Genomic DNA, 230,686 nt, shown 5'->3' on the forward strand with positions numbered 1-230,686 from the left:
TGATCGAAACCCTCGACAGCGACGATGAGTTGATTGAAAGCCTGCGGCGAATCCAGCATCACCTGTTCGATCTGGGCGGTGAATTTGCCATTCCAGGCAGCACCGTGATTGGTGAGGATCATATCAACTGGCTGGAACAGACCCTGGACACCTACAACGAGGGCCTGCCACCGCTGAAAAACTTCGTGCTGCCCGGTGGCTCGCCGGCCGCTGCCCAGTGTCACCTTGCCCGAGCCGTGTGCCGCCGTGCCGAGCGCATCGTGGTTGCCCTGGGGCACGAGGATTCCATCAACACCGCATCCCGGCACTACCTGAACCGGCTCTCGGACTTGCTGTTCGTTGTCGCCCGGGTTTTGGCACGACGGGAAAACGGGGAAGAGATTTTGTGGGAACAAAAAAATCCGGCCTTTAAGGCCGGATTTTTTCTTGCAGCAGTTAACTTATACCTTGAACGCTTCCACCAGGCGCTGCAGCGAAGCGGTCAGCTCCGACATCTCCCGGGATGAGCCCAGGGTTTCCTCGGCGTTCGCCGCCGTTGTCTGACCCAGCTCACCGATCTGTTCAACGCTGGCGTTTACATCTTTGGCGACCGCTGACTGCTCTTCCGCCGCTTGCGCGATCTGATGACTCATGTCCACGATGGTCGAAATGCCACGGGCAATGCGATCAAGCGCCTCGGTGACCTCGCCGGACTTGGTCACGGTTTTCTCGGTCACATCCCGGCTGTTGGTCATCGCCGACACTGCGTCCTTCACGCCGCTCTGCAGGCGCGAGATCATACCCTCGATTTCTTCCGTGGATTTATGAGTACGTTGAGACAGTGACCGGACCTCGTCGGCAACCACCGCGAAACCTCGACCCTGTTCACCCGCCCGGGCTGCCTCAATGGCCGCGTTCAACGCCAGCAGATTGGTCTGCTCGGCAATAGCCTTGATCTCTACCAATACCTGGCTGATGTTATCGCTATCGTGGCTAACCCGGTTGATGACATCAACCGCTCCGGAAATCTCTGTCGCCAATCGATTGATGGTTTCGACGGTGTCGGCCACTACTTTACGTCCGGTCTCGGTATCGCTTTCCGCGGTACCGGCGCTGTCTGCTACGCGATGGGCGCTTTCAGTCACTTCGTTAACCGCGCTCACCATCTGGTTCATGGCTTCATTGATCTGGCCACTCTCCTCCATCTGACGCGCCACCGCGCTGCTGTTGGCTGCGGCGGTATCGTTCACCCGACTCGCCTGCTGGTCGACGTCGCCGGTGGTGCGGCTGACCGAGCGGATCAGCTCCGCAATGCGGTCGGTCATGCTGTTAAATTCGTCAGTCAGCTCGCCCAGTTCATCCCGATTACGCAACTGGATGTGGGTGGTCATATCGCCCGCCGCCACATTCCGGGCCGCCTCGGTAAAGCGGTTGATGGCGTTGCGCACCGACATGAAGAAACCCACGTACAGGTAGACCACCACCAGCAGGATCGCGATCAGAGCTACCACGATCAGCCGACGCTGATTGACCTCTTGCTCCAGACGCGAGGACAGATTGGCCTCTACCACATTAAAGATGGCCAGTGACAGCTCGTCGTAGCTATCAAGCTGTGCACGAATCCGGCTGTCGTATTGCTGCCAGGGCATTTCAAGGCGCATGGGTGAAATCACATTCAGCTCAAGCAGGTCGCGCACTACAATCAGGCTCTCATTTACCTGATCGATGCTGTTGCCGGCTTCTTCGGATAACTGGCCAGAAGCCTCGGAGGCCACCGACAACGCCGGTTCAAGCAGGGAGGCACGGTTGGTCAGGCGATCATAGATACTGTTCAGCACCTCGCTCAGGGCGTAACCGACCTGGCCTTCCACCAAGGCGAAGCTGCCGTAGGACCGAGCCTGGCCGATGACACTGCGAGCTTCTGGCAGCGCCTCGCGGACCAGTCCCAGCAGTAACTGGTTCTGTCGGGAGGAGTCCTGCCCCAGGCCGGAGATTTCAACGGTGGCCGGTAGCAACGCCACCACTTTCTGGACGAATTCCTGATAGTACTTGAACTGGGCATCGATGTTGCCCTGGTAATTATCATCGGCGCGCAGGGCTTCCCAATCCTGCTGGAGAGCCGTCACCTGCTCTGCCCAGGAACCGGATGCATCAAACGACCGCTCTTCCGCCAGCAACGATTCAAAAATCGCGTCGACGGTGTCAGCCGCCTCTTCAGAGGCAGCGATCAGTTCGTCTTTGTTCTTGAGGATGCCGGGGGCACGGTAATCCCGATACGCCATGGTAGAAGAGAGTAATTGCTCGGCGTTACGCAACTGCTCAAGGCCCTCGACGCCGCGGGTCATGGTCTGCACGGATTGATTCAGCTGAGACATGACCAGCCAGGACAGCCCACCGATGGGTAACAGGAAAAGAATGCTGATCAGGCTGAATTTATACACCATCGGCAGCCGGTTCATCAGTGCTATGGCGGGATAAATTAGATGCTTCATGGTCACTCTTCTTGTTGGCCGTTCAACAAATGAACGTTGATTCTTGCTTATTATTATCGCCTAAGGCTTTAAAAACTTGAGCGTTATTTGTTGTATTAAATTGTTATGTCTTTGACCTCACTGCCATTAGACGATGCCAAAAATGACCAGCAGCGCCAGCGCACAGATCCAGACCAGCATGCTGCGGTTCAGCAAATCACGGATGGCACTCAGGCTTCGGCCGCCGAAATCGGCCCATTCCTCCGGGTGCATCTGGGAGAACCGATTCGGATCCAGCGCATACCCGGTTAACGACCCATTGGCGGAAATCATGAGGGTGTCTGCAACATTTTTGTGCAATCGCCCCGCCCCATCCGGTGATTCTCTGAGCCAGCCGGCCAGATCCCCCGCAATCCCGAAGGTCACCGACAACAACCGCACCGGAATCCAGGCCAGAATCTCCGCATAGCGTTGAAACCGCGGCCGCGCTGCTGCCCGTGGCCACTGTTCAGCCAAGGCCACCATGCCCCTGGCCAAGACCGCCAACCCTATGCCACCCACCACATACCAGAAGGCAACCAGGAAAAAGCGCTGAAAGACGGTGACCATGAACACCCGCGCCACCGAAAGATGCAAGGCATCCGGTGACAAGGCTGCACCCCGCTCTTCGGCTGGCAGGCGATCTTCAACATTGCGCCAGGCAGCCTGCATATCACCCCTGCGCCAGGACATCGAGTAAGCACGAAGCACGGTGTTCCAGCCCGGAGCGCCCATCAACAGCACCAGAATCAGGATTTCCAATGGGTAGCCCGCAATTTGCCAGCCAATCGCGTCCAGCGCGAAAATACCCAGCCCTGCCACCAGCGCGCAGGCAACCAGCATCAGGCCGGCACCAATGCCGGACTCGTGCCCGGCTTTTACTATGTCGGCGCGGTGAAACCAGTGCCGCCAGAGTGTTTCACCAGACAGCCGGTTGGCGGTATCGAGCTGGCGTCGAATCAGGTAGGCAAGCAGAAAAACGATCAAAACCATGAAGCGTCACTCCCCGGCGACTGCAGCGTTAGCCAGCACGGCACGAAAATGGGACCAGTCGAAGGCCGGACCTGGATCGGTCTTGCGGCCCGGGGCAATGTCGCAATGCCCGGTCAGGCGCTCCGACGTGATTGCAGGCCAGGCCGTCATGATCAAGTGAGCCGTGGCGGCCAACTGACGATACTGGTCTTCGGTGTAGGGCACGTCGTCGGCGCCCTCAAGTTCGATGCCAATGGAGAAATCATTGCACTCTTCCTCGCCCTGAAAGTTGGAGCGGCCTGCGTGCCAGGCGCGATCAAGCAGGCTGACAAACTGCACCATCGAGCCATCCCGGCGAATCAGGGCATGAGCCGACACCTGCATACCGGCGATGGTTTCAAAGTAGGGATGGGCCGTGTGGTCCAGACGGTTGCAGAAGAAGTCCTCTATCTCTGGCCCGCCAAACCGACCCGGTGGCAAGCTGATATTATGCACCACCAGTAGCGAAACCGAGGCATCATCGGGGCGTGGGCCAAAATTGGGAGAGGGACACCAGCGGGCCTCAGGAAGCTTCCCGGTCTCGCGGACTGTGGTGATGGTTAGGTCGGAAAAGACCTGTCTGGCTGGTTCGGCGTCTGAGTGCGGCAAGGTAAATCCAAAGGTATCAGGGCATTACAGAATGCCCTGATTGAAGCACAAAGACGCCGGCTTGGCTACGACTGCCAGGACGACTTCAATCCTTCCGGCTGCTGCGCAGGTTATCGATGATGGATTCCAGGGCCCGGTCGAAAATCAGGCCGTCATCCAGCAGGGTAATTTCGCTGGCAGCCATGGCTGTTGCCAGGTTCTCGCGGTGATACTCCGCCACTTTAGCGCCGCTACGATTGACGAAAATGTACTTGCCAGTGGCCTTGATGAACGCCGCCAGCTTGCAGCGCACCTTGGTGCCGTCTCGGGACAGTTCAATCCACGAGCCAACTCTCAGGCCATCCGCACGCTTGAGCCATTCCTCGGCCACCTCCGGTTCAGACTCGGCCGCGTCTGGTGTCACCGGTGCTTGTCTGCCTCAGTCACCGCGCCAGGTGTTGCCTGCGACAGGGACTCAGCTACGGCGACGGCATCTGCCCTCGCCTCTTCCGCCCCAGTCTCGGCCAAGGGTTCAGACTCTACAAAAGCTTCGGTTTCTACCGGCGTTTCTAATGCCGCTTCGGACCTGGCAGGCGCCGTGACCAATTGCTGGAACACATCCACGTGCACTAGCTCCAGGTCACGGATCGCCGAATCAGTGGCAAACGGATCCCAGGAAATTTCCTGCAGTGCCTGGCGCAGATCATCAACGATGGTCGGAATTGCCCGCAGCAAATCACCGCGGGTGTCTCGGTGACCGGATGGGGGTCTACGCTCCACACCAGGCGCTCGGTCAGTGCCCGGGCCTCCGCCCAGCGCTCACCTTCGACACCTTCACGCAGCACTACCCACTGCAGGTATTTGTTCCAGGCATCTCGAAGTAAGTCGCTAACCGGTGCTGGCACCTCTCGATCGGCAAGCAGAGCATCCACCACACCGTTGGCGGCGTCAGCGGCCTGCTCCTGCTTGGCACGTCCCTCTTCGGCATCGCGCAGCCGCTGCTCCACCAGCTCACGTCTACGACGGTCGAGATCCATAAAATGGCTGAAGTCGTCCAGAAGCTCCTCGAACAAGCCGACGTTGTCGGTGAACTCGTTTAGGATTCGCTCGACCACCGATTCAATCTTGTCTCGCAGCGGATCACGCTGCCCGGAGCGTTTCTCGGCCCAGCCAATGGCTGACATCGCAAGCTCATTCAGCAGCTTGCGAACCGGGTGACCACCACGATTAAAGAAGTTCCGGTCACTCAGGGCAACCTTCAAGACTGGAATCTGCAACCGCCCGATCAGGGATTTCATTACCGGATGGAGTTGGCGATCTTCCAGAATAAAATCGAACAGCATGGTCACCAGATTGATGACGTCGTTGTCGATCTGCCCAACTTCGTAGGAATTGCCATTATTGGTTGTGAGCGCCGGTGCCAGTTGATCATTCAACGCAACGACCTGACCTTCGCCCCACTGGCCACACGTGGCCTGAACCTGGCTCAACCGGGCCATGAGGGCTTCGGTATCCAGATGCCCTTCACTTGGCCCAGGTGTGCGATTTGCCCAGGCCCCACCGCCCTGGTGCAACAGTGCACTCAATTCCGAGAAGGTTGCACGCGGTGCAAACTGTTCGCTGTATCCGCCCATATCGACACGAGGCCCGTTCCCACGGCTCGGGGGTGCCACACCATTTTGCTGTCCGACACTCGAAACCCCGCCATTTGGGGCCACACCCGCCTGAGCACCAACATTGGGAGCTGCCCCCTGACTTGGACGAGACTGCCCGACCGGTGCCCGCTTCATGTCCGGCAGAACGCCTTCCGCTACAAGAGTGCGATTGGCTTCCTGATAAAAATCACCCAGGGTATCGGCCAACAGGCGATCAAACATCTTCAGCACGACAAGCTTTGCACGGATATCAATGTCCAGATCGGCACAAGCTTCGGCCACACCGCCGCATATCACCTCCGGGCTCAATGGCATCTGGTTGTCCGCCAGATCCACTTTGGGAACCAGGTGGCTGACCCGCACTAACAGCAGGCGAATCTGGTCGGCATAGCGATTGCGTAACTTATTGACCAGGTTGTCGACGGCAACCTGTTGTTCGAGCTGAGAATGATCCACCAGACTGAGGGAATCCTGATCCACCTCACCGAGCGAACCTGAGGACTGGCGCGGTTTAAACTTGCCAATATCATTGAAGGCCTGGCTGACATACTGCAAAACGGAGACGACCATTGCCTTGCGCTGCAACCGGAGTTCACGCATGGCGTCAAAGTAGCCGGTCTGGTCAACATTGGTGGCGGCGCGATCGGCCAGTTCAAACAGGGCGTCGTCTGCCCGATCGAAGAAATTTGCCAGGACTTTCTGCAGCGACTGACCCGATGCGTCACGTAATCGAACCAGCGCCGGCGGCAACGAAAATCGCTGCAGCGGCTTCTGGCCAACCATACTGACAATCTTATTATCGTGCGCCATTGAACTGCTCCGGGCCTGATCGCGCGAGTGCGTAACGTGTTCTGTCACTTCATAATACGAGCTGCCCACGTCAGCTTGTGTCAGATTATGTCACCTTTTGTTTAGATCAGACGCTGTTCACAGTTTAGCAGTTTGCCACCGGCGGATTGGCGAATGCCGTTCAGGCCTATAGAATCCCCACCCATATTGAAGTTTCACCCCGATGCCAACGGACCCAATGCCATGATCTCTGCCGAACTGCTACGCCAATCCCGAGTTGAAACTGTCGCCCAGAGCCTGCGTGAGGATATTGGTGACGGCGACATCACCGCTCAGCTGATTGCCGCAGACACCCAGGCTCAGGCCGGGTTATCACTCGTGAACGTGCTACCGTGGCGGGCAAAGACTGGGTGGATGAAGTATTCCGCCAGGTAGATCCGAGCGTGGTTCTGGAATGGCAGGTTCACGATGGCGACAAGGTGGTTCCGGATCAGGTGCTGTTTCAGATGCGCGGACCAGCGCGGAGCTTGCTGACCGCAGAACGCGCAGCTCTGAACTGGCTACAGACCCTCTCTGGCGTGGCCACTGTTTGCGCCAGTTATGCTGACAAGGTCGCGCACACCAATGTGCGCCTGCTGGATACCCGTAAGACCCTGCCAGGCCTGCGCCTGGCCCTGAAATACGCGGTAACCTGCGGCGGCTGCTTCAACCACCGGATTGGCCTGTGGGACGCCTTCCTGATCAAGGAAAACCACATCTCGGCCTGTGGCTCCATCGCCAAGGCGGTAGAGGAAGCGCGGCGCATTGCGCCGGGTCGACCGGTGGAGGTTGAAACAGAAAACATGGACGAGCTGGAACAGGCGCTGGCGGCGGGTGCCGATGTGATTATGCTGGATGAGTTTTCACTGGCGGACATGCGCTCGGCGGTCACCCTCACCGCCGGTCAGGCACGACTGGAAGCTTCCGGGGGCATCAATGCGCAGACCCTGGTACCGGTGGCGGAAACCGGAGTGGACTACATTTCGATCGGCGCCCTGACCAAAGACATCAAGGCCACCGATCTTTCTATGCGCCTGGACTGATCAGCCTCCGGACAGAAGCTGATCAATTTCCTCAAGGGCCTGGATCAGGCTCTTGCCGGATTCAGGCCGAGGACGAAAATACTCTTCAGCCATGGGCGCCATGCCGGACACCTCCGGCAGCGGGTGCTCCTGCTCGATGATCACCTTCATCCGTTCCACAAACACGAACTGCAGCCACTGGGTAAATTCCAGGGTATCGATACAGAACGGCTGGGTACTCTGAAACGCCTCGGGGGATGGCCTTTCAGCCTCCCACATCCCCAGCTGTCGCAGTTCCATCTCGATCTGTAGCAGGCTGTCGGCAACCTGCCCTATGTGGTCTCGCGGTTCGGTCATGGCGGGTCTTCTCTAATCGGCCAGGGGCGCCAGTTCCACCTTCTCGCCATGCAGTACACTGAACAGGTCTTCATACTGGCGAGTCAGGGGGTGCTTGGGCGCCATGTGAATGAGTGGCTGACGGCTCTGGTGCGACTCTTTCATCTTGACCGAGCTCGACAGGCGCACCGGCAGAACCGGCAGGCCTTCTTCCGTCAACTCACGAACCAGCTGCTTGGGCAGGCTGGCGCGGGGCTGGAACTGGTTGGCAACAATGCCTTCCACCACCAGGTCTTCATTGTGGTCTTCCTGCAGATCACGGATTTCGTTCAGGATGTTATACAACGCCTGACGCGAGAAATCGTCGCAATCGAACGGAATCAGACAGCGTTGGGCGGCAATCAGCGCTGACCGGGTATAAAAGTTAAGGGCCGGGGCGGTATCAATGTAGATTGCGTCAAAGCTTTCGCCCAGCTTCTTCAGTGCTTCGCGCAGCTTGTAAATCTTGTGCTTGGCCTCAAGCTTTCGCTCCAGGAAGTCCAGTTCCGGGCTGGACGGCATCACGAACAAGTTGTCATAGGGCGTGGCATGTACGAATTCGTCCGGGCGACGATTAAAGACCGTGAACGCTACCGTCTGTTCGAGCATGTCTGCCACGGTATCCCGGAGTTCACTGGCGGGCTTGCCCAACAGGTAGTGGGTTGAGTTGCCCTGGGGATCCAGATCCACCACCAACGTCCGTTTGCCACGGGCTGCACTGATTGCAGCCAAATTACAGGTGATGCTGGATTTACCAACGCCGCCTTTTTGATTGAATACAACCCGTCTCATCTAGTCTCTCCCTTGCACGCTTTGTAGTTGTGGGCGAACTTCCGTTTACCAACCCATCACGGTCTTCACGAACGGAATGGTCAGCCTGCGCTGAGCCTGAAGCGAATTTTCATCCAGAGTATCCAGAATTGCCAGCAAATCTCCAAGCCGACGCGGCGCGCGGCGCATGATGAAGGTGGCAACGTCGTCCCCGATCACCAGGCCGCGCTGCTCGGCACGGGCCATAAGGATACGCAGACGGTCACCATCACGGTAGATACCAAGCTGGATCAACAATCCGTGGGAAAGTCTGGACACCAGGTCGGGAAGTTTGAATGGTGTTGCTGTCGGCACCTCCGACAAACTCACGATAAGCAGCCCACCGCGATCCTGAACCCGATTATAGAGATGGAAGACCGCCTCTTCCCAGGCCGGCTGGCCAGCGATGCGGTCAAGGTCGTCGAGGCAAATAACGTCGGCGCCGTCGAGGCCGGCCAGAGCCTCGGGGCCGAAAGGCTCCAGTTCGGCAATGCTGATGCACACCGCCAGAGTGCCACGATGCTCGGCATCGTGGCAGGCAGCCTGCAGCAGATGACTTTTGCCGGTATCGGAATCGCCGCAGATGACCACCACCGGAATCCCCCGGGGCTGACTGCAGACCGCCTTCAGACGTGAGGCGGCATCGGCGTTTCGGTCACCGTGAAAGTTGCCAAATCGGGCATCGTCCCGGAGTTTGATACCCAGGGGTAGCTGTGACGCACTCACGACCGCCTGGCCCTCCAGGCCCGCAGGCCCCATACCATCAGGTAGTGCCCGCCGCTGAAGATGGCCGAAATGGCCACCATCAATATGCCCACGTCCATGACCCAGGGCTGCATCGGCAGACCCGCCAACAGGACGATGATGGCCAGCACCACCAGAATCTGGATGAAGGTGTTCAGTTTGCCCGGGAGACTGGGCTCCATATCAAAGCGTCCGATACCGTAGTGATAAGCCAGGGCGCCGCCAACGATAAGTAGATCGCGGCCAAGCACCAGAATGAATAACCAGACCGGCAACACCTCGGTCAGCGTGAGCATCAGGTAGGCGGTCAGCAACAGGGCCTTGTCCGCCAGTGGGTCGGCCACCGCACCAAACCGTGAGCGCCAATTGAAGTGGCGCGCCAGGAAGCCATCGAAGGCGTCGGTGGCAGCCGCGACAACGAAGATTAGCAGCGCAAGCCGATAATTTGCGGTCAGCAGACCGCTTGCAAAGGGAGCAATCAGCAGGATGCGCAAAAACGTCAGGGCATTGGGAATCCAACGCCAGCGTTCCAAACTCACAAGGCTCCCTCCGGTAGTGCCTTACTTTTCAGCACTCTCTCCAGCACTCTCGCCAGCAGTCTCGCCAGCGCCATCGCTGATCCGGGGCGTTGACTGCCACCGATAATACAGCACCTGATACAGGGATTCGAACGCCTGTTCAGCCTCATCCTCATCCACCGGCATAGGCTGGTAGGTGAACATCGACTGGCCACCCTTCTCACTATCACCCTCAGATTGACCACTAGCCTCGGCGCCCTGCTCTGTAGATTCGGCCTCAGTTTGACCCGAAGCTGACTGGGCAGGCTCTTGCGCTGGCGCCGCGGTCTTGGGCTCCGGGGACGCTGTGGCCGGCTCGCGAGGCTCGGCTTCCAGCGGCACGAAACGGGGATCCAATGCGATGTATTCCTTGAGCTGGTCGAGCTCGCCGGAGAATGCGACGCGAAGCGTCAGCTGATCGCCTTTAACCCGGGAGGCACCGGCACTGAGCACGGGAGTCAGACCTTCGAGCACCTTGGTAACCTTGCCATAGTCCGCCAGGGAGGAAGCGCCCTTCAGCACGATATCCACCTGAGGCGACTCGGCCACCTTGCCTGCGGCCACGGCATAGCGATCAGCGTAACGTTCGGCCCAGCGGTTGATGACGGTTTGCGCCAGGGCCTCTGGGCTGTCAGCGGTAACCGATTCTTCACCACCGTCCATGGCCATGCCATCAAAAACCCAGCCCGCGCGCCATTGACCTCCGCTGCGATTCACCCGCACCAGCGCCATGATATCCTGATCCAGATCTCCTGAGGCCTTGCGGATGCGGTTGACAAACTGGCCCCACAAATCCGACAGGAGTTCCCGGTCGCCACTGAATTTTGCAGGTGGCAGTGCCACCGGAAGTCCACGCTCCTGCGCGGCCTGGTCAAACGCCTGCTGCCAGATAACGGACACCTGGCGGCTGGCTCCGGTGCCAGAAGCTTTATCGGTAATCAGTGTGCGCGTGCCACGGTCTTCAACCGCAACCCAGGCCAACGTGAGGGGGCGATTGGCGCCCCACACCGGCGCGTTGATGGACGCCAGGGCACGATTAACTCCGACAGCACCGAATGCCATACGAAGCCGGTTTTCGCCGGTTTCACCGCGCAGGTACTGGTACGACAGCAGCAGCGACTCGGCGTCGGCAAGCAACGCTTCAATACCTTCTTGCTCCAGCACCTCCCGGGTGCCGGACACTCTTACGAACACTCGCGCCAGGCCGTCAGCGTAGCCCGCCGCCAGTTCGTTGGGTGAGGAACCAACCACCGGCACCTCCACGTTATAGAGTCCTGATACAGTCACCGCCGCGACGGGGGCGCATAAAGACGCAACCATAAGCCCCAGCAATGCAAGCCACGCTACCGGTCCGGACTGGCGTGCCGTTTTTCGTCCTGATACTGACATGAAACACCCTGCAGTTCGCATGAATGGCGCATAGGATACACCATGGCCAGAAGTGTGAGTAGCGGGCCCGAGTTTCATAAAAGCAATAATGCCAAAGCCTTGGCCGCGCCGCACTTTGCCGCAGACACCATAGGGGGAATAACAGGTTGGAGCGCCTCACCTCACCTGTTAAAATCCGCCGCCTTACCCATTGGCCAACGGTGAAAGCACACCATGAGCGAACAGAAGCCCTCCCTGACCTACCGCGATGCCGGCGTTGACATTGACGCAGGCAACGAACTCGTAAACCGCATCAAGCAGACTGCCGCGCGCACCAAGCGCCCGGAAGTGCTAGGCGGCCTGGGCGGGTTTGGCGCCATGGTCTCCATCCCTGCTGGATACAAGGAGCCAGTCCTGGTATCCGGAACTGATGGCGTGGGCACAAAGCTGCGCTTGGCCATGCAGCTGCAAAAGCACGACAGCATCGGCATCGATCTGGTGGCCATGTGTGTGAACGACCTGATCGTGGGTGGTGCCGAGCCTCTGTTTTTCCTGGATTACTACGCTACCGGCAAGCTCAACGTCGACGTTGCTACCCAGGTTGTGGAAGGCATTGGCGAGGGCTGTGAACAGTCTGGCTGCGCCCTGGTAGGTGGTGAAACCGCGGAAATGCCGGGCATGTACGAAGGCGACGACTACGATCTGGCTGGCTTCTGCGTTGGTATCGCCGAGCGCGCTGACATCATCGACGGCAGCCAGGTCCAGAGCGGCGACGTACTGCTGGCGCTGGGCTCCTCGGGCCCCCACTCCAACGGCTATTCGCTGATTCGCAAGATCATCGACGTCAGCAACGCTGATCTGGACCAGCCCATGGGCGATACTACCCTGGCCAATGCGTTAATGGCTCCGACCCGAATTTACGTAAAAAACCTGCTGCAGCTGATCCGCCAGGTGGATGTACGCGCCATGTCCCACATCACCGGCGGCGGCCTGCCAGAAAATATTCCCCGGGTGCTGCCGAACGGCTGTGTGGCGGCGATCGACACCGCCAGCTGGACCCTGCCCCCGGTTTTCCAGTGGCTCAAGGAAGCCGGCGGTGTTGCTGACGAAGAAATGTACCGCACCTTTAACTGCGGCGTTGGCATGATTGTCTGCGTGCCGGCCGAGCAAAAAGACCTGGCACTGGACACCCTGAAAGCACAGGGCGAAAACGCCTGGCAGGTCGGCGTAGTTGAAAGCGCTGATAACCTCGACGACGAACCGACTGTGCGCTATGCACCGGGACTTGTGTCGGCATGAATGCAGATCAGCCTCCCGTGCCAACCATTCTCGTGCTGGCTTCCGGCAGCGGCACCAATCTGCAGGCGCTGATTGAGGCCAGCCGGGAGCGGGATTTCCCGGGCCAGATCGCTGCGGTTGGCTGCAACAGGCCAAACGCCTTCGCACTGGAACGCGCGTCCCAGGCTCACATCGAAACCTTCGTAGTGGACCACACGAAATACGACTCCCGGGACGAGTTCGATGGTGCCCTTATGCAGGAAATCCGGCGCCACAACCCCGATCTGGTGGTGCTGGCCGGCTTTATGCGGATCCTGACCACGGACTTTGTTCGTGCCTTCCGCGGCCAGCTCCTCAACATCCATCCGTCTCTGCTGCCGAAATACACCGGCCTGAACACCCACCAGAGAGCCCTGGATGCCGGCGACACTCTGCACGGCGTGTCGGTGCACTTTGTCACTGAGGAGCTCGATGGCGGCCCGGTCATTGCCCAGGCAGAGGTTGCCGTGGCACCGGGTGACACGACCGAGAGTCTGGCGGAAAAAGTCCAGGAAAAGGAACACATCCTGTACCCGATCGTTGTACGCTGGTTTTGCGAAGGCCGCATTCAGCTGGGCAGCGATTACGTTACCTTCGACGGTGAATTACTGAAAAAACCAATGCGGTTGCCTGATAACTGAGTCGCACCCTGAACGTATTGTCATCTTGCACTATCGGGTAACCCGCTAAACTGTCGCCATAAAAGACAGCTTTTCCAGGGTTACGATATGCATTTGAATCGAACGACCACAAAATCCTTCACCGGCCGAACCGCCATACTGCTGACCCTTGCGCTGTTCTCGGCTCCCACCCTGGCCAGCGAGCCTTCTAAAGAAACCCAGCCGTCTAAGGACGCCCGGCAACCTGGCGTCGAACTTGCTCCCTATGAGGTCACCTACACCGCGGCCATGGACAAGGGCATCACCCTGAACGGCACCGCCAAGCGGACACTGACCAAAAAAGACGGGAACGTCTGGCTGTACCGGACCGATGTGGATTCGTTCATCGCCAATATTGATGAGTCCCTGATCCTGAAATGGGAAAACAACCAGGTTATCCCGCTGCGATACCGTTACCGGCTCTCGGGCTTCCTGATCAAGGATCGCGAACAGAGCATTGATTTCGATTGGGATGCCGGAGTCGCCACCGGCAAGGATGAGGGCGAGCCGTTCAAACTGGAGCTTCGTGAAGGCGCGCTGGACCCGCTGGGGTTCCAGTTGCAGCTGAGCCAGGATATCAAATCCGGCAAGCGCGATATCACCTATCAGGTGATTGATGGCGACGATTACGATGAGGACCGATTCGCCGTACTCGATCAGGAGCCCATGAAAACCAATCGGGGCTCCATCATCACGCTGAAAGCCGAGAAAGTACGGGATGAAGGTTCCAAGCGCGAAACCCTGATGTGGTTCGCGCCGGACGAAGACTTCCTGCTGGTGCGACTGCTCCAGACCGAACCCGATGGCAGCCGCTACGAGCTCAGGCTGAACCGGTCAGACCTCGGCGGTTAAACCCGCTTCCCGGCTTCTGCCCAGACTGCTTTGACCTCGTCGGCAATAATCCGGAGCCCTTCTGCCACCCGAGCGTCGTCCTGAGAGTAGGTAACCCGGAGGCACTCGTTCCGATGCCGCCAGTCATCCTCGGGCAGGCCCGGGAAGAAATAGTGCCCGGACACCACCAGGACACCGCGCGTCTTCAACCGCTCGTACAGCTCGAGGCTGGTGATGGGCAGGTCCGGAAACCACAACCACAGGAACATGGCGCCCTCGGGCTTATGGATGTACCAGCGGCAACTGTCCTCGCCCATGGCCTCACGGAACGCCGCCACCGCCTTTTCCATCTTAGCCTTGTAGAACGGACATACCACATCCCGGCTCAGTGACAGCAAGTCTCCGGAGCGAACCAGCGGTTCCGCCAGCATGGCGCCAAAACTGCCAGTAGCCAGGTTCATGATCGCATTCACTCCTGACAGCGCTTTGATGACCGGCTTCGCGGCAATCACGATGCCGGTTCGCGCCGCGGGCATCCCCAGCTTGGACAGGCTTAGGCAGAGAATGATCTGCTCATTCCAGGTTGGCTCGGCGTCCACAAACAGCAGGCTTGGGAATGGCGTACCGTAGGCGCCGTCAACGATCAGTGGAACGTCGTGCTCGCGAGCGAGGACTTCCAGCCGCGCCAGCTCCTCGTCGGTGATCACATTGCCGGTGGGGTTGGTGGGCCGGGACACGCAAATGGCGCCGGTCTCACCGGTCACTTCCACGGCGTCAAAATCGACCCGGTATTTGAACTCGTGGGCATCGGTGAAGGAGATGTCCGGCTGAACAGCACGAAACAGGCCCGGCTCGATGCCGGCATCGGCGTAGCCGATGTACTCCGGCGCCAGGGGCAAGAGAATGTGCTTGTGCTGACCGTTCCCGTAGTCACCGCCGAACATGTTGAACAACATGAAAAAGGCCGCCTGACTGCCGTTGGTCAGGGCTATGTTTTCAGGCTCAAGGTCCCAGCCATACTCCCGGCTGAGCAGCTCTGCCAGCGCGGCAATAAACTGCTTTTCGCCCTGGGGCGGATCGTAGACTCCAACCAAACGACGGACGTCAGATTCGCTCTGGCTGATATTGGCCAGAATTTCCTGCACGCGCTCCTGAATTTCCGGTATGTGCCCGGGGTTACCGCCCCCCATCATGATCATGTCGTCACCGGACGCCATAGCGTTTCCGAGATCGTCCATCAATGAGGTTATGCCGGCATCGGCGGTAAACTTGCGACCAAATGCAGAGAGCTTCATGGCGTAAAATCCGTTATGCACACCCGGTAAATTTATCGTTCTGTGGCAGCGACAGTCTAGCCGCTCTTTTGGCGAGCGGCTTGATGTGCCGTTATTCGGTCAGGGAAATTCCCAGATTGCTGACGCCCTCGTTGGCGGCGTCGATGCGGAGGCCTTCGGTAAACTGCTGCGTGGGTGTGCGCTGACGCTTAAGAGCCAGCACCAGATCACGCTGAAAGGCTTTGTCTTCTTTCATCAACGGGTGCACTTCCAGCAGGCGCACCAGCCCGTCTTCATCGAGCTCATCGCCCTCGGACATCTCGATGAAGCTCATCACCGTGCCGGTGGCCATCTGGGAGGCCTCGGTGGCGCGATGCTTGGCCGGATTCAGGCGATTCAGCAGGGCCTGCTCCAGCAGCTGGCAGAAATCGAAGGCCGGGTAAACGCCATAGGCGTCGTAGGCTTCAACATCCGGAGACAGGGCTTCAAGCTTGGCCAGGAGCTGGGGAATGGCGGATTCCGCGACATCCTCTTGCAGCATGCCCCAGCCCTGATCCAGCATCTGCCGCATCTTGGCGCCGGTTTTCAGGCCAACGGCATCGGCAAACAGGGCGTAGTTGGGGAATGAGCGCTCGGCGAGCGACAGCAGGAAGGCGCATTCGCGCCATCCCTGCAGCTGGGAAACGGCTTTCAGAAACTGGTTGGCGTTCATGTCCTGGGCAGGGTCACGCCGGTCTGGCCCAGGTATTTGCCGCCCCGGTCTTTGTAGCTGGTTTCGCAGACTTCGTCGGATTCGAAGAACAGCATCTGCGCCACACCTTCGTTGGCGTAGATTTTCGCCGGCAGGTTGGTGGTGTTGGAGAATTCCAGGGTCACCTGGCCTTCCCACTCCGGCTCAAGCGGTGTGACATTCACGATGATGCCGCAGCGAGCGTAGGTGGATTTGCCAAGGCAGATGGTGAGCACGCTGCGCGGGATGCGGAAGTACTCGACGGTACGCGCCAGGGCAAAGGAGTTCGGCGGAATGATGCAGACGTCACCGGTGTAGTTCACGAAGCTGTTTTCGTCGAAGTTCTTGGGGTCGACGGTGGCGGAGTGAACGTTGGTGAAGATTTTGAATTCGTTGCTGCAGCGTACGTCGTAACCGTAACTGGAGGTGCCGTAGGAGATAACACGGCCCTTTTCGGATTCACGGACCTGACCGCTTTCGAACGGTTCGATCATGCCCTGCTGCTCGGACATTCTGCGAATCCACTTATCGGATTTGATGCTCATGGGTGACGTCTCGTTATCACTGGAAAAATTGGGGCGTAGTTTACCCGTTAGCGGGTGTTGTGTCGAAGCCTCTGGGATCGGCGCTGGGGGCTGCGGGCACAGGATGAACCGCCCAAAAACCGCGACGAGCACATCCATGTGTGCTTCTCTCCGGCCGTCCTTGGCCTACGAGATTTTTGGGCGGTTCATCCTGCGTCCGCGATCAGACCTGGAAACGTTGGCCCGCGGACGTCTCGAATCAGTGTTCGGTAACGGACACGCTTGAGATCGAACCGGTCAGGTTGCGCTCGCGAGTGGAGAGCTCGGCACCAACCCGGCGGGCAATGTCCCGGTAGCGGCGTGCTACTTCAGAATCCGGCTCGGCCACCACCGAAGGCTCGCCGCCGTCGGTCTGTTCGCGGATAGTCATGTGCAGTGGCAGTTGGCCTAACAGAGTGGTGTCGTACTCGTCGGCGATGCGCTCGCCGCCGCCGTGGCCGAACAAAGGCTCTTCATGGCCGCAGTTGCTGCAGATGTGCACGCTCATGTTCTCGACCACACCCAATACCGGAATTTCGACTTTACGGAACATTTCGATGCCCTTCTTGCCGTCGAGCAGCGCGATGTCCTGGGGCGTGGTGACGATTACCGCGCCGGTGACCGGGACTTTCTGGGCCAGGGTGAGCTGGATGTCGCCGGTGCCTGGCGGCATGTCGACAATCAGGTAGTCGAGTTCGTTCCACAGGGTCTGCTGCAGCAGTTGCATGACCGCGCCGCTGACCATCGGGCCACGCCAGACCATGGGGGTTTTGTCGGTGACCACGAAGGCCATGGAGTTGGCCTGGAGGCCGTGGGCTTCCATGGGCACGAAGTATTTGTTTTCGCGGGTGTCCGGGCGCTTGCCTTCGGGCACGCCCAGCATCATGCCAATGCTCGGGCCGTAGATGTCGGCATCCAGGATGCCGACGCGGGCGCCTTCGGCCTGCAGGGCCAGGGCCAGGTTGACGGCGGTGGTGGATTTGCCAACGCCGCCCTTGCCGGAGGCAACGGCAATAATGTTTTTCACACCCGGCACCGATGGCAGTTCTTTCTGAACTTTGTAGGAGTGGATCTTCTGGCCTACGTGAACCTCGGCGCTCTCGACGCCATCCACGTTTTCCAGAGCTACCGACACCAGCTGTTTCAACGCTCCAGCAATGCCTTTGGACGGGTACGGCAACTCGACCATCAGGGTGACCTTGCCGGCCTCATCGGTGTTCAGGGCCTTTACGGCATCCAGTTCGTACAGGTCCTTCTGAAGATACGGATCGCGGTATTCGCGAATCGCCGTTTGTAGGGCCTGCTCTGAAATCTGTGTCATCGGGTTCTCCGGAATAAGCTCATGCTTCATTTTAAGCACGGAATCAGGGGATTCGGGTGAAAAATATCTGCTCGGAAGGTATCATCTGTGCCCGTTTCTGACCACACAACCCCTACTCTGAAGAAAGGTTCGGACACACCATGACGCAAGCGAGTCCAAAGCAACAGCGCGATATTCTGGTCACCAGCGCCCTGCCCTACGCCAATGGCCCCATTCATCTGGGCCACCTGCTGGAATACATTCAGACCGACATCTGGGTGCGCTACCAGAATATGCGGGGCCAGAATTGCTACTACGTTTGCGCCGATGATGCCCACGGCACTGCTATTATGCTCCGCGCCGAGCGCGAAGGCATCACCTCTGAGGAGCTGATTGACCGCATCCGCGATGAGCACCAGCAGGATTTTGCCGGGTTCCATATCCGCTTCGACAATTACTACACCACCCACTCGGAGGAGAACCGTCAGTTCTCCGAGTACATCTACCGTCAGTTGCAGGAAAACGGGCACATTGCCACCCGCAAGATTACCCAGTCCTTCGACCCGGAAAAGAACATGTTCCTGGCCGACCGCTTCATCAAGGCACATGCCCGAAGTGCAAGACCGAGGACCAGTACGGCGATAACTGTGAGGCTTGTGGTGCCACCTACACCCCGGCGGAGCTGATCAACCCGCGCTCAGCCGTGTCCGGTGCCACACCGATTGAGAAAGAGTCCGAGCACTACTTCTTCAAACTGCCCGACTTCGCCGATTTCCTGGCTAACTGGACCCGCAGTGGCACGCTTCAGCCCCAGGTTGCCAACAAACTGGCCGAATGGCTGGACGCCGGTCTGCAGGAGTGGGACATCAGCGTGATGCGCCCTACTTCGGTTTTGAGATTCCAGACGCACCGGGCAAGTACTTCTATGTCTGGCTGGACGCGCCTATTGGCTACCTGGCCAGTTTTAAGAACCTGTGTAACCGCGAGAACATCGATTTCGAGCACTTCTGGAAGGCCGATTCCACCGCCGAGGTGTATCACTTCATCGGCAAGGACATCATCAACTTCCACGCGCTGTTCTGGCCCTCCATGCTGCACGACGCTGGCTTCCGGACGCCAACCGCGGTCTGGGCCCATGGCTTCGTAACCGTGAACGGCAAGAAGATGTCCAAGTCCCGCGGCACCTTCATCATGGCCCGCACCTACCTGGATCATCTGAATCCTGAGTACCTGCGCTACTACTTCGCTGCCAAGCTCACCGGTGGCGTAGATGACATGGACTTGAACCTTGAAGATTTCGCGGCCCGGGTGAACTCGGACCTGGTCGGCAAGGTGGTCAACATTGCCAGCCGCAGCGCCGGCTTCATCACCAAGCGCTTCGACGGCCAGCTGGGCCAGGTCACCGAACACGACAAGATCCGCGAGTTCGTGGAGGCCGGCAAGGAAATCGAGGAATTCTTCGAGGCCCGTGAATTTGGCCGTGCCATGCGTCGGATCATGGAACTGGCGGATATCGCCAACCAGTACGTCAACGACGAGCAGCCCTGGGTGATTGCCAAGCAGGAAGGCCAGGACGAGAACCTGCAGGCCATCTGCACCAACGCCATCAACATGTTCCACCTGCTGATGACCTACCTGGCGCCGGTGCTGCCGGAAACCGCCAAGGCGTCCGAAGCCTTCCTGAATGCCAAACTCGACTGGAATGGCCGGGAGCAGCGCCTGGAGAATCACGGCATCAACAAGTTCAAGCCGCTGATGAACCGGGTGGACATGGCACAGATTGAGAAAATGCTCGACGCGTCCAAGGAAGAGCTGCCGGCTGCAACCGGGAAACCGGCGCCAGAGCCCAAAGCAGATCTTGAGCCCGTGGCGGACGAGATTGAATTTGGCGATTTCGCGAAAGTGGACCTTCGGGTCGCTAAGATTGTCAAAGCAGAACACGTTGAAGGTGCCGACAAGCTGCTGCGCCTGACCCTGGACATTGGCGAAGGTGAGCGCAATGTGTTTGCGGGCATCAAGTCGGCCTACAAACCCGAGGATCTGGAAGGACGGCTAACCGCGATGGTCGCCAACCTGAAGCCACGGAAGATGAAGTTTGGCCTGTCCGAAGGCATGGTACTGGCCGCAGGGCCAGGTGGTGAGGACATCTTCATCCTCTCGCCTGATTCCGGTGCCACGCCCGGCATGCGGATTATGTAAGTGCTGAGCACGCACTGATAACGGCGGAGACGCTCTGATGACAGAGTATTTGCTGATTCTGGTCAGCACCATTTTGGTCAACAACTTCGTGCTGGTGCAGTTTCTCGGTCTGTGCCCCTTCATGGGGGTTTCGGGCAAGCTGGAAACCGCCATGGGCATGTCGCTGGCGACCACCTTTGTGCTGACCTTGTCATCGGTGTGCAGTTACCTCGCCTACACCTACCTGCTGGCACCGCTGGACCTGGCGTTCCTGAAAACCATCACCTTCATTCTGGTGATCGCGGTGGTGGTGCAGTTCACTGAAATGGTGGTGCGCAAGACCAGCCCGCTACTGTACCGGGTGCTGGGTATTTTCCTGCCGTTGATCACCACGAATTGCGCGGTACTCGGTGTGGCACTGCTGAACCTCAACAAAAACAACAATTTTGTTGAGTCCGTCCTGTATGGCTTCGGCGCTGCCGCCGGCTTCTCCCTGGTACTGGTGCTGTTCGCGGCCATGCGTGAGCGCATTGCGGTGTCTGATGTACCGGTGGCGTTCCGGGGTGCTGCCATTGGTATGGTAACCGCAGGCTTGATGTCACTGGCGTTCCTGGGCTTTACCGGCCTGGTCAGCGTGTAACGGAGACGGGTTGTATGTGGACGGGCATTATCATTGCGGTTCTGGTTCTGCTGGCTCTGGCCATGGTCTTTGGCGGCCTGCTTGGCTTTGCCTCGGAGCGATTCCGGGTTGAGGGTAATCCCCTGGTGGAGCAGATTGATTCGCTACTGCCACAAACCCAATGCGGCCAGTGCGGCTTTCCCGGCTGCCGTCCGTACGCCGAATCCATTGCCGATGGCGATGCCATCAACAAGTGTCCTCCCGGCGGCGAATCTACATCAAGGCCCTGGCCGACCTGCTCGATGTCGAGCCCCAGCCCCTGGATGCCGAACACGGTGTCGAACAGGCCAAGCGTGTGGCGGTGATTCGGGAAGACGAATGCATCGGCTGCACCAAATGCATTCAGGCCTGCCCCGTTGATGCCATCCTCGGTGCCGCCAAGCATATGCACACGGTTATCGAGAGCGAGTGCACCGGCTGCGACCTCTGCGTCGACCCTTGCCCAGTCGACTGTATTGATATGATCACCATTGAACCCGATATCCGCACCTGGACCTGGACACCGCCCGCCAGTGGCGTGATTGCCACCGATCGCCAGGGAGCCAGTGCCTGATGACGCAACTGTGGGATTTTAGCGGCGGCATCCATCCGGCCGAGAACAAGCACCAGTCCACTGCCCGGCCAATCCGGCAGCCGCGCTGCCGGAGCATCTGATACTGCCCCTGCAGCAGCACATTGGTGAGCCTGCTACCACATTGGTCAAGGTTGGCGACCGGGTGCTGAAAGGCGAGAAGATTGCCGACGTCACCAATGGCCTGGGGGTGCCGGTACATGCACCCACCTCCGGATTCATCGAGAGCATTGCCCAACTGCCGGTGCCACACCCCTCCGGCATGACCGATTGGTGCATTACCCTGCGCCCCGACGGCGAAAACCAGTGGGTTGAGCTGCAACCGGTTGCCGACTACCGCAGCCTGGAACGTAATCAGGTTCTGGATATGATTCGAGACGCTGGCATCGCAGGGCTTGGCGGCGCCGGCTTCCCCACCGACATCAAACTGCGCCCGCCCCGGGATCGCAAGGTGGCAACGCTCATTTTAAACGGTGCCGAGTGCGAGCCTATATCACCGCTGATGACATGACCATGCGCGAACGGGCTGAGGAAGTCCTGGCTGGATTCAAGGTGATGGCGTGGCTGCTGCGGCCTGAACGCTGCGTGATTGGCATTGAAGACAACAAGCCTGAGGCCATTGCCGCCCTCAGGGCCGCCACAGAAGGCACCCAGATAGAACTGGCGGTCATTCCGACCAAGTACCCTTCCGGTGGCGAAAAACAGCTGATACAGATCCTCACTGGCATGGAAGTGCCCAGCGGCGGCATTCCCGCGGATATCGGGGTGATGTGCCAGAACATCGGCACAGCGGTGGCGATTTCCCAGCTGATATTTGAAGGCAAGCCGCTGATCTCACGCACCACCACCATCACCGGTGAAGCTGTGCGCGAGCCCGGTAATTTCGAGGCTCTTATCGGCACGCCGGTCCAGCACCTGTTGGAGCAAGCCGGTCTGCAGCCGGATCAGGTTAACCGGCTGGTGATGGGCGGCCCGATGATGGGTTACACCCTGACCACCACCGCCGTACCCATTGTAAAAACCAGCAATTGTGTCATCGCCGCCACCGCCAGCGAGCTGCCGGCACCACCACCGGAGCAGGCGTGCATTCGCTGCGGTATGTGTGCCGAGGCCTGCCCCATGGAACTGCTGCCGCAGCAACTGTTCTGGTACTCCAAGGCCACCGAGTTTGAAAAGGCTGAACACCTCAATCTGTTCGACTGCATCGAGTGCGGTGCCTGCTCCTACGTCTGCCCCAGCTCGATTCCGCTGGTCCAGTACTACCGCTACGCCAAAGGTGAAATCCGGGTGCAGCGGGCGGAACAGCTGAAGGCCGACCGTGCCCGAGAGCGTTTCGAAGCGCGCCAGGAACGCCTGGAACGGGAGCAGCAGGAGAAAGAACATCGGCGCAAAGAACGCGCCAAGCTGCAGCCGAAGCCCAGGCGAAGAAGAAGGCGGAAGCCGAGAAAGCCGCTGCCGAGGGCGAGGCCGTAGACGAGCGATCCGCCAAGGCGGCGTTGGTGCAGCAGGCCCTCGCTCGCAAAAAGCCAAGGCCGCGGCTGCCGCGACCGCCAAGGAACCTGCCGCTGCCCCCCCTACTACGCCAAAGGAGCCGGCGGTGGAGAAACCCGATCTTGAGGCACTGGAAAAGCAGCTGACCCAGGCTCAGGCAAAACTTGAAACCATGCAGGGCATGCTGGAAGACGCCAAAGCCCAGCAGGCCGACAACGTGGACAAACTCGAACGGGCCGTTGCCAAGAATCATGACCGGGTAGACCGCGCGCAAAAAGCGCTGACCGAAGCCCGCGAGCAGCTGGCCCGGAACACCGAAACCCAAACACCCGACTAACCGATCTCAGGCTCACTATTCATGGCATTTGCGCAACAGTCCTCACCCCATGCCCGCCGCGCCCGGTCGACCTCACAGGTCATGCTCTGGGTAATTCTGGCGGCATTGCCTGGCCTGCTCGCACAGACGCTATTCTTTGGCTGGGGCAACCTGATCAATGTGGTGTGGTGCATTACCGTCGCTCTGGCCAGTGAAGCGGCCATCCTGAAGCTCCGGAACAAGCCCATAGCGTTCTTCCTGAAAGACAACACCGCTGCGGTGACCGGCCTGTTGCTGGGGCTCTCGCTGCCCCAGTTTGCGCCCTGGTGGGTGTCTGGCATTGCCGTTATATCGGCCATCGTGATTGCCAAACAGCTTTATGGCGGCCTGGGCTCCAATCCGTTTAATCCGGCGATGGTGGGCTATGCGCTGGTACTGATTTCATTTCCGGTCGCCATGACCACCAACTGGGCCGATCCCGCTCTGCTCTGGCAAGGCGCCCCAAGCTTCACCGACACCCTGCAAGCCATTGCATCGGCCCAACAGACCGTTGTTGATGGCTGGACCATGGCAACCCCGCTGGATGAATACAAACACAAGATCGGTAGCCTCACCGCCGCTGAGGTGACCAGCCACCCCAGTTTCGGTGACGGCGTTGCCCGGGGCTGGGAATGGGTAAATGCGGCCTTCCTGGTCGGCGGCCTAATGCTGATTGGCCTGCGGATCATTACCTGGCACATCCCCGTCAGCTTTCTTGCCGGGCTCGGGATTATGAGCCTGGCGTTCGGCAGCAACGCCGACCAGTACGCCCCGCTGTCGCTGCATCTACTGGCCGGTGGCACCATGCTGGGTGCCTTCTTCATCGCCACCGATCCGGTTTCGGCCGCCACCAGCCACCAGGGTAAGCTGATCTACGGTGCTGGTATTGGTGTTCTGATCTACCTCATCCGCACCTGGGGCAGCTATCCGGATGCCGTGGCCTTCAGCGTGCTGCTGATGAATTTTGCCGTGCCGTTCATCGATCACTACACGCCGCCACGCACCTATGGCCATCACAAGGCCAGGCGCGGTGTGCCCGGCAGGACTCAGGGGTAACTCATGGCTTCACTGGCAAGTTCCGTACGCCGCAGTGCCATAGGTCTTGGGCTGTTTGCGGTGATTACCGGTGGCACCATCGCGGTGACTCAGGCGCTTACTTCCGAGCGGATTCAGGAGCAAGCGGCAAAAGCCGAAGCCAAGGCGCTGTTCGAGATCATTCCCGAGAGTGCCCACAACAACGAACTGTTAAAAGATACCATCGCTCTTCCGTCCAGCGACATCCTCGCCACCGACGGCGAGATGACGGCCTGGGTAGCGCGCGAAAACGGCGAACCGGTGGGACTGATCCTGCCCATTGTGGCGCCGGACGGCTATTCCGGGAATATCCGGTTACTGGTGGGCATCGACCTGCAGGGAACTGTACTGGGTGTCCGCGTTACCAGCCACAAGGAAACCCCGGGCCTGGGCGACCGGATTGAGTTGAAAAAATCAGACTGGATTACCAGCTTTGATGGCCGCGCCCTGGGCGAGCCGCCGCTTCGGGACTGGACCGTCAAGAAGAACGGCGGCATGTTTGACCAGTTCACCGGCGCCACCATCACGCCACGAGCCGTGGTTAATGCGGTGAAAGAGGCCCTGGTTTATTTCCGCCTGAATCAGGAGGTGATCCGGTCGCAGGCCAACCAGTCACCCTCCCCCAGAGACAAAGCCCTGACACCGGAAGCCATCGCCGGACAAGCCACCACAGCGGAGCATTCCTGACATGGCCAGCAAAACCTCCCGCGAGATCATCCGTGACGGTCTCTGGACCAATAACCCAGCTCTGGTTCAGGTGCTGGGCCTGTGCCCCCTGCTGGCAGTCACTAGCACAGTCGTCAACGCCATTGGCCTGGGCCTGGCAACGCTGATGGTGCTGATGGGCTCGAACCTTGCTGTGTCACTGATCCGAAACTTCGTCGGCGAGTCAGTACGGCTGCCAGCCTTCGTGATGATCATCGCCTCCTTCGTGACCTGCGCGGAACTGCTGATGCAGGCCTTCACCTACGAGCTGTACCAGATTCTCGGTATCTTCATTCCGCTGATCGTCACCAATTGCGCGATTCTGGGCCGGGCCGATGCCTTTGCCTCGAAAACCAGTCCGGGACCGGCGCTGCTGGATGGCGTGATGATGGGACTGGGTTTCCTGGTTGTGCTGGTGCTGCTTGGCGGCATGCGCGAGCTGATTGGCCAGGGCACTCTGTTCGTAGACATGAACCTGCTGCTGGGTCCGGCAGCCGCGGACTGGGTTATTCGCCCATTTGAGAGCTATCCGGATGTCCTGTTCATGGTGCTGCCACCCGGTGCCTTTGTTGGTCTTGGCCTGCTGATCGCACTCAAGAACGGCATAGACAACCATCTGGAAGCCCGCCGTAAGCTCGCCGAACCCACTCCGTCCGCCAGCGGCAGCAAGCGGGTTCGGGTAACCGGCAACGTCTCCTGATTTGCAGGTAAGGTGAAACTCAGCTCCTATGAATAAACAGAAACGAACCGAAATCTTTACCCGTTTGCGGGATGCAAATCCCAATCCCACCACGGAGCTAAACTACAGCAACCCTTTCGAGTTGCTGATTGCCGTGATCCTGTCGGCCCAGGCTACCGACGTTGGGGTGAACAAGGCCACCGACAGACTGTACCCGGTTGCCAATACCCCTGAGGCCATCTTGGCTTTGGGCGTGGATGGGCTGAAGGAATACATCAAGACCATCGGCCTGTTTAACAGCAAGGCCGAAAACGTCATCAAGACCTGCCGCATTCTGATCGAGAAGCACGGCAGCCAGGTACCTGAGCGTCGTGAAGACCTCGAGGCCTTGCCCGGTGTCGGCCGCAAGACCGCGAACGTGGTGCTCAATACCGCATTCGGGCACATGGCCATGGCCGTGGACACCCACATCTTCCGGGTTTCGAACCGGACTGGCATCGCCCCCGGCAAAAATGTGCTGGAGGTGGAGCAACGCCTGATGCGGCTGGTACCAAAGGAATTCCTGCTGGACGCCCACCACTGGCTGATCCTGCATGGGCGCTATACCTGCACTGCCCGAAAGCCCAAGTGCGGGGCCTGCAGCATTGAGGATCTGTGCGAGTTCAAGGACAAGCGCGAGTACCTGTAGCGGACCAGATCAGGGCCAATTCTCCCCGCACCAGAACGAAAAAAGCCGGCACTCAGTGCCGGCTTTTTACTACTTGCCGCAATGATTACCGCTGGCCCAACATTTTCTCTTTCAGGTCCTGCTGAGCAGGCTTGTCAGACAGCCAGATGCCAAACAGGGCTTTCTTGAACGCCAGATCACCCAGAGTATCCTTGTGCTTTCCGTTCTTAAGCACCTTCACACCCTGACCAGGCAAGTACACCAGATCAAAGACGTCACCTTCCTTGATCTCTTCCTGGAACACGCCCATGAACTGATCGACGTCGTTCTGAATCGCCGCCATGTCGCCTTCGGTGGAGGCTTTGAAGCCTTCGAGGGTGGCTTCTGTCATCCGCTCACTGGTGATCATGCCGGAAATGATGTGCAGGGTGATGGCCTGGGGCTCGTCGGCATTGATGATGGCCTGACCATCATTAATGGTTTCAGGCACGTACAGACCGCCCACATAAAGATCCATAAACCACTTCGAACGCGTACCCGCGCCGTTGAGCTTCAGCTCAGTATCCATCGCCGAGTAGGTGTCCGGTACATCCACACCTTCCACGGTCAGTGCTGAGGCCGGCGCCGACAGTGCAGCGGCCATGACCAGAGACACAAAACCGGTTGAGAGAGCCTTCTTCATAGTCCTTTCCTTTTGATCGTTATTATTGATTCGTTTCATTCGTCCACCGGGTTTCGACACCCTTATCCCCGCCCGGTCCGCGCATTCTAGCAACGACAGAGGCGGTCTTGCGGAACCTGGTTCTCATTTGCGGCGATACTGAAACGTAAAAACCGGCAGGGTTACCCGAGCCGGTTTAGAGCAGAACGATCAGAGAGAGGTTACTTGAACAGCAGGTTTCCGGACAGGCCTTCCTTTTCCAGAATTTCACGCAGGCGACGTAGCGCCTCTACCTGGATCTGCCGGACCCGCTCCCGGGTCAGTCCGATTTCCTGCCCAACTTCTTCCAGCGTGCTCACCGGGTAGCCCCGCAGGCCAAACCGACGCGACAGGACTTCCTGCTGCTTATCACTGAGCAGATCGATCCACTTCTCGAGGCAGGAACACATGTTGTTGTCCTGCAGCAGATCGGCCGGGTCCGAGGCACCTTCGTCGGCAACCGTGTCGAGCAGAGATTTTTCCCCGCCGGTACCAATCGGTGTATCCATGGACGCCACGCGCTCATTGAGTCCGAGCATGCGTTTGACGTCGGCGACCGGCTTATCCACCAAGCGCGCGATTTCCTCGGCCGACGGCTCATGATCCAGCTTCTGGGTCAGCTCTCGCGCGGCGCGCAGGTACAGGTTCAGCTCTTTGACCACGTGAATCGGCAGGCGAATGGTGCGGGTCTGGTTCATGATGGCCCGCTCAATGGTCTGTCGGATCCACCAGGTGGCGTAGGTAGAGAAGCGGAACCCGCGCTCCGGATCGAACTTCTCCACGGCCCGGATCAGCCCGAGGTTGCCCTCTTCAATCAGATCCAGCAGGGTCAGGCCACGGTTAACGTAGCGCCGTGCAATCTTGACCACCAGGCGCAGATTGCTTTCAATCATGCGCTTGCGGCCGGATTCCTCGCCCTTGCGTGCCAGCCGGGCGAAATACACTTCTTCTTCCGGTGTCAGTAGGGGGGAAAAGCCAATTTCATTGAGATAAAGCTGAGTGGCGTCCAGCTGTTTCTGGCTGGTGAAATAACGCCCCTGGGTAGGAATTTCTCCGCTATCGGCTCGGTCACTACCGGCCGTCGTTTTCTCCACCTTCTCTTCTGCAAGCAATTGATCTTCGGACTCATCCTCGTCCACCACACGATCAACAATCATATCTTCCTGGTCTGCTGACATTTTTCTTGCCCCGCCTCTCAATCATCCTGGATGTTCGTTCGGTCTTTCTTGTTATTGCGAACGTTCTTGGTACTGCTTCTTTTCTTCTTCAGGACATCTGCTGGTTGGCCGGTCACAACGGTGACCGTTTTTATTGTTTTCTAGTGGTCTGTCTGTCAGTGCCGGTGGATCAGGAGCGACAGCATCCGGGCCGTCTGCTCATTAACGTCTTGGCAGATAGTGGGAAGGATCAACCGGATTGCCATTCTTGCGGATTTCAAAATGCAACATGGGTCGTTCGGTGCCACTGCTACCAAGCTCTGCGATCACTTGACCGGCTTTAACGTCCTCCCCTTCCTGCACCAGAATCTTGCGATTGTGTGCGTAAGCGCTCAGATAGTTCTCATTATGATTCACGATAATCAGGTTACCGTAACCAAGCAACCCGTTGCCGGCGTAGACAACATTTCCATGCGCTGCTGCCCTTACAGCATCTCCGGCTTTTCCGGCAATATCAATACCTTTGTTGACTTTTCCGGATGCTGAATATCCAGCAATTACAGTGCCAACGTGAGGCCAACGCCAGTCTACCCGGGCCACAGTCTGGCTCTGTGACTTCAATGGAGCCCCTTTCTTGGGTGTCCGGGTTACCCTCGGCTTTGTTGCTGGACGAGTTGATGTTGAGGCTCGGGGTTTGCGCGATGAGGCCTTTGGTTTACTGGCCGCAACCTCAGTCTGACTGCTGGATGTTACCGTTCCGCGTACGTCGAGCCGCAGCACCTGCCCTGCTTTCAGGTTCCAGGGCGGTGCCAATCCGTTGGCATCACCAAGTTCGCGATAGTCACGGCCATAGCGCCAGGCAATGCCATAAAGCGTCTCACCCGGTTGCACCACATGACGACCCCAGTACACCGGAGGATTATAGATGTCGTCACGGTAGAGTGCGGAGGTATTACAGCCGGAGAGGAGCGCCACAAACAGGAGGATGGCCGCCGACACTGATCGCTTGCTGAGACGTTTTGGCGCACAACGGGAGGCCTGGGCACCGGAAGGGAACCGCGGGGAAGCCGGCCAGGCGGCATTGATTAACCCACGAAAAAATCTCACAAGAATAAAAACGACCCAGTTATAAATAATCCGTATAACGCATACGGCGTGCCAAACAACTTTCTAAAGTTTTATGAGTAACTTGCTAATATATTGCACAATTCAATCTGGAATCCAAGTTACTGACTGACCACATCTGTTACCGGGAGGAACAGTCAAAATGTGCATTAGGTAACACTTTGGAAATTTTTCCACAGTGAACCGCACACTAACCGTTACGTTGATGGCGCCCACCGCCCCACTCGACGGCCAGCACCAACAAAAAGCCCGCCAGGGCCACCAGCAACGCGAAAGCCACCTGCGGATCCTGTCCGGTTATATCCGCGAAGGTGAACGGACTGACACTCGCTTCGTTCAGCGGCACCTGTTCACCGGCACTGTTGGACCGCCAGCTAAGGGTCTGTTTCCAGGGCCACACTTTGTTCAACGCCCCAATCATGAAGCCTGTAAGCACGGCCAGCACCACATCGTGAAAATGATGAAACGCCCAGGTAATCACCCGTGCAATGGACAGCAGGCCCAAAACACACCCGACCAGAAACAACGCCAGCAGTGTGATATCGGCGGACTGAATGGCATCCAGCACCGGTGCGTACATACCAATAATGACCAGGATGAAACTGCCGGAAATGCCCGGCAAAATCATTGCGCAGATGGCCAGAGCACCGGCCAGAAAGAAAGTCAGGGACGACGGCGCCGGCTGCACCGCGGATAAGGTGGTTATCCACCACGCCAGCACGATGCCAGCAACCAGGGGCACGCACAGGAAAGCCTTGTATTGCCGGACCTGACGACCCACGTGCCAGACCGAGGCAACAATCAGCCCGAAAAAGAAACTCCAGATCAAAATGGGGTACGTGACCAGAACGTAACTGATCAGGGATGCCAGCGTGAGGATACTGGTCATCACCCCGGCCAGCAGACACACCAGGAAGGTGCCATCACAGGCGTGCCAGAATGCCTGTAGCCGGGCCCGAAACAAATCGCGCACGACCGCACCGGGCACCGCGTTGATGGCCTCAAGCAGGCGAAAATAAATACCCGTAATAAAGGCAATGGTGCCGCCGGATACACCGGGCACTATGTCCGCAGCACCCATGGCCATACCCCGGACAAATACCGCGGCCGGATGGTGTCGGCGCTCTCCTTCGGAACTGGCTTGATCGGTGTTGGTCACCGGACCACCCCGCCGAGCAGCGGTACAAAATGCACAGGCTCCAGTTCCTTGTGGTCAAACCGGTCGCCCCGACGGGTCACTTCCACCAGAATCTGGTTTTCCTCGCCCACGGGGGCGATCAACACGCCGCCGTCCCGCAACTGCATTAACAGCTCCCGGGGTATCTCGACCGGGGCCGCAGTGACAATGATGCCATCGAACGGACCACGATCTGGCCACCCCATGCCGCCGTCCGCGTGCTTCAGGAGCACGTTACGGGCATGAAGCTGGCGCAACCGGTCGCGGGCCCGATCCTGCAAAGGCTTGATTCGCTCAACACTGTAGATTTCATCAAACAGCCGAGCGAGCACAGCGGTCTGGTAGCCGGAACCGGTGCCCAGCTCAAGTACCCGCTCAGGCTCGTGCGCCAGCATCAGCTCAGTCATACGGGCCACAATGTAGGGTTGAGAGAGGGTCTGACCATAGCCGATGGGCAGGGAGGTATCCTCATAGGCGCGGTGAGAAAGCGCCTCATCCAGGAAAATATGGCGGGGAACTTCGCCGAGGACATCCAGCACTCGATCCGACTCAATCCCGGCCTCGCGAAGGCGCTGCACGAGGCGCATTCGGGTGCGGCGGGACGTCATACCGATGCCCTGAAGCTGTGCGGTCATACTTCGGCCTCCCCGGAATCCCCCAGACCTTCGACCCACTCTCGCAGCGAAGCCATGGCATCATGACGGGTCATGTCGATGTGAACGGGAGTGATGGAGACATAGCCTTCGCGAACGGCCTGAAAATCGGTTCCGGGACCGGCATCGCCACCTGCGCCGGCGGCACCAATCCAGTAGCGCTCCTTGCCCCGTGGGCAGGTCATGGGAACTGCACCTTCGGCCCGCTCACGGTGCCCCAGTCGGGTCACCCGGAAACCGTTCAACTCGTTCCAGGGCAGGTCAGGTACGTTAACATTCAGAATCGAGCGAGGCCCAAGGGCCAAAGGTCGGGCGCTCTCGAGCAAGTGACGAACTACCCGCGCTGCCGTTTCATAGTGGAAGTGCCCGTTGTTGACCAGGGAGACGGCAATTGCCGGGAGACCCAGATGGCGCCCCTCCGTGGCCGCAGCAACGGTGCCGGAATAGATAATGTCGTCACCGAGGTTGGCGTGAGTATTGATTCCCGAGACAACCCGATCGAATGGCTGATCAAACAATCCGTTGACTGCCAGATGCACGCAGTCGGTGGGGGTACCATCCACGGAACGAAAACCATTGGGATGCTGTTCAACCGTTAACGGCCGGTTCAGGGTCAGGGAATTACTGGCCCCACTATGGTCCCTATCCGGAGCCACGACTTCCAGATCACCGAGGCCTTTCAAACCCTCGAAAAGGGCAACCAATCCTGGTGAGTGAACGCCGTCATCGTTGGACAACAGAATACGCACTGTGTTCTCCGCTAGCCTTGTTGTTTGTTATGGCGGCCGAGGCTCATATCCTCAAGCTCGAATACATCATTCAGCAGGGTGGTGGCGTACTGGCCGGGTGCCAGTGAGAACTCAAGCCGGAGACTGCCGTCATCCTGCCAGTGCCACACCAGCTCACCGGGCAAAACTGCCAGGGCACGCCGCTCAGGTTTCATGCGGGTGGTTGAGAATACCCGGACAAGATCCGGCGCCTGCTCGACCACCTGGCGCTCCAACTCGCCCTGCACCCCTTCGGCAACAGTTCCGCCATCACCCCACAGCGGTCCTGTTGGTACCGAGTCAGCCTCAGAAAAACCAGGCTCACCGTCCATTGCCGTGAGCCAGCTCCCCTCAGATACCCGGTGGGCAAGCACCTCATTGAACAGCCACGAACGTGCCGCCGAAAAGTACAATACGTTTTTCGAGGCCTCTCTGCCAGCGCGGTTTTTGCCTTTGCGACCGCGTCCACCAGAACGGGACCGGCTGTCCATGGCGGACGGATCCATGGCCGCGGCCTGGTCCAGATTACCACCACCATGACCAAAGCGCTGGGGACCAAAATAATTTGGTGCCCCCTGCTCCTTCAGCCGGGCGAGGGCCTCATCAATATCGGCGTGTGTTCCCACCACGTCCCGCAGTACGATGACAAAGTGGTTGCCCTGATGATCACCGCGACGCAGCTTTCGGCTGGAGCGAAATGCCGACAGCACCTGCCAGCGCTCGGCCACGCTTGCAATAAACTCGGAATCTTCTGATGCCTTGCCCGGGCGATAGAGGCTGAACCACTGGCTGGTGACAGCGTGACGGTCCTTCAGGCCACAAAAGCCAACATCAAACGACCGACAGCCGGCAAGCGAGGCCAGTTCCCGCGCAACGAACTCAGTGTTGTCGCCGGTTTTGCGAAGCCGCAGATACAGATGCTCACCGTCCCCGGCGATGTCTTCGGGCGACGCCTCTGCGGGCACTCCCTGCAGATCCTCATCCACCTGGAAGTCTTCAGGGCAGGATTTCAACTGACCCCGGGCGATTCGGCCACCGGCCGAAGTCGGCCAGTCCAGACGCCAGCGACTCGTGGATTCGTGGTTGTTATTCACGAGGACACCGGCTCCAGCAGACACACGGCCTGGCAAGCAATACCCTCACCGCGGCCAGTGAAGCCCAGGTTTTCGGTGGTGGTGGCCTTCACACTGACACGACTCGCCGGAATACCGAGATCCTCGGCGATGTTCAGACGCATGGCCTCGATGTGCGGTGCCATCTTTGGCGCTTGGGCAATGATAGTGCTGTCGATATTGATCACACCATAACCCTCTTCCCGCACCCTCTGCATGACCCGGCGCAACAGATCGCGACTGTCCGCGCCGGCCCATTCGTCGCTGGTGTCCGGAAACAGGTGCCCAATATCCCCCAGAGCGACCGCACCCAGCATGGCATCAGCCAGCGCGTGCAGCAGCACATCGCCATCCGAGTGCGCTTTCAGGCCCTGGCTGTGGGGAATGGACACCCCGCCAAGAATCACCGAGTCGCCTGGACCAAAGGCGTGGACGTCAAAGCCCTGACCAATACGCATAACCTACTCCGGGAAACGGGAAAATTCAGAAACGGCTGAGAATAAAGCCGGCAAGATCCAGATCCGCAGGAACCGTGACCTTGATGTTGTCAGGCCGGCCTTCAACCAGTACCGGCATGTTACCGGAAAACTCCATGGCAGAGGACTCATCCGTGATCGGTAATCCAGCTCCAGGGCTTTTTCAAGCGCAGCCACCAGCGCGGAATAGCGAAACATCTGCGGCGTAAGAGCCCGCCAAAGCGGACGCCGGTCCACGGTCTCCTGCACTTCCGGATTCTCACCCGCGCCCGCCTTCTTCAGCGTGTCCGCAACCGGCGCCGCCAACAGTCCGCCAACCGGGTGGTCGGACAGGGTGTCTATCAGCCTGCTCAAATCATCTTCATGAACGCAGGGGCGCGCCGCATCGTGCACCAGGACCAGTCATCGTCTCCAGCCTGGCCAGCCAATGCACGCAACGCCGCCAACACCGAATCCGCGCGCTCGGTGCCGCCGGTGCAGGTCTGAATGCGTTCATCCTGACTGGACTCGGTAGTCGGCCACCAGTGGTCGGACGGATTCAAGGGCACCATGCAACCGGAAAACTGGGCGACATTCAGCACCCGCGAGAGGGTGATATCGAGAATAAAACGGGAATCAATACGAAGGTACTGCTTGGGGCATTCAGCCTGCATTCGCTGGCCAATCCCAGCAGCAGGAACAATAAGCCAGAGGTTGGATTCAGTCATGGATCGCCCGAAGAAGGTCGGAAGATCGGCGAGGCTGCCTTTTCCGGGAATGTCTGTGGCCATGGATGGCCACAGTCAAGCGCACATGGATGTGCTCGTAGCGATTCCCGGGAAAGGCAGCCTCGTCGATCTACACTCCGAAGAAGGAGCTCAGTTCTCTACGACTAGAAAGAAGGTTTCATCTTCGCGAATCAAACCAAGGTTCATCCTGGCTCTTTCCTCCACCGCGCTCTGCTCATTACGCAGGTTACGAACCTCCGCGTAGAGACGCTCGTTACGGGTCGCCAGCTCGGAGTTCTCCTCACGCTGCTCAGCAATAGACTTCTCGAGCGCCCAGACCTGCGCAAAGCTGCCCTCCCCGACCCACAGGCGTACCTGTAGCAGGAGTATCAGCACAATCATTGTGGTCCAGAGCAACTTCATTGCCGAGCCCGTTCCGGATTAACCGATTAAAAAGTAAACGACGTTTGCCGAGTATAGACCTTGGAGTAGATTAACAACAACTTCTTCTAACCGCTTGTGTAAAAAGGCCATCTCGACTGGATTTTCATCCAGATCGGGATGGCCTTAATCACTTTTTGGCCACAATCATAAAGATTGTGGCTCAAAATGGAAGGATGGGCTTCAGCCCTGGCCCTTGATTTCGCTCAGACCACGGTACGGTGCCTTACCTTCAAGCTCTTCTTCGATACGCAGCAACTGGTTGTACTTGGCAACGCGATCAGAACGGCACAGTGAGCCGGTCTTGATCTGGCCGGCACAGGTCGCAACCGCGAGATCGGCAATGGTGGTGTCCTCGGTTTCGCCGGAGCGATGCGAGATAACGGCGGTGTAGCCGGCATCCTGCGCCATCTTGATGGCATCCAGGGTTTCACTCAAGCTGCCGATCTGATTGAACTTGATCAGGATGGAGTTACCCACGCTCTTCTCAATGCCTTCCTTGAGGATGCGGGTGTTGGTCACGAACAGATCGTCGCCCACCAGCTGCACCTTGCTGCCCAGCTTATCAGTCAGCACTTTCCAGCCGTCCCAGTCGCTCTCGTCCATGCCGTCTTCGATGGACACAATCGGGAAGCGCTCGCACAGGCCAGCCAGGTAATCGGCAAAGCTTCAGAATCGAAGGTCTTGCCCTCACCGGACAGCTGGTACTGACCATCCTTGTAGAACTCGGAAGACGCACAGTCCAGAGCCAGGGTCACGTCGGTGCCCAGCGCGTAGCCGGCCTTTTCGACCGCTTCCTTGATGACTGCCAGAGCGGCTTCGTTGGACGGCAGGTTCGGAGCAAAACCACCTTCATCACCCACAGCCGTGTTCAGGCCCTGGGCCTTGAGCACCTTCTTGAGGCTGTGGAAGATTTCAGCACCGATGCGCAGCGCTTCGGCGAAGCTCTTGGCAGCCACTGGCTGCACCATGAATTCCTGGATATCAACGTTGTTGTCGGCGTGCTCGCCACCGTTGAGGATGTTCATCATGGGAACCGGCATGCTGAACTTGCCAGAGGTGCCGTTCAGGTCGGCAATGTGGGCGTACAGAGGCTTGCCCAGAGACTCGGCTGCAGCCTTGGCAGCTGCCAGGGATACGGCCAGAATGGCATTGGCGCCAAGATTGGCCTTATTTTCGGTGCCATCAAGTTCCAGCATCAGCTTGTCGAGGCCACGCTGGTCCGCAGCATCTTTACCCAAAAGGGCATCACGAATCTTGCTGTTTACCGCATCAACCGCCTTGCGAACACCCTTGCCCAGGTAACGGGAGTGGTCCTGGTCACGCAGTTCCAGCGCTTCGCGGGAGCCGGTAGAGGCGCCAGAAGGCGCACAGGCGCGGCCCAGGGTACCATCTTCGAGGATTACGTCGGCTTCAACGGTCGGGTTGCCGCGGGAGTCGAGCACTTCGCGCGCCTTGATGTTGGCAATCTTGGTCATGGTGATGCATCTCCAAAGTTTTCAGGTAATCAAAGGGGACAAAACGAAGAACACCGCCAATCAGGCGGTGTCGATAGGTTTAAAGCTTTTAACGAGGTCGTCCACGGCCTTGACCCGCGCCAGGAACGGTTCCAGCTGGCTCAGACGCAGGGCACAGGGGCCGTCGCATTTGGCCTGATCCGGATCCGGATGAGCTCCAGGAACAATCCGGCCAGCCCCTGGGACATGCCGGCAAGCGCCAGATCCGTCACCTGGGCGCGGCGGCCACCGGCGGAATCGGCACGACCACCCGGCATCTGCAGGGCGTGGGTCACGTCAAAGAGCACCGGTACATCCATCTGCTTCATGATGCCGAAGCCCAGCATGTCGACCACCAGGTTGTTGTAGCCGAAGCTGCTGCCCCGCTCGCACAGGATCAGCTTATCGTTGCCGGCTTCCTCAAACTTGGTGATGATGTGCTTCATTTCCTGGGGCGCCAGGAACTGCGCTTTCTTGATATTGATAACCGCGCCGGTTTTCGCCATGGCGACCACCAGATCGGTCTGCCGGCTCAGGAAGGCCGGCAACTGGATGACGTCGCACACCTCTGCTGCCGGTGCAGCCTGGGCAGGCTCGTGGACGTCAGAAATGATCGGCACACCGAACTTGCTCTTGATATCGGCCAGGATCTGCAGGCCCTCATCCAGGCCGGGACCACGGAACGAATTCACCGACGAGCGGTTGGCCTTGTCGAACGATGCCTTGAAGACATAGGGAATTCCCAGCTTGCCACACGCTTCGACGTAGGCCTCGGCCACTTCAAAGGCCAGTTCCCGGGATTCCAACACGTTCATGCCGCCAAACAGCACGAACGGACGATCGTTGGCTACTTCGATATCCGATACATTCACAGTGTGCCGTGCCATGATCAGTCTCCCTGCTTACGTGCCAGTGCCGCTGACACAAAGCCCTTAAACAACGGATGACCGTCGCGCGGCGTCGAGGTGAACTCGGGGTGGAACTGACACGCCACAAACCAGGGATGGTCAGCCACTTCCACAACTTCCACCAGCTTGTCATCGGACGACTTGCCGGAAATCCGCAGGCCAGCTTCCTTGAGCTTGGGCAGGAAATGGTTGTTCACTTCGTAACGATGACGATGACGCTCGCGAATGGTCTTGCGGCCATAGCAGTTGGCGATGGTGCTGCCTTCGGTGAGCACGCAATCCTGGGCCCCCAGACGCATGGTGCCCCCCAGGTCGGAATCGTCAGTACGTTCTTCCTTCTCGCCGCTGGCGTCCAGCCATTCGGTGATCAGACCAACAACCGGCTCAGGCGTATGGGCACGGAATTCGGTGCTATGGGCATCTTTCAGGCCGGCGACGTTGCGCGCGTATTCAATAACGGCCACCTGCATACCCAGGCAAATGCCCAGATACGGCACCCGGTTTTCACGGGCGTATTGGACAGTACGAATCTTGCCTTCAACACCGCGCTCGCCAAAGCCACCGGGAACCAGAATGGCGTCGGCACTCTCGAGTGCGCCGGTGCCGTCCCGCTCGATGTCTTCGGAATCGATGTAGTTGATATTGACCTTGGTGCGAGTCTTGATGCCGGCGTGAAGCAGGGATTCGATCAACGACTTGTAAGCGTCAAGCAGCTCCATGTACTTGCCGACCATGGCGATGGTCACCTCGCCTTCAGGATTCAGCAAGGATTCGACAACGTTGTCCCACTCGCTCAGGTTGGCGGCACGGGCATCCAGGTTAAAGCGCTCGATGACCAGCTGGTCCAGACCGTGCTCGTGCAGCATACGCGGAATGGCGTAAATGGACTTGGCGTCCTGCAGCGGAATGACCGCTCGCTCTTCCACGTTGGTAAACAGGGCGATCTTACGACGGGAGCTGGCATCCACCTCGTGCTCGGAACGGCACAGGAGAATGTCCGGCTGCAAGCCAATGGAACGCATTTCCTTGACGGAGTGCTGGGTCGGCTTGGTTTTGATCTCACCGGCGGTGGCGATGTAGGGCACCAGGGTCAGGTGCATGAACAACGCACGCTGTGCACCGACTTCCACCTTCAGCTGACGGCAGGCTTCAAGGAACGGCAGGGATTCGATGTCACCCACGGTTCCGCCTACTTCGATCAGGGCCACGTCTGCACCGGCAGCGCCTTCAACCACACGACGCTTGATCTCGTCGGTGATGTGCGGGATGACCTGCACGGTACCACCGAGATAATCGCCACGGCGTTCTTTACGAATGACTTCTTCGTAAACGCGGCCGGTGGTGAAGTTGTTGCGACGGGTCATGGGCGTGCGGATAAACCGCTCGTAGTGTCCCAGGTCCAGGTCCGTTTCCGCGCCGTCGTCGGTGACAAATACCTCACCGTGCTGGAACGGGCTCATGGTGCCGGGGTCCACGTTGATGTACGGGTCCAGCTTGAGAATAGTGACCTTCAGGCCGCGTGCCTCGAGGATCGCAGCCAGAGAGGCTGATGCGATACCTTTCCCCAAGGAGGACACGACACCGCCGGTGACGAAAATATAACGCGTCATGCAGATTCCATGATTGTCTGGTTCGGTGAAGGAGGGAGATTGTCATCTCAAGATGGGACGCCAGACTACCAGAAACCCCCCACTGACTCAATCACCTTCCCGCTTCACGATGAGCCGCCAGCCGGCGGCAGGAGCGCTTCCCGAGTATTGGTCGGAACACCACAGATCGCCTACGGCAATGAGCTCGGCATCATCCCCGGAACCCGCAAAAACCAACGGAAGACGGGCTCGCTCCCAGGGTGGAATAGCCTGTTCCTGCAGCCAGTTTTTCAGGGATTTCGAGTGCCCGTCCGGGTGCAATCGGATGCGCTCGCCACCCTGCCTCGTAGATACCCGTATTGGCGGCAACACCGATTCCGGGTTAACGGCGGACTCCAGGGCAAGCGCCCAGCCTCCAAATTCGATCGATCGCCCAGGCAAAAACTCCTGAGGCGAAACCGGATTTTCCTCTTGCTCCGGCACCAGGTAAATCCGGCCCTGATACCGGCGCAAGCTAAAGCCCTCGCCGCGCATCTCGGGTTCACGGTCTGGTCCGGCTTCCAGCAACTCGTGCAGCACCTGCTGCCAGTCCGAAATCGCCGGCGGCTCAAAGCCCTGCCGGCCAATCCACCAGCGCACCAGGTTGGTCTGTTCAGCCGGCGTCAGCGCCTGCAACGCTGGCACCGACAACCGACCCTCGGCATCAGCCACCTCGGCGCACTGGAGTTCCGCCAGCCGGGCGTTCAGAAACGTACTGCCCGCACAGGCGCCAGAACTGTGCCGAAGTCTCTGACTCAGATTCGGCCAGCGGGCTTTCAGGCCCGGAAGGATGTTGTGACGCAGGTAGTTGCGATCGTAGCCTGATCGGTATTACTGGGATCTTCCACCCAGTCCAGTGACGCCTGATTCGCCCAGTGTTCAAGCTCCGCCCGCTCCAAGTCCAGCCAGGGCCGGATCAGCTGCCCGGCGCCCAGCGCCCGACTACGGGGCATACCGGCCAGTCCGGCAACGCCGCTGCCACGTAACAGCCGAAACAAAACCGTTTCTGCCTGGTCGTCAGCGTGATGGGCCATCAGCAACAGGTCGCCCGCCCCCAGAGCCTGCTCAAACACCGAATAACGTGCCTTGCGCGCTGCTTCTTCAATACCGCCAACATCACCAGTCTCGCCACTTGTCTTGTCGGTCTGCACCGACACCCGACGGGAGACAAAATGCACGCCCAGCCGATCGCACAGCGCACGGCACAGAGCTTCGCTGTCATTGGCGTTGAATTGCAACTGGTGATTAACGTGGATAGCGCCAACCGGAACCCGGGCGGCGTGGCAATGGGCAACCACATGGAGTAGCAAGACGGAATCCAGGCCACCACTGACGGCGACCCACAGGCGAGCGTGTTCGGGAAGTGACCTGACCGGAGCACACAGAGCGTCCGGCCAGGCAACGCCGTTCTCGGGCTTAGCGCCCGGTGTCATAGCGGGTCAGCCGCTCATAGCGGCGTGCGACCAGTTCGTCCTTCGGCAGGCGGGACAGCTCGGACACACCCTTGGCAAGAATGTCTTTCAGGGATTGCGCCATCTTGTCCGGATTCCGGTGCGCACCACCCAACGGCTCCTGGATGACGTTGTCCGCCAGCCCCAGGTCCTTGAGCCGGTCCGCGGTTACACCCATGGCTTCTGCGGCCTGGGCAGCAAACTCGGCACTCTTCCAGAGAATGGAGGCACAACCTTCCGGAGAAATAACAGCGTAGGTGGAGTACTGCAGCATGTTCAGCTGATCGCACACACCAATAGCCAGGGCGCCACCAGAGCCGCCTTCACCGATGACGGTAGAGATGATCGGAGTTTTCAGCCGCGACATCACCGCCAGGTTGAACGCAATGGCTTCACTCTGGCCACGCTCCTCAGCACCGATACCAGGGTAGGCACCCGGGGTGTCGATGAAGGTGAGGATCGGCATATTGAATCGCTCGGCCATCTCCATCAGGCGCAAGGCCTTACGGTAGCCTTCCGGGCGTGGCATGCCGAAGTTGCGCTTTACCTTGTCCCGCACTTCCCGGCCTTTCTGATGACCGATCACCATGACCGGCTTGTCGTCCAGGCGGGCGGTGCCGCCCACGATGGCCAGGTCGTCAGCATAGCGACGATCGCCGTGCAGCTCGTCAAAATCCTCGAACATCGATTCGATGTAATCAAGGGTGTAGGGTCGGCGCGGATGGCGTGCCAGACGCGCAACGTCCCACGGCTTCAGATCCGAGAAAATACTCTCGGTCAGGCTGACGCTTTTCTTCTTCAGCCGGGTGATTTCATCGCTGATGTTAATGTCGGTGTCGTTGCCGACCATGCGAAGCTCTTCAATCTTGGCTTCCAGGTCGGCAATGGGCTGTTCGAAATCCAGATAATTAGGGTTCATGATGTTCCATCATTTGATTGCCAGGTGGAGAAACACTCCGCCAAACCAGAATTTGGGACAAAGATAGCAGCGCCCGCAACACGGCTAAAGCGGACATTGGTATGAGTCCGCATTCTGACAAAACCGTAATTTATCAATATGTCAGCCGTATTAGCGCCCAGAACCTTGCCGGACTAACTCAATCATAGACCAGTTCCACAGACTGGTCGCCCACCAGGTACCGAAGCTCCAGCAGCAGGTTATCGTCTGGTTGCACCCGCCAGGAATCACCCAGCTCGATGCGGGTCTGGGCCTCGTCGCTGCTGTATTCGATCCAGACCGGACTGCCCTCACAGCGGAACGGCCTCAGGGTGCTGTCCAGCTTTTCCAGTAAGCCGTTCTGCAGCTGATCCGAACGCAGGGCCAGCTTCAGCCCCTTACTGAACTGCTGGCGTGCGCTGCCCACGTCCATCACCGAACTCACCCGCATTTTCATCTGCCCGGAGTAATCGTCGTGGCTGACCTGCCCTTCCACCACGATCACCTGATCTGATTGCAGCAATTCCCGGTTCTCGAAAAACGCCTCCGAGAACAGGGTGGCCTCGATGCGGGCGCTCCGGTCGTCCAGGGTAATGAAGCACATGGTGGACCCGGTGCGGGTTTTCATGGTGCGCTGGGCCACCACCAGCCCCGCCACTCGCTGCGGTGACTTGTTAGGCTTGAGGTCAGCAATGGAAGAGCGCACGAAACGGCGCACCTCTTTCTCGTATTCGTCAAACGGGTGCCCGGTAAGATACAGGCCCAGGGTGTCTTTTTCCCCTTTCAATCGCTGCTTTTCGGGCCATTCCCGGACACCAGCAACGTCGGCATAAACATCCTCGCCTTCGCCACCTTCCAGCATCTCGCCGAACATATCGGTCATGCCCACGGATTCATTGCGGGATTGCTGGCCGGCCTGCTGAACGGCCTTGTCGATACTGGCCATCAACTGGGCCCGGCTGGCGCCCAGCTTATCCATGGCGCCCGAGCGGATCAGCGCTTCCATGGCCCGCTTGTTGACCTTTTTCAGATCAATACGGCGACAGAAATCGAAGATGTCCTGGTAAGGCTCACCGTCACCGCGGCCTTCAACCACGCTCTGGATCGGCCCCTCACCCAGTCCCTTGATCGCGCCCAGGCCGTAAACGATCTGGCCCTCGTCGTTCACCGTGAAGGTGAAATCCGAGCGGCTGACGTCCGGGACCAGCAGGTCCAGTTTCATGTTGCGGCACTCTTCCACCAGCGTGACCACCTTGTCGGTGTTCTGCATATCGGCGGTGAGTACCGCAGCCATGAATTCGGCCGGGTAATGGGCTTTCAGCCACAGGGTCTGGTAGGAAACCAGCGCGTAGGCGGCGGAGTGGGATTTGTTGAAACCGTAACCGGCGAACTTCTCCACCAGGTCGAAGATGTTTTCCGCGAGGGTCTTATCGATGCCATTCTGCTCGCAGCCGTCCAGGAAGAACTGCTTCTGCTTGGCCATTTCCTCAGGTTTTTTCTTACCCATGGCCCGGCGCAACATGTCGGCGTTACCCAGACTGTAGCCACCCATCACCTGGGCGATCTGCATGACCTGCTCTTGGTACAGGATAACCCCATAAGTGGGCTCCAGAACCGGCCTCAGGCCTTCGTACTGATAGTCCGGGTGCGGGAAGGACATCGGCTGGCGGCCATGTTTCCGGTCGATGAAGTCATCGACCATGCCCGACTGCAGCGGACCCGGACGGAACAGTGCCACCAGGGCGATCATGTCTTCCAGGGAATCCGGCTGCAGGCGACGGATCAGGTCTTTCATACCCCGGGATTCCAGCTGGAATACCGCCGTGGTCTCGGCCTTCTTGAGCATGTCGAAGGACGGAACATCGTCGAGCGGAATCTCGTTGATATCCAGTTCTGTTAACCCGCGCTGTTGCCGGCGCGGGTTGATCATGTTCAGAGCCCACTTGATGATGGTGAGCGTACGCAGACCCAGGAAGTCGAACTTGACCAGGCCGGCGTCTTCCACGTCGCCCTTGTCGAACTGGGTAACCAGGCTGCCGCCCTCATCGTCACAGTACAGCGGCGAGAAGTCGGTGATCTTGGTGGGTGCGATCACCACACCGCCAGCGTGCTTACCGGCGTTCCGGCATATGCCCTCAAGCTTGAGCGCCATCTCCCAGATTTCCTGGGCTTCCTCGTCCTGCTCGAGGAACTCTTTCAGCTGGGGTTCCTGCTCAATCGCCTTTTCCAGGGTCATGCCCGGCTCAAACGGGATCAGCTTGGACAGTTTATCCGCCAGGCCGTAAGACTTGCCCTGCACCCGCGCAACGTCGCGCACCACCGCCTTGGCCGCCATGGTGCCGAAGGTGATGATCTGGGAGACCGCTTCCCGGCCGTATTTCTGGGCTGTGTATTCAATGACACGGTCCCGGCCTTCCATGCAAAAGTCGACGTCGAAGTCGGGCATGGATACCCGTTCCGGGTTCAGGAAGCGCTCGAACAGCAGGTCGTATTCGAGCGGGTCGAGATCAGTGATCAACTGGGCGTAAGCACCAGTGAACCGGCACCGGAACCTCGGCCCGGCCCAACCGGAACGCCGTTGTTCTTGGCCCACTTGATGAAGTCCATAACGATCAGGAAGTAACCGGGGAACCCCATCTGGATAATGATATCCAGCTCGAAGTTCAGGCGCTTGTAGTAGGCTGCCCGCTTCTCGTCGTACTCCGGATCGTCCTTGCTCAGAGTTTTGGCAAGCCGCTCCTCCAGGCCTTCCTCGGAGACTTTGCGGAAGTATTCGTCCATGGTCATCCCGTCGGGGATGGGATAGTTCGGCAGGAAGTACTCACCCATGCGCACCTTCACCGAGCACCGACGGGCAATCTCCACGGTGTTCTCGATGGCCTCAGGGATGTCGGAGAACAGCTCGATCATATCCTCGGAACTGCGCAGGTACTGCTGGTCGCTGAACCGACGATCCCGACGCGGATCATCCAGGGTCCGGCTCTCCCCGATGCAAACCCGGGCTTCATGAGCTTCGAAATCGTCAGCCGTGAGGAAGTGCACGTCGTTGGTGGCTACCACCGGCAGGCCCAGCTCCTGGGCCAGCTCGACACTCAGATGCAGGCAGTCTTCGTCGCCGTCCCGGCCGGTTCGTTGCAACTCAAGGTAACAGGCACCCGGGTACAGGTTCATCCAGTAAGCCGCGCGCTGCCGGGCCAACTCCGGCTTCTCGGCCATCAGGGCCTTGCCGATATCGCCCATCTTGGCGCCGGACAGCATGATCAGGCCATTGGGACGTTCTTCCAGCCATTTGCGCTGGATGATGGGCTTGCCAAAGCGCTGACCTTCGGTGTAGCCGAGAGAAATGATCTCGGTCAGGTTCAGGTAACCGTCGTTATTCCGGGCCAGCAGTGTCAGCCGGAACGGGTTGTTCGGTTCATCGGGATTTTCCAGCCAGAGGTCCGCCCCCATGATGGGCTTGACCCCGGCGCCGGTTGCGGCCTTGTAGAAGCGAACCAGCGAGCACATGTTGGACTGGTCGGTAAGGCCGACCGCGGGCATGCCCAGTTCGGCCACACGGCCAATCAGGGGTTTGACCCGGACCAGTCCGTCGACCATGGAGTATTCGGAGTGCACGCGGAGATGTACAAAAGTCTGTGCCATAACGTCCGGCAATTCCTGCTGATAAATTCTGTTTGGGACCGGCGGTTAACCGCCGATCAAAGCCCGAATGTCTGCTTCTGTCTGGGGCCCGAACCGGGCCTCCAGCAAATCCCCTTCGGGGTTAACGATAAAGGTGGCCGGCAGGGCCACGGGGGTCTGCCAGCCTAGTTTCTGCCCGGGGTCTTCCGCCAGCATGGTGAACTCGATCCCCATGCGCTCGCCCAGGCGTTCCAGCTCTTCGCCGCGAACGCCGTCAAAATTGACACCCAGCACGGCAATGTCCGGCGCCTTGTCCAGTTCATTCAGTTCCGGGATTTCCTCCAGACAGGGCTTGCACCACTCGGCCCAGTAATTCACCAGCACCCATTGGCCGCGAAGCATATCCCAGTTCATCTTCGGCCCGTCGGCCCGCTCCAGTTCAATCTTCTCACAACCGGCCAACGCCAAGACCAGGAAGAACAGCCCAACATGGGCCATCCGGCGGAAAAAGCTCCGGTTTGCAGGGTACTGCACGAGAAAACCTCCTGTTAGACTACGGGCCACGTAAACAACGGCATCCATTCAGACGGACGATCAGCCAGAACATGACAGAACCTACCCGGATTTTCCATAACCCGCGCTGCTCGAAATCGCGACAGACCCTTGAACTACTTACCGACCGGGGCATTGAGCCGGAGATAGTACGCTACCTGAACACACCACCCACAGTGGCTGAACTGGCGGACATCCTAACGGCTCTTGATTGCGAACCCCGGGAGCTGATGCGCACCAAGGAAAAGGAATACCGGGAACTTGGGCTCGATAACCCCGAACTGAGCCGCGAGCAGCTGATTGCAGCCATGGTGGCCACGCCCAAACTGATCGAGCGGCCCATTGTACTCGCGAATGGCAAGGTCGCGGTAGGCCGCCCACCGGAAAACGTATTGTCCATTCTGTAATTCCGGCAGTTATTCCAACACCGTCAACATCATCTCTTACCCCAGGACTTCGCCCATGGCTGAAAAAGCGCCCTACATCCTGATTCTGTATTACAGCCGAAATGGCCAAACCGCAGAGCTGGCTACCCAGATCGGCCGGGGCGTGGCCCGGGTCAGTGGTATCGAAGCCCGAATCAGGACCGTGCCACCCGTGTCACCGGCAACCGAGGCATCGCTGCCAGCGGTTCCCGATATCGGCGCTCCCTACGCCAGCAAGGCGGACCTGGCCGAATGTGCCGGCCTGGCTCTCGGCAGCCCAACCCGCTTTGGCAACATGGCGGCGCCGCTGAAACATTTCCTCGACACCACCGGCGATCTCTGGCTCAGTGGCACCCTGTCCGGCAAGCCTGCCGGTGCTTTCACCTCTACCGGCAGCCTCCATGGTGGCCAGGAAAGCACCTTGCTGACTATGATGATTCCGCTGCTGCACCACGGCATGGTGCTGTGCGGCCTGCCCTATACCGAGAAAGCGCTGGGAGAGACTGAGACTGGCGGCACCCCTTATGGCCCCAGTCACTGGGCCGGTACCGGGGAGCAACTACCGATCAGCGAGCACGAAAAATCATTGTGCCAGGCCTTAGGGGAACGGCTTGCCCGGTTCGCGCTGAAACTGTCAGCCTGATACAGCCGGGGCCAATGTCCGTATCTCATTTGAACACTTATTTTGGGAAATACACTATGCTGCACAATCCGAAGGCCCAGAACACGGCGCGCCTGACCATGCTGCTTTACATAGCGGTTCTGGCAACGCTGCTGGCCACCACCTTCTACCCGGCTCCCGTGGAAGGCGTATCCATTCCGTTGATACTGGCCGTGAAACTGCTGCCCCTTCTTGCTTTTGCGGTACCGGTATTCCGTGGCCACAACCGCGGCTACATCTGGATGGCGTTTGTGATCATTTTCTACTTTACTCAAGCCGTGGTTTCCGCCTGGTTGAGTGAGGGCGACGTTGGCCCGGTTATCCTGACCGTGCTGACCTTCTTGCTGTTTACGGTCGCCATGGTTCACCTCAAGGTCAACCGCCCGGTCGCAGGCTGACTACCACCGCAATGCTCCTGATTACGAGACCCTATGTCTGATACCAAGTCGCCAGAACACGCCAGCCGGCCGACGGCGCCGGCCCGAAGCATCCTGACCCTCAGGGATGTGTGCACGGCACTGGTCACCAGCGGGGAAATCAGCCAAGACGACGCCGAGCGAGTGCTTACCGCCAATCTCGGCGCCGCCTCTGGCAAAGGCCAGGATGCCAAACGACACCCCCTGGAACTGGTGGCAATTGCCGCGCTAACCAGCCGGAAAACCGATCGGACACTGGATCTCGACCGGCTGACCCAGTGGCTTGCAGACTGGGCCGGACAGCCCTACTTCCATATTGATCCACTGAAGATTGATGTCTCCGCCATCGCCAAGGTGATGTCGTACGCCTTTGCGCAGCGGCACGGTATCCTGGCGGTAGAGATCGGCCCGGATGAAGTGTTTATTGCCAGCTCGGAGCCGTTTAAATCGGACTGGGAAGGCAACCTGAAACAGGCCATGCGGAAAGACATCCGCCGGGTGGTTGCCAATCCCGAGGACATCCGCCGCTACACGGTCGAGTTCTACCAGTTGGCCAATTCCGTCAGCAAGGCCGGCGGCGGCCAATCGTCAGCCTCGGTTGGCAGCAACAACTTCGAACAATTGCTGGACCTGGGTACCAGCGAAAATCCGGACGCCAACGACCAGCACGTGGTCAAGATCGTCGACTGGCTACTCCAGTACGCCTTTGACCAGCGCGCCTCGGATATTCACATAGAGCCACGACGGACGGTTACCCAGGTGCGTTTCCGGATCGACGGGGTGCTGCACAACGTCTACGAATTCCCGGAACACGTGGGCGTTGCCGTCACCAGCCGCCTGAAAATTCTCGGGCGTCTGAATGTGGCCGAGAAACGGCGGCCACAGGACGGCCGAATCAAAACCCGCAAACCCGACAACCGGGAAGTGGAACTGCGCCTGGCCACCATGCCCACCGCCTTTGGCGAAAAGATGGTGATGCGGATCTTTGACCCGGATGTGCTGCTGAAATCCTATGAGCAACTGGGCTTCGGCAAGGACGACCGCGAACGCTGGCAGACCATCACCTCCCAGGCCCACGGCATTGTGTTGGTCACCGGCCCGACAGGCTCGGGCAAGACCACCACCCTGTACTCAACCTTGAAGCAGATCGCATCGCCGGAGCTGAATGTCTGCACCATCGAAGACCCTATCGAGATGGTGGAGCCGGCCTTCAACCAGATGCAGGTCCAGAACAACATCGATCTGACTTTCGCAGCGGGCGTGCGGGCACTATTGAGACAGGACCCGGACATCATCATGATCGGCGAAATCCGCGACCTGGAAACCGCCGAAATGGCTGTTCAGGCCGCCCTCACCGGCCATCTTGTGCTCTCCACCCTGCACACCAACGACGCGCCCAGTGCGATTACCCGCCTGATGGAGCTGGGCATTCCGCCCTACCTGATCCGGGCGACTGTTCTGGGGGTTATGGCCCAGCGGCTCGCCCGCACCCTTTGCCCACATTGCAAGGCACCGGGGCCGGCGGATGAGCAAGCCTGGCAGACCCTGACCCGGCCCTGGAAAGCGCCGGTACCGAAACAGTTCTACCAGCCGGTCGGCTGCCTGGAGTGCCGGAATACCGGTTACATGGGACGCGCAGGTGTGTATGAGATCATGAGCCTGTCCGGCAACCTGACCCGGCAGATCACCGAGCGCTGCGAACTCGAGCAACTGCGGCTGGACGCCTACAAGGAAGGGATGAAGTCACTCAGACTGGGTGGCGCCCAGAAAGTCGCCGCGGGCCTGACCACCGTGGAAGAGATCCTGAGGGTGACACCGGAAAGCCAACGCTGATTCGCCAGCGAGTTCAGGTGCCGGGCCGCATGCCACATTGTTCCAGCAAGGCCTGCCAGCTTTCGGTATGGCGCGCCATGGCGGCGTCCAGCTCAAGCCACAGACTGTCGTCTGCCACCTGAGACAGGTGCTTGCGATACCAACGGGCGAACTCGGGTGGCATCACCGCCCTTTGTCGCTCCGCCATCATCGCCAAGGGTTCGATCAACTCAACCCGGGCCCGGCGAAGGTTACTCATGTAGGGCTGTATCTTTTCGATGTAAACGCTGAAGAACATGCTCTGGACAATGTCTGCCTGATTGTTCGGCTTGCCCTTGAGACACAGCGGACGTTGCTGAATTCGCTGTTGCAGCAACCCGGTGGCGTCATTCAGTCGGGTTTTAACCAGTGCGGCACTGTTGATCAGCTGGCCGGCCCGGTACTCCGCCTGCCAGCGTTGCTGGACCGCACCGGCAAACTCCAGAGCGCTCTCCTCCAGTGTCCCCTTTCCCGGTGCATTTGCCGCCAGCGCATTCTCTTCCACTTTTCCCGCCAGCAGCGCGCCCACGACCTGATTCATCCGATCACTGTCACGGGCCAGATCGGCCACCGGATTGCCCTCGCTCTGAACCGGGTAGTAACCCTTGGCCAGGGTAAACAGCGTCTCGATCTCCTCGACGCCCCAGGTGGCATTCCAGAGTGCAATCGGCAGGGTTTCCCGCTTGCTGGCAATGGCTTCGTTCAGCACCTCCACCAGGTCTTCATCCTCGGTTTCCGGGATACAGTCCTGGGCGGCACGAATAAAGCGCAGCTCATAGCGCAGCCGGTTCAGCGGCTGCATAACCTTGCCCATCACCGAGTTCTTTTCACCCACTACGAACTGCAATTCACAGCCGTAGAGCGACAGGAAATCGAGCATACCCAACTCAAGCTCGGGCATGGTCAGTACGCGATCACGGCGGCGGGGGATGTGGGTGGGGGAATCGATAGCAGAAAGCTCGGGCTCTGTTTCCAGAACCCGGGCAACCCGTTCGACGTATTCGTCCATCATCGGACGGGCTTCAGAGAAGGGATTACAGGCGCTCAGCACCACCATCATCAGGCCCGGAACGCACATCCTGATCCATCCTTTACCGGGCATGAGCATCTCCTGATGGGTTACGCTAAGGACGGATTACCGCTTTCGAAGCAGGGTATCCACCTCCGAAAAGGTGCGGGCGACAAAGCGGCCAGTGTCCGGCAGGTCTCCATCGCGTACCAGCCAGGCCGTCTGCATTCCGGCCGTTTCGGCTGCCTCCAGTTCCGCCTCAACGTCGGACAGGAACAACACCGTGGACGGCTCTACCCCCAGCTCACCGAGGATCGCCTGATACGACCCGGCTTCTTTCTTGCCGCCAACCCGGGTATCGAAATAGCCGGAGAAGTACGGGGTAAAGTCGCCCGCGGTTGTATAGCCAAAAATCAGCTGCTGGGCTTTGACCGACCCGGAAGAATATACGAACAGACGCAGGCCCCGATCATGCCAGCGCTGCAGGTAATCGGCGGCATCATCGTAGATGTGGCCCTTGAGCACGCCCTGCTGATAGCCCTGCTCCCAGATCAGACCCTGAAGAGTCTTCAGCGGCGTTTCCTTGCGATCCTCACGAATCCAGGCCTGAAGCGTGTCGATCAAGCCATCAATGTCGCCACGATCAACGCCCGCGGTGGTCGCTACCGCATCCAGTTGCTCCGCCACCAGCGGGTTGTCCGCGTGCTGAGTCCGAACAAAGTCAGCCAGGTGCTCGCTGGCATACGGAAACAGGACATCGTGAACGAAGGAAATCGAACTGGTGGTGCCTTCGATATCGGTCAAAACAACCCGAATCATTCGACCGCCCCCGCCAAGGCTTCGTAACGGGGCAACCGTCCGGCGATGTCTTCGCCAGTGAAGTCGGCAACCCAGCTTCCGGATTAGTAAACAGACGAACGCAGGTAAACGCCGGTTCCGGCCCCATATCAAACCAGTGCCGGGTGCCATTCGGCACACTGATCAGATCGTTCTTCTGGCACAGCACCGCCAGCACCTGGTCACCAAAGTGCAGATAGAACAGCCCCTGCCCTCGAACAAAGAACCGCACCTCGTCTTCGCTGTGGGTATGCTCATCGAGAAATTTCTGGCGGAACGCCCCTTTCTGCGGGTTGTCCGGGTTCAGGCTGATTACGTCGCAGTCTGGAAACCGTTCTCGGCTTTCAGAGTCGCGATTTCGTCCTGGTAAGCCGCCAGAATGTCTTCTGAGGAGGCATCGGCCGGCAGGTCACGGGTCGGCCACTGTTCAAAGCGCACACCGTGCTGGGCCAGCAGGTCGCGAATTTCCGACGGGTTGTCGGTTACCGTATGGGCCGTCGCTGGCTGGCTTTGATCAAAAACACTCAAGGTAGTCATGGGTGAACCCTCATGGTTTCAAGCTCACATTCAAACAGAAATTCGAAGGCTTCGACATGGCGCAGGCAATCGGCCATGGTTTTGCCCCAGGTGTAGAGGCCGTGACCGCGAATCAGGTAACCGGGCTGGTCCGGATGGGCGCTGAACCAGGCTTTGGTGTCGCGGGCCAGGGCGTCGATATCCTGGGTATTATCGAACACCGGAACGGACAGCACCGACTCATGGGTATCGACACCGCTGAACGCCTTTTGCAACTCGTAACCTTCCAGCACCAGCGGCTCACCCGCTGCCAACAGACGGCTCAGCACCGTGGCCTTGACCGAATGGGTGTGCAGCACGGCGCCGACCTCCGGGAAAACCTCGTACAACACCGTGTGCAGACGGGTTTCGGCGGACGACCGGCAATTGCTCTGCACCGGCTGACCGGCCAGATCCACCACCATGACGTCGCCCGCGCCCAACTGCCCCTTGTGACGACCGGATACGGTGATCGCAATGTGCTGGTCATCAACGCGCGCGGAATAGTTGCTGCTGGTAGCCGGTGACCAGCCTCGCTGATACAGGAACCGACCGGCCTCGACGATCTCGTCGGCCGCGATGGCATATCGGGTTACATCAAACACGGATTCTCCCTCAGGGTTTGACGCCCCTTTCGAGGCGTTCGCGTGAGGACATTATAGGGATGGTGAGGCGGCCCGCAAATGGTGGCGCGCGGCAATCAGATCGGCGACCACGGAGATGGCAATCTCAGCGGGAGTCTTGCTGGGAATGCTGACACCAATAGGGGCGCGCAACCGGTCCAGAGCCTGTTGATCCAGGCCCAGGGAGGCCAGCCGGGCACGGCGGGCGTCTGACGTTTTCTGGGATCCCATAGCGCCAACATAGAATGCGGGCGTCGTCAGTGCCGCCAGCAGGCCCATGTCATCAATGCGCGGATCGTGCGCCAGAGCGAGCACTCCGGACCAGGGATCAGCGAAGTGCTGGGCCACGAGGTCATCCGGCAACTTCCGGTTCAGCGGAATATGAGGATAACCCCAGCCTTCGGCAAAGGCATCCCGAGGCTCACAAATTGTCACGTCGAAATCGGCCGCCCCGGCAAACTCCGCGACATAGCGGGCAACCTCACCGGCGCCGATCAGCAACAGCCGACACTCAGGCTGCAGCACCTGCTCCAGGCATTCGCCATCGAAGTTTACCGACGAACCGGGCTGACCCACGGCTGGCTCAAGCTCCGGGGGCGCATCCAGACGAACCCGCCGCAATACTGGCTCGCGGCGATCCAGCGCCGACGCCAGGGCAGCAACGTGCTCAGCGGCTTCAGCACTTTGAAGTGGCTCTACCAATAACCGGATCCGGCCACCGCAGGGGAGCTGAAAGTTATCGCGATCGTCGTCGGTGATGCCATAGTCAATGAGCACTGGCTGCGCAGGCCCATCGCTGGCAGTTCGGCGTAGCAAGTCCTCTTCCAGACAGCCACCTGACACCGACCCACTCCAGCGTCCGGACTCGCTGACCGCCAGCCACGACCCTACCGGCCTTGGCGACGAGCCCCAGGTTTCAACAATGGTGCAGAGCCAGACTCGCTCGCGCTCACCTGCACCTCCCCCCTTACCTTCGCCCTCGCCCGCGCCTATACCGAGCCAGCGAGCAACATCATGAATGACCGAGGAATGGCCGGAGGTTAGTGAGCGCGTGTTCGACATATCAGGCATCCGCCGTTAAAGGCAGGGAACGCTGACGCTGCCCTGTGAGCGCAAAAAGCGCGTTACCAAGAGCAGGAATCACCGGCGGCACGCCGGGCTCACCTACACCGGTCGGCGACGCCTCGCTGTCGACGATATCCACCATCACCTCCGGGCGTTCGTACTGACGCATCAACCGGTAGTCGTGGAAATTGCTCTGCTGCACCTCGCCTTGCTCCAGGGTAATCTCGCCATACAGGGCAGCGGTCAAGCCGAACAGGATGCCGCCCTCGATCTGGTCCTCGACGATTCTCGGATTCACCACCTGGCCGCAGTCAACGGCGCAGGCGACCCGGTAGACGCGGATTTCACCGTGCTCGATACCGGCTTCGACCACTTGGGCAACGTAAGTGCCAAAACTCCGGAACAAGGCAATACCCCGAGCCCGTCCTTCGGCCAGAGGTTCACCCCAGCCCGCCAATCTGGCGGCACGATCGAGCACCTCCTGGTGACGTGGCTCCTTAGCCAGCAGTTTGCGGCGGAACTGGTAGGGATCCTCACCCGCCTCGTGGGCAAGCTCGTCCATGAAGGTTTCAACCGCAAAGCCATTGTGGGAAAAACCAACCGAACGCCACCAGGTCACCGGTACCCCGGGATCGGTATGGGTGTGACGGATATCGATGTTGCCCACACCGTAGGGGTATTCGATTGCGCCTTCGATGGCGGACATATCCTTGGGCGTAGCGATACCTTCGAACATCAACCGGCAGAGCCCAGGCTGTTGTATAGGAATTTGGGTGCCCAGGGATACTGGGCGGGCGCGGCGTTGCGCACGTACCAATCGAGAATCTGGGGGCCGACAACCTGATGGTGCCAACCGGTCAGCTCACCGTCCGCCAGCGACGCTTTCATCCGGTGCAGCATGGCGGGCCGGAACAGGTCGTGACGGGTATCCTCTTCCCGGGACCAGATCACCTTAACCGGCTTGCCAATCTTGAAGGAAACAGCAGCCGCCTCCTCAATGAAATCCTGAGTCAGCCGGCGCCCGAAGCCACCACCGAGAAACGTAGTGTGGATAGTGACGTCGGCTGGGGAAAGGTCAGTCACCCGTGCCACGGCGATCTGCCCAAGATCAGGAGCCTGGGTCGGCGCCCACACTTCGGCCCGGTCACCCTGGTACCAGGCTGTTGCATTCATCGGCTCAAGGGTGGCGTGGGCCAGGTACGGCTGCGCGTATTCGGCAGAAAGTACCGTCGACGCGGCTTCGGCGGCGTCATCAAAATCGCCTTCACTGCGCTCGGACTCGCCCGGGTCTTCATCGGCGGCCTTACGGTATCCCTCAAAGACGTCACTGGTGGACAATGACAGGGCGTCGGAAAAATCCCAGCTGACACTCAGTGCAGCCTGGGCTTTCCGTGCCCGCCAGTATTTATCGGCGACCACGGCGACGCCTCGCTCAATCTCGACCACATCGACAACGCCAGACATGGCCCGGACTTCGTCGCCGTTAAAGCTGTCAACCCGGCCGCCGTAACGGGGTGATCGAGTCACCACGGCGTAAACCTGCCCCGGCAACTCCACATCGATACCATACTCGGCGGTGCCGGTGGACTTGGCCCGGGCGTCCAATCGATTGCCTTGCTTGCCAATAAGCTTCCATTCACTGCGCGGCTTGAGCGCAACCTCGCCCCGGATCACTTCCTTGGACGCCAGCTCTACCAACTGGCCGTAGCGTAGGGAGTCAATTCCATTCGGATGTACCACATGGCCGTCTCGAACCGTGCAGGCATCGGCTTCCACCTTCCAGATTCTAGCCGCGGCCATTTTCAGCATCTTCCGGGCGGAGGCCCCGGCGGTACGCAGCGGCTCCCAGCTTGTGGCAATGCTGGTACTGCCACCGGTGAGCTGCAGTTTGTAGAGGGGGTTGCGGTATTCCGGTGCCGCCGGCGCAAACCGTGGCGTGATGGCGGCGGGCTCCACCTCCAGTTCCTCGGCAATCAGGGTAGTCAGTCCGGTGTAGGTGCCCTGCCCCATTTCTACCCGTGCCAGGGTAAAGTAGATTTCATCGTCACGGGTAAGCTCGAGCCAGGCGTCTGGCTTCCACTCGCCAGTTTCAGGCTCATAGCCGGTTTGCACGCTAGCGCAGCCGGGCAAAGACAACGATAGCATCAAGCCGCCAGAAGCACCGGCTCCCGCTTTCAAGAACGCACGTCGGTTCATGGTCATGTTACGCGCCCTCCTGCTGATCCGGACGCGAATCGGCGGCCACTGACTCCACCGCGGCAATGATCCGGGAGTAGGTGCCACAACGACAGATGTTGCCGGTCATCGCGCTGACAATATCGTCGCGGGAAGGCGATGGATTGCTAGCCAGCAAGTGGGCAGCACTCATGATCTGCCCGGACTGGCAATAGCCACACTGTGCACGCCCTGTTCGATCCAGGCTTCCTGCAGCGCGTGCAGACGATCCTGGTCGCCCAGGCCCTCTATCGTGGTGACCTGAGCCCCGGCAGCCAGCTCAACGGGAGTTGAGCAGGAACGCACTGGCTGACCATTAAGATGCACCGTGCACGCGCCACACAGCCCCGCGCCGCATCCAAATTTTGTGCCTTTCAGCCCCAGTTCATCCCGAACCACCCACAACAGGGGAGTATCTCCCTCCACGTCGAGCACACGCTCCACGCCATTGACCATCAGGCTCACCGCCATGTCCTTACTCTCCGTTATACGCTCCCGGCTTATCCAGGCGCACAGTGTTATTGTTTGATTACCCCGGGTGCGTCCGAAGCGAACCGTTTACTTAACGACGTCTTCGCCTTCCTTGTTGACCCAGATTTTACGTTCACCGCCTTTCATCTGGCCGTTGGAGTCCCATACTTCGCGGTTCTCGGTAGCGCCTTCCAGCTCGCCGTTGTCATTCCAGATAACCCGATCCTGACAGCCAGCCAGTGCGACCACAGCAAATATCATCAATACCAGTTTCTTCACCTTGCATACCTCTCAGGGGTCATTTGAGTAATCATCGGTGGGGGCGAAGCGATTATCGCCGGCTATGAAGCTCACGGTTGTGCTGTTTGTCCCGATCGCCCTTGCGAACCATGACATAGACAGCGCCTGTACCACCATGGTGTTTTTGGGCCGAATGAAAGGCCATGACGTCGTCGAGCTCCGGAAGCCACTTGGCCAGGTAACTTTTCAGCTGGGCAATGCCATCGGGATTTCGCTCGCCTTTACCGTGCAGAATGATAACCGAGCGCAGACCATAGCGAACGCAGTCGCCAATAAAGCCAAACACTTCCCGGCGGGCCTGCTCAACGGTCATCCGATGCAGGTCCAGTCGTGCCTCAATTGGGTACTGTCCCAGTCGCAGCTTGCGAAAGACACCGTGCTGGATGCCAGGCGTTGCCAGGTCAGAACATCGTGGGCCGTCAGCGGCTCCACCATATCGGATGTTAGTGGGTTGCTGTCCTTGACGGCCTTGGCCACGGCTGCACGCTGGCGCTCCAAATGGCCAGGAGTGAGATCCCTGGGCGTCTGGACTTCCGCACGGTTGGGCTTCTTGATCCGTCGGACATCTTTCATTTCTTCAAGAAAGCTCAGGCGTTCTTCTTTAGTCGTCATGGCAGTGCTACTAGTACCTAATGAGTTCGGGAACTTTACCACCCGCTCCGCTTACCATAAAGAATCGTCGCGCGGCCTCAACTTTTACTTCAAACTCTTGCCGTTCGGCGTTCATTCAGTGAACTACACTGGAAACGGAAACATCACTGAAGCAAAGGCTCCCTCCATGGCAGCAGCAAATCCGGACAGCTCCCGACCACAGAATACGCGTGCCATCATGGCGTTTCTCCGGGAACATGCCCCTTTCTCCAGCATGGACGATACCCACCTCGCCCATTTCGCCGAGCATGCGACCCTGCGTTTCTATGCCGATGGCGATGAAGTCATCTCGCCGGACGACGGCATCATTAAACGATTTTACGTAGTCAAGCAGGGACGGATTCGCGGTGAACGTCATAACGCAAAGGATGACCGAACCGACACTACGTTTGAGATCAGCCTGGGCGAGTGCTTTCCCCTGGCCGCGCTGATCGGTGAGCGACCTACCAGAACCCTGCACCGGGCCGCCGGCGACACCTTCTGCCTGAGCATCGAACAAGACGCCTTCATCACCCTGTTTTCCGCCAGCGACTCATTCCGGGATTTTTGCCTGCGCGGCGTCAGCAGCCTGCTTGATCAGGTAAACCAGCGCATCCAGTCCAGCGCCATGGCGTCCATCGGCTCTAGCAATTCCCTGGATACACCACTGGAACGCTATGCGCTCAGAAACCCCATCGTCTGCTCGCCCGATCTGCCAGTGGAAAAGGCGGTGGCGCGAATGCATGAAAACAGCGTCGGCAGCATTATTGTCACCGATGACAACCGGCACCCCACCGGCATTTTCACGCTCCGGGATCTGCGAACTCTGATCGCCGAGCACAAGGCGCCGCTGGATGCGCCCGTTCGCCAGGTTATGACTCAGGATCCTATCTGCCTGCCGGCCCACGCCGATGCCTTCGAAGCGGCGATGCTGATGGCAGAGCATCATTTTGCCCACCTGTGCGTGGTGGACGATGAACACTGTCTGATCGGCGTGGTATCCGAGCGCGACCTGTTCTCCCTGCAGCGGGTGGATCTGGTCAATTTGGCCCGCACCATCGGCACCGCAACCCATTTGCGCACCCTGGTCAGCCTGCGGGCCGACGTCTCCCGCCTGGTCGATGCCATGCTGGCCCACGGTGCCGACTCGGGCCAAGTGGTGAAGATCATCACCACACTGAACGACGTTACAGTGCGCCGAGTGCTGGAACTGAACATCAAGAAAAACGACCCGGGCATCCCCTTCACATGGTTGACCTTCGGCAGCGAGGGGCGCCAGGAACAGACGCTGCTGACCGATCAGGACAACGGTATCCTGTTCGAGACGCCGGAGGGGATGACAGAGGATCAGGTACGGGAAAAGCTGCTGCCGTTCGCGCAGACCGTCAACCAGGAACTGGCCGAGTGCGGTTTTACCCTGTGCAAGGGCAACATCATGGCCAGCAACCCAAAGCTGTGCCTGAGCGCTGACGAGTGGGACGACTGGTTTATCCGGTTTATCGATGCCTCAACACCCCAGAACCTGGTCTACTCCTCGATCTTCCTGGACATGCGAGCGGTGTTCGGACCGACAAAACCGCTGGAGGAGTTGCTGGACAAGGTATTGTCCCGCATCCGCAAGAACGCCCTGTTCCAGAAGATGCTGGCCGGCAACGCATTCCAGCGGAAACCGCCCCTGACCATGTTCCGTAACTTTCGCTACGTGACCGATGGCAACAAACAGGCTCTGGATCTGAAGCGCCAGGGCCTAGCACCGTTCGTAGAATCGGTGCGGGTATTTGCCCTGGCCAATGGGGTGGGCACCGCCAACACCTTAGAGCGGATGGACGAGCTGGCCAAAAAAGGCGTTTTCGACCCGAAAGATGCCAATGCCTGGAAAGAAGGCTACAGCCTGATCCAGGCCATCCGCATGCGCTCGCACCAGGAGCTGCTGAATCGCGGTGAGGAACTGACTAACCTGATCGACCCGAACGACCTGAATCCCCTGGATCGTCGCATTTTGAGGGAATCCTTTCGGCAGGCCCAGCGCCTGCAACAGAAGCTGGAATTAACCTATCAACTCTAACCGCAACGCTGGGGGCGGGGCCTGACCATGCTTGAGCAAATCAAACAATGGCTGGATCGGCGCCGGGGAGGCCGGGGTAGCCATCTCGATCTGGACAACCTGCCCAAAGCCAAGATCCCGGGCGACCAGTTGCTGTCCGATTGCCGGCTGATTGTCCTGGACCTGGAAACCACCGGCCTGAATACCGCAAAGGATGAGGTCATTGCCATCGGCGCTGTCGCCATCAGCGGCGGCGCGATCCAGCTCAGCGACCAGTTTGATTTGATCCTGAAACGACCGGAGCTCGATATCACCGAAACAGTACTGATCCACGGCATAGGCAATGAAGCCCTGACCCAGGGCCATGAAACCGAAGACGCTTTGCTTTACCTGCTGGAATGGATGAACGGCGATCCGGTGTTGGCGTTTCACTCCGCCTTCGACCAGAAGTTTCTCGAGAAAACTCTCCGTAGCCAGCTTGGCTATACCGCCAGCCACACCTGGATGGATGTCGCCGACCTTTTACCGGTGTTCTTCCCCAAGGCAAAACCGGGGGGCAAGGGCCTTGATCACTGGAGCGACTTTTTCGGCCTGGAGGCCAGCGCCCGTCACAATGCCGCAGCTGATGCCCTGGTGACCGCAGAACTGACGCTGGTGGCTTTGAACCGGGCCCACAAGGACGGCGTGAAGACCCTCCGCCAACTGCACGACAAACTGCACTACCATCGGCGCCTTCAGAACATGCATCGCTTCTGAAACAGGCCCAATCCAGCTGACCAAAAAACAGTTGAACCTCGGGCAAATTACTGAGAATTAGACCTTTTGCCAATATCCATAAAGCACTTGACAGGTAAAGTCAGAGAGGACAACAAGTCGGAGCTTTACTATATGAACAACAAATGCTCTATCCGAAAAACCCCATATAAAAACCGCTCGTTCGCCAAAACAAAAACACAGGAGTGAACCTATGTCAGGTCATAGCTACGACGCTGAAAACTATTGGAAGGCAAACCTGCGCCTGATTATCGGAAGCCTGGTCGTTTGGGCCCTGGTTTCTTACGGCTTTGCGATTCTGCTTCGCCCCATGCTCGCCGGTATTCCCATCGGCGGAACCGATCTGGGCTTCTGGTTCGCCCAGCAAGGCTCAATCCTTACGTTTATCGCCCTGATTTTTCACTACGCGTGGCGCATGAACAAAATCGATGAAAAATTCGGCGTGCATGAGGAGTAAGAACCGATGAGCCAATTTGCTATCAACATAATTTTTGTAGGGGGCTCGTTCCTCCTCTACATCGGTATTGCGATCTGGGCAAAAGCCGGCAGTACCAAAGACTTCTACGTTGCCGGCGGCGGCGTGCACCCGATCACCAATGGTATGGCTATCGGCGCTGACTGGATGTCCGCAGCATCGTTCATCTCCATGGCGGGCCTGATTGCCGCCGGCGGTTACGCCAACTCTACTTTCCTGATGGGCTGGACTGGCGGCTACGTGCTGCTTGCCATGCTGCTGGCTCCCTACCTGCGGAAGTTCGGCAAGTTCACCGTACCCGAGTTCATCGGTGATCGCTTCTACAGCAAGAACGCACGCCTGGTGGCGGTTCTCTGCCTGATCGTTGCTTCGGTGACCTACGTTATTGGTCAGATGGCGGGCGCCGGCGTTGCCTTCTCGCGGTTCCTTGAGGTCGACGCCACCCTGGGTCTGATCATTGCCGCCATTGTGGTCTTCATTTACGCCGTTCTCGGTGGCATGAAGGGCATTACCTACACCCAGGTGGCGCAGTACTGCGTTCTGATCATTGCCTACACCATTCCTGCGGTGTTCATTTCGGTCCAACTGACCGGCAACCCGATTCCCGGTCTTGGCCTGTTCTCCACCCACGTGGACTCCGGCGTGCCGCTGCTCACCAAACTGAACCAGGTCATCACTGATCTCGGTTTTAACGAGTACACCGCGGACGTCGACAACAAGTTGAACATGGTGCTGTTTACCCTGTCACTGATGATCGGTACTGCAGGCCTGCCCCACGTCATCATTCGCTTCTTCACCGTGCCGAAAGTTGCCGATGCGCGCTGGTCCGCCGGCTGGGCCCTGGTATTCATCGCCCTGCTTTACCTGACCGCGCCGGCTGTTGCTTCCATGGCACGCCTGAACCTGATGACCACCATCTACCCGGATGGCACTGCGGCCGCCCCGATTGAATACGACGAGCGCCCGAATTGGGTCAGGGAATGGGAAGTCACCGGTCTGATCCAGTTCACCGACAAAAACGAAGACGGACGCATTCAGCTGTACAATGACAGCCCGGCGTTCGAATCCGAGGCGCAATCTCGCGGCTGGGAAGGCAATGAACTGGTGGTCAACCGGGACATCCTGGTACTGGCCAACCCGGAGATTGCCAACCTGCCAGGCTGGGTTATTGGCCTGATTGCAGCTGGTGGTCTGGCGGCCGCCCTGTCCACGGCGGCAGGTCTGTTGCTGGCAATATCCTCGGCCATCAGTCACGACCTAATCAAAGGCTCGATCAATCCCAACATCTCCGAGAAAGGTGAACTGCTGGCAGCACGGATATCCATGGCCGTCGCAATCGTGGTGGCCACCTGGCTAGGGGCAAATCCGCCGGGCTTTGCAGCCCAGGTGGTGGCATTGGCGTTCGGTATTGCCGCAGCGTCGCTGTTTCCGGCCCTGATGATGGGTATCTTCTCCAAGCGGATTAACAACACCGGCGCCATTGCCGGCATGCTGACCGGTCTGGGCTTCACCCTGGCGTACATCTTTGTGTACAAGGGTTGGCTGTTCATTCCGGGCACCAACAACCTGCCAGACACACCGGAGAACTGGGTACTGGGCATCTCTCCGCTGTCCATCGGCGCGGTTGGTGCAATCGTCAACTTTGCGGTAGCCTTCGTGGTATCCAACGCTACTGAAGAGCCGCCCGTTGAGATTCAGGAGCTGGTTGAGAGCGTCCGTTACCCACGTGGTGCGAGCCAGGCTCAAGACCACTAAGCTACACGCGACCTGATTCAATACATTGACAGGTTGTACTGAACGGGCTTCCTCGCCGAGGGAGCCCGTTCTTTTTTGAGGAAACGTTTTTATGTTCTGGACCTTTGTCGCCACTGTTTTCTGTGGCCTGGGCGCCGCCGGGATTGCCCTCGGCATTCGTGCGGCCACCCGCAATCACGCTCCCAAGTGGATCATCCCGGCGTTTGCCGGCCTGGGTATGCTTGGTTACCTGATCCACGGTGAGTACACCTGGTACGACCACAAGAAAGACATGCTCCCCGAGGAAGCGGTGGTCGTCGACACCGAAACCGATGGCATCCTTTGGCGCCCCTGGACTTTTGCTTTCCCCTATGTGACAGCCTTTTCCACCGTCGACACCGAAAGCATCAGCCAGGATACAGCCAACCCGGACATCGTCCGCTTCACGCTGTACCGTTTTGAACAGAAGTTGACGGACGCGATCTCCCACCGGGTCCATATTCTCAACTGCCAATCCCGGGAACTGGTGCCACTGGGCTCTGATGGCACACCCCGAGTCGATAACATGAAAATGCTCGACACCACGGATAGACTGCTGACAACCGTCTGCACCAGCTAATATGACGACTCCAGAATGCCTGCAACCGAGAGAACCGCGTATCCATGATTAGTGCCTGGCTGCTGGTTTTAATTTCCATCACCTACATTTCGGTGCTGTTTGTCATCGCCTGGGCCGGTGACAAACACCCCGGGCTTTACCGGCGCAGGCTCGCGCGCTCGCATATCTACGCGCTGTCCCTTGCGGTGTATTTCACCTCCTGGACCTTTTACGGCGCGGTTGGCCGCGCCACCCAGGAAGGGCTGGGCTTTCTCCCCATCTACCTTGGTCCCTTGCTGGTGTTTATCTTTGGCGCCCCCTTGCTGCGCCGGATCATCTACATCAGTAAGCGCAACAACAGTACGTCGATAGCCGATTTCATTGCCTCGCGCTATGGCAAGTCCCAATCACTTGCCGCCATGATCGCAACCTTTGCACTGATTGGCAGCGTTCCCTACATTGCACTGCAGCTTAAAGCCATATCCATGGGCTTTAACGTACTTTCGGAAACCGGACCAGGTATTCACATAAGCAGCAGCGCGCCCTGGGCCGACTCGGCCTGGTACATCACGCTGGCACTGGCCGTGTTCACCGTGTTGTTCGGCACCCGTCACCTCGAATCCACAGAGCACCATCGAGGCATGATTCAGGCGGTGGCGTTTGAGTCCCTGATCAAGCTGGTGGCGTTCGTGGCCGTGGGCCTGTTCGTTGGCTACGGACTCTACGGCGGCTTTGGTGATCTGCTCGGCCGGGTGCAGGAAGCCGACCTGATTGGCACCCTGACCATGGACGGTGTTGAAGCCCCGGCATTTATCACCCAGACCCTGGTGGCGATGCTGGCTATCATCTGCCTGCCGCGACAATTCCACGTCATGGTAGTCGAAAACACCGATCATCGGGATTTCGAAGTCGCACGCTGGGCTATGCCCATCTATCTGATTATTGCCAGCGCCTTTGTGCTACCAATTGCCGCCGCTGGCCTGCTCTCGCCCGGGGGCGTGACCGGTAACCCCGACGTTCTCATTCTGCAACTGCCGATCCAGGCTGGTGAGAAATGGCTCGCCATTCTCGCCTTCCTGGGCGGCGGCTCAGCGGCTGCGGCCATGGTGATTGTCTGTTCGGTGGCCATCGCTACTATGGTCAGCAACGAAATCATCATGCCGGCGCTGTTGAAATTTTTTCGGCCCGGAATGAACCGCCGCACCGACCTCAGCCACCTGTTGTTAAGAATCCGCCGGGTTGCCATTTTTGTGGTGCTGCTGACCGCTTACGGCTTCTACCGCATGGCCAGCGAAGACTACAGCCTGACGGCGTTTGGCCTGTTGTCCTTTGCCGCTGCCGCGCAGTTTGGCCCAGCTCTGGTCGGCGGTATCATCTGGCGCGGGGTAACTACATGGGCGCGGTCTGGGGATTGGCACTGGGCTTCTTGATGTGGTGCTACACCCTACTGTTGCCGGCCCTGGCAACTACCGGCTGGATGACCGACACCCTGATCAACCAGGGCCTCTGGGGCCTGGGTTGGACTCGCCCGACGGCACTGTTCGGCTCTGACTTCGACCAGATCAGCCACGGCATTATCTGGAGCCTTGGCATCAACACCCTGACCTACGTGCTTCTGTCGCTGCTGACACGTCAACGTGTGCGAGAGAAGATCCAGATCGCGTCGTTCTTCCATGACCCACAACCCAGGGCCGAAACGCCTCAGCACCAGAGCTGGCAAGGCGAAATCCTGACCTCGGATCTGCAAGCATTAACCGACCGATTCATGGGTGAAGAGCGGTCCGAGACTATTTTGCGCAATTACGAACGCCGCAACGCCATTCGCCTGCACCCTCAGCGTCCAGCCTCCAATCACCTGATGAAGTACATTGAACGCCAACTTGCCTCGGTGATTGGCGCCTCCACGGCGAGGGTGGTCCTGGAATCCACACTGACCGGCCGCGACATGCAGATCGAGGACGTCGTCAGTATTGTCGACGAAGCTTCGCAGGCCATGACTTTCAGCCGGGAGTTGCTGCAATCGGCTATTGAGAACATTCGCCTTGGGGTATCCGTGGTCAACCACCAGCAGCAACTGGTGGTCTGGAACCAACGCTATCTGGAGCTGTTCACCTACCCGAAAGGTTTCGTGCGGGTGGGTCGGCCAGTGGAAGATCTCATGCGCTATAACCTGACCAACGCTAACCTGTCAGCCCGACGCATTGATGAAATCATTGCCGACCGCTGCGGCAGCATGCGTCAGGGCGAGCCCATGTCGTACGAGCGCCAACGCCTGACGGCACCGTGATAAGGATTGATGGCAGCCCCATCCCCGGTGGAGGCTACGTCACCACCTTCCAGGACATCACCGCCATGCGCCGGACTGAGCAGGCGCTGAAGGAAACCAACATCTACCTTGAGCAGCGGGTCAAAGAGCGTACCCAGGAACTGCAGGTCATTAACGAGCAGATGTTGAAAGCGAAATCCGTTGCGGAACAAGCGAACCAGAGCAAGACCCGCTTCCTGGCATCGGCGAGTCACGACTTGCTTCAGCCCCTCAACGCTGCCCGATTATTCACCTCAGCGCTGGCCGGAAAGGCTCCAGTGGGCGAAGAAAAGGATCTGGTTAATCACATCGACAGCTCCCTGGGTGCCGCCGAGGAGATCATCAGCACCCTTCTGGACATTTCCAAGCTGGATGCCGGTGCGCTTGAGCCAGACATTGGCGTATTCCCGGTGAACGACATCCTGCGTCACCTGGCCACAGATTTCTCGGCGATCGCCAAGGATCAGGGGCTGGAACTGCATGTAGTACCCAGCACCGCGTGGGTACGGTCTGACGCCAAGCTGTTGCGCCGGGTGGTGCAGAACTTCCTCTCCAACGCCATTCGCTACACCCCAAAGGGTAAGATCCTGCTCGGTTGCCGACGCCTGAGAGGCTTTCTCCGGATTGATGTCTGGGATACTGGTCCGGGCATTCCGGAAGACCAGTTGGCGCACATCTTCGAGGAATTCCGCCGCTTCCAGACTGGCCGCGACAAAAAAGGCCTGGGTCTTGGCCTGGCCATCGTGGACCGGATCAGTGGCATGCTCGACCACCCGATCACCGTGCATTCCATTCAGGGTCGTGGCAGCCTGTTCGGCATTACCGTCCCGCTGGCGGCACCGGAACAGATACCCGCCGCCGCTCCACAGCCCGCAACCGGATCGCGTCGGGTTTCAAGCCTTGGCGGCCTCCATGTGCTGTGTATCGATAACGACCCCGCCATTCTCCAAGGCATGGTCGCGCTGCTGGGTAACTGGAAGTGCGATGTCACCGCCGCAGAAAGCCTGGATGACGCCACCGAGCAGCTCAACGGCCATGCTCCTGAGATCATCCTCGCCGACTACCAGCTGGACGATAACAAGAACGGTCTGGATGCCATGGATAGTCTGAGAGCGGCGTTGAGCGAGAATATTCCAGGAATCCTGATTACCGGCTACATGGCGCCGGAAGTGCGGGAAGATGCCATTGCCAGGGGCTACCATCTGCTCTATAAACCTGTGAAGCCCGCTGCACTGCGGGCCCTGGTCAACAAGTTGCTGAAGCAGAAACGGTCATGAGCGAATCCAGCTACCGAGGGGACGCCTTTCACAAACTGACGTACCTGGTCATCGACGACTTCGAAAACTTCCGTCTGTCCCTGCGCCAGATGCTTCGAGCCTGCGGGGCCGACCGGATTGAACTGGTCGGCAACGCCGAGCAGGCGATCAAATACTGCACTTACAATCATGTGGATGTGGTGCTGTGCGACTACAACCTTGGTGAGGGCAAAAACGGCCAGCAGGTGCTTGAAGAGCTGCGCCACAAGAACCTGCTGAGGCGCTCATCGCTGTTTCTGATGGTCACTGCAGAAACCTCCAAGCAAATGGTGATGGGGGCACGGGAGAACCAGCCCGACGGCTATCTGACCAAACCCATCAACCGAGCCTTGCTGGAGCAGCGTCTGATCACACTGATTGACCAACGCAAGGCACTGTTGCCGATTAACCGGGAAATCGACCGGGAAAATTATCCAGAAGCCATCTCGCTCTGCCTCCAAGCCCTGCCCCGGAATCCCCGCCATAAGACCTGGCTCTTGAAGACACTGGGTGATCTCTACTTCCGCCTGGGAGATTTGAGCCACGCTGCCAAGGTCTTTGACGACGTGCTGCAACAGCGGGAACTGTCCTGGGCAAGGCTCGGGCGCAGCCAGGTGTTGCTGGCTAATCGCAGCCACGATCAGGCCGTCGCCAATCTCAAGCAACTGATCGATACCCACCCCGATTACATGGAAGCCTACGACCTGCTCGCCGACGGGCTGCGCCAGCAAGGCAAACTGTCTGAAGCACAGCGGGTACTCGAGCAGGCCACCGTGCAATCACCCAATGCCCTGCTTCGGCAAAAGCAGTTGGCGGAGGTTGCCGAAGCCAATCAGGACATCGGCACTGCGGCCGATGCCTGGCGCCGAACAGTATCACTCGGTACCCACTCGATACACGACAGCGCCGATCATTATCTGGCCTTGGGACAGAGCCTGTCAGAACTGAGTGAGGACGAAGACAGTGGTCAGAGCGTCGAACACGCAACCGAGGCCTTGGAAATCCTTGGCTCCATGGAGAAGCGCTTTGCCGACCAGCCGGCAGTGAGCCTTCGCAGCCGAATTGTTCAATGCCGAGTGCTGTTTGGACAGGGACAGCATCGAGAGGCAGAGGCACTGCAAAGCAGTCTTAAGGCGGAGTTCGACAGTAACCCTCTGATCGATCCCGACATCAGTCTGGACTATGCAAAGACCCTGTTTCGCATTGGCAGTGACGGTGACGCCAAAGATCTTCTGGGCCGCCTCGCCGAAGAGCACAGCAACGAGGCAGAGCTCCTGAAACGCATCGAAGCTCTGCTGGATGAGCCGGTCGGATTCCGCCAAAAACTAAAGGCTCGAAACCTGACCAGAGATGGCATAAAAGCGTTCGAGGCCGGCGACCTCGCTGCCGCGGCCGCAGCGTTTACCGAAGCGCTCGCAGTGGTCCCGAACCACACCTCGGTGAACCTGAATCTGGTTCAGGTGTTGCTGAAAATCTACGAGGCAGATCCAACCAGTCGCGAACCGCTGGAACAGTGCCGGGCAAGACTGGACCGCCTCCAGGGATTGCCGGAACAACATCGACAACATCGGCGCTATATCGCACTGAGCCAGAAACTGAAGGGATTAACCGCATGACCGATAATCCCAAGGACTTCACCAACCTCACCAACCCGACCAATGACAGTGACCAGAGCATCGACTTTTCGATGGTCCTGGCCTCAGCCGTCCATGATATGAAGAACTCTCTGGGGATGCTGCTGAACTCCCTGGACGAGCTAAGAACCGAGCATGGCTCAACTTTCAACGGCTCGCCACGCTTTAACTCCCTGCAGTACGAGGCCGAGCGCATGCACAACGATTTAGTGCAGCTGCTGGGCATCTATCGTCTCGGCGAGGAGAACCTGTCGGCGCATCTTGAAGAACATTACCTGCGACTTCCTGGCCGAGCACATGGCGCGCCATGTACCCCTACTCCAGGGTCTGGGTATAGAAGCCCTAATCGATGCCAGCGACATCACCGGTTTCTTTGATGCAGACCTGTTGACCGGGGTGTTGAACAACACCATAAACAATGCCCTGAGATACACCAGGAACAACATTCGCCTGACAGCCGAGACTCGTGAGGGTTACCTGGTAATTGGGGTGGAAGATGATGGTGAAGGCTATCCAGAGAGCATGCAACACACAGGAACCCTGAGCTTTAAATCCCTGGACTTCAACACCGGCAGCACCAGCCTGGGGCTGTTCTTCGCATCCTCGGTTGCCCGGCTGCACCGGGAAGGTGACAGAACCGGTTCCATCAAGCTGCACAATGGTGGCCAGTTCGGTGGCGGCGTTTTTGAGATCTGGCTGCCCTGAGCAATTCACATTTCTCGGGCATGACGTCTCTTGGTTCACTTCCAAGAAAACCTGCCAGCCAGTGCAACCGTTTGTTTTTTATTTATACGTTATCGTAACCACCCCTTGCGCTGAACTAGATGAAGAGTTCAACTAAACCCATGGGTACAGTCACACTACGGACAATGTGTTAGACAGAAGGGAAGCTAGGTATTTGACCTACTCCCTAATGCGATACAAAAAAATAGATTCCGTAGATGTGGGGTACTTCATGAAAGACCACCTAAACTTCAAAAAAATCACTCTTTCCGCCGGCTTGGCATCCTGCCTCTTAGCACCACACTCTGTCTTGGCCGCCGATGATTCAGCCACAGCCAGCGCAAATGTCATCGCACCGATTCAGATCACCAAAACAGCGGACCTTGTCTTTGGGGACTTTGCTCCGGGTGTTGGCGGCACGGTAACGGTCTCTACCAGCGGCGCGAGAACCGCCACCGGGCCAATTCTCTCAGCTTCGGGTGCTAGCTCCTCCGCGGCGCAATTCGATGTCGTAGGTGAAGCAAATGCTACCTACTCGATTTCCTACTCAGGCGATACGGCTCTTACAAATACGACCGGCGGCGGGGGCGAAACCATGCTTCTGACCAGACACTCTGATCTTACCGGTGCCGGTGCAATAGCGGGAGAAGTGACCTCCGGAACACTGGGCATAACCGGCACCCAGTCTATCTACCTGGGAGGTACCCTTGCGGTCTCGGGCACACAGGTGCCCGGCAGTTATCAGGGAACCGTGACAGTGACCGTGGAGTATAATTAGGATTCAGACAAATGATGCGCGGCTTTGAGCATACAGCTCTGATGAAATGAAACTGGTAAATGTCGCCTGTCTCTCGGACCTTGCGAGAGGGTGCCTTTTACGACTCCGGGAGACCCTTCTATCAAATGGAAGATTCTTATAAATCGAATCGCTGCTCTGATTATTTGGCAGTAATGATTCTCGGCGCGAGCCTGGCATTCGCGCCCTCTTTATTTGCATTAGATCTTACGGTTACCCGGACCCAGGATTTAGCATTTGGCAGTTTTGCTGCCGTCAACGGCGGAAGCATAACCATAGGCAACTTCGGCAGCCGGACATCCACTGGATCAATCTGGCTCAACCCATCTGCTGGCGGAACCTCTGCGTTGTTTAGTTTGGCAGGCGATCCTGACAGCACCTTTGCTGTAATGCTCCCGGCAAATGGTACCGTTTTTCTCACCGGACCCGGCTCCCCCATGCCAGTAAGCAACTTCACCAGCAACCCAGCCGGAGTCGATGGCCGGCTGGATATATTGGGTACCGGGGTGGTCAGAGTCGGCGCAACACTGGGCGTTAGCTCCGGGCAAATTCCGGGAGCTTATAGCGGTAATTTTTTTATTACCGTCAACTACAACTAGATTAGATGGATAATCACACGCACGGAGCTCGGGATCTCGATGACTGGTGTATTCCGCTCGTTGCTATTTTTTGTGTTCGGAGGGGTCCTCTGGGGACATTCCCTTGCCAGCGCTGATGTGCTTATTTACCCCACCCGCCTGGTGCTTGAAGAGGGCACGAGGGCCGCTAAACTCGAACTGGTCAATCGCAGCTCGGAAGCTGCAACCTTCCGGATTCACCTGGTTAACCGACGGATGAACCAGTTCGGTGAATTCAGTCCGGCAGAACCGCCTTTGCCCGACGAGCTATTTGCAACCGGCCTCATCCGGTATTCACCTCGTCAGGTAAGGATTGAGCCGGTGAAGCCCAGACCATCCGGTTAGCGGTTCGGAAACCCGCAAATCTCGCTCGGGGTGAGTATCGCTCGCACCTCCTGTTTGCCAGGCAACCAGAGGTGAATGCAGCATCGAGCGTTGAAAATATCCCGAACAGCAAAACTCAAGGGGTCGAAGTCCGGCTTCAAGCACTAGTTGGGGTGTCCGTCCCAATCATCGTCCGTCATGGCAAGTTAGACGCTGATGTTTCCTTATCCAATTTAACCCTCGAAGCTTCAGCACCCGACACCAGCTTCCTGCGCTTTGACATTTTACGAAGCGGCGAACAGTCGGTTTATGGCGACATCTCGGTCAGTCTTATTCGCGCCAATGAGGAGACGGTTGTTGCCCGCGCGCGGGGAGTTGCCGTCTATTATCCCAATGAACTCCGCATCGCCCGCTTCAGCCTCCCAGTTGAAAGCAAGGCACCACGACCTGGAGACCGTCTAACAGTTCGTTTTACCACGCCGATCAATCAAGGAGAAAAACTGCTTGCTGAAGCGTCCCTGGTAGTTCAATGACCTGGATACAAGGGAGTTGAATCGCCAATGGATAAACGAAAGGTCCGGATCTTCGTCCTGTTGGTGCCATTCCTTCTGTTACTTCATTCGTCTGTTCGGGCCCAGAGTGGGGCCGCTGCATCCAGAGAGTTCCTCTTACTGGAGGTTCAACTCGACGGCATCACCCTTTCTGAAGCAATACCCGCCTATGCCGATTCAAGCCATACCTTTCTGCCGCTGGGTTCGTTGGCCAATCTTTTGACCCTCGGAATAGACGTATCTCTAGACACAGGCACTGCAGAGGGATTTATCGTAACGCCCGAGGCCCTGTTTGGGCTTGATGTCCAACGGGGGCGGGTCAGCTACGGCCCAATCAGCGAAAACTTTGACCCAAGCCGGCTGGTCATCATAGATGAAGACGATATTTACATTGCCAGCTCGCTGCTGGAACGCTGGCTCCCCATTCAACTCGACGTAAATTATTCGCGCCTGCTTCTAACCGTTATTGCCAAGGTACGCCTTCCTCTGCAAGCCAAGCTGGAACGGCTTCGCAGGCAAGGCGAAAGCCCGGAAAACAAAACGGCACGGTTTCAAAGATTCCCCAAACTGAAACCGGAGTACCAGTTGGCGACTGTTCCTTTTATCGACCAAACATTATCAACACAGGCAACTCGCCAGGCCGATCAGCAAAGGATAGATAATCGGTATTCAGCTTTCCTCACCTCAGATCTCCTGTATATGGAATCCGCACTCCGCATCAACATCGAGGAGGAGGATGAACCGGATCTTCGGGCAACCCTGTCACGTTACGATCCTGAGGGTGAGCTCCTGGGGCCGCTTGAAGCAACGTCTGTAGTCCTTGGCAACTACGGCAGCTTCAGCAATGAGAACATCAATCGAGCTGAATCCGGGAACGGCGTCACTGTTAGCAACCGGCTATTGACCACATCCAGCAGTTACGACCAACAGACTCTCGAAGGCGATCTGCCACCGGGCTGGGACGTTGAGCTTTACTACAACGACGTTTTCGTGGGGTTACAAGAGGCGAACGAGGAGGGTCGTTATCGATTCGAAGATCTCCCTCTCAATTTCGGTAGGAATGATTTCCGATTGGTATTCAATGGCCCACTGGGTCAGACCCGTGTAGAAACCCAATCATTTGATTTGTCCGATTCGCTCGTCCCTCCGGGACAGTTCAAGTACCGATTTTCCGAACATCGGGATGAGCAGGGCAACCCACGCTCCACAATCAACACCGACTTCGGCCTGACACGGCAATTGACCGCATCAGCGGGTTATGTGCGAACCCCTTTGGGCAGCGAAGAGGAGGAATATGGCTACAGTGACATAAGGATGTTTGGCGCCGGCTGGAGTGGCAGTGTTGGCGCTGTGGATCAGCTGGGGCACGGCCATCTCACCCAAGCCAGCGTGCGAACCAGACTCGGGGGGACCTCCGTAAGAGTTGCCCATGCACTTCTCAATGATTTTGACAGTGAGATTTTCCCGGCAAACAATGACCCGGTAACCCACAGCACTACCCTGCGCATCAACGGCGCACTTCGCTTGCCCTCCAATTGGCTGCTGCCCTTCACCATCGACAGCGCCAACGAAACCCGAGAATCCGGCACCGTACTCAATACCCATGCTGCGCGAATATCTGCCTATGTATGGGGCTCGGTCCTGACGAACAGCTTGAACTGGCAAGAAACAATGGGACCCACTCAGGCCAACGGTTCATTCACCGCAAGTCGACGCATCGGTGCGTTGAATTTTCGCAGCCAGCTGGACTATTCCGTGCAGCCTGACTACGCACTCACCGCTTTCGGTATCAATGGCAGCCTTCCCATTAGACGAGGCTACCGGTTCAGTGCTGGAATTAATCATCAATTTGAATCGCCTAATACCCGTTACAGCCTGGGCCTCGCCAAAACGGCCGGCCGGTTTGGCTTGGCTTTTAACGGGAGTTACGACGATAACGACGATTATTTGGTAGGGGCACAGTTATTCGTGTCGATCGGACCCAGGCCCCATCGACGTTCCTGGCGTTCTGGGGCTCGCCCCGTCGCAGATACGGGTGCAACTTTGGTGCGTGTGTTCCATGACAGAAACAACAATGGCTTGCGTGACAACCAGGAGCCTGGCCTTCAAGATGTTGCGTATTGGCCAATGGTGCCAGACACCCCGGTCGATCAAGCGCCGAAGGCCTCGCGCTCATTGATCGACTACCGCCACGTCGCTATGCGGCAATAGAAATCGATAACAGCACTCTCTCTGATCCTCTCTGGCAACCGACTCAGCGGGTACCGGGTACTTCCACGCCCCGGCCGTACTATGGAGTTGGAACTGCCGGTAGTACTCACCAGTGAAATTGATGGCACAGTTTACCTTGTGGACGCTAAAGGCGGCCGCGGCATCGGAGATGTCCTTGTCGAACTGATAAACGATAAAAATACCGTCATCACAAGCACTAAATCCGGATGGGACGGTTTCTACATCCTCGATCAAATTCCGCCCGGAGACTACACCTTGAGGATCTCACCCCAACAACAGAACCGCCTGAACTTGAAAACAGGGCCTGGCCGTCGTATCAGCTTTGCTTCCGGAGGTAGCTTCATCAGTGGCCAGGACTTATTGATCGAGAGACGGTCTGATTGAACTGAGTGGCTTGGCAGGTTTTCGTTCAGGCAATAAAAAACCCCAGCTCCTCTGGCGCCGGGCGCTTTTCCATAGCTTGCTGAAACTGGGTGCTGGCGCGAATCAGTGATGTCAGTAGCGACATGGCGTTGTGTCCTCCCTCGGCTCACGGCGTGGTGTGCCGGAAAATCATCGTCTGAAGTGCTGTGAAGCACGTTTCGGGCCATGATTAAAGAAAATGGCGGGTACTACACGGGTCAGAACTGAAAGCGGACCAGGAAGCCAGCCTTGTCAGTGTCTGTTTCAGGCTGAATGTCGGAGACGAAGGCGTAGTCGAAATCTGACTGTCGATAAAATGCCGAAAACTCTACGTTGCGATTGAGGCGATAGGCGACACTCAGGATGTGGTTGCGTTCCACAGAATCGAACGCAGGGTGTGAAGGGTCAAAATTAGCGACCCGATCCCATACCAGGGTATCGATGCGGTCGAGTTCTTCGTAGGTATATGCAAGTTCCAATCGTGATCTGAATTCAAGCACGCCAGTGACGAACACTCCCCGTTTAACCAGGTCTCTGCTTTGGATTGGTGTTGAGCGGCCCTGTTCGCCCTTGGTGGTCAGGCCCAATGTGTATTGGCTGTACTGGGCGAGTAAGCGATAGCCGGTTATCAGCGATGATTGTGGTGAGTAGGTAAGGTTAAGGCCGGCCTGAGCGCGTTCGTCGTTATGTTTTCCGCTATATAAGCTTCCCACCGCAGAGCCGGTCTTGGTGTGGTGGTAGCCCCCGTAGACAGTCTGAGAGCTCTTTGCGCCTTTTCGTTTATAAGCCAGGGTCGCTTCGAATAGAGGGGAGTTGTTACCTTTAAGGTTTGGGTCAACCTGGCCGTTCATATAATGATTGTAAGAACTTCCGGGATCACCGCGGCCACCAAACACACCGAGCGAAGCCGTCCATCGATGTATCTGGGTTTCCAGGTTGACGCCGCTGACCAATTCTTTATCGATGTAATAGGCATGGGGTGCGTCGTGGCGATGGCGGTAGGGCGCTTCATCCAGTGACAGGCCGTAAGGATTAATCATTCGACCGATGTCTACTGACCAGTTTTCTCTTTGATAAAGTGCTGCTGCTTCGCGTACCGGATGTTCACCATAGTAGATCAGACTCGTTCCGATGTTTTTGTAGTAGTCACCGCAGGAGGCATTATCTCGTTCGAAGCATAGATCATCGGCCAGGGGGACCCATTCAATACGCGCCGACCAGGCAGAATCGGGCGCGTTATAGACCAGGCCAACCAGCACCTGGGTCATTTTCCAGACCTGGGTTTCACGGCCAGAGGTATTGTTCAGAGCCTCATCAGAAATGAAGCCGCCGGTCACCTCGCCGTAGATGTCGAACAGGTCAGGCTGCAGCGCGTGCGTGGTCGCACTAAGAGCCCAAATCAATGCAGTACCGGGGAAGAACTGGCGACCTGTCATCGTCTTCAAACCTCAGTAATGAGGAATGTAGGGCGGATGTCCGGACGCTAGGCACTTCACTGGCCCATTTATTTCTTTCCGGACCCGTCGATTGTAAAGTGTCGTGCAAGGAGTGAGCCACTGGACATAAATTCCTTACGGGCCAGAAGCTCTTGAGAGGTTCAAGTGGGGGGTGGATAGAAACTGTGACAGGCACTGTAAAAATAACTGACTAATGCAACTATTGAGTGCGATTTGATGCCAAGTGAGCCTATCTAGGTATTGTTTTAGGCCCCTGCAGTGCGAATGTAAGTACCACAGCAAGGCCCGCACACCCAGCAAGCCCGAGCAGGAGTTCGTAATTAAAGGCCTGGGCAATCATCCCGCCGAGCAAACCGAAGATGCCCGCAAAGATGACCTGAATGGAAGCCTGCACGGTAAAGTCCGTACCTGCCCACTGCTGCCGACAAAGATTCATCATCATCGCAAACAACACCACCGTGGATGCGCCATCGGCCAATTGCTCGGCGATTCCAACTCCGTATACCAAGGCAGTGCCGGTGCCCTTAACTGCGACCAGTGTCCAGGCGTTGATGGTCACGGCCTGGGCGATACCTGCCCAGATCAGGCTGCGTCGGCCACCCAGTCTGGTATACAGCCATCCGCCGATGGCCGCTCCCAACAGGCCAACCACTGTGGTGGCCAGAGTGAAGTTTCCAATGGCTTCGGATGTCCAGCCACCGTCAGTCAGCATCGGACGCACCATGCCTGAACCCATGGCATCACCAACTTTGTAGCAGGCCACAATGCCCAACCAGAACAGCATCCCAGGCTGGCGAATAAGACCAATAAAGCCTTCAATGATGCTCGGCTGGGGTTCATTTGCTGACTCAGAAGACCGATGGGGAGTGCGAAGAATGGGGGCCCGAAAAACCAGCACCAACAGCAGAATCAACAGACCTGCGGGCAGTAAGAGAGCGATCTGTGTGTCTACGTGGTTGGCCAGAATTAGCAAAAGAGCGCCGCCAGCCAACATGCCAACTTTGTAGCCGGCCACCTGCAATGTGTTGGCAAATCCTCGCCATTTAGCGGGAACATGACGAACCGCCAGACCATCGGTAATGATGTCCTGGGTCGCCATCAGCAGGTTGATCAACAAGATTCCAGCGACCGTCAAGGGCAGCCACGGCCCTTCAGAAGTCAGGCCGACTATTCCGAGCCCAATCAGGCACAAGGCGGCCGCTGATTGTAGCCCGAATACCCAGCGCACTGGAGCCACGTTCCACAGGCTGCGATCAATCACTGGCGCCCATAAGGCTTTCAGAATCCAGGGCAAAGCCAGCAGTTTCAGCGCGCCGATCCAGGCAAGGCCGATGCCAGCCTCTCGCCAAAAAACTGGCAAGGCGTGGGCAAACAGTCCGGACGGCAAGCCTTGGGCGAGGTAGAGCGCCAGAAGGGTCGCCAAGGTTGCCTTGGGAAATGCTGGCACCGCTGTCACTTGAGAGGTCATAGGCCCGGACTTGAGTCGAAATGGTCTGCGCTTTTTGCCACAAACTGCGCGGTTGAGCAAACAGCAAAAGGACAGGCCAAGTCGTTGTGATGTTTGCTATCTGTCAGGCAGTGACGGGGGAACGGTTGTCGGGACAGCGTCAGAGTATCGTAATCCCGAACCAGGAATAGGGCGATACAGGCGGCCAGCATCGGCCAGGTGGCAAAGAACAGGATGAAGATAAAGTGCTGCAGGGGCCTTTTATTAAGGTGGAACCCAGCCCCTGATGATCTTAACCCTCCATTAACCAGCCTCTAGATAGTCTATACCCCGTCGTTTACCGCAGACCCGACCGCGCCTGATTGGATTTTGTTTATGTGTCGCTTCACCTGCTCGAAAGTATTACTGATTGTTTTCCTCGGCCTGGCTGTTGTCGGCTGTAATTCGTTATCTACAAGCCCGGATTATCTCGCTCAGGCCGATTCCGACCGACAGAATGTCGTTTCCTGGTCGGAAATGGACGTTGGTTCGGAAACAACCTACCTGAATGAGTTGGTCAACAGCCGTGACCTGGACGCTCTGATTGCCGAAGCGCGCGCAGCCAATCCTGACCTTAAGCAAACACTGCTTTCGCTCGACATTCTCCGTGCCCAATACCGAGCGACGCAGGCGGATCAGCTCCCCGACGTCGAGGCTGGATTAGGCGCCAACAGAACGGAAGATCTCGATACCGCCTACACCGGAACCGTTAGCGTAAGTTGGGAGCTGGATCTGTGGTCAAAGATCTCTGACGAGGCATCGGCCGCAGCCGGTGACGTTGCTGAACAGCTAGCCCTCTACCAGGCTGCCCGGGACACGCTCGCGGCCGAGGTCATTCAGGGTTGGTTGAAGTTGGTTAATTTGAATCGATCCGTTGCCATTGAAACGCAACGTGTCGAACTGCTTGAAAAAAACGAACAGTGGATTCTCCAGCGCTATCGCTCCGGTCTGGGTGACCTTGAGGATCTCGACAGTGCCCAGAGCTCGGCTGCCAGCGCACGGGCTGCACTGATTGCCGTTCAGGAATCCCTGCAGCAACAGCAACGGGTGCTGAACCTGTTGCTCGGACGGAGTCATGGCAGCACTGTTATTGCCTCCAGCTACCCGCAAGTTCTTTTGCCCCTGGCCGACCTTGCCGACCAAACATTACAGCGTCGCCCAGACCTTAAAGCTGCCTATGTGGCCATAGAAGCGAACGACTTTCGAGCCTCACTTGCCTACAAAGAGATGCTGCCATCGATCAGCCTGGAAGCGGCACTTAGCGATACTGGAACATCGCCAAGTGAAGCTTTGTTGAGAAATCCGGTGTGGTCATTGCTCGGTCAACTAACAGCGCCTCTGTTCCGTGGCGGGGAGCTTCAAGCGAATGCCGAAGCTGCAGAACTGACTGCAGCCAAGAGCTATCAGGCCTACCGGGAAACGCTGCTGAAGGCAGTCCAGGAAGTTGAGGATGCGATTGGGCAGGAATCCAGCCTTGCCAAACAGCAACAGCAGATAGACAGCGCACTGCTGAGTGCCCGTCGCAACTATCAACAGTACCAACAGAAGTATCGGAATGGCCTGGTTTCTGTGCTGGACCTACTCGAAGTGCAACAGCAGACCTTTGATCTGGAATCGCAACTTAACGACTTAACTTACGACCGCCTGAGCAACCGAATCACACTCGGGCTCGCTCTTGGCTTGGGCATAAAGGAGACCGGTCAGTCATGATCCGACCATACGCAAAATGGCTTGTTTTGTTGGCCGCCATCGGCATGCTGATCAGTGTTTTCGTCTACAACGGCCAGAAACTAAGAGCCCAAGAAAACCGGCCTCTGCCCGCGAAGCAGGAAGCCAGCATTACACCGGATGTCGGTGTTATACAGGTCAAAACTGGGGCTCATGCTGTCAATGTTGAAGCCTTTGGTGCTGCCAAGTCTCGATATCAGATGACGCTCACGGCCCAGGTTTCCGGCCAGGTCTCTGAGCTTGCATCAGCATTTGAATCTGGACGTATCGTAAACAAAGGCGATCTTCTCGTGACGCTCGAAGACAGCGATTATCGAGCGGCGCTTGCCAGTGCAAGAAACGATCTGGCCACTGCGCAGGTAGATCTGCTTGAGGCCGAAAGAGAGGCGGATCAGGCAATAGCAGAGTGGCAAGGCTCCGGAATGACCGGCGAGCCGGATTCTCCGCTGGTGCTGCATGAACCTCACGTAGCACAAGCTCGAGCAGCGGTAGCTAACGCCGAGGCTGCCGTGGCCAGTGCCGAAAAAGACCTGGCACAAACCCGTATCATGGCACCCTTCGATGCTCTCATTGTCAGCCGCACCGTCTCAATGGGAAGTTACCTGCAGGCCGGAAACGATGTAGCCGAACTCTACAGCACAGACCGGGTTGAAATTTCGTTGCCTGTTTCACAGCTCGACTGGCAGAAGCTCCCCGATATCGGCACGTTGGACCGGGGCCAGTGGCCGGTAGCCCTGGTTTCGGTCGAAACCGGGCAGCAATGGCGGGGCTATATCCAGCGAACGGAACTTCACCTGGATGATACCAACCGGCAACAGTCAGTGATCGCTGCGGTAGACCGGCCACTGGAAAACGCCAATATGCTGGCGCCTGGGACTTTTCTCAGGGCGGAAATTGAGGGCCGAGAACTGAGCGATCTCTGGCGCTTACCTTCGTCATCACTCAGCCAGCGAGGGGAAATCTGGTACGTAAAAAATGGCATTCTGGCCAAGTTCTCCGCAGACCCGGTTGCCAGTGATGAGCAGGCCATCTATGTCCGTCCACCGGACTCGCTCTTCAATCAATCCGTCAACGTGCTGACCCATCCATTGAGCACCTATATACCAGGCATGGCCGTTAATCCGGTGGAGGCGTCCGATGACTGATCAGAGCTGGAACAAAGGCCTCATACCCTGGTTTGCCAATAATCCCGTGGCGGCCAATCTCCTGCTGATTTTGGTCATTGGCCTTGGTGTGCTCCAGGCCGGAGACCTCCGTAAAGAAGCGTTTCCGAGCACGGAACCGGACAGCCTAACGATTTCGGTGACCTACGACAGTGGCTCAGCGCAGCAGTCGGAAGAAGGGCTGGCCATCAAGATTGAAGAACAACTGGAAGATGTTAATGGCATTAATGACATCACCAGTACGTCGACTGCCAGCGGTTCAACAGTCACAGTTGAAAAGCAAAGCGATTACGACCTGGATGTATTGTTGCGAGACGTCAAAAATAAAGTGGATGCTATTTCCACGTTCCCGGCCGACGCCAAGAGCCCGGTCATTGAAAAAGCGGAACGTGAGGAGCACTCGCTCTGGTTGCAGCTCCATGGCGAAGCAGACCGCCACACCCTGCAACAACTGGCCGAAGCACTAAAATCTGACCTGCTTGCAAAGGCTGACATCAGCCGGGTCAGCAAATCCGGCTGGATTGATCCCATGATGTCGATAGAGATTGATGAGGGGCGTTTACAGGCCTACGGTTTGTCCCTGTCCGATGTCGAGGATGCGGTCAATCAGGGTTCGTCGAGCACGATGACGGCGGTGCTGAAAAACGAACAGGTCTATTTGCAGCTGAAAGCGTCTCAGCAGGCCTATCTCAAGGAAGAATTTGCGGCAATTCCTCTGATCACCAGCAGCGATGGGGTGGTCGTCGCCCTGGGTGATGTCGCTGTTATTAACGACACCTACGACGATGATATCGCTGTGTTGTCCCGCTTTGCCGGCGAAAACAGCGTTGCTCTGCAAGTGATCACCACCGGCCTGGACGACATCACCGAGACGGTGGAAGCCGCCAAACAGGTGGTCGAAGAATGGCATAACAACGGAAATCTGCCTCAGGGCGTAGAACTCACCAGCTGGTATGACCGCAGTAGCTCCATAAGTGAACGATTAGACCTGCTCATCTCTAATGCACTGACCGGCATAGTGATGGTGTTCGTTCTTCTGGCGCTGTTCCTGAACTTGACGGTGGCGTTCTGGGTATCCATGGGGCTGCCCTTTATCTTCTTCGGAACGCTCTACTTCATGGGCGACCGATTTGCCGGTCTTTCCCTCAACGAGTTCACCACCTTTGGTTTCATCATGGCCCTGGGGATTGTGGTGGATGATGCTGTGGTCGTGGGTGAAAGCGTTTACACCGTGCGGAAACAGGAGGGCGACACCCTTCGCAACACCATCCGGGGCACTCTGCGGGTGGCTGTGCCCACACTCTTTGGCGTGTTCACCACCGTGGTGGCCTTCTATTCCCTGTCGAATCTCAGCGGCAAGCTTGGGCAGATTTATGCCCAGTTCGCTGCTGTTGTCACCATTTGTCTGTTGTTGTCCATTGTGGAATCCAAGCTTATTCTTCCTGCCCACCTGGCGCACCTGAATACCCATCGCAGAGCCAGCCGAAACCCGTTCCTTGAAATATGGCGACGTATCCAGCAGGGAGCCGATTCCGGTCTGCAGTGGTTCAACGACCGGATCTATAAAGCGGTTATTGGCTGGGCACTCGCTTACCGGTATGCAGTGCTGGTTTTGTTCCTTGCTCTGTTTGCTCTGGTTATGGCCATGCCTTTCAACGGTACCGTTCGAACCAGTTTTTTTCCGAACATATCGGGTGAAACGGTCCGAGCGAACATTACCATGGAAACCGATGCCAGCTTTGGCCTGACTCATTCCGCTTTGCTTGCCCTGGAGCAAAAAGCGCATCTCGTGGATAAGCAGCTAATTGAACGTGCCAACGTCGATTCAGAGACGGGCATTGCCAACCTGCAGGTACTCTCCGAAAGCGACCAGGCTGGAACAGTCACGGTGGAGCTGGCGCCAGAATCCCCGTACGACATCAACGCTTTCTCCAATCAATGGAAGCGCATCGCCAGCTTGCCTGAGGGTGTACGAACCCTTAGCGTCGCCAGCCGGCGCGGAACGGTAGACGCACTTCGTATTGAATTGAAGGCCTCAGACGATGACGTGCTGACAGCAGCTGGTCGTGATATCAAGGAGCAGCTGGCAACGATTCCGGCAATCAGTGGTATCGAAGATAACATCGAAGCAAGTCAGCCTCGTCTGCTTCTGGAACTCAATGCACAGGGTAAGGCCCTGGGACTGAGCACCGATACCCTGTCCAAGCAAGTCCTTCAAGCCTTCAGTGGCAGGTAGTTCAGCGCTTTCAGCGCAGTAACGACGAAGTGGAGGTTAAAGTCCGCTACCCGGAAGACGCCCGGGAAAACCCTACGGACGTGCTGAGCGCCAATATTCGCAGCGACGACGGTACTGTGCTTCCTTTGTCCAGTGTTGCCACAGTGACCTACGGCTACTCCCGGGACACCATCACCCGCATTGACGGCAAGCGCGCTCTCTATCTCTCAGCCGATGTGGACAAGGAAATTCTGTCGGCTTCGGAACTGGTGGCTGGTCTTCAACAGGATCTGGTTCCGGAGCTGGAACGCCAATACCCCGGGCTCGACATCAGTTTTGCCGGTGAAGCAGAGCAGCAGGCAGAAACACAGAGCTCCATGGTGCATGTGTTCCTCATCGCCATGCTGGTCATCTATATGCTACTGGCCATTCCTCTGAAGTCCTATGTCCAGCCGATACTGATCATGACGGCTATCCCTTTCGGTATCGTCGGTGCCATCCTTGGCCATTGGATGAATGACCTGTCCATCAGTATTCTGTCTCTGAATGGGATTATTGCTCTAAGCGGCGTCGTGGTGAATGACAGTCTCTTGTTGGTATCCCGTTACAATGAGCTGAAACCCGATGCAGACCACCAGATTGAAGCGATCAGTAAAGCCAGCCGAAGTCGCCTGCGAGCGGTTCTGTTGACCTCATTTACGACGTTTGCGGGTCTTTACCCACTGCTGTCAGAAACATCGGCTCAGGCTCAGTTCCTGATACCTGCCGCTGTTGCATTGGGATACGGGATCATGTTCGCTACTTTGATTACCTTGATTCTGATCCCGGTTCTGGTGGCGATACAGCACGATGTCGTCGAGCGATTCACAGATATCCGCCACTGGTTTACCGTGAGACCAGATAAAAAAGAGGCAGATCCATGCTGAAATTGTTATTGGCAGAAGACGATCTGGACCTTGCTCAGACACTGGTGCAGTACCTGGAGCTGGAGGGGTTCATCTGTGACCATGTCAGCAATGGCATAGCCGGACTGAACCTAATTAAACAAAACAGCTACGACGTCCTTTTGCTGGATATCAACATGCCACGTCTGGACGGATTCGGACTTTGCCAATTAATACGGGAGCAGGGGAGCGATATTCCGGTCTTGATGCTGACAGCGCGTGGCCAGCTTGATGACAAGTTATTGGGGTTTAATGCTGGCGCCGATGACTATCTGATCAAACCCTTTGAGATGGAGGAGTTGCTGGCACGGGTGCGTGCGTTGTCGCACCGGCGAAGTGGTCAGGTCCGGAAACTCACTTGTGGTGAATTGCAGATGAACCTCAGTGAGAAAAGCTTGTTGCGAAACGGTCAGGCCCTGAAGTTGTCGCCTACCGGGTGGCGCTTGCTTGAATGCTTGATGCGGGCCTCACCTTCTCCAGTAACCCGTGAGGCGTTGATGGACGCCGTCTGGGGAGACGATCACCCTGACAGCAACAGCCTGAAAGTGCACATGTACAACCTTCGCAAGGCTGTCGACGGCCCTTTTTCCGAGCCGCTCCTGCACACCATCAGCGGAGTCGGCTTTGTCATCAGACCTCCCGGAACAGGCAAGACGAATGTTTAAAGTCGGGATTAGCCTCAGGGCGCTTCTTATAACGTCCTTTCTGGCATTGGGGCTCATTCTGGTCGTCGCCTACTCCATGGTTGCAAAGGAGCATTTCATTCGGGGGCTGGATGCTGCAATGGCAAGCAACATGGAAAAAACCGCCCGCACATTCGGCGAGGTAATAGGCGCTGGCCAGAGAGAGCAAGCCAGAGAGTTCAGCGGTTTTGACGTTGCGTTGCAATGGGAAAGTTTGCCGGCGTATACCCTTGAAGCTTTTCCCAATGGACCGAGCGAATCCGGTCAGTTACTGAAAAAAGAAGACAGCACTTGGTTGAGCCGCCCGAACTCGATCATCTTTGCGATGCGCTACGACACCGTAATCGGTCCGCTTTACCTGAGCCGGAAGCTCACGCCTCCAGAAGCATCGGAGGTGCTACCTCAAGCTGCACTGAAAAACCGATTGCTCACGCTGATCGTCAGCATTCTGGTGTTTGGATTTATTTCTATTGTTGGCTGGCTTCTATTACGGCATGTGTCCCGCCCCATGGCGGCACTGAGAGCCTGGACCCATTCCCTGGACAACGAGAAGCTATCGCACCCTGTGCCGGACTTTTCGTACCCAGAGCTCAACGAAATGGCGGAACTTATCCGAAACAGTCTTTCCACGGTTGAGCAGGCACTGGACCGCGAACGGCGGTTTCTCAGGCACGCGAGCCATGAGCTCCGGACACCTATCAGCACGATCCGCTCCAACATCGAGCTACAACGAAAGCTGGTTCAGAAAAGGGAAAAGTACGAGGACGAAAAGAGCATTGTGGATCGCATCGACCGCGCTAGCCTGACCATGAAGCACCTTACCGAAACGCTGCTCTGGCTGAATCATGAGCCGGATACGCCGCTTCAGCGCGAATCCGTTGATTTGCCAGGGCTGATAAGGGAACTTGCGGGTGAAATGTCGTATCTTCTGGCCGGAAAGCCTGTGACCACGGAAATAAGTACCTCTCCATTCAGCTGCTTTGTACCTTTGGTGCCAGCACGCATCATTTTGGGCAACCTGATTCGGAACGCCTATCAACATTGCTGGGAAGGCACCGTCGTTATCGAGCAACACAGGAACTGCATTACGATAAGCAACCCAGCGGAGCCAGAAGCGCAGAACGCGTCCTCGCAAACATCAGAAAACACGGGCTACGGGCTTGGACTGGAACTGACCACAACTCTTAGTCAGCGGATCGGATGGCATTACACATCCAGCCGCCACGACAACCTCCATCGCGTGACGGTTGAAATTGGTAGCAGCCTCGACAGCTAACAGTACTTCTGGCTTGACGTACTAATACTGGAAAGGCGTAGAAGCTTAGGTGGTACCCCCGGCAGGACTCGAACCTGCTACCTTCCCCTTAGGAGTTTAGGTCAGGGTTAGTGGTTATTAACCTCAGGATGTAGACCTGAAGCGACCTCAAGGGTGTTGACCCCCATTGTGAGCGATTGTGCAGAACGCAAATTATCGTACTAGAGGGAAGGTACTATGCACCTGCACCGGATGCCAAACGGCAAGTGGAGAGTTCAAGTAAGACGCAAGGTTGATGGCGAGTTTGTCCACAAGTCAAAGACCTTTGAGTTCAAAAGCGAGGCTGAAGCGTGGGGTCTTGACCAAGAGCGAATGCTCGACAGCGCGACCCTTCGGATGGACTCAGCGTTTGAGCTGTACTTTGACGAGGTGATGAAGCCCAAGGAGGCTACGCTTGAGACCCCAAACGCGAGGTCAACCTACAACAAGCGTATGGCCAACATGCGGAGCATCCAGAAGTCTGTGGGCACCGCGCCAGTCGAGGGTTTTGGGGCCGTTGAATTAAAGGACTACGTGGACAGACGCCTGAGTAAGGTCTCATCGGGAACTGTTCGCAAAGAGGTCTACATCATCTCCGGTATCTTTGAGTTCCTCATCAAGGACAAACTCATGACGACTCTGGTCAACCCTGCACGGCAGATACGGATGCCTGAGGATGCGCCAGGGCGAACTTCGATACATACCCCTGAGGACAGGACAGCTCTGACCAACGCCTTGTCTGGTGAGGCTCAGGCAGTCTACGAGTTGTTGCTGGAAACAGCCTGTCGTGTGTCTGAGGTGGTCTACCTCCGAGCTGAGTGGCTGGACTGGGAGAACATGGAAATTGACCTCCCTGCGACTGCTACCAAGAGCCGTGAAGGCCGTAGTGTACCCATGAGCAGCAAGGCCTCTGACATCCTCTCCAAGTGGGCGAAGGGTAAGACCGCTGGCAGACTATTCAGTCAGCATCCCGATAGCATCAGGAACACCTACAACAGGGTCAGGAAGCAGTTAGGGCTGGAACACCTCAGACTCCATGACTGTCGGCATACCAAGATCACAGATATGGTCAGCAAAGCAACTAACCTGTTTGAAGTCAGGGAAGTTTCTGGTCATGCCTCCCTCCAGATGCTGGAACGCTATACCCACCTGAAGAAGAAGAAACTCCATCACCTTATGGACTGACTATCACCAAACTTGAGGTAGGCCTTCGGGCCTATCTTTTTTTTGTTGACTTTAGTCCTGACCTCGATACTATTGCGCTCTCGCATTGACCCAGATTCTTTTTGTCGTACCTAAGGATTACCCCTTGCCCGACTTAATTCAGATTCTTTTTGTCGGCCCTAAGGGGAGACCCAAAGATCAATAACCTTTAGTTAATAACCCTAAGTTCAATTACTACAAGCTCTATTACTACTAGTTCCTATTACTACTAGTCATAACTTCAGGAGATAACCATGAGTCATAACGCTAAGACTGAACTCGAAGTAGAACTCCGTACAGCACCGGAACTCTACCACCTGCAGATGCAACTGGAAGAGCGTAGCTTTGAGTTGGGTAAAGACCGTTACCTCAAGAACCTTGAGAAGGCCCAGAGCCGTGGCCAGGAGTCAGACACCACGTATGGCTCTCGGTATGTATCCATGCGTATGGGAGCAGTAGCAGAGGCACTAGAAGCGTTGAGCGTCATGCAGGCTGAGAAGCAGTCCCGTGGTCGTCCATCCGTTGAAGCCCAAGCTGCTGAGATTGTGTCTCTGGTTGGTTACCGTGAGGCTGCTTACCTGACCCTCCAACAGCTCATGTCGTGCATCAGCACTGCCAGCCCCTACACCAGTGTTGCGGTCAACGTGGGCAAGGCCGTTGAGGAAGAACTGTTCCTGAAGAAACTCAAGGAGGAGGACAAGTCTCTGGTGCAGCGCCTGGAGGTCATGATGGCCAAGAAGAACGCTGTTCGCCACAAACTGGACTCCATGGTAAGGGTCTCCCGACTGGCCGGTGTAGAGCGTGAGACATGGCCTGAAGAGAAGAAGATGAAAGTGGGTCGCTACCTGATTGACGTTGTACGGTCAGCCCTCCCATCGTTCATCGCGGTTGAAGACCATGCCAAGCAGGGCAAGGGTGGGGCTAAGACGGTCAAGTACATCATGGCCACTGAGACCACCTTGGAGTGGATTGCCGAGAACGTCGAGTTCATGTCCCAGGTCAAACCTGTGCGTGAGCCTATGGTCGTTCCTCCGGTGCCCTGGACTCCAGGCATGTCCCATGGTGGTGGCTACCTCAGCGCCTACAGTCCGCCTGTTCGTCTCGTAAAGACCCGAGATCGGAACTACTTGGAGGAGTTGAAGTCAGCTCACATGCCGGAAGTTCTGGCAGCAGTCAATGCAGCCCAAGACACAGCTTGGCGCATTCGCCCCCACGTTGTTGAACTCCACGACCAGCTCAAGGCTATCGGACGGACAGTTGAGAAGGCCAAGATGCCTGCCATCACTGACGTTGTGGTGCCTGACCAGCCGTCCTGGGGTAAGGAACACGCAGAGCTTCGTCGTGCCATCCGTGAGTACGAGAAGAACCCTAAGCGTGGCCACAAGCCAACACTGCCAGCAGACTTTGAGCAACGCGAGTACGAGTGGAACCGCTACCGCAAGGAAGCAGCCCGTGCCTTCGACGCCAACATCAACCGCCGTGGTCAGCGTGTGACCTATCACATGGTCATGAACACAGCTCACAAGTTCATGGAGTTTGACCGTGTGTACTTCCCGCACCAGTTGGACTTCCGTGGTCGCCTGTACGCTGTGCCTCAGCTCAGCCCTCAGACTGCCGATTGGATTAAGGGTCTACTGGAATTTGCCGAGGGCAAGAAGGTAGGCACCCGTGGTATCCGCTGGGTCAAGATTCACATTGCCAACCTGTTTGGCGTGGACAAGGTGTCATTCGATGACCGCATCAAGTGGGTTGACGACAACACTAATGCCCTAATTGCGTGTGCAATAGACCCGATATCGGATCGACTTTGGGAAGACGCTGACAAGCCATTCCAGCATACGCCGCCTGTTGTGAACTGAAGGGCATCATGGAGCAGGGCGCTGAGTACGTGTCCACATGCCTATCGACCTCGACGGTTCATGCTCAGGGCTTCAGAACCTGGGGATGGCTCTGCGTTGCGAGATTACCGGTGAAGCCGTGAACCTTGTACCTGCAGCCAAGCCAGCGGACATCTACACCAAGGTCATGAACAAGGTCGTGGCTCACATGGAGTCAGTGGTCGGTGAGTGTACCTCCGAGGATGAAGCCAAGGTCAAAGCTCTGGCCGTAGCCAAGGCGTACTACCTGAAGGAGGTCAAGGGTGCCAGCGGTCAGAAGTGGCCAGCCATCCTGAACCGTATTGCCGGTGACGTTGTGTCCAAGGACAAGGGTGAACGTGAGGTTCTGCGCGAGTACAAGCAGGTCGTCGCCATGTACACTGGATGAAACTTGGCATCAACCGCAAGCACTGCAAGCGTTCGGTTATGACCTTCCCGTATGGCTCCAAGGAGTTTGGTTTCCGTGAGCAGGTTCTGGAAGACACCATCAACCCGCTGAAGAAGCACTGTGACCAGTTGCTGGACTCCAGGGCCATTGACGACCGTGGCTACCGTGAGCTGTTCCCGTTCCATAACGATGGGTTCGATGCTGCCGGTATCATGGCCAAGCTGCTCTACAAGTACGTCCGTGAGACCGTACTGAAGGCTGCTGAGGCAATGGAGTGGATGCAGGGTATCGCCCGTCTGGTGGCCTCTCAGGGCCGTCCTGTGCGCTGGACAACACCACTGGGCTTTCCTGTGTGCCAGAACTACCGCAAGTACAACATGAGGACTGTGAAGACCCGCATCTTCGGGAAGGCGCTAGACCTGACCATCCGTGAAGAAATGGAAGAAATGGACATCATGCGAGCTGGTAATGCCATCAGCCCGAACGTGACCCACAGCCTGGACTCAAGTCACTTGCTGAAACTGGTCGCTCAATCGGTCGTAGAAGGCCTGGACTCATTCGCGCTGATTCACGACTCCTTTGGCACACATGCGGCAGACACTGACGTATTCTTCAGGGTCATCCGTGAGGCGTTCATGCGTCTGTACGAGGAAGCTGTACTTGAGAACCTCCGTGAGGAGTTCATGGCTCAACTGCCACCTGACATCCGTGGGGAAGTTGCGCCTGTTCCTCTCTCAGGTAGTCTCGACATCAGTTCTATCCTGAACTCGCTCTATGCTTTTGCATAAGTAGTCCTGACATCGCGTCCAATCCGAGAAAGCTCCCAACTGGGGGCTTTTTCTTTTTGTCGGCCCTAAGGATTAACCATCACCAACAACTCACCGAGGAGAACAACATGCACTTCATATCCCAACGCAACATCCTGAAAGAAATCAACCTGCAGATAAAAGAAGCCAAGCGTTTTGGTCACAAGGTCACCAAGATTCTGGCTCAAGACTACGAGCTGGAAGAGCTGGCCCTTGTTGCTAAGCGTTCCTTCAATGGTCTCAAGCAGAAAGACCGCAACATCCTGTCCTTCACCTATAAGGGCGTGACTATCACCCGCGACGACCGTCCTGCCTCAGCACAAGAAGACCCTCACTTCCACTGAGTTTTTCTTTTTGTCGGCCCTAAGGATTAACCATCAATTTTCACCGAGGAGGTGACCATGTACCAACACAGCCAGTTCAGCGATCAGAAGCCCGTCCGTCCAATCTGGATGGTGGTCAACAGTGAAGTAATGCGTGGCCTCCCAGGCAACAGAGACAAACTGCAATACGCCCCTAAAGCAGTCCACTACGCCAAGGACACCGCAGAAACGGAAGCCATGCGTCTGGCCAAAGAGAACCCAGGCTCAGTCTTTTACATTCTGGAATCATCCGAGGCTGTGACCTGTGGCGTCTTCAAGACCAGCTTCAAGGACATGCCAGTGAAGCCACAACCGAGGCCTAACCCAAGGTTCTGACCTTTTTGTCGGCCCTAAGGATTAACCAACAAACCAAGCCCTGAGATTAGCGTCTCGGGGCTTTTTTTCTTTCTGTTCCGAGGAGGAGCGCCCCATGAATCAACTTACCAACCTGTTTGCTGACAACGTAATGAAAGACCCGATGCTCGTTCGTGCCATGGCTCGTTTCGAGAAGTTCTGTGAAGTGTTCGATTCAACAGCTTATGGCTGGAAGACCAAGCCTGGGCGTCACCCCCAAGAATCCCGCTCCAAGTACGACGGTCGTGGCCGTCTCAAAGCCAAGAACTGAGGAGATGACCATGACTATTAAACAAGCCCCTGCAATCCTGCTGCACCTGCTTCACCCCGAATGGACTGACATTGCCGAGAAGATCGAAGAAGCCAAGGGTGGCGGTAACGTCTTCCTGGCCGGTGGTGCCCTGCGTGACATGCTGAACGAAGTTGAGGTCAAAGACCTGGACTTCTGGCTGTACGTTGACCCTGAGAAACGCAATGAGGTCACCCAGAAGCTAATCGCTGTCTTCGGTGAGCCTGACCTTGAGATGAGCACTGGCTCGACTCTGGGTAACGAGCGTCACATCGACTACATCCTGCAGTTCCCGACCGACAGTCTGCCCATCCAAGTCATCTTCCTGGCCACAGACCTGAGTCTGGAAGAGCTACTGGCTGACTTCGACTTCGGTATCTGCCAGATCGGCTGTGATGGCAAGGACATCGTTGCAACACAGGCATTCGCTGACGACTGCATCAACAAGACCCTGACCTACATGCGCCACGGTGAGACCGAAGGCCGTGTGTCTGGACGTCTGGCCCGACTGCAGGAGAAGTACCCAGAGCACAAAGCTGTGGGCATTCCTGACTACACCATTCACTGATCGGAGGTGACTATGACTGAAGTATCCAATGGCTTCGTGCAGCGAGTTGAGCACGACAACGACGACCTGACCGCTGTAAACGCAGCACGGGTTTCATTCGCCAAGACCAGCACTGAGCTGGATGAACGCGACATCAAACTCCTCAAGTACCTCGCCAACCATGACCACTGGACACCCTTCAGTCATATCCGCATTGGTATGAAGCTGGACTACGGCATGGTTCTGACCGCTCAGCTCTTCAATGAGCTTGGGCCTCTGGGTCTTGCCGGTGCTCAATGGCATATCAATGGGGCAGGGGGTCTGAACCTTCGGATGAGCCTCTATGGCTGGCTGAAGATGCTGCACTGTCCGGTACTCCACATGCAGGAACGCATTGCCATCCTGAATGAGCTGATGGTCTATGCCCCAGCCTCTGTTGAGGTCTTCACTGGAATGCTCCTGCCGGAACACTCAGACAGCGTTCTGGTGACACCCCTGGACTCCGAGCTGGACTTTGACCCTCGGTTCCATGACGTCACGTTCAACTTAAAGATGCCCATTGCCATTGCCCGCCAGTGGTTCAAGCATCAGGTTGGCCTGACCCGTAACGAGGTGTCCAGGCGCTACGTCAGCGATAAGCCTGAGTTCTTCAAGATTGATGAATGGCGTGGTGCTCCGACCAATGGTGCCAAGCAGGGTTCCTCTGGGGTCATCGACCGTGAGCGTCTGTTCATGGGTGACTTTGAGGATGTGCCTGAGGCTTGGTCTGAAAGCGATGTCTACCAGTTCAGCGACAACCTTTACCACTGGCTGCTACTGGTGGGTGTCTGCCCTGAGCAAGCCCGTCTGGCACTGCCTCAGGCCATGCTGACAGAGTTCTGGGAGACCGGCTCTCTGGCTGACTACGCCCGTATCGTTAAGCTCCGTCTTGACCCACACGCTCAGAAAGAAGTCAGGGATTACGCCCAGGCTGTCGATGAGATTTTAACCAATAGTCCTGACCTCGCGTCTATCTGGCAGATTGCCAAGGAGAAAGCATGACCTTTGATGAAGCCCTGGCTCATGTCCAGAAGTGCAGTACCTGGGAAACCACCAAGCTATGCCTCAGTCCCGCTACGTGACCATCAAGGCCACCTGCTACTGCATGGGCATCCGGTACAACCGCGAAATCATCCTCTGGGTTGGTGTGGGCGACTACCGACCTGAAGTGATTCCAGCCCTTATCTACGCCGAGCAACGGCAGCTTGCCCACGCCATAGCGCGCAACGAGGAGATGCTCAATGCCTAAACCAGAAATCCTTTACCAGCAGACCATGAAGCAGGTTGTAGCCCGTGGCTTGGGCCTCTTCCTTCTGGTGGTTTCACCCATCGCCATTGTCGCTGAGTTCATCGCTCGGTACTCAAACGGTCAGCTTGACCTCGGTGAGTTCGTGACTGATGTGAGCGAACTGTTTGACGACTGCATAAACCTCATTGTGAAAGGAGCCGCCTGATATGTACATGAACGACTACCAAGAGAAGACCAGCGAAACCGCCATTTACCCCAAGGATAAAGCCCTGGAATACCTGGCTCTGGGCCTTGTGTCCGAAGCTGGCGAAGTGGCCGGTAAGGTCAAGAAGTTCCTGCGTGGTGACTACGAGGTTCTGCCCCGTGAAGACCTTGAGAAAGAGATGGGTGATGTCCTCTGGTATCTGGCCCAACTGCACGAAGTCATGGGTCTGGCCATGGGCGACAGCGCCTACTTCAACCTGAAGAAGCTCAATGCGCGGAAACAGGCAGGCACTCTCCAGGGGAACGGAGACGACCGGTGAGTGACTTCAGCAAGGGCTGCAGGAGAAACATGGGGCACGGCTTAACGTGTACCTCAGACTACCTCTGTGGCTCCTGCGAGACCCTCCACACGCTTCACACCGAAAACAAAATGCTCAAGGAGTTCCTTGCGGAGTTCCTTGCGACCATCGAACAACAAGATAAGGAGACAGCACCCAAACATGAAGCTGTTTACAACCCCCACCTGCGCCCCATGTAAAGCCTTAAAGCTGGCTCTGACCGCTGATGACCTCATGGGTGACATCGAGCTGGTTGACGACATCGACCAGTTCCCGCCTGAAGTTCGTGGTGTACCTACTCGAAACACCTGAAGCTACATCTCTGGGATGCAATACATCCTGTCCCACCTGCGCCACAAGAAGGAGCTGGAAGCATGACCCAAAGCGTTCGCTCCCAAATTGTTGCCCGTAGAACCTATAACCGACCGTTGAATGCCGAAGGCTCTATCTTTGAGACCTGGGCTGAGACGGTCAACCGCGTGATTACTCACCAGCGTTGGCTCTGGGAACGTGCTCAAGGTAAGAAACTGAGCTATGACCAGATGCTGGAGCTGGATGAGCTTCGTGTCCTAATGCTTGAACGGAAAGTCTCGGTCTCAGGACGGACTCTATGGCTGGGTGGAACCGATGTCGCTAAGACCCGTGAAGCCTCTCAGTTCAACTGTTCGTTCCTGCGTGTTGAGACGATCTATGACGTAGTGGATAGCCTCTGGCTGCTACTGCAAGGCTGTGGCGTAGGCTTCAGCCCCGTGATCGGAACCCTAACTGGGTTCATGCAGCGCATTCCCGAAATCGAAACCGTTCGGTCTACTCGGACAGGCAAGGGCGGGAATGAGCACAATGTCGAGACCTTCAGTGATGGGGTCTGGACAATTCAAGTTGGCGATAGCGCCAAAGCCTGGGCTAAGTCCATCGGCAAACTCCTGGCTGGTAAGTATCCGGCCAAGAAGCTGGTGCTGGACTTCTCTCAGATTCGACCTGCCGGTGAACGCCTCGCTGGCTACGGATGGATTTCCTCCGGTGATGAGCAGATTGCTAACGCCTACGAGAAGATCGCTCACATCCTGAACCGCAAGGCTGGCTGTCTGCTGACACGCATGGACATCCTTGACCTTGAGAACCACCTGGGAACCGTGCTGAGTTCACGCCGTAGTGCTGAAATCGCCATATTCCCCGTGGATGAGGAAGAGTGGGAAGAGTTCGCTGTAGCCAAGAAAGACTACTGGCTGCACGACAACGCTCACCGTACTCAGTCCAACAACTCCCTGCTATTCAAGAAGAAGCCCCTCAAGCGTGAGCTGGAGCGTATCTTCGCCATGATGCAGGAAGCCGGTGGCTCTGAGCCTGGGTTCATCAACGCTGAGGCAGCTCGTCGTCGTGCCCCTTGGTTCTGGGGTTGCAACCCTTGCGTGGAAATCCTGCTGGGCAACAAGTCCTTCTGTAACTTGACCGAGGTCGATGTTGCGAAGTTCAAGAATGACCCTGCTGGCTTGCTCCGTGCTCTGTACATTGCTGCCCGTGCCAACTACCGGCAGACCTGTGTTGACCTGCGAGATGGCATCCTCCAAGAGTCATGGCACCTGAACAACTATCACCTGCGACTGTGCGGTGTTGGTCTGACAGGCATCGCCAGACGTCCTGACCTGGGTGCTTGGGAATACACAGACATGCAGCGTGTGGCCACCTCTGCGGCCTACTCAATGGCTGATGAGCTGGGTACTCCACGCCCGAAGAACGTCACTTGTGTGAAGCCCTCAGGCACTCTGAGCAAGGTTATGGATACCACTGAAGGTGTTCACAAGCCGCTCGGACGCTACATCTTCAACAACGTGGCTTTCTCCAAGCATGACCCGTTGGTTCAAATCCTCGACCGTGCGAATTACCGCGTGTTCGATCACCCGACCGACCCGTCTGCAGTCCTGGCGACACTTCCTGTGTCATGGGATGACGTACCGTTCGAGACCGTCGATGGTACTGAAGTGAATCTGGAGTCTGCTGTGAGCCAACTGGAGCGGTACAAGCTGCTGCAACAGAACTGGACGCAACAGAATACCAGCGTGACGATCAGCTACGACCCCACAGAAGTTCCGGCCATTATCAAGTGGCTGCTGGACAACTGGGACGTCTACGTTGGCGTCTCTTTCCTTTATCGGACAGACCCTACCAAGACCGCTGCAGACCTGGGCTACCAGTACCTGCCACAAGAAGTGGTCACCAAGGAGGTCTATGACAAATACACCAGCAAGCTCCAACCCATCGTCCTCGACCAAGAGTCCAACTCGTTTGACGAACTCCTCGATGACGAGTGCGCTTCAGGCGTATGTCCTGTCCGATAGCCTACCACCGGTAAATCTCTGGGTGGTGGTTCCGGCATACCAATGGTACGGCAATAAAGTCGTACCTAAGGATTAACCAATCATCACCTGGAGGTGAGCCATGAAATATAACGCAATCACACGTTTTCACATGCTTCTCGATCAAAACCTAGCGGTGCCCGAAGAAATGTTCCTACTCATTGGTAGAGAACAAGGCCAAGAGGCTGAGTTTGTGGCCCGTCTGTGGTGTCTTCAGATTGAGAAGTCTCGACCTCAGGAATAAACCGATATGGCAAGTAAGTTTAAATTCAAGACCACTCCCAAAGGTGTGGCGAACTACCCGTGGCTGACCCGTCCAGACACCAAGTATGACGAGGAAGGCGAATACAAGGTCAATCTGGTCTGCCCTCTGAACGAAGAGTCCCAGGCTTTCATCGACTTTGTGGAAGAAGAGTACAAGCGTCACGTTGAAATCACCAAGGCCCAACTCGGCGGTAAGAAGCCGAAGGAAGAAGACCTGGGTTATGACGTCAACCAAGACGATGGCACCGTGACCTTCAAGATCAAAATGAAGCGTTTCGGCGGTAAAGGCGAGAAGCGTTTCGAGAAGAACATTGCCTTCTTTGACGCTACCGGTACGCCCATCAAGGGTGAGCTGACCATCAAACCTGGCGCTGAGCTGAAGATTAGCTGCCGCCTGTTCACATGGTACGTGGCACCGAAGGTTGGCCTCCGCATGGAGCCTGCCGCTGTTCAGGTCATCAGCCTGGGTAATGGCACTGGAGTCAATGGCTCCCGTTATGGCTTCGAGGAAGAAGAGGGCGGTTACGTGGCTCCTTCCATGGACAACCCTGAAGGCTACACACCGCAAGCCAGTGGTGAACCCGAAGGTCAGGACAACGGCAAACCCGTGGAGTTCTAATGGCGCTATTCGTAGAGACAGGCCTAAAGCCTCTATCTGCGAATGAGTCCTACCTCGGAAAGAAGACCAAGAGCAAGGCCTACAGGATGTATGAGAACCATCTCCTGCGGGTCTTGCCTGACCTTCCCCTCGAACCGAAAGGCAAAATGAAACTGACCGCAGAGGTCTATTACAGCAACAAGCTGTCTGACCTCGACAACGCGCTCAAGCCCTTCATCGACTGCCTGCAGAAGCGTTACCTGTTTAACGACAACCGCATCTACAAGCTGGAAGTAGAGAAATTCATCGTAGAGAAAGGCGCTGAAACAATCCTTTTCCGCTTAGACCCTTACTCCCAAGAAGGAGACAAAGATTATGTACCGCACCCGACCGACGACAGAGAACATCGTTGTCCTGAGTGTGGGCACAGCTTCTGAAGATATGACCGCATGGGACGTTGAGTGCCTTTACCGAGACCTTGGGGTCAACGGCATTGGCGCTCACTACGTCATTCTGCGTGACGGTGACGTCCTCAACAAGAACACCTACAAGGCCATTCGTGCCCGTGATGAGGTGGGTAATGTTGACCCACGGTACAACACCAATTCCATCTTCGTAGTGCTCGTCGGTTCTGACGAACAGTACACCGAAGCCCAACGTGCCGCACTGAACGGACTGATTGGCTACCTCGAAGAACAGTATCCCCTGATCGAACCCCTTTTCCACACCATCGTTTAGCACCTGAGGAGGTGAACTATGTCTTCAACTCAAATAGTCCTGACAGCGGGAAAGACCCAATGTCAACTCATTGTTGAGCACGTAACCGCAACCGGAGGCATCACCTCCTGGGAAGCAATTAACCACTACGGCATCACCCGTCTGGCTGCCCGTATCCATGACCTGAACAACACCGGTCGTGCCATGAAGGCTGAAGACATTGGTGACGGTTACGTTCGCTACGTTCCTGACCACAAGGCCCGTGCTGACTACTACCGCGTGAGCATCAACAACCTGATGTACCTCGGGTCTCCGTCTGAAATTGCCCAAAAGCTACCTCGACTGACAGAGAAATTCGTTCAGAACCTTCGCCTCACCATCACTAAGCCAGCGCAACTGAGTCTGGTCTGATGGAACAAGAGAGCGAGTTTCTAGCTAAGGAGCCATGCCCCAAGTGTGGTTCCAAGGACAACCTCGCTCGGTATACCGATGGTCACGCTTACTGCTTCTCCGCAGGCTGTGAGCACTGGGAACCACCAGAGGGCGAGGAAGTACGGGTCAAGCAGACCGTTGACTTCGAGTTTGTCCAGGGCGACTACCGTCCGCTCCAGGCACGACTCATTAACCAAGATACCTGCCAGAAGTTTGGCTATCGGGTTGCCCGGTTCAACAACAAACCAGTGCAAGTCTGTGACGTCAGGTTGCCAAACCAGAAGCTCGTTGCCCAGAAGGTGAAGTTCCAGAACAAGGACTTCATTACTTTGGGAACCGTTAAGCCTAAGCCCCTGATCGGGATGCACCTGTTCTCCGGTGGCAAGCGTTTGATTATCACTGAAGGTGAAATCGACATGCTCACTTGGAGTCAGGTGCAGGGGAACAAATACCCCGTGGTAAGCCTCCTGAATGGCGCTGACTCAGCTAAGCGATGTATTGCCGACAACTTGGACTACCTCGCCAACTTCGATGAGATTTACCTCTCGTTCGACATGGATGAGCCAGGACAGGAAGCCACTGAGATAGCTGCAAAGCTGCTCATGCACAAGACCGTCAAGATTATCACCCTGCCGCTCAAAGACGCCAACGACATGCTCAAGGCCGGTCGTGTGGAAGAGCTGATGGCTGCGTTCTGGGGTGCCAAGAAGTATAAGCCCGCTGGTCTCCTGACCCTCAAGGACATCAAGGATTTAGTCCGTAAGCCGGTCGAATGGGGTTACCCCTGGTTCTTGGACACACTGACAAAGCTGACGTATGGCCGCAGGTTGGGGGAGGTCTACTTCCTCGGAGCGGGTACAGGCGTGGGTAAGACCGATGTGTTCACTCAGTCCATGGCGTATGACGTCAAGGTTCTGGGCCACAAGGTTGCCGCGTTCTACTTGGAGATGATGCCTGACGAGTTGGGCAAGAGGTTCGCTGGCAAGATCGCCGGTCGTCGCTTCCACATCCCTGACTCAGGGTGGACACAGGAAGAGATGGACGAGGTGCTCGATGACCCAGGTCTGGATGAGCGTCTGACCATCTGGGACTCCTGGGGTTGCACTGACTGGGACGAGATTGAACCAGCCATCATCTACCTGGCCTCCCAAGCTACACCATGTTCTACATCGACCACCTGACGGCTCTGGCCACGGGTGCCGACAAGGACGAGAAGGAAGTACTGGAAGATGTGACTGCGCGTATGGCCACTCTGGCTAAGCGTTACAACATCATCCTGCACGTTATCTCTCACCTCTCGACCCCAGACAAGGGGCCATCTCATGAGGAAGGCGGGCGGGTCACCATCCGTCAGTTCAAAGGCTCCCGTGCCATCGGCTTCTGGGCGCACTTCATGTTCGGTCTTGAGCGCAACCAACAGGCAGACAGCTTGGAGGAACGCCAGACCACAATCCTCCGCATCCTGAAAGACCGGTACACGGGTCAATCCACAGGCGAAACCATACGCCTTGGCTACGACACGGACACTGGGCTGCTCTCTGAGTACAGGATGGGAGCTTTCGTCAACGATGGGCAACAGGAGTACGGCTATTGAGGCTAGTAGCAGACATTGAAACCAATGGTCTGTTGCAGTCGGTCTCTAAGTTCTGGTGTGCGGTGGCAATCGACCGTGATACGCGGAAGGTTTACAAGTTTCGCCCACACCAGATGTCCGAGTTTATTGATCTTATCGAGAGCGCCACATCCGTAGCGTTCCACAATGGCATCAAGTATGACCATCCAGCCTTGCAGAAATTGTCTGGCCGGAAGGTTCGCGGTGACAACATCATCGACACCCTGGTACTCAGCAGGCTCATCTTCCCGAACGTGGGTGACAAGGATACTGTCCTGACCCGCAGATGGCGCAAGTATGAGCAGCTCCAGGGTGACCTCCAGTCGTGGCAGTCCATGGATGGTAACCCCCAGCAGCAGAACAAGCTGAGGGACATTGCATGGCACCTGAACGCGATGGAAGGCAAGCAGATGTTGCCGCCGAAACTCTTTGGTGCCCACAGCCTGAAAGCCTGGGGTTATCGCCTAAACCGTTTGAAGGGAGACTTCTCCGAGCAGACGGACTGGCAGACATACTCCGAGGACATGCTTGATTACTGTGAGCAGGACGTCTGGGTAACCCTAGACCTGCTTGAGCTAATCGACAGCAAGAACTACTCCCAGAGAGCCATCCAGCTTGAGCACCACATTTGCTGGGTCATGGCACAACAGGAGCGGAACGGTTTCTTCTTCGATGTGGAGAAAGCCGAACGGCTGGAAATGGAGCTTCGACTCCAACAGGTCAAGATCGAGAGAGAACTCAAGGACATCTTCGGGTGCTGGTATCAGTTCACAGCCCTCAAGAAACCCAAGAAGACCATCTGCTACAAAGACCCCTACATGCCAGACAGGACGGCTGACGCTCCGTTCTGTGAGGTCAAATTCATTGAGTTTAACCCTGGTTCGCGTCAACACATTGCCAAGCGTTTGAAGGACTTCTACGGCTGGGTGCCCACGGTCTTTACCGAAGGTGGCCAACCTAAGATTGACGACGAAGTTCTGGGCGAATTGTCATACCCCGAAGCCAAGCATCTGGCCCGTTACTTCATGGTTGTGAAACGACTATCACAACTTGCAGACGGTGAGCAGGCTTGGACTAAGTGTGTGACACCTGAAGGCTTTATCCACGGGTCAGTGAATACCGGTGGTGCAGCTACAGGTCGTGCCACGCATTCCAGACCCAACGTAGCCCAGGTTCCCAGCGGTAAGGTGGAGTACGGCCCGCAGTGTCGGGAGCTATTCACCGTTCCTCCTGGCTGGAGACTCTTTGGCTCTGACGCCTCAGGTCTGGAACTCCGGTGCCTGGGACACTTCATGGCCACCTTCGATGGTGGAGCCTACATCAGGGAACTGTTGGAAGGTGACATCCACACGGCCAACCAGATGGCTGCTGGTCTCGGAACCCGTGACTTGGCCAAGACGTTCATCTATGCGTTCCTTTACGGAGCAGGGGATGAGCTGATTGGAGCCATTGTCTGCCCTGAGGGTACGGTCGAAGAGAAGAAGAAAGCCGGTCGTAAGATCAAGAAGAAGTTCCTAGATAACACCCCTGCAATCCGAAACCTCCGAGATGCCGTTAAGACAGCCGCCGAGCGTGGCCACCTGTATGGACTGGACGGTCGCCTCATCTACGTTCGCTCACCTCACGCTGCATTGAACTTCCTGTTACAGGGAGCTGGTGCGCTGGTGTGCAAGAAGTGGGTGGTGGAAATCGACAGGCTCATGCAAGAGCGTGGCTTCAAGCATGGCTGGGACGGTGACTATGCGTTCTGTGCCTGGGTTCACGACGAAGTGCAAGTTGCATTCCGTGGTGACCATGTGGCCAAGGCGCTAGGTGAAGTCGTCAAGGAAGCAATAAAAATAACTGAGGAGTACTTCGAGTTCCGCTGTCCGTTGGACTGCGAGTTCTCTGTTGGTGCTTCATGGAAAGAGACCCACTAATGTCAAAGACCATCCTGCTCATGGATGGCGACATCTTTGCGTTCGAGGCCGCATCTGTAGTCGAGCAAGAAATCGACTGGGGTGACGGTCTCTGGACTCTCCACTCGTTCTTCGAGGACGCCTTCGACCACGCGGTCAGACGAATGGAAGACATCAAGAAGCAGCTTAACGCTGATGAGATTGTCTTCTGCTGGTCATGCCCGACAGGTACGTACTGGCGTCATGATGTCATGCCAACCTACAAGCGACACCGTAAAGGTGGCCGCAAACCTATTGCCCTGAGACCTCTGAAAGAAGCACTGGCTGAGAAGTATCCGTCGTTCATGCGACCGAACCTCGAAGCTGATGACGTCATGGGAATCCTATCCACATGGGATGGCTACGAGCCAGGGGCAAAGAAAATCATCGTGTCCATCGACAAGGACATGAAGACCATTCCTGGGTGGTTGTTCAACCCTCAGAAAGACTACCAGCCATGGTATGTATCGCCTGAAGAGGCTCAGTACTGGTTCATGTACCAAGCCCTCATGGGTGATTCAACTGACGGTTATGACGGATGCCCAGGCATTGGGCCGGTAATCGCAGAGAAGCACCTAAAGGAAGTCACCAAGCTGGTGTCCTACCCCCACGAACTCAAGTCAGGCAAGCGTAAAGGCGAGATTGAAATTCGCTGGGATACTGCTGAAGCCGATGACCTCTGGGATGTCGTGGTCTCAATGTTTCAAAGCAAAGGTCTGTGTGAGGAAGAAGCCCTGCGTCAAGCGCGTGTGGCTCGGATACTCCAGGCATCTGACTACGACTTTCACACCAAGGAGGTGAAGCTATGGACTCCGGTGAAGTAAAACCCTTCGCAGGTGAAATCCTACGTAAAGCCGCTGACACCATTGACGAACGTGGCAAACAACGCGATGGCGCGGGGCAGGAACGCTCAATGTCCAGAACCGTAGCCGCCTTCAACGCCATGACTGACCACAAGCTGACCGAAGAGGATGGCTGGTTGTTCATGCAGTACCTGAAGGATGCCAGGAGTCGTGCCGGTCAGTTCACTGAGGACGACTACCTCGACAAGACCGCTTATTCCGCACTCCAAGCTGAGTGTGCAATCACCAATCACAACTACCGAATTATGAGGGGCCAATGTTCCTAACAATCGCAGTTTATCTCCGCAAGCTATTCATCCGTGCAGCCCAAACGCACATGAACCTGAACTCCAAGCGCATCATTCATAGCTCTGAGCGTGTCCGCGTGGCACGAATCGCCGTTGACCGGTTGGAGCAATACGAAGTGATTAAGCGTGACGAGTACGCCCAGCGTGTCCAAGAGGCCGCTGACCTCCTCAACCAATAAGAAGGTAAAGCCATGTTCCGCTATGCCGCTGTAAACGCCCAAGGTGAATTTCTGGAAGTGAAGGGTCAAGACCTGTTCCTGTTCAGTGAAGACGCTGAGAAAGCCATGGGTAAAACCAAGGGCTATGACGTTCGACCAGTACCGGTAGGAATGCCCCTGGTTGTTGCCAAGCGCAAAGAAGCTCCGGCTGTTGTCGCTCGGAAACGTGCCGTTGTGAAAGACCCCAAGGTGGCTGAAGTTGTCGCTGATGTGACCCCAGAAGCTCCGACTGAATAAAGTCGTACCTAAGGATAGAAGATGGAAGAGTACCTCAAGTTATTACATAAAGAACTCTCTTCCAGTTTCAACACAAGGGTAGAACTCAAGGATGACGATAAGACTGTTGGCCAGAAGATTGGCCGCAGGGAAGTCCTTGAGTTCCTTGAAAGCAAACTGGAGTCATTCAATGTGTTTCAAAACACCTAAGGCCGAAGCTCCAACTCCAGTCCCACCTCCAGCACCAGCTCCCGCTGCATCAGCAGACGTTGCCTACGGTAAAGGTACAAACGCACAGACCCGAAAGAAGCTGCGTACAGACCTTAAAACCCGAAGCGTAGCTGTGCCTGGAGCTACTGGAAAGAGTGGCCTCAACATAACAAAAGCAGGATAACTGAATGTCAGAAACCGTTTCGCTGGAGGGTCGTTACCGCCAGTTGGCATCTCAACGTGAACAGTACCTCCAACGGGCACGGGCATGTGCGTCAGTAACAATCCCAAGTCTGGTTCCCCGCGACGAGACTGAAGGTCAGGACTTTCCGCTCCCGTCCTCCGGTCTCGGCGCTAGGGCCGTTAAGACTCTCAGCTCTAAGCTGACACTGGGCATCTTGCCCCCTGGTCATCCGTTCTTCCGTTTGACCGTGGATGAGAAGACCCTGATTGAATCTGGGTTAGACCAACAGTCCTACGGTGAGGTCGAAGAAACCCTCGCAGCCATCGAGCGTATCGGTGTCCGCAATGTCGAGAACAAAGGTACACGGGACACTCTGTATCAGGGGATGAAGCATCTCTTGGTGTCAGGAAACGTCCTGATCTTTTACGGCAAGAAGAGGGCAAAGCATTACCCGCTGAGCAAGTACGTAGTGTCACGGGACAGTGAAGGCGAAACCGAGGAGATTATCCTTTGTGAAGAAGTCACTCCGTCCAAACTACCGGCTGAAGCTCTGGCGCGTATCCGGCTGGATAACTCTCAGTCTGTTGACCTCAAGAAGAATCTGAAGGTCTACACACGGGTTTACCAAAGTGCCCCAGATTACTGGGAGTCCTACCAAGAGGTTGCCGGTCATGTCATCCAGACATCCCGCAGCCGTTACCCCAAGGGCAAGAACCCCTGGATTGCTGCTCGGTTAATCCGCGTTGAGGGAGAAGACTACGGTCGCTCCTACGTGGAGGAACACATGGGCGACTTCAATACTCTTGAAGTTCTGACCCGTGCTGTTACCCAGGCCTCAGTAGCTGCTGCCCGCATTATATTCCTAGTCAAGCCCAACGCTGCCGCCAAGGTTGTTGCCCTGGAGAAAGCACGTAATGGCGAATATGTCCTCGGTAATGAGGATGACGTCAGTTGCTTGCAGATGGACAAGATGCAGGACTTTGCGATTGCACAGCAGGTACGACAAGAGGTAACCGCAGGTCTGCAGGAAGCCTTCCTCATGACCGGAGCCATTCGCCGTGACGCTGAGCGGGTAACCGCTGAGGAAATCAGGCAAGTGACCCACATGCTGGAAGAGGGTCTTGGTGGTCTGTACACCCAGCTTGCTGGCTCTGTTCAGCTTCCGATCATCCAACTGGAGATGGGATACCTACAGGCAGAAGGCAAGTTGCCTCAACTGCCCAAGGACACCTTCCAACCTCAGATTCTGACCGGAATCGAAGCCCTCGGTCGTGAGCAGGAGCTGGGTAAGCTCAACCTCCTGACACAGACCCTTGCACCGTTTGGCCCTGAAGTGATTCAGGAGTACGTCGATGTCGGTGAGCTGGCCTCACGGGTCATGGCTGCACTCAGCATTGACCGCCGTGGATTGGTACTGACCGAAGAACAACGTGAGCAACGTGCCCAAAAGATGCTCATGCAACAACTCGCTGCGTCTGGAGGAGAGGCCGCGATTAACCAAATGATGGGAGGAGCCAATGGAACCCCAAGTTAATACCCCAACAGAACAACCGAAAGTCGATCTGACCGATGTAACCGTTCAGGACAGCAACGGCAACTTTTTACCTATGGGTGAAGAGCAGAAGCCAAGTGGTCTGCCAGAAGGTTTTGAGTCCGTCGAACAACTGATTGATCGCTACAACGATCTGCTGGAGAAGTCCAAGGGTCAAGAGACCCAGGAACCGAAGGAAGAGCCGAAGGCTGAAGAACCTAAGGTGGACGAGACTCAGCAGCCTGCAGATGAAGACGAAGGTGACGAACCTGATGAGCGCGACGAGCGCATTAAGGCTCTGGAACTTCAGATTCATGACCAGGAGTTGGTGCGTCAAGTTGGTGGCGAAGAAGAGTACGCGAAGCTCCGTGACTGGGCGTCTAAGAACATCGAAGCTGATGAACTGGACTTCTACAACGATGTGCTGGACAGCTCTGACCTCGCAGCCAAGAAACTGGCAGTGAAAGCCATGCAGGCCATCCACCGTGACGCATCTGGTTTTGAAGGTAAGCAGGTCACAGGGTCAAACGCCCAGACCAGCACTGCCTTTAAATCTGAAGGTGAATTGCACGAAGCAATGGCCGACCCACGTTACTACCGGAACGATTCCGTAGGTGAAGCCTACCGAGCTGACATCGCACAACGCGCTGCGTCACTCATTTCCGGCCCAAGCGTGAACGGCTGGTATTAAGTTTTGACCTCAAGTCCTGACATCGGGACAAACCTGATTCCACAACAATAATAATAAAAAGGAACCATAATGGTATTTCCTGTTGACCAAGCTGTATCCAATCCTGGCCAGATTAACCAAGCCGGTGATTCCCGCGCACTCTTCCTGAAGCTGTTCGCTGGTGAAGTTCTGACGATGTTCCGCACTCGTCACATTGCCATGGGCCTGACCCGTGTACGTACCATCAAGAACGGCAAATCTGCCTCGTTCCCGCTGATTGGTAAGAACACTGCCAAGTACCATACCCCTGGTAAGCTGATTGAGACCAACAAGATTGGTCACTCTGAGCGTATCGTTACCATTGACGACATCGCTATCTCTCCGGTGTTCATCCCTGACATCCAAGAAGCGATTGCTCACTACGACTACCGTGGTCAGTACTCCACAGAATGTGCTGAGTCTCTGGCTGGTCTGGTTGACCGTAACATCTTCCGCATGATCGCCAAGGCTGGTTATATCACTTCTCAAGCAGAAGCTATTGCCGCTGGCCTGAAAGTTCTGCCGGATGAAACCTACTCTCCGAACATCATGCTGGCTGCTGCCGGTGACGAGTTCGAGGGTGCTGCTCTGGTTGACGCTCTGTTCCGTGCTCGTACTGCCCTGCGTAAGCAGAACATCTACAAGCCTGGTTCTGTGGTCTTTGGCCCTGACCAGATCGAAGCTCTGACCAACATCGCTCAAGGTCAAGTTGGTTCAATCACTTGGTTGAACAAAGATGTGAATGGCTCTGTGAACCCGAACATGGAAGGCTCTGGCCCCGTTGCTCGTATCGCTGGCTTCACCATCTGGGAATCCAACAACCTGCCTGACCAGAACGAAGCTGCCGGTCTTGTTAACGACCCTGAGCCTCTGTCTGACGTCGAGTTCGGTTCTGGCAACGCTGCCAAGTACCGTGTAACTACTCTAACGTGGTAGGCCTTGCCTTCACTGAAGACGCCGTTGCTACTACTAAGCTGATGGACTTGCAGATTCGTAACGTCGAAGAGCCGCTGCGTCTGGGTGAAACCATCCTGGCCAAGCTGGCTGTCGGTCACGACATGCTGCGTCCTGGCTGCTCTGTAGTCATCGAGAAGTTCCACGCTTAATCAAGCGCCTCAGTAACCTGAGGTAACCCCTAGCCCGTAGCCCATTAATTTGAGCTATGGGCTTTTTTTTCGCAGGAGTACAAATAATGATCGGCCCCATGACTGAACTAGACGCCATTAACCAGATGCTGGCCGCTATCGGTGAAGCTCCGGTAAACAGTGTGGGTACTGGCCTTTCTGAGTCACGCTTGGCCCAGCTCCAGTTGGAACGGACGTCACGCGAGGTTCAGTCTGTCGGTTGGTACTTCAACACTGAGAGTTACAAGCTCAGCCTGAACAACAAGAGTGAGTGTCAGCTACCTCGAAATACCCTGAAGGTAGACACCCAGGACACCAACTTCGTGCAACGTGGCGGTGTGCTTTATAACCGCAGGTCTCAGACCACCAAGTTCACCTCAGCACAGACAGTGACCCTAGTGCTTGGCCTGGAGTGGTTGAACCTCCCAGAAACAGCCAAGCGTTATATCGTCATCAAGGCTGGCCGGAAGTTCCAAGCGGACTTCATTGGCTCACCAACCCTTAACCAGTTCCACGCTCAAGACGAAGCCCAGGCGCTCTATGACCTGAAGCAGGAAGAGCTGGAAGCTGGTAACTACAACCTGTTCAACAACCCTGAAGTTGCTGCTGACCTGCACCGAAGCCCAAGTAAAGAGGCTGGCATGGCACATCTATGGGTTACACCTATGACCAATTAACGGGAGGTTACGACTGATGGGTCAACTGGTCTCACAGGACATCCCAAACCTTGTTGGAGGTGTCTCACAGCAGGCTCCCTCCCTGCGGTTGCCAACACAGTGCTCAGAACAGATTAACTGCTGGAACTCAGTGGTTGAGGGTCTGATGCCCCGTCCAGCAACCAAAAGTGAAAGCGCCTCGCTAATCCAGGCAGATAATGCTACATCATGGACTATCACAGGGACGAGAAGGAACACTACCGGATTGTCTTGAACGATGACGGGACGCAGAAACTCAAGGTATTTGACGGGACGAGTGGCCAGGAGTATCCAGTTGACATCAGTTCCACGCTGGAGACACAACTCACAGCAACCGGTGGCAGCTTCCTTGACGTTCCTTACCTCAACCCAGTTGGGGATAACATCCACAGAGAAGCCTTCCAGCTACTGCCCGTGAAGGACAGCGTTCTGGTTCTGAACCGGACGTTCCCAACCAAGCGGGTCATTGGCGACAGTGATGATGACGCTGAACCAACCACAACGTCCTACCGGAAGTACAAGCTGGTCATCAACACGCTGAACTACAAGAAAATCTTTGGTTCCAGCAAGGTATTGACCAAAGAGCAGGACATCAATAAGAAGTACTTCAGTGGTTATGGTTATACGATCAATGGTAGGGACTATGTGTACCCAGCCACGTACTCACCACAAACCGTTGCAGCACGACTGGCAGTCAAACTGTCAGAGGACTTCGCTGGGTTCGACGCTGGTGTGAAGGACTCCACGGTCTTCATTACGGTTGACCCCAACGTCACCATCAGTGTGCAAGACCGGTCAGCAGCCTCCTCAGACATCAAAGGTTACAGTCAACGTGGTCGTTATGACCTCAAGACCATCACCGTAAGCTCCGAGAAGTTCACGGTAGTCACCGGCATCACCGGACGTCCAGCCCATGAAGCTCTGCTCTGGGTCAGACAGGCAGACTATGCCGTCAACTACAACGTCAAGGTGAACGGTACGGTCTACAACGTGAAGACCCCTGAGTCCACATCTGATGGTGCAAGGGACGGTCTGAGAACCGAGTCTATTGCCGCCAGTCTGGCCGTAGCAGTCTCCAACGCAAGTGGTATCACGGCTATCTCCAACGGTAACGTGGTGCATGTGACCTCAAGCTCTGACTTCACGTTGGAAGCCAACGACTCTCTGGGTGGCACAGCTTGATTGCCTTCAAGCGGGACATCCGTGATGAAGCTGACCTACCAGGGGCCAACGCTCCAGACGGTTATCAGGTACGGGTACGTGGTGACTTGGAGAGTGACTCAGGTGGCTACTGGCTGACATACGATGGGTCAGGTGGAACTCAAGGTATCTGGGTTGAATCAACAGGCCTGGGTACAGAGAACCGGTATGACCTGACGACCATGCCTCTGAGCCTGAACCGTAAGCAGGACATCAGTCGAGTGACCGAGAGTAACCCGCTGGGTATCTTCTTCGAGTTGACCACGACCGACTGGCAGGAACGCAAGGTTGGTGACGAGGAATCTGCACCATTCCCTTACTTCATGTCAGAACAGAGCCTCACGACAGCAGAGGTGACCAACCCACGGTCAATCACGGCTATGGCGATTTACCAGAACCGTCTGATTATGGCCAGTGGTGACACGCTCTGTATCTCTGAGACCGGCAACTTCTTCAACCTGTTCCCGACCACAGTGGCAACACAGGTGGACAGTGACGCCATGGAGTCCACCCTCGACACAAACGATGTGGTGAACATCAAGCACATTACCCCTGGTTCCGGTTCCCTGGTCTTGTGGACAGACCGGAAGCAATACGTTCTGCAGCAGGATGAGGTCTTCACCGCTGGTCGCCTCCAGTCTCGGATGGTTACTGCGGAGGAAGCTGACTTATCCATTGAGCCACTGGCTGTGGGTAATCGGGTCTACTTCGTTGCCAAACGTGGGAAGCACAACGCAGTCAAAGAGTTCTTTCCTGTGGGTGATGGCTTCCAGTTCGACACAGCCGATGTGACCGCTCATGTCCCTGAGTACATCAAGGGGCAGGTCATCAAGATGGTGGGCAATACGTCCATCAACGCTCTGTTTGTCCTGACGTCCGACCCGAGGTAGGGCCATACGCCAACACGGTGTATGTCTACAACTACTTCGACCAGGGCAATGAACGTGTGCAATCCGCATGGTCAAAGTGGCAGTTCGACGGACAGATTGTTGACCTGTCAGTCCTGAGTACCAAGCTCTCCTTCCTGATTGAGCGTCAGACCGGCGTAGACGTCGAGGGTGACCCTGAGTTCCAGACCTTTCTGGAGCACATTGAGTTGTCCTTTGACGAGCAGGAACAGGAGCATGGACACAGGGTCTTTCTGGATGGCTACCAGTACCAAGAGGTTCCATACCTTGAGGCAGACCTACTGCCTGGACAGATTACCAAGAAGGTAGGGAGCAGGTATTACAAGGGCTACCGGATGGACGTTATGTACGAGTTCTCACCATTCTTCCTTCGGGATGACCAGTTGAGGACACGGGCTGACGGTCGTCTGCAGCTTCGACGCCTGTTCCTGTCTTACGACGATACCTCCAACTTTGTCATTGAGGTTGAAACCTTGGGCCGTGAGGTTCGGGAATTGACCTTCCAAGGCCGAGTGTTGGGACGCCTGGACAACCTGATCGGCAAAGTGCCGGTGACCTCAGGTCGCTTCTCTGCGCCAATCATGGGTCAGTCTGGGGCCGTCAAGGTGCGGATTAGGAATAAGGAAATCTTCGGGTTCTCCTTCCAGTCCGCTTACTGGGAAGGCTTCTACCACACCAGAAACCGGAGGGTCTAATGCTGGAGCTTCGTCCCTACGAGAGTGGCGACGAGGTTGAGCTGGCACCAAGACTCAAAGAAATCGACGTTTATGAGTGTTACTGCGCTGCAGGTCTCGAACCCCTGGCCGCTCTTCAAGAGTGCATCAGGGACAGCCTGGAGCTGGTAACACTCGTACTCGACGGTCAAGTCCTGGGCATCTCAGGGGTCACACCCGTCGATGGTGAGTGGTATGGCATCTGGTTATTGACCGATGAGCGCCTACCGCAGTGCCGCAAGTCTTTCCTCAAGTTCTCTCACATCATGACCCGCCAATGGGTCAAAAAGTACACGCACCTCTGCAACTGGGTGGCTACCGCCAATATGACCTCTCGTCTTTGGCTACAGGCCATTGGGTTCTCCGAGGGCGAGACTGATAACAACTTCATGGGTTCCGGTGAACCCTTCGTTTTCATTCATAGGAGTTACGCATGACCGCAGCAGCAATGGGTGGTGGTGCAGGTGCAGTCCTGGGCATTGGTTTCAACTACTTGTCCCAACGGTCTGCCATTAAAGCCGCCTCACGGTACAACAAACAGATGCGGGACAGTGAAGTCACAGCTCTGATGTACCAGAACCGTGGTCGCAACACGCAGCAGATGCAGACGGAACAAAGCATCCAGAGCGAAGCGATCAACACGAAGCTGGAACAACTGCAGGCTCAAGGTGCAGCCAGAGTTGCAGGTGCTGCCTCAGGTGTGACCGGACGTTCATCCGAAAACATCATCAAGTTCATCAACGATCAGGCTGAACGTGCCTTGACGACATTGGACGCTAACCTCAAGAACTCCCGCGCCTCACACGCTGCGGACATTGCAGGTAACCAGTTCAGTGCTCAGTCCCGAATCACCAGTCAGGCTCAGTTGCCTGAGTTCTCATGGATGCAGACCGTTCAGGCCGGTATCTCAGGTGGAATGTCAGGTGCTCAGTTTGCCTCAGGTATGACCGCTGCAACCAAGAGCGGAGCAGCAACCGCCGTGAAGAACCCTGGCGTTTCAACCCTCAAAATCACTAGGCCTGGAGGCTGATAATTATGGCTGACCAGCCAAGACGTCAGGTTTTCTCTGCACCTAACCAGCAGAGACTAGCGTATGCCCCGAACACTCAGGGTGTACGTCAGGCAAGCCGTGAAGCTGAGGCCTCAGGTCGTATCCTCGACTCTCTGGGGTCAATCGGCAACATGCGCCAGCAGATGGTGGACAAAGAGCAGCGGGAGATTGATACCCGCGACAAGCACATGGCTGTATCTCGCCGTATGCGCCACCTGCCTGAAATCCAGAATGCCATCAAGGAAGCCAACCTCGAAGGTGAGGCTCCAGAGAAAGTACTGGAGTTCGTGAAGGGTCTGGACAGCTACCACAACATCTTTGCCGAGATTGATAACCCTGAGTCAAAAGCTCAGCTCTACCAAGGGCTGGACGATGAGTTATGGGGTGCGTCAACTCAGGCTCAGTACGTGAAGCTGGACATCGACCGGAAGAACCTGGCAGTTGATACCCTGGCTGGCACCATCGAGATGAACAGGGGCAACCCAGAGGCTCTACAGGCCGCTATGGCTGAGCTGAAGGGCGAGTTCACGAACCCTGAGGATTACTACAAGTTCTCCGAGGAAGAGTTCGAGGAGCTTATGGTAGGCCACCTTACGGCCCGTGTTCAGGGTGGCGAGTTCGAGCTGGCTGACCAGTTGGAGAAGATGTTTGACCCGAAGACTGCGAATGGCACCAATGTCATGACCCAGCTCAAGGGCACCATCAGCACTGGCATCGAGAAGGCAAGGGTAGCTGCATTCAAGCAGTCCTACACCGAAGAGGGTGACTCCATCATCCTTGAGCCAAACGCCACAGCTCAGACCGTGGAAGTCCATGTCCAGAAGGGTATCCAGAACAAGCTCTTCTCCGATGGTGTAGACGCGGACAAATACCGCCAGTACATGCTCAGAAAGTTGGGTGACGGTATGGCCAACATGGACTTGCTCCCAGCCCTGCTGAGTGGCTCTGTCCAAAGCCGTGACCAGTTTACCCATCTGGTGACTGAGACCGGCAAGCTCCGTGGGGTCAAAGAAGCCCAACGTGCCCAAGCTGAACGCCAAGCCGTAGAGTCATTCTTCCAGCTCTCCATGGAGTCCGTGGGCGAAGCAATGGAGTCAGGTGACCCAACGATGGTTGCCCAGGCTCAAGACCAACTGGCCCGTGCTATCCGTCTACGGCCTATCGCTATCCAGAACCAGCTCATCGGTCTGGCCACAGCGGTATTACCCCCAGATGCAAACCCTGAGGATGGCCTGATGTCTGGCCCCGTGGGTCAGCTACTGATGGGTTCCGAGGGTCAACCAGCCTTCTGGGATACCGCAACACAGGCCTATGGTGGTAATGAATACGCCATGATTAACGACCAAGTGCGGGATGAGACCCAACGGTCAAGACTGCAGGATGTCGCTGTGTTCTCCAAAGCCTTTGGTAGCCGTGAGATTGGTTACCGCATGGCCACAGACCACCAGTATCGGGACAAAGCAGCCAGAGACCCCTCGCATACCGCCACAGGTATTGACGAGATGGTCACATCGTTCACCGATGACTTCCCGTCCCAGATGATCTCTGAATACAGGACTCTGCTCTCCAAGTACTCCTCACTCCCGCTCAAGACCGCTGATGAAGCTGCCAGGAATATCCTGAAGGCCAAGGCAGGTGAGTTGGGTGAAGGTCACTTTGAGTGGGGTCGTCCGGTCTACGGTAATGGTGCTCCAACCATGCAGAAGGTCATGTACGAGGCCTTGAATAAGGCTATTGGCGTCAGAGACCCCAAGACAGACCTTCCGACACTTCGAGCAGAAGATAACCCAAAGGAAGTACTGAATAGCTACGTCGATTGGCACCTCCAGACACACAACATCAAGAATGCTACGAGTTATGACGCTGACGATGTGACGGTCATGGTGGACAACAACGGAACAGTTCTACTCACGGACAAGATTGGTCTGCCTATCGGTGGCCGAGCCTACAGTATTCAGGATGTCATCAACCACGGGGTCAACCGTAGGTCACGAATCACGACCGAAGCTGAAGTCCAGGCTGCGAAGGATGACGCCATGAACGAACTCCGTGACCCGATGCAACCAACAACCTCAACTTACGACCAGATGAGACGTACCCGAATGATGGGAACCTCCGGTCTTCAATAAGGAATAACCAATGGATGAACGTAGGGAGCAACTCGTAGCCCAAGCTCATCGTCTGTTCAATCAGGCGTCTGAGATGGTGCAGAGGAAGATGCTCGAAAGATTATGACTCAGTTCGGGCTGATGGACGAACCTGTGGAGGAAGCTCCCCGCGTACCAACCATGAGTCAGGCTGAAGCCCAGACACCAACAGTGCCAGGAAACCCTCTCAGTGCTCCCATGTACTCTGAGGGTGGCTATGCGTCCAGACTGCGGGCACAGACAGCTCAGGCTCAAGGCTACGAGAAGCTCCGCGATAAGTTCGGAGACGTAGACGGAAACCTGCAAGTCCTGCCCATGGCTGCAAAGCTACAACCATTCCGTTCAGTAGACCTCGACAACCTGTTCGCTGACGAAGAGGAAGACCCCAACTTCAACCTCAAGTCAGATGAGGTCAAGGCTCTGATTAAGGACATGCCACGGGACTACCAAGAGAAATTCTTCAGGGAAGACCCCGTGAACATGGCCATGGCTCAGCGTATCGCCACGAACCTGAATCAGGAACGTGAACTCATGACTGAGTACGCCTCCGCTGGTATTGGCACACTGCTTCAAGCCGAGATGGCTGCAATGCTGTTAGACCCCGTGTTCTTGGGCAGTACGGTGGTGACCTTGGGTGCTGGCTCTGCGATTAACGCCTCAGTCAAAACCCTCCAGTTGTCACGTAATGCCTACAAGACTGCGAAGGCCATGGAGTACCTGGGGCTACCAATGGCTGAAGCCGCTGGTTATAACGCCCTGGTTGCCAAGACTCAGGACAGCTACAACGGTCATGACGCCTTAATAGACACTGCCATTGCTGGTGCCTTGATTGGGCCTCTGGGTGGTATGGGTCTCCGCAGTGCAACCAAAAGTCTCGACCTCACGACTATGGCCAAGGGTGACCTCGCTGACGCTCTTCTCGAAGACGTTGCCGTAGCCTCACAGAAAGCCGTGGAAGTAGAGGTAGCCGCAAGCGTGAAGCCGGTAATCCGTGAACTCAGTTACGAGGACATGGTGGGTGACGTTAAGGCAGGCCTCACAGCCAGAGCTGGCAATAAGAACGACCGTGCGACCAGCAAGGCGTTGGTGGCTGAGGAGCGAATGCTGCTTGACCAGATCGACCAGCTCCAGGCCCAGAAGGATGCCCTCATGGCAAACCAGAAGGGTCGAACCACAGGTAAGGTCGAAGAGGTTGCTTCTTTCAACTCCCGCATTGAGACCCTGACTGCAAGTCTGGACAGGGTTAAGACCAAGCTGGGACGCGATGTAGAGGCCAGTAAAGCTGAGTCTGAGCTGAGTAGGGTAGAAGACTGGGTACGCCGTGAAGCCTCGGTAAACGAGTTGCAGGACGGCAAGGTAGCCCTTCAGTTAAAGCTGGAGAAGGTTGCCGGTGAAGCCCAGCGGTCAAAGGGTAAGGCCAAGAAGAACGCCAAGGAAATCGGTGAGCTTCAGGGTCAAGTTGCCAAGCTGGATGCTGAGATTGCCCGTCTGACCAAGATGGATATGCCCAGCAGTCTGAAGGACGTCGAAGCAGAGATGCAGAACCGTCTGGCCAAACAGTCCGAAGTTGTGACCGAAAGTCCCGACATCGCGTCTGAAGCGGTAGAGGAGCTATCACCTCTGCAGCAATCAGCCGTGGACGTTCTGGAAGACACCAGCCTGACCGTGAGCAAATCAAGGGGATGTTGCGCTACGACTACTGGGGCAAAACCCAGAAGTCATCCTCCCAGGTTCTCCGTAACTGGGGCCACAAGCTGATGTCCAACGGTGTTAGACGCCAGGACGACATCCAGCTCAACGCTGCAGACCTCAACGCTCAACGGCGGGTAGAGAACCTGATCGCTCCGAAGAACCGTGAGCTGGCCCAGGCGTTCCGAGCCTACCTGAAAGAGCAGGGGATTAACCGCTGGAATCTGGGTACGCGAAGCAAGGTACACAAGGCTCTGTCCGAAGTGTCCAACGAATTGTCGCACCTAAGGATGACAGGCGAGAGACCCGATAACCCACACCTCCGCAAGATGCTGGAGATTATTGACCAACGGATGAAGGGTGCGTTCCACGATGCCCAGCGTTACGGGGTCAATGGAGCACAGGCTCTGACCTACAGCGACCGGTATGTCCCACGAATTTGGGATAAGGCCAAGATGTTCGCTGCCAAGCAGAAGCATGGCGAGGAACGTGTGGTTCAGGCTATCCGCAATGGCCTCATGAAGAATGACCCAGAGATGCCTGCAGGTGCCGCTGAGTTGATCGCCAGGGGTGTGGCTGACGCTGCTCCAACGGTCGTGTGGTCATGGATGACATCTTCGAGGATGCCGACAAGTTCAAGGAGTTCATGACTGAGGTTCTGGAAGCGCAAGCAACCAAGGCCGGTAAGTCTGTGGATGAGGTGGCCGAGGAGACCTTCGCCTACCTGAAGAAGAACAAGACCGAGACCAATGGCAAGAACCGGATGGACGTTATCGACCGGCTGAAGCCCAGGCTCGATCTGGACATCTACGCCCGTGACGACGAGGGCATGGTCTCCATTGCTGACATGCTCAACCTCAACGTGTTCCAGACCTCCGAGATGTACGTGCGGAAGATGGAAGGCGCTGCTGCTCTGGCTGAAAAGGGGCTGACCAGTCCGAAGAAGATCAATGAACTTCGGGCCAGCATTGAGAAAGACCTCAAGGCTCAGAACCTAGACGATGTGGCTATCCAGAAGGAGCTGGAGACGTTCGATGACGTCATCACGATGGTCAACGGCCATCCAATCCACTTCCGAGTCTGACCGACAAGCAGAAGGAATGGGCAGGTAACCTACTTCAGGTTTCTAGCTCCAGATGCTGGGTATGGCGGGTATGGCCGGTATGGCTGAACTCGTTGGTGCGATTGCCCGTGGTGGCCCCATCACTGCACTCAAGGCTATCCCTGCAATGCGGGGCGAAGGCTCTGTGAAGCTGGCGAAGGAGTTCGAGAAGTTCGGCTTCAACGTGGACAACATGTTCTACAACCACTACTTCAACCTCTATGAAGAGACCGGTATGTACGGACAGGGGTCTTGGTTCTCAAGGCACCTCCATGACGCCTCCAAGGGCTTTGCCATTGCCTCTCTGATGGCTCCGTTTGACCAGTGGTCGCGGAAGACAACCTTCTTCATGTCCATTGATAAAAGCGTCGAGCTGGCCCGTGGTAAGAACCGGATGCTCTTCACTCGCACTGAGATGGGGATGTCCGAGGGTCAGTACCAGAAGGCCATCGACTACCTGGCACAACATGCAGAAACCACCAAGGGTTCCTTTGGTGATCGCGTAAACACCGTCAACTTCGACAAGTGGGATGCAGACACACGGGAGGCTTTCCTCTCAGGTCTGTACCGGATGAACTCCAACCAAGTGCTGAAGATTCTGGCTGGTGAGCGTGTGGTCTTCTTCAACGCCACAGTCGAGCAGTTCCTCTTCCAGTTCCAGCAGCTCCTGCTATCCGGCTTGTACAAGAGCCTGGGCAACAAGATCGCCAACTGGAACCGTGCTGAGACCTACGCAACCCTCATGGGCGAAATCGTCGGTGGGGCCATGTGGTATGGCGCTCGGAATGAAATCAAAGCAGCCGGTATGTCCGACCGCGAGAAAGACGAGTGGCGAGAGAAAGCTTCGGGGGTCATGCCTTCTGGCAGGGTTCCTTGGGTTACACCACAAGTCTGGGCGGTGCGTTCTCAATCTGGAACAAAGCCGCAGCTCCCTTCGGGTTCCCAACCTTCGGTCAACGCTACCAATCGCTTGAGGGCGCTCTGTTCTCAGCACCTTGGCTGACCACCATCGAAAACGTAACGAAATCCGCTGGTAATGCCGCAATGGGTAACTTCGGTGAACAGGACGTCCAGAGACTCTGGCGCTCCATCCCGACCAACTCATGGTACGGCTTCCACTACTTCAACAACTCTATTCTACGAGACTAACGAATGGCAGAAAGCTATTACTCCAGAACCATCTATGACGCGACGGTTACTGGTGACGATACCTTTGTGTTCGACTTTGACTACGTGAACCAGTCTGATGTGCATGTCAGTATCGACGGCACCGAGACCTTCAACTTCGTCTTCCTCGACTCACATACCGTCAAACTCAATGACCCACTGACCGATTCGGCGGTGGTTACCGTGTTCAGGGATACCTTCCTTGAGACTCGGACTGTGGACTTCGTGAATGCTGCGGAGTTGACGGAGAAAGACCTGGATGACAGCGCGAACCAAGTGTTCTACGCCATGCAGGAAGCCTACGACCTAGCTCGGGACAGCATTAAGCCACAACCGGACGGTTCGTTCTCCATGACTAACCGGAGGTTGAAAGACCTCGCTGACCCTGAGCTGCCTACCGATGGTGCAAACCGTCAGTACGTAGACGACCAGTACGGTATCAACTCTGACCTTCGGAATGGCATTACGGCTGATAAAGCTGCTAGTGCTGTCAACGCCAATGCTGCTCAGGCCTCTGCGGATAACGCTGCGGCTAAATCCAGTCTGGCGAACACCTATGCTTCCCAAGCTCTCGGTCATGCAACCACTGCCAATGAAGATAGACTGCAAGCTGAGTCTGCCCGTGACTTGGTACTGGAGAAGACCGACATCATCTTGGCTAAGGTCGATGAGGTTGAAGCTGATCGGGCTGAAGTTGCCTCCAAGGTGGCTATTGCTGAGACTGCCAAGATTCAAGCTGAGGCCTCAAACGCTTCAGCTCTGAACCATGAGTTGAAGGCCAAGAAGTGGGCTGACGAGGCTCCTGGCGTACAGGTAGACCCTTCCAAGTACTCTGCGTTGCACCATGCGGTTAAGGCCTCTGAGTGGTCTGAGAAGGCTGTGGACTCACCCGTTGAGCCAGGGTCTTACTCTGCACTGCACCATGCAGCCAAGGCTCAGGGTCTAAAGAACACGGTTCAGACCCTCCATGACACCGTGGTCACTGAAGCTACACGGGTAGAGAATGACTCGCTGACAGCATCTGATGCCCGCAACCAAGCGGTACAAGCTGCCAACAACGCTGCTCTGTCTGAAGCCAACGCTGATAACGCCAAGGTTGACGCTGAAGCTGCACGAACTGCTGCTCAGGCCCACTCGACCTCAGCCGGAAGTTCTGCAACGACTGCCACACAGAAAGCTGATGCTGCTGCTGCCTCCCAGGTTGCGGCTAGTGATGCTGAAGCTGCTGCAGTAGCTGCTAATACCACGGCTCAGACTGCTGCTACCACAGCAACGACCAAGGCCAGTGAGGCTGTTACTGCCAGGGATGCAACAATCCTTGCCAGGGATGCGGCTGTAGCTGCTCAGCAGACTGCCACTGCAGACAAGGACATCGTGGTTGCTGCCAAGGATACGGCTGTGGCCAAGGCTGACGCTGCGTCTACCTCTGCGAGTACTGCTAACTCTGCGGCTGGTGCTGCGAGTTCAAGTGCCTCTGATGCCTCTGATTCTGCGGCTGCTGCTCTGGCGTCCAAGAACCAAGCTCAACAGTGGGCTGTAGGTACTGGTGAAGTTGAGCCAGGACTGAAGTCTGCCAAGACCTATGCTGAGGAAGCACGGGCTATTACCTCTGGTGCCAAGACCTACGTGGTCAATGGGATGCCAGTGGTGGAAATCTGCCTATTGCAAGCCCTAGTACAGGAGACGCGGGTAAATACTGGATTATCAATACTGCCGGTACATTACCCCAGGTTGGTTTTGTAGACGTAGGCTGGGAGTTGTCAATCAACGACCAGTTCAACTACGAGTCAGCAAACCTCCTGCCGCCTAACCTTGTGTCCTCTGTGAACAGCAAGGCTGGCCCTGACGTTGTTATCACTTCAACCGATATACCCGACATCGCGTCTACCTACCAGCGCAAGGATGGCTACACAGCCTCTGACGTTCTGGCCAAGGTGAAGACCGTCGATGGTGCTGGCTCAGGCCTGGACGCGGATACCGTGGATGGTAAGCAAGCGAGTGCCTTCTATCTGGCCTCTAATGTGTCCACCTTCGGTCAATCGGTTACAGGTGGTGCTGACGCTGCTGCTGTACGTGCCTTGCTACTCCTGGGGTCTGCAGCTCTGAGTGAAGCTGGTGCCTTCTATCCGTCAGCCAATGTGTCTTCCTTTGCGGACACACTGCTGGATGACACCTCTGCCTCAGCCATGCGTTCAACGCTGGGTCTTGATACTGCAGCTCAACGAGCTGTGGGTACAGCCGCTGCGAACGTGCCTGACATTACTGCTGCTGATGCTCGATACCTGGGCAAGACAGCGACAGCCTCTGCTGCAACCAAGTGGGCGTCCTCTCGGACTATCACTCTGGGTGGTGACCTGACTGGCTCTGTGAGTCTGGATGGTACGGCCAACGTGACCCTGACTGCGACTGTGGGTGATGACTCTCACGCTCACACCATCAGCACGGTTACAGGTCTGCAGACAGCTCTGGACGGTAAGTTGAACTCAGCGGCTACAGCCACGGCTGCGACCAAGTTGGCCACGGCTCGTACCATTACCCTCGGTGGTGGTGTGACGGGTTCTGCCAGCTTTAACGGCACAGCCAACGTGACGATTACAGCTACGGTTGCCGACGACAGTCACAACCATGTGATTGGAAACGTGGACGGTCTGCAGGAAGCTCTGGACGCTAAGGTCGATGACTCTCAGTTGGCATTCGCTACTACGGCTAACACTGTGTTCAGCGTGACGTCAATGGAGACGTTCAGGCCCGTCTGTTCCGCTCTGAGTATGACACGACCAACCCAACCGTTGGTTTCATCATGACCCAGATCGACACAGGGACGAACAACTTCCTGCGTCCGACGACTCCGGCTCAACTCCGAGCTGCTGTGACCGATGCGTACTACCTTCCGGTTGGTGGAACTGCGGCTGCTGCTACCAAGCTGGCGACTGCAAGAACCATTACCTTGGATGGTGATGTCACAGGTTCAGCCAGTTTTGATGGTTCCAGTAACGTCACTCTGAGCGCCTCAGTCGTTGCAACAGAGCACAACCATAACACCTTGTATTACACGAAGGCTGAGGTTGACGCTCTGGTAGCTGCTGCCGGTGAGAAACCAGGGATGATTAAGCTCTGGTCTGGCTCATTGGCAAGTATCCCAGGCGGTTACGCTCTGTGTGACGGAACCCAAGGTACACCACCCCTCGCAGATAAATTCGTGATTGGTGCTGGTGGTGCGTATGCCGTGGGTGACGTTGGTGGTAGCAAGGATGCGGTCGTTGTGGCTCACACCCATGGGGCTTCATCCAACAGTACTGGCTCACACAGTCACTCTGGAACTACGGCCAGTGGTGGTACTCACTCCCACACCACGGCAATCAAAGTGTCGAGTTCAAACTCTGCGCTGTCAGCCGTGTGGACAACCTCCTTCGGTTACACAAGTGCCGGTGGCAGTAGGGTTGGTGGTGTGTCGAACGACTCGTACACCGCTTACTACCCGTACACCAGCAGTGGAGGTGCCCATAGTCACACGTTCTCAACCAACACCACAGGTTCCCACACTCATACCATTACGGTTGACAGTGAAGGTGAATCTGGAATCGACAAGAACCTGCCGCCGTACTACGCGCTGGCATACATCATGAAGCTCTAACCGTATGTTCAAAGATACGCCTAAGTGGTTCCTGGCGTTAGCTTTGACCTTTCTGATCTCGGTTGTCCCATCCTGCTACACCTGCATACCCGTCTGACCCTTCTGGAGTCCTCAGTCTATGAGGCTCAGAAAGACCGTGACCGGTTCACGCTCGTTATCGACAGGATGAACGACAACCTTGGTCAACTGGCCACAGCAATCGCTGAACTACGTGTTGAAGTCCGAAACCTACAACAAGCCAAATAACAATAAGAAGGAAATAAACATGCCTGCAGTATTTGCAACCATCCTGACTTCCGTAGTCACCAAGTTGTTCACTGAGAAGTTCCTCATGCGTCTGGTCATCCTTGGCCTTGAGTACGCTGCCTCTAAGTCCACCACCCAGGTCGATGACGATGTTGTCGCTGCCGTGAAAGAAGCCTATTACGGCCCAGTGGTGGAGTAATGGATTACATGCCCGTGGACTACTTCGTGGTAGCCATGGAGCATGTCTTTGAATGGGAAGGGGGTGAGGTTAATGACCCCCGAGACCCAGGCGGACACACCAAGTTCGGCATCTCCAAGCGGTCATACCCGCACCTCGACATCAGCTCACTCACCCGTAAGAAAGCCATCCAGATATACCGGAAGGATTACTGGGAGCTGTGTCAGTGCGACAAACTACCTGGCCCCCTGGCACTCATGGTCTTTGACTCTGCAGTGAACCAGGGGCCAGACCGTGCGAAGAAGATTCTCCAGGCTGTGCTTGGGGTCAAACAAGATGGCCAGATTGGGCCTAAGACCCTGAGTGCAGCCCAGGAGGTCAATCTCAAAGTTGCCTTACTCGGATACTCCGTTCGACGTGCTCTCCATTACGTTCGGTTACCAACCTTCAACTATTACGGCAAGGGCTGGCTCTCAAGGCTGTTCGATACCCACGCCGCAGCGATGACCCACTATGTCGAAGAAGCGCAATTACGCAAAGGAATACGCTGAGTACCACAGCAAGCCAGCTCAGAAGAAGCGTAGGGCAGGGCGCAATGCCGCCAGACGCAAGATGGAGAAGGCCGGAAAGGTACGCAAGGGTGATGGCAAGGACGTCGATCACAAAGACAGAAACCCCAGGAACAACGCGAGGAGCAACCTCCGTATTCAATCCCAGAAAGAGAACAGAGGACGAAACAAGTGAGCACAGACCTTGAGTCCCTTCTGGCAGACCTACATCTGGCCATTACCGAGCAGTTGCTTGAGAGGGTCAAGACAGGGGTTGCCACAGCATCTGAACTGAACGTAGCTCGGCAGATGCTCAAGGATAACAACATTGAGCTACGACCTAACGCCACAAGTCCTCTCGGCAAGCTGGCTGACGCACTGCCTGATGCCTTTGACGTTGATGACCAATACCCACGGCACTAACTAACCTGAAGCCTCTCTGAGACGATCTGAGGGGCTTTAGACCCGACATCGAGACATACGCATGAGCGATAAGGTCTTGGTGGTCGAGAAGAAGCTGAAGTCTGACTTTCGGTACTTCCTCCTGGCCATCTGGAAAGAACTGGCGCTCCCTGACCCCACACCCCTTCAGTACGACATTGGTAAGTACCTCCAGCATGGCCCCAAGCGGTGCATCATCGAAGCCTTCCGAGGTGTCGGTAAAAGCTGGATAACCTCTGCCTTTGTTGTCTGGCTCCTGTACCGAAACCCCCAGCTCAAGATTATGGTGGTATCGGCCAGTAAAGATCGGGCAGACCAGTTCTCCACATTCACCAAACGATTGATTAACACCGTGCCCTGGCTGGCACACCTGTCTGCCGGTAATGAGCAGCGGAACAGTCTACATGCTTTCGACGTAGGCCCAGCACAGCCAGACCATAGCCCCAGCGTCAAATCCGTAGGTATCACTGGTCAGTTGACCGGTAGCCGTGCGGACGTAATCATTGCCGATGACGTTGAGGTCGTAAACAACAGTCAGACCCAGACAGCCCGTGAGTATCTCGCAACGCTGGTCAAAGAGTTTGACGCTATCCTCAAGCCTCTACCTACCAGCCGTATCATCTTCCTGGGCACCCCTCAGTGTGAGATGAGTCTGTACAACGAGCTGCCGAAGCGCGGCTATGAGTGTCGTATCTGGCCAGCTCTGTTCCCAAGTGATGAGCAGGTCATGGCCTACGCTGGGAAACTGGCACCGTTCATTCTTGAACACCCGCAGTATGAACATGGGTCTACAACTGACCCCAAACGCTTCAGTAATGAGGACTTGCAGGAACGTCTGCTGTCCTACGGTAAGGCTGGCTTTGCCCTGCAGTTCATGCTGGACACAAGCCTGAGTGATGCCGATAAGTACCCGCTGAAGTTCTCTGACCTCCTGATTATGTCCATACCGTTCCAGAAGGGGCCGACCGAACTGGTTCACACCTTCGATAAGGACTACGGGTTGGGCGAACTGCCTAACATGGGGTTGGCTGGTGACCGCTACTTCTCGCCATTCTATGTGGCCAAGGAGCTGGTGGATTACCAGATGAGAGCTATGTCCATTGACCCCTCTGGTCGAGGTAAGGACGAGACAGCTTATGCCGTGGGCTACATGCTTAACGGTAACATCTTCGTGCCTGAGGCCAGTGGTCTGATCGGAGGTTATGGCCCAGAGGTTCTGGAGTCCCTGGCCAAGATCGCCAAGAAGCATCAGGTCAACGAGATAATCATTGAGGACAACTTCGGTGATGGCATGTTCGAGGCTCTCCTGAAGCCTGTACTGAGCCGTGTGTACCCTTGTTCAACCTTGGGTCAACGTCAGCACATCCAGAAGGAGAAGCGGATTATAGACACCCTGGAGCCGGTCATGATGCAACACCGTCTGGCCATTGACCCCAGAGTCGTCGTGTCCGACTACGAGACCACCAAGAGTAACCCTGCCTACAGTCTCTTCTACCAGATGAGTCGAGTGACTGCCGAGAAGGGAGCCTTGGGTCATGACGACCGGTTGGACGCCCTGGCAATCTTGGTGAAGTACTTCCAAGACATGCTGGAGCAAGACAGCCATGGAGCAGAGCAGAACCGGAAGGATGAGCTGCTGATGAATGAGCTGCAGGACTTCATTGACCATGCTCAAGGTGAAACTGGTCAAAATCTCTACAGAAATTCATGGATGGCCGATGGTCTGCAGCCCGCGTGGCACAAGGCCTAGAATAAAGTCGGGCCTAAGGGGAAACCCCAAGGTCATATAACTATAAGTATGACCCTCAGTTTTGTACCCCATGGCTCTATCTCCTCTTGTTCTACCTCCTCCTAGTTGTACCCCTCAGCCTGACCTATAGCTAATCCTATGGTCAGGGCTTTTTTTTCTTACTATAAGTCATGCCCCCTGGTATGACCCCTGGTGTTACCTCTCGCTCCTTGCCTCCTGTTACTAGTAGAACCAGTGACAATGACCCTCCAGCTACCATGGGTCATTAACTATAGGCAGCGATGAGATTATCACCCTCCGCTTTGGGGGTGAGTGAGGCGTAAGCCGAACGAACCTCAAGGCAATACCTCCTGGCCAGCCCCTGGTCAAACCCCTAGTTATACTCCCCTGGACAACCTCTGGCTTAGCTGGAGTCCCACCGTCCGTTGTAACCTCCAGTTTTGTTTTCAGTTAAAAATCTGAGTGACCTTATGTAAAGGCCAGCAGCCCGAAAACCCCCCGTGTACCCCCCTCGATTGACCTCTGGTCATGGCATGGGGTCATTCTGTGTGTGCATAGGGTCACAACCACCGGCCTGTACCTCAGGTATAGCGCGGGGTCATCCCCTCAGGTAGGGGAAGGTAGGGTACTATCACGCCTACATCTAACCGCCAGTCATAACCACCGGCCTGTACCCTTAGTGTTATGTTATAACATCCGAGTGCTACACCCTATAGGCACGACCCAGAGCACAACATGTAGTATGTCCACCGGTCATGACCCACACCATCTAGTGTTATGACCTCCACTATCACCACCAGTCATGCCCTTGCGTATAGATGTAGGTCTATCATCCGGTCATTTATTTTAGTCCTGACATCGAAAAGTTATTGACCTCAGGTTTAGCCTATGGTCAAATAGCTCCATCGAATGAGGTGACGGCCACCGGCCCAGACCTCTCGCTCTTTAACAGTTTAGCCTTCAGTACCAGCTCTTAGCAGCCATGACTAGTTGTCCCTGAGTGACGCCAGACCAAAGCAGTCGTTAAACGGACAGACCAAGGGTGAGAACGCGGAGCAATACAAACTGAGGGTCATAACTGAAAGAAGCGAGGTCGGGTTCAGATTGAGCTTGACACCGAACCGAGAACGTGTAGAATGAGCAACATGGAAGAACGAAGTGGTGAGGCGGGATGCCTCAGGCTCAGGGAATAAGAGCCACCAATATACCTCCAAGAGGTGCCGGGTCTCCTTAAACACCGGAAGCAGGGTCACGCTACAAGCTGACCAACGGCTTTGATCTGAAGGCAAGTTGCCTGAAGTAGCCCGAGTAGGTTTAGGCAAAGGGTTCGTCCCTCCCAACGACCGATTGAGCGACCGAAAACCCGAGTCCTCAGCAATAACGAGGAGCTGGCTTATCTCCAGTGAGGGTCAATATACAAACGATACGGGTGGCACCGATACCAAGCCCTACAGTTATATTCCGGCTGTTCATTCTCTGAGTGGACAGTCGCGGAATCTAACCACAGTGAGAAACACTGACATGAACATGAAGATCGCTGAACGTGGTATCCGCTACATCAACCTGATGGCTGACACTAATCCTGACCATGCTGGCTGGGACATGCTCTTCAACTGTACTGGAGAGTCTGACCTGATCGCTGATTACCCTGAGGTCAAGACCTTCGTAGAGCTGAAGGCAAGCCTGAAGCGAATGGCTGAGGTCTACGCTGATGTTCACTCCGATATTCTGTCCACTGTCTTTTAATGAGGTCTATCATCATGACATTCCGTGCCCTGCTTAACCGTGCTGTACACCATGCTCCTCGTCACTCATGGGTTAACCCTGAGGCAAGAGACCCCATGTATTTCATCCGGTCAAAAGCTGAAGCGAATAACAAGCGTGACGGCAAAGCTATGTTCACTCTGGGCTAATAGTCCCGACATCAATCCGAACCTGAGGTAATGACAATGAGTAAAGTCTCTGGAGTTGTGCTGTATGAAGGCCCATCGGTTTTAGACGGGCAACCTATCATCGCGGTCGCAACCTTCAGCTCTAAAAACGAGAAGACTGGCCCCATGATTCAGACATGGATACTCCGGTCAGACGTTGAACCTCAGGTTGCAAGCAAGGCAGGACTGGACGGTTCTGTCTGTGGTGCTTGCCCACATCGTCACTCGCTGGGTGGTAGCTGCTACGTCATCACTCATCAAGGGCCGCTGGCTGTCTACCGGTCATTCAAGCGGGGCAATTACCCTACGTTTGACCCTGGCATTCATGGGTCTCTGTTCACTGGGCGCATGATTCGCTTGGGTGCCTATGGTGACCCTGCTGCTGTGCCAGTAGACGTATGGTCATCCGTTGTGAGCCTGACCACTGGCCACACTGGGTACACACACCAAATCGGACACCCCAAGTTTGACTCTCGCATCCTGCACTACTGCATGGTGTCAGCGGATACACCTAAGGGTGCGCTGGCTCATCAGTTCCATGGACGTAGAACCTTCAGGGTTAAGACTGAAGACAGCCCGCTGGCTGCTAACGAGGTGCTGTGCCTGAGTGAGACCACTGGCATTAGCTGTCTGGCTTGTGGTCTATGCAATGGTGCCAAGGGTGATGGCCCTAGCGTTGCGATCAATGTTCACGGCACCTATGCCAAGCGTTATGTCTCCAAGTACGGACGCATCAACGCCATTGCAGTTTGATCTAGTAGTACTGACATCGGGTTGATCGCAAGGTCAGCCCTACCTTTTTCTCCGAGCACTATCACTATCATTGGGACACCACTATGCCGTACTTCGACATCTGTTTCGCCAGACCTGCAGCAAGAAACACTGAGCAACCCAAACGTGTTAAGGCAGAGACCGAGGCACTTGCCATTGAAGCCTACAAACGTCGGGTCAAGGACATTCCTGAAGGCTCGCGGTTCTACCCACGGCCAATCTCTGAGATGTGGCGCAAGAAGGAACAGGTAGCTCGGAGACTGAGGAAGCAAGCCGAGGGTCTGGGCTATACGCTGACCCGTGTCTTCGACGGTGAGGAATGGGAAGAGCTGGCCGCCAACTGTTCAGACCGTGACTACCTCGACATGGCTATGTGTACCGACATGACTGTCGTGCGCTTCGAGAAAGACTTCGAGCGGCTGAGCTTCTACTTCTGCTGGGACAACTACCCAAGTGAGTGTCTGTACGACCACACGGCCAACTCCAACGCAGACGCCATTGCAAGGGCAACCATCGACCACTTTGAAGGTAAGGCAGGGTACTGACCATGACCGCAATCATCATCGAAGGCATACGGTTTCCGACCCCAAGTCAGACCGAGATGGCCCTTGAGTATGGCTTGCAACAAATGAAAGAGCTGGGCCGTGGGTTACACCTGCGGCTGATCGACGTCAGGGGGAGAGCTTACACAATCCCAGGCGTTGATCGGGAAGGCCTCATCCGTGAGGTCGAACACCACCTGTTACTGGTCTCATCAACTCCAATGGAGCTGCGGTCATGATCGAAGACTTCCTACGTCAATGCACGGCCTGCGGTCAGGGCCAATGGCTGGAGGAGTGTCATCTCGGCACCCTCGGCACACTTGAACACCACCGCTGCAGATACTGCGGCAACGATTGGTCAGAACCTGTACTGGAGCCTGAAGCATGAGCACATACAACCACGAAAACATGATGTCCTGCGCCATTGTCTGGGAAAGCATCCTTGAACTACGGGATGAAAGGAAGGAGGCGTCACCCCTCAGTAAATGGGTGGTGGCTAAGTGGGAAGAAATCGGCACCTGCGAGATGCGGGAGTATGCCGTTAGCTGGGCGAAAGTTGTGGATGACCTATGGCGTCACAACATCTGGCTGCATGAGTGCAATGGCCCGTTCGACTGGGACTTCGTGCCTGATGTCCTGCGGTATCACTACCTGCTGAGTGGTGACCTTGAGCTGAACAGTAAGGATGACTTCGACCGTGCCCACATGGCCGGTGTGCTGGCTGCTCTGACACTGGCAGGCAAGGATTTCGAGCAATACCAAGGGTTCGACACACGGTTCGTGACCCTCTTTAAGGACAACAAGGATGGCTACTGGGATGACGCTGACCCTACCCATGAGAATGCAATCCGCTCTGCTATGGGTGTGTATGGCCGCACTAGCGATGGATTGGCCGAGCATATCCTAGACCTGCAGTTTGACGAGTTCATGGTCAACCGACTGAAGCATGTCATGACCACATTGAAAACATGGTTGGTTGATAACAAGCCGCACACTGAGGGCAAGGCAGCATGAGCACTATCACTATCATTCGCGGCACCTGTTCTGGCACTGACCTGAAGGGTGTGATGACCAAGATTGAGGCCTCTCATGCTGAGGTCTTAGGCGCTGCCATGGTCATGAAGAACACTGAGCAGGGCTGGGTCACTGACTACGTGGTGACGGCCCGTGGATTACTTCTGGGAGCTGTAGCCTGATGCGTGTCGAAGTGTACTGGAACCTGCACAAGAAACTGTGGTCTGTCCGTGCGCTGGAAGGGGATAACAAGGGGCGTGTCGTAGCGCATGTCCACTCCCTGACCCTCCGTGAATGCTCCTACGTGGTGCAACCTGCGGGCCAAGCCAAGGTACGGGCTGAGAAGCGAAAGGTCGTCCATGCCTTCGTGCGGGGCACTGCCGTTGAGGGTCACTTCCTGTCCGGCGCAATGTACCCGATAACCTACAACCCCTACCGTGATGACACCTTTGTCACGGCTGATGAGAACCAACTTCCGGTCATGTCCAGCGGCCAAACCTACCTCGGAACCACTGAGCGTAATGGCACCAAGCCTGTGTGCCTGGGCTTTAACGTCCGGTTCATGGAGCAGGTGGCCGCATGATCGAACACTCACTACCTGAGGAGGTCTTCCAGTGCCTAATGATGCTGGGTCTCCTGTAGAGCTTATCCGCAGACGCCGTGCCCAGATGCTGATTCACAGCTACCTGTACTACTGGATGGGAGTGACCATTGTGTCTGACCACCAGTGGCAGGACTGGGCGAACGAACTGAGAGACCTACAGCAACAACACCCAGCACCCGTGGGGTTCTATGACGAAGAGTTCAAGGACTGGACGGGTGACACTGGGATGCACCTACCGCGTGACCCTTGGGTCATGAGCAAAGCGCAATACATACAACGTCTATTTGAGATGAGGAACTAACGATGAGCAAACAAGCAGCCGAAATCAAAGCACGTAGCCTGATGACCGAACTCCTGTACGCACAGGAAGGCAAGTTCGTAGGCGTGACCTTCACGACTGACAGCGGTCGTGTCCGTGAGTTGAATGGACGCCTTGGGGTCAAACGATACCTGACCAAGGGTGTGAACCCTCAGGCTGGCGATACGCTTGAGCTGGCAACCATCTGGGACAGACAGATTGGTGGTTACCGCCGCTTCAACGTCAACCGTCTTCAGGGTCTGAGGGCAGGGGGCATGTCGTTGGCCATGCGCTGATGGATAAATTCCTGGCTTATACGCTGGCTCATCCCTTCGGGTGGGCTGGTCTCATCTTAGCTGTAACCTTCATTGACCACATTATTGATTAGGAGAACCTATCATGCAGAAACGTACCCAAGACATCCTTCGCCAGCAACGCCGTGACTCCCGACTGCACCGTTCACGCAGACGCCAACAACTACTGGATGACGATGTGATGAACCTGTCGTCACACCTCCAGGCACGACTGGCTGCATAAGCTAATCAGTCACATGAATGTAAAAAATTGTGATTCAGTTCACAAGGGCTAGACAAAAAGAGAATTAGACATATAATCGCCCATCCTCAGGCCAATCAGCAGAACGTGACTGTCCTGAGGTTGACACCATCGCACCATCGGGAGTACTTTATAAGTGGACTTTACTTTTGTCGTTCAGGACTTTTTGTTGGAGGCAGTGCATAGGGATGACTTCTTCAACAGTGAGCGGCTAGGCCAAGCAACTAAATGGATGGCCAGTAGCAAGGAAAGCGAGTTCATTATAAATAGAGAGGCAGGCAACCCTTGCTTTGAACTGGGAGGGCTGTACTTCCTGGGAACCTAAAAACATAGGCAACAGGCGGGAAAAACTATCATGAATGCGAACGTATTGATTAATGCAATCTCACTCTTTCGAGAGTACGAAGAGGACATTCCGGTCGGAACAATCCTCTGCTTCTTGCACCTCTGCGACAACGACGAGGCCACTGTGAGTCAGGTTGAGAACCGATTCAAGTTTGGTAAGTCGAGGACTTCACGCAACATGCGGAACCTGACAGACCGTGCAAGACCTGGGAAAGCAGGCATTGACGTCGCTGATACCCGTCCTGACCCCCAAGATTACCGAGTGTCAATCTTCAGTCTTAATGCCAAAGGCAAGGCGCTGAAGGAACAACTGATGGATGCCCTAGCGGCATAACTCAGAGCTAGGCCCGCTGTCATCGGGTCAGCAAAACCGACTAAACCCCAGGTCTCACGGCTTGGGGTTTTTTATTGCCTGTATGAAACGGAGAGACCCATGAAAGCCAAGATCATTGATACCGTCCTGACCCTACTGTTTGCCTGTGCCGTTATTTCCTACTTCGTGAGTGCCTACAAACTGTTCACGTTTGACCACTGGACAGGCATGGAGCTGGCTCGACTCATTGGTCTCTTTATGCCCCCATTAGGTGCAATTTTAGGTGTATTTTGACCTTCCCTCTATCGCGGGGAATGTAGGTCTGACCTCTGTAACCTATTGTTTTTATTGCCTACCGGTTTTCAGGGGGAACTTTAGAACGCAAACCGCAAGCGATAACGCGACTATCACGACTTCAAGTGTTGACGCGAGGCTTGTAAGTGACTGATACTACTAGGGTCGTGTTACGTGGGGCTTGAGACTGTGAGCCTACGAAGCACAGATTCGTGTGCAATCGTGTGTGCAATGAGGGAAAAACAGGTAGGGGCGCTAAGAAAAACTTGAGTTATTACAAGAGCTTGGTACCCCCGGCAGGACTCGAACCTGCTACCTTCCCCTTAGGAGGGGGACGCTCTATCCAGATGAGCTACGGGGGCAATTTCTCAGGAAGGGCGGTATGATAGCGGTCTGAAGCGGGCGGCTCAAGGTGTAGCCCTGATTCCTAGGTATCCCGGAGTGAACGTTGCCTGATCAGTTTTTCCTTAGTGTGGTGATGCCGGTGTGGAACGAGGCAACCGGCATTGAAAGTACCCTCGAAGCGCTGGCGCCGCTGAGACGTGCCGGCCACGAAATCATAGTGGTGGATGCTGGCAGTGACGATGGCACCGCTGCACTCGCACTGCCACTGTGCGATCGGGTTGTCGATGCCGAAAAGGGCCGTGCCGCCCAGATGAACGCCGGTGCAACGGTCGCCCGTGGCAATTTGTTGCTGTTCCTGCATGCCGATACCCGGCTTCCTTCCGATGTTCTCCCGCGTTTACAGGCCTTTATGGCGACTCGCCGTGGCTGGGGTCGGTTTGATGTGCGTTTGAGCGCGCAGCGGCCTTTGTTCCGAGTGATAGCCTGGTTCATGAATACCCGGTCCTGGCTGACGGGGATCTGCACCGGCGATCAGGCTATGTTTGTTCGCCGGGATGTGTTTGAAGCTCTGGGTGGCTTTCAGCCGCTGCCGCTGATGGAGGACGTCGAATTTTCCCGGCGCCTGCGTCTGGCCTCCCGTCCGTTTTGTGTTCGGTCGCCAGTGATTACCGACAGCAGGCGCTGGGAAAAACTGGGGCCGTGGCGTACGATTTTTCTGATGTGGCGGTTACGCTGGCGCTATTGGCGCGGCGAATCGCCGGAATCCCTGGCCCAGGCCTACCGCTCGGATGTCCGCAATGCCTGATACCAACTGCTCAAGCGCAGTGTTAATGCAATTCGCTAAATGGCCGGAAGAGGGCCGGGTAAAGACACGTTTGATGCCGGCGCTCGGTGCCGGTGGTGCTCTTCGCGCTCACGTCACCCTGACTCTGGCGGTTCTCGACAACCTCTGTGCCACCGGATATCCGGTGCAGTTCTGGTGGGATCGCGAGCTTGAACGGGTCCCTTTGGAAGCCGATTCCATAGTGCACAACCTGGAATGCGCTGGCTTGGAGCAGAAAATCCAGCAAGGTGGAACCCTCGGCGACCGGATGCTGGCCGCGCTGACCTCTTCTCTGGAGCAGCACTCCCGGGCCGTGGTGATTGGCAGCGATTGCCCCTCGGTGGATCCCCAATACGTGCGTCAGGCGCTGGATAAGCTGAACGAATTTGATGTGGTGCTCGGTCCGTCGGACGACGGCGGCTATGTCCTGATCGGCGCTAGCCGTGTGGTGCCCGGAATGTTGGATGACATTGACTGGGGCAGTGAGCGGGTTCTGGCTCAAACCCAGGCCCGGCTTGAACAACTAGGGCTCCGCGTCAGTTTGCTGGAGCCCCGCTGGGATGTGGATGAGCCCGAAGACTGGGCCCGTTTTCAGCGCCTGATTGACGCCTAGTTCAGCTGGCTGGCACCGGCGGCCGCGCCATCAAGCGGGTCAGGCTGCCATCGGCATTGGCTTTCTCTTGGCCTGTGACCACCCGCAAGGCGCGCTGCCGTTCAATAATTGCCTGCTTGAACGTTTCCACCAGTTCCGCTTTGGTGACGGATGCGATGGCGTTGGCCAAATTCTCCCGGGAGTCAAAGCTGTCGGCGTTGCGGTCGATTTCGCGCCAGTAACGGCTGGAAATGTCTCCAAGCTTGCGGTCGCGTTCCAGTAATTTGCTGATCACCGCCTGCTTCTCGCGCTTCAGGCTGGCTTCGTCCAGGCTCGCGATAGTCGCTTCAAACCCTTCGGAAAACTCCCGCACGGCCTGATCAATCTGCGCCGGGCTGGCGCCTGGGGACTGCACTACAAAACCCAGAGCCGGGGTTTCCAGTATCTCGAAAGGCGTGGCGTAAACGATGTACCCCAGCTGCCGGTTGGTGCGCAGTTCTTCGTAGAACGGGCTGCTGATGATTTGCGCCAGCAGGCGGAAACGCGCGCGCTCCTCAAAACCGGTATTGTCGCCTTGCATGTACAGGGTGTAGCCGGTGTCCGGATGTTCAACGTCCAGGGTCACCTGGGTTTTCTGTGCCGGAAGCTGACGTACCCGGCTCCGGTCGACGGTGGCGATGGCGCTGTCATCAAGCACGACCGCCCGAACCTGCTGCGCCAGGTTGAGAGCGTAGGCGTGGGTGAGGTTGCCGTGGGCCAGCATCACCGGGTCCACCTCGGCCAGCAAGGCTTCTGAGAACGACTTCAGTTCGTCCAGGGTGACTTCCCGGGCCGCTTTCAATTTGTCCTCGGTGCTCCAGGTACCCTCGATAAGCGCGGTCTGGATGAACTCGGAGGTTTGTTCCACCGGGCGATTCTTGGCTTTGTTCTCCAGGCTGTCCACCAGATTCTGGCGGGCAATATCAAACCGTTGGCGGGTCAGCGTCGGCTCCGCCACTTGCATCAGGATGCGGTTCATCAGTGTGTGGAGCTTGTCGCTGTAACCGCCGACACGCACGGTTATGCCGCGCAGGTGCGGGTAAACACTGTAGTCCAGACCAGCGAGACGAGCCGAGTAGGCCCAGGCGTTCAGGTTGGTGTTCACCGCATCCACCAGCAACTGTGTCAGCACGGTGCTGCGGGCCGACACCCGCGCCGCCGGGGTTCGCAGGCTCAGGAAAACGTTGGCCTTGGGCGTATCGAACCGGGTATCCCGAGCGAACCAGATTTCCAGGCCGTCGCGACTGGCCAACTGGGTTGGCTGGTTCATGCTTGGGCCGGGCACCATGCCGAGTTCCTCAGGCACAAACGGGTTTGGCTGGGGCAGGCGAAGCTGGGTTGCCAGTTCGGGCAGCGCATTGCGTTGCAGGCGCTCTGGCTCAAGGGCCTGCTTTTGCCATTCGGCGCCGTACCAGGCGGTTTGCTGCGGGTTCTCAAGGGCCGGATTCGGATCCAGCACAAACACCATCAGGTTGTCTGGGGTGAGCCGATCAAGAAGGGCCGAATACTGCTCTGGGGCGTAGCGCTCCAGCAACCAGGGCGCACTGAGAACGTCTTTGGCCGGGTAGTGTTGCAGCTGTCGGGACAGGGACATGACCTCATGGATGGGGTCGCTTTGTTCCCGGAACCGGAAATCGATCCGGGCCAGCTGCTGCATTTCCTGGAAGCGCTGTTCGTTAATGCCGGTGGCTCGAACCCGGTCGATGTACTCGAACACCAGGGGAAGGATGTCGTCATGGCGGCGCAATCCTTCCGGTGTCAGCGTCATGCTGATGTCCAGAGTGGCACTCTCGCCGGTGTCCATGCCCAGCCCGGCGGACAGGCTTTCCACCAGTCCCGCGCGCTTGAGTACATCAAACAGACTGCCCGGGCCTTCGTGGCCCAGCAGGTTGGCGATGTAGCTTGCCGGTTTGGTGCGGTAGTTTGCTTCCTGGGACGGAATGGGGAACGACAGGGTCAGGCTGCGCACATCCTTGACGGCATCAGCAGTAACTTTAGCTGGCAGTGTTTCGGGTAGGTAAAAGGCAGCTGGATGTGATTTCTTCGTGAGCTGGCGGTTTTCAATGGCATCGAAGCGACTGCGTACCATCTGCTCCAGCTCATCCAGCGGCTGCGGGCCATACACTGCCAAGGTCATCAGATTGGCGGAATAGCTGTCTTTCCAGAACTGAATCAGGTCGGGCCGCAGCGGATTGTCCTCGGTGTTCTCCAGAGTGCTTAGGTTGCCCACCGCGAACTGGTTAAAGGCGTGCTCGGGGTTGCTGGCTGCCTTTTTGACCGAGTAAAAGCGCCGACCGTCTTCCTTCTGTTTAGAACTGAACTCTGAATGCACGGCATTGCGCTCACGGTCTACCAGTTCAGCAGTAAACAGAGGGGCCGCAAACTGCTCCGCAAACCGGTCCAGCGCAGGCTCCAGGAACTGGGCCTCGACATCAAAGAAATAATTGGTGTCCTGGAAGGCGGTGAACGCGTTGTGACTGCCGCCGTGGCTCTTGATGAACTGCTGGTATTCGCCGGGCTCCGGATACTTTTCAGTGCCCAAAAACAGCATGTGTTCGAGGAAATGGGCGAGTCCCTCACGATCGGCCGGGTCTCGCCGCTGCCGACGGCGACATTCAGTGAGGCAGCCGCCTTGTCTGCGTCCTCATCCGAGACCAACACCGCGCGCAGGCCGTTATCCAGTTCCAGGACGCGATAGTCATTATCGTCGCTCGGGCTCTTGGTGGGCGATTCCGCGGCAACGGCCAGCGCGCTACTGAAGAGCAGGGCGATCAAAGCCAGGGGGCCGGCGAAACGTGGGCGCGCGTCGGTGGTACGGAGAGTGCCAGTGCTCATAATGCCTCGATTGTTGATTGCGAGTTCAGGTGTGCTCAGTGCATCAGGGCGTTGCGAGTAGTCTCGGGCTGCTGGTCGAGCGTTTTCCGGGCCAGATCTGCGGCGCTATCGGCGTCAAGCTGGCCGGAAGCGATACGTTCTAATACGGTGGCCATGATGGCAACGGATTGCCGGTACTCGGAGAATTCGGCCTGGAATGCGGAATCGATGGCCTGGTACACCGCTTGAATCTTTTCTTCGCGGCTACCGGAATGTTCGGCGGTATCGTTAATGGCCTTGAGGCAGGCGCGGGCGATGGTGATGTAGCGTTCGGCGTTGGGATCGTCTTTGTTCATGATGGTTTCCGCAAGTGCTGGATTGGAGCTTGTGTTGATGACGCCAGGCGGCGCATTAAGTTCCCGATTATGTCATTGCTGGCGAGGTGTTTCATTGCTTTCCGGCAATCGAACACGAGGGCGTGCAGTGATCGTTTGATGTGCTAATCTCTGAACCGTTGTGTCGGCATGGCAGACAGGCGCCCCGAGCGGCTTTCTGCCTGAAGTTAGAGTAATAGCTCTAATAAAAACAATAAGTTACAGAGTAAAAGCTCTAAAAAAGTTCGATACATGAAGGTTGCAGTTAAGTACAATGCCGTCATTCCCGGCAATTCTTACGACTAAAGTCTAAGTCTAAGTCTAAGTCTAAGTCTAAGTCTAAGTCTGAGTCTAAGAAGGTGTCGGCATGGATAGACAATAAATAGGCAACAAACAGGGTGGAGAATTGATGAACTATTTCCTGACCGGTGGCACCGGATTCATTGGCCGTTTTCTCGTTGAAAAGCTGTTGGCTCGTGGGGGCACGGTTCACGTACTTGTTCGCGAGCAGTCTCTAGGCAAGCTTGAGCAGCTGAGAGAGCGCTGGGGTGCAGACGAGTCGCAGGTGAAGGCCGTTATTGGCGATCTCACCAGCAAGAATCTTGGTATCGATGCCAAGGCCATGAAAGCGCTGGAAGGTAACATCGATCATTTCTTCCACCTGGCTGCCGTGTACGACATGGGTGCCGACGAAGAAGCTCAGCAGGCGACCAACATCGAAGGCACTCGCGCTGCAGTGAATGCGGCAGAAGCCATGGGTGCCAAGCACTTCCATCACGTGTCCTCCATTGCCGCCGCCGGCATGTTCAAGGGCACTTTCCGCGAAGACATGTTTGAAGAAGCGGAAAAGCTGGATCATCCCTACCTGCTCACCAAGCACGAGTCTGAAAAGCTGGTGCGCGAGGAGTGCAAGGTTCCGTTCCGCATCTACGTCCGGGCATGGTCATTGGCCATTCCGAGACGGGTGAAATGGACAAGGTCGATGGTCCCTATTACTTCTTCAAGATGATCCAGAAGATCCGTCACGCGCTGCCGCAGTGGGTTCCCACTATTGGTATCGAAGGCGGCCGACTGAACATTGTACCGGTGGATTTCGTGGTTAACGCCATGGACCACATTGCCCACCTTGAAGATGAAGACGGCAAGTGTTTCCACCTGGTGGATTCGGACCCGTACAAGGTTGGCGAAATTCTGAACATCTTCTCGGAAGCCGGTCACGCGCCCAAGATGGGTATGCGCATTGACTCCCGCATGTTCGGATTCATTCCGCCGTTCATCCGCCAGAGCCTGAAGAACCTGCCGCCGGTGAAGCGACTGACCAGCGCCGTGCTGGATGATATGGGTATTCCGCCTTCCGTCATGTCCTTTATCAACTACCCAACCCGTTTCGACGCCCGTGAAACTGAGCGAGTGCTGAAAGACACTGGTATTGAAGTGCCGCGGTTGGATGAGTACTCCGCAGTAATCTGGGATTACTGGGAGCGCAACCTGGATCCCGACCTGTTCAAGGACCGCACCCTGCGCGGAACCGTTGAAGGTCGTGTGTGCGTGGTTACCGGCGCAACTTCCGGTATCGGCCTTGCCACCGCGCAGAAGCTGGCGGACGCAGGTGCGATTCTGGTGATCGGTGCTCGTAAGCCGGAGCGTCTGAAGGAAGTGGCCGCGGAGCTTGAATCCCGCGGCGCCAGTGTGCACGCCTACCAGTGTGACTTCTCTGAGATGGAAGACGCCGACCGTTTCGTGGAGACCGTTCTGAACAACCACGGCCATGTCGATGTTCTGGTCAACAACGCCGGCCGGTCAATTCGTCGTTCCCTGGACCTGTCGTTCGACCGTTTCCACGATTTCGAGCGCACCATGCAGCTGAACTACTTCGGCTCCGTGCGCCTGATCATGGGCTTCGCGCCTAAGATGCTGGAGCGTCGTCGTGGACACGTGATCAACATCTCGTCCATCGGTGTACTGACCAACGCCCCGCGTTTTTCCGCGTACGTAGCGTCCAAGTCCGCCCTGGATGCGTTCAGTCGCTGTGCCGCGGCCGAGTGGTCAGATCGCAACGTCACCTTCACCACCATCAACATGCCGCTGGTGAAGACGCCGATGATCGCACCGACCAAGATCTACGATTCAGTGCCGACTCTGACACCGGAAGAAGCTGCTGACATGGTTGCCGAAGCCATTGTCTACCGTCCGAAGCGTATTGCCACGCGTCTGGGTATCTTTGCCCAGGTTCTGCATGCACTGGCGCCGAAGATGGGTGAGATCGTGATGAACACCGGCTACCGTATGTTCCCGGATTCACCATCAGCGGCGGGCAGCAAGTCTGGCCAGAAGCCGAAGGTGTCGTCCGAGCAGGTGGCCTTCGCGGCGATTATGCGCGGCATCTACTGGTAAGCCACCGCGCTGCAATAAAAAGAAACCCCGCCTTGGCGGGGTTTTTTTTATAGCTATGACTCCGATTCTTCCATCGGTGGTGGTGGAAACCCACCGAGCTCTTTCCAGCGGTTGACGATACCGCAGAACAGATCGGCGGTTTTTTCGGCATCGTAGGCGGCGGAGTGCGCCTCCTTGTTGTTGAACGGAATGCCGGCCAGTTTGCAGGCTTGAGCCAGCACCGTGTGGCCGTAGGCAAGCCCCGCCAAAGTGGCAGTATCGAAGGTCGAAAACGGGTGGAACGGATTGCGCTTGATGTCCGAACGCATGGCAGCGGCAAAGACGAAATTGTGATCGAAGGTAGCATTGTGGCCCACCAGCACCGCTCGCTTGCAGTCAAAGGCTTTCACGGCCTTGCGAATAGGTGTGAAAATTTCGCTCAGGCCTTCCCGCTCCGGGACGGCTTCCCGCTCCGGATTCCAGGGATCAATGCCGGTGAAGTCGAGGGCCGACTGTTCCAGGTTGGCACCTTCAAACGGATCGATCTGTTGTACGTGGGTCTCGCCACGCACCAGGTAGCCGTCTTCGTCCATGGTCAGCAGCACGGCGGCCACTTCAAGGAGGGCATCCCGTTCCGGGTTGAAACCTGCGGTTTCCACGTCAACAACCACGGGTAAAAAGCCGCGAAAGCGGCGGGACATCGGATGCGGTTCTTTGTTTTCGTCAGTCACTCAAACTCCGGTCGTGCCAGGTGATAAAAAGTCAGGATGGTTTTTTACGCAAGGCGCCAGTGAACGGTTTCACCCGCCTTCAGTGGCACGATGTGGCCGTTGGCCAGCGGTAGCTGGTCCGGCATGGTCCAGGGCTCGCGCACCAGGGTAATGGTGTCGCTGTTGCGCGGCAGGCCGTAGAAGTCTGCGCCGTTGAAGCTGGCGAATGCTTCCAGTTTGTCCAGAATGCCAAGTTCTTCGAACACATCGGCGTACAGGCTCAGGGCGCCGTAGGCTGAGTAACAGCCGGCGCAACCGCAGGCGGCCTCCTTGCGGTCCTTGGCGTGGGGCGCCGAATCGGTGCCCAGGAAGAAGCGCTTGTCACCGCTGGCAACCGCATCGCGCAGGGCCTGTTGGTGGCGGTTACGCTTGAGAATCGGCAGGCAGTAGAGGTGCGGCCGAATGCCGCCCACCAGCATGTGGTTGCGGTTGTACATCAGGTGCTGGGGCGTCAGGGTTGCCGCCAGGTTGTCACCCTTGTGTTGCTGCACAAACTCCGCGGAATCCGCGGTGGTGATGTGCTCTAGAACCACCTTCAGGTTGGGGAAGGCCTCCATGGTCGGAGCCAGAACCCGCTCCAGGAAGACCTTTTCGCGGTCGAAAATGTCGATGTCCGCGTCGGTAACCTCGCCGTGAACCAGCAGCAACATGCCGCATTCGGCCATGGCATTTAGTACGGGGTAGATGTTGCGAATATCTTTAACACCCGAGGCTGAGTTGGTCGTCGCGCCGGCCGGGTATAGTTTTGCAGCCACCACACCCGCAGCCTTGGCTTCTCGGATAGTCTCTGGCGTGGTTCCCTCGGTCAGATACAGAGTCATCAGCGGCTGAAATTCGGTGCCGTCGGCGGCCGCCAGGATCCGATCCCGATACGCCGTCGCGTCAGTCGCCGTAACTACCGGCGGTACCAGGTTCGGCATGATGATGGCTCGCCCGAAGCAGGCGGCGGTGGCCGGCACCACGTCGGCGAGAATGTCGCCGTCGCGAACGTGCAGGTGCCAGTCGTCGGGGCGGGTGAGGGTGATCTGATCGGTCATGGGCGGTTTCCGCGATTCGGTCAGTGGGCCATGGCCCTTAGAAAATTTTGCGGATTATAGCAGAAGGGGCGAGTGTTTGTTTTTGTATCCGGCGCTAAAGTCGGCGCGGCGGGCGCCGTTAAACAGGCTATATGCTGAAATACCCAAGAGCGTCGGTAAACCGTTATGGCATCCAGCTTTCCCAAATCATTTCCGAATCTGCTCGGCGCCTTGGCGCTTGGGGTGTCGGTTTCTGTTGATGCCGCGAGCTATGGTGCCGGCATCGAGAACAGTCAGTGGTATCTGTCGGAGTCCGTCTTCGAATGTGCCTGGTGCATGAAGTTCCAGGATACGGCAAGGCGGTCTTCCGGCATCGGGCAGGGGAGCAATTGACGTTTTTCCTTGAATCCCCATCCCCGCTGATGCGACCGGGCAGGGGCACTCTGGTGTGGAAGCTCCGGCCTGGCGGCCGGGTGTTGCGCCCAGGTCCATGGGTAAAGTGACGGTGTCGGACGGTAATCGTCCGGTGCTGCTGGATAGCCGTCAGGCTATGGTGTTGGTCCAGGGCCTGTTGCAGGGTATGCGTCCCACCGTCAGCCGGGAATCCTGGTTCGATGGCCGCCTGGTGCGAGTGCACGTATCTAATGTCAATTTCTCCGGGCAGTTCCAGAACTACCGGGCCTGCACCGAGAATCTGCTGCCGGTAAATTACGACCAGATCCGTCGCTCCCGCATTCCTTTTGCCAGTGCCAGTGCCAGTCTGTCCGACGCCGATCGGGCATTGCTGGACAACGTAGTCACCTTTGTTTTGGCTGACCCCAGCGTCGAGAGGGTGTTCGTTGATGGCCACAGTGATCGTCTGGGCAGCCGGATCGACAACCGGGCGTTGTCTGAAGAACGCGCCAATGTGGTGGCGGATTATCTGAAAGCCCGAGGTGTGTCCGAGGATCTGATTACTGTGCGCGCCCATGGCGACCAATACCCGGTGTCACGGCGCCCGGCGGACAACCGCCGGACCAACATTCGCTTGCAGCGTGAGGGCGAGCGTCCCGAGCTTCAGCAGGCCAACGGTTATGGCGGTGACTCAGCCGAGGATGGCCCGGGTTAACTGACCGACTTCAGTACCTGCACGTGAGCCGCAACGCTCTCAGCCAGGGCCTTGAGGTGGTAGCCACCTTCCAGAGTTGAAATGACCCGGTCATTGGCGTGGTCACGGGCCACGCCGACAATCATTTCTGTTAACCAGCGATAGTCTTCCACTTCCAGATTCAGTTCCGCCAGGGGATCCAGCGCGTGGCCATCGAAGCCGGCTGAAATCAGGATCAGTTGAGGATCGAAGTCCCGCAGTTTTTGCATCCAGGCATTCTCGATGGTCTTGCGGTATTCGATGGCAGCGCAGCCAGCGGCAATGGGGGTGTTGATGATGTTGCTGGCCTGACTGTGAACGTGGGAGTGCGGGTAGAACGGGTGCTGGAAGCTTGAGCACATGAGAATGCGCTCATCGCCACCAACAATGTCTACCGTGCCATTGCCCTGGTGCACATCGAAATCTATGATGGCCACCCGTTCCAGCTGGTGGAAGGTCAGGGCCCGCATCGCGGCCAATGCGATGTTGTTATAGAAACAGAACCCCATCGATTTTGCCCGTTCGGCGTGGTGCCCGGGTGGTCGAGCACAGACAAAGGCATTCGTTACCTGGCCACTCATGATCATGTCCACGGCCTGCACGTTGGCGCCGGCTGACAGGCGAGCGGCCCTCAAGGTATCCGGCATCATTGCGGTATCAGGGTCGGTAAACACCCGGCCCCGGGTCGGCTGCATCAGGTCAAGCTGGTGCAGATACTGTTCAGGATGTACGGTTAGTAGTTGATCACGGGTGATTTCCTCCGGGCGGACCCAGTCCAGACTCTGGTCCAGGCCGGTTTCAGCAAGGTAACTGAGAATGGCGGAAATCCGCTCCGGGCACTCCGGATGTTCCGGGCCCATGTTGTGCTTCAAACAGTCGTCGTGGGAAAAAAATGCCGTGGTCATACGTGTCTGAACGCCCTGAATCTGCTTGTATTTTCACCAATGTTATCAGGGAATAAACCGGGCTGCCGTGTTTCTTTGGTCGTAAAGCCAAGGCTGGCCGTTTTACATCGATCGATCAGGGCCTAAGATAAGAAGGTCAGTCATAACTCACCTGATTTCTGAGAGTTACCACCTTTAGGGCCAAGCGCCTGGCACCCAAGGAGAGTCTGTTTGAGTACCCGATACCTCGAAAGTCTGTTTAATCCCGCCTCCATCGTTGTAATTGGTGCGTCGGAGCGGTCGAACAGTCTTGGTGGCATGGTGCTGCGAAACCTCATGGGCGGCGGCTATCCGGGAAAGCTGCTGGTGGTCAACCAGAACGATTACGACAACGTTCATGGTGTGCCCTGCGTCAAAAAGGTCGCCAAGATGGATTTTTCGCCAGAGCTTGCGATTATCTGTACGCCGCCGGACACGGTCGCCAAGACCATCAAGCGGCTGGGCGAAGCGGGCGTGCGCACGGCCATTGTCATGACCGGGGGCATGTCCCGGACACACAGTAAAACCGGGCAGCCGCTGATGTATTCGGTGCGCGAAGCCGCGCGGGAGACCGGCATTCGCGTGCTGGGACCGAACACCATCGGGCTGATGGTGCCAGCCCGGAGTCTGAACGCGACCTACGCACACATGGGTGCGATTCCAGGCAAGGTGGCGTTCGTTGGTCAGTCCGGTACCATCGCCAGCTCGGTAATAGACTGGGCCTTCGCCCGGGGGGTGGGGTTTTCCTATTTCCTCACTCTTGGTGACGGCATGGACATCGATCACGATGACCTGATTGATTACCTGGCCCAGGATACCCAGACCCGCGCTATCCTGCTGCACATTGAGAATATTCCCAACCCGCGCCGGTTCATGTCGGCGGTTCGGGTTGCGTCCCGAACCAAGCCCGTGATTGCGGTGAAATCCGGTCGCGTGCCGGAGTCAGAATGGTTTGCTCACCAGCTTCCGGCTGGATTGCATCGCAGCGATCCCATCTACGACGCTATGCTGCAACGAGCCGGTGTGCTGCGGGTGGATGGCCTCGGCCAGATGTTTGATGCCCTGGAAACACTTACCCGGATGCGGCCCCTGCGTCGCGAAACCCTGGCCATCATGGCCAATGGGGTAGGGCCGGGTGTGTTGGCTGTTGACCGGTTGGCGGATCTGGGCGGAGAGCTGGCCCAGCTATCAAGTCAAAGTATCGACGCGCTGGCCGAAATGTTGCCACCGTACTGGACCCGCCGAAACCCTATCGACCTCAATTACGATGCCTCACCCGAGCTGTACGCTAAGGCTATCAAGGTGCTGGCTAAAGACCCGGAAGTGGCCAACGTGCTGATCATGTACGCGCCAGTTTGACCGAAGACAGCCTGCAGATTGCCGATGCGGTGGTCCAGGCGGCCAAGGGTACGCGCTTGAATGTGTTTACGTGCTGGCTGGGCCAGAGCACGGTGATGGATGCCCGGGACGAGTTCTACCAGGCCGGGGTACCTTCGTTCTTCAGTCCGGAGAAAGCGGTCATGGCCTTTATGCAGCATGTTCGGCACCAGAGGGTGCAGCGCTTGCTGACCGAAACCCCGGAGTCGTTCACCGATCATTATGCCGATCGCAGTCATACCCGTCGGGTAGTGCTCAAGGCCTTGCGTGCCGGCCGCAATCATTTGTCGAACCAGGAAGCTCGGGAACTGACTGCTGATTACGGCATAAACACCATCGACACCATGTACTGTGACGACATGGAGGAAGTGCTCGAGGCCTTTGCGGTGGAACGTCGGCCGGTGGATATCACCATCATTCACGAGCAGGCCTGTCAGCCGTTCGTCAAGCTTAGCCCCAGTCAGCGTCGTTATAAGGGCACCATGCAGAAGCTGAACGGCGAGCCGGCCATCATCGATGCATGCCGTTATTTGATGGAGGAGTACCGACTGCATTTCCCCAATAGCGGCTTCCTCGGATTTGCCGTCCAGTATTCTTACCAGCACGTCGGTGGCGTCGAATTCAGCGTTGGCATCACCCGGGATCCGCTGTTCGGGCCATTGGTGGTGTGCGGTGCCTCTGGTGCCGAAATCAACGTTACCACCGACCGCCAGATTGCCTTGCCACCGCTGAATATGGTGCTGGCGCGGGAGCTGCTGCGTCGGACCTACATGTACAAGCTGCTGAAAGAAAACAGCCTGCAGCCGGACGAGGACGTTCGGGCAGTGTCCGAAACCCTGGTAACCCTGTCCCAGATCGTGATCGACATTCCCGAAATTCAGGGCCTGGAAATTTCGCCGCTGCTCTTTAACGAGCAGGGCGCCGTTGCGGTTAATATCGCAATCAGTGTCTGCGACCAACCGAGCCAGCCCATCATTCAGGCTTACCCCCGGGAGCTGGAGGAGTGGATTGTGCTGCCAAAATCCGGGCGCCGGGTTATCATTCGCCCGGTATTGGCTCAGGACGAGCCGGCGCACCGTGCCTTTCATGAGCTCCAGTCTCCGGAATCCATTCGTTACCGGTTCTTCCAATACCGCAAACACTTCTCACGGGAAGACGTCGCGCAGATGGTTCAGATCGATTACGACCGCGAGATGGTGTTCATTGCCAATGCCCCCCGTGAGGATGCCGAAGGCGAGGAGACCTTGGGCACGGTGAGGACCTGGACCGACGCTGATAACCTGCAGTGCGAATTCGCGGTGATGGTGCATGACAAGATGAAAGGCGAGGGCCTGGGTGTCGCGCTGATGCAGAAGATGATCGATTACTGTCGAGCCCGCGGCACGGTGGAAATGGTGGGTAACGTGCTGCCCGACAACCGACCAATGCTACAACTGGCAGAGCATCTGGGCTTTGAGGTCAAGTATAACCTGGAAGAAGAAGTGATGGATCTCCGGCTGGTGTTGAACGAGCCGGAAAAGGATTGGCAGCGGGAGCGGCTGGGCAAGAGCTCCCACTAAGGAAGCTCCTGCCCGCAAGACTTATTCTTCGACGATGGCCGAGCGGTCCTCGCCACCCATTGCTTCGAGCAGACCCGGAATCAGCCTGGACAGCTCCAGGGTCATCAGGGTGAAAGCGGCGTCGAATTTGGCAGCGGCATCATCTGCATCGATGTCGTCCAGCTGCTCCTGCAGGGTCTCACCAAATTTCAGGCGCTTGATGCCCAGCTCCTCGTCCAGCACGAACGACACGTTATCGTCCCAGGTGAGGGAAAGCTTGGTGACTTGCATGCCGGCGTCCAGGTGACTGCGGATTTCGTCGGCCTTCAGGTCCAGCCCCTTGCAACGAACCACACCACCGTCCTCTGACGGATCCTTCAGCTCGCACTCGTTGCCCAGAACCACCTTGCCGGGAATGTCGATGCTTTCGTTCAGCCAGCCGGTAAAGGTAAACGCCGGTGCCTGTTCCACCGCTGGCGGCCGGACTGGCAGAGAACCGAGGCTCTTGCGCAGGGTTGAGGCCAGATCTTCGGCCTGCTTCGCAGAGCCGGCATCGACCACCAGAACGCCGTCTTTCGGAGCCAGGTAGGCAAAGCTGCGGCGGTTCTTCGAGAACGCCTGGGGCAGCATTTCGAGCATGACCTGCTCTTTGATTTCGTCTTTTTCCTTGCGACGAACCTTTCGGCCCTGATCAATTTCGATGGCTTCCGCTTTCTCCTCAACGGCTTCTTTTACCACCGCGCCGGGCAGGATCTTTTCTTCTTTGCGCAGCGCAATCAGGTGGTAGCCATCGGCACTGTGAACGAGCAGCTCACCGTGCTTGCCGAGCGGAGGCACCCAGCCTTGCCGGTTAGTTTCCTGGGGGCCACAGGGCTTGAAGGTGTCGGCCTGGAGTTTTTCTTCCAGCTCTTCAGCTGAGATATCAAAGGGTTTGGTAAATCGGAAAACACGGGCATTACGAAACCACATCAGGCTTGATCCTTGCGTTTAAAAGATTAGACGATTCAGAAAACGAAAAAGGGGCAGGGATGATACGGCCACCGGTTAGTGGCCGTAAAGTGACGACTCAGGCGTCAGAGGTCAGAGGTTCATGATCTCCACCATCACGGTCTTGACCAGAAAGCCAACGACCCCGGCCCCGAGAACAATAAAAAGCGCCAGGGTCCCAAACTTACCGGCCTTGGATTTCTTGGCCAGGTCCCAGACGATGATGCCCATCCAGACAATAAGCCCGGTCAGTAGCACCAGCATGGCGATTTGTGAAAACACTGCTTCATTCATCGGGCAAAAAACCTTGGTTCAATAGCTAAGCTTGGTCCCGCAGGAATACCCAGTTGTTACCTTCGGACTGTTCCGCGCTGAAGTAATAGCCGTCGAGGTTAAAGCCTTTCAGGTCATCGGCTTGGGTGATCCGGTTTTCAATGGCGAAACGGCACATCAAGCCCCGGGCTTTCTTGGCGTAGAAGCTGATCATTTTGTATTGGCCGTTTTTCCAGTCCTTGAACTGCGGCGTGATCAGGCGAGCATTCAGTTCTTTCTTCTTGACGCTCTTGAAGTACTCGTTGGAGGCCAGGTTCACCAGCACTCCATCGTCGGCGGCCAGCAGGCGGTTAAGCTCATCGGTCAGGATGCGGCCCCAGAAGGCATAGAGATCTTTACCGCGGCTGTTCTCAAACTTTGTGCCCATTTCCAGCCGGTAAGGCTGCATCAAATCGAGCGGCCTCAGCAGGCCGTACAGCCCTGAGAGCATGCGCAGGTGCTTCTGGGCAAAGGCAAAATCGTCCTCGCTGAAGCTCTCGGCGGCTAGCCCGGTGTAGACATCGCCTTTGAACGCGAGCGCAGCCTGGCGGGCATTATCCAGGTTGAAAGGCGTGTGCCAGTTCTGAAAGCGCTCGGCGTTGAGCTGGCCCAGCTTTTCGCTGATGCTCATCAGGTTGCTGACCTGGTGAGGTTCCAGTTGCTTGAGCTGATCGATCAGCTCGCAGGCGTGATCGAGAAACTCCGGTTGGGTATGGGATTCCGTCGCCAGGGGACTCTCGTAATCGAGGGTCTTGGCAGGAGAAATGACCATAAGCATGTCAGGCAATCCTCATTGAAGAAACGTGAGTAACTGATCCCTGGTGAATGGCCAGTCCAGTTCGGCGCCGGTGTCGTTACGGCGCAGGACCGGTATGCGCGTTCCATAACGCTCAACCAGTTCTTCGGACTGGGCAATGTCCACCACGTCGACCGGAATCGGCGCGGGCATAGGCGTATTGACCAGCAGCGCTTCGGCCAGCTCACACAGGTGGCACTGGGTAGTGGTATAGAACAGCAGCTCCATTATTTTGGCTGCGCATCCAGTTGTTGACCGTTAACGCCCTGGCTGTCTTTGCCCATCAGGTACAGATAAATGGGCATCAACTCCTCCGGCGCAGGATTCTGCTGAGGGTTCTCGGCCGGATAGGCGTGTGCCCGCATATTGGTACGGGTAGCGCCGGGGTTCAGACTGTTCACGCGCACGTTGTGGCGCTCGTCATCCAGCTCATCAGCCATCAGTTGAGTCAGGCCTTCCACGGCGAACTTGGACACCGCGTAGGCACCCCAATACGCCTTGGCTTTCCGGCCGACACCGGAAGAGGTGAAGATCACCGAGGCGTCGGTCGATTTGCGCAGCAGGGGAATCATCGCGCGGCTCAGCAGGAAGGGTGCGGTGGCATTCACGTGCATCACCTTGTTCCACATTTCCGGGTCGTACAGCTCAACCGGACTACGGTCTCCGAGGATGGCAGCATTGTGGAGAATGCCATCCAGGCGGTCGAAGTTGTCTTCCAGGGTCATCGCCAGTTCTTCGTAGTCCTTAACCGCAGCGCCCTCGAAGTTCATCGGCACAATGGCCGGCTTAGGGTGGCCGGCCGCTTCTATCTCGTCGTACACCGCTTCCAGTTTGGAAACGGTACGGCCGACCAGGATCACTGTTGCGCCGTGGGCCGCGTACGCCAGGGCAGCTGCCCGGCCAATACCGCTGCCAGCCCCGGTCACCATGATGATGCGGTCTTGCAGAAGATCGGCGGGCGCTTGGTAATCGTGCATAACCTGTCTCCGTGTCAGGCAGTTGCCGGTTTGAGAACCGGGTTCATATCTGCCGCTTATTGTAACAGCTTTGCCAGGTCGCTGACGGTGTCGGCGATGATGTCGGCCTGCCATTGGTCAACGGACGCCGGCTCTTCGATATAGCCGTAGCGCACGGCGATAGTCTTCATCCCAGCGTTGCGCCCGGCTTCGATGTCCCGCTCGTGGTCGCCCACATAAACAGCCTGGCCTGGGGCTACACCAATCTGGTCGCAAGCCAGGAACAAGGCTTCCGGGTGTGGTTTGCGCTCTGCCACATGGTCCGGGCAGATCACCGCCGCGCAGCGTTGCGCCAGGCCCAGGGCCTGAACCAGTGGCGCAGCAAAGCGCACCGGTTTGTTGGTGACAATGCCCCAGGGGATGCCGCGCTGCTCCAGCCCCAGAAGGATCGGGTCCATACCCTCGAACAGGCGGGTTTCCACGGCAACCCCTTCCTCATAAAGATCAAGAAAGGCGGTGTGCTTGGCGAGGTAGTCCGGGTGTTCCGGCTCCAGGCCGAAGCCCACCCGTACCATGGCTCGGGCGCCGTTGGAAACGGACCGGCGAATGTGAGCTGCCGGCAAGGGTGCCAGCCCATGCTGTTGGCGCAGCTGGTTCAGGCACCTGATAAAGTCGGGGGCGGTATCGATCAACGTGCCGTCGAGATCAAACAGGACGGCTGAAGGGTTGGCGTCAGGCTTCACGGTCGTCTCGGGAATGCATCATGTAATTGACGTCGACGTCGCGGCCCAGTTTGTAAATCTTGGTTATGGGGTTGTAGGTCATGCCGGTCAGCTCCAGCACTTCCAGCCCGGCGTGGCGCAGGTGATCGGACATTTCCGAGGGCCGAATGAACTTCTTCCACTCGTGAGTGCCCCGGGGCAGCAGGTTCAGTACATACTCCGCACCGACAATCGCGAACAGGAAAGACTTGGGGTTGCGGTTGATGGTGGACACAAACAGGTGGCCGCCCGGTTTGAGCATGGCAGAGCAGGCTTTGATCACAGAAGCCGGGTTGGGCACGTGCTCTAGCATTTCCAGGCAGGTGACGACGTCGTACTGACCGGCGTGGTCGGCATCCTCGGCCAGCTCTTCAACGGTAATTTGCTGGTAGTCGACGGTGATACCGCTTTCCAGGCCATGCAGCTTCGCCACCGACAGGGGCGCTTCGCCCATGTCGATGCCAGTGACATGAGCGCCGCGCTGGGCCATGCCTTCAGACAACAGGCCGCCACCGCAGCCAACGTCCAGCACCCGTTTGCCGGCAAGCGGCACCCGCTCATCGATGTAGTTCAAGCGCAACGGATTGATGTCGTGCAGCGGCCGGAATTCGCTGGTGGGATCCCACCAGCGGCTGGCCAACGCCTCAAATTTTGCAATTTCATTCCGGTCTACGTTCTGGTTTGTCATGGTCTGCTGCCTGAGAAATCCTACGAAGTATGGTTATTTGGCCTGCTGCTGACTGATGCGTTCCTTCCAGCTATCCACCTTAACATCAGATCAGGTACATCAATGCGGGTGAGGCGGCCATCCTGTAATTGAGGTACGCCGTTAATCCAGCTATGGCTTACTGCCCGGCCGTGGTTGCTGTAGACCAGGTGGGACGCGGGGTCGTAGACCGGTTGCAGGAACGGATCGCTCAGATCCACGGCAATGAGGTCCGCCAGTTTGCCCGATACCACCGAGCCAAGCTCATGGTCACGGCCGAGAGCCTTGGCGCCGTTCAGCGTGGCCATGGTGAGAGCCTGGTGGGCAGACAGGGCAGAGGCGTCACCGGCAACTACCTTGGCTATCATCGCCGCGGTACGCAATTCGCCAAACAGGTCCAGGTCGTTATTGCTGGCAGCGCCGTCGGTGCCGATCGCGACATTGATCCCGGCGTTCATCAGTTGCTGAACCGGGCACAGGCCACTGGCCAGCTTGAGGTTGGATTCGGGGCAGTGGATGACGTGGGCGCCGGATTGGGCGACCGCTTCCCGGTCCTGATCGTTCACCTGGGTCATGTGCACGCACTGGGTGTTCGGCCCCAGGAGTCCAAGATCGGCCAGGCGCGCCAATGGGCGCTGGCCGAGTTTCTCAGTCGCGTCGGCGACTTCAAACTCGGTTTCATGCAGGTGGATCTGGATCGGTGCGCCGGTGCTGGCGGACAGTGAGATGGCACCCTGCATTGGGCCGTCGGAGACGGTGTAAGGCGCGTGCGGCCCAATGGCAGGGGTGATGTAATCGTCGTTTTGCCAACTGTTGATGAAAGCTTCGCCCTTGCTCAGGTACTCATCCGGCCCCGAGCCCCAGGACGTCGGGAAATCCAGCAGCGGAAAGGCAATCTGGGCGCGCATACCGACATCATGGGCGCCTGGGCGGCGATTTCCGGGAAAAAGTACATGTCCGAAAACGTGGTGGTACCGGTGCGCAGCATTTCGGCCATGGCCAGTTGGGTGCCGTCGGCAATGAAGTCTTCATTGATGAACTCACCCTCGGCCGGCCAGATATGGTCGTTAAGCCAGGTCATCAGCGGCAGGTCATCGGCCATACCCCGGAACAACGACATGGCCGCATGGCCATGCAGGTTGATCAGGCCGGGCATGACCACGTGATGATCCAGATCGACCGTCTCACGGGTTCGAAAGCGCTCATCGGCCTCCTGTCGGGAGATCACCGCGGCGATCCGGTTGCCCTGGATGATGATGGCCTGGTGCTCCAGGACCGTGGCTTCGGGTTCGATGGGAATCACCCAACGGGCGTTAATGCGGATATCGCTGCGGTGATGGTGTCTGCCGTCATTTACCTGCCTTCAGAGCCGGGCGCGGAGTTCCACGCTTTGAAAATGTAGCCCGGAAGTATAAACGTTATACTGGCGCTTTTCAGCGTTTCAGAATCGGAGCTGTGTTTATGTCGAGTCCCTCTTCACCCGCTTCCTCGCCCGCCTCTTCACGAGTGGTTGGAACCGTGGCAATGCGTTGGCATGAGCACTGCCTGGAGTTACTGGACCAACGGCTCCTGCCCGCAGAGGAACACTGGCTAACGCTGGAGGGCGCATCCGGGGTTGCCCAGTCTATTCGCGATATGGTCGTGCGGGGGGCTCCGGCCATTGGCATCAGTGCCGCTTACGGGGTTGCGCTGGCGGCCGCCATGCCGGGGGTGGCGACTGGAAAGCGGAAATCATGCAGGCAATCCGCGAGCTGGCGGCGTCCCGGCCAACAGCGGTAAACCTGTTCTGGGCGTTGCAGCGCATGGAGAGAGTGTTCCACGACTGCCATTCTCTGGCTGAAGCCTGCGAGCGCCTGGCGGCAGAGGCCGTGGCAATCCATGAGGAAGATCTGGCCGCCAATCTGGCCATGGCCGATCACGCCCTGGCAGCCATGCAGCCGGAACAGCCACTGTCGGTGCTGACCCACTGTAACACCGGGGCCCTGGCCACCGGCGGCTATGGTACGGCCCTGGGCGTGATCCGCCGGCTGCATGAGGAGAAATTACTGCACCGGGTGTACGCAGATGAAACCCGCCCCTGGCTTCAGGGTAGTCGTTTGACTGCCTGGGAACTGGCGCAGGAGGGCATTCCGGTCACTCTGAACGCCGATGGTGCAGCAGCGTCCATCCTGGCGAGCGAGGAAGTGCGCTGGGTGGTGGTTGGCGCTGATCGCATCACCGCCAACGGCGACGTGGCCAACAAAATCGGAACCTACAGTCTGGCCGTGCTGGCCCGTCACCATCAGGTTAAATTCATGGTGGTAGCTCCATCCAGCACCGTGGATATGGCACTGGCGTCGGGCAAGGACATTCCCATTGAGGAGCGCGAGGGAGCCGAGCTCCGGGAGTTCCGTGGCATCCCGATTGCGCCCGAGGGCGTGGACGTGTTCAATCCGGTATTCGACGTCACGCCGGCGAATCTGATCGACGTGATCGTTACCGAGAAAGGGGTGGTTCACAACCCGGACAACGCCGGGATGCGTGAGTTATTTGGCTGAGGGCTTGCTGCCCCGGGTGCCTGGCGGTTTTTTGCCAAGCTTTGTGGTTTCGGCGGCTGGGTCGGAAAGGTTTTCGGCATAGGTAGCTTTCAATTCGGCCACCTGCTTTTCCTGTTCTTCAACGAAGTGCAGGGACATTTCGAAGCTCTGACGGGTGAACTCCAGCACCTTCTGAAAACCTTCATCGGACAGGTTCCGCGCGTCATCGTGCCGGCGGAAAATGTTGATGAATTCTCGTTCCCGCTCGAACTGTAACGGCAGCCGGCCAACCCCCCAATCGTTCAGGATCTGCCAGACTTCCGGGTTGTAGTTGCGGGTGGTGCGCATGATGAACGGGATGGGGTCATTTCGAGCAATCAGGGCGGCAAGGCGCAGGATCAGTTCGAAAGACAGTGTGCTGGTGCCGTCTTCGATCGCCTCAAGCACCGATTTGTCCCTGAGATCCAGCGCTTCGCTCATCTCCGAGAGGGTCAGGCCGGCCACTTCGCGGATGTCTTTCAGGGACTGGCCCGCGGTGAGCATGGCTCGAAGCTGGTCCTGGGAGTTAATCAGCGCACGGCCAACGCGCATAGAGGTATCGGTAGCGCGAACGCCAAAGCGGATGGCCGAGCCGGTAAGATTGGTCAGCCGGTCAATCAGGCCATCGGAGTCCTTGGGTTCCTGATCACTGGCGGTTTCCAGCTCCTTGATTTCCTCCATCGACCGCATCGCGTGCAGGGCATCCAGCAGGGTGTCCTGGAGCGCGCGTCGTGAAGCTCGGGACGGCTGGTCCTTGTCGTTCTCTGACATACTCCGTCCCGTTCCGATTATTGCGCTGGCGCCTGCGCCGCGATTTGACGCGGCGTCAGAATGGAGGCCATCTGCCGGTCCAGCTCCAGCATGTCCGCCATGATGTGTCCGCCTTCGCGGATGACAAAGTCCAGCTCGTCGTCAGTATTGTCCAACTCGGCGGCTTGCTGATCCTGCCAATCCTCAAGGTCTTCCAGGCTCGCAAAAGGCTCCTCTCCACGAAGTTGGCGACGGGCATTGGCGATGTTCAGCCTGGTCCGCTCGATCTGGTCGTGTTGGTTCTTGCGGGTGTCGAAGTTCAGGCTTACGGAATCCAGATTGCGCTGCTCTTTCAGGAAGTTGATTTCCTGTTGCAGCAGACTGAATTCAGGGCTGTCTGAGAATCGTGCCTCGTGACGGTCTCTCAGTTCATCGATAATACCGCTGAAATCAAAGTAACGATTGTGGGGAACCGACTCGATCTGGTCCCAGGGCAGGGCATGGTCAAGGGCGTTTTCACCGATACGGTCGTTGTCGATCCGGGACGGAATTTCGATGTCCGGAATCACTCCTTTGTGCTGCGTAGAGCCTCCGGACACCCGGTAGAACTTGGATTGGGTAATCTTCAGCTGGCCATGGTTCAAAGGCCGAACTGCCTGTACCGTGCCCTTGCCAAAGGTTTGCGAACCCACCACCAGGCCGCGGCCATAATCCTGGATGGCGCCAGCAAAGATCTCAGACGCAGACGCGCTCATCCGGTTGGTCAGCACCACCAGCGGGCCGTCGTAGGAAACCGACGGGTCCTCGTCGTTGAGTATCTGAACGTCGTTGTTGGCGTTGCGGATCTGAACCGTCGGTCCCTTGTCGATGAACAGGCCAACCAGATCGTTGGCTTCGTGCAGGGCGCCACCGCCGTTGTTGCGCAGATCAATGACCAGGCCATCAACACCGTCTTCCTGTTCCAGTTCGGTGATCAGGTTGCGCACGTCCCGGGTGGTGCTTTTGTAGTTCGGGTCACCGGCCTGCATCGCCTGGAAGTCGGCGTAGAAGGTAGGAATGGTGATCACGCCCACGGTGTAGTCTTCGCCGCCGCGTTCCAGCTGAATAACGTCCTTGCTGGCGCTTTGCTCCTCCAGCTTGACCTCGTCGCGCTTGATGGCGATGGTCTTGGTGATGGTTTCATCGCTGGCGTTGGCCGGAATCACCTCCAGGCTAACTACGGAATTCCGTGGTCCGCGGATAAGATCGACAACCTCATCGAGGCGCCAGCCTATGACGTTGACCGGTTTTTCGTCGTCCTGGGCTACCGAGACGATGCGGTCGGCGGGCTGCAGCTGACCCTGCTTGGAGGCCGGGCCTCCCGGAACCAGGCGCACCACCTTGGTGTATTCGTTGTCAGACTGGAGCACCGCGCCAATACCTTCCAGCGACAGGCTCATGTTGATGTTGAAGTTTTCGGAGGTGCGCGGCGAGAAGTAGGAGGTGTGCGGATCCCACATGCCGGTAAAGGCATTCATGTAGGCCTGGAAGGCGTCTTCGCTACGCGCCTGGTAGGCCCGCTTGAGTTGGCCTTCGTACCGGCGACGCAGGTTCTCTTCGATGGTTTCGTCGTCGGTGCCGTTCAGGCGCTGCGCCAGCACTGCATTCTTGATGCGCTTGACCCAGAGTGCGTCCAGTGCCTTGGTGTCGGCCTCCCACTCGGCCTCGGCGCGATCCAGCAGAATACTTTCATTGACACTGAAATCCAGCTCAGTGACTCCGTCGTTGATCAGGTCCAGGGCGAACTGGAGCCGCTCGATGACCCGCTGCTGAACCAGGTTGTAGATATCGAACCCGGGCTGGAGCTGGCCGGTTTTCAGGCTGCGCCCAGCTGGCTCTTAACTCGATTGATCTTGTCCAGGTCCTGTTGAGTTAGATAAATCCGCTGGCCATCCAGGTATTCCAGGTAGGCGTCAAACACATCGCCGGACAGCTCGTCGCTGATGCCCAGATTCCGGAAATGGGTGAACTGCAGCTGGCGGGCAATGAGGATGTTGGCTCTGGCCTGATCGATGGTCGGCGCAACGGGCTCATAAGTCAGCGACTCATCGACCTTCGCCTGCAGCCCCCAGGGCACCGCGACCAGCAGAGCCATGGTCAGGGCCTTGCAGAGTCTGGTTCGGGTGGGTTTGGCTGGGGTGTGCTTGGCGACAAATCTTTCCGCGATGGTCATAAATGCTTACCTGACGGTGCTGGGCGCCGGTCCCAATTACAGAACCGTTCAAACCCGTTGGCGAATCAATTTATTGTAGGCAAGCGCTATCACCGTTGCCATAGGCATGTGGTTTCGGTTCGTGACAATCTGTCCATGAAATTGTCATGTATGACGTCGGACAGTCGGTGTTAAAGAGAGGGGCGGGGCCCCTCTCACAGGATGGTCAGGCGAACGGGGTGTTGGCCTCGGCCTGGTCGAGCAGCAGTTTCGGCGGTGCAAATCGCTCGCCGTGCTGCTGCGCCAATTCCCGGGCCCGCTCGGTGAACGCGCGCACGCCATACTGGTTGATGAATTGGATAGCGCCACCGGTCCAGGCGCATAGCCGATTCCGAAGATGCTGCCCACATTGGCGTCTTCGATGGTGCGCAGTACCCCCTCCTCCAGGCAACGAACGGTTTCGATGGCCTGAATGAACAGAATCCGATCCTTAAGATCCTGCAATGCCACCGAGCGGGCCTTGCCAGCATCGACAAATTGGGTTTCCAGCTCTGGCCACAGGTATTTCTTGCCGTTGGCCGGGTACTCGTAGAATCCGGCGCCAGCAGCTTTGCCCTTGCGAGCGTGCTGATCCAGCATCTGATCGATTACGGCCTCGGCCGGGTGCGGGCGCCACGTATTGCCAGCCGCCTCGGTGTCCTTCTTGCTCTGGTCGCGGATGTGGCGCATCAGGGTCAGGCTGACTTCGTCGGAAATAGCCAGAGGGCCAACCGGCATGCCACTCAAAACGCCGGCGTTCTCGATGCTGGCGGGGTGAATGCCCTCGCCGAGCATGCAGATGCCTTCGTTTACAAAGGTGCCAAACACCCGGGAGGTAAAGAAGCCGCGGCTGTCATTCACCACAATGGGGATCTTGCCGATTTGCTGCACGTAATCGAACGCCCGGGCCAGGGTGTCATCGGAGGTGTTCTTGCCCACGATAATTTCCACCAGCTGCATTTTGTCCACGGGTGAGAAGAAGTGCAGGCCAATGAAATTTTCTGGCGCGTTGGAGGCTTCGGCCAACTGGGTAATGGGAATGGTTGAGGTGTTAGAGGCGAAGATGCCATTGGGCTTCAGTTTGGGCTCCGCTTCCTGGGTGACCTTGGCTTTCAGGTCGCTGTCTTCGAACACCGCCTCGATGACCAGATCGCAGCCGTCCAAATCGTCAGCATTGTCGGTGGCCTTGATGCGGCCAAGAATCTCCGCCTTCTGCTCTTCCGTCATCCGGCCCCGGCTGACTTTCTTGGCCAGCAGCTTGTCCGAATAGCTTTTACCTTTCTCGGCGTTTTCGACCGAAACGTCTTTCAGCACTACTTCAATGCCTCGGGTAGCGGTGGAGTACGCAATGCCCGCGCCCATCATGCCGGCGCCAAGCACACCGACCTTCCGAAAGCTTTCCTTCTCAATGCCTTCGGGACGGCTACCGCCGGCCTTAATGGCATTGAGCTGAAACCAGAAGGTGCCGGTCATGTTCTTGGCGACCTGGCCAATAACCAGCTCGGCAAAGTATCGGGTTTCGATCAGGCAGCCGTTATCAAAATCGACCTGAGCGCCTTCAACGGCTGCCGACAGAATGCGTTCCGGCGCCGGATAGCAGCCTTTGGTTTTCTGCTTCAGCATGGCCGGCGCGATCGCCAGTTTTTGCGCCATGGCAGGATGCTGTGGTGCACCGCCAGTCAGCTTGAAGCCTTTCTGATCCCAGGGCTGCTGACAGCTGGGGTTGGCTTCGATGAATGCCCGGGCCCGGGTGATCAGATCCTCTGGTGTGTCGACCAGTTCATCCACAATGCCGGCCTTCAAGGCTGCGGCCGGATTCACTTTCTTGCCTTCCATCAGGTAGGGGAACGCCGCCTCAAGACCGATCATCCGGGGCAGACGCTGGGTGCCGCCGCCACCGGGCAGCAGGCCGAGGGTGACCTCGGGCAGGCCCAGTTGCAGTTTGTCGTCGTTCAACGCCACGCGATGATGACAGGCGAGGGCGATTTCCAGCCCGCCGCCGAGGGCGCTGCCGTTGATGGCGGCAACCACGGGTTTGCCGCAGGTTTCAAGCGCACGCATGTCGGCTTTCAGGCCGTTCACCATGGTTTCGAATGCCTGCGCATCGTCGCGGGTGACCTTGTGCAGCTCTTTCAGGTCGCCACCGGCAAAGAAGGTTTTCTTGGCCGAGGTGATGATGATGCCGCGCAGGTCGTCCAGGTCGCGTTTCACGCGGGCGACGGTCTCGGTCAGTGCCTCGCGGAACGCGCCATTCATGGTGTTGGCCGATTGGCCCGGCATATCGATAGTGAGGGTCAGAATCTGGTCTGAACCCAGGTCGTAACGGATAGCACTCATAATCAGTTCTCCTGTCGGAAATGGGTCGGGTTCAGACGCGTTCAATGATGGTGGCAATGCCCATGCCGCCGCCCACACACAGGGTGGCGAGGCCAAAGCGCAAGTCCCGGCGTTCCAGTTCGTCCAGGAGCGTACCCAGGATCATGGCCCCGGTGGCACCCAGCGGGTGACCCATGGCAATGGCGCCGCCGTTTACATTTACCTTTTCATCCGGAACCGACAGCTCCCGCTGGAACCGCATCACCACCGAGGCGAAGGCCTCGTTCACTTCGAACAGATCAATCTGGTCGACAGTCATGCCGGCCTTCTCAAGGGCCTTGCGCGCAGCCGGTGCCGGGCCTGTCAGCATGATGGTGGGATCGGTGCTGGTGACGGCGGTGGCAACAAAACGGGCCCGGGCTGTCAGGCCCATGGCTTTGCCCTTGGCCTCACTACCAATCAACAGGGCGGTGGCACCATCGACAATACCTGAGGAGTTACCGGCGTGGTGCACGTGGTTGATCTTCTCGACGTAGTGGTATTTTTCCCGGGCCACGCCATCAAAGCCCATTTCGCCCATCATCTGGAACGAAGGTTTCAGGCCTGCCAGGGAATCGACGGACGTGTCGGCGCGAACCTGCTCGTCCCGGTCGAGAATGGTGACGCCGTTCTGGTCGGTTACCGGCACGATGGATTTGGCGAAATAGCCGTTAGCCCAGGCATTGGCGGCTTTCTGCTGGGACTTCACGGCAAAGCCGTCCACGTCTTCCCGGCTGAATCCTTCCAGGGTGGCAATCAGGTCCGCGCCGATGCCTGGGGCATGAAACCGGTATGCAGGTTGGTTTCGGGGTCGGAAGCCCAAGCGCCGCCGTCAGAGCCCATGGGTACTCGGGACATGGCTTCGACACCACCGGCAACCACCAGGTCCTCCCAGCCCGAACGAACCTTCATCGCCGCCAGGTTGACGGCTTCCAGGCCAGAGGCACAGAACCGGTTCAGGGTCACACCGGCTACTTTCTCATCCCAGTCCGCGGCCAGGGCCGCGGTTTTGGCAATATCCGCGCCCTGGTCGCCAACGGCGGTGACACAGCCCATGACAATGTCGTCAACCTGTGCGGTATCCAGCTGGTTTCTCTGCTGGAGTGCGTTCAACACGGTGGTGAGCAAGGTGATCGGCTTGACGCTGTGCAGCGAGCCATCTTTTTTACCCTTTCCTCGCGGCGTGCGGACTGCGTCGAAAATATACGCCTCGGTGGTCATGGTCTGTCCTCTGATCGTTGTTGTTACGGATAGAAATGCTGATGGCGTAACCATAGCGGTTTGAGGGGAGTGGGGGTAATGACGGGGGCTGCCAATCGAATTGGCGAAATTGCTCAGCCAATATGACAACGCCACTGGGGGCTTCTATGGTTAATGATAGGTGTATGAAACCACGAGAGGCGCAGTGACATGTCCCTTCGAGATGCCATCGATAACTTTTACGAACGGCTGGTGTTGGACGCGATTGACGCCACTCGGCAGGAGGCGGATACCACCGACTATCTGACCGATGTGATGTGTGTGGCGTTAAATCGTCTGCCGAACCGGTATTACCGACATTCCATCGATATGATGTTCTATCTGGCCGATGAGGAACTCAAGAGTATGAAAGAAAAATCCCTGGCAGAGGTCATGGCCGCCAGGGATTTCGTTCGGGAGCATCAGCGTGAGTGAATCGCCTGTTCAGTCCGAAGCCACGGCTGCCAGGGCGTTATTCAGTCGTTTCGCCAGGGCCTGATCCGGTGCCTGCCCCGAAGACTTGAGGCACCAGTTAGCGACCAGTTTCTCCAGTTCCACCATCTGATCGGTATTCTGTTCTGAAGACCCCATGCCTTCTGCCAGGCGCTGCACCTGAATTTCCATGCGGCGTTGCCGGTCCGAGGCGGGCGAATCGACGCCGCCGAGGATTTCGGCTCGAATCACCAGTTCGCCGTGATCACACGCCTGCTGTTCTGCTGCCAGATTCGGCCAGTGCTTGGGTACCTGCTCCGGCTCTGGCTGCCCGTTGGTTCGGGCCAGCACCAGTGATTGCCAGGTGCTGATATCCTGCAGCATTTGCTGATCGGCCACGGCCTTTTTTAATCGCCGCTTCTCTTCCTGAACCCGTTCCTTTACGTCGGATGACAGTGCCGGTATTTGCAGGTTGTTCAGCGTGCTCAGGGCTTCGGTCAGCGCGCTGACATCCTGTCCACGTTGAATGCCCTGGGTTTCCTGCAGAGCTGCCACAGCGGCGTCATCGGCCGCCTGGCTGGCCTGTTGTTGCTCGCTACGCTGGGCATCGCGCCGGGCGAAAATCTGGTCGCAGGCTTTACGGAAGGCCTGCCAGAGTTTGCGATCTTCACGGTGCCGGGTAATGCCAATGGCTTTCCAGTCAGACTGCAGGTTTTTCGCCTGGTTCATGGCATCTTGCAGGGGCTCGTGATCGATCAGGGCAACGGCCTTGTCGACGATTGCTTGCTTCAGCGCTTCGTTTTTCTGACGTTCCTCATCAAGCGGAGCTTCCAGCTTTTTAAGCAGGGTGTCGAAGTGCTTCTGCACCTGTCGGTTTTCCCGAAACTCCACAGGCCAGGCGGCTTTCCATTCCTGACGTGCCGTCAGGTGGATCTTCTCGGCGGCTTTCCAGTCGATGTTGGACCAGTCAGCATTGGCGAGAAAAGATTCCAGCTCCGCGCAGATCGCCCGGCGTGTGTCCAGGTTGGCGCGTTTGAGTCCGGATTTCGCGGAAAAGTATTCCTTGCACGGCTCGTAAGCCTTGTCCGAGGCGGCCTTGAAGCGTGACCAGAGTTCCCGGTCTGAAGAACCACCGAGATTGCGCCATTCGTTCTGGAGTTCCTTGATGCGCTCTGCCTTGGCTTCCGGTTCTATGGGCTGCTCGGCCAGGTGTTCCATCTGTTCGCACAGGGCAATCTGTTTCGGTTCGGTGGCAAAGCCGAGCCAGTCGCTGAGCTCCCGGAGCTGGCCGGTCAACAGCTGCATTCGGGCCTGGAACGGCTTGGCGTGGCGATGATCCAGGGATTTGAACTGCTGTTGCGCGGTTTTGAACAGCTGCCGCGATTCTTTCAGTTGCTTGGCTTCCAGGGCCTCTTCCAGATTGGCAATGGTGGTGTCCATGTCCGCAGCGATGGTTTTCTGCTTTTCCAGATCTTCCGCCTTGGCCGGTGCCGCCTGTTTGCGCTGGCCGGCCAGCTTGTGAGCCGGAACCAGCAGGGAGGGCATCGGGAAGCCCTCGGGCCAGTTAATTTCCTGGCTAAGAGCCTTGGCCTGGGCGCGCTGCTCATCGGAGACGGTTTCAGAAGCGGCTGCATCGGCCAGCTCTGTTAGGACTTCCCTGGCCTGACCAATCTGGCGAATGGCGCTGACGTAGTTGCGCAGGGCCAGCATGGTGGCCTCGTAGGTTTTCTGCTGCTGCTTGTCCACCTGTGTGTCGCGAGTGGCTTCCAACCAGCGGTTCTCCTGCGTTTTTTGCAGGGCATCCAGAGACGCCAGGGAGGGCAGCGTGTCCGGGGACTGGCCGCGCAAGTCTTCGAGGGTGCTGGACAGCAGGCTAAGAGTCTCTTCCCGTTGCCGCGTCTGTTCCAGATGGCGTGCCTCTTCTTCGCGGGCTGACTGAATGGCCTGTAGCCGTTCCTTGCAGCGGAAGCTGGCTTCGAGGAACGCTTGCGCCTGTTCTTCGGTCGCGTGTGCTTCCAGTTCGGCCCATTTCTGGTTCAGGGTTTCCAGGCGTGCCTCGTAGAGCTTGGTGTCCTCGCTCCGGGCCTGCTCGTTGGCGTTCTTGATCAGGGATGTGATGGAATCTGAAATCGCCTCAAGCCGGGCCTGCTCCTCTCGAAGGTTCTGCAGCGCTTGCCGGACCGCCTGGTAGATGCTTTTATCCCGGCCTTTTGCTTCTTCTGAACCTCTTGCAGGCAGTCGCCGTCGGTCAAACGGGTTGCTGCATTCAGGCGCACTTCGGCGGTGACACCGCTGATGGCCAGTTCGGCAAGTTCCTTCTGAGTCGGTGAACCCTCAAGGGCTTTCAGCTGGGATTCCCGGAGGTTGGCCCGTGCCTCGTCCTTTTCGGCTTTTTCCGCTTGCTCGGCCTTCTCAATGTCCGGCGTCTTAGGCTGGTTCTGCGGTTTGGTGCTTGCGCCCGGCGACTTGCGGGATTTAAACAGTTTCTGGAGGAATGCGGCCATGAGGGTATCCTTTAGGATTGAAACCAGTTCACGGTGTCGGGCAAAGTAAGCCGCCACCGGCCATCGGCTGCCAAATCTGGAAGCCGGGTACGGCCTGCCGGTGTGCTCCGGCAGGAATGAATTGGGTGGCTAGTCTAGCGTTTTGAAGACGCGCGCGGGAAGGGTTTAAATGGCAAAACCGGAAAATCAGGACGATCAGGAATACAAGGCCCGCGCGTCGGCATTGAGGCTGCTGGCCAGGCGCGAGCACAGCCGGCTTGAGCTGTCATTGAAACTGCGCCAGCGCAAGATCGAATCGGCCATTATTGAGACGGTACTGGACGAGTACGAGGCCGAGGGCTGGCTGGACGACGACCGATTTGCGGATGTGTACGCCCGGCAGCGGATGGACATCGGTTACGGACCGCTGCGCATTCTGGGGGAGCTTCAGCAGCGGGGTGTGCACCGAACGCCGGAGTGCCTCGATGAAATGACCGAAGAGGACTGGTGCCGAAGCGCTGTGTTGCTCAGGGAAAAGCGGTTCGGCCTGGACGACCTGCAAAATGACTGGGACGAGAAGGTGCGTCAGGCCCGATTTCTGAATCGTCGCGGGTTTTCCGGGAGTCAGGTTGAGCGCGCTCTGGAAGCAAGGGCTCCCGAGCAGTGAGCGTCGACGGCTGCTAAAGCGTGGGTGGGATCATGCCCAGTTCCGGCGGCAGACTGGCTCTCATGTCTGGCTGGCTTTGTGGGTCTGAAGCGGTCTCCGGGCTCCGGGGTTCCAGGTTCACCACCTCAGCGGGTGGGTTAGCATCAGGCTGCGCCCGCTCGGTAATCCGGGCCAGGACGTCGTAATAGCGGCGGATATTCTGCACATAGAGCACCGGCTCGTGGCCACGAGCGAAGCCAAACCGCGTCTTGGTGTACCACTCCTTCTGAGCCAGCAGCGGCAGGAACTCTTTCACGTCCATCCACCGATCAGGATTCTTGCCGGCGCCTTCAGTCAGGCGGCGGGCATCTTCAAGATGACCAAAACCGACATTGTAGGAGGCCAGTGCGAACCAGGTGCGGTCCGGTTCCGGTATCCGCTTCGGGATCTTCCGATGCACCATCCGGAAATACTTAGCGCCACCCTGAATGCTTTCCTCGGCATCCATCCGGTTATTGATACCGATGTAGCTGGCGGTATTCCGGGTCAGCATCATCAGCCACGCACACCCGTTGGCGAAACTGCATTGGGGCGCCAGTGGGATTCCTGGTAGCCAATGGCGGCGAGTAAGCGCCAGTCCATCCCGAAATCGCTGGCGTAGTCCTGAAACAGCTCCTCGTACTTGGGCAGACGGTTGTCGACGTGATGCATGAAGGTTCGTGCGCCGACATAGTTGAGCTGATCGAGGTGGCCGTAGAAGCGCTCAGCGAGTTGGTCCAGGGTGCCGTCAGCCTTCAACTTGTCCAGGAACTCGCTGGCGGCGTTCACCAGTGTGTTGTCCTGGTCGGTGGGGAAGAGCCAGGCCAGTTCTTCCGGCTCTCCCAGATAGAAGGCTTTCTTCACATGGGGATAGAAGACGTGGTTCAGTTCCAGTTCGTTGGATGACACCACGGCATAGGCAAACTCACCGCTTTCCACCCGCGCCAGCACGCCGGCGGCATCAATACTGGGATGAACCTGCCAGTCGAAACCTTGATTCTTATCGGCGATCAGGTGCTCATGATTGCTTTCGGCAACCAGGTGGAGGGTTTGGCCGGTCAGGTCTTCAAGGGATTTCGGGCGCATCTGGTCCCGGTGATAAACCACCACCGATTGCGCGGTGATTCCAGTGGGCAGCACCCGGTATTGTCCGGCAATGCCAGGCTGCCCCGACAAACCGGCAAGGCCAATGTGGGCGTAATTCCTGGACAGTACGGACAGAATTTCGGTGTTATCTTCGGCCACGCGCACTCGCAGCTCGACGCCGAGTTCATCGGCAAACCGTTTTGCCAGTTCGTAATCATAGCCGGTCGCACCGTCTCGCCCTTCGTAAAAAATCGAGGGGGCTTCACGGGTAATCACATGCAGAACGTCCTCGGCGAGAACTTCCTGCAGTGTACTGGGGCGCGAGCAGCCAACTAAGGCCACAGCTGCACTGATCAACAGGATCACCTGAACCGGTGCGGCTGCGACAGCAGTCAAGAATCTGAGCAATTCCCTGGACTCCCTTACAGCTGAATCGTCGGGATACGTCAGTATGTGAGTATTGGACGCATCCGGTGTCACACTCGGTGTAGCTTCCGTTGCCACACCTTCATGATCGTTGCTGCCGATGGGTGGGTCAACAAAGTTGATCAGTTTATATGCAAAACAATGTCAATTGTACCAGGGGAATTCCCTACCGCGGCGCTGTATCCCGACCTCGCTTTCGAGTATCATGTCGGCCTTTCAAAATTGCACCCAGCCATCCCCCGTTTCGCGCGATACAGGTTGATATCATGCTTGAACTTCGCGGCGCTCCCGCGCTTTCGCCATTCCGCTCAGGTAAATTACACGCTCGTATCCAGGATGCTGTTCCTGAAGTAGAGCATGTATACGCCGAGTTCATGCACTTCGTGGATCTGGAGGACAGCCTGTCAGCGTCTGAACAGGCAATCCTCGACCGACTGCTGACTTACGGTCCCAGTGTTCCCGTTGAGGAGCCTGACGGTGTCCTGTTCCTGGTTGTTCCCAGGCCGGGCACCCTGTCGCCCTGGTCCAGTAAGGCAACCGACATCGCCCGTAACTGTGGCCTGCGCCAGATTCACCGTATTGAGCGTGGTACAGCCTTTTATGTTCGCGCCAGCAAAAAGCTGGGGCTGGCTCAGCGCGAGAAGATTGCGGCACTGCTGCACGATCGCATGACCCAGAAAGTATTTCATGAGATGGGCGGCGCCGAACTGCTGTTCAGCCATGAAGAGCCGCGCCCGCTTGGCCGGGTGCCGGTTCTGGCGGGTGGCCGCACGGCCCTGGTCGAGGCCAATAGCCGCCTGGGCCTGGCGCTGGCCGAAGACGAGATTGATTACCTGGCGAAATCGTTCACTGATCTGCAGCGGGACCCAACCGATGTTGAGCTGATGATGTTTGCCCAGGCTAACTCGGAACATTGCCGGCACAAGATTTTCAATGCCTCCTGGGATATCGACGGTGAGGGTCAGGAAAAATCGCTGTTTGCGATGATCCGCAACACCTTCGAAATGAACAGCGAAGGGGTGCTGTCTGCCTACAAGGACAACGCGTCGGTTATCCGTGGCAGCCGTGGTGGTCGCTTCTTCCCGGATCCGGAGACCGGCGTCTACGGCTACAACCAGGAAGACATCCACATCCTGATGAAGGTGGAAACCCATAACCACCCGACTGCGATCGCGCCGGCCGCAGGCTCAGCCACTGGCTCCGGTGGTGAGATCCGTGATGAGGGAGCCACCGGGCGTGGCTCCAAGCCTAAGGCGGGGCTGAGCGGATTCACGGTGTCCAACCTGAACCTGCCGGGCGATTCCCAACCGTGGGAAATTGGCTACGGCAAGCCAGAGCGCATTGCTTCTGCGTTGGACATTATGATTGAAGGGCCCATTGGAGGCGCTTCCTTCAACAACGAGTTTGGTCGTCCGAACCTGGCCGGCTATTTCCGTACCTTTGAGGAAAAAGTGCCGGGTGCGGCGGGCGACGAAGTGCGCGGTTACCACAAGCCGATCATGATTGCCGGTGGTCTGGGTAATATTCGTGAAGATCACGTGGAGAAGGGCAATATCCCGGTTGGCGCCAAGCTGATCGTGCTCGGTGGTCCTTCCATGCTGATTGGTCTGGGCGGCGGTGCAGCCTCGTCCATGGATTCTGGTTCAAGTAACGAGAATCTCGATTTTGCATCGGTTCAGCGCGACAACCCGGAAATGGAGCGTCGCTGCCAGGAAGTGATCGATCGGTGCTGGCAGATGGGTGATCACAACCCGATCTGCTTTATTCATGACGTTGGCGCAGGCGGCCTGTCCAACGCGATGCCCGAGCTGGTGAAAGACGGCGGCCGGGGCGGCAAGTTCGAGCTGCGGGATATCCCCAGTGATGAGCCTGGCATGTCACCGCTGGAGATCTGGTGTAACGAATCCCAGGAACGCTATGTAATGGCGGTTGCGCCGGAGAATCTGGACCGGTTCGACTCGCTTTGCCGTCGTGAACGTTGCCCGTACGCAGTGATCGGTGAGGCCACCGAGAGCCATCACCTCGAACTGGGCGATTCCTATTTCGATGACAAGCCGGTCGATCTGCCGATGGATGTGCTGTTTGGTAAGCCACCACGCATGCACCGCAGTGTCAGCCGCGCTTCCTTTACTAAGCCGATCTTTGATTCCACCAAGATTGACCTGAACGATGCCATCCGCCGGGTTCTGCGGTTGCCGTCGGTGGGCTCCAAGAACTTCCTGATCACTATCGGCGACCGGACCATCACAGGCCTGGTCGCCCGCGATCAGATGGTTGGCCCGTGGCAGGTACCGGTCAGCGATGTGGCGGTTACTTCCAGTTCCTTCGACGTCCGTGCCGGTGAAGCCATGGCCATGGGCGAGCGCACTCCGGTTGCGGTTATCGATGCGCCGGCCTCCGGCCGTATGGCGGTTGGTGAGGTGATTACCAACATGGCGGCTGCCCCGATCAGTAAGCTTTCCGACATTCGCCTGTCCGCCAACTGGATGGCCGCTGCCGGTCATCCCGGCGAGGACGAAAACCTCTACGAAACCGTGCGGGCTGTCGGTATGGAGCTGTGCCCCGAGTTGGGTATCACTATCCCGGTGGGCAAGGACTCCATGTCCATGAAGACCATGTGGGAGGAAGAGGACAGCGGTGAGCAGAAGAGTGTTACTGCGCCGCTTTCCCTGGTGGTTAGTGGCTTTGCGCCCGTCACCGATGTGGCCAAGACCCTGACACCGCAGCTGATCACCAATGCCGGTGACACTGATCTGATCCTGGTCGATCTGGCTGCCGGCCAGAACCGGCTCGGTGGTTCAGCGCTGGCCCAGGTGTATCGTCAGGTAGGCGCGGTGGCCCCGGATCTTGATGATCCGGAAGACATCAAGGCGTTCTTTGCGGTTATTCAGGGGCTGATCAGCGATGCCAAATTGCTGGCCTACCACGATCGTTCTGACGGTGGTCTGTTTGTCACCCTGGCGGAGATGAGCTTCGCTGGTCGCACCGGCGTTGACGTCAAGCTCGATGGGCTGGCGGAAGATGCTTCGCAATTCGCTCGCGAACTCTTCAACGAAGAGCTGGGTGCGGTCATTCAGGTTCGCCGTGACGATACTGACTTTGTCTTGCAGCAGTTCTCTGGCGCCGGCCTTGGCGACCACACTAGTGTTATCGGTACCCTGAACGACGACGATCAGCTGCGACTGAGCTTTGAGGGTGAGTCCGTAGTGGACGAGCCGCGAGTTAAACTGCAGCGCCTGTGGTCTGAAACCAGTTACCGTATTCAGTCCCTGCGTGACAATGCCGATTGCGCCCAGGAAGAATTCGACAACCTGTTGGATGCCGAAGATCCGGGCTTGAGTGCCGAGCTCACGTACGACATTAACGAGGACATCACCGCGCCTTACATCAATACAGGCGCGCGTCCGAAGGTTGCAGTGCTTAGAGAGCAGGGCGTTAACGGCCAGACAGAGATGGCCGCTGCGTTCGACCGGGCCGGTTTCGAATCAGTAGACGTTCATATGAGCGACCTGCTGTCCGGACGGGTCACGCTGGAAGGCTTCAACAGTTTGGTGGCGTGCGGTGGATTCTCCTACGGCGACGTGCTTGGTGCCGGTGAGGGCTGGGCCAAGTCCATCCTGTTCAGTGACCGGGTGCGGGATCAGTTTGCCGGTTTCTTCAATCGCCAGGACACGCTCGCACTGGGTGTCTGCAACGGCTGTCAGATGCTGTCCAATCTGCACGAACTTATCCCGGGCAGCGAAGGTTGGCCGCGGTTCGTACGCAACCAGTCAGAGCAGTTCGAGGCTCGCCTGGTGATGGCAGAAGTCATGCAGTCGCCGTCGGCGTTCCTTGATGGCATGGCGGGCTCACGCATGCCCATAGCCGTCGCTCACGGCGAAGGCCGGATCGAGTTCAACGGCGCGGGCAATGCTGCCAGTCTCACCGAAAACGAACTGGTAGCCCTGCGTTACGTCGACAACCGTGGCCAGGCAACGGAGCGCTATCCGTTCAACCCGAACGGCTCTGAAGGCGGAATTACAGGCCTGACCACCCGCGATGGCCGGGTGACCATCATGATGCCTCACCCGGAGCGGGTATTCCGGGCTGTGCAGCACTCCTGGCGTCCTGAGGGCTGGGAAGAGGACGGTCCCTGGGTTCGCATGTTCAGGAATGCGAGGCACTGGTTCGCCTAATACTGCGGACTGAACAAAACCGGCCCTGGAGGTGTCTGACGAAGACATTTTCCACGGCCGGTTTTTTTGTGTCATGGATTCCCGTAATTGACGCAAATATCAAGGCCCAAAACCCGGGATTTTGGCAAAATAGCCCTTGACTCATTTGTTTTATGCACACTGGCGGTGCCCGGTTGTGCGTTCTGTGAACAAAGAATGAGAAACAGGTTCAATTTTTGTGCGTAGAATATAAGGTGTTGATAAATAAAGATAAAAGTAATCGGGTGATTTTGTCGCCAATTTGACAGAAGTGCAGTAATTCCGGGGTTTTGGGGCGTGTTCCCAAAAACTTTCCCCAGAGTTATCCACAGATTCTGTGGGTAAGTCTCTAAGCCATTAATCTGTACAAAAAATGTCCGAGTATTCAGGGAGAATTCGATGTATAAATTGTGCTATTTCGTGCCCGAGACTCATTTGGAGCAGACCAAGAATGCACTGTTCAATTCCGGTGCAGGCCGGATCGGTGATTACGACAGCTGCGCCTGGCAATCTTTGGGGCAGGGTCAGTTTCGACCGCTGGCAGGCAGCGATCCTTTCCTTGGCAATCAGGGTGAGCTGGAGGTAGTAGCGGAGTACAAGGTAGAGCTGGTGTGTGAAGACGCTCTGGTCGGTGAGGCGCTGAAGGCGCTGAAGCAGGCCCATCCCTATGAAGAGCCTGCCTACGAGGTGTATCGAATCGAGGCGCTGTAATCAGTCCCGGCGGGCTGATGGGGACATCGGGTGTCGGATGTCCTGCACGTGGACGCCATAGGACTCTTTCCTGAAGTCCTCAAGAAACAGTTCCAGGGTTTTGCGGACCGTTGGGAATGAGAGTTCGTTCCACGGAATGTCATCAAGGGCGAACAGCTGGGTTTCCAGCGATTCCTCGCCCGCACCGAATTCGCCGTTTTTCAGGGTGGCGCGGTAGAACATGTGGACCTGGTTGATATGAGGCACATCGATGATCGAGTACAGACCCTCGATGTCGACCTCGGCCAGGGCCTCTTCCCGTGTTTCCCGTTCAGCGGCCTCTATGGTTGTCTCGGCGTTTTCCATGAAGCTGCTGGTAGTCCAGTAGCCGTACCGGGGTTCGATGGCACGGCGGCACAGCAAGATCTTGCCCTGCCAGATGGGAACCGTGCCGGCGACAATGCGAGGGTTCTGGTAATGTATGGTCTCGCAGCTTACGCAAACATAGCGGTGGCGGTTGTCGCCCTCGGGGATGCGTTGTTCAACCAGATGGCCGCATGTGCTGCAGTACTTCATGTGTTTCCCCGTATACTGGAAATTGGTTTGGTAGTCAGTTTAACGATCGTGGCTGCCTCTGTCTCATGCAACCTGCGATGTACTCCTGGAGCAACAATTTGCGCGATTTACTTGCCGAACGTCTGGCGGGCTATGCACCCAGGCAGCTGGCACTGGATTATCCGGAAGCCGGCGTCCTCGTACCTATTACAGACGATCATCGTAACCCGGAAATGATCTTTACGTTGAGGTCCTCGAATCTGAACACTCATCGGGGCCAGGTTGCCTATCCCGGCGGCAAGCGGGATCCGGGGGATCCATCGCTGGCAGCCACCGCGCTTCGGGAAACTCACGAAGAAATCGGCTTGCCTCCGGAGCAGGTGCAGATCATAGCCCCCTTGAGCCAAGTGATGTCCCGATACGGCATTCTGGTCACACCTTATGTCGGCGTAATACCCGTGGACCACCCCATGGCACCCAATCCACATGAGATTGAGAGCGTATTTCGTGTTCCTTTGTCGTTTTTACTTGAAGATCGGCGTGAGCGTACGGACGCGCTGAACTTCCTTAATCACACATTTTACGTGCCTTGTTATCGTTGGGATCGTTATCAGATATGGGGGTTGTCGGCGGTGGTTCTGGTTGATTTTATGAACGCTGTGTACGATGCCGGTATCGATTTGCTGGAACCGCCCAGTGAAGGCTAAGGAGGCTGACATGTTTTACGAGCTGGATACGCGTATTCCCGAACTGAGTGGTGAAGGTCAGTTTGTTGCGGATAACGCATCAGTTATAGGAAGTGTGCGCTTGATGGAAAAATCGAGTGTCTGGTTCAACGTGGTTATCCGTGGTGACAACGAGCTGATCACGATTGGCCCGGAAAGTAATGTTCAGGATGGCTCGGTGCTGCATACCGATCCGGGTATTCCGCTGACTCTGGGGCGGGGCGTTACCGTTGGCCACAAGGTCATGCTGCATGGCTGCGATATCGGCGATTACAGCCTGATTGGCATTAACGCGGTAGTGCTCAACGGCGCAAAGATTGGCAAGCACTGTCTGATCGGAGCCAATACCTTGATTCCTGAAGGCATGGAGATTCCTGATGGATCGATGGTGGTTGGCTCGCCCGGCAAGATCAAACGAGAGTTGAATGACAATCAGAAAAAGATGCTGGAGATGAGTGCGGAACACTATGTGCAGAACGGCGCTCGTTACCTGGCCAAGCTGAAACCTTGTGAGCCGTCCCGATGAGTGTGGCCGATAAAGTGCGCTCACCCTGTGTTCAGGTGTGCGCCCTCGATGAAAACGATATGTGCATTGGTTGTCAGCGTACCGGTGATGAAATCCTTCGCTGGACACAAATGACCAACGAAGAGCGCAGGGAAGTGCTGCGCCAAGTAGCTGTGCGCGAAGAAAACGTGGCGCTGTGACCCAGGCCGCAAAAACTCCCTTTAACTGAAGAACAGGTTCAGGCATGACAGAAACAACCAGCACGGTTCGAATCGGCACTCCCTATAAAGAAGGCGCATTCAAGGTTCTGTTCTGCGGCGCAGGCGAGTTGGGTAAAGAGGTGGTGATTGAGCTCCAGCGTTATGGTGTGGAAGTGATTGCCGTTGACCGCTATGCCAATGCGCCCGCCATGCAGGTGGCACACCGTAGTCACGTCATTGATATGCTGGATGCCGCCAGTCTGCGTCGGGTGATTGAACAGGAGCAGCCCCAGCTTATTGTTCCTGAGATCGAAGCCATCGCGACGCCAGAGTTGGTGAAGTTGGAGGATGAGGGTTATCGGGTAATCCCAACCGCTCGTGCGGTCAATTTGACCATGAACCGCGAGGGTATCCGCAGGCTTGCCGCTGAGGAGCTTGGGTTGCCTACCTCACCTTACCGGTTTGCCGGCACCCGGGATGAATATCTCGCTGCTATTAAGGAAGTAGGCCTTCCTCTTGTGGTCAAACCGGTAATGAGTTCGTCCGGTAAGGGCCAGAGCACAGTAAAGAGTGAAGATAGTGTGGATGCTGCCTGGGATTATGCCCAGTCCGGTGGGCGTGCCGGCAAGGGGCGGGTGATTGTCGAAGGCTTTGTCGATTTCGATTACGAGATCACCCTGCTGACAGTGAAGCATCGCGATGGCGTTTCTTTCTGTGATCCGATCGGGCATCGCCAGGAAGATGGTGATTACCGGGAGTCCTGGCAGCCCCAGCCAATGTCGCCGTTGGCGCTGGACCGTTCGATGGAGATCGCCCGTGCTGTTGTCGACAATCTCGGTGGCTACGGGCTGTATGGTGTAGAGCTGTTTGTTAAAGGCGACGAGGTCTGGTTCTCGGAAGTCTCACCGCGTCCCCACGACACCGGTCTTGTTACTCTGGTTTCCCAGGAACTGTCCGAGTTTGCCCTTCATGCAAGAGCGATCCTTGGTTTGCCGATTCCGGCGATCAGGCAGAATGGCCCGTCGGCCTCTGCGGTTATCCTGCCCGAGGGCGAGTCTGACAACGTTCGTTTCTCCGGTCTGGAAAATGCCTTGACTCAGGCAGACACCCAATTGCGCCTGTTTGCTAAGCCGGAATTGAAGGGGCGTCGGCGCATGGGTGTGGCTCTGGCTCGTGGGGAAACCGTAGAACAGGCGCGAGATCGAGCGCGTGCGGCAGTGGCGGCCGTCAAGGTGGAACTCTAGTGAGGCGGGGCTGTCTATAGTGGTCTATGATAGAGAGCTCTGTAAGAGGGTAGTTTGAGGCGGTCAGAAACGGTTTTTGAAAAAAGTTAAAACCAACCGTTGACACCTCAGAGCAGGTCTGTAGAATGCGCATCTCTTCTGAGGGACAAGCCACTGACACAGCGGCTACCGAGGAAGGCAACCGTTTGAAACTTGCTGAGGGGCTGGTGTTTCTCGGGCTGGTTGGGCTCATTGACCCGCCACGGAGCGAGGCCATCAAAGCTGTGGCCGAGTGTCAGAGTGCCGGTATTCGGGTCAAGATGATTACCGGTGACCACGCCGACACGGCCCGGGCTATTGCCGACGAGGTTGGACTGGAAAACCCGGAGCGGGTGCTGACCGGGGCTGATCTGGACCAGCTCACGGATCAGCAGCTGGCCTCCGCGGCAATTGATACCGATGTCTTCGCCCGCACCAGCCCGGAGCACAAGCTACGCCTGGTGATTGCCTTACAGGCCCAGCAAGAAACCGTGGCGATGACCGGTGATGGCGTCAATGATGCGCCGGCCCTGAAGCGGGCAGACATTGGCGTTGCCATGGGTTGCAAGGGCAGTGAAGCAGCCAAGGAAGCTTCCGAGCTGGTGCTGGCGGATGACAACTTTGCCTCTATTGTGGTTGCCGTGCGGGAAGGGCGAACCATCCACGACAATATTCGCAAGGTCATCAGTTGGACCCTGCCGACGAACGCCGGTGAGGCTTCGGTGATTGTCTGGGCACTGCTGGCGGGTCTGACTCTGCCCATCACCCCGATCCAGATTCTCTGGGTGAACATGGTTACGGCAGTCACTCTGGGCATTGCCCTGGCATTTGAGGCAAGTGAAGCCGATATCATGCAGCGACCGCCGCGCGAGCGCTCCGAGCCTCTACTGAGTCGAAGTCTGGTTTGGCACATTGTGCTGGTGGCCGTCCTGTTTCTGATGGGTGTTTTCGGCATCTTCCGTTTTGCCATCAACCAGGGACACTCGGTCGAGATAGCCCAGACCATGGCGATGAATACGCTGGTGGCAATGCAGGCTTTTTATCTGTTGTTTATTCGCAACAAGGATACGGTCGCGCTCACTTGGGGAAAACTGATGGCGACCCGGCTGGTGTGGCTCGCCATTGCCGCAGTGCTGGTCGGTCAGCTTGGCCTCACCTATCTGCCCCTGCTTCAGCGGGTTTTCGCCACCGCCCCGGTGCCGGGCCCGGAGATGTTGTTCAGCCTGTTGATAGGCGCAGCGCTGTTCGTCGTGATCGAGCTGGAAAAGCAGCTCCGATTGCGGTTGACCAAGGGGCGTGAGTGATTGCTGGCAGGGGTAATCTTAATGATGCTTTAGCTTCGTATAGCATCTCTCTATCAAACAGTTTGGGGCAATCAATTTGAGCGTGCGCCGGGCAAGCCTTATTGTTGCCCCACGTTGATTTTTAACCCGTATTGAATTCAGTGACTTGGTGTCACGCTGACCTAGAGAGGAACGAATACATGTTGGATGCCGGTATCAAGGAGCAACTGAAAGCCTATATGGACAAGCTGCAGCAGCCGATCGAGCTGGTTGCGGCCTACGACGATAGCGACAAGTCTCAGGAACTGAAGCAGTTGCTGGAAGAACTCGAGCCCATGTCAGACAAGATCAGTCTGCGGACCGAAGACGCCACCGACGTGCGTCGGCCGTCATTTGCGATTAACCGCATCGGCTCCGACATTGGTGTGCGCTTTGCCGGTATTCCTATGGGGCACGAGTTCACTTCGCTGGTATTGGCATTGCTCCAGGTAGGCGGCCATCCCTCCAAAGCGGCTCAGGAAGTGATCGAGCAGGTGCAGGAGCTGGACGGCTCATTCGAGTTCGAAACCTACTTCTCGCTGTCGTGCCAGAACTGCCCGGACGTGGTGCAGGCTCTGAACCTGATGAGTGTGTTGAACCCGAACATCAAACACACCGCTATCGACGGCGCACTGTTCCAGGACGAAGTGGAGCAGCGGGAAGTCATGGCCGTGCCCAGCGTTTACCTGAACGGCGAATCCTGGGGTCAGGGTCGCATGACCCTGGAAGAGATCGTGGCCCGTCTGGACACTAAGTCCGACGAGAAAGAAGCCGAGAAGATCAACCAGAAGGACACCTTTGAAGTGTTGGTGGTTGGCGGTGGCCCTGCTGGTGCCTCGGCGGCGATCTATGCCTCCCGGAAGGGTATCTCCACCGGTATCGCTGCGGAGCGCTTTGGCGGCCAGGTAGCGGATACCATGGGTATCGAAAACCTGATCTCGGTGCCCTACACCGAAGGCCCCAAACTGGTCGGTGCCATGGAGCAGCACGTCAAGGAATATGATGTCGACATCATGAACATGCAGCGCGCCGAGAAGCTGATTCCGGCCGCCAAACCGGGTATGCCCCACGAAATCCGTCTGGCCAATGGCGGCTCCCTGAAGGCCCGCACGCTGGTACTGTCTACCGGTGCCCGCTGGCGCCAGATTGGTGTTCCGGGTGAGGAAGAGTACCGGAACAAGGGTGTGGCCTACTGCCCGCACTGCGATGGCCCGCTGTTCAAGGGCAAGCGTGTCTCAGTGATCGGTGGCGGTAACTCCGGTGTTGAGGCGGCCATCGATCTGGCGGGTATCGTTGGGCATGTGACCCTGATTGAGTTTGGCGCCGAGATGCGCGCCGATGAGGTGTTGCAGAAGAAGCTGCGCAGCTTGAAGAACGTGGAAATCATCACCTCGGGTCAGACCACCGAGATCACTGGTGAAAATGGCAAGGTGAGCGGTCTTAACTATAAGGACCGAAATACTGGTGAAGAGCACCACGTGGCCCTGGAAGGGGTGTTCATCCAGATCGGTCTGGTGCCGAACACCGAGTGGTTGAAGGGCGACATTGAGCTCAGCCAGCACGGTGAAATCGTGGTCAACGATCGCAATGAGACCTCCATCCGGGTGTCTTCGCGGCCGGCGACGCTACCACTGTGCCGTACAAGCAGATCGTCATCTCCATGGGCGAAGGCTCGAAAGCAGCACTCAGCGCCTTCGACTTTCTGATCCGGAATTCGGTGGAAGACGACGAGGAACAGGCGGCCTGAATCGGGTGAACATCACCTGACAAGCCTGATGAGAGAGCAAAAGGCACCGGAGCGATCCGGTGCCTTTTTTTATGGGTTGCTATCGCCGATTATTGCTCGATATCGGCCTGCAGGCTGCCCTGGTTGATGTTCGCGCTGGCCCCTTCTCCGAACAGGTGCGGATAGGCTTGCTTGATGCCGGCAACGATAAAGGCGTGGGGCACGTCGTCGAACACGCCGTGGTCGTTGACGTACTCCATGTAGGCCTGACCGGCGTCGGTGTATTCCTGGAAGACCGAATCATGAACGCCATCGAACTCCAGTGGCGCCACCTTCATCAATTCGCACAGCTGCCGGTTAAACGCCGGTGTTGCTTTTATCCAGCGGCCATTCAGATACAGCTCAATAAAGCCGTGCATGCGGAAAATATCCGACTGCAGCCACTCGATCAGCTTCGGGCTGGACAGGTGATTGCGGACGTCGGCCAACCCCAGCCGGCTGGGAATGCCCAGTGAACGGGCCGCCGCGCCTAGCAGAACCGCTTTCGGAATACAGTAGGACTCGCCGCTGAAAAGGGCGTGGCTGGCACTGAAGGTGTTCGGATCAGTCCGGAATACGTACGGGTTGTAGCTGACCTGGTCCCGAACTGCGAGGTAGAGCGCTTGATCTGTTCCACCGGATCATCGGGCACGCCTTGCAACTGCTCGGCTATCCAGCTCTTGAGCTCCGGGTTTTCGTAGTCAAAGAACTCGGTGGGTTGTAGATACTGGTCCATGGGCGGGCATCCATCCGGGGGTTAGGGCATCAGGCCCTCATCTTCGCCAATTAGCTTGCTACAAGCAATGACGAAATCCACCACAGTGATTGCCGGATTAGCTCAGGTCGCAGTTGGGTTACGGGAGGTTCTCAGGAGGCGCCCCGGTTCAGTTCGTAGGCGCAGATGTTCACCGAGGTGGCCAGGTTCAGCGATTCAATCGCCCCCTGTCCGGCAATGGTGTAGGGCACGGCACCGAGCTCTTCCAGTGCGCTCCGGGGCACACCCCGGGCCTCGTTGCCGAACAGGAAACAGTCGTGTTGGGGGAACTCGGCTGAGGTTAGGGCGGCGCCATTCAGGTCGAGGCAGGCAATGCGCTGGTAGCGGCCTGCGAGCTGCTCCAGGCTTACCTCGGTTTCCAGCGGAATATGAAACAGTGCGCCCATGCTGGCGCGCACCACCTTGGGATTATACGGATCGACACTGCCGGGGCTGAGCAGGCAGCGAAAGCCGCCGAACCAGGCCAGGGTGCGCAAAATAGTCCCGAGATTGCCAGGATCCTGAACCTCGTGCAGGTACACCGCCCGCTCGCCGGCATTGGATGGTACCGCTGCGCCCTGGTTTGCTTCTGGCATGGCAACCACCGCGAGAATGCCCTGGGGCGTGCGGGTGTCGGCCAATTGAGCCATCTGGCGGTCGCTGACCAGGTGCGTGGTGAACGGGCTCTGCCAGTGTTCGTAAGCCGCGGTCACGTAAAGCTCCGCGCTCACCAGCGCCGGCTGCTGGGCGACGGCTTTCTGCAGTTCCAGCACCAGATGTTCGCCCTCGACCAGGTAATGCCTGAATTCCTGGCGGTACTTTTTCTGGTGCAGTTTTCGAATGTCGTTCAGTTTCACAATGGTCGCCCGTGGCTGCGCCCGAGCCGCGCAGGCGGTCGAGGTGGGAGCTGGAATGAGCCGATTGTACGTGCGCCGGCGGCGGATGTCAGGATTTTGCCGGGACGGTGCCCGGCACGTACAATAACAGACCGTTTCCCCCGCTATTGATGAGTCCTATGGCCCGATCCAAAAGCAGTAACCGCTGGCTTGAAGAGCATGTGAACGACCCCTTCGTGAAACAGGCGCAGGTGGACGGCTATCGCTCCCGGGCCAGTTACAAGCTCCTGGAGATCAACAAGAAGGACCGTTTGATCCACCCCAACATGGTGGTCATGGACCTGGGTTCGGCACCGGGTGGCTGGTCGCAGGTGGCGGCCAATCTCGTGGGCCACAAGGCCGGGTCATTGCCTCGGACATCCTGGAGATGGACGCCATTGCCGGGGTCGAGTTTATTCAGGGTGACTTCACCGAAAATGATGTGTTCGATGCCATCATGACTACTCTGGGCGACGCCCCGGTGGATGTGGTGATATCCGATATGGCCCCGAACATCAGTGGCGTGACGGTGGCCGACCAGGCGTCTTCCATGTATCTGGTGGAACTGGCACTGGACATGGCCTGCCAGGTGCTCAAACCGAAAGGCAACTTCCTGGCCAAGGTGTTTCAGGGTGAAGGCTATGACGAGTACCTGAAATCGGTACGGGCGGTGTTCGACAAGGTGGTGGTGCGCAAGCCGGATTCATCCCGGGCCCGCTCCCGAGAGGTCTATATCCTGGGCAAGGGCTTCAAGGGCTGAGCCGGCCCCGGCTGATAAAGCAGGCATAAAAAACGGGCCTAAAAAAAGGGCACCTGAAAACCAGAGCCCCAAAAAGGAAGACATTGCACGTGTCGCTCGTGTGCTGGAGGGCGGATGCGGCTTGTGACGGAACACTCATCCGCCGCCGAAATATCTGCTAATCCGTAGCGATTACAAGCTGGCCTGCAGGACGCGGCGGCACACCTCAGGCGTGACATCGCCGTGCTCACCCAGTTTCACCATGCCGTGGCTTTCCAGACTCGCGATCAGCGGTTCAATGTGCTGCTCGCCAAGGTCGTAGTCGCTCAGGCGGGTTTTCACCCCAAGTGATTCGAAGAAGGCCTCGGTCTTGGCGATGGCGGCCTCGGCTTTGTCCTCGGCACTGCCGTCGCGAATGTTCCACACCCGCTCACCGTACTGGACCAGCTTGTCGAGCTTGGCGGCCTTGCGCTCACGCAGCATGGCCGGCAGCACGATAGCCAGGGTCTGGGCGTGATCCAGGTTATGCAGGGCGGTCAGCTCGTGGCCGAGCATGTGGGTGGCCCAATCCTGGGGTACACCGCTGCCAATCAGGCCGTTCAGGGCCAGGGTAGCGGTCCACATCATGCTTGCCCGAACCTGATAGTTTTCCGGCTCGGCCAGGGTCTGGGGGCCAATTTCGACCAGGGTCTGCAACAGGCCTTCGGCAAAGCGATCCTGGACCGGAGCCTGGGCAGGGTAAGTCAGGTACTGCTCGACCACGTGTACGAATGCGTCAACCACGCCATTGCCAACCTGACGCAGGGGTAAGGTGTAGGTCTTGGTTGGATCCAGTATCGAGAAGGCCGGGAACACGTGATTGCTGTGGAACGGCAGCTTGGCTTTCAAGGACTTGCGGGTAACCACAGCACCCTTGTTCATTTCCGAGCCGGTTGCCGGCAGGGTCAGCACGGAACCGAACGGCAGCGCCCGCTCAATGTTGCGGCCACCCTGGGTCAGAATTTCCCACTCATCGCCTTCGAAAACAGAGGCTGCGGCAACAAACTTGGTGCCGTCGATGACTGAGCCGCCGCCGACAGCCAGCAGGTAATCCACGCCCTGTTCACGTACCTGAGCCACGGCTTCCATCAGGGTTTCGAAGCTCGGGTTCGGCTCGATGCCGCCAAACAGCGTGACCTGGCGCTCGCCCAGGGCTGTGGTTACTTCATCCAGGGTGCCGGTCCGACGTGCGCTTTCACCGCCAAACAACACCAGTACCCGTGCTTCGGCCGGTACCAGCTTGTTCAGATCGGCGATCTTGCCTTCACCGAAAGCAATGTGCGTCGGATTGTAGAAATCGAAACTGTTCATCGGCTGCTGCCCCAGTGTTGTTTCAAAGAGGGCTGCATCCTAGTTTCAATTAGACCGGTCGTCTAGTAGTTATTCCTGCGTATGCTCAAAGCCTTGCAAGACATTGACTGCGTTGACGCCAATGGCCTCGACATCGTAACCGCCCTCCATGGTGAACACTGTGGGCAGGCCCAGTTGGGCGATGCGCTGACCGAGGCTGAGGTAGTCGGAGGATTTCAGCTTGAAAAAGGAGATCGGGTCGTGCTCAAAGGTATCCACGCCCAGGGCGACCACCAACGCGTCCGGCTGGTATTCGGCGATCCGCTGACACGCGGTTTCCAGACCCTGATTCCAGACGCTGTAAGGGGTGCCCGGCGGGTAGACGATGTTGAGGTTGTAACCTTCACCGGCACCTTCCCCGGTTTCATCTTCAAAACCCAGGAAATGCGGGAAGACCAGATCCGGATCGCCATGCAGGCTTAGCGTCAGCACATCCTGGCGCTGGTAGAAGATGGCCTGGGTACCGTTGCCGTGATGGAAATCGACATCGAGAACCGCCACCCGTTCCGCGCCCTGGTCCCGGAAGGCTTGGGCCACAATGGCAGCGTTGTTGAAGAAGCAGTAACCGCCAAACAGATCGGCATGGGCATGGTGCCCGGGTGGCCGGCACAGGGCAAACGCGGCCCGCTCACCACCGGCGACCAGCTTTTGTGCGGTCAGGGCAACGTTGGCCGAGGTGCACGCAGCCTCCCAGGTGCCATCGGAGATCGAGGTTTCGGCGGCAAAACTGTAAAACCCAAGACGGCCGTCGATGTCTTTGGGCACCCGGGCCCGCATTCCCCGTCCGCACCAGACTGCAGGAATAGCCTCGCCCGGCTTGCCGGCGGCCAGCCAGTCTTGCCAGCAGCGTGCCAGGAACTCGACGTAATCGGCGCTATGTACCCGTTTCACGGGCTCGAGGCCAAATTCGTCCGGTTCCAGAACGTCGCCCAGCCCCTGGTCCTGCACCCTTGCCAGGATGGTGTTAGCGCGGGATGGCTTTTCATGGGGCTCGATGAGCAGGCCACCGTCCAGCTCGGTTTTGACCGAGCGGCGGTTATGGAGGGGGGAGAAAACGGTTTTCATGGGCCTCGGCTTCCAGAGTGAATGACCCGGAGACTTTGGCACAGGGCCGGATCACGCTCAAATCTCGCGACCGCTACGCCAATTGCCCCGGGTGCAGGTCACTGCTGACCAGGGACTGGCTGGCCACGCACAGCGCACCACAGATGGCTGCCGCTCGTAGGCAGTCTTGCAGCGTTGCGCCCTCAAGATAGCGGTGCAAGAAGCCACTGAAGAAGGCATCACCGGCGCCGTTGGTGTCGAGCACCTGGCTGGCGGGCATTGCTGCCTGCTCCAGCCACTCGCCAGTCGCAGTCAGCAGGGTGGCGCCTTCGGCACCGTGGGTGCAAACCACCAGCTCTTTACCTTGGTTAATCAGCCGCGCCATGGTCTGGCGATAGTCCGGCAGGTTGTCGCTGGACAGAAAGATCACGCTGGCGGCATCGATGAACGGTTGGTGATGGGGATTGGTGCCGTCGTAATCGTGCAGGTCGGTCCAGATGGGCACGTCCATGGTCTTCAGCCAGGGCAGGGCGGATCGGGTGTAACTGAGGATGTTCACTACAGCCAGCTGGCAGTCATCCGCGAGTTGTTGCATCGGCGCCCAGTCTAGGCTGTCGGGCTCAGCCGGAGGCTGCACGAACAGGGAAATGCGGTTGCCATCGGCTGACATCAGGTTGACGTGTTGTTCGGTCGGCGTGGCAGTCTCGGTAACCAGTAGCTGCAGCCCGGGGTGGGCCAGGGCGTCCTGCACCTGCCGAGCTTCGGCATCTTGGCCGAGCAGGGTGTGGAACACGACCTGATTTCCCAGTGCCGCCAGGTTCAGGCTTTTGCCGGCCCCGGTACTGCCCAGGGTTCGATAGCTGGCGTCTGGCCAGATGGTTTGAGGTTCCGGGGCGGGCAGCGTCGGTAAGTGGATGATGGTGTCCCACGACGCGCCGCCGATGACCACGATGGGTTTGGGCATATCGGTTCTCCTGAACGGGGGATCGACAAAGTCTAGCGCTCCTGGTGCGGGGCGGCTCCTCCCTGTGCCTACTCCCCAGCTCCTGATAGCTGACTCCTGTGCGGAATCCCACAAAACGCTGCCTTTGCTTTTTGGGCCAGGCTCGAGGCCTCTGGGAACCGAAGTCGCGGGTTTGCCGTGGAACAATGACAACAATAACCGTCGTTACCCGGAGACATCTCGTCCATAACGACGCCTCGGAGAATAAAAACATGCGTGGCTACAATTCACTTTTGTCATTGCTCTTGCTTTTCACCCTGACCGGTTGCATCGGTGGTGGTTCCGGCGGTTCGGACGACGCTACGGTTGAGCAGGAAAACCAGAACGACGATTCAGATCACGTTTTGGGAGACTGTGAAATCCCGTTGCCGCCAGAGGTGCGTCAGTACACCTTGGACAGTCCATTACCCAACAGTTTCGATCGGGATCGCACAGACGATACCACCGAGGCTGATATTACCCGGTTCCATGTGGCGGTGATGCTGCCCGAGCGGTGTGCCGAGGATCGCTTCCCGGTGGTTATCGAGAGCCACGGTTACAGTGGCAGTCTGGATTCCGAGATTGACGAAGATGGCTCAGTGGCGGCCGACACGCCCCATTTCCCGGCCATTGATGAACTCTTCGCCACGCTGCCACGCCACGGCTATGTCGGGGTCTCGTTCGATGAGCGCGGCCACGGTAATTCGACTCCGCAAAACGGTGGCGGCTATGCCCGCATCATCGCACCCCGGGCCGAGACCCAGGATGCCCGTTATTTGCTGGACTGGCTCTACGAACAGGCTCCGAGTCTGCATATCGAGCGGCAGGAGGATAGCGGTGTAGCAAGGGATATTAACGCGGGTCTGATCGGTTACAGTTATGGTGGCGGCTACCAGTTTGGCTTGTCGCAGCTGGATGATCGGATCGACACCATCGTACCGAACGGCACCTGGCATAGCCTGCTATACAGTTTGCTGCCTGGCGATGCCGTGAAACGTTCGTTTACTGGCCTGCTCTGTCTGCTGGCTGAAACCGGGAACACCGTTAACACCCCGGCGGTGGCTCGGATGTGCGAGCTGATGGGTCCGGCCAGTCTTCAAGCCAACCTGATTCGGACCCGGGCTGATCTGATCGGCGCCATGGAAGCCGACGGTTACACCGAAGCAGAGGTGGTCGAACTGTTTGATCGTCATACCCGTCACTTGCAGCGCTCGGCCGAGCAAGGTCAGCCCTGGTGTCAGCCGGGCGAGCTTGGTTGTTCGTCCAACGGTGATGCCTTTGTGCCGCGCTCGGTGCCCACCCTGCTACTGCAGCAACCGGGACGTGCTGTTCAACCTGACCGATGCCTATTGGAATTGGGCTTACTTCAAGCGGGCTGCGGGCGAGGGTGTGCCGGTGTCGATTCTGTCTACCGAAGGCGGACACATGAACCCGTTGGCCAATCAGGTCGAGGGCAGTGCCAACTGTGGTGGCCTGATAGGCACCGACCTGATCCTGAGCTGGTTCGATTTTCACCTCAAGGGCGAGGAGTCCGGCGCCTATCGGAGCATTCCATCGGTATGCATTTCCGTGGCTGACACCCAGAACGCGGATAGCGCTGAACCGGCCGGACTGGTGCTTGAAGACTTCCCGGTCGGGTCGCAGCGGGTATCGACCGGTGGCGTCCCGGCTCGAGTGGTCTCGAGCGAGGTGAGCCGACCCGTTGCCGATTCACCACCAACCTTTGTGTCTGTGCATACGGTGACTGGTGATAGCGAGATTCTGGCGGGCATCCCGCGGATTGATGAGGTAACGGTGGCCAACACCGCACTACCCGGTACCGTCACGCCGGTGGCCTATCTCGGTATCGGAATTCAGCGAGGCAGTGAGCTGATCCTGGTGGACGATCAGGTTACGTCGCTGCTGGAAGGTACGCACAGGTCCAACCCCAACATTGGCGAATCGGGTGTGCTGCTGGCCGGTATTGGTGAGCAGCTTCAGCCCGGCGATGAGGTTGGCCTGCTGGTCTATTCCAGCCATGTCCAATACACCGCGGTCAGCAATCCAGCGGCAGCCGACGGTAACAACCGGTTCGATCTGACTCTCAAGGGCCTGGAGTTGCCCATACTGGATCTGTCTCGGCACCCCACTGCGCGCCTGCAATAACCGCGTTTGCGGTTTGTTCATCTGGCGAGCGATGGGCTATGGTTGATAGTCCATCGCTCCCGGAAGAGTATCCAACCATGGACAAGTACCCACGCGACGTCCTGTTCAACGACGGCCCCATCGGCCGCCAAGACTGAGCACCTGCCCGTGCTGTATCCGCTATCCACGCTCACCCTTGGCCCGCTGCTGATTGGTCAGGGCCGGTATGTGCGCCGGGTAACGCCACGGCTGCCGGAACCCGAAGGCGAGCGCCGCGGGCTCACTGGCACTGGGCCGGATCTTAAGTTACTGATTCTGGGCGATTCCGCGGCGGCCGGTGTAGGGGTGGAGCACCAGGACGAAGCCTTGTCAGGGCGTCTGGCCGCGCAGCTCGGCCAACAGTTCCGGCTGCACTGGGCGCTAGAAGCGGAAACCGGACGTACCTCCGGTGACGTGCTGACGGCGTTGGCTCAGGTGCCGGACGACCGCTTTGATGTGGTATTGGTGTCGGTCGGGGTCAACGACGTCACCGGGCGCACCGGCGACCGTCAATGGCTCACGCATCTGGCTGAGCTGTCGGCACAACTTGGTCAGCGATTCGGCGCCCGTCACATTCTGTTCACCGCGATTCCGCCCATGCATTGGTTTCCCGCCTTGCCGCAGCCGTTGCGCTGGTATCTGGGGCTGCGGGCCCGGCAGTTGAATGCTTTGCTGGAAGCCTACTGTGGCGATACCGCCGGTGCCTACTTCTTGTCCGTGACCTATCCTCTGGAGCCGGCTGCGATGGCCGCTGATGGCTTTCATCCAGGCCGGGACGCCTACGGCGTCTGGGCTGAGCACGCGGCTGGAGTTATTTGTGAACTGGCACCCACATCGGCCCGGTAAGACCAGTTTCGCGCATTCCCCGGGCTGACTGCGTGGGTTATCTTGGTTCCATACCTGTCATCACAATAACAAAATGGAATCGAGAGACCGGTCATGAGTACACACCATTTCGATGTTCTGATCGTTGGCGCCGGGGTATCCGGCATTGGCATGGCCTGTCACCTCGGTCAGCAATGCCCGGGCAAATCCTTTGCCATTCTGGAGCGGCGCCAGTCGCTGGGCGGCACCTGGGACCTGTTCCGTTACCCCGGCATTCGGTCCGATTCCGACATGTTCACCTTTGGCTACAACTTCCGACCCTGGGTTGGCGGCAAGGTGCTGGCTGATGGTGCATCGATCAAGAACTACCTGCGCGAGACCGCACAGGCGTTCGATGTTGAGCGTCACATCCGCTATGGCCAGGCGGTCAAAACCGCGGACTGGTCGAGTGTAAACAAGTGCTGGACCCTGACCGTCGATAACGAAGCAACGGGCGAAACCGACACCTACACCGCCGGATTTCTGGTCGGTTGCACCGGCTATTACAACTATGACCACGGTTACCAGCCGGATTTTCCGGGCGAGAGCGACTTTCAGGGCCAGATAGTGCATCCGCAACATTGGCCCGAAGAACTGGACTACGCCGGCAAGAACATTGTGGTGATCGGCAGTGGCGCCACCGCCGTCACCCTGGTGCCCACATTGGCGGAACGGGCGGCTCACGTCACCATGCTGCAGCGTTCGCCAAGCTACCTGATGCCGCTGCCGTCGACCGACAAACTCGCTCTTCTCGTTCAGCGATTACTGCCGGAGACACTGGCCTACAAGCTGATCCGGGCCCGCAACATAGCCATTTCCCGCTTTCTGTACGTGCGCTCGCGCAAAAGTCCCAAGCTGATGCGCCGGTTGTTCCTGCGCATCATCCGGCGTCGGCTCGGTGACAACGCCGACATGCGTCATTTCACCCCGGACTACGATCCCTGGGATCAGCGCCTCTGTGTGGTCAAGGATGGCGATCTGTTCACCGCCCTGAAGGCGGGCAGGGCGTCCATGGCCACCGACCACATAGAGCGCTTTACCGCTGATGGCATCCGTCTGAAGTCGGGTAAAACCCTGTCAGCGGACATCATCGTTCCGGCGACCGGACTGGATATCCAGATGCTCGGAGGCATTCGGCCCCGTGTCGATGGTCAGGATGTGGTGTTAAAGGACAAGGTCATCTACAAGAACGTGATGGTGGAAGGCCTACCCAACGCCGGAATGATTTTCGGTTACACCAATAGTTCCTGGACTCTGAAAGTAGACATTGCCGCCGAGTATCTGTGCCGGCTGATGAATCTGATGGACCAGCGCGGGTATCAGACGGTGGTGGCCCGGGATACCGAGGACAGCCGGAGCGATGCCACGGTGCTGGGTTCCCTCGACGCCGGCTACGTCCGGCGGGCCGCGGACCGATTGCCTCGCCAGGGCACCCATGGCCCTGGAAGGCGTCCCAGAATTATCTCGAAGACGTGAAAATCCTGCGTTTTGACCCGATCGAGGACGGCTACCTGGAATTCGACGGCGTCCGCACCCCCGCCAGGGCGGGAAGGTCTCGCGGTTTCCTGCGGCCCCTGCGCTCCGGATTGTTCGGGTCCTGATATCAGCCGGTGGCTGATCGCCGTCATCCCGGATTCTGGTCTAGTATGGGCGCTGCACTCGACTGATAAGGATACTGGTAATGAATAAGTTAAGAATGCTTGCCGTGGCCCTGCTGACGCTCTGCTTTACCAGCCTGGTGCAGGCTGCAGACGGACTCATTGTGGTCAAGAGTAACCACAGCGTGGCCGCGACCACGGATAAACTGGAGTCGGTGCTGGGCGAAAAGGGGATGACGGTGTTCAACCGCATCGATCATGCCGCCGGAGCCGAATCAGTAGGCAAGCAGCTGCGCCCCACCGAACTGGTCATCTTTGGCAACCCGAAAGTCGGCACCCCGTTGATGCACTGCAGCCAGAGTGTGGCGGCAGATCTGCCGCAGAAAGCATTGGTCTGGGAGGATGAAGGTGGTCAGGTCTGGCTTGGCTACAATGACCCGGCCTACCTGAAGGTCCGTCATGGCCTGGAAGGTTGCGACAAGGTGCTGAACAAGATCAGCAAGGCGCTGGCCAATTTCGCCGAGGCTGCGACCCGCTGACCCCGGTAGTTCGCCAGTTCCTATGCCAGAAACAGTTACCTAAAACATATATTAAAGGTGCTACAGGTGTGTCAGGCTGCCTTTCTTGTTTTTTGGTAACGGTATCTGTTGTATGGCTTCTCGCGGCAAGAAAGCAAATCGCCCCCTCTGGCACCCGTCGTTTTGGGGCTCCTGGTCTCTGGTGTTTGTGCTCTGGTTGCTGTCGTTTCTGCCGATGGCAGCCAAGCAGCGCTTTGGCAGCTGGTTGGGGCGGTTGCTGGCGGGCAAACTGAAATCAAGGGCCAGGGTGGTCGATGCCAACCTGGCGGCCTGCATGCCGGAGCTGAGTAAAGACGCCCGGGCTGAGTTATTGGAAGACACCTTTGTGGCGTCGGCGCGTGGCTTTCTGGAAAGTACCCATGCCTGGTGGCGTGATATGACGCCTTACTGCGCGTCAGCGTCGGTATCCGGTATCGAGCATCTGGAAGAAGCCAAGGCGCGCGGGCAGGGTGTGTTACTGATCGGTGGCCACTACAGCATTTTCGACTTTGCCTTGCCCCTGATTGCCTGTCACCTGGACAAGCCCGGCTACATGTATCGTCCCAATAACAACCCGGTCATTGATCGGATGATTGAACGGGGGCGTCGCCGCCATTTCAATATCCGGCCGTTTACCAAGCGCAAGCTGAGACCGATGCTCTCGTATCTGAAAGAGGGCGGTCAGGTCTGGTTCGCCTGCGACCAGGATTTTGGCAAGAAATCCGAGTTGTTTGCGCCGTTTTTCGGGGTCGATGCCGGCTGCATCACCTCGCCTAGCTACATCGCCCGGGAATCTGGCGCGGCGGTTATCTGTGTCAGTCACCTGCGGATGCCCGACGGCCATTACCGGGTAGCGTTTTCGCCCATCCAGCAAGGCTTTGGCGAAGATCCACAACAGGATGCAGAAACCTGGAATCGCTTCATCGAAGCCACCATCCGTGAGCAGCCAGACCAGTACCTGTGGCTGCACAAGCGCTTCAAGACCCGCCCAGAGGGCGCAGCCAGCATCTACTGAATGCGTCAGAACCAGCCTCTGCAGGCGTCCGCCATAGCGCGGGCCCCTGCTGCAAACACCTATGCTAATTGCCATGGCCTCTGTTAATGTGCCCGCATCCTGCCTCTAGGGATTCCGCAATATCCGGCGTAACGCCGCCATGCGAACTATCCATACGACCTGTCAGAGGACGTCACCCCGTTAACGGCGCGTGACCGTAGTCGTCTTTTTCTCCATGCCTGTGCATGGTATCTGCCCGCATTCGCCGACAACGGTGTTCGTGGAGGCAGAACAATCAAGAGTTGATCCAATATGAGTTTTTCTTCACTCGGTCTGTCCGAGCAGCTGGTCCGTGCCACGTCCGATCAGGGCTACGATACTCCTTCCCCGATTCAGGCCCAGGCCATTCCAGCCGTACTGTCCGGCAAGGACGTGATGGCTGCTGCCCAGACCGGAACCGGCAAAACCGCCGGCTTTACCCTGCCATTGCTGCAGCGGTTGGCTGAAAAGCCCCGCACCGGCAAGGGCCCGCGCGCACTGATCCTGGCCCCGACCCGGGAGCTGGCGGCGCAGGTGCACGACAGCGTAAATCTTTACAGCAAGTACATTCCGACCAAGGCCGCGGTGGTCTTCGGTGGCGTGAAAATCAATCCCCAGATGATGAAGCTGCGTAAGGGTCTGGACGTTCTGGTGGCCACTCCAGGTCGCCTGATGGACCTTTACCAGCAGAACGCCGTGCGTTTCGACGAAGTCGAGATTCTGGTTCTGGACGAAGCCGACCGCATGCTCGACATGGGCTTCATCCGCGACATCCGCAAGATCCTTGCGCTTTTACCGGCCAAGCGTCAGAACCTGTTGTTCTCCGCGACCTTCTCCAACGAGATTCGTACCCTGGCTCAAGGCCTGCTGGACAATCCCGTTCAGGTAGAAGTGGCGGCTCGTAACACCGCGGCGGAGAGCATCAAACAGTCAGTTTATCCCGTCGATCAGAGCCAGAAGACTGCCTTGCTGAGCAAGCTGGTGCGGGACAATGCGTGGGAGCAAGTGCTGGTCTTTACCCGCACCAAGCACGGCGCGAACCGCCTGACCCAGAAGCTGGAGCGCGATGGCATCACCGCCGCGGCGATCCATGGCAACAAATCCCAGGGTGCCCGCACCCGCGCACTGGCTGAGTTCAAGCAGGGTGACATCCGGGTTCTGGTGGCGACTGATATCGCCGCCCGTGGCCTGGACATCAAACAGCTACCGCAGGTAGTGAACTTTGAGCTGCCGAACGTGCCGGAAGATTACGTGCACCGGATTGGCCGCACCGGCCGTGCCGGCGAGAGTGGTCATGCGTTGTCGCTGGTCAGTGCCGACGAAGGCAAGATGTTGGCGGGTATCGAAAAACTGATCAAGAAGCAGTTGCCACGCAAGCAGGTGGATGGCTTCGAGCCGACCAACAATCTGCCGCTGAAGCCGAAGGCCAAAGCCGACCCGAGCAAGGCGCGTGGCCGCAATGGCAATGGTGGCGGTAACGGCAAGCCAGGTGGCAAACCGCGCAGTTTCGGCGCCAAGCCGGGTGGTCGTAGCGGTGGTCGCAGTCAGAACGGTGGTGGCGGTCAGCGCAGCCGCGGAGCACGTCAGGACGCCTAGATAGCTCTCTGGCAAGCTGATTAGCAGTCTGATCAATAAGCAGGCACCAGGATGGTGCCTGCGGTCAGGCGGTGTTTTTCTTGTGCCCGGGCCGTGAGGCTTCCGGCACAAACACATCCCGTAAGGACAATGGCTTACCTTCCGCATTTTGCACCTCCACCGGCGGAATCGGTTGGCCGGTAGCCCGGTCTCGAAGATCCAAAGGCACTTCATCAGGTGCAGGATTCCACTTATCTCCCCATTGGCGTAACGCTACCACCACCGGTAACAAGTCCCGGCCTTTCTCTGTCAGGCGGTACTCGAACCGCGATCCGTGCTCACCCACGTCGACCTTGCTCAACACCTGGTTGTCCACCAGCCGGGCCAGGCGATCACAGAGAATGTTCTTGGCAATGCCTAGCTCCTGCTGAAAATCGACAAAGCGCCGGGTGCCGTACATGGCGTGCAGCACAATCAGCAGCGACCACCAGTCCCCCACCTCATTAAGGGCGCGGGCGACGGAGCAATTGGAATCATCAAAACGTTTTCTAGCCATGTCAGGGAGTGTACCGAATAGGGTTGCATGTTAAAACCAAATTGAATAGGGTTGCTTTACGAAACCAAATTGATGAGGTCGCGACCGATGTTGTCGAGGCCTCGTTCACGTACGCCAAAGTGCGAGGAGTGTTATCCGATGTCCATGAATCTTGGTCCGCTGTTCCAACCGTTTGAGCTTCATAACCTGAAGCTGCGTAACCGTGTGGCGATGGCGCCCATGACCCGTAATTTCTCGCCGGGTAATGTCCCGAACGAGGACGTCGTCAGCTATTACCGTCGTCGTGCGGAAAACGGCGTTGGTCTGCTGATTACTGAAGGCACCACCGTTAATCATTCTGGTGCCAATGGCTATCCGAACGTGCCGGCGTTCCACGGCGATGCTGCCCTGCAAGGCTGGAAAGATGTTGTTGATGCCGTGCACGAGGCTGGCGGTGCGATCTTCCCACAGCTGTGGCACGTGGGTGCCGTGCGCAAGGAAGGCATTGAGCCGGATCCATCGGTACCGGGATATAGCCCGTCCGGACTTTTTGCCCCGGGCAAGCCCAATGGCAAGGCCATGACCAAGGATGACATCGACGACGTTATCACCGCCTTTGCCGATGCCGCCCAGGATGCCAAGGCGCTGGGTTTTGACGGCGTTGAGATCCACGGTGCCCACGGCTACCTGCTGGACCAGTTCCTGTGGGAAGGCACCAACCAGCGTGATGACGAATACGGCGGCAGCATGGAAAACCGCCTGCGCTTTGTGGTCGAGATTGTTGAAGCGGTGCGTCACCGGGTTGGACCGGAATACCCGATCATGCTGCGCTTCTCCCAGTGGAAGCAGCAGGATTACGAGGCCCGCCTGGTGAACAGCCCGGAAGAACTGGATGCCTTCCTGCAGCCGCTGGTTGAAGCCGGTGTGGATATCTTCCACGCCTCCACCCGTCGGTTCTGGGAGCCTGAATTCGAGGGTTCTGATCTGAACTTGGCCGGCTGGACCCAGAAGCTGACTGGCAAGCCGACCATGTCCGTGGGCAGTGTTGGCCTGACCGAGGACTTCATCAGCGGCACCTTTGCCAGCAAGAAGGAAGCGGTCGAGCAGTCCGGTATTGATGAACTGGTTGAGCGCATGAACAACAAGGAGTTCGAGCTGATCGCCGTTGGCCGTGCCCTGCTGCAGGATCCGGAATGGCTGGTGAAAGTTCGGGAAGGTCGGATTGGTGAAGTAGAGGCCTTCGCCAAGAAGTCCCTGACCAAGCTGTACTAAGCGTTCAGATCCGAAGAGCCCCGGTTGTCCGGGGCTTTTTTGTGTCCGCCTGATACCAACCTGTCCGATTCGTAATCGCGCTCAGTGATAGATCTTCTATGATGTGAACGTACTCATCATCAGAAGTATCACCGGAAGCATTAATTAAGGGGATTTGAGGATGTTCAGTTCAGCTGTATTGAAGATCACTGCCCTGGTGGCGGTGCTGACCCTGGCCGGTTGCGCCACGGTAGGCCGGGATTTCGCGACTCACAATGTAGAAGACATCACTGTCGGTGAGACCACCCGGTCCGACATTCAGGAATTATTTGGTGAGCCCTGGCGCACCGGCGTTGAAGATGGCAAGCGCACCTGGACTTACGGTAAATATCGCTGGTCGGCCTTTGGCGACGCGGAAACCACCGACCTGGTGGTGCGGTTCAATGCCGATGGCACCGTGTCTTCGTATGTGTATAACACCACCGAGTAATTCCGCGGTGAAAGGGTGCCCGGCCCGTCCAGGCACCCGGATTCCTGCTCGCTAGCCGCGCAAACTACTGACCAGCTTGTCGATACTCTCCTTGGCGTCGCCAAACAGCATGTTGGTGTTGTCCTTGAAGAACAGCGGATTTTCCACGCCGGAGTAACCGGTGGCCATGCCCCGCTTCAGCACCACCACCCGGTGCGCTTTCCACACCTCCAGTACAGGCATACCGGCAATCGGGCTGCCTGGATCTTCCGCCGCTGCCGGGTTCACCGTGTCGTTGGCGCCGATCACCAGTACTACATCGGTGTCCGGGAAATCGTCGTTGATTTCGTCCATCTCCAACACGATGTCGTAGGGCACGTGGGCCTCGGCCAACAGCACGTTCATGTGGCCGGGCAGGCGACCGGCTACCGGATGAATGCCAAACCGCACGTTCACGCCGCGCTCGCGCAGCAGTTTGGTCATGTCACTGACCCCACTCTGAGCCTGGGCCACAGCCATGCCGTAACCGGGCACGATGATTACCGAGTCGGCGTTGCGCAGCTCCTCACAAACCTCATCGATCGTTGTTTCATGCACCGCCTGGTCCGGATCGGCGGCCGCTGAGCTGCTGCTGGTCTGGCCGAAGCCGCCCAGAATCACGCTGATGAACGAGCGGTTCATGGCCTTGCACATGATGTAGCTGAGGATCGCACCGCTGCTGCCGACCAGGGCCCCGGTCACGATCAGCAGGTCGTTACCGAGCATGAAGCCGATGGAGCCGCGGCCCAGCCGGAGTAGCTGTTGAGCATGGACACCACGACCGGCATATCGGCGCCGCCAATGGCCATGATCAGATGAATACCCAGTACCGAGGCGATGAGGGTCATCAGCACCAGGCGACCAGCCCCAGGGCCAGGCTGTCGGTGCCCAGGAACCAGGCACCCAGGAACACCGAGACGATCACGGCGACCAGGTTCATGGCGTGCCGGCCGGGCAGGGTCAGGGCCTTGCTGTCGATGCGGCCATCGAGCTTGCCGCAGGCGACCAGAGAGCCGGTGAAGGTAATGGCCCCGATGAAGACGCCGACGAACACCTCGACCAGTTTAATGGTGTGTTCGGTGCCGACGGTTACCTTGAGCGGTTCGATATAACCGGCGAAACCGACAAACACCGCCGCCAGACCGACGAAGCTGTGTAGCAACGCCACCAGCTGTGGCATCTGGGTCATTTCCACCTTGTTGGCGATGGCAATGCCAACACTGGCACCAAGCAACACCGCGATAACAATGGTGATGAGACTGCCCTCACTGACACTGGCCATGGTGGCGATCAGCGCAATGATGATACCGGCGACCCCGTATAGGTTGCCGCGCCGGGCCGATTCCTGATGGCTCAGACCACCGAGGCTGAGGATGAACAACACGCTGGCGACCACGTAGGCCACGCTGACGAGTCCTGTGCCCATGGGGTGCGTCTCCTATTTCCGGAACATTTTGAGCATGCGATGGGTAACCCGAAAGCCACCACCCACGTTGATGCTGGCGATCAGCACCGCGACGAACGCCATGATGCCCACCGCGATATTCTCGGCCTGGGCCAGGTGCAAGATGGCCCCGATCACAATGATGCCGCTGATCGCGTTGGTGACGCTCATCAGGGGGGTATGCAGTGAGGGCGTGACGTTCCAGATCACCTGCCAGCCGATGAAGCAGGCCAGCACGAACACCGTGAAGTGGCTCAGGAAACTCTCCGGAGCGTGGGCGCCGACGCCGTACAAAGCGGCTACAGTCACCAGCAGTAGCGCGCTCTTGCCAATCAGGCTGCGCCGGGCCGAGTCCTTGCGGGCTGCCTCCTTCTCCGCCGCCGAGGGTTCCTCGGTGCCAGGGGCCGGTTGCGGGCTGACGGGCGCTTGGGGTTGTGGTGGCGGCCAGGTAACGTCGTTGCCATGGACTACGGTGAGGCCGCGGATGACATCGTCGTCCATGTCCACCTGCGGCGTGCCGTCTTTTTCCGGCGTCAGTTCGGTCAGCAGGTGGAACAGGTTAGTGGCGTACAGATCACTGGCAACCTTGGCCATCCGGCTGGGCAGGTCGGTGTAACCAATCAGGGTAACACCGTGTTTTTCCACAATCTGGCCCGGTTCGGTCAGCTCACAATTGCCGCCGCGCTCGGAAGCCAGGTCGACAATGACACTGCCCGGTTTCATGGATTTGACCATGTCGGCGGTAATCAGCCGGGGTGCCGGCTTGCCTGGAATCAGGGCGGTGGTGATGATGATGTCCACCTCTTTGGCCTGTTCCGCGAATAGCGCCATCTCGGCCTTGATGAACTCGTCGCTCATCTGTTTGGCGTAACCGCCCGCGCCGCTGCCTTCTTCCTCGCCAAAGTCCAGCTGCAGGAACTCGGCGCCCATACTTTCGATCTGTTCCTTTACCTCCAGCCGGGTATCGAAGGCCCGAACGATGGCACCCATGCTGTTGGCGGCGCCTACGGCGGCGAGGCCGGCGACACCGGCACCAATCACCATGACCTTGGCGGGCGGCACCTTACCAGCGGCTGTCACCTGTCCGGTAAAGAACCGGCCGAAATTGTTGGCGGCCTCGATGACTGCGCGATAGCCGGCAATGTTGGCCATGGCGCTGAGTGCATCCATCTTCTGGGCCCGGCTGATCCGGGGCAGGCTGTCGATGGCGAAGGCGGTGATGTTACGGGCTGCCAGCTTTTCCAGAAGCTCAGGATTCTGGGCTGGCCAAAGGTAGCTGACCAGAAAACTGCCCTCCCGCATGAGGTCTACCTCATGAGCACCCAGGGCCGGGTTCTCCATGGGCGCCCGCACCTTCAGGATGAAGTCAGATTCCTGCCACAGGGATTTGGTATCGACGGCGATGCTGGCGCCCACCGCCTCGTAGGCTTCATCCCGGTAGTGGGCCGCCTCACCGGCTCCCGCTTCCACGATGACCTCATAGCCCAGGTCGATCAGCTTATGTGCCGAGGGCGGCGTAACCGCGACCCGCCGTTCGTCAGTAAAAATCTCTTTGGGAATGCCCAGTTTCATAGCGCGTGCGTCCTCCGGTTGAACCGATGAAGCAAGTGTCTGATATACAGACTAGTTCAAGCTGGAGAACCTGCTTAATTAGACGAGGGCAGAGTATAGAGTGCAGAGATTTATTTTTTATCGCCGGCCAAGGTGTCCAGCTCGGCTCGGGTCAGGTGCTCGATTATGGCACCCCGGAACTGACGGTTGATAAATCGCTCCGTTTCCAGCTGGATACGCTCCCGCTGTGCCGGCTGGTCGATGTAATCCATGGCCCGAAACAAGATATAGCGAATGGTCATGGTGGAGATTTCGTGAATGGTGTGAGGTTCAACACCGCTAACCAGTTGCCGGTCGATGATGTCCTCGCCCATCTCCCGAGCGCTGGCATCCAGCTGGTTTTCCAATGCCCGGCGTAACAGCGGTGACGGACCATGCAGCTCGCGCACGGCAACGGTTGTGGCCGCCGGGTTGGCAAGAAAGTAGTGGTACACAAACGTCACGGTATCGTGAACCGCTTGCTCCGAGGTCTCCGCGGTGCGCCGTAACTCCCGTACTCCCGACTTCATGTCTTCGGCAATATAGCTGAGTACCTGTAACCCGAACTCATCCAGATTCTGGAAATGCCTATAGAACGTATTCGGATTCAAACTCGCCTCCCGGGCCAGCTCCCGCAAGCCCAGTGACGTCAGGCTGCGGCTCTGGGTGATCAGTCGCAGGGCGGCCTGGATTAGCTTTAGTTTTCCACCGGTTAGTACGCTCATTTTGTCCTCGATTTAGGCGAAAGGGCAGGGTGGGCCGAGCTTCCGAAAACCGCTGCGAGTACGTCCATGTACGCTTGCTTTCCGCCATCCATGGCTCCAAGCATTTTCAGAAGCTCGGCCCACCCTGCCCACCAAGTCTGGCGGGGTAATTGGGAGATCGTTTCCGAAACTGTGCGTAGCCATGGATGGCGGAGCTCAAGCGTCACAGGGACGTGCTTGAGCGGGTTTCGGAAACGATCTCCCGATTGCCCCTACTCTCAGGTTGGTTGAGAGGGACAAAAATCAGTCGTTCCAGGCCAACACCGCCAAAACGGAGCCTACAAAGTATACAGCTGTCTACGTCTCTAGGTATACATGTGTATACCCGTTGAATTTCGACGCTACCGACAACAAAAGCCACGGCCACCAGGGCCGCAGAGAGACGAGGTTGCCATGAGTCACAACACCAAGATCGCCATCATCGGTACCGGCTTTTCCGGCCTGGGTATGGGCATCAAGCTTAAGGAAGCGGGCTACCACGATTTCGTCATCCTGGAGCAGAGCGACGACATTGGTGGCACCTGGCACGAGAACCACTATCCCGGCTGTGCCTGCGACGTGCAGTCGGCGCTGTATTCGTTTTCGTTCGAGCAGAACCCGAACTGGAGCCGGCGATTTGCCCAGCAGCCCGAAATTCAGCCTACCTGAAACACTGCGCAGAAAAATACGGCCTGATGAAGCACATTCGTTTTAATACCCATGTGGCTGGCGCCCGATACGATGAGGCGCGGGCCAGCTGGACGGTAGAAACCTGTGACAGCCCCAAACTCTGGGCGTACATGCAGGAGCGAGGGGTGAAACCGGGTGACAAGCTGGATCGAAGCGACGAGGCGTTGCCCGAGTTCCAAAGCTTCAGGGCGGATATCGTGGTGTCCGGCATGGGTGGTCTGAGCACACCGGCTTATCCCGACATCAAGGGGCTTGAATCCTTCACCGGCAAGAGCTTCCACTCCCAGGATTGGGACCACGGCTACGATCTGCGAGGCAAGCGGGTAGCCGTGATCGGCACCGGTGCCTCCTCCATCCAGTTTGTGCCGGAAGTGGCCAAGCGCGCGGCCCGCCTGGATCTTTACCAGCGCACGCCGCCCTGGATCATGCCCAAACCGGACCGGGCCACCAGGTGGTGGGAAAACGCCTTATTTCGCCGCCTACCTCAAACACTGAACGCCTATCGCCAGAGTATCTATTGGCTGTTGGAGGGCCGGGTGCTGGGGTTTGTGGGTAACCCCCAGATTCTGAAATTGGGTGAGCTTCAGGCCCGCCGGCACATCCGCAACCAGATTAGCGACCCGGTGCTGCGCAAGAAGGTGACACCAGAGTTTCATTTTGGCTGCAAACGAGTGCTGATTTCCAACAACTACTACCCCGCGCTGACTCGCGACAACGTGAATGTGTTGACCGACGGCATCCGTCAGGTGCGGGGCAACATCATTGTGGATAATACCGGCCGCGAGCGGGAAGTGGATTGCCTGATATACGGTACCGGCTTCAAGGCCCAGGATCCGATTCCTGCGGGGATGATCTTCGGGCGTGATGGCCAGGACTTGCTGGATGCCTGGCAGGAGGGCGCGGAAGCCTACAAAGGCAGTGTGATCGCCGGCTTTCCCAATTTCTTCATGTTGATGGGGCCCAACACCGGCCTTGGGCACAGCTCCATGGTGTATATGATCGAGAGCCAGATCCAGTATGTGTTGGATGCGATCCGGCAAATGGACCATAACGGCTGGAAGAGTGTAGAGGTTAAGGCGCAGGCCCAGAGCCACTACAACGCCCGTATCCATTCCAAGCTGAGTGGTTCGGTGTGGCACACCGGCTGTCAGAGCTGGTATGTCAACGAAAATGGCAAGAACACCACGCTCTGGCCCGGATTTACCTGGCAGTTCCGACAGCAAACCCGCCAGTTCGATGCCCGGCGGTACCATTGTGAGGCTGGTATCGTGGCAGTCGGCGACGCCGCTGCCGCAATCTGAGCCCGGGCCGGGCTAGAGCGAGGTAAACCTTCGGGCGACGGGTTTAAGCGACGAGCGTCCCGCCGTCCACCGCCAGGCATTGCCCGGTGATGTGGCGACCGGCCTCAGAGGCCATCAGCACCGCCGCACCCTTGAGGTCTTCCTCGCCGCCGAAGCGGTTAAGCGGGATGCGTTGCAGCATGCTGTCGCCCTGAGCTTCAAGCAGGCCCTGGGACATTTTCGAGGGAAAGAAGCCGGGGCACAACGCGTTCACGTTGATGTTATAGCGGCCCCATTCCGACGCCAGCGCCCGGGTGAAGTTCACCATGGCACCCTTGCTGGTGTTGTAGGCGATGGTCTGCATGCCTTCCGGGTTGCCGGACAGGCCGGCGATGGAGGCAATGTTGATGACCTTGCCGGTCTTGCGCGGAATCATGCAGCGCTTGCCCACGGTCTGGGTCAGGAAGAAGCTGGCATTCACGTTCAGGTTCATTACCTTCATCCAGCCTTCGGCCGGGTAGTCTTCGGCGGGCGCGCCCCAGGTGGCGCCGGCGTTGTTGACCAGGATATCGATATCACCCAGTTGTTCGACCACCTGATCGACTACTGCGGGGATGCCTTCAAGGTTGCCCAGATCGGCGGCGATGGTAACCACTTTCACGCCCAGGCCTTCCAGGTGCTCCTTGGCGGCATCCAGTTCGTGCTGCTTGCGGGCACTGATGGCGACGCTGGCGCCGAGTTCGCCCAGGGCTTCGGCCATTTGCAGGCCCAGGCCGCGGGAGCCACCGGTAATAAAGGCGACCTTGTCGGTCAGGTCCAGTAACTGTTTTACGCTCATCTTCAGTTCCTTTTGGTAATCAGTTAATCCGATGCTGCCGGAATCAGGCGCTGGCGGCCAGCAGGCCGTCGCTGACTTGTGCCAGATGATGGTCGGCGTCGCCGAACAGCAGGTTGATCAGGGTCAGGCGCTTGAACAGGTGCGCCGCAAACATTTCGTCGGTCACGCCCATGCCGCCGTGCAGCTGCACGCCTTCCTGCCCTACATAGCGAGTGGCCTGGCCGACCAGGGTCTTGGCCATGGACAGGGCTTCCCGGCGCTGCGCGCGCTGGTCAGAGTCGGCTTCGGTGGCGGCCAGGATGGCCATGGATCTGGCCTGTTCGGTCTGGATAAACATATCCGCCATGCGGTGCTGCAGCACCTGGAATTTGCCAATGGCCACGCCAAACTGCTTGCGGGTTTTGATGTACTCCAGGGTGGCGGCGTTCATGGCTTCCATGGCGCCCACAGCTTCGGCGCACAGGGCTGCAATGCCCAGGTCCACGGCTTTCTCGATGGCCGGGAAGGCATTATCGAGGCGGCCAACCAGCTGGCTGGCGGTAACCGCGACATTGTTGAACTGGATCTCGGCCGTGCGGTGGCCGTCGTGGGTGGCGAAGTCGTTGATGGTTACGCCTTCGGCTGCGGTATCGACCAGGAACAGGGATAGACCTTGCTCGTCGCCACTGGCACCGCTGGTGCGAGCAGAAACAATCAGCTGCTGGGCCTGGCCACCGCTGAGGACCGCGGTCTTGGCGCCGCTGATCCGGTATTGGTCGTCGTTCGCCTCGGCCTTGGTGTTGACCTGGCTCAGGTTATAGCGGGCACCGGGTTCGCTGTGGGCGAACGCCATTAGCCGTTCGCCACTGGCAATGGCGGGCAGAATCTCGGCTTTCTGGGCCTCGCTGCCCTGGTCGCGGATCAGGCCGCCGGCCAGCACCACGGTGGCCAGGTATGGCTCGACCACCAGGCCGCGGCCGAAGTTTTCCATCACCACCATGGTGTCCACGGCGTTGCCACCGAGGCCGTCGTAGTCCTCGGGAAAGCTAAACCCGAGCAGCCCCATTTCGGCCAGTGCAGCCAGGTGGCGGGATCGGTGCCCTTGCTCGATGCGATCACTTCAGCGCGCCGTTCGAACCCCAGTTCGTTGGTGACAAAGCGGCGCAGGGAATCGTTCAGCATCTGCTGTTCTTCGGTCAAATCAAAATTCATAACGTTTCTCTCCAAGCTGCCGGATGGATCACAGCCCCAGTACGAGCTGGGCAATGATGTTGCGCTGGATCTCGTTGGAGCCGCCAAAGATCGAGAGTTTGCGCATGTTGAAGTAGTCGCCGGCGGCGGGGGTGGCGTCAACGGAGCCGACCCGGGGCCGGTGTAGTCCAGCTCGAGAGCATCAGGAATATGGGCAATGGCATCCTGTCCGGTGGCTTCCATCAGCATTTCAAACAGACGCTGGCCAATCTCGGAGCCGCGTATTTTCAGGATCGAGCCTGAGGGCCGGGGCCGCGTTTGTCGGTCAGCACTCGCAGCACGGTCAGTTCCAGGGCCCGGAGCTCGGTATCCAGCTGGGCCAGGCGGTCGCGGAAACGGGTGTTTTCGATCAGTGGCCGCTGACCGTCCTGTTCTTCCCGGGCCACTTCTTTCAGACGCTTCATCAGCGCTTTCCACTGACCAACGTTGGCCAGGCCGGTGCGCTCGTGCCCGAGCAGGAACTTGGCGTAGGTCCAGCTTGGTTTTCCTCGCCGATCAGGTTTTCAGCTGGCACTTTGACGTTGTCGAAATAGACTTCGTTAATCTCGTGTTCGCCATCGAGCATGATAATTGGGCGCACTTCGATACCGGGGTTGTTCATGTCGATCAGCAGGAAGGAAATACCCTGCTGCGGCTTGCCCTCGGTGCTGGTGCGTACCAGGCAGAAGATCCAATCGGCGTGCTGGCCCAGGGTGGTCCAGGTTTTCTGGCCGTTGACCACGTAATGGTCGCCTTCGAGCTTGGCGCTGGTGCGCAGAGAAGCGAGATCTGAGCCGGAACCCGGCTCGGAATAGCCTTGGCACCACCAGTCTTCACCACTGAGAATGCCGGGCAGGAAGCGTTCTTTTTGCTCTTCATTGCCAAAGGTCATGATGACCGGCGCGACCATGCGCAGGCCAAAATCGAGCTGGCGGGGGGCGCCGGCGAGGGCACACTCCTCTTCGAAGATCAGCTGTTCGATCGGGCTCCAGCCGGGGCCGCCGAATTCTTGCGGCCAGGTGGACGCACCCCAGCCTTTGTCGAACAGGATTTTCTGCCAGCGCTGGGTCATGGCCTTGTCGGGGCGCAGGCTTTTCTGCACCCGCTCGCGGATGTCGGCGGGCAGGTTGTCTTCAAGAAACTGGCGAACGTCGGCGCGGAATGCCTCTTGTTCCGGGGTGTAGTTTAGATCCATGGAACACCTCTTTTGGTGGTTGAGGTAGATGGTTTTTGGCCGTTAGTGAAGTGTGTGATTTCGTGTCATCGAATTCGGGTGGTTGCGCTGGGCGGGCAAACTCTTCCGAAACACGCTCCTTCGGCCCATCCCTGGGGCGCTTGGGCTCCGCCATCCATGGCTCCGCACAGTTTCGGAAGAGTCCGCCCGCCCAGCGCCCAGAATCTGTTATGGCCTATATCCCTTACAGATTCTGGTAGTGACCACTCGGACTTCGACACGTTTCTTGTCCGCCACTCCGAAAACTCTGGGCGGCTGGCAGGTAGAGGGTGCCAAAACCGTGCGGAGCCATGGATGGCGGAGCTCGAGCGTCACATGGACGTGCCGAAGGAGCGAGTTTTGGCACCCCCTACCTGCTAGGCGCTACCCCAGAAGCTTCAGGCAACCTCGAACAGACCTGCGGCGCCCATGCCAGTGCCCACACACATGGTTACTACAACGTATTTCACACCGCGACGCTTGCCTTCGATCAGGGCGTGGCCGACCAGGCGCGAGCCGGTGGTGCCATAGGGGTGGCCGACCGCAATGGCGCCGCCGTTCACGTTCAGGCGGTCCATCGGGATGCCGAGCTTGCGCTGGCAGTAGAGCACCTGCACGGCAAAGGCTTCGTTCAGTTCCCACAGGCCGATGTCGTCGACGGTCAGACCAGCGCGCTTGAGCAGTTTCGGTACCGCGAAGACCGGGCCGATGCCCATTTCGTCGGGCTCACAGCCCGCCACGGCAAAGCCGCGGAAGATGCCCAGCGAGGCGGCGCCGCGTTGTTCGGCCACTTTGCTGTCCATCAGCACGCAGGCAGAGGCGCCGTCGGAGAACTGGCTGGCGTTGCCGGCGGTGACTACGCCGCCTTCCATGGCCGAGCGAATCTTGCTCACGCCATCCAGGTTGGTGCCCGGGCGGATGCCTTCGTCCTGGCTGATAGTGACTTCCTGGCTGCTGAGCTGGCCGGTGGCCTTGTCGGCAACGCCCATGGTGGTGGTGATGGGTACGATTTCGTCGTCGAACTTGCCGTCTTCGCGGGCCTGGGTGGCCAGCTGCTGGCTGCGCACGCCGTACTCGTCCATGTCTTCTTTCTTGATGCCGTAGCGCTTGGCCACCGTCTCAGCGGTGTCCAGCATGGACCAGTACAGCTCGGGCTTGTTCTTCGCCAGCCAGGGTTCCATGAAGTAGTTCTGGTTCACGTTGGCCTGCACGGTGGAGATGGATTCCACGCCGCCGGCGACCATGACCGGGACTTTATCCACAGCAATGTGGTGCGCGGCCATGGCGATGGCCTGCAGGCCGGATGAACAGAAGCGGTTGATGGTGGCGCCGCCAACGGTAACGGGCAGGCCGGCACGGATTGCGCCCATGCGAGCGACATCGTTACCGGTGGAGCCTTCGGGCAGGGCGCAGCCCATCAGTATGTCTTCGATTTCGTTCGGGTCGACTTTGGAGCGCTCAACCGCGTGCTGGATGGCGTGGCCGGCCAAAGTGGCACCGTGGGTCATGTTCAGGCCGCCGCGCCAGGATTTGGCCAGGGGCGTACGGGCGGTGGATACGATGACAACATCATTGGACATAACAATTCTCCTCAGCTCGGAGCGGCGGCCTTTCAATAAGGGATGCGCCGCGCCGGATCAATTCGTGGACCGGTTACTTGGCGTCAAAACCCTTGCCTTCTTCGGCGCGCTTGGCCAGCAGGGCCGCGGGCTCCCAGAAACCAGGCTGGGTGTGACGGTCTTCGGTGAAGGCCTGCATGGCGCGAACCACGTTCGGCAGTCCCACTTCCTCGGCGTAATGCATGGGGCCACCGCGGAACACCGGGAAGCCGTAACCGGTCAGGTAGACCATGTCGATGTCGGAGGCGCGCTGGGCGATGCCTTCGTCCAGGATCTGGGCACCCTCGTTAACCAGGGCGTAGACGCAGCGCTCGACGATTTCCTGATTGCTGATCTTGCGTGGGGTAATGCCCAGCTCGGCGCGAACTTCGTCCACCACCTTGTCCACTTCCGGATCGTGCAGGGCGTTGCGGTTGCCCGGCTCGTAACGGTAGAAGCCAGCACCGGTCTTCTGGCCGTAGCGGCCCATTTCACACAGGCGGTCGGCCACGACCATCTTCACCATGTTCGGGTTTTCCTCGTACTGGCGTTTGCGGATGGCCCAGCCGATGTCGCCGCCGGCCAGGTCGGCCATGCGCAGCGGGCCCATGGCAAATCCAAATTTTTCGATGGCCTTGTCGATCTGTTGCACGCTGGCGCCTTCTTCCAGCATCAGCAGGGCTTCGCGCTGGTACTGGTTGATCATTCGGTTGCCAATAAAACCGTCGCACACACCCGAGACCACGGCGGTCTTCTTGATCGCCTTGGCCAGTTTCATGGCGGTGGCCAGTACGTCTTTAGCGGTTTTCTCGCCACGTACTACTTCCAACAGCTTCATGATGTTGGCCGGGCTGAAGAAGTGCAGGCCGATGACGTCTTCCGGACGCTTGGTGAAGCTGGCGATCTTGTCGAGATCCAGGGTGGAGGTGTTCGAGGCCAGAATGGCGCCTTGCTTGCAGACCTCGTCCAGCTTCTCGAACACGGACTGCTTTACGCCCATTTCCTCGAACACCGCCTCGATCACCAGGTCCACATTGCTCAGGTCGTCATAGGTCAGCGATGGTGTCAGCAGTGCCATCTTGGCCTTGGCGTCGTCCTCGCTCATGCGGCCTTTCTTGACCCGGCTTCATAGACTTTCTGGATCGCGGCCACACCCCGGTCCAGGCCTTCCTGCTTCATCTCCACCAGGGTGACCGGAATACCGGCGTTCAGGAAGTTGATGCTGATGCCAGTGCCCATGGTGCCGCCACCGATCACGCCCACCGATTTGATATCGCGGATCGGGGTGTCTGATGGCACGTCGGCGATCTTGCTGGTCAGGCGCTCGGAGAAAAACGCGTGACGCAGGGCACGCGATTCCGGCGTCTGCATCAGATTCAGGAAGGCTTCCCGTTCCACTTGCATGCCTTTGTCGAAAGGCATGGTCACTGCGGCTTTAACCGCATCAACACACTTCAGCGGGGCCGGGTAGTTCTTGGCCATGGCACCCACGGTGTTGCGGGTGAACATGAAGAAGCCTTCCGGGTTGGGGTGCTTGGCTTTCAGATCACGTACTTTTTTCAGCGGCAGGTTTTCGCTTACCACCTTGGTGGCGTAGGCAACAGCGGCGTCGAACAGTTCGCTGTCGATGATCTCGTCAAACAGCGGGCTGCCCTTGAACTGCTTGGCCGGAACCACGCTGCCGGAGACGATCATATTCACGGCATGCTCGGCGCCGATCAGGCGCGGCAGACGCTGGGTGCCACCGGCGCCCGGCAGCAGGCCCAGCTTCACTTCCGGCAGGGCAATCTGGCGTCCGGCTTGGCAATGCGGAAGTGGCAACCCAGCGCCAGTTCCAGGCCACCGCCCATGCAGGCGCCGCTGATGGCGGCGATCACTGGCTTGCGGCTGCTTTCCACATAGTTGATGACGGTGTTGAGATTCGGCTCGGCCGTGGCCTTGTCGGTGCCAAACTCACTGATGTCGGCACCGCCGGAGAAGGCACGGTCGGAGCCGATCAACACCACAGCTTTCACGGCGTCATCGGATTCCGCCTGACGGATGCCATTAACAATGCCCTGGCGCAATGCCAGGCCCAGGCCGTTTACCGGCGGATTATCGAGTCGGATTACGGCGACATTGCCGTGCACATCATAATGGGCGGTACTCATGTGGCAGCTCCCTGGTACAGACATCGTTGTGATTAAAGGCGATCGAACGTAACTGACGGTGATCGGTGGTGTAGGAAGTGATGTCTTGAAAACTCCATACACTGGTGTATTGTTTTTCCGTACACTAATGTATGTTTTGACATTGGTCAACGGTTTCAGAGCTGACGCTTCCGTTGATGTAGAATGCTGATGCAGCCCCAATCCGACCGACAGAGCAGGACCCGATTCCGCAATGAGTGAAGCCAGTACCCCCAAACGCCGAAGCGCGTCGGAGAAAAAACAGCTGACCCGCGACAATTGGCTCGACGCCGCGGCTGGAGAAATCGCCGCCGGTGGTTTCGGTCAACTGCGGGTACTGACCCTGGCCAAGAAGCTCGGGGTTACCCGGGGCAGCTTCTACTGGCATTTCCGTGACCATGAAGATCTGGTGGTCAGTTTTCTGGACCGTTGGCGCGACCGTCGATTGCATGAGCTGCAATACTGGGAGCCCAAGGGCGGTGATGTTGAAACCGAGCTCCGGCAGATTCTGGAGCTGTTGCTCACCGATGCTTCTCGCAACATTCGTCGCCTGCAAGTGGAGCTTGCGGTACGGGACTTTGCCCGCCGCAATGAGTACGCCGCCGAGCTGGTAACCCAGGTGGATGCCGCCCGGATCAACCAGAACTGCACCTTGTTCCAACGCCTGAGCAGCGATCCGCAACACGTTAAGGATCTGTCGCTGTTACTGTACGTGGCTACCATCGGCTCCCAGGTGGTACTGACTGGCAAGAAAGGGGATGAAGCGACCATTCAGCGCATTGAGGATTTGATGGCGCGGGTGGTGCTGGGGCAGCGTGATGAACCTTAACCGCTCGCTGCTGGCGGCACTGGTGCTTGCGATGGCCAATGGCGTCGTCGTGGCGGAAGAGGCGTGCTCGGCGTCGGCAACGACCGATCTGGAGCGTCTGTATTGCGACGTAGTGGCCCAGGGTGGCGGTCAGGGTCTGCCCTCCCAGGCGGATTTCCGGCGTAACCAGCCCCAGGTGCAGGCGCTGTTATTGCGTCGGCCGGCGAAACGGCTGGGCCTGTCGGTGCCGGCGGTGACCGCTGAGCCAGCCCAGTCAAAGCCTGCGTCTTCGCCCAAACCACCGAAACCTGAGCCGGAGCAAGCAGATTCACAGCCCACGCGGTTCGGCCAATTGTCGGACTGTGCGCTCAAGGGTGAACGCATTGTTTGCCCGGACCGTCAGTTTAAGTTGGCATTGAATCAGCACACGTGCCCTGGCACCGGGAGTGCTGGAGGACCAGAACCGCTTGGGCTTGCGCCCGTTCCAGGGGGATCGGAGCGATGACCAGCAGGTTCGGGCTTATCTTTCCAGCGCCTACGACCGCTACATCCCGAAAATGCTGGCCATTGGCCTCGGGGCCAACACCATGAGCTTTACCGCCTTCCACAATGCCTTCCATACCCTGGAGGATGGCGGCGTCGATTTTGCCGAGCGCATGGAGCGAACGTATCAGTTGCTGAAACAGGACAAGCTGAACCTGGCGGTCCAGGCCCGTTACCATGACCGGCTGCCGGAGAATCTGGCGTTGTGCGAGGTAATCAATCCCGACATCATCGTGTGTGACAATGTGGCGACTAACTGGGTCTTTGTCAGTCGCAGCCAATGAGGGTGGTCTAAACTCTTGGGTGCCTGGCTAAAAGGCCAGATACGTTCACTTCCTTACGGCAAAAAATACCGAGAGTCTCTAGACTTAGCGCCCTTCATCAACCGTCGGAATGTCCGGAATGCTCGAAACCTTTTTCTCCACCTACATCAGCAGCACCATTCGCTTTTTGTTCCTGCTGGCACCGTTTTTTGTGGTCACCATGTTTCTTGCGCTTACCCGGGGCCTGCCGGCGGCGGAAAAGGTGTCGATCATCCGGCGCGCCTGCATTTCGGCGTTTGTGCTGGGCCTGGTGTTGTTCTTTGCCGGCCCGCTGTTGTTCAGCGCCGTGGGCATTACCCTGAACTCGTTCCGGATCGGTGCCGGCAGCCTGCTGTTCCTGACCGCCATCAGCCTGGTCACCAGTGGTACTCGTAACCACGCTACGGGCCTCCCGGAAGAGGACCGCGACGATATCGCGGTGGTGCCGCTGGCCATTCCGGTAATGATCGGCCCGGCCACTATTGGTGCCATCCTGGTTTATGGCGCCGAACTCAAGACCGCACCGGAAGTGATCGGCGGGTTGTTGGGACTGGTGTCGAGCCTGTTTATCCTGGGCGTGTTGTTGCGTCTGTCGGGTTACCTGGAGAAGGGCCTGGGGAAAACCGGCCTGAATATCCTGTCCAAGATCAGCGGCCTGATTCTGTCGGCCATGGCGGCTGAGATTGTGTTGACCGGTATTGCCGGTTTCATGGCCTCCACTTAGGATAACCGGGCATCTGCTGTCTCAGGCCCGAGTGAGTCGTATGTCGTTTAACACCATTGAACACAACCGGACACGCCAGAACTTCGATGGCGTGTCCTCCATCTGGCTCTTCGGCTATGGATCGTTGATCTACAAGGTGGATTTCCCGTTCCTGGAGAAGCGTCCCGCCAGCATCCGTGGCTGGGAGCGCCGGTTCTGGCAGGCTCCCATGATCATCGGGGCACGCCGGAAGCGCCCGGGCGGGTGGTTACCCTGACCGAGAGCCCGGGTACCCGGTGCAAGGGCATGGCTTACCGGGTCTCGCCCAAGGTATTCGAGCATCTGGATGTGCGCGAAAAGAACGGTTATCTACGCTTCGCCACCACCATGACCTTTGACGACGGTAGCATGGTGAAGGCCTGGTGTACATTGCCACCGAAGACAATGAAGCCTTTCTCGGCCACGCTCCGGATGCTGACATCGCCCGGCAGATTGCCGGCGCCACTGGCCCCAGCGGCGCTAATTCCGAGTACCTGCTGCGCCTGGCCGATTCCCTGCGGAAACTGGGCGCGGACTGCCCGCACACCTTTGCCATCGAAGACCATCTTCGCTCTGCCACCGAGCATCGCACCTGATCAGCCTCAGGCCGCGCACTGTCGTCGTCTGAGGCTGGCCTGACTATTGGTTGCCGTCGGTTGCCCACTGCACTTTGCCACCATTGAAGCCCCGTGCGGGCTCCCGGCGCCGTTGCTGCAAGCCGATCAGGAGCAGCGGAACCACGATCATCAGGCTGCCCGCGAGGAACCACAGGTCTGGCACTTCGCCAAAACCGACCCAGCCAATTCCTACCGCCCAGATCAGGCCGGTGTACTCGGCGCTGGTCACCTGATTGGCGTCCACCTGGCTGTAAGCCAGCAGTACCGCAATGTTGTAACCCAGGATGAACAGGGCTGACCCCAGGGCGCTGATCAGTATGCTCGGGTCCCAGCTGGCTCCTTCCCACCAGGCCAGGGCGCCAGCTGCCGGCAGGATCAGCAGGTAGTTCAGGAACAGCTTGTGCACGGTGGACTGGGCCTTAGGCAGCTGGCGCACCATGACGGCGTTGATTGCCAGCGCAAAGGCAGAGGCCAGGGCGGCAATAACCGCCCAGTTAAAGTCCATCGGGCGCAGGATCACGATAATGCCGGCGAAGCCGCTGAATACTGCGGTAACGCTCAGTGGCGTCAGCCGTTCCCGGAACAGGATCACCGACAGCACCATCACCAGGATAGGCGCGGCGTAGAACACGGCATTGGCGGTGGCCAGCGGCAGGTTCACCAGGGCGATCACCATGCACATGATGCCAGCCAGGTGAATGTGAGCCCGAAACGCATGGATTTTGAAGCCGGCAAACAGGTGCTTGCGGTCGAGCTGACGGGCCAGTGGCAACAGTAATACCAGCGTGATCAGGCAGCGTAGGAAGGCAAACTGGAAGACCGGGGCGCCGGGTTCCAGCAGTTTGATGAAGACATCGGAGATCAACGCCATGGCGTTGCCGATCACCAGCAAAAGAATGGCACTGTTGACGGTTTTGCCTGACATGTTTTACCTCCCCTATCTTGCATTCCTGCATCTGCGTTAACGCAGGTCGGTCAGGTTCTTTCCAAAACCGCTGTGAATACATCCCTGTACGCTTGCTCTACGCCATCCATGGCTACGAGCATTTTGGAAAGAACCTGACCGACCCGCTCCCTGACTGTTGGAGTGAAGTCTAAGGATGAATTACTATCCGATAAAATGATGTTTATTCACTACTCATTAGAAAATTAGATAATGAAACTACCGCCCCTAAAATCATTGCCGGTCTTCGAGCCGTCGCCCGACTCAACAGCTTTTCACTCGCTGCCGAAGAGTTGGCGGTCAGTCAGAGTGCGGTCAGTCATCAGATGAAGCAGCTGGAGACCTATCTGGGGGAAAAGCTGTTCTGGCGCAGTGGCCGTACCCTGACGTTGACTGATGAGGGTCGGCAGTATCTGGAAGGCATCAGCTCGGCACTTTTGCAGATCGAGCGGGCCAGTGAGCAATTGCTGGGGCATGAGGAGTCGCGGTTGCGGCTTTCCGTGTTCAGCTCCTTTGCGGTGCGCTGGCTGGCGCCACGGCTGCCAGAATTGCAGCGCATGCATCCTCAGGTAGAGCTGTCGCTGGAAATGAGCAGCGAAAACCCGGTCTTATCTGACCGGGTGGCAGACTGCTTTATCACCATTAAACCGGATTCGCCGGCCTTCAGTTATGAATTGCTGTACAAGGAGCGACTGTTCCCGGTGTGCAGTCAGGATTTCTGGCAGAGGATCCGCCGGGAACTGGCTCTGGATGACGTGTTGGGTGATGTGGATTCGGTGTCGTTAACGCCGCAACAGGTGGCGATGTTTCCGTTGCTGTCTACTCACAGTATTTATGACAAGCAGGGCGGTGATTGGGAAGCCTGGTATCAGGAAGCGGGACTGACGTTGCCTGCATCCAGTCGTTTGCTGCATTCAAGTCATATGCTGCTGTCGCTGGAGGCGGCACGGTTTCATCAGGGTATCGCCCTGACCAACGATTACATGCTGAGTACGCGAAAGGATTCCGAGGATTTTGTCCGGCTGCCCTGCCATCTGGTGATGACCGGCGACGAGTTTTTCTTTGCCTGGAAGACCAGCCGGCGCAGCGAGCGCGGTTTGCAGTTGTTGCGCCGATGGTTGGTGGATGAGGCAATCCGGGGCGGCTTGCGGGGCGAGTAAGGGCATTCAATCCGGCTCCTATGGTCATGAACCAGTGTTAACAACGATGAATTCAATGTCGTGTTAACTTATTGGAATCGCAATTGGCAAGGAGTTTCAGACCGTGAAGTCCATACTGACATTCGCACTGCTAGGGGTAATGCTCGCAGCTGGGCCAGTCATGGCCAAGTCGTCTCACGATGACCAGTTGCCGCCGGGACTGCAGAAAAAAGTTGAGCGAGGCGAGCCCTTGCCTCCGGGTTGGCAAAAGAAACTGAATTACCGGGAAGGTGATTACTTTGATCGGGATTTGCTGCGTTACGGTGACATCCGTGACCTCGACGGCCATCGTCAGCGTGTGGAAATAGAGGACCGAGTCTATACGATCATAAAGGACACCCGGGAAATCATCGATATTCTTAACCAGTAAGTTCGGCAGTGACCGGGCCAAGCAGGCTGACCCGGTCACCTGCCGTGGTCAATCCTGCGGTGGCCGTTCCACACTTTGCGTTTGCCTTTGGCGCAACGGGACAGAGCCTTAAGGCCCTCACCTTCGAAGGCGTCCACGCGGATCACGTCGTACAACGCGGTCAGCGCTTCCTGCAGCTGATCGCATTCATCCGCTTTCACCACGCCCTGGGCACAGGCCCAGTCCACCAGTTCCTTGCGCTGGTGGCCCATCAGCAGGGCAATGCCATCCACTTCATCCTCGTTACGATTGCGCACCGCCTGGTGCAGTCGGTGACGCATATCTTCGGTGTCGTGGGCCAACTTATAGGCATTCAGCACCCGGCCCAGTGGATCCTCGGGATCCATGGTGACGAAGGCGCCCCGGCTGATGCGCTGGCGCACCGGGGTGTCCTTGACGATGCTTTCAGCAACTTGAGCACCCAAGCGGTCATCGGGGCCGTTCAGGCCGGTCGCGCCCAGCGGGAACACCAGCAAACGCAGCGGCCAGCGGAGCATCGGCACCGGGAAATTGATGATGGCGTCACGCATGGCGGTCTGAAGATCGCGCAGGCAGGTCTGTAGGGACCATTCCACCAGTGGCCGCTGATCTTCGGGGTAGCCTTCTTCATGCCACTGTTTGATCACGGCGGTGGCGTAGTACAGGTGCGTCAGGCAATCGGCCATCCGGCCGGACAGCCGTTGCCGGGCCTTGAGTCCGCCGCCAACGCTCAGCAGGGTGACGTCGGTCATCAGGGCAAAGGCCGCCGAGAACCTGGCCAGTTGCCGGTAGCTGGACTGTATTTCGCCCTGCCGGGGCACCGATTGCAGCCAGCCTCGGGACAGTCCGAGCACCAGGGCGCGCAGGGCGTTGCGGGTGGTATGGGCCAGGTGACGGTAGAAAATGCCGTCGAACTTCCGCACTGCCTCGTCTTCGTTGTCCATGCCCGCCGCTTCGATTTCCTCGACGATGTAGGGATGGCAGCGAATCGCGCCCTGGCCAAAGATCATCAGGCTACGGGTGAGGATGTTCGCGCCTTCAACCGTGATACCAATGGGCACGGCCTGATAGGCTCGCGCCAGGAAGTTGCGCGGGCCGGTGATCACGCCTCGGCCTGCCACCACATCCATGGCGTGGTTGATGACTTCACGCATCAAGTCGGTATTGCGGTATTTCAGCACCGCCGAGGGCACCGAAGGCCGCACGCCGCGGTCGAGCATGCCAGCGGTGAGCAGGCGGGCAGCGTCCATCATGTAGGTGTAGCCGGCGATGGGTTCGAGCGCTTCCTGCACGCCTTCGAACTGGCTGATGGAACGGCCAAACTGTTCCCGGGTGTAGGCGTAGGAGCCGGTCGCCAGGCTGGCTACCTTGCCGGCGCCGGTGCCGAGGGCGGGCAGGGAAATTGAGCGGCCAATGGACAGGCACTCGAGTAGCATGGTCCAGCCCTTGCCCAGCATGTCCTGGCCACCGATCACCTGGTCCATGGGGATAAAGACTTCAGTGCCCCAGGTCGGCCCATTCATGAACACGGTGTTCATCGGCAGGTGTCGGGCGCCGGCGTTCACGCCCTCGGTTTCCCTGGGGATCAGCACGCAGGTTACGCCGATATCGTCGCTGCCCCCGAGCATTTTGTCCGGATCGTAGACTTTGATCGCCAGACCGATCAGCGTCGCCACCGGCGCCAAGGTGATGTAGCGCTTGTTCCAGGTGACCTTCAGACCCAGTACTTCTTCGCCGTTCCATTCGCCCTTGCAGACAATGCCCTTGTCCGGGATAGCGCGGCGTCGGAGCCGGCAACCGGGGAGGTCAGGGCGAAACAGGGGATGTCTTCTCCGTTGGCCAGGCGCGGCAGGTAGTGATGCTTCTGGGCGTCGGTGCCGTAATGCATCAGCAGCTCGCCCGGGCCCAGCGAATTGGGGACCATCACCGTGACCGCCGCAGACACGCTTCGGGTGGAGATTTTCATGACAATTTCGGAGTGAGCGGTGTTGGAGAAACCGAGGCCGCCGTCTTCCTTGGGAATGACCAGACCGAAAAAGCCTTTCTCCCGAATGAACTTCCAGACCTTGTCCGGCAGGTCGTACTGCTCGTGGGTGATCTTCCAGTCGTCCAGCATGGCGCAGAGTTTTTCAACCGGGCCGTCGAGAAACGCCTGTTCTTCACTGGTGAGGTGAGCGGGGCGGGCATCCAGCAGTTTTTTCCAGTCCGGGTCGCCGGAAAACAGCTCGCCATCCCAGTCTACAGAGCCGGATTTGAGCGCTTCGGCCTCGGTATCGGACAGACTTGGCAGACGGCTGCGGACCCAGCCCAGCAGTGGGCGGCTGAGTTTATCGAGGCGCAGGTCTCCTGGCAGCACTAGAATCAGGGCCAGGGCGAGCAACGCGCCCCCGCAGAGAATGCTTAGCAGGTGCCAATGATCCTGAAACAATCCGACCACGGTCGCGATTGTCATGACCGTGGCCGCAGCGGTTCCGCCGATACCCAGATAAATCAGTACCAGCGCGCTGAGGAGCAGGAACAGAACACTCATGGGTGGATCTCCCTATCATTAATAAAATCAAGCGGATCAGTGCCTAACAATCGACCAAACTTCGGTGACTTGCAAGCAGGCGCACCTGTTCACTGTAAATATTCATGTCAACAATGCTAAGAAATGTAAAAAGCCGGCTTTGTCTGGATATTTGATTGATCTGCTCTCCCACTTTTCGAGAATAGATAGATTCCCTAAATAAAAGTGCCCGGAGACTTTATGGCTGGCCAGCTCACCGTTGCCAAACGACTTGCCCTTGGGTTTGGTCTAATTTTGTTTTTCATGATTGTGGTCAGCTTGATCGGCAACCAGCGCGTGGGGTTCATTGATCGTACCCTGACCGCCGTCGAAGACGTTGCTGCAGTCAAGCAGCGCCACGCCATTAACTTCCGGGGCAGTGTCCACGACCGAGCGATCGCTATCCGCGATGCGGTGTTGGTGGATTCGGACCAGGCGCTGCAACGCCATCTTAACGACATCGATCAGTTGAAAGACTTTTACCGGGACAACGCTCAGGCCATGGATCGCTTGTTCGACGCCGGCGAGTCTTCGCAAGCCGAGCGACAGCTGCTGGCAGCGATCAAGGATATTGAGCGTCGTACCCTGGAGCTGACCGACGAGCTTCTGCAACAGCGTCGGGCTGGAGACATTGCAGGTGCTCAGCGTTTTCTGTTGGAGCAGGTGGCGGGCGCTTACACGGAATGGCTAGCTCGGGTGAATGCCTTTATTGACTATAAAGAAGATTCCATTGCTGAAGATGTTGAAGCGGTCCGGTCAGCGGCAAGCAACTTTAATACTCTGAACCTGATGGTTACCGGGGCGTCGGTGCTGCTCGGCACATTTATCGCCTGGATCATCATTCAGAGCATACGGCGTACCCTGGGTGCGGAACCGGAAGAAGTGTCTGAAGCGATTCGGCAGTTGGCCAACGGCGTGCTCGACCAGAGTATTGAAACCCGCTATCCGGACAGTGTTATGGGTGCCCTCCAGGATACTGTAGAGAGATTGGCGGGGATCATCCGGGAAGTGCGCTCGGCCGCTGAAGAGTTGAGTACTGCCTCTGCTGAGTTGGAAACCACCTCAGACAGCAACAGCCAACAGATCCGGATGCAGGCCAGTGAAGCGGAGCAGATGGCGACCGCGGTCAATCAGATGGCGGCGACCGTCAACGAGGTCTCCGGGTTTGCCGCCAGCGCTGCCACAGCCACTCAGAAAGCAGATCACGAGGTTGAAAGCGGTAACCGGGTGGTTCAGCAAACCGCCTCCTCGATCACGGAGCTGGCGGAGACCTTGGAGCAGGCCGCTGAAAGCGTGCATCGGGTGTCGGACGATAGCGCCAACATCGAAAAGATCATTGTGGTCATCAACGCCATCGCCGAGCAGACCAACCTGCTGGCGCTGAATGCCGCCATTGAGGCGGCGCGGGCAGGAACTCACGGGCGCGGCTTCGCGGTGGTGGCCGATGAGGTCCGCTCACTGGCCTCCCGAACTCAGGATTCGACCCGAGAAATTCAGGACATGATCGGCACCCTGCAATCAGGCGCAACAGCCGCTGCGAATGTGATGGAAAGCAGCCGGCAATTGGCGGGCTCGACGGTGGAGAAAACCCGGGAGGCGGAGGAATCTCTCGAGCGTATCCGGCGCGAAGTTGGTGCGATCAATGATATGAACGCCCAGATCGCCAGCGCGTCTGAAGAGCAGAGCTCGGTGGCGGAAGAGGTTAACCGCAATATCAGCCGTATTCACGACGGCACGGTGCAGACCTCAGCCGGTTCGGAACAGGTCGCAGGCGCCAGCCGCGACCTGGCGGTGTTGGCTGGTCAGCTGCGGTCCCGGGTCAGCGTGTTTCGCATCAAGGCCTGAATCAGGGCTAGCCGCTCAGATATAGCCCTGGGCAAACACCAGGCCGAGCACGATGGGTATGACCACCAGGCTACCCAGGTTACTGAGCAACACCAGGGACGCCACCTTGTGGGGTTCCTGGCGGAACTGCTCGGCCACCATGTAGTTCAACACCGCCGGTGGCAGGGCGGCGAAGACCCAGAGTGAGGCGACTTGCAGTCCCGGCAGGTCCAGCAGCTCGATCATCGGCCAGGCAAGGATCAGCCGCTGGCTGGGCAGGCAATGGCGCCCAGCATACCCAATTTCCAGTCACTGAAATCGACGTCCAGCATGCGTACGCCCAGGGCAAACAGCATAAGCGGAATACACACCCCACCGAGCATGTTCAGGGTCTCCAGCAGCCATTCCGGCAGTGGCACGCCACCAAGGTTGACCGCCAGCCCGGCGATACTGGCAAACACGATGGGCAGTTTCAGGCGCTGGACGATGGAGGTGTGCGGATCGAGCATATAAAGCCCGACCGAGAAGTGCAGCAGCATTTCGACGATGAACAGCACCACCGCCGCAGGCAGGGCGGCTTCACCGAAGGCCAGTACGAGCAGAGGAATGCCCATGTTGCCGGAGTTATTGAACATCATCGGCGGCAGGAAGGTCTTCAGGTTCAGCTTCAGTACCTTGGCCACCGGATAGAGAATAATGCCCGAACCCAGTACCACCACGGTTGCGGCCAGGGCCAGTTGGGCATACTCCTGCAGTGGCGCCTGCTGGTCGGCGAGGACAGCAAACACCAGCATGGGCACAAACAGCTCCATGTTGAGGATGTTCAGGCCCTGGATGTCCGGTGTCCGGTAGCGGCCGTAGAGGGCGCCGCAGCCGGCGATGACGAACACCGGCAGCATGGTGGAGAGGATTTGAGCAATCATTAATGGCTCCGACAAGAAACGGATGTGCTGTCAGGTAAACGGTTAGGTTCGCAAGTATTGAGCTGTTGAGGCAAGCACTATTAGCGCGTGTTCGACCAATAGCGGAATCCGGTCCATATCTCCGACCGCGCTCCCTGCACAGTCGACCCCTGTTGCGGTGGCTGTGCCGTGGCTCCACAATACCGGCAAATATAGCCCGTGTTTCCGTCAGCCAGGAGTGATTTGTGACCAGCCCATTCGACCAGCCTGTTGCCCGCGACCATACCTGTTCGGTGAAGTTCGATGCCCGCAAGGCCGTGTTCGGGCGCGAAGAGGTGATTCCGGTGTGGGTTGCGGACATGGATTTCGCCGCGCCGGAAGCCGTCACCCAGGCCCTGGTGGCGCGAGCCCAGCATCCGGTCTACGGCTATACCCTGTTCCCGGACAGCCTGTTTCAGTCCATGATCGACTGGTTCCAGAGCCGTCATGGTTGGGCCATTGAGCGCGACTGGATCCTGATGGCACCCGGTGGTGCCGTCGCTGCACGCGGCCTGTCTGGCCTACTCGGAGCCCGGGCAGGGGGTGATCATTCAGCCGCCGGTGTATCCGCCGTTTTTCAGCTCAATAAGGCAGTGCGATCGGACGGTTATTGAGAACCCGCTAATTCTGGAATCGGATTCGGATCAGGGCCCGGGCCGCTACCGGATGGACCTGAAACATCTGGAGCAGTGCGCGGCGCGAGCCGATGCCCGGATACTGATGTTGTGCTCGCCCCACAACCCGGTGGGCCGAGTCTGGACTGAGGACGAGTTGCGTTCGGTGCTGGCGATCGCCCGCAAGCACAACCTGGTGGTGCTGTCCGATGAAATCCACTGTGACCTGACCTTCGAAGATGGCCCCCGGCATACCATGCTGGCGACCCTGGCCGAGGCGGACGATGCCGTGGTCACCACCGTCGCCCCGAGCAAGAGCTTCAACATGCCGGGCCTGGGCCTATCGGCCGTGGTCATTTCCGATGTCGAACGCCGCAACGCCCTAAAAACCGTGTTCCAGACCATGCACATGCCCCAGTGCAATCCGTTCAGCGTAGCCGGTTTTGAAGCCGGATATCGTGATGGCGGGCCGTGGCTGGATGAGCTTCAGGTCTATCTGCAGGGCAACCGGGATTACGTGGTCGAGGCGGTGAATCGCCGACTGAGCGGTATTCAGGTCTCGGCCCCGGAAGCCACCTACCTGATGTGGCTGGACTGCCGCGCGCTGGGGTTGACCGACGCTGAGTTGAAGCGGTTCTTCGTGCAGGAAGCGGGCGTGGGCATGAATCCGGGTATTTCCTTCGGTGAGCCGGGATCCGGATTCATGCGTTTGAACATTGGCTGTTCCCGGTCGGTGCTGACCGAGGTGCTGGACCGGATAGAGAACGCCTTGGCAGCCAGGCCCTGAGCTAGTTGTCCAGCTGCAGGGAGCAATGATCCTCAACCGGGCGCCAATGGGGCGGCTCCTTCATACCAGGCATATCTCCGTTGGTGGGGCGAATTGCCTCCCACACCATGCCGCCATGGGTTGCCAGGCTGCCAACGATGTAGCTCTCGGCGAATCGCCATTGCTCCGGACGCTGACACAGGTTGGGGTTGCTGTTCCCGGTGCCGGCAGTGCCCTTGGTCTTGGTGCGGGGTTTCTCCGCCGCCTGCTGTTTTTGGGTTTGGGCGCTGTCGCATTCCGGCGCGGCTTTCAGTTTCTTCCAGTCAAAACTGATTCCCGGCTCCTTGCCTTCGTTAATCTGGCGGGCCTGGTACCACTGTCCGTCATGAAACACCGCGGCTCCGGCGGTGTAGTAACGGGTAGGCTGCCAGCCAGAGGCGTCAGGTTCGCAGGGTGCTGCCTGCGCCGCGGAGCTCCATCCCAAGGCCAGCAACAACATCGGCAATAACATGATCGGCAGTAACATGCGTTTGCTTAACATAATGATCTCCTTGTTCTAGCCCGGCTTGTGGGGGGCGGCAGTCCGCCCGGCCCGGGTCGCCAGCAGCAATCCCGCAAGAATAAGCAGTCCGCCGGCAACATGGAACAGGCCAAGCGATTCGTTGAGAAAAATACCCGCCAGGATGGACGCAAACACCGGGGTCAGGTACATGAAAATGGCCGCCCTCGGGGGGCCGACCGTGTGCACTCCATGATTCCAGAAGGCGTAGGCCAGGATGCCCGGGAACACGGCGAAGTAGAGCAGGGGCAGTGCAGTCTTGCCGGTCAGATGGAAACCGCCGGAGAACAGCATCAGATCAGTCAGGTAGAACGGCAGGATCACCAACGCCCCCAGCAGGATCTGGGTGGTCAGGAAGGTCAGTGGCGGCAGCGGTACCGCCTGGCGGCGCAGCAGCACTGAAAACAAGCCCCAGGAAAATACCGCGGCGACCATGATCAGGTCCCCGGGCTGGGCCTGCAGTCCGGTCAGCACCGCAAGCTCACCCCGAGCCACCACGGTCAGGATACCGAATACCGCCAGGGCGATACCGAGGGCTTGAAGCGGACGGGTGCGGTCGCCCAGCAGCAGCCAGGACATGAGCGCGACAAAGATCGGAATGGTGGCGTTGATCAGGGCGATATTGGTCGCGGTGGTGCTGGTAGCAGCCAGGTACAGCAAGGAGTTAAACGCGCCGACACTGAAGGTGGCGAGCGCCAGCATGGAGCCCAGGCGCTGACGGATGATCTGGCGGTGGCGCCAGATGCCCGGCAGTCCGAACGGCAGCAGGATGGCCAGCGCGATTACCCAACGCCAGAACGCCATCGACAGCGGTGGAATGCTTTCTACTGTGCCTCGGGCAACCACGGCGTTGCCGGCCCAGAACAGGGGCGTGAGAACCAGCCCGGCGTAGGCCAGGCCGGGCGTTTTAAACAGAGATCCGGCGCTTTCTGAAGACACTCACACACTCATACATCGGGTGGATTCGAGAAAAGTGCCTAGGATACTACTCTCCCGGGATCTCTGCCTCTGTACCAATGTGGTAGGCGGCGAAGCCGGCCATGACCACCTGGTCCACTGCCATTCCGATGACCCGGCCATTGCTGCTGGACCGGATTGGGTATTGGGCGTTGGTGATCGGGTCGGCCACATAGCCGAGGATTTCTCCTTCGGAGACCCGGGCGCCGAGCTCCACGTCGCTGAACAGGATGCCGCCGTGCTGGGCCCGGATCCAGTCGGAATCGTAATAGACCGGCTCCGGATCGCTCCAGACGAACATGCGGGAAATCATGCCCTGGCGCTCCATCAGACTGGTGAGGCTGTTTACACCGGCCTCAATCTGATGCTCCTGAATCCGGTGCGACTCACCCGCCTCCATGGTCACGGTGGTGATGCCCGCCTCAACGGCGGCGTTACGCAGCATGCCGGAGGAGCCGGAGCTGTGCACCACGGCCATGCGATCAAAGCCCTGGGTCAGAGTGGCCACGTCGGGGTTGTTCATGTCTGCACGCAATTGCGGCAGGTTCGTGCGCTTGAGCGACCCGGTGTGAATGTCCACCAGCAGGTTGCAGCGCCGGATGATGTTTTCAAACAGGGAATAGGCGATACGATCTGCCAGGCTGCCGTCGGGGCTGCCCGGGAAATGACGGTTCAGGTCACGACGGTCCGGAAGATAACGACTGCCCTGCTGGAAGCCCGGCAGGTTCACGATAGGAACACCGACCACGCGCCCGGACAGTTTTTCAGGATCCAGGTCGTACATGGTGCGCCGGATGATCTCGATGCCGTTGAGTTCGTCGCCGTGGATGGCGCCGGTCAGGCACAAGGTCGGCCCGGCATTGGCGCCGTTCACTACCAGTATCGGTGTCGGCTGGGACAGGCCAGCAATCTGGATGCCCGGTGACCAGGCCAGGCGGGTGGAAGTGCCCGGCAGGATTTCGTTACCCAGCAGGGTAAAGCTTTCGGCCGGCTTTGGTACCGGCGTGAGGTTCTCGGTGCCTGCAGTTACCGGTTCTTCGCCCGGGCGGACTTCGCTGTCTTCGGTCGGCGTGGTTTCACTGACCTTGGCCTCGGCGGCCGGTTGTGCCGGCTTGGTGACGGACGCAGAGTCGGTGTTCGGGGACGGTTTTGGCGGTGGCGCCACGTCCTTCAGATCGATGTTGGGTGCGACCTTGTTCGGAGTCTGCGAGGCTGGCTTGGGAGTGCTGGCAACGTCCTCGGTTGGCGGCTTCTTGGCAGAGCCTGACTTGGCGCCGGGCTCTTTGACCCGTGGCTCCGACTGCTCGACATCCTCGACACTTTCGTCCTCGGCCAGGGCCGCGACCATGGTTTCCGGGGTCTTTTCGCCCTCGCTGCCGGCGGTTTCAGCGGCAACAGAAACCGGCAGGGCAAGCGCCAGCGCCCAGGGCAGAATTCGAGTGGATGTCAGTACGGAGAGCCTGCGAAACAGCATAATTCCTCACGGGTCGTCAGAATGCGCCCAAGCATAGAGCGCTCTTAGCGGCCATGAAACAGCTGTGACAAAGGTTTAATGCCACCTTCATGAAATGCCGGTGTTTTGGGGTCAATCCAGTCTGTGGTGGTGGATTTTTAAACAGATCCGCCAGTTATACCCGGCCGCCATGACGAACGATGTGGAAGTATTGCGAAGTTTGGTTGTGATTTTGTTACAGAGGAGCCTGAAAAGGCCGCCGGAGCAGGGCTCCGACGGCCAGCGATAGTGCCTGGTCAGGCCTTGAGAGCGGCCTGGATATCCTCTGGCCGAATCGGGATAGTGCGCATACGAACCCCCACGGCGGCAAAGATGGCGTTGCCGATGGCGGGCCCGACCACCGTGGTTGCCGGCTCGCCAAGACCCACCGCAGTTTCGGTGCTCTTGATGAACTCGGCCTGGATCTCAGGCACGTCGCGCATCCGAATGGGCGTGTAAGTGTTCAGGTTGGTGTCGCGCACCTCGCCCTGCTCGATCTGCGTGCCCTCGTGCAACGCCATGCTGGCGCCCCAGAGTGCCGCACCCTCAACCTGGGCCAGGGCCCCGTCTGGATGAACGATAGTACCTGCGTCGGTTACCAGGGTCAGTTTCTGCAGGGTTACCTTGCCGTTGTCCCGGTTAACGTGCACCTGGGCGACACAGGCGGTCCAGGTTGGCATGTTGCGTTCCTGGCCGTAGGTGGTGGCCACTCCGAGCCCGGTGTCGGCAGGCATGTCCTTGCCCCAGTCCGAGATCTCCCGAACCCGCTTCAGCACCGTGGCCTGACGATTGGCGCCACCCACGGAGTTGGGCGCGGAACCGGCGTTCTTGCCCTCGGCCTTCAGCCGGCTGAGACGGAACTCGATGGCATCCTCACCGGTTTTCTGGGCGGCCTCGTCAATGAAGCTTTCCAATGCCCAGTTCACCCAGCCGGAGCCGACTGACCGCAACCAGCCGGGCCGGAAGGTGTCGCTGGCCAGTTCGTTGGAAATGGCGCGCAGGCGATGGGCCCCCAGGGAGTACCAGTGCGCTGCCCCGTGAATGGAAAACGGGTCGAACTTCTCGCCGTTTTCGCCTTTGGGCATGAAAAACGGCGCCATGGCCTTCGTTGGCCAGCCGGCGGTGGCATGATGCTCCATGCCCAGCACCTGGCCATCACTGTCAAAGGCCATGCGTAGCTTCTGCACGGACGGAGACCGGATCGAATCGAAGCGAGAGTCGTCCTCGCGGGTGAGCATCAGCTTCACCGGCTTGCCCAGCTGCTTGGCGGCCAGGGCCGCGGGCACGCAGTAATCGCCGTTGAGTCGGCGACCAAAGCCACCACCCAGCAGGTAGGTGCGCATGATGATGTTGTCTTCTTTCTCACCCAGAGCCTTGGCCAGGGTGGGTAGAATCAGTGACTGCCACTGATTGCCAGTGTGGATCTCCCAGCGGCCGTCCTTCTGGAAGGCCAGTGCGTTCACCGGCTCCAGCTGGAAGTGCAGCACACTGTGGGTGACATATTCCTGTTCCAGCACGGAGTCGGCCGAGCTGAAGGCATTATCGACACCGTCTTCGTTGACCACCAGGGCACCGGTGCTGTCATCGGCGATCAGGCGCCGGCCTTCGTCCAGGATTTTCTGCTCGGTCACGTCGGCGGTCTTGCCCGCGGCCCAATCCACCTTGATCACCTTGGCGGCGGCGTTGGCGGCGTGCACAGAGTCGGCAATCACCACGGCCCAGCCCGGCACCGTCCCGGAGGCGTCATCAAGAACCAGAGTCTGTTGATAACCGGGGATCGATTTGGCTTCGCTGTCGTCCACGGACTTGACGCTGGAGCCGTAACGGGTGGGGGGCACCAGAGCGCGACCATACGCCATGCCGTCAACGGTTGCGTCCAGGCCATAAAGCGCGCTGCCGTCGGTTTTGTCCGGAATATCCAGGGCCTTGCTTTCCTCGCCAATCAGGCGTCGCTCCTGGGGCGGTTTAATCGGCATGGCCTTCAGCTCTTCTTCGCTGAAGCTGCGATCAATGTTGCCGTCGCGAACAATGTCGGCATAGCTGATGGCACGGTCACCGGCGATGACCTGGCTGCCCCGAGCCTGACATTGCCCGGCTGAAACGCCCATCAGCTTGGCGCCTTCCTCAATCAGCGCGGTCCGGCCGGCCGCACCGGCGCGGCTGAGTTTGTCGAAGTTTTCCCACACCGACCAGCTGCCGCCGGTGACCATCAGGCCCCATTTCGGATCGCTGTCGACATAGTGCAGTTCAACGTCGTTCCAGTCGGCTTCCAGTTCATCGGCAACAATGCGCGCCAGCGCCGTACCCACGTGCTGGCCCATTTCCGCTTCCACGATGTTAACGATCACCCGGCCATCCGGGCGCACCTGGAACCAGATGGTGGGCTCAAAGGCCCCCTCGGAAATGCTCTTGGCGGCGCTGGCAACGGGAATGCCCGAGCTGGCAAAGGCCATGGTCAGACCGGCCCCGGCGGCGCCGATAAGGAAGCCCCGGCGACTGAGCCTGGGCGTGTCCGATGCCTGTTCGGCGGCGGAATTGGCGAGATATTTGGCGAATTTACGCATTGCTCATCTCCTCCTGGCCGGGCTCGTAGAACTGGGGCGAACCGGCGCTGCTGCTCTCGCTCGATCCGGCGGCCAGGTGAATCGCCTTGCGAATCCGGACATAGGCCATGCAGCGGCACAGGTTGCCGCTCATGATCTGATTGATTTGCTCATTGGTGGGGTTGGGGAAATCCTGCAGCAGGGTGGCTGCCTGCATGATCTGCCCGGACTGGCAATAACCACACTGGGGTGCCTGGGCATCTACCCAGGCCTGTTGCAGCGGGTGCTCGCCGTCCTGACCCAGGCCCTCAATGGTGGTGATCTGCTGGCCATCGACACTGCCCACCGTGGTGATGCAGGAGCGGGTCGCGCGCCCATTAAGATGCACGGTACAGGCGCCACACATGCCAATGCCGCAGCCGAATTTGGTTCCGGTCAGGCCGGCGTGATCACGAATGGCCCAGAGCAACGGGGTATCTTCGGGTACGTCGAGGCTCATGGCCTCGCCGTTGAGTTGGAACTGGATAGTCATTGGCTATCTCCTTGAATCATGTGTTGGCCCTCAGAGTTGACGGGCATCCTGTACGTGTTGCTCCAGGTTTTCCCATGGCGGCTGACCTGAACTTTGCCTCAGATACCGGGCCAGCGCGATCAGATCGGCGTCACTCAGGCCGCTACTAAAGCCGGGCATGGCAAGCCACGCAGGCCGGTGGGCTCATCGATACCGTGCAGGGTGATGCGCAGCAGGTTCACGGGATCGGGTGCTGTTACCGCACTGTTCAGGCTCAACTCCGGGCGAGCCGCCTTGAGTGAGGACGGCGCGTTGTAATGGCAGGACGCGCAGGCCGAGGTGAATAGTTCTTCACCGGTACGGTTATCCGGTGCCATAGCTTCCTGTGCCTGTCGGACATGAGCAGCCGCCACCTTGGCCGCTTCATCGCTGTCGACGGCCCCGGTAAGGTCCTGGAAATACACCGCCAGTGCCCGGATATCGTCATTCGGAGCCTCGATCAGTCCCTTGTGCACCACACTCGACATGGAGCCGGCGGCAATGCCATGCCAATTCGAGCCACCGGAGCGGAGGTACTGGTATAGCTCTTCCTCGGTCCAGGGCACCGGGGCCGCGTGGGTGGTGTTGAGTGCCGGCGCATACCAGTTATCCACAACCGCACCGTTGTAGGTTTTATCGGCGATTTCCGCGCCGAAGGCATTCCGGGGCGAGTGGCAGGCAGTGCAGTGGCCCAGGCCTTCGGCAATGTAGGCACCGCGGTTCCAGGCATCCCCCTTGCTGTCGTCGGGCTGAAAACGCTCGCCATCGAAGAACAGGGTCTTCCAGCCAGCCTGCAGCATGCGCAGATTGAACGGGAAATCGAGCTGGTTGTCCGGGCCCTGGTGGTCCACGGCCTGGCGACTCATGATATAGGCGTACAGCGCGGACAGGTCGTCGTCAGTGACCTTGGTGAAATGGGTGTACGGAAAGGCCGGATAGAGATGTGAGCCATCCCGGGAAACCCCCTCGCGCATGGCGCGGACAAAAGCTTCCTCGGACCAGTTGCCGATACCTTGCTCCGGGTGCGGGCTGATGTTGGTGGAGTACAGGGTGCCGAAAGGGGTCGGGAAATCCACACCACCGGCCAGAGGTTTTGATGGATCGCTGGTATGGCAAGAAGCGCAGTTGCCCAGTCCCGCCAGTACTTTGCCCCTGGCGATCTGATCCTGGCTGAAGGAGTCTGCGCTGGGTTGGTCTATCTCATCAATGGCGGGCTTCCAGATAATCAGGAAGGCGACGACGACGGCGATAACGATAACGCCTGACAGAATTTTTTTAATCACGAGCGTGTCCCGTTTGTGCGATGAATTTTCTTCCGTGTAACGCTAGTCGGCTTTGGTAAAACCGGCAAATCGCGGGCCAGTACCTTTAGATGGCACGCCAGTGCTGATCAGCCTGCTGGTGAGCCCGGCCGTCAGACTGCAGCTTTAGCAGGTGGGCCAGAGCAGATCGGGCAGCAACCCCGTGCAGGCTTCGGGAACATCGTCATAGGCTTTGGCGGTCAGAGCCTTCAGGGAGCGGGCCTCCTGGTCGGAGAGCGCCCGGAACACTTTGTGTTCCCGCGCCAGACGATGGGTGATCAGGTAGTCGATCACCGCTTCCGGATGCGCCATGAGAAAACCATGAGCCGGAGCGATGATACGAACGGATTCACCAAGTAGATCGTAAAGGGATTCGAGATAAGCTTTCATGTCGCCATCGGGCGGGTTAATGACTACCGTCGAACCCTGCATGATGTGGTCGCCGGAAAACAGCATATCCGGGCCCGCCAGCAGAAAACACAGGTGATTGGAGGCGTGCCCTGGCGTCTTCAGGCATTTCAGAATACCCGCTTCGGTCACGATGAGATCGCCGTGTTCCGGTTCGTCATCCGGAGCAAAGGTCTGATCCTGGGCGGCACCCTCGGGAGCCGAGATACCCAGCACGCGGCAACCGGTCTTCGCCTTCAGCGCCTTGGTGGCGGGTGAATGGTCCTGATGGGTGTGGGTAACAACTACCTGATCGATAACCCCGCCGGTGAGTTCCAGAATGCGCTCGATATGGGTGTCGTTATTCGGGCCCGGGTCCAGAACCGTGAAACGCTCATGGCCGAGTATGTAAGTGTTGGTGCCGGGCCCGGTCATCATGCCGGGGTTGGGTGCAGTCAGTCGCACCACTCCGGCAGCGATCTCAACCGGCTGCCCGGGGATGATCTCCGCGTGGGTACTGCCTTCGCCCTCCGGATCAAGTTCCGCCGCTTCATCGTATGCCGGTGCTCCGGGCTCCAGTGTCACCGGCCGGCCCTTTTTCTGCGCCGGCCAGGGATCGGTCGGAAAGGCCTCCGGCGGATTGGCATCGGCATAGCGCATCAATGCCTCGGTGGATTCGAACTCACTCAGCACCCGCAAGGTACGAATGGTCGGCAGCCCCAGCATCCGCTCGCCACTGCGATGGTCTTCCAGGGCCTGGGCCGGATTGATCCACAGATGATCAATGGTCTCGATGCCATCATGACTGGCTAACTGGCCTGCCGGTGCGGTGGTCACAAAAAACCGGGTATCGAACCGCCGCGGTGGCCCCGGCGGCGTGGTCCAGTGACTGAGATAGGCCAGTCGGTCCAACGGAATCGTCAGTTCGTGGCGATGGCACAGATCGGCCAGGCTCAGCTCGCCCTTGAACACCGACTCGCGATCGCCGTGTACGGCGTGATCACCACCAATGGCTTGCCCGTCCCGGTCCACCGCCACCAGAATGCCGGCTTCCTCAAAACATTCCCGCACCGCGGCCAGCATATAGTCGGCGCCGCCCTCGTCCAGACTCATGGTCTGGCTGATAACGGCATCGTCCGGCCCCTGCGCATGTTTGCGAGCCTGCGTCTCCTGCTGGTCCACGGCGCCACCGGGAAACACGAAATAGCCCGGCAGAAACACCGCGTCCCAGGTGCGCTGGAGCAGCAACACTTCTACACCGTTGTCGGTGTCGCGGGTGAGAACCAGAGTGGCGGCAGGGCGAATATCCATAAACTTTCCGAGGTCAGGTTAATGAGGGTGCGCGCAGTAGGTTAGCGAGGGCATTGGATTGGGTTTGCCAAAATTGTGCGAAGCCATGGATGGCGAAGCTCAAGCGCCACAGGGATGTGCTTGAGCGGGTTTTGGCAAACCCAATCCAATGTCCAATACGCCAGAGCGAGATGCGCATGGGATAACTAGCAAGATAGCGGATACAACCGCCAGATGAACAGTGCTGAGCAAACGCGTATCATGCTCGCTTTCCAACGAACCCCCAGCCAGACAGGTACACCCCGTGGCCCGCATCAAACTCGCTTTCCCGGACGACGTCTTCTGCTTCGAGACCAACATGCCGGTTCGCATCACCGACATTAATGGCGCCAACCACCTGGGCAATGACGCGCTGATCTCCATGCTGTCCGAGGCGCGAGCCCAGTTCCTGGTGAGCTACGGTGTCCAGGAAGCCGACCAGAATGGCATGGGTATCATCGTCACCGACCTGGCCACCATGTACCAGTCAGAATCCTTCTTTCCGGAGATGCTGCGGTTCGAGGTGGGCCTGATGGACTTCAACAAATACGGCGGGGATTTCGTGTTTCGGGTCACCAAGGCCGAAAGCGGCCAGCCGGTGGCGCTGGCCAAGTACGGATTTGTCTTCTTCAACTACCAGCGTAAAGCGGTAGAGCCGATGCCCGAGAGCTTTCGCTCACGCTTCAGCTGATGCAGTACGTAGCTTGTTCATGCCGGCCCGGTAGAACGAATAGGCCATGACGCCGGCGAACAGATTGCCCACCAGGGCGCCACTCATCAGGCCGTAAATGCCGTTGATTTGGCTACCAAGCCAAAGCAGCGGCAGGAAGCACAGGAACAGGCGAAGGGTGGAGACCAGCAGGGCGCGCATTGCGAGCCCGAGCGCATTGCACACCGACACCATCAACATACACACCCCAAGCCCGCTGTAACTCAGCGGCACCCGCACCAGATAGCCGGCCAGAACTTCCTGCACGTCGGCGTCGCTGGTGAACACATCCGACACAAGCCCGGATGCGGCCAGCCAGATCAGCCCGATGGCCAGCTGCCACACCACCACAAACCGCACCCCGATTCTGACCAGCTTGCGGATCTGTTCTATATCGCCGGCGCCCAACAGGCGGCCAATCATCGGTGGCATCGACATGGTCAGCGCCAGCACCACCACAATCGAGAAAAACTCCAGGCGCGTGCCCAGGCCCCAGGCGGCAACCGCGGCCGAACCAAAGCCGGCTACCAGCGCCGTGGCCAACATGGCGGAGGCCGCAGGCATTAGCTGACTGACCATGGCCGGCGCCATGATGTTGTTGAGTTGTTTCAGGGCCTGACCAAGGGCGAGCTGGCTCAGATCAAACCGGGCCCAGTGTCGCTTCAGCAGCTTCGGATAAATCACCAGGCAACCGATGCCAAACGAGGTCACCGTTGCCCAGGCGGCGCCGGGCAGACCCCAGCCGAACACGAAGATGTACAGCGGATCCAACGCAATGTTGAGCAGGCTGGTGACGACCATCATGTAGCCGGGTAGTTTGGTGTCGCCGTGGGAGCGGCACACACTGTAGCCGAAATAGAGCACCGCACCGGTCCAGGCGGCAATTAGCCAGGGCAGCCAGTAGCTGCGGATCATCGGCAGTAACGATTCTTCGGCGCCGAGCCAGGTCATGATCTGGCTTTGTAGCAGCCACAGCCCTATACAAAGCACGAATACCAGACTGCCGCCGACGGTAATCACCAGGCCGCCCAGCCGATAGGCACGGAGCTCGTCACCGGCACCCAGGGTGCGGGAAATGATCGCCGTGGTGGCAATGCCCAGGCCCACCTGTAGGCCAATGATCAGTTGTTGCATGGGCAGGGTGAAGCCCAGTGCCGCCAGAGGATCGCGGCCCAGTTGGCCGATGAAGGCACTGTCGGCCAGTTGGAACGTCATCAGCGAGAGTACGCCAAACAGCATGGGCCAGGTCATGATGAAGAGCTGGCGGGGTAGGCTGGCGGACTCGGGTGGTTTATTCACAGGTTGAGGTCAGGGTCTTGGTTGGAATGGGTGGGGGAGTCTAACAGGTCTGGGTATTGGTGCCTGCTTTGGTGCCTGCTGATAACCGGCGGGGATTTCCGAAACACGCTGTGAATACGTCCGTGTACGCTCGGCTCCGCCATCCCTGGCTCCGCACGGTTTCGAACATCCCCGCCGGCCATCAGGCCGAACGGGTTCTATGGAATCAAAGCGCCTTTAGAGCGGCCTCGTAGTCCGGCTCGTCTTTGATTTCGTCGACCAGCTGGCTGTGGATAACCTTATCTTCCTCGTCGAGCACTACGACTGCTCGGGCACAGAGACCGGCCAATGGGCCGTCCTGGATGGCGACGCCATAGTCCTGCTGGAAGCTGTAGTTCCGGAAAGTGGATAGGGTGATTACGTCTTTCAGGCCTTCGGCGCCGCAGAAGCGGGCTGCCGCGAACGGCAGGTCTGCCGAGACCACCAGGACAACGGTGTTGTCGAGGCTGCTGGCTTTCTCATTGAACTTGCGGGTAGACGCCGCGCAAACACCGGTATCGATGCTGGGAATGATGTTCAGGATTTTGCGCTTACCCGCCCAGTTATCCAGCTTCACCTCTTCCAGACCGCTGTTGGTGAGGGTGAACGGTTGCGCGTTGTCACCGACTTTCGGGAAGCTGCCGCTCAGTTCGATGGGGTTGCCGTCGAGATTTACTTTGCTCATAGGGGTTCCTTGTTAACGGGTGTATGAGAATCAACTGATCCAACTTACTCTTTCTAGTTCAGTTTGGACTATCTTGCACCCGATAAGAAACCGTTTACTGGGCTGAGGCGCTCTGGGGTTCAAAACCAGGCGCCGGATGCCGTTGCACCAGCAGCAGGTAACTGGCGAGGGCGGCACAGGCGCAAGTGGCGATGATCACCGCCATGACCACCGAGGTGCCGTCGTGTAGATGACCCACCAGTATGCCCGCTACCGCGGCCACGGCCATCTGTCCGAATCCGAACAGGGCCGATGCTGAGCCCGCCATGCGCGGGAAATTTGCCATTGCCCCGGCCATGGTCTGGGGTAACACCATACCGGTGCCGACCATGAACAGGGTTTGCGGCAGGATCACCGCCCAAACGTTGTAAACGCCACTGAGTGCCAGGGCGGCCATCAGGCTTCCGCCGGCGACCGCAATCACCAGTCCCCGCACCAGAATCTGGTCGGGCACCAGTTTGCTGCCCAGGCGGATGGCGGTCAGGTTGCCGGTGACATAGCCCACCACCATGCAGGCGAAGAACAGGCCAAAGTGCTCAGGCGCCACACCCAGGAAGTCGATCAGAACGAAAGACGAACCGGACAGGAACGCGAACAGGCCGGAGAAGATCAGTGCGTTGGTCAGGGTGTAGCCAAGGAAGCTGATATCGGTGCCAATGCTGCGATAGTTGCGCAGCAGGCTGCACAGCCGCAACGGCTGGCGGTATTCCGGGCGCATGGGTTCGGGAATGCCGAAAGCCACCACTACTGCCATAACCAGGGCGTAGGCGCCCAGTACCAGGAAAATGGACGACCAACCAGGCTGGCGACCAGTACACCGCCGATGGTTGGGGCGATGGCCGGCGCGAGGGCCATGATGCTGGCCAGAATGGCGAGGATCTTGGCCGCTTCGCGCGGTGTGTAGATATCCCGAATGGCGGCCCGGCCCAGTACCGGGCCAGCGGAGCCACCCAGGGCCTGCAGTACGCGGCACAGAGTCAGGGTTTCTATGTTGGTGGCCAGGGCACAGCCAATACTGGCGATGGCGAACAGGATGAAGCCGCCAATCATGATCGGCTTGCGACCAAAGCGGTCGGCGAGCGGCCCACAGATCAGCTGGGCGATGGCAAAGCCTGCCATGTAAAGGCTCAGGGTCAGCTGAACCTGATCAGTTCCGGAGCCAAAATCGCGCCCGATCTGCGGCAGCGCCGGCAGATACATATCGGTCGCGAGCGGGCCGAGGGCTACGGCGGCCGCTAGCAGAATGGTTGTCCAGACACTGGTTAACGTAAGCATTTATCTTCCTGAATTGGGAGTGGCCGACTGGCGTACAGGCTGTCCAAAACCCGCTCAAGCACGTCCATGTGGCGCTTGAGCTCCGCCATCCATGGCTCCGCACAGTTTTGGACAGCCTGTACGCCAGCCGGCGATCAAACTATGGAAGGGGAGTCTATGGGCTAGTAACCAGGAAGATAACGGCCGCAGGCTTCATACAATATATGAACAATATCGATTGATTATGAGTTGAGGCCGTTCATGGTGGCGGCGACGCTGTTGACCTGGTTGCGTAACCAGCGGTGGGCCGGGTCGTTCTGGTTCCGGCGGTGCCACAGCATCAGCAGCGTAAAGGGTTTGAAATCAAAGGGCAGCGGAGTCCAGGCGAAGTCGCGGAGCAGGTGCTTGCTCATCAGTTCCGGCGCCGTGGCCAGCATGTCTGTGCCGCGCAGGAACTCGGGCAGGCCGGAGAAGTTGGATACGGTCACCAGGGTGCGGCGGGTCAGGCCGCGGGCGGAGAGCGAGGTTTCCAGGCCAGGCTTTTCGCCGGTGGCAAACAGCAGGGCAATGTGGTCGGCCTTCAGATATTCCGGCAGGTCCTTGGGCGCGTCGCGCTGTTCCGGATCGTAGAACACCACCATGCGGTCGGCCATCAGCCTCGCTGCATGATGTCGGTCGCCTCCGGGGCATGGGGCGAGATAATCAGGTCGCATACGTCTTTTCGCAGCATGTCGGCATTGGGAATACCGGAGGGAATCACTTGCAGCCGGATGCCCGGGGCCTCTCGGCGCAGGGCCGCGACCAATGGTGGCAGTAACAGATCGCGCTGGTAGTCGTTGGCGGCAATGGTAAAGGTGAATTCGGCGGTGGCCGGTGAAAACGGTGGACCGGAGGACAGCGAATGCAGGTCGTCCAGAATCTGGCGAATGTGTGGGCCAGCCTGCAAGGCGTAGCGGTAGGGGCAATGCCGCGCCCGGATTTGACGAACAGGGAGTCGCCTAGCGCCTGCCGCAGGCGGTCCAGGGTGTGACTGACCGCAGATTGCTGACGCCGAGCTTCACGGCAGCACGGGATACGCTGCCTTCGTCGAGGACCGTTACGAAGGTGCTGAGGGCGCGAATGTCGAGATTGAATGTATCAACGGGGTTCATGAATGGGAGTTTACCCCAGTCACTCACCGGTCGAAACGCCTAGCGCGATGTCTGGCCCTGGATAAAGGTTGCCATGGCCGCCACCATTTGGTCGTACCAGGGGTTATAGGTCAGTCGGCTGGTGGGGACTGAACGGGCATCGTCGTGCCAGGCACTGAACCAGAGTTGGCTCTCCGGTACCTGTCTGCAGTCGTCCAGCGAGAGTCCGTTGGGCTCCAGGCAACGCTGGAGCACTGCGCCGGCCCCGTAGAGCTCGTTGTTCGGCGCCACTGCCAAGGCCTGGTGCGAGAACTCCAGGATGTTGGCTTCAGGCAGGTAGCTGTTCAGGAACGACAACCGTTCATCCTGCCAATTTTTGGCCCAGGATTGTCGGGTGTCCCGGAATATGAGCATGCGGCTGGCCGGGTGGACGAAGTCCCTCCGGAACCGCTCGGTGAGGTAGTTCAGGTTGATCACTGAGTCCGCTTCGGTCGCCACAAGGAACAACGGCAAATTTGCCGATGCCGGCTGTTCGATTGCCTGCTGGGTTTTTCGGAGCACGTCGCCAATCTGGACCGCAGCGTTGAGGGTTACCGACTCGTATTTGACCGGGTTCAGTTCCGGTTCCTCTTCAACAAAATCTGCGAAGACGTCGGCAATGCCCGCCAGCCATAGATAGTTTCGCAAGCCATTCAGTTGCCAGGCCGGCGCGATTGCGACCAGGCCCCGGGGAGCAGGCTTTTGTCCGGACAGTGCGTACTCGGTGGCCAGTGCACCGCCGAGTGAAAAGCCGCCGATGAAGGAGTGGTCGACGTCCCGGGCCAGAGTCTCGAAGTGGGTACTGACTTGCTCGCGCCAAATAGTCGCTTCGGCGTCGATCATGTCACCGGGGCGGGTGCCGTGTCCTTGCAGCAGGATGGTTCTGACTTCAACGCATTGGGCCGCGAGGGATTGGGCAAGGTCTCTGAACACAAACGGGGAGTCGCTCAGACCATGGATCAGCAACAGGCCGGTGGTCGGTTGGCCCGCACAGTGGTTGGCGGCCGGCGAGCGAAAAGGCAGATTCCACGCGATTTGCTGCTCCCGTGGAAATCCCTCTACCGGGATCAGGTTGCGCTCCAGGTAACCCTGAACGTGTGCCTGGTATTCATCGAAGTCTCCGTAAGGTTCGGCGTCCAGAGCTTCTGGGCCAGGTTGGTAAAGTGCCGAGCTGGGTGTGCAAGCGGATACGGTGAGCACAAGCAGAAAGGCCGCAATGCATGCGGTTGCGCTGAGTCGGTGCTGGCGGAAGAGAAGGGTTGGGCGCTGGCGCATGGTGTTGGTATATCTGATAGGGTTGAGTGATCGTTCAAGTCGTTATGGTGAAAGATACGGCGGATTGGGCACAACTGGATGAGGAGAAGATCGAAATGACTATGCGACTGGCATTTGATGTCTACGGCACCCTGGTCGATCCAATGGGCATGTCTGATCTGCTGCAGCAGGATGCCGGCGGCAATGCCGGAGCGGTCGCTGCCTTGTGGCGGGAGAAGCAGTTGGAGTTCTCTTTTCGCAAGGGCCTGATGCGGGTGTATGAGGACTTCGGTGTCTGTACCCGGCAGGCGCTGAGGTTTGCTATGGCGACTCACAAGCTGCCGTTGTCCTCTGAGCGTGAGGACGAGTTGATGACGGCCTATCTGTCGCTGCCGGCGTTCGACGATTCCCTGCCGGCCCTGAAAGCTCTAAAAGGCCAGTACGCTGTTTGCCTTTTCCAACGGCAGTTACCCGGCGCTGGAGAAGGTGTTGGGCCACAACGATCTGCTGGAGCAGTTCGAGGGGTTGGTGTCGGTAGATGACTTGAAGAGTTTCAAGCCGGACCCGGCGGTGTATGCCTATGCCCGACGTAAGACCGGGGCCTGGGATGAGCCGCTGTGCCTGGTGTCCAGCAATGCCTGGGATGTGATTGGGGCGCGGGCGGCTGGGTTGCTGGCGGTTTGGGTTAAGCGGGATTCGGAGAAGGTATTTGAGGATTGGGGGATTGACCTTCGGCGGTGATTGGTTCTTTGAGTGAGCTGCCGGAAACCCTGGCTAATCTCTGACTTCGGAGGTGAGTGCGCCGAGCGGATGTTTTCAAAACCCGCTCAAGCACATCCCTGTGGCGCTTGAGCTCCGCCATCCATGGCTCCGCACAGTTTTGAAAACATCCACTCGGCGCCCTCGCGAAGCCTGTTATTGCCGTCCTTTCAGGCGCTTAGTCCGATCGTTCCGCCAACCATTCAGCCAGCTCAAGCCAGCTGGCTTTCGGCGCCTTGCTGCCCGCCAGAATACCCATGTGGCCACCGGGTACGACGCGGAAGGTGACGTCGACTGAGCGGATGTGCTGCTGGATCTTGGCCACCGCGTCGGGCATCGCCAGGGTGTCGGTTTCCCCGGCGATTGCGAAGATGCTGGAGGTGACGTTTTCCAGTCGGGCCACATCTTGGCCAA

201 protein-coding genes, 1 tRNA gene and 38 pseudogenes (2 of these 240 only partly in view) are annotated in these 230,686 nt (G+C 57.8%); 142 read left to right on the forward strand and 98 right to left on the reverse strand.

Annotated elements, in window-relative coordinates; genetic code table 11:
* Positions 1–398: pseudogene (locus tag AU14_RS16420) on the forward strand (cob(I)yrinic acid a,c-diamide adenosyltransferase) (its annotated part extends 145 nt beyond the left edge of the window); the annotation flags it as partial.
* 42 nt (positions 399–440) lie between these two features.
* Here AU14_RS16420 and AU14_RS16425 read toward each other — a convergent pair.
* From AU14_RS16425 to AU14_RS16440, 4 genes and pseudogenes are all read right to left on the reverse strand, one after another.
* Complete coding sequence (locus AU14_RS16425; protein WP_041342589.1) at positions 441–2,471, reverse strand: methyl-accepting chemotaxis protein; 2,031 nt, start codon at positions 2,469–2,471, stop codon at positions 441–443.
* 126 nt (positions 2,472–2,597) lie between these two features.
* The gene (locus tag AU14_RS16430; protein ID WP_041342592.1) at positions 2,598–3,482 is read right to left on the reverse strand and encodes a histidine kinase; all 885 of its coding nucleotides are present in this window, start codon (positions 3,480–3,482) and stop codon (positions 2,598–2,600) included.
* Positions 3,483–3,488: 6 nt separating this feature from the next.
* A complete protein-coding gene (gene ampD, locus AU14_RS16435; RefSeq protein ID WP_041344069.1) occupies positions 3,489–4,058 on the reverse strand; it encodes a 1,6-anhydro-N-acetylmuramyl-L-alanine amidase AmpD in 570 nt (189 codons plus the stop codon).
* A gap of 136 nt (positions 4,059–4,194) precedes the next feature.
* Positions 4,195–6,553, reverse strand: a pseudogene (locus AU14_RS16440) (DUF1631 domain-containing protein).
* Positions 6,554–6,775: 222 nt separating this feature from the next.
* Between AU14_RS16440 and nadC the strand changes: the two are divergent.
* Positions 6,776–7,614, forward strand: a pseudogene (gene nadC, locus AU14_RS16445) (carboxylating nicotinate-nucleotide diphosphorylase).
* On the opposite strand, the gene AU14_RS16450 reads toward nadC, so the two are convergent.
* From AU14_RS16450 to AU14_RS16470, 5 genes are read right to left on the reverse strand one after another with little or no spacing between them, the layout of a single operon-like run.
* Complete coding sequence (locus tag AU14_RS16450; RefSeq protein WP_041342595.1) at positions 7,615–7,950, reverse strand: YqcC family protein; 336 nt, start codon at positions 7,948–7,950, stop codon at positions 7,615–7,617.
* Positions 7,951–7,962: 12 nt separating this feature from the next.
* On the reverse strand, positions 7,963–8,760 hold the full coding sequence (locus AU14_RS16455) for a ParA family protein (RefSeq protein ID WP_041342598.1): 798 nt from the start codon (positions 8,758–8,760) through the stop codon (positions 7,963–7,965).
* Positions 8,761–8,805: 45 nt separating this feature from the next.
* On the reverse strand, positions 8,806–9,504 hold the full coding sequence (hda, locus tag AU14_RS16460; protein ID WP_041344070.1) for a DnaA regulatory inactivator Hda: 699 nt from the start codon (positions 9,502–9,504) through the stop codon (positions 8,806–8,808).
* Complete coding sequence (locus AU14_RS16465) at positions 9,501–10,061, reverse strand: CDP-alcohol phosphatidyltransferase family protein (RefSeq protein ID WP_041342601.1); 561 nt, start codon at positions 10,059–10,061, stop codon at positions 9,501–9,503. The genes hda and AU14_RS16465 overlap by 4 nt, the downstream gene beginning before the upstream one ends.
* A gap of 21 nt (positions 10,062–10,082) precedes the next feature.
* Entirely contained in the window at positions 10,083–11,468 is a 1,386-nt protein-coding gene (locus AU14_RS16470; protein WP_236744171.1) for a DUF2066 domain-containing protein, read from the reverse strand.
* A 213-nt stretch (positions 11,469–11,681) separates the two neighbouring features.
* Between AU14_RS16470 and purM the strand changes: the two genes are divergently transcribed.
* The 3 genes from purM (at position 11,682) to AU14_RS16485 (ending at position 14,275) form a co-directional block, all read left to right on the forward strand.
* Positions 11,682–12,746: a phosphoribosylformylglycinamidine cyclo-ligase gene (gene purM, locus AU14_RS16475; RefSeq protein WP_041342603.1), complete on the forward strand. Its 1,065-nt coding sequence runs from the start codon at positions 11,682–11,684 to the stop codon at positions 12,744–12,746.
* Positions 12,743–13,405 (forward strand): phosphoribosylglycinamide formyltransferase, encoded by a 663-nt coding sequence (gene purN, locus AU14_RS16480; RefSeq protein ID WP_041342606.1) that lies wholly within the window; start codon positions 12,743–12,745, stop codon positions 13,403–13,405. The genes purM and purN overlap by 4 nt, the downstream gene beginning before the upstream one ends.
* 87 nt (positions 13,406–13,492) lie before the next feature.
* The gene (locus AU14_RS16485) at positions 13,493–14,275 is read left to right on the forward strand and encodes a DUF3108 domain-containing protein (RefSeq protein WP_041342610.1); all 783 of its coding nucleotides are present in this window, start codon (positions 13,493–13,495) and stop codon (positions 14,273–14,275) included.
* Here the strand turns inward: AU14_RS16485 and AU14_RS16490 are convergent.
* From AU14_RS16490 to apbC, 4 genes are all read right to left on the reverse strand, one after another.
* Complete coding sequence (locus AU14_RS16490; protein ID WP_041342613.1) at positions 14,272–15,549, reverse strand: valine--pyruvate transaminase; 1,278 nt, start codon at positions 15,547–15,549, stop codon at positions 14,272–14,274. The two genes, AU14_RS16485 and AU14_RS16490, sit on opposite strands and share 4 nt — an antisense overlap.
* A 91-nt stretch (positions 15,550–15,640) precedes the next feature.
* On the reverse strand, positions 15,641–16,240 hold the full coding sequence (locus AU14_RS16495; RefSeq protein WP_041342616.1) for a YjaG family protein: 600 nt from the start codon (positions 16,238–16,240) through the stop codon (positions 15,641–15,643).
* Positions 16,237–16,803 carry a dCTP deaminase gene (dcd, locus tag AU14_RS16500; RefSeq protein WP_041342620.1) on the reverse strand — a complete coding sequence of 189 codons (567 nt, stop codon included), beginning with the start codon at positions 16,801–16,803 and terminating at the stop codon, positions 16,237–16,239. The genes AU14_RS16495 and dcd overlap by 4 nt, the downstream gene beginning before the upstream one ends.
* Before the next feature lie 238 nt (positions 16,804–17,041).
* Complete coding sequence (gene apbC, locus AU14_RS16505) at positions 17,042–18,142, reverse strand: iron-sulfur cluster carrier protein ApbC (RefSeq protein ID WP_041342623.1); 1,101 nt, start codon at positions 18,140–18,142, stop codon at positions 17,042–17,044.
* A 140-nt stretch (positions 18,143–18,282) separates the two neighbouring features.
* Here apbC and metG point away from each other — a divergent pair.
* The 8 genes and pseudogenes from metG to nth all read left to right on the forward strand — a co-directional run bounded on the left by metG (position 18,283) and on the right by nth (position 26,541).
* A pseudogene (gene metG, locus AU14_RS16510) lies at positions 18,283–20,320 on the forward strand (methionine--tRNA ligase).
* 37 nt (positions 20,321–20,357) lie between these two features.
* On the forward strand, positions 20,358–20,939 hold the full coding sequence (gene rsxA / locus AU14_RS16515) for an electron transport complex subunit RsxA (RefSeq protein WP_041342626.1): 582 nt from the start codon (positions 20,358–20,360) through the stop codon (positions 20,937–20,939).
* A gap of 14 nt (positions 20,940–20,953) precedes the next feature.
* Positions 20,954–21,531 (forward strand): annotated as a pseudogene (rsxB, locus tag AU14_RS16520) (electron transport complex subunit RsxB).
* Positions 21,531–23,377, forward strand: a pseudogene (gene rsxC / locus AU14_RS16525) (electron transport complex subunit RsxC). The pseudogenes rsxB and rsxC overlap by 1 nt, the downstream one beginning before the upstream one ends.
* 21 nt (positions 23,378–23,398) lie before the next feature.
* Positions 23,399–24,451, forward strand: a complete 1,053-nt coding sequence (rsxD, locus tag AU14_RS16530; RefSeq protein WP_041342630.1) for an electron transport complex subunit RsxD — start codon at positions 23,399–23,401, stop codon at positions 24,449–24,451.
* A gap of 3 nt (positions 24,452–24,454) precedes the next feature.
* On the forward strand, positions 24,455–25,156 hold the full coding sequence (gene rsxG, locus AU14_RS16535; RefSeq protein ID WP_041342633.1) for an electron transport complex subunit RsxG: 702 nt from the start codon (positions 24,455–24,457) through the stop codon (positions 25,154–25,156).
* Position 25,157: 1 nt separating this feature from the next.
* Entirely contained in the window at positions 25,158–25,874 is a 717-nt protein-coding gene (locus tag AU14_RS16540) for an electron transport complex subunit E (RefSeq protein ID WP_041342636.1), read from the forward strand.
* A 28-nt stretch (positions 25,875–25,902) separates the two neighbouring features.
* Positions 25,903–26,541: an endonuclease III gene (gene nth / locus AU14_RS16545; RefSeq protein WP_041342639.1), complete on the forward strand. Its 639-nt coding sequence runs from the start codon at positions 25,903–25,905 to the stop codon at positions 26,539–26,541.
* Between the two features lie 85 nt (positions 26,542–26,626).
* Here the strand turns inward: nth and AU14_RS16550 are convergent, their stop codons facing one another.
* The 18 genes and pseudogenes from AU14_RS16550 to AU14_RS16630 all read right to left on the reverse strand — a co-directional run bounded on the left by AU14_RS16550 (position 26,627) and on the right by AU14_RS16630 (position 45,410).
* Entirely contained in the window at positions 26,627–27,202 is a 576-nt protein-coding gene (locus AU14_RS16550) for a chalcone isomerase family protein (protein WP_041342654.1), read from the reverse strand.
* A gap of 200 nt (positions 27,203–27,402) precedes the next feature.
* A complete protein-coding gene (gene rpoS / locus AU14_RS16555; RefSeq protein WP_041342657.1) occupies positions 27,403–28,398 on the reverse strand; it encodes an RNA polymerase sigma factor RpoS in 996 nt (331 codons plus the stop codon).
* A gap of 201 nt (positions 28,399–28,599) precedes the next feature.
* On the reverse strand, positions 28,600–29,376 hold the full coding sequence (locus AU14_RS16560) for a peptidoglycan DD-metalloendopeptidase family protein (RefSeq protein ID WP_041342660.1): 777 nt from the start codon (positions 29,374–29,376) through the stop codon (positions 28,600–28,602).
* Between the two features lie 316 nt (positions 29,377–29,692).
* The gene (locus tag AU14_RS16565) at positions 29,693–30,589 is read right to left on the reverse strand and encodes a DUF368 domain-containing protein (protein ID WP_330217994.1); all 897 of its coding nucleotides are present in this window, start codon (positions 30,587–30,589) and stop codon (positions 29,693–29,695) included.
* 68 nt (positions 30,590–30,657) lie between these two features.
* The gene (locus AU14_RS16570) at positions 30,658–31,314 is read right to left on the reverse strand and encodes a protein-L-isoaspartate(D-aspartate) O-methyltransferase (protein WP_041342666.1); all 657 of its coding nucleotides are present in this window, start codon (positions 31,312–31,314) and stop codon (positions 30,658–30,660) included.
* Positions 31,311–32,081: a 5'/3'-nucleotidase SurE gene (gene surE, locus AU14_RS16575; protein WP_041342668.1), complete on the reverse strand. Its 771-nt coding sequence runs from the start codon at positions 32,079–32,081 to the stop codon at positions 31,311–31,313. Before surE ends, AU14_RS16570 begins: the two co-directional genes overlap by 4 nt.
* 11 nt (positions 32,082–32,092) lie before the next feature.
* Positions 32,093–33,193, reverse strand: a complete 1,101-nt coding sequence (gene truD / locus AU14_RS16580; RefSeq protein WP_041342671.1) for a tRNA pseudouridine(13) synthase TruD — start codon at positions 33,191–33,193, stop codon at positions 32,093–32,095.
* Positions 33,190–33,669 (reverse strand): 2-C-methyl-D-erythritol 2,4-cyclodiphosphate synthase, encoded by a 480-nt coding sequence (ispF, locus tag AU14_RS16585; protein ID WP_041342674.1) that lies wholly within the window; start codon positions 33,667–33,669, stop codon positions 33,190–33,192. The genes truD and ispF overlap by 4 nt, the downstream gene beginning before the upstream one ends.
* A 25-nt stretch (positions 33,670–33,694) precedes the next feature.
* Positions 33,695–34,394: pseudogene (gene ispD / locus AU14_RS16590) on the reverse strand (2-C-methyl-D-erythritol 4-phosphate cytidylyltransferase).
* A gap of 150 nt (positions 34,395–34,544) precedes the next feature.
* Positions 34,545–34,817 (reverse strand): septum formation initiator family protein, encoded by a 273-nt coding sequence (locus AU14_RS16595; protein ID WP_041342676.1) that lies wholly within the window; start codon positions 34,815–34,817, stop codon positions 34,545–34,547.
* A gap of 201 nt (positions 34,818–35,018) precedes the next feature.
* Positions 35,019–36,313, reverse strand: a pseudogene (gene eno, locus AU14_RS16600) (phosphopyruvate hydratase).
* A gap of 60 nt (positions 36,314–36,373) precedes the next feature.
* Positions 36,374–37,218 (reverse strand): annotated as a pseudogene (gene kdsA / locus AU14_RS16605) (3-deoxy-8-phosphooctulonate synthase).
* Positions 37,219–37,220: 2 nt separating this feature from the next.
* On the reverse strand, positions 37,221–38,849 hold the full coding sequence (locus AU14_RS16610; protein ID WP_041342679.1) for a CTP synthase: 1,629 nt from the start codon (positions 38,847–38,849) through the stop codon (positions 37,221–37,223).
* Between the two features lie 87 nt (positions 38,850–38,936).
* Positions 38,937–39,539, reverse strand: coding sequence for a tRNA lysidine(34) synthetase TilS (tilS, locus tag AU14_RS22245; protein WP_236744172.1), 603 nt, complete (start codon positions 39,537–39,539; stop codon positions 38,937–38,939).
* 104 nt (positions 39,540–39,643) lie between these two features.
* Positions 39,644–40,300, reverse strand: a complete 657-nt coding sequence (gene tilS / locus AU14_RS22250) for a tRNA lysidine(34) synthetase TilS (RefSeq protein ID WP_236744173.1) — start codon at positions 40,298–40,300, stop codon at positions 39,644–39,646.
* Positions 40,284–41,237, reverse strand: coding sequence for an acetyl-CoA carboxylase carboxyl transferase subunit alpha (gene accA, locus AU14_RS16620; RefSeq protein ID WP_041342683.1), 954 nt, complete (start codon positions 41,235–41,237; stop codon positions 40,284–40,286). The genes tilS (AU14_RS22250) and accA overlap by 17 nt, the downstream gene beginning before the upstream one ends.
* A gap of 178 nt (positions 41,238–41,415) precedes the next feature.
* Positions 41,416–44,897 (reverse strand): annotated as a pseudogene (gene dnaE / locus AU14_RS16625) (DNA polymerase III subunit alpha).
* 45 nt (positions 44,898–44,942) lie between these two features.
* On the reverse strand, positions 44,943–45,410 hold the full coding sequence (locus AU14_RS16630) for a TlpA family protein disulfide reductase (RefSeq protein WP_041342686.1): 468 nt from the start codon (positions 45,408–45,410) through the stop codon (positions 44,943–44,945).
* A 71-nt stretch (positions 45,411–45,481) separates the two neighbouring features.
* Between AU14_RS16630 and arsC the strand changes: the two genes are divergently transcribed.
* From arsC to AU14_RS16650, 4 genes are read left to right on the forward strand one after another with little or no spacing between them, the layout of a single operon-like run.
* Positions 45,482–45,835: an arsenate reductase (glutaredoxin) gene (gene arsC / locus AU14_RS16635; protein WP_041342689.1), complete on the forward strand. Its 354-nt coding sequence runs from the start codon at positions 45,482–45,484 to the stop codon at positions 45,833–45,835.
* Positions 45,836–45,890: 55 nt separating this feature from the next.
* Entirely contained in the window at positions 45,891–46,496 is a 606-nt protein-coding gene (wrbA, locus tag AU14_RS16640; RefSeq protein WP_041342692.1) for an NAD(P)H:quinone oxidoreductase, read from the forward strand.
* Between the two features lie 56 nt (positions 46,497–46,552).
* Entirely contained in the window at positions 46,553–46,912 is a 360-nt protein-coding gene (locus AU14_RS16645) for a DUF2069 domain-containing protein (RefSeq protein ID WP_041342706.1), read from the forward strand.
* A gap of 33 nt (positions 46,913–46,945) precedes the next feature.
* Positions 46,946–48,763, forward strand: coding sequence for a GspE/PulE family protein (locus AU14_RS16650; protein WP_041342709.1), 1,818 nt, complete (start codon positions 46,946–46,948; stop codon positions 48,761–48,763).
* Between the two features lie 13 nt (positions 48,764–48,776).
* Here the strand turns inward: AU14_RS16650 and AU14_RS16655 are convergent, their stop codons facing one another.
* The 11 genes and pseudogenes from AU14_RS16655 to AU14_RS22265 form a co-directional block, all read right to left on the reverse strand.
* Entirely contained in the window at positions 48,777–49,883 is a 1,107-nt protein-coding gene (locus AU14_RS16655) for a DUF3080 domain-containing protein (RefSeq protein WP_041342712.1), read from the reverse strand.
* A gap of 33 nt (positions 49,884–49,916) precedes the next feature.
* The gene (gene mtnC, locus AU14_RS16660) at positions 49,917–50,609 is read right to left on the reverse strand and encodes an acireductone synthase (RefSeq protein WP_041342715.1); all 693 of its coding nucleotides are present in this window, start codon (positions 50,607–50,609) and stop codon (positions 49,917–49,919) included.
* Positions 50,606–51,164, reverse strand: a pseudogene (locus AU14_RS16665) (1,2-dihydroxy-3-keto-5-methylthiopentene dioxygenase). Before AU14_RS16665 ends, mtnC begins: the two are co-directional and overlap by 4 nt.
* Positions 51,161–51,787 (reverse strand): methylthioribulose 1-phosphate dehydratase, encoded by a 627-nt coding sequence (locus tag AU14_RS16670; protein WP_041342718.1) that lies wholly within the window; start codon positions 51,785–51,787, stop codon positions 51,161–51,163. Before AU14_RS16670 ends, AU14_RS16665 begins: the two are co-directional and overlap by 4 nt.
* Positions 51,788–51,838: 51 nt before the next feature.
* Complete coding sequence (locus tag AU14_RS16675) at positions 51,839–52,867, reverse strand: XdhC family protein (protein ID WP_094191247.1); 1,029 nt, start codon at positions 52,865–52,867, stop codon at positions 51,839–51,841.
* 1 nt (position 52,868) lies between these two features.
* On the reverse strand, positions 52,869–53,606 hold the full coding sequence (locus AU14_RS22255; RefSeq protein WP_269079071.1) for a molybdopterin cofactor-binding domain-containing protein: 738 nt from the start codon (positions 53,604–53,606) through the stop codon (positions 52,869–52,871).
* On the reverse strand, positions 53,606–55,072 hold the full coding sequence (locus AU14_RS16680) for a xanthine dehydrogenase family protein molybdopterin-binding subunit (protein ID WP_269079072.1): 1,467 nt from the start codon (positions 55,070–55,072) through the stop codon (positions 53,606–53,608). Before AU14_RS16680 ends, AU14_RS22255 begins: the two co-directional genes overlap by 1 nt.
* A gap of 1 nt (position 55,073) precedes the next feature.
* Positions 55,074–55,555: pseudogene (locus AU14_RS16685) on the reverse strand ((2Fe-2S)-binding protein).
* Positions 55,556–55,642: 87 nt separating this feature from the next.
* Positions 55,643–55,834: a membrane lipoprotein lipid attachment site-containing protein gene (locus tag AU14_RS16690; protein ID WP_041342721.1), complete on the reverse strand. Its 192-nt coding sequence runs from the start codon at positions 55,832–55,834 to the stop codon at positions 55,643–55,645.
* A 52-nt stretch (positions 55,835–55,886) separates the two neighbouring features.
* Entirely contained in the window at positions 55,887–56,255 is a 369-nt protein-coding gene (gene smrA, locus AU14_RS22260; RefSeq protein ID WP_330217995.1) for a DNA endonuclease SmrA, read from the reverse strand.
* Positions 56,165–56,467, reverse strand: coding sequence for a Smr/MutS family endonuclease (locus AU14_RS22265; protein WP_236744174.1), 303 nt, complete (start codon positions 56,465–56,467; stop codon positions 56,165–56,167). The genes smrA and AU14_RS22265 overlap by 91 nt, the downstream gene beginning before the upstream one ends.
* Before the next feature lie 166 nt (positions 56,468–56,633).
* Here AU14_RS22265 and AU14_RS16700 point away from each other — a divergent pair, with 166 nt between their 5' ends.
* From AU14_RS16700 to AU14_RS16760, 17 genes and pseudogenes are all read left to right on the forward strand, one after another.
* Complete coding sequence (locus AU14_RS16700) at positions 56,634–58,550, forward strand: DUF294 nucleotidyltransferase-like domain-containing protein (RefSeq protein ID WP_041344073.1); 1,917 nt, start codon at positions 56,634–56,636, stop codon at positions 58,548–58,550.
* 27 nt (positions 58,551–58,577) lie between these two features.
* A complete protein-coding gene (locus tag AU14_RS16705; RefSeq protein ID WP_041342724.1) occupies positions 58,578–59,285 on the forward strand; it encodes a 3'-5' exonuclease in 708 nt (235 codons plus the stop codon).
* Between the two features lie 211 nt (positions 59,286–59,496).
* Complete coding sequence (locus AU14_RS16710; RefSeq protein WP_041342727.1) at positions 59,497–59,760, forward strand: DUF4212 domain-containing protein; 264 nt, start codon at positions 59,497–59,499, stop codon at positions 59,758–59,760.
* Between the two features lie 6 nt (positions 59,761–59,766).
* Positions 59,767–61,533, forward strand: coding sequence for a sodium:solute symporter family protein (locus tag AU14_RS16715; protein WP_041342730.1), 1,767 nt, complete (start codon positions 59,767–59,769; stop codon positions 61,531–61,533).
* Between the two features lie 91 nt (positions 61,534–61,624).
* Positions 61,625–62,131 (forward strand): hypothetical protein, encoded by a 507-nt coding sequence (locus tag AU14_RS16720; protein WP_041342733.1) that lies wholly within the window; start codon positions 61,625–61,627, stop codon positions 62,129–62,131.
* A gap of 44 nt (positions 62,132–62,175) precedes the next feature.
* Positions 62,176–63,540 (forward strand): SLC5/6 family protein, encoded by a 1,365-nt coding sequence (locus AU14_RS22270; RefSeq protein ID WP_236744175.1) that lies wholly within the window; start codon positions 62,176–62,178, stop codon positions 63,538–63,540.
* Between the two features lie 563 nt (positions 63,541–64,103).
* Positions 64,104–64,420, forward strand: a pseudogene (locus AU14_RS23520) (PAS domain-containing protein); the annotation flags it as partial.
* 138 nt (positions 64,421–64,558) lie between these two features.
* Entirely contained in the window at positions 64,559–65,692 is a 1,134-nt protein-coding gene (locus AU14_RS23525; protein ID WP_330217996.1) for an ATP-binding response regulator, read from the forward strand.
* Complete coding sequence (locus AU14_RS16730; protein ID WP_041342736.1) at positions 65,689–67,326, forward strand: tetratricopeptide repeat-containing response regulator; 1,638 nt, start codon at positions 65,689–65,691, stop codon at positions 67,324–67,326. Before AU14_RS23525 ends, AU14_RS16730 begins: the two co-directional genes overlap by 4 nt.
* Complete coding sequence (locus AU14_RS22285; protein WP_236744176.1) at positions 67,323–67,721, forward strand: hypothetical protein; 399 nt, start codon at positions 67,323–67,325, stop codon at positions 67,719–67,721. The genes AU14_RS16730 and AU14_RS22285 overlap by 4 nt, the downstream gene beginning before the upstream one ends.
* Positions 67,642–68,049 (forward strand): sensor histidine kinase, encoded by a 408-nt coding sequence (locus AU14_RS22290; protein WP_236744177.1) that lies wholly within the window; start codon positions 67,642–67,644, stop codon positions 68,047–68,049. The genes AU14_RS22285 and AU14_RS22290 overlap by 80 nt, the downstream gene beginning before the upstream one ends.
* Positions 68,050–68,299: 250 nt before the next feature.
* Entirely contained in the window at positions 68,300–68,845 is a 546-nt protein-coding gene (locus AU14_RS16740; protein WP_158498331.1) for a DUF4402 domain-containing protein, read from the forward strand.
* Between the two features lie 125 nt (positions 68,846–68,970).
* The gene (locus AU14_RS16745; RefSeq protein WP_158498332.1) at positions 68,971–69,462 is read left to right on the forward strand and encodes a DUF4402 domain-containing protein; all 492 of its coding nucleotides are present in this window, start codon (positions 68,971–68,973) and stop codon (positions 69,460–69,462) included.
* A gap of 39 nt (positions 69,463–69,501) precedes the next feature.
* Positions 69,502–69,825 (forward strand): fimbrial biogenesis chaperone, encoded by a 324-nt coding sequence (locus AU14_RS18790; protein ID WP_052472097.1) that lies wholly within the window; start codon positions 69,502–69,504, stop codon positions 69,823–69,825.
* A 71-nt stretch (positions 69,826–69,896) separates the two neighbouring features.
* On the forward strand, positions 69,897–70,337 hold the full coding sequence (locus tag AU14_RS18795) for a hypothetical protein (protein WP_052472098.1): 441 nt from the start codon (positions 69,897–69,899) through the stop codon (positions 70,335–70,337).
* Between the two features lie 27 nt (positions 70,338–70,364).
* The gene (locus tag AU14_RS16755; protein WP_041342745.1) at positions 70,365–72,566 is read left to right on the forward strand and encodes a hypothetical protein; all 2,202 of its coding nucleotides are present in this window, start codon (positions 70,365–70,367) and stop codon (positions 72,564–72,566) included.
* Between the two features lie 81 nt (positions 72,567–72,647).
* Positions 72,648–72,971: a carboxypeptidase-like regulatory domain-containing protein gene (locus AU14_RS16760; protein WP_041342748.1), complete on the forward strand. Its 324-nt coding sequence runs from the start codon at positions 72,648–72,650 to the stop codon at positions 72,969–72,971.
* Positions 72,972–73,207: 236 nt separating this feature from the next.
* Here AU14_RS16760 and AU14_RS16765 read toward each other — a convergent pair whose 3' ends face one another.
* A complete protein-coding gene (locus AU14_RS16765) occupies positions 73,208–74,425 on the reverse strand; it encodes a hypothetical protein (protein ID WP_041342751.1) in 1,218 nt (405 codons plus the stop codon).
* Positions 74,426–74,675: 250 nt separating this feature from the next.
* Entirely contained in the window at positions 74,676–75,914 is a 1,239-nt protein-coding gene (locus AU14_RS16770) for an MFS transporter (protein ID WP_052472099.1), read from the reverse strand.
* 354 nt (positions 75,915–76,268) lie between these two features.
* On the opposite strand from AU14_RS16770, the gene AU14_RS16775 reads away from it, so the two are divergent.
* From AU14_RS16775 to AU14_RS19555, 67 genes and pseudogenes are all read left to right on the forward strand, one after another.
* Positions 76,269–77,642 carry a TolC family protein gene (locus AU14_RS16775; RefSeq protein ID WP_041342754.1) on the forward strand — a complete coding sequence of 458 codons (1,374 nt, stop codon included), beginning with the start codon at positions 76,269–76,271 and terminating at the stop codon, positions 77,640–77,642.
* Entirely contained in the window at positions 77,639–78,805 is a 1,167-nt protein-coding gene (locus tag AU14_RS16780; protein WP_041342757.1) for an efflux RND transporter periplasmic adaptor subunit, read from the forward strand. Before AU14_RS16775 ends, AU14_RS16780 begins: the two co-directional genes overlap by 4 nt.
* Positions 78,798–81,964 (forward strand): annotated as a pseudogene (locus tag AU14_RS16785) (efflux RND transporter permease subunit). The gene AU14_RS16780 and the pseudogene AU14_RS16785 overlap by 8 nt, the downstream one beginning before the upstream one ends.
* Complete coding sequence (locus AU14_RS16790; protein ID WP_041342760.1) at positions 81,958–82,647, forward strand: response regulator transcription factor; 690 nt, start codon at positions 81,958–81,960, stop codon at positions 82,645–82,647. Before AU14_RS16785 ends, AU14_RS16790 begins: the two are co-directional and overlap by 7 nt.
* Positions 82,640–83,941 carry a sensor histidine kinase gene (locus AU14_RS16795; protein ID WP_041342762.1) on the forward strand — a complete coding sequence of 434 codons (1,302 nt, stop codon included), beginning with the start codon at positions 82,640–82,642 and terminating at the stop codon, positions 83,939–83,941. The genes AU14_RS16790 and AU14_RS16795 overlap by 8 nt, the downstream gene beginning before the upstream one ends.
* A 216-nt stretch (positions 83,942–84,157) precedes the next feature.
* The gene (locus tag AU14_RS16800) at positions 84,158–85,144 is read left to right on the forward strand and encodes a tyrosine-type recombinase/integrase (RefSeq protein WP_041342764.1); all 987 of its coding nucleotides are present in this window, start codon (positions 84,158–84,160) and stop codon (positions 85,142–85,144) included.
* Between the two features lie 272 nt (positions 85,145–85,416).
* A complete protein-coding gene (locus AU14_RS16805) occupies positions 85,417–87,021 on the forward strand; it encodes a DNA-directed RNA polymerase (RefSeq protein ID WP_041342767.1) in 1,605 nt (534 codons plus the stop codon).
* A 37-nt stretch (positions 87,022–87,058) separates the two neighbouring features.
* Positions 87,059–87,427: a DNA-directed RNA polymerase gene (locus AU14_RS23040; protein WP_041342770.1), complete on the forward strand. Its 369-nt coding sequence runs from the start codon at positions 87,059–87,061 to the stop codon at positions 87,425–87,427.
* Positions 87,424–88,215: a DNA-directed RNA polymerase gene (locus AU14_RS16815; RefSeq protein ID WP_041342773.1), complete on the forward strand. Its 792-nt coding sequence runs from the start codon at positions 87,424–87,426 to the stop codon at positions 88,213–88,215. The genes AU14_RS23040 and AU14_RS16815 overlap by 4 nt, the downstream gene beginning before the upstream one ends.
* A gap of 107 nt (positions 88,216–88,322) precedes the next feature.
* Entirely contained in the window at positions 88,323–88,577 is a 255-nt protein-coding gene (locus tag AU14_RS16820; RefSeq protein ID WP_041342776.1) for a hypothetical protein, read from the forward strand.
* A gap of 57 nt (positions 88,578–88,634) precedes the next feature.
* Positions 88,635–88,931, forward strand: a complete 297-nt coding sequence (locus tag AU14_RS16825; RefSeq protein WP_041342779.1) for a hypothetical protein — start codon at positions 88,635–88,637, stop codon at positions 88,929–88,931.
* 94 nt (positions 88,932–89,025) lie between these two features.
* Positions 89,026–89,220 (forward strand): hypothetical protein, encoded by a 195-nt coding sequence (locus AU14_RS16830; protein ID WP_041342782.1) that lies wholly within the window; start codon positions 89,026–89,028, stop codon positions 89,218–89,220.
* A gap of 10 nt (positions 89,221–89,230) precedes the next feature.
* Complete coding sequence (locus AU14_RS16835; RefSeq protein WP_148312773.1) at positions 89,231–89,806, forward strand: nucleotidyltransferase family protein; 576 nt, start codon at positions 89,231–89,233, stop codon at positions 89,804–89,806.
* A gap of 12 nt (positions 89,807–89,818) precedes the next feature.
* The gene (locus tag AU14_RS18800) at positions 89,819–90,826 is read left to right on the forward strand and encodes an FAD-dependent thymidylate synthase (protein ID WP_052472100.1); all 1,008 of its coding nucleotides are present in this window, start codon (positions 89,819–89,821) and stop codon (positions 90,824–90,826) included.
* Between the two features lie 58 nt (positions 90,827–90,884).
* Positions 90,885–91,073, forward strand: a complete 189-nt coding sequence (locus AU14_RS16845; protein WP_041342788.1) for a hypothetical protein — start codon at positions 90,885–90,887, stop codon at positions 91,071–91,073.
* The gene (locus tag AU14_RS16850) at positions 91,066–91,278 is read left to right on the forward strand and encodes a hypothetical protein (protein ID WP_041342791.1); all 213 of its coding nucleotides are present in this window, start codon (positions 91,066–91,068) and stop codon (positions 91,276–91,278) included. The genes AU14_RS16845 and AU14_RS16850 overlap by 8 nt, the downstream gene beginning before the upstream one ends.
* Positions 91,279–91,285: 7 nt before the next feature.
* Positions 91,286–91,597, forward strand: a complete 312-nt coding sequence (locus tag AU14_RS16855) for a nucleoside triphosphate pyrophosphohydrolase family protein (RefSeq protein ID WP_201773490.1) — start codon at positions 91,286–91,288, stop codon at positions 91,595–91,597.
* Positions 91,598–91,777: 180 nt separating this feature from the next.
* Positions 91,778–91,927 (forward strand): YbbN family protein, encoded by a 150-nt coding sequence (locus AU14_RS19535; RefSeq protein ID WP_158498333.1) that lies wholly within the window; start codon positions 91,778–91,780, stop codon positions 91,925–91,927.
* A 62-nt stretch (positions 91,928–91,989) separates the two neighbouring features.
* Positions 91,990–93,951 carry a ribonucleoside-triphosphate reductase, adenosylcobalamin-dependent gene (gene nrdJ, locus AU14_RS16865; protein ID WP_041342802.1) on the forward strand — a complete coding sequence of 654 codons (1,962 nt, stop codon included), beginning with the start codon at positions 91,990–91,992 and terminating at the stop codon, positions 93,949–93,951.
* A gap of 268 nt (positions 93,952–94,219) precedes the next feature.
* Entirely contained in the window at positions 94,220–94,852 is a 633-nt protein-coding gene (locus AU14_RS16870) for a hypothetical protein (protein ID WP_041342804.1), read from the forward strand.
* Positions 94,852–95,268 carry a RusA family crossover junction endodeoxyribonuclease gene (locus AU14_RS16875; protein ID WP_052472101.1) on the forward strand — a complete coding sequence of 139 codons (417 nt, stop codon included), beginning with the start codon at positions 94,852–94,854 and terminating at the stop codon, positions 95,266–95,268. Before AU14_RS16870 ends, AU14_RS16875 begins: the two co-directional genes overlap by 1 nt.
* Positions 95,269–95,272: 4 nt before the next feature.
* On the forward strand, positions 95,273–95,569 hold the full coding sequence (locus AU14_RS16880; protein ID WP_041342807.1) for an N-acetylmuramoyl-L-alanine amidase: 297 nt from the start codon (positions 95,273–95,275) through the stop codon (positions 95,567–95,569).
* Between the two features lie 18 nt (positions 95,570–95,587).
* Positions 95,588–95,959 (forward strand): helix-turn-helix domain-containing protein, encoded by a 372-nt coding sequence (locus AU14_RS16885; protein WP_041342810.1) that lies wholly within the window; start codon positions 95,588–95,590, stop codon positions 95,957–95,959.
* The gene (locus AU14_RS16890) at positions 95,959–97,161 is read left to right on the forward strand and encodes a toprim domain-containing protein (RefSeq protein WP_201773491.1); all 1,203 of its coding nucleotides are present in this window, start codon (positions 95,959–95,961) and stop codon (positions 97,159–97,161) included. The genes AU14_RS16885 and AU14_RS16890 overlap by 1 nt, the downstream gene beginning before the upstream one ends.
* Positions 97,140–97,574, forward strand: coding sequence for a P-loop NTPase family protein (locus AU14_RS19945; protein WP_201773492.1), 435 nt, complete (start codon positions 97,140–97,142; stop codon positions 97,572–97,574). The genes AU14_RS16890 and AU14_RS19945 overlap by 22 nt, the downstream gene beginning before the upstream one ends.
* Positions 97,571–99,511, forward strand: coding sequence for a DNA polymerase (locus AU14_RS16895; protein ID WP_041342813.1), 1,941 nt, complete (start codon positions 97,571–97,573; stop codon positions 99,509–99,511). The genes AU14_RS19945 and AU14_RS16895 overlap by 4 nt, the downstream gene beginning before the upstream one ends.
* On the forward strand, positions 99,511–100,353 hold the full coding sequence (locus AU14_RS16900) for a hypothetical protein (RefSeq protein ID WP_041342816.1): 843 nt from the start codon (positions 99,511–99,513) through the stop codon (positions 100,351–100,353). Before AU14_RS16895 ends, AU14_RS16900 begins: the two co-directional genes overlap by 1 nt.
* Positions 100,335–100,658 (forward strand): DUF6378 domain-containing protein, encoded by a 324-nt coding sequence (locus AU14_RS16905; RefSeq protein ID WP_052472102.1) that lies wholly within the window; start codon positions 100,335–100,337, stop codon positions 100,656–100,658. Before AU14_RS16900 ends, AU14_RS16905 begins: the two co-directional genes overlap by 19 nt.
* Positions 100,649–100,858 (forward strand): hypothetical protein, encoded by a 210-nt coding sequence (locus AU14_RS16910; RefSeq protein ID WP_041342819.1) that lies wholly within the window; start codon positions 100,649–100,651, stop codon positions 100,856–100,858. Before AU14_RS16905 ends, AU14_RS16910 begins: the two co-directional genes overlap by 10 nt.
* Before the next feature lie 12 nt (positions 100,859–100,870).
* Positions 100,871–101,134, forward strand: a complete 264-nt coding sequence (locus AU14_RS16915) for a hypothetical protein (protein ID WP_041342822.1) — start codon at positions 100,871–100,873, stop codon at positions 101,132–101,134.
* A gap of 21 nt (positions 101,135–101,155) precedes the next feature.
* On the forward strand, positions 101,156–101,323 hold the full coding sequence (locus tag AU14_RS19540) for a hypothetical protein (protein WP_158498334.1): 168 nt from the start codon (positions 101,156–101,158) through the stop codon (positions 101,321–101,323).
* A gap of 188 nt (positions 101,324–101,511) precedes the next feature.
* Positions 101,512–103,041, forward strand: a complete 1,530-nt coding sequence (locus tag AU14_RS16920) for a portal protein (protein ID WP_052472103.1) — start codon at positions 101,512–101,514, stop codon at positions 103,039–103,041.
* Positions 103,025–103,729 (forward strand): hypothetical protein, encoded by a 705-nt coding sequence (locus AU14_RS16925; RefSeq protein WP_041342827.1) that lies wholly within the window; start codon positions 103,025–103,027, stop codon positions 103,727–103,729. Before AU14_RS16920 ends, AU14_RS16925 begins: the two co-directional genes overlap by 17 nt.
* 69 nt (positions 103,730–103,798) lie before the next feature.
* Positions 103,799–104,683: a major capsid protein gene (locus tag AU14_RS16930; RefSeq protein WP_052472104.1), complete on the forward strand. Its 885-nt coding sequence runs from the start codon at positions 103,799–103,801 to the stop codon at positions 104,681–104,683.
* The gene (locus tag AU14_RS19545) at positions 104,677–104,853 is read left to right on the forward strand and encodes a hypothetical protein (protein ID WP_158498335.1); all 177 of its coding nucleotides are present in this window, start codon (positions 104,677–104,679) and stop codon (positions 104,851–104,853) included. Before AU14_RS16930 ends, AU14_RS19545 begins: the two co-directional genes overlap by 7 nt.
* 98 nt (positions 104,854–104,951) lie before the next feature.
* Positions 104,952–105,548, forward strand: coding sequence for a phage tail protein (locus AU14_RS16935; RefSeq protein ID WP_158498336.1), 597 nt, complete (start codon positions 104,952–104,954; stop codon positions 105,546–105,548).
* Positions 105,549–105,564: 16 nt separating this feature from the next.
* Positions 105,565–105,801 carry a phage nozzle protein gene (locus tag AU14_RS24070; protein ID WP_456237727.1) on the forward strand — a complete coding sequence of 79 codons (237 nt, stop codon included), beginning with the start codon at positions 105,565–105,567 and terminating at the stop codon, positions 105,799–105,801.
* Positions 105,756–106,748 (forward strand): phage nozzle protein, encoded by a 993-nt coding sequence (locus AU14_RS16940; protein WP_041342830.1) that lies wholly within the window; start codon positions 105,756–105,758, stop codon positions 106,746–106,748. The genes AU14_RS24070 and AU14_RS16940 overlap by 46 nt, the downstream gene beginning before the upstream one ends.
* Complete coding sequence (locus AU14_RS16945) at positions 106,745–107,656, forward strand: phage nozzle protein (RefSeq protein ID WP_041342833.1); 912 nt, start codon at positions 106,745–106,747, stop codon at positions 107,654–107,656. The genes AU14_RS16940 and AU14_RS16945 overlap by 4 nt, the downstream gene beginning before the upstream one ends.
* 17 nt (positions 107,657–107,673) lie before the next feature.
* The gene (locus AU14_RS16950; RefSeq protein WP_041342836.1) at positions 107,674–108,369 is read left to right on the forward strand and encodes a phage nozzle protein; all 696 of its coding nucleotides are present in this window, start codon (positions 107,674–107,676) and stop codon (positions 108,367–108,369) included.
* On the forward strand, positions 108,369–108,824 hold the full coding sequence (locus tag AU14_RS16955; RefSeq protein ID WP_041342839.1) for a hypothetical protein: 456 nt from the start codon (positions 108,369–108,371) through the stop codon (positions 108,822–108,824). Before AU14_RS16950 ends, AU14_RS16955 begins: the two co-directional genes overlap by 1 nt.
* The gene (locus AU14_RS16960; protein ID WP_041342841.1) at positions 108,821–109,417 is read left to right on the forward strand and encodes a virion core protein, T7 gp14 family; all 597 of its coding nucleotides are present in this window, start codon (positions 108,821–108,823) and stop codon (positions 109,415–109,417) included. Before AU14_RS16955 ends, AU14_RS16960 begins: the two co-directional genes overlap by 4 nt.
* A gap of 5 nt (positions 109,418–109,422) precedes the next feature.
* Complete coding sequence (locus AU14_RS16965; RefSeq protein WP_148312774.1) at positions 109,423–111,567, forward strand: hypothetical protein; 2,145 nt, start codon at positions 109,423–109,425, stop codon at positions 111,565–111,567.
* A 102-nt stretch (positions 111,568–111,669) separates the two neighbouring features.
* Positions 111,670–113,343: a hypothetical protein gene (locus tag AU14_RS16970; protein ID WP_148312775.1), complete on the forward strand. Its 1,674-nt coding sequence runs from the start codon at positions 111,670–111,672 to the stop codon at positions 113,341–113,343.
* Entirely contained in the window at positions 113,343–113,924 is a 582-nt protein-coding gene (locus tag AU14_RS16975) for a hypothetical protein (RefSeq protein WP_041342850.1), read from the forward strand. The genes AU14_RS16970 and AU14_RS16975 overlap by 1 nt, the downstream gene beginning before the upstream one ends.
* Entirely contained in the window at positions 113,879–114,358 is a 480-nt protein-coding gene (locus tag AU14_RS16980; RefSeq protein ID WP_041342852.1) for a hypothetical protein, read from the forward strand. The genes AU14_RS16975 and AU14_RS16980 overlap by 46 nt, the downstream gene beginning before the upstream one ends.
* A gap of 79 nt (positions 114,359–114,437) precedes the next feature.
* Positions 114,438–115,379, forward strand: a complete 942-nt coding sequence (locus AU14_RS16985; RefSeq protein ID WP_148312776.1) for a hypothetical protein — start codon at positions 114,438–114,440, stop codon at positions 115,377–115,379.
* A gap of 149 nt (positions 115,380–115,528) precedes the next feature.
* Entirely contained in the window at positions 115,529–117,286 is a 1,758-nt protein-coding gene (locus tag AU14_RS16990) for a phage tail fiber domain-containing protein (RefSeq protein WP_041342858.1), read from the forward strand.
* 14 nt (positions 117,287–117,300) lie between these two features.
* The gene (locus AU14_RS16995; RefSeq protein ID WP_041342861.1) at positions 117,301–118,347 is read left to right on the forward strand and encodes a hypothetical protein; all 1,047 of its coding nucleotides are present in this window, start codon (positions 117,301–117,303) and stop codon (positions 118,345–118,347) included.
* Complete coding sequence (locus tag AU14_RS18805; RefSeq protein ID WP_094191251.1) at positions 118,344–119,177, forward strand: hypothetical protein; 834 nt, start codon at positions 118,344–118,346, stop codon at positions 119,175–119,177. The genes AU14_RS16995 and AU14_RS18805 overlap by 4 nt, the downstream gene beginning before the upstream one ends.
* Before the next feature lie 265 nt (positions 119,178–119,442).
* Positions 119,443–119,622 (forward strand): hypothetical protein, encoded by a 180-nt coding sequence (locus AU14_RS17005; RefSeq protein WP_148312777.1) that lies wholly within the window; start codon positions 119,443–119,445, stop codon positions 119,620–119,622.
* On the forward strand, positions 119,622–120,152 hold the full coding sequence (locus tag AU14_RS17010) for a glycoside hydrolase family 108 protein (protein ID WP_052472107.1): 531 nt from the start codon (positions 119,622–119,624) through the stop codon (positions 120,150–120,152). The genes AU14_RS17005 and AU14_RS17010 overlap by 1 nt, the downstream gene beginning before the upstream one ends.
* A 61-nt stretch (positions 120,153–120,213) precedes the next feature.
* The gene (locus tag AU14_RS23990; RefSeq protein WP_407942861.1) at positions 120,214–120,345 is read left to right on the forward strand and encodes an HNH endonuclease; all 132 of its coding nucleotides are present in this window, start codon (positions 120,214–120,216) and stop codon (positions 120,343–120,345) included.
* Positions 120,342–120,572 (forward strand): hypothetical protein, encoded by a 231-nt coding sequence (locus AU14_RS17020; RefSeq protein WP_041342870.1) that lies wholly within the window; start codon positions 120,342–120,344, stop codon positions 120,570–120,572. The genes AU14_RS23990 and AU14_RS17020 overlap by 4 nt, the downstream gene beginning before the upstream one ends.
* A gap of 61 nt (positions 120,573–120,633) precedes the next feature.
* Positions 120,634–122,340, forward strand: a complete 1,707-nt coding sequence (gene terL, locus AU14_RS17025) for a phage terminase large subunit (protein ID WP_052472108.1) — start codon at positions 120,634–120,636, stop codon at positions 122,338–122,340.
* A gap of 1,521 nt (positions 122,341–123,861) precedes the next feature.
* On the forward strand, positions 123,862–124,086 hold the full coding sequence (locus AU14_RS17030; RefSeq protein ID WP_041342873.1) for a hypothetical protein: 225 nt from the start codon (positions 123,862–123,864) through the stop codon (positions 124,084–124,086).
* Positions 124,087–124,397: 311 nt separating this feature from the next.
* On the forward strand, positions 124,398–125,024 hold the full coding sequence (locus AU14_RS19425) for a hypothetical protein (RefSeq protein WP_148312779.1): 627 nt from the start codon (positions 124,398–124,400) through the stop codon (positions 125,022–125,024).
* A gap of 83 nt (positions 125,025–125,107) precedes the next feature.
* On the forward strand, positions 125,108–125,587 hold the full coding sequence (locus AU14_RS17040; protein ID WP_041342879.1) for a hypothetical protein: 480 nt from the start codon (positions 125,108–125,110) through the stop codon (positions 125,585–125,587).
* 2 nt (positions 125,588–125,589) lie between these two features.
* A complete protein-coding gene (locus tag AU14_RS17045; RefSeq protein WP_041342882.1) occupies positions 125,590–125,823 on the forward strand; it encodes a hypothetical protein in 234 nt (77 codons plus the stop codon).
* A 145-nt stretch (positions 125,824–125,968) separates the two neighbouring features.
* Positions 125,969–126,598 (forward strand): hypothetical protein, encoded by a 630-nt coding sequence (locus AU14_RS17050; protein WP_041342885.1) that lies wholly within the window; start codon positions 125,969–125,971, stop codon positions 126,596–126,598.
* A complete protein-coding gene (locus tag AU14_RS17055; protein ID WP_041342888.1) occupies positions 126,595–126,780 on the forward strand; it encodes a hypothetical protein in 186 nt (61 codons plus the stop codon). The genes AU14_RS17050 and AU14_RS17055 overlap by 4 nt, the downstream gene beginning before the upstream one ends.
* The gene (locus AU14_RS17060) at positions 126,780–127,181 is read left to right on the forward strand and encodes a hypothetical protein (protein ID WP_052472110.1); all 402 of its coding nucleotides are present in this window, start codon (positions 126,780–126,782) and stop codon (positions 127,179–127,181) included. The genes AU14_RS17055 and AU14_RS17060 overlap by 1 nt, the downstream gene beginning before the upstream one ends.
* A 31-nt stretch (positions 127,182–127,212) precedes the next feature.
* Positions 127,213–127,503 carry a DNA ligase LigA-related protein gene (locus tag AU14_RS17065; RefSeq protein WP_041342891.1) on the forward strand — a complete coding sequence of 97 codons (291 nt, stop codon included), beginning with the start codon at positions 127,213–127,215 and terminating at the stop codon, positions 127,501–127,503.
* 2 nt (positions 127,504–127,505) lie between these two features.
* Positions 127,506–127,796: a hypothetical protein gene (locus AU14_RS17070; protein WP_041342895.1), complete on the forward strand. Its 291-nt coding sequence runs from the start codon at positions 127,506–127,508 to the stop codon at positions 127,794–127,796.
* 103 nt (positions 127,797–127,899) lie between these two features.
* Complete coding sequence (locus AU14_RS19550; protein WP_158498337.1) at positions 127,900–128,037, forward strand: hypothetical protein; 138 nt, start codon at positions 127,900–127,902, stop codon at positions 128,035–128,037.
* A 373-nt stretch (positions 128,038–128,410) separates the two neighbouring features.
* Positions 128,411–128,734 carry a hypothetical protein gene (locus AU14_RS17080; RefSeq protein ID WP_041342901.1) on the forward strand — a complete coding sequence of 108 codons (324 nt, stop codon included), beginning with the start codon at positions 128,411–128,413 and terminating at the stop codon, positions 128,732–128,734.
* 99 nt (positions 128,735–128,833) lie between these two features.
* A complete protein-coding gene (locus AU14_RS19555; RefSeq protein ID WP_158498338.1) occupies positions 128,834–129,007 on the forward strand; it encodes a hypothetical protein in 174 nt (57 codons plus the stop codon).
* 285 nt (positions 129,008–129,292) lie between these two features.
* Here the strand turns inward: AU14_RS19555 and AU14_RS17085 are convergent.
* A tRNA-Arg gene (locus tag AU14_RS17085) sits at positions 129,293–129,369 on the reverse strand.
* A gap of 86 nt (positions 129,370–129,455) precedes the next feature.
* On the opposite strand from AU14_RS17085, the gene AU14_RS17090 reads away from it, so the two are divergent.
* Both AU14_RS17090 and AU14_RS17095 read left to right on the forward strand, forming a co-directional pair.
* The gene (locus AU14_RS17090; protein ID WP_052472111.1) at positions 129,456–130,157 is read left to right on the forward strand and encodes a TIGR04283 family arsenosugar biosynthesis glycosyltransferase; all 702 of its coding nucleotides are present in this window, start codon (positions 129,456–129,458) and stop codon (positions 130,155–130,157) included.
* Positions 130,158–130,182: 25 nt separating this feature from the next.
* Positions 130,183–130,788 (forward strand): TIGR04282 family arsenosugar biosynthesis glycosyltransferase, encoded by a 606-nt coding sequence (locus AU14_RS17095; protein ID WP_236744178.1) that lies wholly within the window; start codon positions 130,183–130,185, stop codon positions 130,786–130,788.
* A gap of 1 nt (position 130,789) precedes the next feature.
* Here AU14_RS17095 and AU14_RS17100 read toward each other — a convergent pair.
* A pseudogene (locus tag AU14_RS17100) lies at positions 130,790–133,641 on the reverse strand (insulinase family protein).
* 35 nt (positions 133,642–133,676) lie between these two features.
* On the reverse strand, positions 133,677–133,976 hold the full coding sequence (locus AU14_RS17105) for a hypothetical protein (protein ID WP_041342907.1): 300 nt from the start codon (positions 133,974–133,976) through the stop codon (positions 133,677–133,679).
* Between the two features lie 493 nt (positions 133,977–134,469).
* Here AU14_RS17105 and AU14_RS17110 point away from each other — a divergent pair.
* Positions 134,470–136,388, forward strand: a pseudogene (locus AU14_RS17110) (SDR family oxidoreductase); the annotation flags it as partial.
* Between the two features lie 53 nt (positions 136,389–136,441).
* On the opposite strand, the gene rnt reads toward AU14_RS17110, so the two are convergent.
* Positions 136,442–137,098, reverse strand: coding sequence for a ribonuclease T (gene rnt / locus AU14_RS17115; RefSeq protein WP_094191252.1), 657 nt, complete (start codon positions 137,096–137,098; stop codon positions 136,442–136,444).
* A gap of 44 nt (positions 137,099–137,142) precedes the next feature.
* On the reverse strand, positions 137,143–138,174 hold the full coding sequence (pyrC, locus tag AU14_RS17120) for a dihydroorotase (protein ID WP_041342910.1): 1,032 nt from the start codon (positions 138,172–138,174) through the stop codon (positions 137,143–137,145).
* 165 nt (positions 138,175–138,339) lie between these two features.
* Between pyrC and AU14_RS22295 the strand changes: the two genes are divergently transcribed.
* From AU14_RS22295 to AU14_RS22305, 3 genes and pseudogenes are all read left to right on the forward strand, one after another.
* A complete protein-coding gene (locus tag AU14_RS22295; protein ID WP_236744667.1) occupies positions 138,340–138,546 on the forward strand; it encodes a hypothetical protein in 207 nt (68 codons plus the stop codon).
* Positions 138,477–138,796, forward strand: a pseudogene (locus AU14_RS22300) (OmpA family protein); the annotation flags it as partial. The gene AU14_RS22295 and the pseudogene AU14_RS22300, both read left to right, overlap by 70 nt.
* Positions 138,785–139,261 carry an OmpA family protein gene (locus AU14_RS22305; protein ID WP_236744649.1) on the forward strand — a complete coding sequence of 159 codons (477 nt, stop codon included), beginning with the start codon at positions 138,785–138,787 and terminating at the stop codon, positions 139,259–139,261. The pseudogene AU14_RS22300 and the gene AU14_RS22305, both read left to right, overlap by 12 nt.
* Here the strand turns inward: AU14_RS22305 and AU14_RS17130 are convergent.
* Positions 139,258–140,184 carry a histone deacetylase family protein gene (locus AU14_RS17130; RefSeq protein ID WP_041342913.1) on the reverse strand — a complete coding sequence of 309 codons (927 nt, stop codon included), beginning with the start codon at positions 140,182–140,184 and terminating at the stop codon, positions 139,258–139,260. The genes AU14_RS22305 and AU14_RS17130 overlap by 4 nt on opposite strands.
* Positions 140,185–140,394: 210 nt before the next feature.
* Here AU14_RS17130 and AU14_RS17135 point away from each other — a divergent pair.
* A pseudogene (locus tag AU14_RS17135) lies at positions 140,395–143,138 on the forward strand (bifunctional acetate--CoA ligase family protein/GNAT family N-acetyltransferase).
* A 21-nt stretch (positions 143,139–143,159) separates the two neighbouring features.
* Here AU14_RS17135 and rdgC read toward each other — a convergent pair.
* The 8 genes and pseudogenes from rdgC to AU14_RS17175 all read right to left on the reverse strand — a co-directional run bounded on the left by rdgC (position 143,160) and on the right by AU14_RS17175 (position 148,988).
* Entirely contained in the window at positions 143,160–144,086 is a 927-nt protein-coding gene (rdgC, locus tag AU14_RS17140; protein ID WP_041342916.1) for a recombination-associated protein RdgC, read from the reverse strand.
* Positions 144,087–144,197: 111 nt separating this feature from the next.
* A complete protein-coding gene (locus tag AU14_RS17145) occupies positions 144,198–144,398 on the reverse strand; it encodes a DUF2788 domain-containing protein (RefSeq protein WP_041342919.1) in 201 nt (66 codons plus the stop codon).
* 25 nt (positions 144,399–144,423) lie between these two features.
* A complete protein-coding gene (yaaA, locus tag AU14_RS17150; RefSeq protein ID WP_041342921.1) occupies positions 144,424–145,194 on the reverse strand; it encodes a peroxide stress protein YaaA in 771 nt (256 codons plus the stop codon).
* Between the two features lie 12 nt (positions 145,195–145,206).
* Positions 145,207–145,440 (reverse strand): glutaredoxin family protein, encoded by a 234-nt coding sequence (locus AU14_RS17155; RefSeq protein WP_041342924.1) that lies wholly within the window; start codon positions 145,438–145,440, stop codon positions 145,207–145,209.
* Positions 145,440–146,189 carry a YciK family oxidoreductase gene (locus tag AU14_RS17160; RefSeq protein ID WP_041342927.1) on the reverse strand — a complete coding sequence of 250 codons (750 nt, stop codon included), beginning with the start codon at positions 146,187–146,189 and terminating at the stop codon, positions 145,440–145,442. The genes AU14_RS17155 and AU14_RS17160 overlap by 1 nt, the downstream gene beginning before the upstream one ends.
* Positions 146,190–146,245: 56 nt before the next feature.
* The gene (gph, locus tag AU14_RS17165) at positions 146,246–146,911 is read right to left on the reverse strand and encodes a phosphoglycolate phosphatase (RefSeq protein WP_041342930.1); all 666 of its coding nucleotides are present in this window, start codon (positions 146,909–146,911) and stop codon (positions 146,246–146,248) included.
* Complete coding sequence (ubiG, locus tag AU14_RS17170) at positions 146,901–147,617, reverse strand: bifunctional 2-polyprenyl-6-hydroxyphenol methylase/3-demethylubiquinol 3-O-methyltransferase UbiG (RefSeq protein ID WP_041342933.1); 717 nt, start codon at positions 147,615–147,617, stop codon at positions 146,901–146,903. The genes gph and ubiG overlap by 11 nt, the downstream gene beginning before the upstream one ends.
* A gap of 33 nt (positions 147,618–147,650) precedes the next feature.
* Positions 147,651–148,988 (reverse strand): annotated as a pseudogene (locus AU14_RS17175) (TRZ/ATZ family hydrolase).
* Between the two features lie 108 nt (positions 148,989–149,096).
* Here AU14_RS17175 and mtnA point away from each other — a divergent pair.
* A pseudogene (gene mtnA, locus AU14_RS17180) lies at positions 149,097–150,172 on the forward strand (S-methyl-5-thioribose-1-phosphate isomerase).
* On the opposite strand, the gene AU14_RS17185 reads toward mtnA, so the two are convergent.
* From AU14_RS17185 to AU14_RS17200, 4 genes and pseudogenes are all read right to left on the reverse strand, one after another.
* Complete coding sequence (locus tag AU14_RS17185) at positions 150,161–150,961, reverse strand: helix-turn-helix domain-containing protein (RefSeq protein WP_041342936.1); 801 nt, start codon at positions 150,959–150,961, stop codon at positions 150,161–150,163. The pseudogene mtnA and the gene AU14_RS17185 sit on opposite strands and share 12 nt — an antisense overlap.
* Before the next feature lie 17 nt (positions 150,962–150,978).
* Positions 150,979–153,152: pseudogene (locus AU14_RS17190) on the reverse strand (carboxy terminal-processing peptidase).
* A 205-nt stretch (positions 153,153–153,357) separates the two neighbouring features.
* Positions 153,358–155,507, reverse strand: a pseudogene (locus AU14_RS17195) (3-hydroxyacyl-CoA dehydrogenase NAD-binding domain-containing protein).
* Between the two features lie 31 nt (positions 155,508–155,538).
* Positions 155,539–156,746, reverse strand: a pseudogene (locus tag AU14_RS17200) (acetyl-CoA C-acetyltransferase).
* 189 nt (positions 156,747–156,935) lie between these two features.
* On the opposite strand from AU14_RS17200, the gene AU14_RS17205 reads away from it, so the two are divergent.
* The gene (locus tag AU14_RS17205) at positions 156,936–157,199 is read left to right on the forward strand and encodes a late competence development ComFB family protein (protein WP_041342940.1); all 264 of its coding nucleotides are present in this window, start codon (positions 156,936–156,938) and stop codon (positions 157,197–157,199) included.
* 9 nt (positions 157,200–157,208) lie between these two features.
* On the opposite strand, the gene AU14_RS17210 is transcribed toward AU14_RS17205, so the two are convergent.
* Both AU14_RS17210 and AU14_RS23530 read right to left on the reverse strand, forming a co-directional pair.
* The gene (locus AU14_RS17210) at positions 157,209–159,044 is read right to left on the reverse strand and encodes a DUF349 domain-containing protein (protein ID WP_330217918.1); all 1,836 of its coding nucleotides are present in this window, start codon (positions 159,042–159,044) and stop codon (positions 157,209–157,211) included.
* Positions 159,045–159,301: 257 nt separating this feature from the next.
* Positions 159,302–159,700, reverse strand: coding sequence for a hypothetical protein (locus AU14_RS23530; protein WP_330217919.1), 399 nt, complete (start codon positions 159,698–159,700; stop codon positions 159,302–159,304).
* Between the two features lie 169 nt (positions 159,701–159,869).
* On the opposite strand from AU14_RS23530, the gene AU14_RS17215 reads away from it, so the two are divergent.
* Positions 159,870–160,346 carry a regulatory protein RecX gene (locus tag AU14_RS17215; RefSeq protein WP_041342943.1) on the forward strand — a complete coding sequence of 159 codons (477 nt, stop codon included), beginning with the start codon at positions 159,870–159,872 and terminating at the stop codon, positions 160,344–160,346.
* Positions 160,347–160,359: 13 nt separating this feature from the next.
* Here the strand turns inward: AU14_RS17215 and mltF are convergent.
* Positions 160,360–161,816, reverse strand: a pseudogene (gene mltF / locus AU14_RS23995) (membrane-bound lytic murein transglycosylase MltF).
* A gap of 326 nt (positions 161,817–162,142) precedes the next feature.
* On the opposite strand from mltF, the gene purL reads away from it, so the two are divergent.
* On the forward strand, positions 162,143–166,051 hold the full coding sequence (gene purL / locus AU14_RS17225) for a phosphoribosylformylglycinamidine synthase (RefSeq protein ID WP_041342946.1): 3,909 nt from the start codon (positions 162,143–162,145) through the stop codon (positions 166,049–166,051).
* Between the two features lie 417 nt (positions 166,052–166,468).
* Positions 166,469–166,780, forward strand: coding sequence for a Nif3-like dinuclear metal center hexameric protein (locus AU14_RS17230; protein WP_041342949.1), 312 nt, complete (start codon positions 166,469–166,471; stop codon positions 166,778–166,780).
* Here AU14_RS17230 and AU14_RS17235 read toward each other — a convergent pair whose 3' ends face one another.
* On the reverse strand, positions 166,781–167,335 hold the full coding sequence (locus tag AU14_RS17235) for an NUDIX hydrolase (protein ID WP_041342952.1): 555 nt from the start codon (positions 167,333–167,335) through the stop codon (positions 166,781–166,783).
* A 98-nt stretch (positions 167,336–167,433) separates the two neighbouring features.
* Here AU14_RS17235 and AU14_RS17240 point away from each other — a divergent pair, with 98 nt between their 5' ends.
* The 6 genes and pseudogenes from AU14_RS17240 to ahpF all read left to right on the forward strand — a co-directional run bounded on the left by AU14_RS17240 (position 167,434) and on the right by ahpF (position 173,075).
* Positions 167,434–168,021 (forward strand): NUDIX hydrolase, encoded by a 588-nt coding sequence (locus AU14_RS17240; protein WP_041344086.1) that lies wholly within the window; start codon positions 167,434–167,436, stop codon positions 168,019–168,021.
* 10 nt (positions 168,022–168,031) lie between these two features.
* The gene (locus AU14_RS17245) at positions 168,032–168,565 is read left to right on the forward strand and encodes a gamma carbonic anhydrase family protein (RefSeq protein ID WP_041344087.1); all 534 of its coding nucleotides are present in this window, start codon (positions 168,032–168,034) and stop codon (positions 168,563–168,565) included.
* On the forward strand, positions 168,562–168,744 hold the full coding sequence (locus AU14_RS17250) for a DUF1289 domain-containing protein (protein ID WP_041342955.1): 183 nt from the start codon (positions 168,562–168,564) through the stop codon (positions 168,742–168,744). The genes AU14_RS17245 and AU14_RS17250 overlap by 4 nt, the downstream gene beginning before the upstream one ends.
* A gap of 44 nt (positions 168,745–168,788) precedes the next feature.
* Positions 168,789–169,988, forward strand: coding sequence for a formate-dependent phosphoribosylglycinamide formyltransferase (gene purT / locus AU14_RS17255; protein ID WP_041342958.1), 1,200 nt, complete (start codon positions 168,789–168,791; stop codon positions 169,986–169,988).
* Positions 169,989–170,113: 125 nt separating this feature from the next.
* On the forward strand, positions 170,114–171,310 hold the full coding sequence (locus tag AU14_RS17260; RefSeq protein WP_094191253.1) for an HAD-IC family P-type ATPase: 1,197 nt from the start codon (positions 170,114–170,116) through the stop codon (positions 171,308–171,310).
* A 179-nt stretch (positions 171,311–171,489) separates the two neighbouring features.
* Positions 171,490–173,075, forward strand: a pseudogene (gene ahpF / locus AU14_RS17265) (alkyl hydroperoxide reductase subunit F).
* An 89-nt stretch (positions 173,076–173,164) separates the two neighbouring features.
* On the opposite strand, the pseudogene AU14_RS17270 reads toward ahpF, so the two are convergent.
* A pseudogene (locus AU14_RS17270) lies at positions 173,165–173,829 on the reverse strand (transglutaminase-like domain-containing protein).
* A 131-nt stretch (positions 173,830–173,960) separates the two neighbouring features.
* Complete coding sequence (locus AU14_RS17275; RefSeq protein WP_041342961.1) at positions 173,961–174,704, reverse strand: TrmH family RNA methyltransferase; 744 nt, start codon at positions 174,702–174,704, stop codon at positions 173,961–173,963.
* A gap of 158 nt (positions 174,705–174,862) precedes the next feature.
* Between AU14_RS17275 and rlmE the strand changes: the two are divergent.
* A pseudogene (rlmE, locus tag AU14_RS17280) lies at positions 174,863–175,482 on the forward strand (23S rRNA (uridine(2552)-2'-O)-methyltransferase RlmE).
* A 171-nt stretch (positions 175,483–175,653) separates the two neighbouring features.
* Here rlmE and AU14_RS17285 read toward each other — a convergent pair.
* The 3 genes from AU14_RS17285 to AU14_RS17295 form a co-directional block, all read right to left on the reverse strand.
* Positions 175,654–176,811: an iron-containing alcohol dehydrogenase gene (locus AU14_RS17285; RefSeq protein WP_041342964.1), complete on the reverse strand. Its 1,158-nt coding sequence runs from the start codon at positions 176,809–176,811 to the stop codon at positions 175,654–175,656.
* A 69-nt stretch (positions 176,812–176,880) separates the two neighbouring features.
* Positions 176,881–177,915, reverse strand: coding sequence for a histone deacetylase family protein (locus AU14_RS17290; RefSeq protein ID WP_041342967.1), 1,035 nt, complete (start codon positions 177,913–177,915; stop codon positions 176,881–176,883).
* Between the two features lie 73 nt (positions 177,916–177,988).
* Positions 177,989–178,858: a carbohydrate kinase family protein gene (locus tag AU14_RS17295; RefSeq protein WP_041342970.1), complete on the reverse strand. Its 870-nt coding sequence runs from the start codon at positions 178,856–178,858 to the stop codon at positions 177,989–177,991.
* 251 nt (positions 178,859–179,109) lie between these two features.
* On the opposite strand from AU14_RS17295, the gene AU14_RS17300 reads away from it, so the two are divergent.
* From AU14_RS17300 to AU14_RS17330, 7 genes and pseudogenes are all read left to right on the forward strand, one after another.
* The gene (locus tag AU14_RS17300; RefSeq protein ID WP_041342973.1) at positions 179,110–180,453 is read left to right on the forward strand and encodes a CocE/NonD family hydrolase; all 1,344 of its coding nucleotides are present in this window, start codon (positions 179,110–179,112) and stop codon (positions 180,451–180,453) included.
* Entirely contained in the window at positions 180,446–181,021 is a 576-nt protein-coding gene (locus AU14_RS17305) for a hypothetical protein (protein ID WP_041342976.1), read from the forward strand. The genes AU14_RS17300 and AU14_RS17305 overlap by 8 nt, the downstream gene beginning before the upstream one ends.
* Before the next feature lie 147 nt (positions 181,022–181,168).
* A complete protein-coding gene (locus AU14_RS17310; RefSeq protein ID WP_041342981.1) occupies positions 181,169–181,885 on the forward strand; it encodes an SGNH/GDSL hydrolase family protein in 717 nt (238 codons plus the stop codon).
* Positions 181,886–181,978: 93 nt separating this feature from the next.
* Positions 181,979–183,504, forward strand: a pseudogene (locus AU14_RS17315) (flavin-containing monooxygenase).
* Between the two features lie 80 nt (positions 183,505–183,584).
* Entirely contained in the window at positions 183,585–184,040 is a 456-nt protein-coding gene (locus tag AU14_RS17320; RefSeq protein WP_041342984.1) for a DUF302 domain-containing protein, read from the forward strand.
* A gap of 112 nt (positions 184,041–184,152) precedes the next feature.
* Complete coding sequence (locus AU14_RS17325) at positions 184,153–185,073, forward strand: lysophospholipid acyltransferase family protein (RefSeq protein WP_041342987.1); 921 nt, start codon at positions 184,153–184,155, stop codon at positions 185,071–185,073.
* 291 nt (positions 185,074–185,364) lie between these two features.
* Positions 185,365–186,687, forward strand: a complete 1,323-nt coding sequence (locus AU14_RS17330; RefSeq protein ID WP_041342990.1) for a DEAD/DEAH box helicase — start codon at positions 185,365–185,367, stop codon at positions 186,685–186,687.
* A 64-nt stretch (positions 186,688–186,751) separates the two neighbouring features.
* Here AU14_RS17330 and AU14_RS17335 read toward each other — a convergent pair whose 3' ends face one another.
* Positions 186,752–187,222: a winged helix-turn-helix transcriptional regulator gene (locus AU14_RS17335; protein ID WP_041342993.1), complete on the reverse strand. Its 471-nt coding sequence runs from the start codon at positions 187,220–187,222 to the stop codon at positions 186,752–186,754.
* Positions 187,223–187,360: 138 nt separating this feature from the next.
* Between AU14_RS17335 and AU14_RS17340 the strand changes: the two genes are divergently transcribed.
* Positions 187,361–188,473: an NADH:flavin oxidoreductase gene (locus AU14_RS17340; RefSeq protein ID WP_041342996.1), complete on the forward strand. Its 1,113-nt coding sequence runs from the start codon at positions 187,361–187,363 to the stop codon at positions 188,471–188,473.
* Positions 188,474–188,633: 160 nt separating this feature from the next.
* Positions 188,634–188,942 (forward strand): outer membrane protein assembly factor BamE domain-containing protein, encoded by a 309-nt coding sequence (bamE, locus tag AU14_RS17345; protein WP_041342999.1) that lies wholly within the window; start codon positions 188,634–188,636, stop codon positions 188,940–188,942.
* A 51-nt stretch (positions 188,943–188,993) separates the two neighbouring features.
* On the opposite strand, the pseudogene pntB reads toward bamE, so the two are convergent.
* The 3 genes and pseudogenes from pntB to AU14_RS17360 all read right to left on the reverse strand — a co-directional run bounded on the left by pntB (position 188,994) and on the right by AU14_RS17360 (position 192,719).
* Positions 188,994–190,386: pseudogene (gene pntB, locus AU14_RS17350) on the reverse strand (Re/Si-specific NAD(P)(+) transhydrogenase subunit beta).
* Positions 190,387–190,398: 12 nt separating this feature from the next.
* Complete coding sequence (locus AU14_RS17355) at positions 190,399–191,976, reverse strand: Re/Si-specific NAD(P)(+) transhydrogenase subunit alpha (RefSeq protein WP_041343002.1); 1,578 nt, start codon at positions 191,974–191,976, stop codon at positions 190,399–190,401.
* Positions 191,977–192,086: 110 nt separating this feature from the next.
* Positions 192,087–192,719 carry a TetR family transcriptional regulator gene (locus AU14_RS17360; protein ID WP_041343005.1) on the reverse strand — a complete coding sequence of 211 codons (633 nt, stop codon included), beginning with the start codon at positions 192,717–192,719 and terminating at the stop codon, positions 192,087–192,089.
* Between the two features lie 432 nt (positions 192,720–193,151).
* Here AU14_RS17360 and AU14_RS17365 point away from each other — a divergent pair.
* Positions 193,152–194,728, forward strand: a pseudogene (locus AU14_RS17365) (flavin-containing monooxygenase).
* Between the two features lie 43 nt (positions 194,729–194,771).
* Here AU14_RS17365 and AU14_RS17370 read toward each other — a convergent pair.
* From AU14_RS17370 to AU14_RS17390, 6 genes and pseudogenes are all read right to left on the reverse strand, one after another.
* A complete protein-coding gene (locus tag AU14_RS17370; protein ID WP_041343008.1) occupies positions 194,772–195,545 on the reverse strand; it encodes an SDR family oxidoreductase in 774 nt (257 codons plus the stop codon).
* Between the two features lie 43 nt (positions 195,546–195,588).
* Positions 195,589–196,590 carry an acyl-CoA dehydrogenase family protein gene (locus tag AU14_RS17375; protein WP_236744179.1) on the reverse strand — a complete coding sequence of 334 codons (1,002 nt, stop codon included), beginning with the start codon at positions 196,588–196,590 and terminating at the stop codon, positions 195,589–195,591.
* Entirely contained in the window at positions 196,515–196,736 is a 222-nt protein-coding gene (locus AU14_RS22310) for a hypothetical protein (RefSeq protein WP_236744180.1), read from the reverse strand. Before AU14_RS22310 ends, AU14_RS17375 begins: the two co-directional genes overlap by 76 nt.
* Before the next feature lie 28 nt (positions 196,737–196,764).
* A pseudogene (locus tag AU14_RS17380) lies at positions 196,765–197,949 on the reverse strand (acyl-CoA dehydrogenase family protein).
* A 416-nt stretch (positions 197,950–198,365) separates the two neighbouring features.
* Positions 198,366–199,547, reverse strand: a complete 1,182-nt coding sequence (locus AU14_RS17385; protein WP_041343010.1) for an acetyl-CoA C-acyltransferase — start codon at positions 199,545–199,547, stop codon at positions 198,366–198,368.
* A 73-nt stretch (positions 199,548–199,620) separates the two neighbouring features.
* Positions 199,621–201,715 (reverse strand): annotated as a pseudogene (locus AU14_RS17390) (3-hydroxyacyl-CoA dehydrogenase NAD-binding domain-containing protein).
* Positions 201,716–201,947: 232 nt separating this feature from the next.
* Between AU14_RS17390 and AU14_RS17395 the strand changes: the two are divergent.
* The 5 genes and pseudogenes from AU14_RS17395 to AU14_RS17410 all read left to right on the forward strand — a co-directional run bounded on the left by AU14_RS17395 (position 201,948) and on the right by AU14_RS17410 (position 204,724).
* Positions 201,948–202,562, forward strand: a complete 615-nt coding sequence (locus tag AU14_RS17395) for a TetR/AcrR family transcriptional regulator (RefSeq protein WP_041343013.1) — start codon at positions 201,948–201,950, stop codon at positions 202,560–202,562.
* On the forward strand, positions 202,552–203,046 hold the full coding sequence (locus AU14_RS19225) for a hypothetical protein (RefSeq protein WP_094191255.1): 495 nt from the start codon (positions 202,552–202,554) through the stop codon (positions 203,044–203,046). Before AU14_RS17395 ends, AU14_RS19225 begins: the two co-directional genes overlap by 11 nt.
* Positions 203,009–203,368: a hypothetical protein gene (locus AU14_RS19230; RefSeq protein ID WP_148312780.1), complete on the forward strand. Its 360-nt coding sequence runs from the start codon at positions 203,009–203,011 to the stop codon at positions 203,366–203,368. Before AU14_RS19225 ends, AU14_RS19230 begins: the two co-directional genes overlap by 38 nt.
* Positions 203,369–203,486: 118 nt before the next feature.
* A complete protein-coding gene (locus AU14_RS17405) occupies positions 203,487–204,110 on the forward strand; it encodes a MarC family protein (protein WP_041343016.1) in 624 nt (207 codons plus the stop codon).
* 40 nt (positions 204,111–204,150) lie between these two features.
* Positions 204,151–204,724 (forward strand): annotated as a pseudogene (locus AU14_RS17410) (gamma-glutamylcyclotransferase).
* A gap of 43 nt (positions 204,725–204,767) precedes the next feature.
* On the opposite strand, the gene AU14_RS17415 reads toward AU14_RS17410, so the two are convergent.
* Entirely contained in the window at positions 204,768–205,670 is a 903-nt protein-coding gene (locus AU14_RS17415) for a DMT family transporter (RefSeq protein WP_052472112.1), read from the reverse strand.
* Positions 205,671–205,981: 311 nt separating this feature from the next.
* Here AU14_RS17415 and AU14_RS17420 point away from each other — a divergent pair, with 311 nt between their 5' ends.
* The gene (locus tag AU14_RS17420) at positions 205,982–206,848 is read left to right on the forward strand and encodes a LysR substrate-binding domain-containing protein (RefSeq protein WP_236744181.1); all 867 of its coding nucleotides are present in this window, start codon (positions 205,982–205,984) and stop codon (positions 206,846–206,848) included.
* Between the two features lie 103 nt (positions 206,849–206,951).
* Positions 206,952–207,257 carry a hypothetical protein gene (locus AU14_RS17425; protein ID WP_041343019.1) on the forward strand — a complete coding sequence of 102 codons (306 nt, stop codon included), beginning with the start codon at positions 206,952–206,954 and terminating at the stop codon, positions 207,255–207,257.
* Between the two features lie 48 nt (positions 207,258–207,305).
* On the opposite strand, the pseudogene AU14_RS17430 reads toward AU14_RS17425, so the two are convergent.
* Positions 207,306–209,805 (reverse strand): annotated as a pseudogene (locus AU14_RS17430) (acyl-CoA dehydrogenase).
* A 219-nt stretch (positions 209,806–210,024) separates the two neighbouring features.
* Here AU14_RS17430 and AU14_RS17435 point away from each other — a divergent pair.
* Positions 210,025–211,668, forward strand: coding sequence for a methyl-accepting chemotaxis protein (locus tag AU14_RS17435; RefSeq protein ID WP_041343022.1), 1,644 nt, complete (start codon positions 210,025–210,027; stop codon positions 211,666–211,668).
* Positions 211,669–211,683: 15 nt separating this feature from the next.
* On the opposite strand, the gene AU14_RS22320 is transcribed toward AU14_RS17435, so the two are convergent.
* Positions 211,684–211,893 carry a hypothetical protein gene (locus AU14_RS22320; RefSeq protein ID WP_236744182.1) on the reverse strand — a complete coding sequence of 70 codons (210 nt, stop codon included), beginning with the start codon at positions 211,891–211,893 and terminating at the stop codon, positions 211,684–211,686.
* Between the two features lie 14 nt (positions 211,894–211,907).
* Positions 211,908–212,570: an AEC family transporter gene (locus tag AU14_RS17440; RefSeq protein ID WP_236744183.1), complete on the reverse strand. Its 663-nt coding sequence runs from the start codon at positions 212,568–212,570 to the stop codon at positions 211,908–211,910.
* 224 nt (positions 212,571–212,794) lie between these two features.
* Here AU14_RS17440 and AU14_RS17445 point away from each other — a divergent pair.
* Positions 212,795–213,989, forward strand: a pseudogene (locus AU14_RS17445) (MalY/PatB family protein).
* Between the two features lies 1 nt (position 213,990).
* Here the strand turns inward: AU14_RS17445 and AU14_RS17450 are convergent.
* The 7 genes and pseudogenes from AU14_RS17450 to AU14_RS17480 form a co-directional block, all read right to left on the reverse strand.
* The gene (locus AU14_RS17450) at positions 213,991–214,509 is read right to left on the reverse strand and encodes a hypothetical protein (RefSeq protein WP_052472113.1); all 519 of its coding nucleotides are present in this window, start codon (positions 214,507–214,509) and stop codon (positions 213,991–213,993) included.
* A 15-nt stretch (positions 214,510–214,524) separates the two neighbouring features.
* Positions 214,525–215,466, reverse strand: a complete 942-nt coding sequence (locus AU14_RS17455; protein ID WP_052472114.1) for a DMT family transporter — start codon at positions 215,464–215,466, stop codon at positions 214,525–214,527.
* Between the two features lie 46 nt (positions 215,467–215,512).
* Entirely contained in the window at positions 215,513–216,958 is a 1,446-nt protein-coding gene (locus AU14_RS17460) for a succinylglutamate desuccinylase/aspartoacylase family protein (protein WP_041343024.1), read from the reverse strand.
* Positions 216,959–217,233: 275 nt separating this feature from the next.
* Positions 217,234–219,540 carry a xanthine dehydrogenase family protein molybdopterin-binding subunit gene (locus tag AU14_RS17465; protein ID WP_041343027.1) on the reverse strand — a complete coding sequence of 769 codons (2,307 nt, stop codon included), beginning with the start codon at positions 219,538–219,540 and terminating at the stop codon, positions 217,234–217,236.
* Entirely contained in the window at positions 219,533–220,051 is a 519-nt protein-coding gene (locus AU14_RS17470) for a (2Fe-2S)-binding protein (protein WP_052472115.1), read from the reverse strand. Before AU14_RS17470 ends, AU14_RS17465 begins: the two co-directional genes overlap by 8 nt.
* Positions 220,052–220,185: 134 nt before the next feature.
* Positions 220,186–221,352: a cytochrome c gene (locus AU14_RS17475; protein ID WP_201773493.1), complete on the reverse strand. Its 1,167-nt coding sequence runs from the start codon at positions 221,350–221,352 to the stop codon at positions 220,186–220,188.
* An 85-nt stretch (positions 221,353–221,437) separates the two neighbouring features.
* Positions 221,438–223,068, reverse strand: a pseudogene (locus tag AU14_RS17480) (MBL fold metallo-hydrolase).
* Positions 223,069–223,351: 283 nt separating this feature from the next.
* Between AU14_RS17480 and AU14_RS17485 the strand changes: the two are divergent.
* Positions 223,352–223,777, forward strand: a complete 426-nt coding sequence (locus tag AU14_RS17485) for a thioesterase family protein (RefSeq protein ID WP_041343030.1) — start codon at positions 223,352–223,354, stop codon at positions 223,775–223,777.
* On the opposite strand, the gene AU14_RS17490 is transcribed toward AU14_RS17485, so the two are convergent.
* The 5 genes and pseudogenes from AU14_RS17490 to AU14_RS17510 all read right to left on the reverse strand — a co-directional run bounded on the left by AU14_RS17490 (position 223,763) and on the right by AU14_RS17510 (position 229,459).
* On the reverse strand, positions 223,763–225,046 hold the full coding sequence (locus AU14_RS17490; RefSeq protein WP_052472159.1) for an MATE family efflux transporter: 1,284 nt from the start codon (positions 225,044–225,046) through the stop codon (positions 223,763–223,765). The genes AU14_RS17485 and AU14_RS17490 overlap by 15 nt on opposite strands.
* Positions 225,047–225,299: 253 nt before the next feature.
* Positions 225,300–225,797 carry a thiol peroxidase gene (gene tpx / locus AU14_RS17495; RefSeq protein WP_041343035.1) on the reverse strand — a complete coding sequence of 166 codons (498 nt, stop codon included), beginning with the start codon at positions 225,795–225,797 and terminating at the stop codon, positions 225,300–225,302.
* A 94-nt stretch (positions 225,798–225,891) separates the two neighbouring features.
* A pseudogene (locus AU14_RS17500) lies at positions 225,892–227,111 on the reverse strand (Bcr/CflA family multidrug efflux MFS transporter).
* A 221-nt stretch (positions 227,112–227,332) separates the two neighbouring features.
* Positions 227,333–228,241, reverse strand: a pseudogene (locus tag AU14_RS17505) (LysR family transcriptional regulator).
* A 39-nt stretch (positions 228,242–228,280) separates the two neighbouring features.
* Positions 228,281–229,459 (reverse strand): alpha/beta hydrolase, encoded by a 1,179-nt coding sequence (locus tag AU14_RS17510; RefSeq protein WP_236744184.1) that lies wholly within the window; start codon positions 229,457–229,459, stop codon positions 228,281–228,283.
* A gap of 170 nt (positions 229,460–229,629) precedes the next feature.
* Here AU14_RS17510 and AU14_RS22325 point away from each other — a divergent pair, with 170 nt between their 5' ends.
* Both AU14_RS22325 and AU14_RS22330 read left to right on the forward strand, forming a co-directional pair.
* Positions 229,630–230,055, forward strand: a complete 426-nt coding sequence (locus AU14_RS22325) for an HAD family hydrolase (RefSeq protein ID WP_236744185.1) — start codon at positions 229,630–229,632, stop codon at positions 230,053–230,055.
* Entirely contained in the window at positions 230,003–230,254 is a 252-nt protein-coding gene (locus tag AU14_RS22330) for an HAD family hydrolase (protein WP_236744186.1), read from the forward strand. Before AU14_RS22325 ends, AU14_RS22330 begins: the two co-directional genes overlap by 53 nt.
* Before the next feature lie 196 nt (positions 230,255–230,450).
* Here the strand turns inward: AU14_RS22330 and AU14_RS17520 are convergent, their stop codons facing one another.
* A protein-coding gene (locus AU14_RS17520; protein WP_041343037.1) for an alpha/beta fold hydrolase crosses the window boundary here: on the reverse strand, positions 230,451–230,686 show its 3' portion. The gene runs 916 nt beyond the window's last position; 236 of the gene's 1,152 nt are visible here — the last part of the coding sequence; the start codon falls outside the window, past its right edge; the stop codon is at positions 230,451–230,453.

Origin of the sequence: Marinobacter similis, from assembly GCF_000830985.1 — a bacterium.
Lineage (GTDB): Bacteria > Pseudomonadota > Gammaproteobacteria > Pseudomonadales > Oleiphilaceae > Marinobacter > Marinobacter similis.

What these genes read in the sequence shown, in the direction of transcription:
- AU14_RS16675 (WP_094191247.1), bottom strand. Translation starts at nt 52,867, where the DNA reads ATGTCGAACACGCGCTCACTAACCTCCGGCCATTCCTCGGTCATTCAT.
- AU14_RS16905 (WP_052472102.1), top strand. Translation starts at nt 100,335, where the DNA reads ATGGACTCCGGTGAAGTAAAACCCTTCGCAGGTGAAATCCTACGTAAA.
- AU14_RS17435 (WP_041343022.1), top strand. Translation starts at nt 210,025, where the DNA reads ATGGCTGGCCAGCTCACCGTTGCCAAACGACTTGCCCTTGGGTTTGGT.
- AU14_RS17055 (WP_041342888.1), top strand. Translation starts at nt 126,595, where the DNA reads ATGAGCACTATCACTATCATTCGCGGCACCTGTTCTGGCACTGACCTG.
- AU14_RS16980 (WP_041342852.1), top strand. Translation starts at nt 113,879, where the DNA reads ATGGATGACATCTTCGAGGATGCCGACAAGTTCAAGGAGTTCATGACT.
- rpoS (WP_041342657.1), bottom strand. Translation starts at nt 28,398, where the DNA reads ATGTCAGCAGACCAGGAAGATATGATTGTTGATCGTGTGGTGGACGAG.
- AU14_RS19425 (WP_148312779.1), top strand. Translation starts at nt 124,398, where the DNA reads ATGATTCAGACATGGATACTCCGGTCAGACGTTGAACCTCAGGTTGCA.
- AU14_RS16490 (WP_041342613.1), bottom strand. Translation starts at nt 15,549, where the DNA reads ATGAAGCTCTCTGCATTTGGTCGCAAGTTTACCGCCGATGCCGGCATA.
- AU14_RS16985 (WP_148312776.1), top strand. Translation starts at nt 114,438, where the DNA reads ATGGCTGAACTCGTTGGTGCGATTGCCCGTGGTGGCCCCATCACTGCA.
- nth (WP_041342639.1), top strand. Translation starts at nt 25,903, where the DNA reads ATGAATAAACAGAAACGAACCGAAATCTTTACCCGTTTGCGGGATGCA.
- AU14_RS17320 (WP_041342984.1), top strand. Translation starts at nt 183,585, where the DNA reads ATGAATAAGTTAAGAATGCTTGCCGTGGCCCTGCTGACGCTCTGCTTT.
- AU14_RS17105 (WP_041342907.1), bottom strand. Translation starts at nt 133,976, where the DNA reads ATGAACAAAGACGATCCCAACGCCGAACGCTACATCACCATCGCCCGC.
- AU14_RS17340 (WP_041342996.1), top strand. Translation starts at nt 187,361, where the DNA reads ATGTCCATGAATCTTGGTCCGCTGTTCCAACCGTTTGAGCTTCATAAC.
- AU14_RS16470 (WP_236744171.1), bottom strand. Translation starts at nt 11,468, where the DNA reads ATGTCAGTATCAGGACGAAAAACGGCACGCCAGTCCGGACCGGTAGCG.
- AU14_RS17470 (WP_052472115.1), bottom strand. Translation starts at nt 220,051, where the DNA reads ATGACTATCCAGTTCCAACTCAACGGCGAGGCCATGAGCCTCGACGTA.
- AU14_RS16820 (WP_041342776.1), top strand. Translation starts at nt 88,323, where the DNA reads ATGCACTTCATATCCCAACGCAACATCCTGAAAGAAATCAACCTGCAG.
- AU14_RS16455 (WP_041342598.1), bottom strand. Translation starts at nt 8,760, where the DNA reads ATGAGACGGGTTGTATTCAATCAAAAAGGCGGCGTTGGTAAATCCAGC.
- AU14_RS17185 (WP_041342936.1), bottom strand. Translation starts at nt 150,961, where the DNA reads ATGTCAGAGAACGACAAGGACCAGCCGTCCCGAGCTTCACGACGCGCG.
- AU14_RS17285 (WP_041342964.1), bottom strand. Translation starts at nt 176,811, where the DNA reads ATGAACAGTTTCGATTTCTACAATCCGACGCACATTGCTTTCGGTGAA.
- AU14_RS24070 (WP_456237727.1), top strand. Translation starts at nt 105,565, where the DNA reads ATGGGTCAACTGGTCTCACAGGACATCCCAAACCTTGTTGGAGGTGTC.
- AU14_RS17145 (WP_041342919.1), bottom strand. Translation starts at nt 144,398, where the DNA reads ATGAATGAAGCAGTGTTTTCACAAATCGCCATGCTGGTGCTACTGACC.
- AU14_RS16680 (WP_269079072.1), bottom strand. Translation starts at nt 55,072, where the DNA reads ATGACCATGAACCGACGTGCGTTCTTGAAAGCGGGAGCCGGTGCTTCT.
- nrdJ (WP_041342802.1), top strand. Translation starts at nt 91,990, where the DNA reads ATGACCCAAAGCGTTCGCTCCCAAATTGTTGCCCGTAGAACCTATAAC.
- AU14_RS16800 (WP_041342764.1), top strand. Translation starts at nt 84,158, where the DNA reads ATGCACCTGCACCGGATGCCAAACGGCAAGTGGAGAGTTCAAGTAAGA.
- AU14_RS16760 (WP_041342748.1), top strand. Translation starts at nt 72,648, where the DNA reads ATGGAGTTGGAACTGCCGGTAGTACTCACCAGTGAAATTGATGGCACA.
- AU14_RS17205 (WP_041342940.1), top strand. Translation starts at nt 156,936, where the DNA reads ATGTCCCTTCGAGATGCCATCGATAACTTTTACGAACGGCTGGTGTTG.
- AU14_RS16875 (WP_052472101.1), top strand. Translation starts at nt 94,852, where the DNA reads ATGGCGCTATTCGTAGAGACAGGCCTAAAGCCTCTATCTGCGAATGAG.
- AU14_RS16720 (WP_041342733.1), top strand. Translation starts at nt 61,625, where the DNA reads ATGTTCTGGACCTTTGTCGCCACTGTTTTCTGTGGCCTGGGCGCCGCC.
- AU14_RS17040 (WP_041342879.1), top strand. Translation starts at nt 125,108, where the DNA reads ATGCCGTACTTCGACATCTGTTTCGCCAGACCTGCAGCAAGAAACACT.
- AU14_RS16890 (WP_201773491.1), top strand. Translation starts at nt 95,959, where the DNA reads ATGGAACAAGAGAGCGAGTTTCTAGCTAAGGAGCCATGCCCCAAGTGT.
- AU14_RS16880 (WP_041342807.1), top strand. Translation starts at nt 95,273, where the DNA reads ATGACCGCATGGGACGTTGAGTGCCTTTACCGAGACCTTGGGGTCAAC.
- AU14_RS16430 (WP_041342592.1), bottom strand. Translation starts at nt 3,482, where the DNA reads ATGGTTTTGATCGTTTTTCTGCTTGCCTACCTGATTCGACGCCAGCTC.
- AU14_RS19945 (WP_201773492.1), top strand. Translation starts at nt 97,140, where the DNA reads ATGTTCTACATCGACCACCTGACGGCTCTGGCCACGGGTGCCGACAAG.
- AU14_RS22270 (WP_236744175.1), top strand. Translation starts at nt 62,176, where the DNA reads ATGATTAGTGCCTGGCTGCTGGTTTTAATTTCCATCACCTACATTTCG.
- rsxG (WP_041342633.1), top strand. Translation starts at nt 24,455, where the DNA reads ATGGCTTCACTGGCAAGTTCCGTACGCCGCAGTGCCATAGGTCTTGGG.
- rdgC (WP_041342916.1), bottom strand. Translation starts at nt 144,086, where the DNA reads ATGTGGTTTCGTAATGCCCGTGTTTTCCGATTTACCAAACCCTTTGAT.
- AU14_RS16610 (WP_041342679.1), bottom strand. Translation starts at nt 38,849, where the DNA reads ATGACGCGTTATATTTTCGTCACCGGCGGTGTCGTGTCCTCCTTGGGG.
- AU14_RS17045 (WP_041342882.1), top strand. Translation starts at nt 125,590, where the DNA reads ATGACCGCAATCATCATCGAAGGCATACGGTTTCCGACCCCAAGTCAG.
- AU14_RS17300 (WP_041342973.1), top strand. Translation starts at nt 179,110, where the DNA reads ATGCGTGGCTACAATTCACTTTTGTCATTGCTCTTGCTTTTCACCCTG.
- AU14_RS22265 (WP_236744174.1), bottom strand. Translation starts at nt 56,467, where the DNA reads ATGACGACTAAAGAAGAACGCCTGAGCTTTCTTGAAGAAATGAAAGAT.
- AU14_RS18805 (WP_094191251.1), top strand. Translation starts at nt 118,344, where the DNA reads ATGACCCAGATCGACACAGGGACGAACAACTTCCTGCGTCCGACGACT.
- AU14_RS16425 (WP_041342589.1), bottom strand. Translation starts at nt 2,471, where the DNA reads ATGAAGCATCTAATTTATCCCGCCATAGCACTGATGAACCGGCTGCCG.
- purL (WP_041342946.1), top strand. Translation starts at nt 162,143, where the DNA reads ATGCTTGAACTTCGCGGCGCTCCCGCGCTTTCGCCATTCCGCTCAGGT.
- AU14_RS17130 (WP_041342913.1), bottom strand. Translation starts at nt 140,184, where the DNA reads ATGACCACGGCATTTTTTTCCCACGACGACTGTTTGAAGCACAACATG.
- AU14_RS17355 (WP_041343002.1), bottom strand. Translation starts at nt 191,976, where the DNA reads ATGAAACTGGGCATTCCCAAAGAGATTTTTACTGACGAACGGCGGGTC.
- rsxD (WP_041342630.1), top strand. Translation starts at nt 23,399, where the DNA reads ATGGCATTTGCGCAACAGTCCTCACCCCATGCCCGCCGCGCCCGGTCG.
- AU14_RS17160 (WP_041342927.1), bottom strand. Translation starts at nt 146,189, where the DNA reads ATGCACGATTACCAAGCGCCCGCCGATCTTCTGCAAGACCGCATCATC.
- AU14_RS17030 (WP_041342873.1), top strand. Translation starts at nt 123,862, where the DNA reads ATGAACATGAAGATCGCTGAACGTGGTATCCGCTACATCAACCTGATG.
- purN (WP_041342606.1), top strand. Translation starts at nt 12,743, where the DNA reads ATGAATGCAGATCAGCCTCCCGTGCCAACCATTCTCGTGCTGGCTTCC.
- AU14_RS16825 (WP_041342779.1), top strand. Translation starts at nt 88,635, where the DNA reads ATGTACCAACACAGCCAGTTCAGCGATCAGAAGCCCGTCCGTCCAATC.
- AU14_RS16955 (WP_041342839.1), top strand. Translation starts at nt 108,369, where the DNA reads ATGCTGGAGCTTCGTCCCTACGAGAGTGGCGACGAGGTTGAGCTGGCA.
- AU14_RS16740 (WP_158498331.1), top strand. Translation starts at nt 68,300, where the DNA reads ATGAAAGACCACCTAAACTTCAAAAAAATCACTCTTTCCGCCGGCTTG.
- AU14_RS16710 (WP_041342727.1), top strand. Translation starts at nt 59,497, where the DNA reads ATGTCAGGTCATAGCTACGACGCTGAAAACTATTGGAAGGCAAACCTG.
- apbC (WP_041342623.1), bottom strand. Translation starts at nt 18,142, where the DNA reads ATGACACAGATTTCAGAGCAGGCCCTACAAACGGCGATTCGCGAATAC.
- AU14_RS17245 (WP_041344087.1), top strand. Translation starts at nt 168,032, where the DNA reads ATGTTTTACGAGCTGGATACGCGTATTCCCGAACTGAGTGGTGAAGGT.
- AU14_RS16450 (WP_041342595.1), bottom strand. Translation starts at nt 7,950, where the DNA reads ATGACCGAACCGCGAGACCACATAGGGCAGGTTGCCGACAGCCTGCTA.
- AU14_RS16570 (WP_041342666.1), bottom strand. Translation starts at nt 31,314, where the DNA reads ATGACCGCACAGCTTCAGGGCATCGGTATGACGTCCCGCCGCACCCGA.
- AU14_RS16775 (WP_041342754.1), top strand. Translation starts at nt 76,269, where the DNA reads ATGTGTCGCTTCACCTGCTCGAAAGTATTACTGATTGTTTTCCTCGGC.
- AU14_RS17395 (WP_041343013.1), top strand. Translation starts at nt 201,948, where the DNA reads ATGAGTGAAGCCAGTACCCCCAAACGCCGAAGCGCGTCGGAGAAAAAA.
- AU14_RS16705 (WP_041342724.1), top strand. Translation starts at nt 58,578, where the DNA reads ATGCTTGAGCAAATCAAACAATGGCTGGATCGGCGCCGGGGAGGCCGG.
- AU14_RS17290 (WP_041342967.1), bottom strand. Translation starts at nt 177,915, where the DNA reads ATGAAAACCGTTTTCTCCCCCCTCCATAACCGCCGCTCGGTCAAAACC.
- AU14_RS22290 (WP_236744177.1), top strand. Translation starts at nt 67,642, where the DNA reads ATGGCGCGCCATGTACCCCTACTCCAGGGTCTGGGTATAGAAGCCCTA.
- AU14_RS16845 (WP_041342788.1), top strand. Translation starts at nt 90,885, where the DNA reads ATGCCTCAGTCCCGCTACGTGACCATCAAGGCCACCTGCTACTGCATG.
- arsC (WP_041342689.1), top strand. Translation starts at nt 45,482, where the DNA reads ATGACAGAACCTACCCGGATTTTCCATAACCCGCGCTGCTCGAAATCG.
- AU14_RS17260 (WP_094191253.1), top strand. Translation starts at nt 170,114, where the DNA reads ATGCGCATCTCTTCTGAGGGACAAGCCACTGACACAGCGGCTACCGAG.
- AU14_RS22255 (WP_269079071.1), bottom strand. Translation starts at nt 53,606, where the DNA reads ATGTTCGAAGGTATCGCTACGCCCAAGGATATGTCCGCCATCGAAGGC.
- AU14_RS17490 (WP_052472159.1), bottom strand. Translation starts at nt 225,046, where the DNA reads ATGACCTGGCCCATGCTGTTTGGCGTACTCTCGCTGATGACGTTCCAA.
- AU14_RS17415 (WP_052472112.1), bottom strand. Translation starts at nt 205,670, where the DNA reads ATGTCAGGCAAAACCGTCAACAGTGCCATTCTTTTGCTGGTGATCGGC.
- purT (WP_041342958.1), top strand. Translation starts at nt 168,789, where the DNA reads ATGACAGAAACAACCAGCACGGTTCGAATCGGCACTCCCTATAAAGAA.
- AU14_RS16790 (WP_041342760.1), top strand. Translation starts at nt 81,958, where the DNA reads ATGCTGAAATTGTTATTGGCAGAAGACGATCTGGACCTTGCTCAGACA.
- AU14_RS23530 (WP_330217919.1), bottom strand. Translation starts at nt 159,700, where the DNA reads ATGGCCGCATTCCTCCAGAAACTGTTTAAATCCCGCAAGTCGCCGGGC.
- AU14_RS17010 (WP_052472107.1), top strand. Translation starts at nt 119,622, where the DNA reads ATGGATTACATGCCCGTGGACTACTTCGTGGTAGCCATGGAGCATGTC.
- accA (WP_041342683.1), bottom strand. Translation starts at nt 41,237, where the DNA reads ATGAACCCTAATTATCTGGATTTCGAACAGCCCATTGCCGACCTGGAA.
- AU14_RS17250 (WP_041342955.1), top strand. Translation starts at nt 168,562, where the DNA reads ATGAGTGTGGCCGATAAAGTGCGCTCACCCTGTGTTCAGGTGTGCGCC.
- AU14_RS17450 (WP_052472113.1), bottom strand. Translation starts at nt 214,509, where the DNA reads ATGTTAAGCAAACGCATGTTACTGCCGATCATGTTATTGCCGATGTTG.
- AU14_RS16830 (WP_041342782.1), top strand. Translation starts at nt 89,026, where the DNA reads ATGAATCAACTTACCAACCTGTTTGCTGACAACGTAATGAAAGACCCG.
- AU14_RS16550 (WP_041342654.1), bottom strand. Translation starts at nt 27,202, where the DNA reads ATGAAGAAGGCTCTCTCAACCGGTTTTGTGTCTCTGGTCATGGCCGCT.
- AU14_RS16755 (WP_041342745.1), top strand. Translation starts at nt 70,365, where the DNA reads ATGGATAAACGAAAGGTCCGGATCTTCGTCCTGTTGGTGCCATTCCTT.
- AU14_RS17230 (WP_041342949.1), top strand. Translation starts at nt 166,469, where the DNA reads ATGTATAAATTGTGCTATTTCGTGCCCGAGACTCATTTGGAGCAGACC.
- AU14_RS22310 (WP_236744180.1), bottom strand. Translation starts at nt 196,736, where the DNA reads ATGAATTTTGATTTGACCGAAGAACAGCAGATGCTGAACGATTCCCTG.
- tilS (WP_236744173.1), bottom strand. Translation starts at nt 40,300, where the DNA reads ATGACACCGGGCGCTAAGCCCGAGAACGGCGTTGCCTGGCCGGACGCT.
- bamE (WP_041342999.1), top strand. Translation starts at nt 188,634, where the DNA reads ATGTTCAGTTCAGCTGTATTGAAGATCACTGCCCTGGTGGCGGTGCTG.
- AU14_RS22325 (WP_236744185.1), top strand. Translation starts at nt 229,630, where the DNA reads ATGACTATGCGACTGGCATTTGATGTCTACGGCACCCTGGTCGATCCA.
- AU14_RS16795 (WP_041342762.1), top strand. Translation starts at nt 82,640, where the DNA reads ATGTTTAAAGTCGGGATTAGCCTCAGGGCGCTTCTTATAACGTCCTTT.
- AU14_RS16650 (WP_041342709.1), top strand. Translation starts at nt 46,946, where the DNA reads ATGTCTGATACCAAGTCGCCAGAACACGCCAGCCGGCCGACGGCGCCG.
- AU14_RS17330 (WP_041342990.1), top strand. Translation starts at nt 185,365, where the DNA reads ATGAGTTTTTCTTCACTCGGTCTGTCCGAGCAGCTGGTCCGTGCCACG.
- AU14_RS17370 (WP_041343008.1), bottom strand. Translation starts at nt 195,545, where the DNA reads ATGAGCGTAAAACAGTTACTGGACCTGACCGACAAGGTCGCCTTTATT.
- AU14_RS16910 (WP_041342819.1), top strand. Translation starts at nt 100,649, where the DNA reads ATGTTCCTAACAATCGCAGTTTATCTCCGCAAGCTATTCATCCGTGCA.
- AU14_RS16855 (WP_201773490.1), top strand. Translation starts at nt 91,286, where the DNA reads ATGAACGACTACCAAGAGAAGACCAGCGAAACCGCCATTTACCCCAAG.
- AU14_RS16495 (WP_041342616.1), bottom strand. Translation starts at nt 16,240, where the DNA reads ATGAACGCCAACCAGTTTCTGAAAGCCGTTTCCCAGCTGCAGGGATGG.
- AU14_RS16835 (WP_148312773.1), top strand. Translation starts at nt 89,231, where the DNA reads ATGACTATTAAACAAGCCCCTGCAATCCTGCTGCACCTGCTTCACCCC.
- AU14_RS16765 (WP_041342751.1), bottom strand. Translation starts at nt 74,425, where the DNA reads ATGACAGGTCGCCAGTTCTTCCCCGGTACTGCATTGATTTGGGCTCTT.
- ubiG (WP_041342933.1), bottom strand. Translation starts at nt 147,617, where the DNA reads ATGACAAACCAGAACGTAGACCGGAATGAAATTGCAAAATTTGAGGCG.
- AU14_RS16850 (WP_041342791.1), top strand. Translation starts at nt 91,066, where the DNA reads ATGCCTAAACCAGAAATCCTTTACCAGCAGACCATGAAGCAGGTTGTA.
- AU14_RS16935 (WP_158498336.1), top strand. Translation starts at nt 104,952, where the DNA reads ATGACTGAACTAGACGCCATTAACCAGATGCTGGCCGCTATCGGTGAA.
- AU14_RS22285 (WP_236744176.1), top strand. Translation starts at nt 67,323, where the DNA reads ATGACCGATAATCCCAAGGACTTCACCAACCTCACCAACCCGACCAAT.
- AU14_RS17235 (WP_041342952.1), bottom strand. Translation starts at nt 167,335, where the DNA reads ATGAAGTACTGCAGCACATGCGGCCATCTGGTTGAACAACGCATCCCC.
- AU14_RS17385 (WP_041343010.1), bottom strand. Translation starts at nt 199,547, where the DNA reads ATGTCCAATGATGTTGTCATCGTATCCACCGCCCGTACGCCCCTGGCC.
- AU14_RS16540 (WP_041342636.1), top strand. Translation starts at nt 25,158, where the DNA reads ATGGCCAGCAAAACCTCCCGCGAGATCATCCGTGACGGTCTCTGGACC.
- AU14_RS16700 (WP_041344073.1), top strand. Translation starts at nt 56,634, where the DNA reads ATGGCAGCAGCAAATCCGGACAGCTCCCGACCACAGAATACGCGTGCC.
- AU14_RS19550 (WP_158498337.1), top strand. Translation starts at nt 127,900, where the DNA reads ATGCAGAAACGTACCCAAGACATCCTTCGCCAGCAACGCCGTGACTCC.
- AU14_RS17155 (WP_041342924.1), bottom strand. Translation starts at nt 145,440, where the DNA reads ATGGAGCTGCTGTTCTATACCACTACCCAGTGCCACCTGTGTGAGCTG.
- AU14_RS16870 (WP_041342804.1), top strand. Translation starts at nt 94,220, where the DNA reads ATGGCAAGTAAGTTTAAATTCAAGACCACTCCCAAAGGTGTGGCGAAC.
- AU14_RS17215 (WP_041342943.1), top strand. Translation starts at nt 159,870, where the DNA reads ATGGCAAAACCGGAAAATCAGGACGATCAGGAATACAAGGCCCGCGCG.
- AU14_RS16970 (WP_148312775.1), top strand. Translation starts at nt 111,670, where the DNA reads ATGACTCAGTTCGGGCTGATGGACGAACCTGTGGAGGAAGCTCCCCGC.
- AU14_RS16730 (WP_041342736.1), top strand. Translation starts at nt 65,689, where the DNA reads ATGAGCGAATCCAGCTACCGAGGGGACGCCTTTCACAAACTGACGTAC.
- AU14_RS17465 (WP_041343027.1), bottom strand. Translation starts at nt 219,540, where the DNA reads ATGCGTAAATTCGCCAAATATCTCGCCAATTCCGCCGCCGAACAGGCA.
- AU14_RS17095 (WP_236744178.1), top strand. Translation starts at nt 130,183, where the DNA reads ATGCAATTCGCTAAATGGCCGGAAGAGGGCCGGGTAAAGACACGTTTG.
- AU14_RS17405 (WP_041343016.1), top strand. Translation starts at nt 203,487, where the DNA reads ATGCTCGAAACCTTTTTCTCCACCTACATCAGCAGCACCATTCGCTTT.
- tpx (WP_041343035.1), bottom strand. Translation starts at nt 225,797, where the DNA reads ATGAGCAAAGTAAATCTCGACGGCAACCCCATCGAACTGAGCGGCAGC.
- mtnC (WP_041342715.1), bottom strand. Translation starts at nt 50,609, where the DNA reads ATGATTCGGGTTGTTTTGACCGATATCGAAGGCACCACCAGTTCGATT.
- rsxA (WP_041342626.1), top strand. Translation starts at nt 20,358, where the DNA reads ATGACAGAGTATTTGCTGATTCTGGTCAGCACCATTTTGGTCAACAAC.
- AU14_RS17360 (WP_041343005.1), bottom strand. Translation starts at nt 192,719, where the DNA reads ATGAGCGTACTAACCGGTGGAAAACTAAAGCTAATCCAGGCCGCCCTG.
- AU14_RS17375 (WP_236744179.1), bottom strand. Translation starts at nt 196,590, where the DNA reads ATGGGGCTGCTCGGGTTTAGCTTTCCCGAGGACTACGACGGCCTCGGT.
- AU14_RS16745 (WP_158498332.1), top strand. Translation starts at nt 68,971, where the DNA reads ATGGAAGATTCTTATAAATCGAATCGCTGCTCTGATTATTTGGCAGTA.
- AU14_RS19540 (WP_158498334.1), top strand. Translation starts at nt 101,156, where the DNA reads ATGGAAGAGTACCTCAAGTTATTACATAAAGAACTCTCTTCCAGTTTC.
- AU14_RS16885 (WP_041342810.1), top strand. Translation starts at nt 95,588, where the DNA reads ATGTCTTCAACTCAAATAGTCCTGACAGCGGGAAAGACCCAATGTCAA.
- AU14_RS17060 (WP_052472110.1), top strand. Translation starts at nt 126,780, where the DNA reads ATGCGTGTCGAAGTGTACTGGAACCTGCACAAGAAACTGTGGTCTGTC.
- AU14_RS17080 (WP_041342901.1), top strand. Translation starts at nt 128,411, where the DNA reads ATGAATGCGAACGTATTGATTAATGCAATCTCACTCTTTCGAGAGTAC.
- pyrC (WP_041342910.1), bottom strand. Translation starts at nt 138,174, where the DNA reads ATGACCGATCAGATCACCCTCACCCGCCCCGACGACTGGCACCTGCAC.
- AU14_RS16975 (WP_041342850.1), top strand. Translation starts at nt 113,343, where the DNA reads ATGTCCAACGGTGTTAGACGCCAGGACGACATCCAGCTCAACGCTGCA.
- AU14_RS17325 (WP_041342987.1), top strand. Translation starts at nt 184,153, where the DNA reads ATGGCTTCTCGCGGCAAGAAAGCAAATCGCCCCCTCTGGCACCCGTCG.
- AU14_RS17335 (WP_041342993.1), bottom strand. Translation starts at nt 187,222, where the DNA reads ATGGCTAGAAAACGTTTTGATGATTCCAATTGCTCCGTCGCCCGCGCC.
- ispF (WP_041342674.1), bottom strand. Translation starts at nt 33,669, where the DNA reads ATGCGTATTGGTCAGGGCTTTGACGTCCACGCCTTTGGTCCAGGCGAC.
- AU14_RS16960 (WP_041342841.1), top strand. Translation starts at nt 108,821, where the DNA reads ATGACCGCAGCAGCAATGGGTGGTGGTGCAGGTGCAGTCCTGGGCATT.
- AU14_RS17440 (WP_236744183.1), bottom strand. Translation starts at nt 212,570, where the DNA reads ATGATTGCTCAAATCCTCTCCACCATGCTGCCGGTGTTCGTCATCGCC.
- AU14_RS16595 (WP_041342676.1), bottom strand. Translation starts at nt 34,817, where the DNA reads ATGAAGTTGCTCTGGACCACAATGATTGTGCTGATACTCCTGCTACAG.
- AU14_RS19555 (WP_158498338.1), top strand. Translation starts at nt 128,834, where the DNA reads ATGAAAGCCAAGATCATTGATACCGTCCTGACCCTACTGTTTGCCTGT.
- AU14_RS16645 (WP_041342706.1), top strand. Translation starts at nt 46,553, where the DNA reads ATGCTGCACAATCCGAAGGCCCAGAACACGGCGCGCCTGACCATGCTG.
- AU14_RS16920 (WP_052472103.1), top strand. Translation starts at nt 101,512, where the DNA reads ATGTCAGAAACCGTTTCGCTGGAGGGTCGTTACCGCCAGTTGGCATCT.
- AU14_RS16900 (WP_041342816.1), top strand. Translation starts at nt 99,511, where the DNA reads ATGTCAAAGACCATCCTGCTCATGGATGGCGACATCTTTGCGTTCGAG.
- AU14_RS16925 (WP_041342827.1), top strand. Translation starts at nt 103,025, where the DNA reads ATGGAACCCCAAGTTAATACCCCAACAGAACAACCGAAAGTCGATCTG.
- AU14_RS17050 (WP_041342885.1), top strand. Translation starts at nt 125,969, where the DNA reads ATGAGCACATACAACCACGAAAACATGATGTCCTGCGCCATTGTCTGG.
- AU14_RS19225 (WP_094191255.1), top strand. Translation starts at nt 202,552, where the DNA reads ATGAACCTTAACCGCTCGCTGCTGGCGGCACTGGTGCTTGCGATGGCC.
- terL (WP_052472108.1), top strand. Translation starts at nt 120,634, where the DNA reads ATGAGCGATAAGGTCTTGGTGGTCGAGAAGAAGCTGAAGTCTGACTTT.
- AU14_RS16915 (WP_041342822.1), top strand. Translation starts at nt 100,871, where the DNA reads ATGTTCCGCTATGCCGCTGTAAACGCCCAAGGTGAATTTCTGGAAGTG.
- AU14_RS16805 (WP_041342767.1), top strand. Translation starts at nt 85,417, where the DNA reads ATGAGTCATAACGCTAAGACTGAACTCGAAGTAGAACTCCGTACAGCA.
- AU14_RS18800 (WP_052472100.1), top strand. Translation starts at nt 89,819, where the DNA reads ATGACTGAAGTATCCAATGGCTTCGTGCAGCGAGTTGAGCACGACAAC.
- AU14_RS16715 (WP_041342730.1), top strand. Translation starts at nt 59,767, where the DNA reads ATGAGCCAATTTGCTATCAACATAATTTTTGTAGGGGGCTCGTTCCTC.
- AU14_RS17005 (WP_148312777.1), top strand. Translation starts at nt 119,443, where the DNA reads ATGCCTGCAGTATTTGCAACCATCCTGACTTCCGTAGTCACCAAGTTG.
- dcd (WP_041342620.1), bottom strand. Translation starts at nt 16,803, where the DNA reads ATGAGCATCAAATCCGATAAGTGGATTCGCAGAATGTCCGAGCAGCAG.
- AU14_RS16940 (WP_041342830.1), top strand. Translation starts at nt 105,756, where the DNA reads ATGGACTATCACAGGGACGAGAAGGAACACTACCGGATTGTCTTGAAC.
- AU14_RS23040 (WP_041342770.1), top strand. Translation starts at nt 87,059, where the DNA reads ATGCCTATCGACCTCGACGGTTCATGCTCAGGGCTTCAGAACCTGGGG.
- AU14_RS16965 (WP_148312774.1), top strand. Translation starts at nt 109,423, where the DNA reads ATGGCTGACCAGCCAAGACGTCAGGTTTTCTCTGCACCTAACCAGCAG.
- AU14_RS23990 (WP_407942861.1), top strand. Translation starts at nt 120,214, where the DNA reads ATGGAGAAGGCCGGAAAGGTACGCAAGGGTGATGGCAAGGACGTCGAT.
- AU14_RS16565 (WP_330217994.1), bottom strand. Translation starts at nt 30,589, where the DNA reads ATGGCCATGGGTGCTGCGGACATAGTGCCCGGTGTATCCGGCGGCACC.
- AU14_RS18790 (WP_052472097.1), top strand. Translation starts at nt 69,502, where the DNA reads ATGACTGGTGTATTCCGCTCGTTGCTATTTTTTGTGTTCGGAGGGGTC.
- AU14_RS16770 (WP_052472099.1), bottom strand. Translation starts at nt 75,914, where the DNA reads ATGACCTCTCAAGTGACAGCGGTGCCAGCATTTCCCAAGGCAACCTTG.
- AU14_RS17295 (WP_041342970.1), bottom strand. Translation starts at nt 178,858, where the DNA reads ATGCCCAAACCCATCGTGGTCATCGGCGGCGCGTCGTGGGACACCATC.
- wrbA (WP_041342692.1), top strand. Translation starts at nt 45,891, where the DNA reads ATGGCTGAAAAAGCGCCCTACATCCTGATTCTGTATTACAGCCGAAAT.
- AU14_RS19535 (WP_158498333.1), top strand. Translation starts at nt 91,778, where the DNA reads ATGAAGCTGTTTACAACCCCCACCTGCGCCCCATGTAAAGCCTTAAAG.
- AU14_RS16815 (WP_041342773.1), top strand. Translation starts at nt 87,424, where the DNA reads ATGAAACTTGGCATCAACCGCAAGCACTGCAAGCGTTCGGTTATGACC.
- AU14_RS16780 (WP_041342757.1), top strand. Translation starts at nt 77,639, where the DNA reads ATGATCCGACCATACGCAAAATGGCTTGTTTTGTTGGCCGCCATCGGC.
- AU14_RS16990 (WP_041342858.1), top strand. Translation starts at nt 115,529, where the DNA reads ATGGCAGAAAGCTATTACTCCAGAACCATCTATGACGCGACGGTTACT.
- purM (WP_041342603.1), top strand. Translation starts at nt 11,682, where the DNA reads ATGAGCGAACAGAAGCCCTCCCTGACCTACCGCGATGCCGGCGTTGAC.
- AU14_RS17070 (WP_041342895.1), top strand. Translation starts at nt 127,506, where the DNA reads ATGAGCAAACAAGCAGCCGAAATCAAAGCACGTAGCCTGATGACCGAA.
- yaaA (WP_041342921.1), bottom strand. Translation starts at nt 145,194, where the DNA reads ATGCTTATGGTCATTTCTCCTGCCAAGACCCTCGATTACGAGAGTCCC.
- AU14_RS16655 (WP_041342712.1), bottom strand. Translation starts at nt 49,883, where the DNA reads ATGCCCGGTAAAGGATGGATCAGGATGTGCGTTCCGGGCCTGATGATG.
- AU14_RS22295 (WP_236744667.1), top strand. Translation starts at nt 138,340, where the DNA reads ATGGCATCCAGCTTTCCCAAATCATTTCCGAATCTGCTCGGCGCCTTG.
- AU14_RS23525 (WP_330217996.1), top strand. Translation starts at nt 64,559, where the DNA reads ATGTTGAAAGCGAAATCCGTTGCGGAACAAGCGAACCAGAGCAAGACC.
- AU14_RS17460 (WP_041343024.1), bottom strand. Translation starts at nt 216,958, where the DNA reads ATGCTGTTTCGCAGGCTCTCCGTACTGACATCCACTCGAATTCTGCCC.
- AU14_RS16485 (WP_041342610.1), top strand. Translation starts at nt 13,493, where the DNA reads ATGCATTTGAATCGAACGACCACAAAATCCTTCACCGGCCGAACCGCC.
- AU14_RS22320 (WP_236744182.1), bottom strand. Translation starts at nt 211,893, where the DNA reads ATGATCGAGCTGCTGGACCTGCCGGGACTGCAAGTCGCCTCACTCTGG.
- AU14_RS16930 (WP_052472104.1), top strand. Translation starts at nt 103,799, where the DNA reads ATGGTATTTCCTGTTGACCAAGCTGTATCCAATCCTGGCCAGATTAAC.